Genomic DNA, 229,371 nt, shown 5'->3' on the forward strand with positions numbered 1-229,371 from the left:
CGTCTCGCGTCAGGTTATAGATATCCTCGGCATCGCGCACACCGTAGGGCGCGTGCGCGCTGTCCGCATAATACAGAAAATCTACGTCGGGCAGACGTTTCTGCGCGGCGTTCAGGACGGTCAGACCGCCCAACCCGGAATCAAAGATACCTACTGCCATTTGCCCCTTCAGGCGCGATGCCGTTCCTCGAATTCATAGCCATAGTCATAAGACTTCAGCGGCTCTGGAGACAGCTCATACGTGGCTTTGCGCAGGAAATCCATCATCTTGCGCGTATCCTTGCCCAGTGGGTCTAGAATGTCGCGCCCGATAGGCTCACCAACAACGACACGAACCGGGGTGTCGACGCGCTTCTTAAACTCTTTGATCAGCAAACCCATCCGCAACGTGTTGTGCAAATGACTGGCGATCTGGAACAGGCGCGAGGTGTGGCCGTCAAAAAACAGAGGCACCACAGTCGCGTTGGATTTCGCAACCATCCGCGCGGTAAATCCGCGCCAGCCGGGATCCATCGGATGGGCAAATGGCTTGACCGCAGTGCTGACTGTACCACCCGGGAAAATCCCAATGGCGCCACCTTCGCTCAGATAGTTCAAAGCGGTCTTTCTGGTCTCAAGGTTCAGCTTCATCGCCTCTTTCGTCTCATCGAACGAGATCGGAAGGATGATGCGATTGATATCCTCGGCTTTACGGAAAACCCGATTTGCCAGAATGCGAAAATCTCCGCGCGTCTGGGACAGGATATGTCCCATCATCAGCCCATCCAAAATGCCATAGGGATGGTTGGCAATTAGAATCAGCGGCCCATCCTGAGGAATGTTCGACAGCGCGCCGCCCACCACATCCAATGTCAGACCATAGCGATCCACCATTACGGACCAGAAATCACGCCCCTGTGCGACCTCTTGCTCGTACCCATCGGCACGCCGGATCAGGCGCATGCGGCCGGTTGTGTTCTCCATCAGCTTGATCATCATCCGCCCGCCCCGCGTTTCTGCGGAGTGGGCGTAGGATATGTCACGGGCGACGTGATGGCGCGAGGGCATTGGCTACTCCGGATTGCTGCCGCCTAGATAAGGCCGGATCGCCATTTTGCAAAGCTTACGTGACAGGCTTGTGAAGCTTCACTCTGCCGCAGCCTGCAGTTCTGGCCCACCATCGCGGATGACAGCCAGCAACTCCTCGCGCCGTTTTGCGGCCTTGGCTTCGTTTGCCACTAGCACTGGGCCAAAGCCACGAATGTCCAGCGGCAGAGCAGCAAGCGCAGCGATCGCATCACTAGTCTCAGGCGTCAATTTGGGCAGAACCTCTTTCATGTCTTTTTCATACTGGCGGATCAAAGCACGCTCCATTTTGCGCTCTGCCGTGTACCCAAAGATATCCAGAGGCGTGCCACGCAGGCCTTTCAGCTTTGCGAGTATCTTCAACGGCCCCAGAAACCACTCACCGAACGCCTTCTTGGCCGGACGCCCGTTCTCACCCTTCGTTCCCAAAGTCGGAGGCGCAAGGTGGAAAGTCATCTTGAAGTCACCATCAAACTCGGCCTCCGCCTTCTGGCGACTGTCGAGCAGCAACCGTGCGACCTCGTATTCATCCTTGTACGACAAGAGTTTATGGTAACCCTTGGCTATCGCCTCACGGACTTTTTGATCCTCGACACTTTCAACCAGTTTGCGATAGCGCTTCGCCAATCGCTTGCTCTGATAATCGGTCAGATACGCGGCGCGGAAGTCGATCACCTGATCGAGTATCTTTGGCATCTCCGCCACATTCGGACGCAAAATACCGGCTGCCTCTTCGGGATGGGTCACCGCCCAGCGACCGACCTCAAACGCCCGTTTGTTGCGTTCAACCGCTGCGCCATTCAACTCAATCGCCTCGACGATCGCCTGATGGCTGATCGGCAGCAAACCACGCTGCCAAGCCGCGCCGAAGATCATCATGTTGGAATAAATCGAATCCCCCATCACGGCCCGCGCCAGATCTGTGGCATCAAACAGGGCCACTCCGTCCTTCAGTCGCGCCTGAAGGGCAAGCTGCAGCTGATCGCTGGGGATCGTGAATTCGGTATCGCGGGTAAAGTCGCCGGTAATGATCTCATGACTGTTCACCACCGCCCCGGTTCGACCGGTCTGCGTGAGACCCAGCGTTTTAGCCCCTGCAGAAACCACCAGATCACCGCCAATTAGCGCATGCGCTTCACCGGTGGCGACACGAATGGCGCTGATGTCCTCGGGTCGGTTGGCCAGGCGGCAGTGGATATGAACGGCACCGCCCTTCTGCGCGAGGCCCGCCATCTCCATCATACCGGCGCCTTTACCGTCAATCTGCGCCGCCTGCGCAAGAACCGCGCCAATCGTGACGACGCCGGTTCCGCCAACACCTGTGATCACCACATTATGGGTGCCATCGATCTGCGGCAGTACGGGGTCCGGCAGGTCCGGCAGGTCTAGCTCTGTTGTCGCTTCCTTCCGGATTTTCGCACCTTCAACGGTCACGAACGACGGGCAGAATCCTTTCAGGCATGAGAAATCCTTGTTGCAGCTTGACTGATCAATCGCCCGCTTGCGGCCAAGTTCAGTCTCTTTGGGAACAATGGATACGCAGTTCGACTGAACACCGCAGTCTCCGCAACCTTCACATATGTCAGTGTTGATAAACACCCGCTTATCGGGATCCGGGAACGTGCCGCGTTTACGCCGCCTGCGCTTTTCGGCAGCGCAGGTCTGGACATAAACAATAACCGATACCCCCTCGATTTCACGGAACTTTTCCTGAACCTGCATCAACTTGGCACGCTCGAAGGTCTCAACGCCCGAGGGTAAGGCGGCAAAATTCACATCTTCCTTTTCGTCATAGACAACGGCCACATTGCTGACGCCCATCGCCTTGACTTCGGCCACGATACGTTCAGCGCTCAGTCCGCCTTCGTTCTCTTGCCCACCGGTCATTGCAACCGCGTCGTTATAGAGGATCTTGAAGGTGATGTTCGTACCAGCTGCCAGCGCCGCCCGGATCGCCTGCACGCCCGAGTGGTTATAGGTCCCGTCTCCAAGGTTCTGGAACACGTGTTCGGTTGTCGAAAACGGAGCTTCGCCGATCCAATTCGCCCCTTCTCCGCCCATCTGGGTAAACCCGGTGGTTTCGCGATCCATCCACTGCACCATGTAGTGACAGCCGATCCCTGCGTAAGCCCGGCTACCCTCTGGCAGTTTGGTCGAACTGTTATGCGGACATCCTGAACAGAAATATGGCAAACGCGCAGCAATCTCCTGAGCGTTATCAGCCCGTCTTGCCTCGGATAGTGCTTCCAAGCCGGCGCGCACGCCATCCGTGTCGCGCCCTTCTTCGATCAGGATCTCGCCAAGCTTCTCGGCAATCATGATCGGGTCAAGCGCCCCACGTGTCGGGAAAAGCTCTTCACGATGCAGCGTGCCGGCCCCGCCTTTGTACCAGCCGTAAACACGGCGTCCGCGCCGGTCATCGAAGATCGCCTCTTTGACCTGAACCTCGATCAGCTTGCGTTTCTCCTCGACGATCACGATCAGGTCCAGCCCTTCAGCCCAATCGTGGAAGCCCTTCATATCCAAGGGGAATGTCTGGCCGATCTTATAGGTGGTAATGCCCAGACGCTCGGCTTCTTCCGCGTTGATGTTCAGCAGCGACATGGCATGAGCCAGGTCCAGCCAGTTCTTGCCTGCCGCCACAAACCCGATCTTGGCGCCGGGCTTACCCCAGACGCGCTTGTCCAGCTTGTTGGCGTGCGAGAACACCTCAGCCGCAAAGCGTTTGTGATCGATCACACGCGTTTCCTGAAGATGCGGCGTGTCGCCTAGCCGAATGTTCAAACCACCTTCGGGCATATCGAACTGAGGAGTAACCAGTTGCATCCGATCCGGGCGGCCATCGACGACCGAGGTCACCTCAATCGTGTCCTTCATGGTCTTCAGCCCGACCCAAACCCCAGCGAACCGGCTGAGCGCGAAGCCGTAGATGCCGTAATCCAGTATCTCTTGCACACCTGCGGGACTGACCACGGGCATATACATATCCACCAGCGACCATTCCGATTGATGCAACACGGTCGAACTTTCGCCCGTGTGGTCATCGCCCATCGCCATCAAAACACCGCCATGCTTGGCCGTACCCGCCATATTGGCATGGCGCATCACGTCACCGGATCGGTCGACGCCGGGGCCCTTCCCGTACCAGAGGCCAAAAACACCATCGAATTTCCCGTCGCCACGCAATCCCGCCTGCTGGCTACCCCACAACGCAGTTGCTGCCAGATCCTCGTTCAAACCGAACTGAAATGTGACATCGCTTTCGGCCAGCTGCTTTTCAGCGCGGGACATCTGCAGATCAACCGCGCCAAGGGGAGATCCCCGATAGCCGGTGACCAGACCCGCCGTGTTCAATCCCGCCTGCGTATCACGCGCCTTTTGCATCAGCATAAGCCGCACAAGCGCCTGTGTACCGTTCAGTAGGACCGGGCTTTTGGACAGATCAAAGCGGTCGTTGAGCGAAATCTTTGGCTGACTCATCAGACGTCTCCCCTCGTCGGATTAGTGTGCTTCATTCATGTGTATTTTAGGTCACAATTGCTGACCTGTATAGTAATTTTACCCTATTCCATAACGATTTCCGGGTTTGATTGTGGAATTTGTTACGTGTTTCATATAGGGCTTCCCAAAGATAACGAAAGTTGCGGCGATGGATTGGGATAAGCTCAGAATATTTCATGCGGTTGCGGATGCAGGCAGCCTCACGCATGCAGGAGACAAGCTTAATTTGTCTCAATCTGCAGTGAGCCGTCAGATTCGGGCGCTCGAAGAATCGCTGGATGCGACCCTTTTTCACCGCCACGCACGCGGACTGATTCTAACGGAACAGGGTGAGCTGCTTTTTGATGCAACCTCGACCATGTCCAAGCGCCTTGATGCGGCTGCGGCGCGCATTCGCGACAGCGAGGATGAGGTTTTCGGCGTCCTGCGTGTGACCACCACCTTTGGCTTCGGGACTCTTTGGCTGGCCCCGCGCCTGCCGAAGCTCTACGAGCAATATCCTGATCTGAACATTGACCTGATGCTGGAAGAACGCGTGCTGGACCTGCCCATGCGCGAGGCGGATGTCGCCATCCGCATGAAAGAGCCCAGCCAGGCCGATCTGGTCAGAAAGCGGCTGATGACCGTTCAGATGCTGCTTTATGCAACTCCGACCTATCTTGAGACCCACGGTGGCGCGCCCGGAACGCTTGAGGAGATCTCAAAGCATCGGCTGATCTGCCAAACACCCTCGGCCCCCCAAGTCGGAGCAAGTGCGGCGATGGTACGTCATCTGATGACTTACAACCCTGCCTCGCTGATGACGGTAAACAACTACTTCGGAGTTCTTCAGGGGGTGATACACGATCTCGGGATCGGCGTACTTCCCGATTATGTGACCGATGACTTTCCTGATCTGGTACCGGTCCTGTCCGATATCGAAAGCGCGGACGTGCCCGTTTACCTCGCCTACCCCGAAGAATTGCGTCATTCCAAACGGATAGCGGCATTTCGTGACTTCGTTCAGGATGAGATCATCGCCCATCGCAAGCAGCTTCGGCAGTTGGGCAAACTTTAGCTATGCACCAAAAGCATAGCGGGCATGACGTCTAAAGACCCCAATAATCCTTGATCGTTCATAAAGTGATCCCTAAATGAGCAATCGAAGGCGGTGATGCTGTAACGCTCATCATCTTCATACCTCCCTGTTGGACTACGGCCGAGCTTAGTGCTCGGCCTTTTTTTTGGTCATACCCGGCATCAAGTCTGCGAAACTTCTGGGAAAAATGCACGCATAAGCATATGATCCCGAAAACGATAGAAATTTCGTGTTCGAGGGCAAATCTATGTTCCATCCATTCCGCCTGGTGCTGGCGATTGTATCCGCATTGTTTCTTGCGGTTCCGCTTTATGCACAAGATACCGGCGCCACGGCAACGGTCACCATCCCTGAAGATCTTACCCCCGAACAGGTAGACGACCTGGTCGCACGCATGTCCGACGATCAGGTGCGCGCGATTCTATTGGAACGCCTTGATGCGGTTGCTGAAAAACAGGCCGCAGAGAAAGCGAGTGTCGACGACCCGCTGACGGAAATTAGCGAAATCTGGGCTGAAATGGTTTCATCCTGGACACATGTTCTGACCACGCTACCCAATATCGTGACCGCACAGATTACCGCGTTCAGCAATTTCTCGGATACGTTCGGGACAACTGGGGTCTTTGTGCTTATGGGGCTGGTCCTATCGGTGCTGATTGCAGGGTTCATAGCCGAGAAACTGTTCATCTTCCTGACCCGGCGCTGGCACGAGGCGACCGAGGTCGCCGATGAAGCCGACCTATGGGGCGCTGTGCGATACCTGTTCCGCCGCTTCTGCCGCGAGATCGCCGGGCTGATCGTGTTCTACGTGGTCATTCGTGCCATCGGGCGTGGTCTGTTGACCACTGAACAGATCACCTATGCCGCGCCGTTTGTGTTCTATCTGATCTGGGTGCCACGCCTTGGGGCTGCCGCGTCGCGCTTTGTGCTGGCCCCTGAGAAACCGCAATTCCGGCTGGTCAATATTGACGATCATTGGGCCAAATACCTGCATCGCAACCTAATCGGCCTGCTGATCCTGATCGGCTTCACTCTGTTCGTCATCCGGTTCAACGCGCTTAATGGCGTCACCGGTGACGATACCCGCATCGGCTTCTGGCTGAACGCTGCGATCCATATCTATATCGGCGTCATCGCCTGGACTGCACGCGAGGGGTTGTCCCAAATGATGTTGGGCACCGACCCGGACCACACCAGGTTCGACGAGGAGGTCGCGCGTTATTACCCCTATTTCGCCATTGGCGTCTCGGTGGTGATCTGGCTGCTGGTTGAGTTTCTGATTGCCCAACGCGATCCTGCGGTGATGCGCGTGCTGGTCAACGGGGCGCATTTCAACACCATGTTCTGGCTGCTGATCGCACCGGCGCTTGATACCCTGATACGCGGATTGGTCCGTCACCTGCAGCCGCCAATGTCCGGTGAAGGGCCGCTGGCCGAGCGTGCGTATCGGTCGGCCAAGCGCAGCTATATCCGCATCGGTCGCGTGGTTGCAGGGCTATTTGTGGTCTTCATGATTGCAAACGCATGGCAATTGGACCTGCGCCATGTCGCCTCGGCCGGGGTCAGCGCTGAGGTGGGCGGAACTATCATCGAGTTCCTGCTGATCATCGCCATAGGCTACATCATGAACGAGGTCGTCTCGTTGTGGATCAATCGCCGTCTGGCCAAGGAACAGACCGCAGCCGAAGCCCTAGACGAAGAAGCCGGCGGTGAAGGCGGCGGTGCGGGCGGGTCACGCTTGGCCACAGTTCTGCCGCTGCTGCGGATCACTGCGCAGGTTACGATTGCTGTTATCTTCGGGCTTTTGGCCCTTGGTGCGCTGGGTATCAACATTACTCCGCTTCTGGCCGGCGCAGGTGTTCTGGGTCTGGCCATCGGCTTTGGTGCGCAGAAACTGGTTGCCGATATCGTCGGCGGCATCTTCTTCCTGATCGACGATGCCTTCCGGGTCGGCGAATATGTCGATGTGGGTGGTACTATGGGTACGGTTGAGAAAATCTCAATCCGTTCGATGCAACTGCGTCACCATCGCGGCCCGGTTCATACGATCCCTTATGGCGAGATTCAGAAGCTGACCAATTTCAGCCGTGACTGGGTGATCATGAAGCTGAAATTCACCGTGCCCTTCGACACTGATCCCAACAAGGTAAAGAAAATCTTCAAGAAGATCGGTGCCGAGATGATGCAAGACGAGGTTCACAAGGATGGCTTTCTGCAGCCGTTCAAATCTCAGGGTGTGTTCGACTTCGATGATGTTGGCATGATCATCCGCGGCAAGTTCATGGCCAAGCCGGGCAAGCAGTTCACGCTTCGTAAGGAAATCTTCAACCGCGTGAAGGCTGAATTCAACGCCAACGGCATCGACTTTGCCCGCCGCGAGGTGCGCGTCGCCATTCCCGGACTGGAAGAGGCCGAGAACCTGAGCGAAGAACAAAAGGCAGCGGTAGGTGCTGCGGCGGCCGATACGGTCAACAAAGGACAAAACCCGGCCTGATGTCTTTGCTTCATCCAATCTCAGGCATTGGCTGAAGCAAATGACTTGGACACTCACCGCGGAACCGGTCTTATGGTCGGTTCCGTTTTTCATTCTCTGATGCCCCTGCGCGGGTTTGGCCCTTTCCTCAAGCGGCCCATTGCCCTAAAAGGCGCGCAATCTCGGCCCACTTGGACACAGGACAGAAGATGCAAGAGCCCGCAATCACACCCGATCTGATCGCCGCACACGGGCTCAAGCCCGAGGAATATGACATGATCCTCGAGATCATCGGGCGCGAGCCGACCTTCACCGAGCTTGGCATTTTCTCGGCCATGTGGAACGAGCACTGCTCCTACAAATCGTCCAAGAAGTGGCTGCGCACCCTGCCGACCTCTGGCCCTCAGGTGATCTGCGGCCCGGGTGAGAATGCGGGCGTGGTCGATATCGGCGATGGCCAAGCCGTGGTGTTCAAGATGGAAAGCCACAACCACCCCTCCTACATCGAACCGTATCAAGGCGCGGCGACTGGCGTGGGTGGTATCCTGCGTGATGTCTTCACCATGGGCGCGCGCCCGATTGCATCGATGAATGCGCTGTCCTTTGGCGAACCCGCCCACCACAAGACCCGTCAATTGGTGAATGGCGTGGTTGAAGGTATCGGCGGTTATGGCAACTGCTTTGGCGTACCTTGTGTCGGTGGCGAGGTTCGCTTCCACCCCGCATACAATGGCAACTGCCTGGTGAACGCGTTTGCCGCTGGTTTGGCCGACAGCGATAAGATCTTCTACTCGGCCGCATCCGGCGTCGGCATGCCCGTGGTGTATCTGGGCGCTAAAACCGGCCGTGACGGCGTGGGCGGTGCGACCATGGCCTCGGCCGAGTTTGACGATACCATCGAGGAAAAACGCCCCACGGTTCAGGTCGGCGACCCCTTCACCGAAAAACGTCTGATGGAGGCCACGCTGGAACTGATGCAGACCGGCGCCGTGATCTCGATCCAGGACATGGGTGCTGCGGGCCTGACCTGTTCGGCCGTTGAGATGGGTGACAAAGGTGGCCTTGGCGTGCGTCTCGATCTGGAAAACGTACCCCAGCGCGAAGAGAACATGACAGCATATGAGATGATGCTGTCGGAATCTCAGGAACGCATGCTGATGGTGCTGAAGCCCGAGCTCGAGGCCGAGGCCCGCGCTGTATTCGAGAAATGGGACCTTGATTTTGCAATCGTCGGCGAAACGATCGCCGAGGACCGTTTCTTGATCATGCACAATGGCGAAGTCAAAGCCGATCTCGTGCTGTCCAAACTGTCCTCGACCGCACCAGAATATGACCGTCCATGGGAGCCCACACCCGCAGCTGAGGAGCTGGCCGAGGTTCCTCAGATTGACCCGATTGATGGCCTGCGCGCCCTGCTCGCTTCGCCCAACTACGCGGGCAAGCAATGGGTCTATGAGCAATATGACACCATGGTCATGGCCGACAGCACCCGCACTCCGGGTCTGGGCGCGGGAATGGTCCGCGTGCATGGCACAGACAAGGTGCTGGCTTTCACCAGCGACGTGACTCCGCGCTATGTCCGCGCCAACCCGGTTGAGGGCGGCAAGCAGGCGGTGGCTGAGGCCTATCGCAACCTGACCGCTGTTGGTGCCAAACCGCTGGCTACCACAGACAACCTGAACTTCGGCAATCCCGAAAAGCCCGAGATCATGGGGCAGTTCGTCGGCGCGATTCAAGGTATCGGTGCTGCCGTTGGTGCGCTGGACATGCCCATCGTGTCTGGCAATGTCTCGCTTTATAACGAAACCGACGGTCAGGCGATCCTGCCTACACCGACCATCGGCGCAGTTGGCTTGCTGGCACATTCAGACGACATCATCGGCAATGAAGTCCGCGAGGGTCATGTGGCGCTGGTGATCGGCGAAACCAAAGGTCATCTGGGTCAATCCGCACTGCTGGCCGAAGTGTTCAATCGCGAAGACGGTGACGCACCGCAGGTTGATCTGGACGCGGAAAAGCGTAACGGAGACTTCATCCGAGCCAATCGTCAGATGATCAAGGCTTGCACCGACTTGGGCGATGGCGGCCTTGCCTTGGCGGCCTTTGAACTGGCCGAAGCTGCAGGTGTTGGCGTCTGCCTCGACGATGCCGCGACCGAATTCCTGTTTGGCGAAGACCAGGCGCGCTATCTGGTGGCTTGCAACTTCGATCAGGCCGAGGCCCTGATGATTGCGGCCGGTCAGGCCGGTGTTCCACTGGTTTCGGTCGGTCGTTTCACCGGTGACTGCGTGAAGATCGGCAATTCCGAAGCTTCGCTGGCCGAGCTGACCGATACCTTCCGCAGCAGCTTTGCCGAGGCCGTCGCCTGATCGGCGCACCCTTCGACAGGTTCATATCAGCAAATCCTGTACGTAGCCCTACGTGCAGGATTTGCTGTTTTACCGCACCGCTCCCATCTTGCACGCTCCGGTGCATCGCTCTACATCTTGGGAAAGACCTTCAGGAGTGAACCTACATGCCGATGAGCGCCCACGAGATTGAAACTCTGCTACGCGAAAGCTTTCCCAATGCGGAAATCCAGGTTGGTGGCAGCGATGGCGTACACATGTCCGCCATGGTCGTGGACGAAAGCTTTCGAGGTAAGAACCGCGTCCAGCAGCAGCGCGCGGTCTATGCGGCCTTGAAAGGCAAGATGGACGGCCCAGATGGAGAGCTGCACGCATTGGCGCTGACCACTAAAGTACCGGAATGAAAACCACGTTTTGGGATCTTCTGTCGGCCATAGTTCGTTGGAGAGTACCGAAGACCGAAGGTAAGCCTCCGTTAGGCATGGAAGCAACGAATGTTGACCTTGTGAACAAGGTACAGGCCGAGAACGAACGATTAGAACGTATGAATGGGCGCGACTAGGCGCCATTGACAAGGAAACGCGAAATGACCGACGTGAAAACCCAGATCGACGAAACTGTCAAAGCCAACGACGTGGTGCTGTACATGAAAGGCACCAAAGAAATGCCCCAGTGCGGGTTTTCCTCGCGTGTGGCGGGCGTGCTGAACTATATGGGCGTCGAATATGCCGATGTGAACGTTCTGGCAGATGAAGCGGTACGTCAGGGCATCAAGGACTATTCGGACTGGCCGACCGTGCCTCAACTCTACGTCAAAGGCGAATTTGTCGGCGGTTGCGACATCATCACCGAGATGACGCTATCGGGCGAGCTGGACACTTTGTTCGATGAAAACGGTGTCGGCTACAACAAAGATGCCGCCGACAAGATCCGCGAAGCAAACGCCTGATTTATCGGCTGCTACAGTCCCTGAACAAGACCAGTTCGGGGGCTGTGCTGCCTTCGGCCTGATGGCTGATCGTGGCTTCCCACCCTTTGGACCGCAACGTGTAAGTTCCGTCCGCACCGGCAGATTCATAGCGTATGCCTGACCCACTTTCGGTTTGCTGCATCGCTATCAACTGGCCATCGATGACCATTGCGGCGGCACCTGTTCCGTCCGCAGCGTTGAAGTAGGCCACTGGTACCTGCGTGGCGTTCTCACATGAGAACGTCACCGTGAGTATGTCGATCTCTGCCAACGCCGCTGGAGCCCAAAGCGATAGCGCACAGGCGCAAAGAGAAACGCACTTCAGGCGTATCATACTGTTTTCTCTTCAATAACAGCCGCCAAAGCTTCCGCCCGCGCGGCCATTTCCGCCAGAGTATCCGTCACCGAAGGCGGTACCACCGCAACTTCGATCCGCTCTGGTTGAGGCTGAGGCATATTGCGCAGGCGGTTGAGCTCTGCCTCAACCTCGGCCAGTTTCGCTTCGGCCAGTTTCACGCGATCGTCCTGAGCTGCGGCCTTGTCAGCCAACATCAGGCCAGCCATCAGCAACATACGCGATTCAGGCATGCGCCCGATCTGATCCGACAGCACCTGCGCCTCATCGTCCAACAACTTGGCTGCGGCCTGCAGAAACGCTTCTTCCCCGTCCTGGCAAGAAACGTCAAAGCCGCGGCCACCGATATGAATGGTTACTTCGGGCATTATTCCACCTCTCCTTCAGCCAGTTTGGCGTGGGATAACAACGGCTCAAGTCGTGCGAGCACCGCATGCGCTTCAGCAGCGTCAGACGCCCGGGCAGCGCGGGTTGCTTCAAGCTCTGCCGCCGTCGCGCGGTTCAGCATTTCCGCATCAGCCACACCTTCTTCGGCGGCGGCCCGGAGTTCATCGACAACTGTACGCAATTGCTCGTTCGCGCCGCGCAGTCGTTGAAGGTCATCATCCAACCGGGACATTGCCGCACCATGACTGGCGCGTTCCGCGCGTAGCATCTCAAGCTCAGCGTTGAGTTCGGTCAGGCGTTCGCTGTCAACAAGCTCAGCACGCAACTGGCTGAGTTCCGCTTCCATCTCTTCAGCACGATCCGCAATCGGCGTCAGTTGCTCCACTTCCGCGCGCAGAGACTCGGCCTCTTCAGCCGCTCCTTGATAGCTACTCAGCGTTTCAATTTCTGCCTTCAGAGTTGCAACCTCGTCGCTGTTCTCAAGCGCAGCCTTTGCATCTGCCAACTCGGCCCGTGCGGCCTCAACCGTGGCCAGCTTGGATGTGGCTTCGGCCAATTGTACGCGCAGCGTTTCCGTTTCGTCGCTCTGGGGCGGTTGAGCGCGCATTGCGTCGATTTCCTGCGCATGGCGTTCCTTGAGCGTTTTGATCCGCTCTTCCAATTGCGCATTCGCCAAACGCTCTTCTTCTAGTGCGGCGCGTATCGCTGCGTCATCACCCCCTGTCGGAGTAATATTTTGCAACGACTCGACACCGCTGCCGATCCGCTCCATCGCAGTTATGATACGGCGTTGTAGTTCTTCGATCTGGCTCATGCCCCTGTCACCTCTTTACCAAGGTTCTCTCTGTCGCGCGCCTGCCCGAATCAAGGGTGGCGGCTCTAACCCCTAGTCTAACGGAATGTGACAGAAAATACCCACTGTTTGGTTTCAAGCACTTGCGCAGCACACTTGAAGCGCCACACAAAGGTAATATCGGGTTCTGCTTGCACTTTGACAGGCGGATGATATTCAGCGCCCCATCTGCCCGTAACCCAAAGGAATAACGCCCGTGGACCTGACTGCGCTGCGCACTGCAAACCCCGAACACTGGGACAAAGCTGCGGCCATCCGCACCCTGACCCTTGACGCCGTCGCCGCCGCCAATTCCGGCCATTCCGGCATGCCGATGGGCATGGCCGACGTCGCAACGGTGCTGTTTGAAAAGCACCTGAAATTCGACGCATCCGCCCCGAACTGGCCTGACCGCGACCGCTTTATCCTGTCTGCAGGTCACGGCTCGATGCTGGTTTATTCGCTGCTCTATCTCACCGGCCATGCCGATGTGACGCTGGACGAGATCAAGAACTTCCGCCAGCTGGGTGCAAAAACCGCCGGCCACCCCGAAAACTTCCTGATCGACGGGATCGAGACCACAACGGGCCCGCTGGGTCAGGGTATTTCGAATGCTGTTGGCTTCGCGATGGCAGAAGAGATTCAGCGCGCGCATTATGGCAAGAAAGTCGTCGATCACTATACCTATGTCATCGCTGGCGATGGCTGCCTGATGGAGGGCGTCAGCCAAGAGGCCATCACTCTGGCCGGTCGTCACGAACTCAGCAAACTGATCGTGTTCTGGGACAACAACAACATCACCATCGACGGCACCGTCGATATGGCCGACCGCACCGATCAGGTGCGCCGCTTTGCGGCCTCGGGCTGGCATGTCATCGAGATCGACGGCCATGACCCAAAGGCCATCGACGCCGCTATCGTTCAGGCCAAGAAGTCGAACAAACCGACCATGATTGCGTGCGAAAGCCATATCGCTCTGGGTCACGCAGCGCAGGACACTTCGAAAGGCCACGGTGCGCTGACGGATCAGGATCAGTTGCAAGCCGCGAAAGACGGCTACGGCTGGCCGCACGACGCGTTTGAGGTTCCGGCAAATGTCAAATCTGCATGGGAAGCCATCGGCGCACGCGGTGCTGCTGAGCGAGCAGCCTGGGAAGAGCGTTTTGCTCAGATCTCCGAGCGCAAGCAAGCCGAGTTCAACCGCGCCTACTTGTTCGAAGCCCCCAAGAAGCTGGCGGGCGCAATTCGCGCGTTCAAGAAACAGATGTCGGAAGACCAGCCTAAACTGGCGACCCGTGCCTCGTCGGAAAAGGTTCTGAACGTCGTTAACCCGATCATGACCGAAACCATTGGCGGCTCGGCTGACCTGACTGGCTCGAACAACACCAAGTCTGCGGATATGGGTGTGTTCCTGCCGGAAAACCGCAAGGGTCGCTACATCCACTATGGTATTCGTGAACACGGCATGGCCGCGGCGATGAACGGCATGGCACTACATGGCGGCATTCGTCCCTATGGCGGCACGTTCATGGCCTTCACCGACTATGCCCGTCCCTCGATGCGCCTAGCAGCGTTGATGAAAGTCCCGTCGGTCTTCGTGATGACCCATGACTCGATCGGTCTTGGCGAAGATGGCCCGACTCACCAGCCGGTCGAGCATCTTGCCATCTCGCGCGCGACGCCAAACACCTATGTGTTCCGCCCCGCTGATACGGTGGAAACGGCTGAGGCCTGGGAACTGGCGCTGACCTTCAAGGACAGCCCTTCGGTCCTGTCGCTGACCCGTCAAGGCGTGCCGACCGTGCGGACACAGCACAAAGGCAAGAACCTGACCGCACAAGGCGCCTATGTTCTGGCCGAGGCCGAAAGCAAACGTCAGGCCATACTGATCGCCACTGGCTCGGAGGTATCGCTGGCGATGGAAGCCAAAGCGACGCTCGAAGCCGAAGGCATCGGTACCCGCGTTGTATCCATGCCCTGCATGGAATTGTTCGCTGAGCAGGATGAAGCCTATCGCAAGCGCGTTCTGCCTGCGGGCGCAGTGCGCGTGGGCATCGAGGCCGCCGTCCGTGCCGGAGGCTGGGACCGCTGGCTGCTAGGCGAGCGCGGACGTGAGGCCAAGGCCGGTTTCATCGGCATGTCCAGCTTCGGCGCATCAGCCCCTGCCGGTGAGTTGTACAAGCATTTCGGCATCACTGCCGAGGCCACAGTTGCAAAGGTTAAAGAACTGCTGGGCTAGTTCCGCAGAACGTAACTACAAGGCCCCGGTCAACACCGGGGCCTTTTTTTGTTAGACGAAGATGATCACCGACTGCATGCCATCAACGACCAGATCGCCCTCGGTGTTCCACATCCGCATGACCTGAGAGCTGTAGCCGTCATGTCCGGCTGTCAGCTTATGTTCCATCAGCCACCAGCCATCACGGGTTTGAATGTCTTCGGACAACACATTGAATATCCAGTTCATTGACGAGTTGTTACCCGGTTTTTTCAACGTCGGAAATATTGCGGGTGGCAGCAGATCAGCGATGGCGATCAAGCCCTCGATCCGGCCCCGCATCTCGGCATCATTATGGCGCGCCCAGACTTTTACATATCCATGTTCAGCCCCAGCAAATGGCCGCGCACCTTCGATCAATCGAACATCAAAATTTTCCAGAAACGCGATGGGAAGCCTTGGCAGATTCGGTGGAAAATAGTGATCGGTCGCCTCTGGTAGCGTCTCTGCTTTCGCCGGAAGCGCAAACGCCACATGGCTGTCCTGCGCCTGCCCGAAAGTGAATGTCCCCAACGCGGCTGTTTTACCCTCAATCCTCGCCCGTGCACTGATCGTCGTGACATTCCGCCCTTTGCGAAGCACCTCGGTTTCGATCAGCGGAGGTGATCCTATGGGCGCGGTGAAATTGATCAGGGCCGAGCGCAAAGGTGGCAGATCGTCGACCGCATGTCTCGCTGCAGCCAGCAACAAGGCAGAAGAGAACCCGCCATATGTCGTGCGACCCTGCATCCAATTTGGCGGAACAGGAAACTGCAAATCCCCGTCAATGCGTTCTGAACTGCCAAGAACCTGGGAGAGGCTGAGTTTTGTCATGGATTTCACATTTGATGAGTTACGGCTGGACCATACTCTGCCCTTGCGGGCACGCCAGACGAAACCTCACGTCACATGATCTTGGTTTCAATGTCTTTTCGCCGAGCCCGAAAACGCGCTGATCGCCGGGGACAGAAACTTGGTTGCCAGGGGTATCAGAGCCAGCCCATAGGCCAGACCGAACACACCATCCATTGTCGCCTTGGCGATCCACTTTACCGCGCCGGCCCATTGCTCAGACACAATATGACTCGCTGCATAGGCCCAGTCGTAAATGAGATGACCCAGCCAGCCAAAGCCCAAAACCTCCATGCCGTGGATCATGATCGACCCGCCGACCCACAGCATCGCAGCGGTTCCGACGATTGACAAAACCTTCATGACAACGGGCATCGCCTTGACCAGACCCCTGCCCGTTCCGCGCCCAATCGGCGTCGGTGCGTTTTGCGCCAGATACAAACCGACATCATCCATCTTCACGATCAGTGCGACCGAGCCGTAGACCGCGACGGTCACGCCTATACCCACAACGGCCAGCGTCGCGGCTTGCATCCAGACGTTCGGAGCCTCAATGGCCGCCAAAGCGATGGTCATGATTTCAGCAGACAGGATGAAGTCGGTCTTGATCGCACCCTTCACCTTTTGCTCTTCCAGATGACCGGGATCGGGGTTTTTCATGTCCTCTTCGATCACCTTGCTCCCATGCGGGAACAGGACATGAAAAATCTTCTCAGCCCCCTCAAAGCACAGATAAGACCCCCCTATCATGAGCAGCGGCGTTATCAGCCATGGGGCAAAGTTTGCCAGCAGCAGCGCAACGGGCAGCAACAGAATGATCTTGTTGAAGATCGAACCCCGCGCGATCCGCCAGATGATCGGAAGTTCCCGCGCCGGAGCAAAACCCTGAACGTATTTGGGCGTCACTGCGGCGTCGTCGATGATTACACCAGCGGTCTTGGCCCCCGCCTTGCCGGCAGCAGCAACCACATCGTCAACCGAGGTTGCCGCGACCTTTGCAATGCCTGCCACGTCATCCAACAGGGCCAAAAGACCACTCATCGCGCTTCCTTTCCAATCGTCCGCTCGGATTGGACCCTACCTGATCCAACGGCTAGCGCAAGCGTTAGCGCAACCGGGTCAGGTTTGCGCTAACACCTTAAAAATATGCCAATTTTGCCCTTTTGGGATTCCACATTCGCGGCTATATGCGCAGCAACACAAGCGCATTTTGGAGACGTCGAATGACCATCAAGGTCGGTATCAATGGTTTTGGCCGCATTGGCCGCTGTACCCTGTCGCACATCGCCGCATCGGCGCGCAACGACATCGAAGTGATCAAAGTCAACGCCACCGGCCCGCTGGAAACCTCGGCGCATCTGCTGAAATACGACAGCGTCCACGGACGTTTCCCGCGTGAGGTCTCGATCGAAGGCAACACCATGGATCTGGGCCGCGGCCCGATGGAGATGTTTTCCACCTACGACATGAATGAGCTGGATTGGGAAGGCTGTGATGTCGTCTTGGAATGCACCGGCAAATTCAACGACGGCGTAAAGGCCAAGACCCACCTCGATCGTGGCGCGGGCAAAGTTCTGCTGTCGGCCCCTGGCAAGAATGTCGACAAAACTATCGTGTTCGGTGTGAACCACAACACGCTGACCGCGAATGACAACATGGTCTCGAACGGCTCCTGCACCACGAACTGCCTTGCTCCGCTTGCCAAGGTTCTGGACGAAGGCGTTGGCATCGAGCATGGCATCATGACCACCATCCACGCCTATACCGGCGACCAGCCGACACTCGACCGTCGCCACAGTGACCTCTATCGTGCTCGCGCGGCAGCCATGTCGATGATCCCGACCTCGACCGGTGCTGCGGCAGCACTGGGTGAGGTTCTGCCCAATCTGAAAGGCCGTCTGGATGGCTCAGCCATCCGCGTGCCCACCCCGAATGTTTCGGCCGTTGACCTGTCGTTCCGCGCGTCGCGCGACGTCACCGTTGAAGAGGTGAACGCCATCGTCGAAGAAGCCGCCAAAGGCCCGATGCAGCGCGTTCTGGGCTATGAGCCCGCGCCGCTGGTCTCGACCGATTTCAACCACACCGAAGAAAGCTCGATCTTCGCACCGGATCAGACCCGCGTGGTCGACAACCGAATGGTGCGTGTGTTGGCGTGGTATGACAACGAATGGGGCTTCTCGGTTCGTATGGCAGATGTCGCTGTTGCGATGGGCCGCCTTAACTGACCCTTCGCACATCGCTTGTACCCTTATGCCCGCTCAGGTTATCTGGGCGGGCATTTTCGTTCGGGGCACCCCATGACCAATCAAATCGCCATCTGGCTCGGAGTTCTCATTCTTGGCGGCCTGATGTTGGATGTGGCTTTGTTCGGAACCGAGCACATGCTCTTTCTCGGCAAGAAACTTTATGATTTCCTCGACTGGCTCGCCTTTTGGCGCTGACAGAGGTTTTGCTTGACTTTCGGCGCAATCTGTCATTGTTAGCGCTAACCATTCTTGGACGACATTCGGACGGAGCGCATCATGACACTCAAGCTGGCAATCAACGGATTTGGACGTATCGGACGCGGAGTTCTGCGCGCGGTGATGGAATCGGACCGTACCGATGTCGAAATCGTCGCAATCAACGATCTGGCTAAACCGGAAATGAACGCGCATCTGTTTGAATTCGACAGCGTTCATGGCCGCTATCCCAACCCGGTCACGCTCAGCGACGCTGGTCTGGACGTGGGCGCCGGCCCCATCCGGCTGACCAGCGAGCGCGACCCCGAAGCACTGGACTGGTCGGATGTGGATGTCGTTTTGGAATGCACAGGCGTCTTCCGCACCCGCGAGGCGGCTGAGCGGCACCTTAAAAACGGATCGAAGAAAGTTCTGATCTCGGCCCCTGCCCGTGGCGATGGCGGGGTGAAGACCGTAGTGTTCGGCGTCAACGATCACGAGCTGACTGCCGACGACATTGTTGTCTCCAACGCTTCTTGCACCACCAACTGCCTGTCACCTGTCGCAGCGGCTTTGGATGCGGGACTGGGCATCAAGCATGGCAACATGACCACCGTCCATGCCTATACGGCCAGCCAGCCGGTGCATGATACTGCAGGCAAGGATCCCTACCTGTCTCGAGCAGCAGCTCTGTCGATGATCCCAACCACGACCGGTGCAGCATCGGCCGTCGGGTTGGTCCTGCCTCAATTGGCCGGAAAGCTGACCGGGCAAGCAATCCGTGTGCCGACGCCAAATGTTTCGGTCGTCGATCTCGTGGCCGAAGTTTCTCGCCCAACCACCGAAGATGAGGTCAATGCCCTGTTCGTCGAAGCCGCGGCGAAGATTCCTAGTGTATTGGCCGCCGAGACACGCCCACTGATCTCAATCGACTTCAATCACGACTCTCACAGCTCAACTGTATCCCTGGCGGAAACAAAAGTAACCGACGGAACCTTGGTTCGCGTACTTGCCTGGTATGACAATGAATGGGGTTTCTCGAACCGGATGCTGGACACCGCCACAGCGATGGGCGCTTTATCCTAAGCGCTCTCGCAGAGCAGCATTTACACGGGGCGTGACGAATTTCGACACGTCTCCGTCCAGCCGGGCGATTTCCTTCACCAGTTTCGAGGCAATCGCCTGATGCCGCGCTTCGGCCATCAAAAAGACCGTCTCAATCGAGTTGTCCAGCGCACGGTTCATTCCAACCATCTGGAATTCATACTCAAAATCCGCAACCGCCCGCAGACCACGCACAATGATCTGTGCCCCTACATCGCGGGCACAGTCAATCAGCAGGTTTTCGAAAGGATGCGCCACGATCTCGGTGCCGGTCTGTTCGGTGAGATGCGCGCATTCAGCCTCAATCATCGCCACGCGTTCTTCCAGTGAAAACAACGGCCCTTTGTCGCGATTGATTGCAACCCCGATTACAAGCTTGTCCACCAGAGCTGCGGCCCGACGGATGATATCGATATGACCCAAGGTGATCGGATCAAAGGTTCCAGGATATAATCCAACCCGCATCAGGCCCTCCTGCGCAATAATATTTCTGCGCTAGCAAACACATCTTTGCCGCAGGTGCAAGGGTCAGCTGTGCACCACGCGACCTCAGTGCCCCATAATCATGCCTTCAAGCGCGTCTTTTTCCATCGCAAGCTCAGCCAGTTGTGCCTTCACCGCATCGCCCAGCGTGACGATCCCGATCAGTTTGCCCTCTTCCACGACGGGCATGTGGCGAAACCGGCCTTCGGTCATGCGAGACAGAATGGCCTCAACCGTGTCCTGTCGCGTGGCCGTCACAAGGTCCTTGGTCATATAGGCGCTTACAGGCTTGCCGAGGCATCCGCTGCCGCTGGCTGCAAGTTCGCGCACAATATCACGTTCAGATAAAATGCCCGCCGCCGTCTGACCGCCGTCTTCGGAAATGACCACAGTACCAATCCGCTTGCTTGCCAGAATTTCGGCCGCCTGAGAGACCGTTGCTGATGGTTCGACCGTCACCACCTCGTCAGTGGCCTTGGATTTAAGAATGGCCTGAACAAGCATTAGCAAAACCTCCGGTATAACGTACTGTTTTCCAAAGCGTTGCCGGAATGTCTGAATGTGTCAAGGCGAAGCTTCCCGCTCAAGCCGCGCCACTTCGTCTCGCAGGCCACGAGTCAGGGCCTCGGCGAAGCGGTTCAACCGCTCATTGCGTTGGTCGCCCTGATGACGAACCAGATAGAACCCTCGGGTCAAACTTACCTGATCCGTCAGGATTTTCTGCAATCCCTTGTGAAACGGTAATGTGAAGTCATGTGCGACGCCGACACCCGAACCCAACGAGACCTGCCGCAGCTGCACCGACACTGAATTTGATGCAAGTGCGACACGCTCAATCCCAATATCGTTGAGATAGTCCAACTCACGATCAAAGATCATATCCGGGATATAGCCGATCATGCGATGATCACAGAGATCATTCACCGATCGGATTGGCGGATTGCGGTCGAGATAGGATTGAGCGGCAACGAGATGTAACTTGTAGTCCGTGATCTTCTGGACAAGCAATTTCCCGGCGGTCGGCGCACTAACTGTGATCGCCATATCGGCCTCGCGCCGGGACAGATTGATGATACGTGGAAGGGCCAGTATCTGGATATCCAGATCTGGATTGGCATCGCCGATCTTTGCGCAGACCTGCGGCAAAAGATAGTTGGCGCTGCCATCTGGCGCTCCGATGCGGATCTGACCACTTAACGATTTGGCCGAGCCGGACATGGCCCCCGCCGCTGCGCGCATCGCCTCTTCGGCCTGCTGCCCGTGATCCATCAACCGTTGGCCGGCAGTCGTCAGCACATATCCCTGCTGGGATTTCGTAAACAAAACCGCGTCCAATGCGGCTTCAAGCCGCGCAACCCTACGCCCCACCGTGGCCGGATCAATTTTGAGCATCCTGCCCGCCGCTGACAGGCTTTCCTCGCGTGCCACGGCTAGAAATACGCGCAGATCATCCCAGTTCGGTGTCATCTCGTGCCCTTTGCATTTTTGCAAAACTGATTTGAAACATTGCCTCTGTTCAATGGATTTTCGCAAGCCTATTCTGCGCGCAACTTTGTTTGGAGGAGTTTGCGATGAACGACCTGACCCATTTCATCAATGGTGAAAATGTCGCCGGCACATCGGGCCGTTTCGACGATGTGTTTAACCCCGCCACGGGCGAGGTGCAGTATAAATGTCCGATGGCCAGTGCGGCTGAAACCACTGCAGCCATAGAACACGCCGCTGCAGCCCAGGTTGCTTGGGGGGCCACCAACCCGCAAAAGCGCGCCCGCGTGATGATGGCCATGGTTGGCCTGATGAACCGCGATATGGACAAGCTGGCCGAAGCGCTCAGTCGCGAACACGGCAAGACCCTGCCCGACGCCAAGGGCGATCTGCAACGCGGTCTTGAGGTGATCGAATACTGCATCGGTGCGCCTCAGATGTTGAAAGGTGAATTCACCGACAGCGCGGGCCCAGGCATCGATATGTACTCGATGCGCCAGCCGCTTGGTGTTGTTGCATCGATCATGCCGTTCAACTTCCCTGCCATGATGCCGTTGTGGCATGTTGGTCCGGCGCTGGCTTGTGGCAACGCCGTTGTGCTGAAGCCGTCCGAGCGCGACCCCTCGGTCCCCTTGATGCTGGCGGAACTGTTCATCGAAGCCGGTCTGCCCAAAGGCGTATTCCAGGTTGTGAATGGCGACAAAGAGGCCGTCGACACCCTGCTCGACAGCGAGATCATTCAGGGCGTTTCGTTCGTGGGCTCGACCCCGATTGCGCAGTATATCTATTCCCGTGCCACCGCTAACGGCAAGCGTGCGCAGTGCTTTGGTGGTGCAAAGAACCACATGATCGTCATGCCGGACGCCGATCTGGATCAAGCAGCTGACGCGCTGGTTGGAGCCGGTTTCGGCGCTGCGGGCGAACGCTGCATGGCAATCTCGGTTGCCGTTCCGGTGGGTGAAGAAACCGCCGACGCGCTGATCGAGAAGTTGATCCCCCGCGTCGAAAAGCTGAAGGTTGGTCCCTATACGGCTGGCGATGATGTGGACATGGGTCCGGTTGTGACCGGAGCCGCGAAAGAACGCATTCTTGGCCTGATCAACTCGGGCGAGGAACAGGGCGCGAAGCTGGTTGTCGATAACCGCGACTTCAGCCTGCAGGGCTATGAAGACGGCTTCTTCGTCGGTCCGCACCTGTTCGACAATGTCACGCCCGACATGGACATCTACAAGCAGGAAATCTTTGGCCCGGTTCTGTCCACCGTACGCGCCGGTTCGTATGAAGAGGCGCTGAAACTGGCGATGGATCATGAATACGGCAACGGCACCGCGATCTTCACTCGTGACGGTGATACGGCGCGCGACTTTGCCAGCCGAGTGAACATTGGCATGGTCGGCATCAACGTCCCAATCCCGGTGCCGCTGGCCTATCACACCTTTGGCGGCTGGAAGAAATCCATGTTCGGCGACCTGAACCAGCATGGCCCGGACAGCTTCAAGTTCTATACCCGCACGAAAACCGTCACCTCGCGCTGGCCCTCGGGCATCAAGGAAGGCGGCGAGTTCAACTTCAAAGCGATGGACTGATCGCTTTTGTCGCTATAACGCAAACCCGGCCATATTTGGCCGGGTTTTTCATTTCTCGGCCCAAATTCGCGCCAAGCCGCACCTCACAAGAAATTCAGCAGTGCCCCTCTGGAAAAATGAGGCAATCACCAATATTTTACCGCCAATTCGAATGCTCGAGCAGTTGATATTTCCGGAGGCAGCCTTGTCCCAAAATCGCATGAACCGCCGCTCTGCCCTGTTGGGGGTTGCATCACTGATTGCAACGCCTGCTTTGGTGCGCGCGCAAAGTCTGGACGCTTTCCCGCAGGATGAGGATGCGATCAGCACGCAGTTGCCGGTGCGCCGCAACGTCTCGTCGTTTTCGCAGCAGGACTGGCAGGATCATTTCGATGAGCTGGGCGTAGGCTGTTTGCTGGCCGACATTACCAGCCGCGCGGTGCACTATTGGGGACCGGACGGAACGTACAGGCTCTACCCAAGCTCGGTTCCGATGAGCGAGGAACTGACCAAGCGCGGCTATACCGAGGTGGTGCGCAAGCGCGAAAACCCAAGCTGGACCCCGACCGCATCGATGCGTGAACGTGATCCATCGCTGCCCGTCCGTATGGAAGGTGGCGATCCGGGTAACCCGCTGGGTACCCGCGCGATGTACCTGTCCTGGCCCGCCTATCTGGTGCATGGCACCCATGATACGCGTAAAATCGGCCGGCAGAGCTCATCGGGTTGCATCGGCCTTTATAACCAGCATGTAGAAGAACTGTATCCGCTGGTGCAGGTCGGCACTCAGGTGCGCCTGCTGTAATCAGCTAACGCTTTCAAAAAGAAGCCCCGGCCATTTGGACCGGGGCTTTGTGTTTAAAGGGGGTCTTAAAGGTTCACTCAGGCAAGATCACTTCGTCCACGACGTGTATAACGCCATTGCTCGCCTCGATATCAGCCTGAATAACTTCAGCCCCGTTCACCTTGACACCGTTCTTTGCGTTCACACTCAGACGATCACCCTGGACCGTGAGCACCTTCGCGCGCTTGCCTGCGATGTCGCCAGACATCACTTTGGCTGGCACCACGTGATAGGTCAGGATCGACACCAGTTGATCTTTGTTTTCGGGCAGAAGCAGCGTTTCCACCGTGCCTTCAGGCAATGCGGCAAAAGCCTCATCCGTGGGTGCAAAAACTGTAAACGGGCCTTCACCTTTCAGCGTGTCGACCAGACCTGCGGCCTGAACAGCAGCGACCAGAGTGTTGAATGACCCAGCAGAAACGGCGGTATCGACGATATCAGCAGCTTGCGCTTTGACCGGAAGTGTCAATGCGAGTGCGGCGGCGGCGCCCATGAATGTGCGGCGGAACATGGCTGTTAACTCCTCTCCAGCTTGTTATGGAGAGGGTTACGCGACACTGCGGCGTCCGGATCACATCCGGGTCAATTTTCTTTGATCTGAACCCATATGCTTTGCGCCCGGCCATCCTTCAGGAACGGCAACGCTTCAACGGCTTCGGGGTGATCCTGTTGTAGGTAGTACCCCGGCCAAAGCATTGAATATGCACCAGATTGCAGCAAGGCGTGCAGGATGTACTGCTCTCCCCACCCCGGGCAATCATAGAAAAACCGCTTGGGATATTCGTAGGGCAGAAAAACATCGTGGACATGGATCACAACACCCGGTTTCAGCGTGGGAATAATCCGGCAGAATAGGTGAGCCACGTCATTGCTCATCCGAACAACGTGGCTGGAGTCGATGAACAAAACGTCTCCGGCTCCGAGCTGTTCGAACATCGCCGGGTCGACCTCTTCCAACCGTTTCTGCTCAAAATGATCAACCACATGGGCGATATCGGCGCGGGGATAGGGATCGATCGCGGTGATTTCTGTCTGCAATCCACCGTCGACAATCGCCTGCCGCGTGACGCGGGTCGAGTTGCCGCAACCTACCTCGATCACGCGCTTCGGCTGGAACCTGCGGATCATCAGATACAGCGCGTCCGCATCCGGGCTGTCGTAATAGCCGTTCCCCAACCGATATCCGGTTTGATTACGTTCGAGGTCCTTCAACGCCTCAAGCGCCGCCTTGTGCTGCGCGTATTCCTCAACCAGCTGCGAGATGTCGAACTCCGCCATCCCCGGTGACAACGCATAGGCCGGGCGGGTCAGCCCCCCTGCCCGCTCAAACGCCTCAAGTCGCGCGCGTTCATCATTCTCGACAGATTTGTCGACCAGCTTTACCCCCAACTCATCAAGGGCTGCGTTGATCTGGGGAAATTTCCTGGGTTTCACGCGAAGCTCCACATTCGGTTCTGCCTGTTCCTTACCCGCGCCAGCGGGGCATTCGCAAGAACCCTGCACCTCAAACCCTTGGCAAAACGGAAATTTCCGTATTCACTGATCTGAATTGACGAACGAGGGCCGCCATGCAGCAGGAATTTACGATCGGTATCGAAGAGGAATATCTGCTGGTCGACTGCGACAGTCTGCAGCTGGCCGAAGCCCCCGAAGCGTTGATGGAGGCTTGTCAGGCAGATTTCGAGGGTCAGGTCAGCCCCGAATTCCTGCAATGCCAGATCGAGGTCGGAACCCGCCCACACGCGACAGTCAAAACCGCCCGAGAAGACCTGAAGCGCCTGCGATCATGCGTTTCAAAACGTGCGGCAGAGTACAACCTGGCCCCCATCGCCGTTTCGTGCCACCCGTTCGCGAATTGGAAAGATCAGCATCACACGCGCAAAGAACGCTATGATGCCTTGCAGCACGCGCTTGGCGGCGTGGCGCGTCGTATGCTGATCTGTGGAATGCATGTGCATGTGGGGGTGCAGGATCAGGCGCTACGTGCTGATCTGATGCCGCAACTGTCTTACTTTCTGCCCCACCTGTTGGCGTTGTCGACCTCATCACCCTATTGGAATGGCGAGGATACGGGCCTGTCCTCGTACCGGCTGACCGTATTCGACAATCTGCCCCGCACGGGTCTACCTCCTATTTTTGGCAGTTGGGGTGAATATGAACGGACAACAGGTGTTCTCGTCGAGCTGGGCGTGATCGAGGACACAACGAAAATCTGGTGGGATTTGCGCCCGTCACATCGTTTTCCGACGTTGGAAACCCGTATCATGGACGTGCAGCCCCGGTTGGAGCATACGCTATCTCTGGCCGCACTAGTACAGGCGCTGACCCGGATGTTATGCCGCCTGAAAGCCCGCAACCTACGGTGGCGACAGTACGATAAGTTCCTAATCGGCGAAAACCGCTGGCGCGCGCAACGCTATGGCGTGGGCGAAGGGTTGATCGATTTCGGCGACCGCGCGATCACGCCCATGGCTGATCTGATGGGTGAGTTGATGGGCATGCTGGCCGAAGATGCCGAGGCTTTGGGAACCATGACAGAACTCGCCCGCCTGCGTCAGATCGCCGAAAACGGCACTTCGGCCACGCGCCAGCGTCGTGCCTATGCCGAAGCCGTTGCGCGCGGAGAAGATCCGGGTATGGCCGTCGTGAAACACCTGATCGAGGAATTTCACGCGGACCTTTAGGCCTTAGGTCAGAGCCAAAATCTCTTTGATCCGATCCGCCACCGGCGCATAGAGATCGCGATCGGTCCAGTAGCCGTTGTGGGAAAACGGGTTCCACGAGGTAAAGATCTTGCCCGCGTTGATCGGCTTGTCCTTAAGGGCTCCACTATCAGACAATTGCTTGTAACGCGGCGCGCTTTTGCCCAGCGGAAAGCCCAGAACGTCATGCTTGTCGTAGTAGTTGTACCACCACGTCGGGAATTGCAGCGCCGCAGGCAGCGCGCTGTTGGGGGCCATGATGGGGAAAATATCGCTCTCGGGATAGGCAAACAGGAAAATCGGAATGTTGCACCCTAAGGTCACGAACCCGGCCACGGTTTTCATGTTCTCGACATCGGTCTGATGCACCGGCAAACCACCACCCGGCCGCATATGGCCTTGCATGTCGTAGATGTAGTTCGACATGATGTGCCCACCCAATGAATGGGCAAGGATCAGAACCGGACCATCAGGACCAACCTGATGTTTGACGACCCCCATCACATTCTCGATCTTTTGGTGGATGGCTTCATAGATTTTGTCCCCATCGTCCGGCGTCGGACGATAAGACGCTGCATCCGAGAGGTTGCACACCACAAACTCACGTAGCTTGTCATAACCCAGACTGCGATTGATCTTTTTCAGATAGTCTTTCTGCCGCCCCTGCAGGATCTGCGCCCAGACGACCTCATGCCAGATAACGTGGCTCATATCCGCGCCCACCCGGTTCGAGACGCGTCGTTTGAGGCCTTTTGAAAAGGTCGGGGTCGTGGATGCGGGCTGTCCCTGCGGTTTGTGCTGGCTGCCCATTCCGTGAATCACAATCACGGCCAGTTTGTGTGAGGCCATCAGAATACTCCAAGAAATTGATCCGTAGAATGCCCGCAGTATAGCGCAGCCCCCCATTTCCCCCAAACATGGCCGCAGCGTTTGCCGACGTTGAAAAATTTCTGTAAGGATTGAAGAATAAAACGCTCGTTCAATTCTGCAGAATACAGGGACCACAGCTATGGATTTCGCACTGACCGAAGAACAGACAGCCATCTTCGACATGGCCTATGCCTTTGGCCAAGACCATATCGCCCCATACGCGCGACAGTGGGAAGCTGACGGCACCATCCCGAAAGAGCTTTGGCCTAAGATCGGAGAACTTGGGTTCGGTGCCCTATACGTTTCTGAAGAAAGCTGCGGATCAGGGCTGAGCCGCCTGGATGCGACCTTGGTGTTCGAGGCGTTGTCGATGGCTTGCCCCTCGGTCGCGGCGTTCCTGTCGATCCACAATATGTGTGCCAAGATGCTGGACAGCTTTGCCAGCGATGAACTGAAATCCAGGATCATGCCGGGCATTCTCAGCCTTGAAACGGTTCTCAGCTATTGCCTGACAGAACCCGGTTCGGGGTCGGACGCAGCCGCCCTGAAAACCCGCGCTGAACGAACCAATGAAGGCTATACCCTGAACGGCTCCAAAGCCTTCATCTCGGGTGGCGGTTATTCGGACGCTTATGTCTGCATGGTCCGCACTGGCGAAGATGGCCCCAAGGGAATTTCGACAGTCTACGTCGAAGACGGAACCTCTGGCCTCAGTTTTGGGGCATTAGAACAGAAGATGGGCTGGAAGAGCCAACCCACGGCGCAGGTTCAGTTTGATGACTGCAAAATCCCCTCCGGCAATTTGGTTGGCGCAGAAGGCGACGGTTTCAAATACGCCATGATGGGACTTGACGGCGGGCGATTGAACATCGCGTCGTGTTCGTTGGGGGCCGCTCAGAACGGGCTGGATATGACCCTGCAATACATGTCCGAACGCAAGGCCTTCGGTCAGTCCATTGATCAGTTCCAGGCCCTGCAATTCCGCCTTGCGGATATGGAGATCGAATTGCAGGCCGCCCGCACCTTTCTGCGGCAGGCTGCGTGGAAACTGGATCAGGGCGCGCCCGACGCCACCAAGTTCTGCGCCATGGCGAAGAAATTCGTGACCGAGACGGGATCGAAGGTAGTGGACCAGTGCCTGCAGCTGCATGGCGGCTACGGCTATCTTGCGGATTATGGCATCGAAAAGCTTGTGCGTGATCTGCGCGTGCATCAGATACTTGAGGGTACGAACGAGATCATGCGCGTCATCGTCGCGCGCCAGATGCTTGCCAACCGCTGAGGACCTTATGGCTGACATTGACATCCGCACCGTGGGGCGCGCCGGGCGCATTACTCTGACACGTCCAAAAGCCTTGAATGCGATGAGCTATGAGATGTGCATGGCCATCGACACCGCCCTGCGTAACTGGCGTGAGGATGATGCAGTCGACCTGATCATCTTTGATGCCGAAGGCGATAAAGCATTCTGCGCCGGCGGCGACATTGCCGACCTTTATGCCACCGGAACCAAGGGAGATTACGACTACGGCCGCACATTCTGGCGCGACGAATACCGACTGAACGCGATGATTTTTGAGTATCCCAAACCGGTGATCAGCTTCCTGCAGGGTTTCACCATGGGGGGCGGTGTGGGCATCGGTTGCCATGGTAGTCATCGCATCGTTGGCGAAAGCTCAAAGATATCAATGCCGGAATGCTCGATCGGCCTTATCCCGGATGTGGGCGGCTCGCTGATGCTGGCTCTGGCCCCTGGGCGTCTGGGTGAATATCTGGGCACAACCGGCCATCGCATGGGCCCCGCAGATGCCATATATGCGGGCTTTGCCGATCACTTCATTCCGCAAGACCGTTGGCCGGACCTTATCGAACTCCTGGAGGCTTCAGGCCGCGCGAACGTCATCGAAGAGCACGTTGATACACCACCCGAGGGAACACTGGCCGATATACAACCGCAGATCGATGCCTTCTTCGACGGTGAAAGCCTGACCGATATTCTGAATGGTCTACGCAGCGACGGCAAAGAATTTTCGACGAAAATTCTCGACGGCCTCAAACGGAGTTCTCCGATTTCGATGGCCTGTACTGTCGAAATGCTGCATCGGCTGCGCGGAGCAAACCTAACGATGCGCAGGGCGTTGGATATGGAGTATCGCTTTACTTATCGCGCGATGGAGCACGGTGATTTTCTGGAAGGCATCCGTGCGCAGATCATCGACAAGGATCGCAACCCGCGCTGGCAATTTGCCGATATGAACGTACCTGCAGTAGCGGTCGCAAACATGCTGCAGCCTTTGGGCGAAAGCGCGCTGAGTTTTTCGGAGGAATAAGAGATGAAAATTGCATTCATTGGACTGGGCAACATGGGCGCTCCGATGGCGGCGAATCTGGCGGCTGCCGGGCATGATGTGGTCGGCTTCGATCAGGCCGATGTGACCGTTGAGGGCGTGACCATGGCCTCATCTGGGGCCGAAGCCGCTGCAACCGCAGAAGCTGTCATCACAATGCTGCCCAACGGGCAGATCCTGCGGGCGGTTACGGACGAGGTCATCCCGGCGATGACCCAAGGTGCGGTACTCATCGATTGCTCAACCGTAGATGTCGACAGCGCGCGCGCCGTGGCACAGCAGGCTTCCGATGCAGGTCTTCAGGCCGTTGATGCACCTGTATCCGGCGGGATCGGTGGGGCGGCTGCAGGAACTTTGACCTTCATGGCCGGCGGTTCTGACGACGCCTTTGCCAAGGCTGCCCCCCTGTTCGACATCATGGGTCAGAAAGCGGTCCACTGCGGTGAGGCAGGTGCCGGTCAAGCCGCCAAGATCTGCAACAACATGATCCTTGGCGTTACCATGATAGCCACCTGCGAGGCCTTTGCGCTGGCCGATAAGCTCGGGCTGGACCGGCAAAAGATGTTTGACGTGGTCAGCACCTCATCTGGCTATAGCTGGACGATGAATGCCTATTGCCCCGCACCCGGTGTCGGGCCGCAAAGCCCGGCAGACAACGACTATCAACCCGGCTTCGCGGCTGAGCTGATGCTCAAGGACTTGCGGCTAAGCCAGCAGGCGGCGGACAGCGCCGATGCTGACACGCCAATGGGACAGGTCGCCACCGCTCTGTATGAGCAGTTTGTCGAACAGGAAAACGGTCTGGGCCGCGACTTCAGCGCGATGCTACCTCGGTTCGAAACGCGCGGCCGAAAGTAAGATCTCGGCGGCGTTTTGCCCAACGGATTGAAAGCCATTGGGCCTGCCACCATATGGATGATACAGGCACAGCCAATAGGCCGAAGGACCGTATCATGACGAAATTTCTGGTAACGACTGCGACACTTGCAGCGCTGGCCTTGGCTCCTGGCGTGGCTATCGCCAAAAACAAAGGCGGGCATTGCCCGCCGGGCCTGGCCAAGAAATCCGTGCCCTGCGTTCCTCCGGGGCAGGCCAAAAAGATCTATCGCAATGGAGAGTTCGTCGCGCGGGATTACCGTTGGATTGACAATCCCTATCGGTATGGTCTGAACCGCAACGATTACTACCTGCGCGCAGGGGATTATGTATATCGTGTTGATCCCGAAACACGCAAAGTCCTGAACCTGATTGGCGCTGTCGTCGACATCCTGAACTGAACCCCGGCACCAAGGGGGGGTCGTGTAACTCTGTTTTGAAGTTTTTCGAAACAGCCATAAATTACACAACTATAGGGATAATTCCCAAATTTTGACGCAATCTTACGTCAGCAAGTTCCTCATTGTTGTGAGGATTATGCATGAGTAACGACGGCGCGATTTTTCAGTTTCGAGGCCCGTGGAATGTCCCGATAGAATTTCATCAAAGCCTGATCTTTTTGGTCTTGATCATCGTTGGATTCAGCTTTGATCCCGAGACTTTGCCTTACGCATTGGGGTTTGTGGCCATTCTTCTGGGCTCCATCCTGCTGCATGAGCTAGGGCACGCCTGGGGGTGTCTGGTGCAGGATGTGCCGGTCAAACGCATCGTGTTGTATGGAGGTGGCGGGTATTGTGAGCACCGCCGCTCAACCACTTCTTACGAAGACGAATTGATCGTAGCCATGGGCCCGATCGTGAATCTTACGCTATGGGCTTCGTGCTCGTTGCTGGAACCATTCGTCACTTCACCAAATCTTTCGTGGATCCTGACGGTAACGGCAGACCTAAATCTGTGGCTGGCACTCTTCAACCTGCTGCCCCTTATGCCATTGGATGGCGGGCGTTTGTTTCATGCCGTGCTGCACCGGTTCTTACCGCCCCGTGCAGCAACGCGCATTGCCGGGTTTGTCGGGTTGATCGGAGTGTTTTTGTGGGTACCGCTGATGGTCTTTGCATATGTCAGCTTCGGTTTCGTCTTTTTGTTCTTCCCGCCGATTCTTCGCCATTGGTATATGGCGCGATACGCACAATATTAATCCCCGATTGGCCACAGACTATTCGGCGGCCACACGCTCGGCATTCAGCATCGGTTTGAGGTATCGGCCAGTATGGCTACGTTCGCATTCTGCGACGTCTTCCGGCGTACCTTCTGCCACGATCTGCCCTCCTCCGTCGCCGCCTTCGGGACCGATATCGATGATCCAGTCTGCGGTTTTTACAACGTCCAGATTGTGTTCAATCACAACAACCGTGTTGCCCTGATCTACCAGCTCATGGAGCACTTCCAGCAACTTACGTACGTCTTCAAAATGCAGGCCGGTCGTGGGCTCATCAAGAATATAGAGCGTTCGTCCCGTCGAACGCTTTGACAGTTCTTTCGACAGCTTCACCCGTTGAGCTTCACCACCCGACAAAGTCGTAGCCTGTTGTCCAACCTTGATATAGCCCAGCCCGACTCGCGCCAACGCATCCATCTTGTCCCGGATCGACGGCACGGCCTTGAAGAACTCCTGAGCATCTTCCACAGTCATATCAAGCACATCCGCGATGGACTTGCCCTTGAACTTGATTTCGAGGGTCTCGCGATTGTAGCGCGCGCCTTTACAGGTTTCGCAGGTGACATAGACGTCAGGCAGAAAGTGCATCTCGATCTTGATAACGCCGTCGCCCTGGCAGGCCTCACAACGCCCACCTTTGACGTTGAAGCTGAAGCGACCGGGTTTATACCCACGCGCCTTGGCCTCGGGCAAACCGGCAAACCAGTCACGGATCGGGGTGAAGGCCCCGGTGTAAGTTGCTGGATTCGAACGCGGAGTCCGCCCAATCGGGCGCTGATCGATATCGATCACCTTGTCCAGATGTTCCAGCCCCTTGATCGTTTCGCAGGGTGCAGGTGTTTGCCGCGCTCCGTTCAATCGCATCGATGCGGTCTTGAACAGGGTCTCGATGGTCAGCGTCGACTTGCCGCCACCAGACACGCCGGTCACGCAAACAAACTTGCCTAACGGAAACTCGGCCGTCACGTTCTTGAGGTTGTTTCCGGTCGCCTTGACCACCGTCACCTTCTGTTTCTTGCCCTTCCGCCGCTCGGATGGCACCGCAATCTCGCGCGTGCCCGACAAATACTGGCCCGTAATCGAGGCTGCATCTCCGGCAATGTGATCCGGCGTACCGTGACTGACCACCTGCCCGCCATGCACCCCGGCCCCGGGGCCGATATCGAAGACGTAGTCGGCCTCGCGAATGGCCTCCTCGTCATGCTCCACGACGATGACGGTATTGCCCTGGTCGCGTAGATTCTTGAGCGTACCCAGCAGCCGGTCATTGTCACGTTGGTGCAGGCCGATTGATGGCTCGTCCAGCACGTACAAAACTCCGGTCAGGCCCGAGCCGATCTGACTGGCCAAGCGGATGCGTTGGCTCTCACCACCAGACAGGGTGCCACTCGAACGTGATAGCGTAAGATATTCCAAACCCACGTTATTTAGAAATCCGAGGCGTTCGCGAATTTCCTTCAGAATCGCACGAGCAATCTCGTTTTTCTGCGTGCTCAGATGGTTGGGCGCATCCTCAACCCATGCAAGCGCTTCGCGGATCGACATCTCAACCACCTGCCCCACATGCAGGCCAGCAATCTTCACAGCCAGAGCCTCAGCCCGTAGACGATACCCCTCGCATGTGCCGCAAGGACGGTTGTTCTGGTACCGCTCGAACTCCTCCCGAATCCACGCGCTGTCTGTTTCCCTATAACGGCGTTCCATATTGGGAATGACGCCCTCAAAGGTGCGGGTGACCTGATAAACGCGGCCACCTTCATCATAACGGAACTGGATTTCTTCATCGCCCGACCCGCGCAGAAATACCTGCTGCACGTTCTTGGGCAGGTCTTTCCACGGCGTGTTCTTGTCGAACTCGTAATGCCGCGCGATGGCTTCGATGGTTTGCAGGAAATATGGTGACTTTCCCTTGCGCCAAGGTGCCAAGGCACCGTCATACAGCTTTAACGTCTGATCCGGCACCACAAGGCGTTCGTCAAAGAACAGCTCGACGCCAAGCCCATCACAATCCGGGCACGCGCCAAACGGAGCATTGAATGAAAACAAGCGTGGCTCGATCTCAGGGATTGTGAAACCACTGACAGGACAGGCAAAATTCTCGCTGAACGTGATACGCTCCGGGTCACCCTCTTTCGGGGCCGTTTCGAGAATCGCAATCCCGTCGGCCAGATCCAAGGCAGTGCGCAAGCTATCGGCCAAGCGCGTTTCCATGCCTTCGCGCACCACCAGACGATCGACCACGACATCGATGTCATGACGAAACTTCTTGTCTAACGTTGGTGGTTCATCCAGTTCGTAGAACTCACCATCCACTTTGACGCGCTGGAACCCCTGCTTGCGCAGCTCAAGGAACTCCTTTTTGTACTCACCCTTCCGGTCCCGCACGATGGGCGCCAGCAGATAGCCGCGCGTGCCCTCCTCCATCGTCATGATCCGGTCGACCATGTCCTGCACCTGCTGCGCCTCAATCGGTAACCCTGTGGCCGGGCTGTAGGGCGTTCCGGCGCGGGCGAAGAGCAGTCGCAGATAATCGTAGATCTCGGTTACGGTGCCCACTGTCGAACGGGGGTTTTTCGAGGTTGTCTTCTGCTCAATCGAAATCGCGGGGCTCAGACCGCTGATGTGATCCACATCGGGCTTTTCCATCATGTCGAGGAACTGGCGCGCGTAGGCCGACAGGCTTTCGACATAGCGGCGCTGGCCCTCGGCATAAATCGTGTCAAACGCCAGCGAAGACTTGCCAGAGCCCGACAGGCCGGTGATCACCACCAGCTGATCCCGCGGAATGTCGACATCGATGCTCTTGAGGTTATGTTCGCGCGCGCCGCGCACCTCGATATTCTTCAGCTCAGCCATTTCGGCCCCCAACAACCAGTGCCTATCAGAAATAGGCGAGCGACGGTGAGTCTCCAACCAAAAAGTTAGAACAAAATATGAACAGGCGGATTTTCAGTCAATCCTGTTTTAACCTTCGGATTTGCGCGCCAAGGCCCAGGCACAAATCGGAAAGGCCGGGTCATTATCCAGGCTATCTGTCTCGGGCTCATAGACCGGAGGCCAGTCGGGTTCTAGGTTTCGAAGTGCCGCCTGACGGTTTCCCCATTGTTCAGCCCGGATATCTGCGGGATCAAATCCACACTCGGTCAGCAGATTGCGCAGCCCGCGTTCGGACCAGCGCGAACAATCGTGAGGGGCTGCGTGGAATGGGACGAAGAACGGAACCGCCAGCCAGAAATAACCACTAGGCCGCAACATCTCTTGAACGTTCAGTGTAGCCTCAAAGGGGCGGTCTAGATGCTCCCAGACCTGATTGGCAAGAACTAGATCAAACGTCTGGACCTCTCCCTGCTCGTCCAGCAAAGGCCCTCGGCAGATATCATGGTCATTGCGCCAGACCTGCTCATAACTGCGAAACCCGAACTGATTACCCCACGACCCGGATATCTCTACCGCATCCAGCTTTGATGGCTTCAACTTACGTATCCACTCACGGCTGCGCCGCGCCATGATCACTCTGTTCAGACTAGTCACTGCAGCCCTCGGTTGATTTCGCGGCAATACAGCACGACGCTGCGTGATTGTCAGCGTTCATTTTAAAATTTCGGGGAAAAGTGGCGCGGTTGACGGGGCTCGAACCCGCGACCCCCGGCGTGACAGGCCGGTACTCTAACCAACTGAGCTACAACCGCGCATCTATTTTCGTGGCCTTTGACCTGGACCAAGGAGTGCAGCGATGGCGCGGTTGACGGGGCTCGAACCCGCGACCCCCGGCGTGACAGGCCGGTACTCTAACCAACTGAGCTACAACCGCCCGCTGCACGTTCATTGCTGAACGTTGGGGTGTATTATGGCCCCGGTCGGGCAGCGTCAAGCGGCGTTTTGAAGTTTTTTGCCCGATACTGATTTTTTCCAGAACGACCATCTCGAACGGGGCGAATAACCTTGCGCAAGACCTGATCTGACTATAAGAGCCTGCGTCACGGGTGATTAGCTCAGTGGTAGAGCGCTTCGTTCACATCGAAGATGTCAGGAGTTCAAATCTCTTATCACCCACCATCTTTCCCAATCCCGTTCTGAAAAGCTGGCGTCGCTCCCTTCTAACCGCCGACATATACACCCTTTCGCGGACGATAGAATATCTTCTGATCATGCAACCGCCCCAGTAGGTCGTGCATACGCCGCACAAAATCCTCACGCGCTGCACGGTCTTCGCTTGTCTCGTCCGCAGGTTCCAGCGACTTTGAGGTGATCGTCTGGCGCATGGCCTCTTCAATGAGATCAATATCGCTGACAGATAGCTCAAACAGGTCGTTATATTGGGGCATGAGGCATCCTCCTGACGTGGGCAGATCATCAGCGTGCAACAGGCGAACAGTGTTTTCCACCCTTTTCGACAAAGCCCAATGTCGGCACGGCAGAGATTTCCCCCTGTTTCCCGAAGCTTGTCAGAAATCCCGCGATCTGCCTAAGGTTGCCAGATACGCAGTCGGGAAAATGGCATGGCGAAACTCAAGCGTGAAATCGGTCTTGTCGGCCTGACCTTCATATCGGTCGGTGGCATCATCGGCTCTGGCTGGCTGTTCGGGCCCCTTCTCGCGGTTCAACACGCAGGGCCCGCTGCGATCCTTTCCTGGATCATTGGCGCTGTCGCAATGTTCATATTGGCAATCACCTTTGCCGAGATCTCGGCCATGCTGCCCATACCGGGTGGGATCGCGCGGGTTCCCCAGTTTTCGCATGGCAATATCGTATCCATGGCGATGGGGTGGACTGCCTGGATCGGCTATAACACCACCGCCCCGATCGAGGTCGAGGCAATGCTGAAATACCTCGCGCCATATGTCCCCTGGCTGCATTCGGCCGATACCGGAGACCTGACCGGAGCGGGTATTCTCGTGGCGCTGCTTTTCATGTTGCTGTTTGTGGCGGTGAACGCATTGGGTGTTCGATTTTTTGCCCAAGTGAACGCCGTGCTGACCTGGGCCAAGATCGCGATACCGATCTTTCTTTCTATCCTTCTGGTCCTCACCCGGTTTGATGCGCAGAACCTGACCACGCCGGACGGGTTTGCCCCCTACGGCCTCAAGGGGATCATGGCGGCCGTATCGACCGGAGGTGTGATCTTCTCCTTCATCGGTTTCCGGCACGTGGTCGACATGGCTGGCGAAGTACGCAATCCGAAATTCGCGATACCGGCTGCTCTGGTGCTTTCAATCATACTCTGCGCGCTGATCTATATCGGCTTGCAGATCGCATTTATCGGCGCTTTGGATCCGTCGATGATCAGCAATGGTTGGGCAAGCCTCGACTTTGGGGGGCAAGGTCCGCTTGACGCCATCATCATGTCCGTGGGCATCGTGTGGTTTCTGAGCTTATTGAATGTCGGCTCAGTAGTTGGTCCTTTTGGCAACGGACTTGTCGCGACTGGTTCGAACGCCCGGATCGCGCTTGCGTTGTCAAAGAACGGCTTCTTGCCAAAACGCCTTCAGATCCTGTCCAAATTCGGGGTGCCCCTATGGGCACTGGCGCTGAACTTCCTGATCGGCATGGTGTTTCTGCTCACTGTCCCATTCACGACCGTTATCGCCCTGAACGGAGCCGCAATCGTTCTTTCCTTTGCGGTCGGTCCGATCGCCGTTGTCTGCCTCAGAGAACTGTTGCCCGATCGCCCTCGCTCCATCCGGGTGCCTGCGGTCAAGCTTGTTGGTGCCACGGCCTTCGCGATCTCGACTCTCGTTGTCTACTGGAGCGGCTGGGACACTGTCTGGAGGCTGGGCATAGCTCTGGTCATCGGGATGGTGCTGTTGCTCGCCCGCTTTCACAACAAGCTGGATGAAATGGATGCCACCGAGGCACTCTGGCTGGTGCCTTATTTTGGCGGACTGGGATTGATTTCATACCTTGGGCAATTCGGCGATGGCGCTCTGAAGCAAATCCCGTTTGGCTGGGATATCCTGCTATGTGCGGTGTTTTCCGTGGTGGTCTTTGCCCTCGCAGTTCGATCTTCGCTGTCTGATGAGAAATTCCAGGCCTACATCGCGGAAGAAGAACTGCTGGGTCCGGCTGAACCGGTGATCGGGCTGTAAAAAAGGCGGGTTAAGACCCGCCTTTTAAGTTTGTTCAATGGGCTGTTGCAGAGGGGCCGGCACCCTCGGCCACCTTGGCCGCAGCTGCAGCGGCCTCCTCGGCAGCTTCGTCCCATTCAATCGGCTCGGGTTCGCGAACCAATGAATGCTCCAGAACTTCCGAGACGTGCTCGACCGGAATGATCTCCAGCCCCTCTTTCACGTTGTCGGGGATATCCGCCAAGTCCTTCTCATTCTCTTCGGGAATGAGCACGGTCTTGATCCCGCCACGCAGGGCCGCGAGCAGTTTCTCTTTCAACCCACCAATCGGCATCGCATTGCCGCGCAGCGAAACCTCGCCTGTCATGGCGATGTCCTTGCGCACCGGAATACCGGTCAGCACCGAAACGATCGACGTGACCATCGCCAGACCAGCGCTTGGACCATCCTTGGGCGTCGCCCCGTCAGGAACGTGGACGTGGATGTCCAGCTTGTCGAACTGAGGCGGCTTCACCCCGATCTTGGGAGAAATCGACCGAACGTAGGACGAGGCCGCATCGATGGATTCCTTCATCACATCGCCCAGCTTACCCGTGGTTTTCATCCGCCCCTTACCGGGCAGTTTCAGCGCCTCGATATGCAGCAGATCACCACCGACCGATGTCCAGGCCAGACCGGTGACGACACCAACCTGATCGTCCTGTTCAGCAAGACCATAGCGGAACTTGGGCACACCAAGGAAATCATCCAGATTATCAGGCGTCACCTTCACGGTTTCCGCCTCTTTCTTGATGATCTTGGTCAACGATTTCCGTGCAACTTTGGCGATCTCACGTTCAAGGTTCCGCACGCCCGCCTCACGGGTGTAGGTACGGATCATCTTTTGCAACGCCTCATCAGTCAGCTCAAATTCCTTGGCCTTGAGGCCATGGTTCTTGACCTGCTTGCCGATCAGGTGCTGCTTGGCGATCTCGCTCTTTTCCTCTTCGGTGTAACCGGCCAGCGGGATGATCTCCATCCGGTCCAGCAGAGGCCCGGGCATGTTATAGCTGTTCGACGTGGTCAGGAACATCACGTTGGACAGGTCATATTCGACCTCAAGATAGTGGTCCATGAACGTGCTGTTCTGTTCCGGATCCAACACCTCAAGCATTGCCGAAGCCGGATCGCCACGGAAGTCCTGCCCCATCTTGTCGATCTCGTCGAGCAGGATGAGAGGGTTCGTAGTCTTCGCCTTTTTCAGCGCCTGAATGATCTTACCAGGCATCGAACCGATATAGGTCCGGCGGTGACCGCGGATCTCGGATTCATCGCGCACACCACCCAGCGAGATGCGAATGAACTCGCGCCCCGTCGCTTTCGCAACGGACTTACCCAGCGAGGTTTTACCCACGCCCGGAGGTCCAACAAGGCACAGGATCGGGCCTTTCAGCTTTTTCGAGCGTTGCTGAACCGCCAGATACTCGACGATCCGCTCTTTGACCTTCTCAAGCCCATAATGATCGGCGTCCAGAATGTCCTGCGCGCGGCCCAGATCCTTTTTGACGCGGGATTTGGTGCCCCACGGCAGCGACAGGATCCAGTCCAGATAGTTGCGCACGACCGTGGCCTCGGCCGACATGGGCGACATATTCTTGAGCTTCTTCAGCTCACCATCCGCCTTCTCGCGCGCCTCTTTCGACAGCTTGGTCTCATTGATCTTGGCTTCCAGCTCGGCGACTTCATTCGAGCCGTCCTCGCCATCGCCAAGTTCCTTCTGAATGGCCTTCATCTGCTCATTCAGATAATACTCGCGCTGCGTCTTCTCCATCTGGGTTTTGACGCGGGTCTTGATCTTTTTCTCGACCTGCAGAACGGACATTTCGCCCTGCATCAGGCCATAGACCTTCTCAAGCCGCTCGCTGACCGAGAGCGTCTCCAGCAATTCCTGCTTTTGTTCAACTTCAATGCCGAGGTGACCCGATACGAGGTCGGCCAGTTTCGCAGGCTCGGTGGTTTCACCCACTGCGGCCAGCGCTTCTTCGGGAATATTCTTGCGCACTTTTGCATAGCGCTCGAACTCATCGGCGACGGTACGCAGCAGCGCCTCGGTCGTTGTGACATCACCGGGAATCTCGGTCAGATACTCGGCACGGGCTTCGAAGAAGTCTTCGTTCTCAAGGAATTCGGTGATCTGCACCCGCGCCTGCCCCTCGACCAGCACCTTAACGGTGCCATCAGGCAGCTTCAGCAGTTGCAGCACATTGGCCAGCACACCCGAACGGTAGATTCCGTCCATATCCGGATCATCATCGCTGGGGTCCATTTGGCTGGACAACAGAATTTGCTTGTCATCCTGCATCACCTCTTCCAGCGCGCGGACCGATTTGTCTCGGCCCACGAACAGCGGCACGATCATATGTGGGAACACCACGATGTCGCGCAGCGGCAGAACGGGGTATGAGGAATTCAGAGGCTCTTGCATGCTCTATCCTTATCATTGGCAAGACGGCACCAGTCCCTAATTCAGGCAACCTTTGGCCGTCTCCTGTCTTGGACGATTAAGGTGGGGCACCTGTTCCCCCATTTCAACCTCATCGCCACCTGTCGTGAAGTAGCATGACCCGATGATTTGGCGACTGCAAGGCGTCGTGCGCACATATCCACCGTTTTTGCGATCCCAGCCCATCATCGTGGACGTAATGAGCTCAATTCAGCGTCAAAATATCCTTTGTTTGGCACGTGACAGGAAGAAACCGTGACCGACCTCATTCCTGCACTCCAATCCCTTCTTGGACGAGTGACAGACAAATCCGCCAAACTGTCCGGTAGCCCCGTAATCTGCACGGTCAAACCCATCGCGAGACTGGTTGACTGGTTGGCACAGCATTCTCACCGCACCTTGGTTGGTCATAAAGAAATCATGCCCCCAATCCGAGTTGCAATCGGCAGGTTTGGGCAGCGCCGGTGCGCCTGACCGTTCAATGATAGTGCAGGACAGGTCCGACGTTCCGGGCTCCTGCCCCACTACACATTGGATGTTCTCAGATGGTGTTTCAAACGTCCAAACATCGGCGTGTGCGGCAGAGAGCAGACAAAAAGATGCAAAAATAGCAATAAAACGAGGCATTGAGTCCTCCTGAACAAAACAAGAAAATTTTCTGAAATAGAATGTCGTCATAATAACAGAAAATGCTCTGTTTGTCACTGTGATCAAAGTGGCTCGATATCACCTTGCTCGCGCTGTGCGTGGAATTGAGCCTGCCAGTCGGCAAACGTGCCGGATGCAATCGCGTCGCGCATGCCCTGCATGATTTCCTGAAAATAATGCAGGTTATGCCAGGTCAGCAGCATGCCCGAGATCATCTCATTCGAGCGAAACACGTGGTGCAGGTAGGCCCGAGAGTAGTTCGAGCACGCCGGACAGCTGCACTGCTCGTCCAGCGGACGCGGGTCGTCGGCATGACGGGCATTCTTTATGTTGACCACACCATAGCGTGTGAACACCTGCCCCGTGCGGCCAGAGCGGGACGGCAGGACGCAATCCATCATATCCACGCCACGCGCGACAGCACCGACGATGTCATCCGGTTTGCCCACTCCCATCAGATAGCGCGGCCTGTCTTGCGGCAGAAACTCGGGCGCATAATCGAGGCAGTCAAACATCGCCTCCTGCCCCTCACCCACGGCAAGACCGCCGATGGCGTAACCTTCGAACCCGATCGCCTTGAGCGCCTCGGCACTTTCTTCACGCAGATCCTGCTCCAGCCCGCCCTGCATAATCCCGAACAGAGCGTGACCGGGGCGGTCCCCGAACGCCTCGCGCGACCGCTCGGCCCACCGCATCGACAGGCGCATGGATTCGGCGATCCGGTCGCGATCTGCCGGCAGCGCCGGGCATTCATCGAAACACATGACAATGTCCGAACCCAACAGGCGTTGGATTTCCATCGACCGTTCGGGGGTCAATTCATGCTTGGAGCCATCCACGTGAGACTTAAAGGTGACGCCCTTTTCAGTCAGCTTGCGCAGACCCGCCAGCGACATCACCTGAAACCCGCCCGAATCCGTAAGGATGGGACGGTCCCAGTTCATGAACTTGTGCAAACCGCCCAATCGATCGATCCGCTCGGCCGTGGGGCGCAACATCAGATGGTAAGTGTTGCCCAGCAGAATATCAGCACCCGTCGCGCGCACGCTTTCGGGCATCATCGCTTTGACCGTCGCGGCCGTACCGACAGGCATAAACGCGGGCGTTCGCACCCCGCCGCGTGGCGTGTTGATCACACCGGTACGAGCCTTACCGTCGGTGGCTTTCAGATCGAAAGAAAATCGCTGAGTCATGTCATCGCCTTGGGTCGCTGAACCGGGCAGGCTTTGCCCGATCTACAGGTGCAATGCAACCCGTCAGGGCAGCGAGGCCACGCGCTCGGTAAACAGGCGCACGACCCCTGCTCCATCCACATCGCGGCAGACCCTTACAGGTGGTCGTGAGGAATTCGGTCGCGTCGCGCCAATCTCAGGCCCATCAAGCGCCACGTGCAAACCCGTTTCAACAACCTCGAACATCGGTTCATGCGTGCAGGCGATAACAGCCGTCGAGTCATGCAGACCGCAGCCTTCAAGGCCCCCGACCTCTTTGTAAAACCTCAGATAGAACCGCGAGATATCACGCAGAAAGCCGCCCATATCCGGGGAACGTTCGGCCAGAGCTTCAAAATCGGCGGTTTCGTAGAGCGTCTTCAGAGTAACGTCCAAGCCCACAAGCACCGTAGGCGGTGGCGCCGCAAACACTTCATCGGCGGCTTTGGCGTCATGATATATATTCGCCTCGGCATGTTCGGTGATATTGCCCGGACAGAAAACAGCACCGCCCATAATGACCAATTTACCAAGGTTGCCCGCGAATTCAGGATCCAGGCGCATCGCATCCGCAATATTGGTCAACGGACCAACCGCGCAAACCACCAGCTCTTCTCGATGCGCGCGTGCCATTTCGACAAGAAATTCAGCCGCAGGCAACGGATGGTTCTGACCGATATCTTCAATTTCCGTCAGATCACCAAAGCCTTCGGGACCGTGCACATGCTCTGATGGCGAATGCGCGGTTTCACCAAGCGCATAAGGCGCCCCTTCTGCCACCGGAATGCTCAGCCTCAGTTTGTCCACAAGAAACCGCGCATTGCGACTGGACTGATTCACATGCGTATTGCCGAACACGGTTGTCAGGCCGATCAGGTCAATTTCGGAAGCCGCGGCGGCATAAGCGATCGCCATTGCGTCGTCGATACCGGGGTCTGTGTCGATAATCAGTTTCATCCCTGCCGGATATCGCAAACACACGCGGGATGCAAAGCGGCCACAGCATGGAAATTCCGCCCGGTATTAACGCTTTCAAAGACTTGCATTCCTGCCCTCACAATCCATACCAGAGTTGAAATCGGGCGACTCAATCCCCAAATGTATACTATAGTACACAAATAATGAGGACAGTATGACAGAAGACCAGATTATCGGACTGCTTACATCGAACATTATCTACCTGCTGGCGGCGGCGCTAATTGCTATTGTCATCTTCAAAGGCATCAAGATCGTGCCACAATCAGAGAAATACGTGATCGAACGGTTCGGTCGCCTACATTCTGTGCTTGGGCCCGGGATCAATTTTATCGTTCCATTTCTTGATGTTGCCCGCCACAAGATATCCATCCTTGAGCGTCAGTTGCCGAATGCAACGCAGGACGCGATCACTAAGGACAACGTTCTGGTGCAGATCGATACCTCGGTATTTTACCGTATTCTGGAACCTGAAAAGACGGTCTATCGCATCCGCGATGTAGACGGCGCAATTGCCACAACCGTGGCTGGTATCGTGCGTGCGGAAATCGGTAAGATGGATCTGGATGAGGTGCAGTCGAACCGCGCACAACTGATTGAACGCATTCAGGAAAGCGTCGAAACCGCTGTCGATGACTGGGGTATCGAAGTGACCCGTGCCGAGATTCTGGATGTGAACCTCGATCAGGCCACCCGCGACGCGATGCTGCAACAGTTGAACGCCGAGCGTGCCCGCCGTGCGCAGGTCACCGAGGCTGAAGGTCAAAAGCGCGCCGTTGAGCTGCAGGCCGATGCCGAGCTTTACGCAGCGGAACAGACGGCAAAGGCTCGCCGTATCTCGGCTGAGGCCGAAGCTTATGCGACGCAGGTCGTGGCCAAAGCCATTCAGGACAACGGGTTGGAAGCAGCGCAGTATCAGGTCGCCCTTAAGCAGGTGGAAGCGCTCAATGCCCTGGGCAATGGCACCGGTTCTCAGACCATCGTTGTGCCCGCAAACGCCCTTGAAGCCTTTGGCAATGCCTTTAACATGCTGAAAGGAGGCAAATGATGGCCGATCCCTTTTGGCTGACATGGTGGATCTGGCTGGCCGGAGCGCTTGCTCTGGCCATCCTCGAAGTCGCCCTGCCTGGCTTCATCTTCCTGGGCTTTGCCATCGGCGCAGCCATTACCGGAGTGATTTTGATGATCCCGGGCCTTGCGCCCTCCCTGCCGGTTCTTCTGCTGATCTTCGCGGCTCTGTCGCTGATCGCATGGTTGGTGCTGCGCCGCATGTTTGCCCTGCCTCACGGTCAGGTCAAAACCTTCAAGCACGATATCAATGACTGAACCGTCGTGGCGCCTGAACAGGCGCTGCGGCACCTCTGGACGCTGCCCGACACTTTCCCTATATAATTTCTCAGGTAACAAACCCGAGGCTTAAATGACCCATCCCAGCGAACAGTTCGAAGGCACCCCGCTGATTGCGCCTTCGACCATCGACCACCCTCTTTATGAACCCGTGGTTGAAGCCTGCCGGACAGTGTTTGACCCCGAGATTCCGGTCAATATCTATGACCTCGGATTGATCTACACGATCGATATCACCAGCGAGAACGCCGTTAAGGTCATTATGACCCTGACCGCCCCCGGATGCCCGGTCGCAGGCGAAATGCCCGGCTGGATCGTGGAGGCCATCGAGCCCGTTGCAGGCGTCAAGGAAGTAGACGTTGAACTGACATGGGAGCCGCCCTGGGGCATGGAGATGATGTCGGACGAAGCCCGACTTGAGCTTGGGTTCATGTAACCCGCGCATCTATCCACAGATTTTTTCCGTTTGTCATAAAACGGTTATGAGCCTGTTACCAATCCGTGTGGTTTTCGACATGAAAGCCCGGCACTTTTGCCGCGTTGGCACAGACGATCCCTACTGTGTCAGTGCTCCGGGTAAAAGACTGATTGCCGCCCCCATATGACCTGTCCCGGATCACGGACCGCCCTTGCCCGAGGGCGGTCTTTTTTTCAGGCTATTCAATACCGCAGGTCGATCTAATCTCTGCCGCCCGTGCGTCCAGCTGCTTTATGTAATCCCCCGACAACATCTTGAGATGCTTGTTCTCGGTCCCCGTGACCAGCCCCAACAAGGCACCGGCGGGCAAGATCGAAACGACACTTTCGACTTGTTGATCCTCGGCGTGCTTCTTCTCGGCCGCAATTGCGCGCAAATCACCCGGAGCGGTGGCACAATTCACCGGGTGCCGTTTGCTGTCATCTGCAGCCATCGCCGGACAAGCCAAAGCCAGCCCAATCACGGTCGCAAATGCCCTTTTACCAACCAAGCGTTGAACTGCCATCGGTCCTTACCTTTCTGAAAACTTGCCCGCATAGAGCAGGCTAAAGCCTTGCGACCCCTCATGACAACCCGCTGCGGTCAGAGGAATTGAACACTCGGTCTCTTGAGCCCGGCGCTCGTCGGCCTTAGATTAGATGTAACGCGCGAAAACGGAGTCCACCATGTTTGGCATTCCCGGCAAACAAGCCGTGACCATGACAGAAAAAGCAGCTGCCCAAATTGTTCAGCTGATGCAATCCGGCGGTCATGCCGGTCTGCGCATCGGTGTGAAGAAAGGCGGCTGTGCCGGTATGGAATATACCATGGATTATGTCGATGAAGCCGACCCCAATGACGAAGTGGTCGAGCAAGACGGCGCACGCGTGATGATTGCCCCCATGGCCCAGATGTTCCTGTTCGGAACCGAGATCGATTATGAGGTCTCGCTGCTTGAATCCGGCTTCAAGTTTCGCAACCCGAATGTGGTCGATGCCTGTGGCTGCGGAGAATCGATCAAATTCGACGAAACACTGGCAGCGCAGCGTTAAGACGCAGCTTGAAGGTGCACGTAGGTCTCATTGAAACGGCGTGTCAGATGCTCACCCGCCCGGATCACCTGCCCTGAGCCCGGCGGGGCGACGTTGGTATCGTAAGACGGATTAAAGAACAGCGGGACCGAGATCCGCTCCTCCGCACCGCCTATCACCCTATGAAGGGTCGCTTTAACCTCGCCACCGGTCCAGAATTCCAGCATCTCACCGAAATTGATGATGAATGCGCCCGGAGCGGCCTCAACGGCCTGCCACCTACCATCCGGCATGCGCACCTCAAGACCCGGCGCACCGTCGGTAGCCAGTAGTGTCAGGCAGCCATAGTCGGTGTGTGCGGCAATCCCGAAATCCTTTTTCCCTGCCCAATCGGGCCGTTGCGGATAGAAGTTCCCACGCAGCAGAGCCATGGGTGTATCGAATGAGGCATCGAAACTCTGCGCGTGACGGCCAAGTGCCACAGCAATCGCACGTAAAACGCGCATCGCAACTGCACTGGCTTCGGTGTAGTAGGCTTGGATTACCGTTCGAAACTCTGCCACATCGGGCCAGAGATTGGGTGCGTAAACGCTCAGCCCGCGATCGGCATAGGGATCGCCGGACGACAATTCATATCCGCAGTCGAATACTTCCTTGTAGTCCGGGTTTGCGTCCGGATCGACCTGCTCGGACTGAGAGGCACCCCAGCCACGATTAGAGCCGGTCACGGCCATATCGACGGCTTGTTTAATCTCATCGGGTTGATGAAAGAACGAGCGATAGGCCGCAATAACCTGACGGACGCGATCATCCTCAAGCCCCGTGTTGGACACGGTCAGAAAGCCGACGCGCCCAACGGCGTCTTTCAGCTTTGCCAGCTCTGGCGGATCGCGTAGATCCAGCTTGGCAAGGTCAAGGTTTTCGATCATGTCACCCTCAGCATTTTCACGCGCAATCTGTCGTTACTGCGCCCAGACTGCAACCGGAATTGTAAGCACTGCGCGAGGGTGATATCCGAAACACATAACGGATAATGCGGAGGGATCGCGATGCGGCGCAAACTGGCGGCAGGCAACTGGAAAATGAACGGCACAAGCACCGCGTTGGGCGAGCTTGAGAAGCTGGCGATTGCGCACCCCTCTTCGCCGATCGACATCCTGATCTGCCCACCCGCGACGTTGCTGCACCGCGCTTCGGGGACTGTCAGCGGGACTGAGATCGCCGTGGGCGGTCAGGATTGCCATGCCGCAGCCTCGGGTGCGCATACAGGTGATCTAAGCGCCGACATGTTGCTTGATGCAGGCGCCTCGGCGGTGATCCTTGGGCATTCAGAGCGGCGTGAGGACCACGGGGAACAGAACGAAGATGTTCGCGCCAAGGCCCGCGCGGCGATGGATGCCGGTTTGAAGGCGATCATATGCGTTGGTGAAAGCCTCGAACAACGCGACGCTGCGAACACGTTGGACATTATTGGCGGGCAGATGTCAGGCTCAATCCCGGATCAGTCGACGGGTGAGAATCTGATCGTGGCTTATGAGCCGATCTGGGCCATCGGTACCGGCAAAGTTCCCACACTGGAAGAGATCGGTGAGGTTCATGACTTCATCCGCGCCCGCCTGGAACGCCGCTTTGGCGAGGGCGTTGGCCGCTCAGTACGCCTGCTTTACGGTGGGTCGGTCAAACCTAGCAACGCTGCCGAGATATTTGGTGTGTCCAATGTCGACGGAGCATTGGTTGGCGGTGCCAGCCTGAAGGCCGACGATTTCTCGGGTATTATTCGCGCGCTCGAAGCCGCGTGAGCATGATCAGTCTATTCGGCTATATCTTCGGCCCATAGCTCGGGCTTTTCTTCGATAAAGCGTTTCATGAGCGCGATACAGTCGGGGTCATCCGCGATGATGACCTCGACCCCGCGTGAGCGCAGGAAATCTTCGTTGCCGCCGAAATTCTGATTCTCGCCAACAACGACGCGTGGGATTCCGAACTGAATGATCGTGCCCGAACACATCATGCACGGCGACAAAGAGGTGTAGAGCACGGTATCACGGTAGGTCCTCTGCCGCCCCGCCTTACGCAGCGCATCCATTTCGCCATGGGCGATCGGGTCGCCACCTTGGACGCGCTGATTGCGTCCCTGCGAGACGACCTCGCCGCCCCGTGCCAGCACCGAACCGATGGGACAACCACCCTCGTCAAACCCCGCTTTCGCTTCGTCATAGGCAAGGCGAAGCAGGCGTGCATCGGTATCGGTCAACATGGGCAGTATCCTATTGAATCGCCACACCAAGCTGCCCGACCCCGTTTCAGGCGTCAACGCTTAGGCCAGCTTCATCACCACTAGGCCGGTGACAATCAGGACGGCCGCAAGGATACGCATCGGGGTCAGAGCCTCACCGAGAAACAGAATGCCAACGGTGAACGCGCCGACAGCGCCAATCCCGGTCCAGATGGTATAGGCGGTGCCCAAGGGCAGGTCCCGCATTGCCAGCGCAAGCAGGCCAAAGGACCCGACCATCGAGACACTCATGATCGCCGTTGGCCACAGCCGTGTAAAACCGGCGGTTTGCTTCATTGCGACAGCCCAGACAATCTCAAGCAGGCCAGCGAACAACAGTAGTATCCAGGGCATAAGAACACCTCACTTCGAATTCGGGTCGTCCCGAATGGTCATCCATGGTGGTGAGGTCGTCCTCAAACACTTAGATATGCGTTCGGGCACTGGCTTCAAGGCATAAAAAAACCGGGCAGCAGAACCGCCCGGTTTAGACTGGTTGCCCAATCCTAGTTGGTTATAATCTCCGGCCCCATGAAGGTGTTGGGCAGGAAGGTAGATATCCACGGGATATACGTCACCATGATCAGGAAGACGAAGAGCACGGCCAGGAACGGCAGCGCCGCTTTCACCACGCTCATCATCGGCATTCCCGCCACGCCCGAGGTCACGAACAGGTTCAGACCGACCGGAGGCGTGATCATCCCAATCTCCATGTTCACCACCATGATGATACCCAGATGGATCGGGTCGATACCCAGCTCGATTGCAATCGGAAACACCAGCGGTGCAACGATGACCAGCAGGCCCGAGGGCTCCATGAATTGACCACCAATCAGCAGGATCACGTTAACCACGATCAGGAAGGTTACCGGCCCCAGACCCGCCGACAGCATGGCGCTGGCAATGTGCTGCGGCACCTGCTCGTCCGTCAGAACGTGCTTGAGGATCAGCGCGTTGGCGATCACGAACAGCAGCGTGACAGTCAGTTTGCCCGCCTCGAAAAGCGTATGCTTGGTATCGGGATGGAAGAAGGCCGTCACCAGTGCATAAGGTTTCTTGAGCAGCGGTACATTGGGTTGACCCTCTTCGGTGCTGAGCGGCCCCATGTCCTTGTAGACAAAGCTTGCGATCAGGAAGGCATAGACAGCAGCAACCGCAGCGGCCTCAGTCGGCGTAAAGATACCGCCGTAGATACCGCCCAGAATGATCACGATCAGGAATAGCCCCCAACCGGCTTCGCGCGCCGAAACAAAGATTTCACCCCAGCCCTTCCAGTCTCCCTTGGGCAGGTTCTTGACCTTTGCCATCACATAGATCGTGATCATCAGCATCAGACCGGCCATCAGGCCCGGTATCACGCCCGCCAAGAACATCCGACCGACCGAGACCTCAACGGCGGCCGCATAGACCACCATCACGATAGAGGGCGGGATCAGGATGCCCAGCGTACCCGCGTTACAGATCACACCGGCTGCGAATTCCTTGGAATAGCCCACCTGCCGCATACCGGCGATGACGATCGAACCGATGGCCACAACCGTCGCTGGGGACGAACCCGACAGCGCGGCGAACAGCATACAGGCGAAGACGCCTGCAATCGCCAGACCGCCCGGCAGATGCCCGACACACGCAATCGAAAATCGGATGATCCGGCGCGCCACGCCACCGGTCGTCATGAAGGACGATGCGAGGATGAAGAACGGAATCGCCAGAAGGGTAAAGTGCCCCTCAAACGCTTCGAACAGAGTGCCCGCGACCGAGGCCAGAGAGCTGTCGGAATAGATCAGCAGGAACAGGGTCGAACTGAGGCCCAGAGCCACCGCAATCGGAACACCGATCAGCAGAAGGCCAACGACCATCGAGAAAAGAAGAACGACGTCCATCAGTTATGCTCCCCTTGCTGAGCGCGGACTTCTTCGATCTCGTCCTCTACTTCGTGGCTGGCAACAAGGCGGTCGGTCTCGCCGCGCCAGATTTGAACTGCAACCTGAGAAAAGCGGATGACCAGCAGCAGCATGGAAACCGGCAACACCAGATAAGGGATCACCTTAGGGATCTTCTCGTACCCCTCGCCATAGTTGATCAGATCTTCCAGAAACCGCAGCGGGGCAACCATCGGAATGTCATCCACTTCGTAAAAACTCTGGCTGCGTGCGCCGGTGTCGAACCCGGTCGGGAACCAACGGCCCGAGGTCGGCGGAAGGTCTGCAAAGACCGCCCAATAGTCGTACGACCCCTTCAGCAGCAGCAACGAGAACACCAGACAACAGGCCACCGCGATCAGCGCAAGTATGCGACGCGGCGCCGGCGCCAGCATGTTCAGGATCGCGTCTACACCCAGATGCGCGTGTTTCTTCACGGCATAAGATGCGCCTAAAAGCACCAGCCAGCCGAAGGTAAATACCGTCAGCTCAAGCGCCCATAGAATGTTGGAATTGAACACAAACCGCGCAATTACGTTGGCGAAGGTGACGACCGTCATCACGCCCAACAAAAGCGCGATCATCGTCTCTTCGATATGGTCGACCAGCCCGCCTTGGCCGGGTTTCGCACCAGACATCTCTCTGTCCCCGCATTTTTTGTGATGAGAGTAAAAGGTTGGCGGGCCTCACAGCGGCCCGCCCGGCCTGCGCGTCGATAACTCCCCAGTCCCCCGACGCGCGGCCTCAACCGGGATCAGAACCCGGCGTTGATCGCTTGGGCTGCGTCGATCTTGTCCTGACCGACGTCATCCGCGAATTTGTCCCAGACGGGCTTCATCGCATCGACCCATGCCTGACGCTGATCGGGATTCAGGTCGCGGATGATACCGCCTGCATCGGTGATCGAGGCTTTGGCCGCTTCGTTCACGGCGAAGGCTTCCTTGTTCCGGGTCTCGGTCACCTCAGACAAAATGGTTAGGAACTGATCGCGGACCTCTGGCTCCAGGCTGTCGAGCCAGTCAACCGAGGTCACCACCAGGTAATCGATAATGCCATGGTTGGTTTCGGTGATGCCGTCCTGCACCTCGAAGAACTTCTTGCCGTAGATGTTCGACCAAGTGTTCTCCTGCCCGTCCACAACGCCCTGCTGCAGCGCGCCATAGACTTCCGAGAATGCCATCTTCTGCGGGCTACCGCCGATAGCCTCCATCTGCGCGACCAGCACATCCGAGCTCTGAACGCGGAACTTCAGGCCATCCGCGTCCGAAGGATCGACCAGAGGTTTGTTAGCAGACATCTGCTTCATGCCATTATGCCAAAACGCCAGACCCTGCAGGCCACGGCGCTGCATGCTGTCCTTCATCGCCTGACCGGCATCCGAGGCCTGGAACGCGTCGACAGCGTCGATGTTCTTGAACATGAACGGCAAGTCGAACAGGCGGAACTGTTTGGTGAATTTTTCGAACTTCGACAGTGAAGGCGCGGCCAATTGCACATCGCCCTGCAGCATCGCCTCCAGCACTTTGTCATCGTTGTAGAGGGTCGAGTTGGGGAACACCTCCATGCACATGACCCCATTCATCTCATCATTCACGCGCTGTTCCAGCAGTGATGCGGCGATGCCCTTGGGGTGTTTGTCAGAGTTGGTCACATGAGCAAACTTGACCACGATCTCACCATCGTCGCAGGCGGCCATGCCTGCAGTGGCAGTCACAGTAAGCGCAAGTGCAGTAGCGGCTGTTGCCAGGAATTTCATCAGTTTTGTCCTCCCAGACTTCCTTGAGATTTCCGTCAGGCGCCTGACCAGCGCCATATGCGACGCAGTGAAGCGAATCGCCGCAACGCTCTCAAGAATTTGTTTTTGCGAATATGGATTCGATGTTTCTGCATTCATATCATGTGCTTAACTAGCTGCTTTGCTAATATCTCGACAAGGCGACCCCAACACTGTGCGGAATCTCGCACAGCGAAATTCAGCGCTGTGCGGATTTCCGCACAATCGCGAATCATTCCAGCCGAATCGCGTTGTCTCACCTGACGCGCAACCGCAGCCCGCACCAGCGGGCTGCCCGGCCCAACGGCTTTGACAGCATGATAATGCTGTCAAAACAGGCGGGAGCTCTTGTTACCTGCGATAATCCTCGGGGCGAATCTGGTAACGCGCAAGTTTGTCGTAGAAGGTTTTGCGCGGCAGCTTCAACGCCTTCGCCGCATCAGCAGCCTTGCCATTGTGGCGACCCAGCGCTGCGATCAGCAGCGACCGCTCAACCCGGGCAAGCTGCTCGCTCAAGCCTAGATCACCGGCCTCGGCAACTTCTTCGGGCATCCCCAGCACAAACCGCATTGCAGCCGACATCAACGACCGGGCGTTCCCCGGCCAATCCTGGGCCATGAGCGAGGCAAGATGTTCGGGCGTCACCTCAGGCTCTGCAATGCCAGCTTGCTCGGCTGCCTGTGCAACGTAATGGCGGAAAATAACCGGGATATCCTCGGGACGCTCAGACAAAGACGGTATGCGCACACGCATTACGTCGAGACGATAGAACAGATCTGCATTGAACCGTCCCAGTGTAACGAGTTCAGACAAGTCCATCGTCGTTCCCGCGATGATACGTGCCTCTGATTCCTGCTCGATCAACTCCAGAGTCGCGTATTGCGTGGCATCGGACATGGCCGAAACCTCATCCAGAAACAGCGACCCTCCCGAGGCGTCGTCGCATCCCTTCCTCAGTTCCTCGACGGTCAGCCCCGACGCAGATCGTTTGACGAACGGACCCTGCCCGCCCGGAGACATCAGATGCACAACCTCAGCCACCTTGGAAATACCGCTGCCCACCGGACCAGTGACAAGCACCTCGGCCCGCGTCGGCGCCACTGCGCGCACACGTTCACGCAAGGCTTCGGCTTGCTCGGACAGTCCAAACAGTATCCGCGCAGCGGGATCACCGCGTTCCAGCTCGCTCTTTTGTTCGCGCAACTGAAGGACCTCGGCCCGCGCACTAAAAGCGCGCCCCAGAACAGACAGCAGATCGGCAGCAGCACAGGGTTTTTCCAGAAAATCAAACGCACCCTGCCCCATCGCTTGTACAGCCATTGGAATGTCCCCTTCGCCCGTCAACAGAACAACCGGCAATTCCGGGTCAACCTCACGCGCATAATTCAACAGATGAAACCCATCCCGCCCCGGCATCCGGATGTCCGAAACGATCACCCCTTCAAAATCGCGCCGGATATGATCCTTGGCGGCCACGAAGGAACCGGCAGCAACAGGTTCGTACTCGGCCAGTTCCAGCGTCTGGGCCAACGCCTCACGCACAGCCGAGTCATCATCCACCAAAAGAACCTTACGGATCATGCGATCTTGTCCTCATCATAGGGTTCTAGTTCGACAGTGAACTCGGCCCCGTCTTCGGTGTTCGCGCCTCGGATGTCCCCTCCGAAACTCTGCACCAAGCCGTATGAGATGGACAGCCCCAGCCCCATCCCTTCCGAGCTGCCTACCGTCTTCGTGGTATAGAACGGCTCAAACACCCGGTCCGGATCCTTGATGCCGGGACCGGTATCACGCACCGATACGCGAATACGCTCCTCTTCGGTCAGGCGGATCGAAATCCGACGCGAGGCCTGATCCGCCATGGCATCCGCCGCGTTGTTGATCAGGTTGACGAAAACCTGACCCAACCGCACTTCGCCACCCCAAGCATAAACCTCGACCTCGGGCGGCGACCAATCCAGCGTCACATCTTCATCGCGCAACCGGGCCTCGGTCAGTTCGACGGCGGTGTTTAGAACCTGAACCAGATCGACTTTCCCCATCGGCTCGCTTTCGTTGCGGGCAAATGCGCGCAAGTTCTTGATGATCCGCGCCATGCGCGCCGCCATGTCGGAAATACGACCCAGATTTTCGCCCGCTCTTTCACCCTTGCCCCGTTCCAAAAAGGCCGAACCGTTATCCGCGAACTGACGGATCGCCATCAGTGGCTGGTTCAGCTCATGACTGATCCCGGCTGACATCTTGCCAAGCGCGCTCAGTTTACCGGCCTGCACCAGATCTGCCTGCGCCTGTTTCAGCGCCGCCTCAGCCTCTTGCCGCTCCGCTACCTCGCGCCGCAACGCCGAGTTCGCCGCCGTCAGGGCGCGAGTACGCTGCGCAACACGGCTCTCCAATACCGTGTTGGCCAGAGCCAGTGTACGACGACGTTCCGAGGCCAGAAACAACAGCGCGCCAAAGGCAAAACAGATCGCGGCGACGGCTGCGGCCTGCAATCCTGCCAAACGCCGCGCCGGGGCGACATCGACTAAAACCTCGGCTGTCATATCGATCACGGGTAACGCAAGTGTCAGATGCAGGGCGCGGCGCGGGAAGTAGCGCCCCCATCCCAACCGCCAGAGTTCATGCCCGCCCACCAGTGTTGAGGCGAAATCAACCGATTGACCATCCGGTGGCGTCAGGCCCGGCTGCCCATCCGCACGCTGCCAGAACAGCAGATCCGACCTGTTGGAGATGAATACAACCCCATTGGCGTCGACGAAAAACACAGCCTCGGTGCTGCCACGCCACGTCTGCTCAACATCCTGCACATCGGCCACGACCATCAACGCACCCACAACCCGGCCCGCAGGACCAAAGGCCGGAGCAACGTAAGAATAGATCCGATCCCCACTGCCCGGCATGACCCCATGCGCGCTGCCGAGCGCACCCTGCATGGCGCGTTCAAACGCCGGATGTTCAGCCATATCTGTTTGCGCAACAGGCTGTGCCGAAGCCAGAACCCGGCCATCCGGTGCCAGATAGATCACGTTAACCGCCGCTGTCTTATCCGCCACATCCAACAGGACCGATTGCGCGGTTCGAACCTGCGTCGGAGTCCCAAGCGCCCGCAATGCCGGATGATCCGCCATCAACGCAGCAACCTCCTGATACACCTGCATCTGAGTGCTCAATCGGTCTGCTGCCAGCTCAAGATCAGCCTCGGCCTGCTGACTCAGTTGAGTCAGCGCCTGACGGTAACCATAGGTCCAGACTGTTGCCGACAACAAAGCAACCGCACACAGAAACCCGGCAATGATCCAAACCCGTTGCATGTCATAGGGTCTTGCATTCGCAGCGACCCGTGGCAAGTGTGCAGCGCATGAAGACACTGTCCCAATCCCCCACCGACCCTGGTTTTGTACAAAACCCTTATCCATTCTATGACACCGCACGCGCGTTCGGCGATCTGTTCTATTGGGAAGATTATGGGATGGTTGCTGCTGCTTCTAATAAATCCGTACAGGCTCTGCTGAAAGATCGTCGCTTTGGGCGCGAAATCCCGGCAGAACTTGTCAAGCCTGGTCCGGATCACCTCGCGCCCTGGCTCGCAATCGAAGCGCATTCGATGCTGGAGCTCGAACCACCTCGTCACACACGGCTGCGCGCGCTTGTGTTAAGGGCTTTCACGACGCGTGCCATAGCAGATCTTGCACCCGCCCTCGAAACGCTCTGCCATGCGCTAGTTGATCAGTTTCCGGACGAGCCTTTCGACCTTCTGCAAGCCTATTGCACTCAGGTGCCGGTGATCACCATTTGCCGTCTATTGGGGGTGCCCGAGAACATGGCACCGCAGCTTCTGGACTGGTCACACGCTATGGTCGCGATGTATCAGGCCAGCCGCACACGCCAAACCGAAGACGCCGCCGCACGCGCCTCGACCGAGTTTACACGTTTCCTCGAAGGCTACATCGAAACACGCCGCAAGGATCCGCGCGATGACCTGATCACGCGCCTGATCGCTGCCGAAGAAGATGGCGCAAAGCTTTCGCGTGAGGAGCTGATCACAACCTGTATCCTGTTGCTCAATGCCGGTCACGAGGCGACTGTTCACGCCCTAGGAAATGGCGTTAAAACAATCCTGGAAACCGGCACTCAGGAGCAGATTGCTTCCCCAGACGTCATAGACAACATGGTCGAAGAGATACTGCGCTTCGATCCGCCCCTGCATAAGTTCACCCGCTATGCTTACGAAGATGTCGAAGTCTTCGGGCACAAATTTGCACGCGGAGAGCAGGTCGCCCTGCTTCTGGGTGCCGCCAACCGGGATCCATCGGTCTGGAACGCCCCCAACAGCTTCGATCCAACCCGCCGGATCAGCGCCAATACCAGCTTCGGCGGAGGCTTGCATTTCTGCGTCGGAGCCCCGCTCGCCCGCCTTGAAATGAGGATCGCTTTACCGATTTTGTTCAGCAGATGCCCCAATTTGACACTACTGAACAAACCGGAATACTCGAACAGCTACCATTTCCATGGCCTGACCGAGCTGAAAGTTAGCATCTGAAGCCATCGGGTCGCGCGTGCCGCGCGATACCTCCGGCGGAGGTGTTTTGCGCCAGATGAAGAACGGATCCCTGCTTCATCTGGCTATAAATATCTCGTGGGAGTCGCCACACGGCGACGGGGGCAGCGCCCCCCCTTTTGTCGATCAGTATCAAGCAGAGCTCGTCACATTCAGCGGCAACATCGTGGTGGACTTGATTTCTTCCATCGACAACAGAGCGGTCACGTTGTGCACCCGCACCTCTGATATCAGGGCTTGGTAGAAGGCATCATAAGCACGCGCGTTTTTGACACGCACTTTCAGGATGTAATCGATATCCCCCGCCAACCGGTGGGCCTCTTGTACCTCCGGGCGGTCACGCAGAGCTTGCAGAAACTTCTTTTGCCAATCGGCTTCATGCTCGGACGTGCGGATCAACACAAAGAAAGTTGCCTCAAAACCAAGTGCTTCGGCGTCGAGCAGCACAGTCTGCTGACCGATCACTCCGGCCCCTTTCAGCTTGCGAATGCGATTCCAGACCGGGGTCTTGGAACTGCCGACCCGTGCCGCGATTTCGTCAAGTGATTGGCTGGCGTCTCGTTGTAGTTCAGCCAGAATTTTCCGATCTGTGTCGTCTATGCGCACCGACATTCCATTATTTCCCTAGATTCAGAACAGAAGCTCCACCAACTCCACCAAGCAAAACGAACGTTCTTATTTGTCGAGAGATATGGTGCTTATGCGGGAATATTTCCTATATTGTCACTCAAGTCAAACAACCTGAACAGCAATGCGCTGACGCCTGTAAACAACGAGGACCTTGCCTGATGCCCCGCGCTTTTACACCCAAAGTGGTTACAGCCAACGATCTGTTGGAAGGCGATGTGATTTATCTGACCGAAGATGATCGCTGGTCCCGCGAACTCTCCGAGGCCGAATTGATCACAGATGAAGCTCATGCCCAGCTGCGTTTGCTGGATGCAGAGCGTCAGGTCAACAAGATTGTTGGTGCCTATCTGGCGGATGCCGTGGCCGGAGACAACGGCCCCGAGCCCACACATTTCCGGGAAGATTTCCGTCGGACTGGTCCGTCCAACTATGCCCACGGCAAACAGGAAACTTCCCCGCAGCCCCGAGCCTGATCACAGGCTCTCTCTCCCCTCTTCAAGGCCCTGGGTTCGGGGCTGCAACTAAGGACAGCTAATCATGTATCGCTACTCCGAGTTCGACACAGCATTTTTGGCAGAACGTAATGCGCAATTCCGCGCACAGGTCGAGCGCCGCATTGACGGCTCATTGACCGAAGACGAATTCAAGCCCCTGCGCCTGATGAATGGCCTGTATCTGCAACTGCACGCTTACATGCTGCGCGTTGCAATTCCTTACGGCACACTGAGCAGCGCACAGATGCGCCAACTAGCTCTGCTGGCTGAGAAGTGGGACAAGGGCTACGGCCACTTCACCACCCGTCAGAACATCCAGTACAACTGGCCCAAGCTGAACGATGTGCCGGATATGCTGGACGCGCTGGCCGAGGTTGGCATGCACGCCATTCAAACCTCGGGCAACACCATCCGCAACGTGACCGCCGACCATTTCGCCGGTGCCGCCGCGGATGAGGTCGCCGACCCCCGCCCTTATGCCGAGCTGTTGCGCCAGTGGTCCACCGACCACCCAGAATTCCAGTTCATGCCACGCAAGTTCAAGATCGCCATCACCGGTTCGGAAAATGACCGCGCAGTGATCAAGGCACATGACATCGGCCTGCAACTGGTTGAGCGTGACGGCGTTCTGGGCGCTCGTGTCATCGTGGGTGGTGGCCTGGGTCGCACGCCGATGATCGGCAAAGAACTGTCCGAGTTCGTCGCCTTCGACGATTTGCTAGCCTATCTGGAGGCCACCGTTTCCGTATGGAACCAGATCGGTCGCCGCGACAATAAGTACAAGGCGCGTATCAAGATCACCGTGCACGAGAACGGCATCGACACCATCCGCGCCAAGGTCAACGAACGATTCCTGCAGGTTCGCCCGCAGTTCAAAGGCGCGGATATGAACCTGCTGGAAGAGATCAAGGGCCACTTCGCGCCCCCGACCTTCCGCGAGGGGTCGGTTGCATCCTTTAAGTCCGCCTATACCAACGATCCGGTCTTCCGCTCTTGGGTCGACACCAATATCGCGCCGCACAAGAATGCGGATCATGCGATTGTCACGATCTCGATCAAGAAGCACGGCCAGACGCCGGGCGATGCGACCGCTGAGCAGATGCGCGTGATGGCTGATCTGGCGGAAGAATTCGCCTATGACGAGCTGCGCATCAGCCACGAGCAGAACGTTATCCTGCCGCATGTCCACAAGTCGGACTTGCCCGCAATCCACGCGAAGCTGAAAGAATACGAGCTGGCGACGGCCAATATTGGTCTTATCAGCGACATCATCGCCTGCCCCGGTATGGATTATTGTGCACTGGCGACAGCACGCTCGATCCCCGTTGCACAGGAAATCGCAACTCGGTTCGATGACCTGAAGCTTGAGCATGATATCGGTCACCTGAAGATCAAGATCTCAGGCTGCATCAACGCCTGTGGGCACCACCACGTGGGCCATATCGGTATCCTTGGCCTGGATCGCGCAGGCGTCGAGAACTACCAGATCACGCTGGGTGGCGACGGTACCGAAACGGCTGCCATCGGCGACCGCACCGGTCCGGGCTTTGCCTATGATGAGATCGTTCCGGCAGTCGAGCGGATCGTGAACACCTATCTGGAACAGCGCGAAAGCGCCGAAGAGGAATTCCTGCAAACCTACCGTCGCGTCGGCATGGCTCCGTTCAAGGCTGCCCTTTACCCCGAGGCTCAGGCGAATGCCGCTTGACCTGATCCAGACGGAACTGGGCAAAGACCGCAGCGTACTGACAGAAAAAGTCGAAGCGCTGAACGCCCGGTTCCGGCACCACTCTGCTCACGACGTGATGCACGGTGCCATCGAAGAGATCGACGAGCTCGCCCTCGTGTCCAGTTTCGGGGCGGAGTCGGTGGTGTTGCTGCACATGGCGGCGGTGGTCGACAAGATGACCCCGGTGCTGTTCATCGACACTCAGATGCTGTTCACCGAAACGCTGGAATACCAGCAAGAGGTTAGCGCGCGCCTGGGGTTGCGCAATGTCAGGATCATCCACGCGGATGAGGAAGACGTGCAACGTGACGATCCTTACGGTGCTCTGCACCTGCGTGACACCGATGCGTGCTGCAATCTGCGCAAGACCTTCCCGCTGCAACAGGCGCTGACGGGGTATTGCGGCTGGATCAGCGGGCGCAAGCGGTTTCAGGCAGGCACCCGAGCTGCGCTTGAGTTCTTTGAGGTCGAGGACGGAACGGGTCGGATCAAGGTCAATCCGCTGGCCCATTGGGCACCCGAAGACGTGCGCACCTATATGGACGAAAACAACCTGCCCCGGCATCCGCTGGTGGCCAAAGGTTACCCCTCGATCGGCTGTGCGCCCTGCACCTCGCCGGTCAAAGAAGGCGAAGACCCGCGCGCCGGACGTTGGCGCAACCAGAACAAAGAAGAATGCGGCATCCATTTTGTCGATGGCAAGATAGTCCGCACCGGAGAGAAAACATGAATGTAATCGTAACGGACGAGGGCTTCGCCCCCGATGACTGGACTGACGGCTATGTCACGCTGGACGATGCAGCAAATGACGTGGTCGCGCTGGATGTTGCCTCGGACACTGACCCGGATGAACTGGTCGAACGTCTGGGCAGCGCCAAAATGGTGCGCGTAGATTTTCCGTCTTCGGCGGATGGAAGAGGTTTCACGATCGCTCGCGTTCTGCGCCTGAAAGGCTATACCGGCCGCCTGCGCGCCAAAGGGCACGTACTGGCCGATCAATACGCCATGGCACGGCGCAGCGGCTTTGATGAGGTCGAGATCGATCACAATCTAGCCAACCGCCAGCCCGAAGATCAATGGCTTGCGCGCGCCAATTGGCAGGACAACAACTATCAGGCTCGACTGCGCGGCTGAAACAACCATCGCCTGCTTTTGAAGGACGGGGGCAATCTGCCCCCTTTTCCTGACTTGGATCAAAGATTAAACGGAGATGTCGGTTTACCCAGCCGACAGTGACAACGATGACAGAGATGAAGCCCGTGACCGAAGCAACCGCCGTCAAGGCCCCCGTTCTGCCCGACGCTCAGACCGTGACCGAGGTCAAGCATTGGACTGACCGCCTGTTTTCCTTCAAGGTGTCGCGCCCCGCGTCCCTGAGGTTCCGCTCGGGCGAGTTCGTGATGATCGGCCTGCTGGGCGACAACGGCAAACCGCTGCTGCGCGCCTATTCCATCGCTTCGCCTTCGTGGGACGAAGAGCTTGAGTTCTATTCTATCAAGGTGCAGGACGGTCCGCTGACCTCGAAACTGCAGCATATCCAGCCGGGTGATCAGATCATTCTGCGTCCCAAACCTGTTGGCACCCTGGTTCATGATGCCCTGCTGCCGGGCAAGCGCATCTGGTTCTTCGCCACCGGCACCGGTTTTGCCCCCTTCGCCTCGCTGCTGCGTGAACCGCAGACCTATGAGGATTACGATGAGGTCATCATTACCCATACCTGCCGCGACGTGGCCGAGCTGGATTATGGGCGCGAGTTGATCGAGAGCATCAAACAGGACGAACTGTTGGCAGAATTGATCGGTGAAGGTTTTGCCGACAAGATCCGTTACTACCCAACAACCACGCGGGAAGAGAGCGCCAAGATGGGCCGCATCACCACCCTGCTCCAGGACGGTACTGTTTTCGCGGATCTGGGCATCGAAGACGGCATCAAGCCGGAAACAGACCGCGCCATGGTCTGCGGTAGCCTCGCGTTCAACCACGACATCAAGGCCATTCTGGAAGAGTTCGGCCTGCGTGAAGGCGCAAATTCCGAACCCAAAGAGTTCGTGATCGAAAAAGCATTTGTAGGGTGATCGGCTTTGCCGGTCGGGTCGCAAAGCGCTCTGACCGGCAAAAACTCCCGGAATTCATGGAAATTTCATGCGGCCTGCGATTTATGCCGCTTGAAACACCTCTCAGCCCGGTCTAAATTCCGGGCTCGAAATTCTGCAATTATCAAAGGAATGAACCCATAGCCCGCAGACCTCACAACGCGCCGCCACAGCGAGATACCGGCCCGCGCGTCAATGACAAGATCCGTGCTCCCGAAATTCGCCTGATTGGCGCCGAAGGTGAAAATGTCGGGGTGGTTCATCCCGCAAAAGCCATGCAGATGGCCGCCGATGTTGGCCTCGATCTGGTTGAGATTTCGCCTAACGCCAACCCGCCGGTCTGCAAAATCATGGATTTTGGCAAGTTCAAGTATGAACAGCAGAAGCGTGAAAGCGAAGCCCGCAAGAAGCAAAAGATCATCGAGGTGAAAGAGGTCAAGTTCCGGCCCAACACCGATACGCATGACTATGACGTCAAGATGCGCAACGTGTTCAAGTTTCTTGAGAACGGTGACAAGGTCAAAGTCACCCTGCGTTTCCGTGGCCGCGAAATGGCGCACCAGAACTTGGGACGTGAGCTGCTTGAGCGTGTGGCAGAAGACGTCAAGGACCTGGGCAAGATCGAGAACATGCCCAAGATGGAAGGCCGTCAGATGATCATGATGATCGGCCCGCTTCCGCAGAAGTAAAAGCTCTCAACAGCGTTTTCCAAGGCTCCGCCAGACTGGTCGGGGCCTTTTTTATGCCCGGCCACCCACAAGGCGCATTTCGCAGAATGCCGAACGCTTCGGAGCAGATTTGATCATCCGCTCCTTCCGCGCTTTTGTGTTCCTGAGGCAAAGCCTGTTACAGCTTTGTCAGATCACGCTCGAAATCGCACAGCCCAGCTTGGCGATTAATTCGTCGATCTGCGCATCCTCGATGATGAACGGAGGCGCGAGAAGGATGTGATCGCCGTGCCGTCCGTCTCGAGTCCCGGACATCGGATAACAGATCAAACCTTCGGCAAAGGCCGCCTTTTTGATTTTACCCGCCACACCCAGCGACGGATCAAACGGCGTTTTGCTGTCGCGATCTGCGACCAGTTCCAGCCCCCGGAACAAGCCCCGTCCCCGGATATCGCCGATATGAGGGTGCTGACCAAAGGCAGCGATCAGGGCAGACTGCAGTTTTTCGCCCATCAGTGCCGCGCGCAGTGGCAGCTCTTTTTGGGTCAGCTCTGTCACCACAGCCAATGCGGCCGCAGTCGCAACCGGATGGCCGATATAGGTATGGCCGTGCTGGAAGAAGCCCGACCCATCCCGAATCGCATCATAGATCCGAGCTGTGCACAACATCGCACCGATCGGCTGATACCCAGCCCCCAAACCTTTGGCGACGCATAGAATATCCGGAGCAACGGCGTCGTGATCGCAGGCAAACAAATGACCGGTACGCCCCATGCCACACATCACCTCATCAAGGATCAACAGCACACCATACTGGTCGCAAATCTCACGGATCCGCTTGAAATATCCTTCAACTGCCGGAACGGCCCCCAGCGTCGCACCAACCACCGGCTCGGCCATAAAGGCCATGACCGTCTCAGGCCCAAGGCGCAGGATCTCGGTCTCCAACTCATTGGCAACGCGCTGGCCGTAGTCAAAGCTGCTCTCTCCCTCGGGCTTCTCGGCATATTCATAACATGGTGCTATGTGCGTCATCTCAATCAACATGGGTGCGAATTGAGCGCGTCGCCACGCGTTACCGCCCGCGGACAGGGCACCCAGAGTGTTGCCGTGATAGCTCTGCCGTCGCGCAATCACGTGGCGGCGCTCGGGTTCACCCGTCTCCAGATAATACTGCCGCGCCAGCTTGATCGCAGCCTCAGTCGCCTCAGACCCGCCCGAGACGAAATAGACTCGATCCAAATCCCCCGGGGCATGCTCGACCAGCAAATCCGCCAGCGCCTCGGCTGGCTCTGAGGTCATGAAACCAGTGTGTGCAAAGGCAATCTGACCGACTTGATCCTGAACCGCCTTGACCACTGAAGCATTCGAGTGCCCCAGACAGGACACCGCCGCGTCCCCGCAATCCAGATAGCGCTTGCCGTCAGAATCGATCAGATAGCACCCGTCGCCCCCTACAGCGAGCGGCAGGTCAGACTTCGTATGACGTGGAAAAACGTGACTCATTTTGCAGTCCCTTTAAGAAGTGCGATTAGCGCTGTAACCGAGGCGGCATTGTCTTCCCAAGCCGTACCATCGGAACGGGTCAGGCTGTTCTCAAACCCCACTCGAACGTCACCTCCACGCTGCGCTGCACGCTGAAGGCACAGATGTTCTTGCGCCCCAAAAGCGCAGACCATCCACCGGTCCGGGCACTCAGGGAAAGCATCTAGGTCGTCTGGTGTTGATTCCTGAGTGGTCGAATAACGGCCAAGTACCAACAAACGATCCACCTGATCGCCACCGACGACGCCACTGGCTTGCCAGTGCGTCAACAGCTCGGCATCTTTGGCGTCATAAAGGATGTGCTGCACCCGCGTTCCCTGTTCCTCGCAAAGTGCATAGACCTTCGGCGCCAACTCGGGCGTTCGCGCAATCTCACGCACAGAAATCGAAGCCCATTCCGGATGAACCCGGTGCAGACAATCTAACTGCGCCTGTACGTCAAAAACCCCGGCAGATTCGGTTGTGATCTGAACATCCATCTGCGGCGCGGCCCTGCGCAACTCGGCAATTGCCTCGCGATAGAGACCGGCATCCAGCGAATGATCCCCCACCTTGTCACGGACATGAAGGTGAATTCCATCCGCTCCAGCGGTATGGCAAGCCCTGGCGGTTTCTACGATTTCATCAATGCTAACAGGGATTTCGCGATGGTCTTTGTGTCCACGTCGCGTTCCGTTCGGTGCAACCAATACATAAGGAAGCTCCGTGCGGTCGGAAAAACTATCTGGCATCTTCAAATCCCATCAATTTCGCACCCGATCTATCGCCTGATCAAACGTTTTCAATTTCATTTCTGCATAACATATGTTTTTCTCGAGCCATGCAATCGAGCCCTACCCATCTGACTCAACGCCTGCGCCGTGACATCGATGCCCTGCCTCAACAAATGCAGGCTGCCGCGAAATACATAATTGATCATCCCGGAGATTTCGGGCTCGACCCGATCCGCGTCACAGCAAACAAAATCGGTGTCAGCTCAAATGTTCTGGTCCGACTGGCCCAGCGTCTGGGGTTCGACAGTTACGATGCTTTTCGCAAACCCTTCCGCCAAACACTGGTCACCGATCGAGAGGACCGGCTGGGTCAAGATTGGCTACAACGTATGCAGGCCGCGGATGCATTCAGTGCTGCGCAGGCCGGATACGCGCAGAATGAACTAAACGTGGTTTCGCGCTCACTGCGCTTGATGGAGCCTGCGAAGGTCGAGCGCGCGATTGATCTTATGCTTGGCGCCAATCGCTGCTTTATCACTGCAACCCGGGCCAGCTATGCATTGGCCTATTATTTTCATTATGCCGGACGAATGGCGCACCCGGGCTTCCAGTTGATCCCCCGCCATATCGGCACGGCTATCGACGATTTGCTGGATGCTGACCAGACAGATTGCCTGTTCGCGCTGACGGTCTACCCCTACTCATCCGACACGATTCAATCCATTCGCTTTGCTCGTGACCGAGGCACTAGAATCATCCTGCTTTCAGACAGCGAGGTCATTGCGCCTGGCGTCACCCCCCATGTCGTCCTGCCCATCAGCATCCGTACGCAGCATCACCTTTCAAGCTTCTCCGGCGCAATGGCGGTGCTTGAATGCCTGCTGGGTCATCTCTTCGCTGCTGGCGGTCATGCTGCGCGCGACAGGGTAGATCGCTATCAGAAGGCCCGCGAAGATACCGGCGCTTATTGGCAACCTTCCAAACCACCCAGGATTAAGAGCAAATAAAAAGCCCCGGACGTACCGGGGCCTTGTAGCGTTTCAATGAAAGCGCGCTTTACATACAGGCTTCAACCGCCCGTCTAGTCATGACGCCGACAAGATGCGCGCGGTATTCCTTGCTGCCATGCAGGTCGCCAATCATGTTCATCGGATTGATGCGCAGGTCCATCAGAGCGTCCGGGCGGAACTCCTTGCTCAGCGCCGCCTCAGCTTCGGACCAGCGGAACACGCCATCCTCGCTGGCTCCGGTCACGGCCACCCGCGCACCATCGACAAAGCGCGCCACATAAACACCGACCAGTGCAAAGCGCGACGCGGGCTGCAGGAACTTTTGATAGCTCGCCGCTTGCGGCACCGGGAAACGGATCGAAGTGATGATCTCACCTTCGTCCAGCGCGGTGGAGAACATGCCCTCAAAGAAATCATCCGCTGCGATCTGCCGTGCGTTGGTCACAATCGTGGCCCCCGATCCCAGCACACCCGCCGGATAGCAGGCCGCCGGATCATTGTTGGCCACTGACCCGCCAATGGTTCCGCGATTGCGCACCGCCGGATCGCCGATCTGCCCGGCCAGTGCCGCCAACGCCGGATAGCTGCTGGCCGCCTCTCGCGCCACCGTGGCATGGGTCGTCGCCCCGCCAATAGCGACCGAGCCATCATCCTCGACACAGACACCCTGCATCTCGGCAACCCCCCTCACGCTGACCAACACTGAAGGTGACGCCAACCGCTGCTTCAGCGTCGGGATCAGCGTCTGACCACCTCCCAACGCCTGCGCATCCTCGGCCCCCAACGCAGCAACGGCGTCGGCAATGGTCGAGGGTTTCTCAAACTCGAAACTGTACATTTCGCTTTTCCTTTCCGAAAGGCGCGGATCCGCCCTTCATCTGGCTATAAATATCCCGGGGGTCCGGGGGCTGGCCCCCGGTCCTCCCTCTCAACTCAGCTGTTCATCGCAGCCCATACGCGCGACGGGCTCATCGGCATGTCAATGTGATCAACCGCCTTGCCAGCCGAATTCAGCGCATCCAGCACCGCATTGACCACTGCGGGCGGCGAGCCAATGGCCCCGGCCTCTCCACAGCCCTTCACACCCAGCGGGTTGTGCGTACAGGGCGTCTGGCTGGAATGATCGACGCCATAGAAAGGCACATCATCCGCGCGCGGCATCGCGTAATCCATGTAGGATGCGCTCAGCAGCTGGCCGTTTTCGTCATAGGCGCAGTTTTCCAACAATGCCTGACCGATGCCCTGACCAATGCCGCCATGCACCTGGCCGTCCACGATCATCGGATTGACGATGTTGCCAAAGTCATCAGCTGCGGTGAACGCCTCGATACTCACCTTGCCGGTCTCGGGATCTACCTCGACCTCACAGGCATAGGCCCCAGAGGGGAAGGTGAAGTTGGCCGGATCATAGAACGCGGTTTCCTCCAGCCCCGGCTCAACTTCCAGCGGGAAGTTATGAGGCACATAGGCCGTCAGAGTTACATCGCCCCAAGCCACCGACTTGTCGGTACCTGCCACGCTGAACTGACCGTCCTTCAACTCGATATCGGCCTCGGATGCCTCCAGCAGATGGGCTGCGATCTTCTTGGCCTTGTCGATCACCTTCTCGGTCGCTTTGACCATGGCCGAACCACAGACCGCCAGAGACCGGGACCCATAGGTACCCATCCCAAACGGGATCTTCGAGGTATCGCCATGCACGATCTCGACCATCGACTCATCGATGCCGATCATGTCGGCCACAACCTGCGGGAAGGCAGTCTCATGCCCTTGCCCGTGGCTGTGCGCGCCAACCATGACGCTGATCGAGCCTGTCGCGTTCACTCGCACGGTTGCTGCATCATAGAGACCCGCTCGGGCCCCCAGCATGCCAACGATGTTCGACGGAGCAATCCCACAGGCCTCGATGTAGCAGTTAATGCCCAAGCCCCGCAGCTTGCCATCGGCCTCACTCTGCGCACGACGCGCAGCAAAGCCCGCCAGATCAGCAGCGGCCTCTAGCTTGTCCATCGTCCCGTTGTAGTCCCCGGTGTCATAGGTCAGCGCCACCGGCGTGTCATAGGGGAACTGGGTGATGAAGTTCTGACGGCGCAGCGCAATCGGATCAACGCCCAACTCGCGCGCGGCCTTGTCGATCACGCGCTCCAGCTGATAGGTCGCCTCGGGGCGGCCCGCGCCGCGATAAGCATCCACCGGTACCGTGTTGGTGAACATCGCCTTCACGTTCACCTGAATGACCGGCGTCTTGTAGTTGCCCGCCATCAGCGTCCCGTGCAACCAGGTCGGAACCGAGCTGGAGAAGGTCGACAGGTAGGCACCCAGATTGGCATAGGTGTTAGTGCGCAGACCGATAAAGTTATTATCCGAATCCAACGCCAGTTCGATGGTGCTGACATGATCCCGGCCATGCGCGTCCGACATAAACGCCTCGGACCGGCTGGACGTCCACTTCACCGGGCGACCACAGGCCTTGGCGGCAAAGGTGCAGAACGCCTCTTCCGCATAGTGGAAGATCTTGGTGCCAAAGCCACCGCCAACATCCGGGGCCACCACACGCACCTTGTGCTCGGGCAGGCCCAGAACAAAGGCGCACATCAGCAGGCGGATCACATGCGGATTCTGCGAGGTGGTGTAGAGCGTGTATTCATCCGTACCACGCTTGTACTCGCCCACAGCCACACGCGGTTCCATCGGGTTGGCGACCAGACGGTTGTTGACCAGATCCAGCGTCGTCACATGGGCGGCATTGGCAAAGACCTCATTGACCTTGTCATTGTCCGCTTCACCCAGATGCCAATCATAGCAAATGTTGTTCTTCAGATCGTCATGGATGAGCGTCGCGCCGTCCTGCGCGGCAGCCTTCATATCCATGACGGCAGGCAGCTCTTCGATATCCATGTCAATCGCTTCGGCCGCGTCGCGGGCCTGTTCGAGGCTGTCAGCCACAACCGCCGCGATCGGGTCGCCTACATGGCGGACCTTGCCCTGTGCCAGAATCGGATGCGGAGGTTCCTGCATCGGCGCGCCGTGCCGGTCGGTCACTTCCCAACCGCAGGGCATGCCGCCCACGCCTTCAAAATCCTTGCCGGTGAATACCTTGACCACGCCAGGCATGGCCTCAGCTGCCGAGGTATCAACGCTGTTCAAACGGCCATGCGCGATGTCGGATCTCAGAAAATATACATAAGCCTGACCGTGTACGTTGATGTCGTCGGTGTAATTGCCTGCTCCGGTCAGAAAGCGTACGTCCTCGCGCCGCTTGGAACTGGCTCCGATGCCACTGTCTTTGGGCATTGCTTGTTCTCCTCCCTGGGAAAAGAATTTTCGTCGAAAATTCTTGCCCGCCTTATTCGGCGGCGATGCTTGAAACGTCCTGGCCCGATGCGGCCATGATCGCTTTGACGATGTTATGGTAGCCAGTGCACCGACACAGGTTGCCTTCCAGATACTTCCGGATTTCACCTTCCGTCGGGCGCGGGTTCTCTTCCAGCAGCGCAGCTGCACTCATCACCATGCCCGGCGTACAGAAGCCGCACTGAAGCCCATGGTGATCCTGAAACGCTTGCTGGATCACATTCAGTGAACCATCCGCATTCGCCTGCCCCTCGATCGTGCCAACATCTGCACCGTCTGCCTCGAGCGCCAGCATATTGCAGGACTTCACTGCTTCGCCGTTCACATGCACAACGCAGGCTCCGCACTGCGCCGTGTCACATCCAACATGCGTCCCCGTCAAAGACAGATGATCCCGCAGGAAGCTGGACAGCAATGTCCGCCCCTCCACGTCACCGCTAACGGCCTTCCCGTTCACGGTCATTGAGACCTGTGTCATGAAATCCTCCCTATTTGGAATTTTCCTTTGCGCCCAAGTTAAACACGGGAATTTTTGTTTGAGAACAAAAATATTTGCCCGTTTTTTAGGCCGTTCAGCCACATAACCCTGTAATGATGAAGCAAGCCCGAAAAACGGCAAAGATGCCGTTACGTCACTTTACTTTCGCTGCACGCGGTTGCGGCCTGCTTGGGATCTCTTTCAGCAACCCACCAACGCCCATCGCTGCGATATCTGTTCCTGTTGTTTCGATCCCGCATGCCACGCGCGACAGAACCCAATCGGCTCCGTTCAGCGCAGGCGAGCGGGCGCAGCCGGGCAAGCCGATGACGGGACGGCCCTGCAATCCGCCGAGGAACAACAGGTTTCCGGGGTCAACGGGCATGCCGAATCTGTCCACATCGCCACCGGCAAGACGCACTGCTGTGGGCGCGACGTCATCCACGTCGGACGTGGCCGAGCCCGTGAGGATCATTGCAACGTCGCCTTGCAGCGACCTGAGCCCTTCCGCAAGTTCTTCCGTCTTGTGCTGAACGATCCGAATATCTGTCAGATTCATCCCCAGCGCCTCGACCCGACCGCGAATCGCGGCGATCCCTTTTTCGTTGGACGGGCCGCCGGGGATATCTGTCACGATCAGGCCCGCTGTCTGGAATCGCGGCATGGTCAGTCGCACGCTCCCCTGCGCCAGATCCGCAGCGCGCTGCACATCCAACCGAGGCACGGCGTAAGAGATCACCTTGACCGTCGCAACCATCCCCCCTGCGCCCATCTGCTGGTATTGCGGCACCGTCGCCACGGTGATCATCGGATGAACCTGATTGAATTTCTGTATGGCTTCAACGTCCAGTTCCACCACGCCCGGCCCATCCGCCAAAAGGTTAACCCTGCCTGTAAACGCCTTTGTGACACGCAGATTGGCGCTCGCAGGATCCGGAGCAAGAGCTGCGGCCAACATCGTTGCTGCTTCATCTTCGTGGCAATCACCGGGTTCCAAGCGGGCAACAATAACCTCATTCAAACCGGCACGCGCCAGCAGGTCGATGTGTTCAGCCGTCAGTACGATTCCCTTGCGCAGTTTTTGATCTTCTGCCTTGACCGAGTGCGCCAGTATCGCACCGCTGGCTTCAGATAAGGAAACCGGTCCGAACTTCACGCCTTGCCTCGCAAGACAGCGGTCATCTGGGCGAGAATGGCGACCGCTATTTCCGAAGGGCTGGCCGCGCCAACGTCGAGTCCAACTGGGCCGTGTATGCGCCCAATCTGAGCATCGGAGAACCCGGCTTGCTTCATCCGATCTACACGTTTGGCATGTGTGCGCGTCGATCCAAGCGCGCCGATGTAAAACACACCGGCCTCCAGCGCAGCCTGTAGTGCCGGGTCATCAAGCTTAGGGTCGTGTGTCAGCAACACGAGGGCCGTACGCGAATCGAGCCCCAGTTTGATCACGGCCTCATCGGGCCAATCTGTCAGGATGGTTTCTCCGGGAAAGCGAGCATCCGATGCAAAAGCCTCTCGCGGGTCGACGATCGCAGGGTCATACCCCGCGATCCGCGCCATCGGCACCAGCGCCTGAGCGATGTGAACTGCCCCCACCACAATCAACCGCAGCGGCGGGTTGTGGACGGCAACAAATGTCTGCCCGTCCTCTTCAAACCCAGACCGGTCCATCCGCAACCGTTCAGCATATGCGTTACGGCGCAAGGCACGGTGGCCGGTTTCGACATTCACTTCGTAAGCCAAAGGTTCGCGCCGCGCGCGCGCTGCAACCAGTTCGGCCAACATCGGTTCTGGCAGGACTTGTCCGACAGGTTCGACTAAAACCCGAATAGTGCCGCCACAAGCCAATCCGACCGCAAAGGCATCCTCGTCGCTGACGCCAAACTCCAGCAACCGTGCCTCACCTTCCTCAATGGCTTCCAGTGCCTCAACGATCACCGCCCCTTCGACGCACCCGCCAGAGACCGAACCCTCGATCTGCCCATCACCTGCGATGACCAACTGCGCACCGACGCGGCGTGGCGCGCTGCCCCAGGTTTCGACCACCGTGGCAAGGGCTGCCTTCTTGCCCGCGCGATGCCACTTCAGAGCAGTTTCCGAGCTGTTGTCGAATCGTTCCATTGAGACCTCCGGCCTTGTTCCGGTTCAACATAGTTAGCTTTGCAGCAATGAAAAGCGGTCAGCAGGTAGAGTTTCCGGCGCTAAAGAGCCGATTTCACGATCACATTCACAAAGTATTGATCGATACAGCACCACCCTCTAACTTGCTTGTATCACCGGACCCGAAACGGTGCATTCCCCTTCATATTCCAAAGCGGAGACAATGAGTTGAAACGCATTCTTACACTCGCGGCGGCAATCGGTCTGGCGACGGCCAGTACCGGTTGGGCAGAAACATTTCTGAGATATGGCGAAGTCGAAGGCTGGAAGGTCTTTATCGATCAGGAAAAGAAGTCCTGCCTGATCGAAGCCGTTGATGATTCCGAAAACGTGGTTCAGATGGGCCTGACCGAAGATCGCGGTGTGGGCTACGTCGGCGTTTTCACGAAGGCCAAAACCAACATCAAAGCCGGTGAGAAAGAAGCCGTGGCCATTCTGATCGGTGACAACATCTATGTCGGCGAAGCCACTGGCATGAAAGGCAATATCACTAAGGGCTATTCCGGCGGTTACGTCCTGTCGGACGATCCGCAGTTCGCCGATGATCTGGCCAAGAAGAAGGTCATGGTGGTGTTTCCCGAGAAAGAGTTTGCCTTCACCGTCGACCTCACCGGCACCTACAAGGCCATGGAAATGGCGCGGAAGTGCAACGAAGAACAGCTCTCATAATCAACCTTCGGAAAGCGCGGCCATCAGCCGTGCTTTCTGCCCCTGATCGTCGGGCTCAGAGATCACATTGGCGAGATCTTCCAACGAGGCGATCGAATGCCCGGCGCGGAAACTGTCGACATGGGGCAGCATGGTTCTGACCCCCTGCGCCTTGGGGGCAAACCCATCCCAGCGCAGCAACGGGTTCAGCCAGATCAATCGCTTTGAGGACAGGTGGAGACGCTCGATTTCTTTCTCCAGCTGTTCGGGCGCGCCACGTTCCAGACCATCAGTGATCAGCAGGACAACCGCGCCCTGCCCCATCACCCGGCGGGACCAGTCGCGATTAAACTGATGCAGACACTCCCCAATCCTTGTGCCACCTTCCCAGTCCTGCGCCTCGGCCCCGGCAGAGGCCAGTGCCGTATCGACGTCGCGCTGATGCAGGTGCCGGGTGATATTGGTGAGGCGCGTACCGAAGGTAAAGGCATGCACCTTTGCCCAGCCCGCCCCCTTGGCATTAGAAACCGTGTGCAGGAAATGCAGGATGATGCGGCTGTATTGGCTCATTGACCCAGAGATATCGCACAACGCCACAAGGTTCGGCCAACGTGGTTTGGGCTTGCGCAACGCGATCTCATGCAACTCTCCACCCTGACGCATGGCCAGGCGCAGCGTGCGCGCGCGGTCGAGCCGATGCCCCAGATGGCTGGCCTGCGCCCGGCGCGATGCGATGGGTTTGACCGGTAAGGTCAACCGCGCCAGCAAGCGCTTGGCTTGTGCCATTTCTTCGGTACTCATCTGTTCGAAATCAAGGTTACGCAGCCGTTCCTCGGACGAGGCTGTCTGGGTCGCATCAATCTCGATTTCTGTCTCGCCCTCCTGCTCGGGCAATTCGGGCTGATCCCGTTCGACCCCCTCAAGCAAGGCCTCGGCGGCGCGTTTTTCGCCAGCATCCGCCTTGCGTTCCTCCTGCACGCCACGAATGGCGGGCAGCATCATGGCCATCATATGCTCCATATAACGCGGGTCACGCCAATAGAGGCGGAAGACCTGCGCGAAGACCGTGCGATGTTCGGGCCGGTTCACGAAACAGGCGTGTAGGGTCCAATAGAAATCCTGTTTCTTGGTGAACCCAGCAGCCTCGACGGCACGGATCGCATCCACCACGCGGCCCGTACCAATCGGAAGACCCGCCTTGCGCAGGGCGCGGGCAAAATGGGTGATGTTCTGCGCCAGCTTGGGGTTGTCGGGGATATCGAGCGGGAGTTGTTCGGCCATTGTCAGGATTGGTTGCGATACCAGAAAAAAACAAGCGACGCGATTATGGTAGCGGAAACCGGGAATACTAGATGCCAGAAATAGCAGTAGAACACAGCAAATCGTCCGAAGTCGCGCAAACTCTTCCGAAAGTCTGGTATGTATCCCGCCAAGCTATCAAAAGCTCCACGAACACGACTCAAATTGGATGGGTCGGTGGGATCATATTCGTACAGCCGGTCAAGATCCCGACCAAATGCCTCAAGCCTCGACTTCGATGTTGTATCAGCAATGTATTGAAGACCTACAACCTTTCTGCCTGCAACGTTCCACCCTTTGAATGACTGCATGTCACCATACCATTGGATCGTATGAGCGACACAGGAGAACACAGCAAAGATCACTAGCGCACTTCCCAGACGCTCAGGCACAAAGATCAACGGACCAATTTGCCCGGTGGTTAACGCTATCCAATCTGAAACATAAGCAAACAGAAACACCGAAGAAAACCAGCAAGCACGACCGGTGGTTCTCGTTGCCCTTGAGATAGCTTGATCACCCAAAAAATTCATGAATTAACTAATTCTGCCTTGGCTTCATCCAAAATACGTTTGGCCTCAGAGCCTTGCAGTTTCTGGATGTCGTCCTGGTATTTCAGGATCGCGCCCAGCGTGTCTCCGATCACTTCGGGGCTCAGGTTGATCACGTCGAGCGCAAGCAAGCATTTGGCCCAGTCGATGGTTTCCGCCACGCCCGGCTTCTTGAACAGGTCCTCGGTGCGCAAACGCTGGACGAAAGCAACAACCTCCCGGCTCAGCGCCTCGGCCGCTTCGGGGGCGCGGGCGTGCAGGATTTCGATCTCGCGGTCGAAATCAGGGTAGTCGACCCAGTGATAGAGGCATCGGCGTTTCAGGGCGTCATGAACCTCGCGTGTGCGGTTCGAGGTCAGGATGACGATGGGCGGTTCCGGCGCTTTGACAGTGCCCAGCTCCGGGATGGTCACCTGAAAATCGCTGAGAGCTTCGAGAAGGAAGGCCTCGAACGGTTCATCGGTGCGGTCTAATTCATCGATCAGAAGGACCGGCGCGCCGTTCTCATCCGGGCGCATCGCTTGCAGCAAGGGGCGTTCGATCAGGTAGTCTTCCGAGAAGAGTTCGGTCTGCAATGCCGCTCGGTCGGCCCCACCCGAAGCCTCGGCGGTACGGATCGCCACCATCTGCGCCGGAAAGTTCCATTCGTAGACGGCCGAGGATGCATCGAGACCCTCATAGCATTGCAACCGGATCAGACGGCGGTTCAGGCCAGCGGCAAGCGCCTTGGCAATCTCGGTCTTGCCAACGCCTGCCTCGCCCTCAAGAAACAGGGGACGTCCGAGTTTCAGCGACAGGAAGACGACCGTCGCCAGAGCGCGCCCACAAACATAACCCTGGGCGCTGAGTGTTTCCTGCACGGCATCGATGGAATTTGGTTGCGGCATGTGATCCCCTCAATCGCTGCGCCCAACAGGTCATGGTAGCGTGCGCGCGTCAAGACCAAGGCTTTTCCGGGATTTACGACGATCTGATCGGTTGACAAGGCTTTTCCCTCTGAACCGGCTGTGCTAGCCGGGGGCCATGACCGATACGCTCACGATCCGCCGCCCCGACGACTGGCATCTGCACCTGCGCGATGGCGCGATGTTGCAGGCCGTCCTGCCCGAAACCGCGCGTCATTTTGCCCGTGCGATCATCATGCCAAACCTCGTGCCGCCTGTCGTGCGCGGCGACCACGCTGCCTCCTATCGCGACCGTATCATGGCCGCCCTGCCCGATGGCATGACGTTTGAGCCGCTGATGACGCTGTATCTGACCGAGGACACGGATGCCGACGATGTAGCAGCCGCCCATGCCAGCGGGCTGATCAAGGCGGTCAAGCTGTATCCGGCGGGTGCGACGACCAACTCTGCCTCGGGTGTGCGCGATTTCGACAAGGTGCGCCCGGTGCTGGAGAAGATGGCCGAAATCGGTTTGCCTCTTTGCGTACATGGCGAGGTCACCGATTCCGAGATCGACATCTTCGATCGTGAGGCCGTATTTATCGATCGAATTCTTGATCCGATCCGTAAGGCAACGCCGGGACTGCGTGTCGTGATGGAGCATATCACCACCGCGAACGGCGTGGATTATGTCAAAGCCAATGACACTGATCTGGGCGCAACGATCACCGCGCATCACCTGATCATCAACCGCAACCATATCTTGGTGGGCGGCATCAAACCCCATTACTACTGCCTGCCAGTTGCCAAACGTGAGGAACACCGGCTGGCTCTGCTGGCTGCGGCCACCTCGGGCGATGCGCGGTATTTCCTTGGCACGGACAGTGCTCCCCACACGGATGACAACAAGGAAATGGCCTGTGGCTGTGCCGGGTGCTTTACGGCCACCAACACCATGTCACTGGTGGCAGAGATGTTTGATCGCGAAGGCGCGCTGGACAAGCTGGAAGGCTTTGTTTCCCTGAATGGCCCTGCGTTCTATGGCCTGCCGGTGAACGAAGAGACCATCACTCTGAAAAAAGGCGAACCGGTTGCGTATCCATCCAAGATCGAAACGGGCGACGGGCCTGTGACCGTATTCGATCCGGGCTTTCCGCTGCATTGGCGCGTTGCCTAATAGGATAGCCTGTCTGCCAAATCCGCTGCGCGCCCGCCGGTGCGCAGCATGGACCAGATAGCATCAACTTCGTCTCCGCCAATCAGTTTAGCAGCCTTGCCCCGCACACGATCTTCCCGATCCGAAAGTGACATCGGGGCCAGCAGATCATGGCTTGCCTCCAGCCGCGCACCATCGCGGCGCAGCAGCGACAGGTGGGCTTGCGTTTCGGATAGACTCTCATCCGCCTCAACGGTGATCCGATCTCGCAGGGATTGCAGACGCGGGTCGGCGCATATTTTGTCAGAATAGCTGCCCGGTAATGCGGTGTCATAGCCAAGCGATTGCATCGCCAGAACAGTGCGATACGAGAACTTCGCCCCAAGCCCCGTCGAAGGTTCCAACTGATTGCAGACGCTCATCCAGCGGGGGTGAGTTTTGACCTTGATTTCCGCAACCTCAGGCTCGGCGATATCAAGATCAAGCGCTGCCTCAAGGGCCGCGTGCAGACCATGGCAACAAGCGTGGAACTTATGGCTGACGGTCTCAAACAGCCATTCATCACCCAATCCCTGCAGCGCACTGTCGGCATCGTCTGTACCCAGATGCGTGGCACCGAAACCGTATGCCCCTCCGAGAGCATCGGCATTAGGTAGAAATCCGTTTCGAATCAACAGCGCCGCTTCCACCCCGTTCGATGCGGCGATACCTGCGTTGTAAGGTTTGCCCATGGTTCCAAATTGCGCTTTTAGACCAGACGCACGTGTCGCGGTCAGACCAATAAGCGCAGACATCTGTGCCGCATCGAACCCCATGATACGCCCGGCTGCGACAGCAGCCCCGAACGCACCGGCAGTTGCGGTCTGGTGATATCCGGCCTGATAATGCGCGCGCCCCAGCCATAACCCGATCCGGATCGAAGTTTCCATACCGATCAGGGCAGCCTCAAGGAAGTCGACCAGAGGGCGATCCTCCCACGCCGCAATAGCCAGCGCTGCGGGGACAACAGCCACCGAGGGGTGGCCGATATGGGCGAAATGGGTGTCGTCATAGTCCAGCGCGTGGGAAATGGTGCCGTTCACCAGCGCAGCCGCACGTAAAGGTGCGGCGCCTCCACCGAATAATCGGGCCTGTTCCATGCCGCCCTCAGACAGGACCATCTGCCGTACAATCCGCGACACCGGCTCCTCTGCCCCCGCGCGCCCGACAGCAAGCCAATCCAAAACGGACAAAGAGGTCACGATGCGTGCTTGCTTCGTGGTTGAAACGGGGCCTGCAGCAAATTCAGCAAGCGTAGAAGTCAGGATGCTCATGCAGCGCAGTCTAGCGCGCACTGCCCGGTCGTAAAGCCTCAGCCGTAGAGGTCCGCCGCGCGCTGTTCGAAGGCACGCACAATCCGGTGCATCGCCTCGTTGAATACGACACCAATAATGCCTTGCAGCACCGCGTTCTTGAATTCGAAATCAACGTGGAACGAGACGTTGCATCCCTCATCCGTATCTTCGAACTCCCAATCCGAACGCATGTATCTGAAGGGTCCATCCAGATATTCGGTATCAATCCGTTTATGCGCATCGAACAGCGTGACCCGGCTGCCAAAACGTTCGCGGAACACTTTGAACGAGATGACCAGATCAGCCTCCATCACCTTGCCGTCCCCTGCAGCATAGGTGCGGCGGATACGGGCTGCGGCGCACCAAGGAAGAAACTCCGGGTATTTCGCCACATCCGCGACCAGATCATACATCTGCTGGGCGGTGTAAGGCAGCGGTCGGGTTTCAGAGTGTGTTGGCATGATATCCGGGATTCACTGGTGACAATGGCGCGTGATTTCGTATGTTGCGCGCCAAAGATCAAGGGGGCAGCGATGAGTGACCGCGCATATGTGATAGATGAGATGATCTCGGCCAAGGCCATTGCCGCGCGGATCGAGGCATTGTGCCGCGAAATCACAGAGGAATTCGGCGGCACCGACAAGCTGATTGTCGTGGGACTGCTTCGCGGCAGCTTCGTTTTCATCGCGGACCTTGTGCGCGAGCTTGATCTGCCAATCGAGGTCGATTTTCTTGAGGCATCTTCTTACGGAGACTCGATGGAGAGCAGCCGGGAGGTCCGTATTCTCAAAGATTTGCGTGGCGCTATTGAAGGGCGCGATGTGCTGGTGGTCGAGGATATCGTCGATACCGGCCACACGCTGAACCACGTCACCAAGCTGCTGCTAAGCCGCAAGCCCGCGCGGTTGAAATCCATAGCATTGTTGGACAAACCCAGCCGGCGCGAAGTTGATTTCCGTTCAGATTGGATCGGGTTCGAAATTCCGGATGAATTTGTTGTGGGCTACGGTATCGATTACGCCCAACGCAACCGTAACCTGCCCTTTATCGGCAAGGTTCGGTTCGTCGAATAGCGCCAGAAATGAACTTGCGCCATTTCCTTCGCATGACCTTATGGGCGCGCAATCCGCCGTCCGAGCGCCGCGTGATACTGGTTTTTGGTATCATTTTGGTATGCATGTTAATCGCAGGCATAGAATTTATGGGCTGGTGGCCGGATTGGGCGGGCAGCGAGCCGAGAAAACTCAGGCCGTAAGGGTACGCTCAATCGCAGCCAGGAAAATGCCGGTGCCTATCGGGATCAGCGCATCAGGAAAATCATAGTCGGGATTGTGCAATTGCGGATGATCCCGTCCTGCACCCAACCAGAACATTGCCGATTTCGCGTCTTTGCCGAACTGGCCGAAATCTTCGGAAAACCGTTGGGGTTCTTTGACCAGCCTGTGCCACACGCCTTGGGCATCACAAGCATCCGACAGGATCTGAGCGGCCTCTTCGTCGTTCGTGCAAGCCTCAAAAACGTCGTCGTATGTGATATCAACCCTTAGTCTTTCGGCCTGTGCTGCGGATTCGACCAATGCCTCGGCCTCTTCGATCAAACGCTCCATCCGTGCATCCGATACCGCGCGCAATGTTACCCACAGCTCGGCATATCCCGGAGCGACGCCAAAAGCGGGCTCTCCTAGTTGCGCATGGGTAACGGTGGTCAGCGCATAGTCAGCATCCAGCGCGCCACCCTGCCCAAGCCGAGCCAGCGCGGGCATTAACTCCGAGATCGCCAGTGCCGGAGACACCCCATCCTGCGGCGCTGCAGCATGGGACGTTTTTCCAGTCAGTGCAATCCGCATCCCGCGCGATGCGCAGTTGGTCGGACCGCTGCAGATCTCAACCGCTCCGTGATCAAGTCCCGGAAGATTGTGCAGCGAGAACACGTAATCCGGGGCGATGCCATTAAATTTCGGATCGCAGCGAAAGGCTTTAGCCCCCTTCCCGGTTTCCTCGGCTGGCTGAAAGATCAGCACCACCCGGCCTTGCGATGTGCGTTTCTCACCCAGCATGAAGGCGACGCCAAGGACCATCGCCATATGGCCGTCATGACCGCATAGATGCCCCTTACCGGGGTATTGCGATGCATACGGTATTTCCGAGACTTCCTGGATAGGAAGGCCGTCCAGCTCGCAACGAATACCGATGGTTGGTCCGGGTTTGCCACTGTCATAAACCGCTGCGACCCCGTAGCCGCCGATATCAGTTAAGACCGTGTCGGGATCGCACGCCTGCAACAAGTTCGCGATGCTCGCAGCTGTACCGCGCTCGTCACCCGAAATCTCTGGCACCTGATGCAACTCATGGCGCTTTTCGATAAGCCAGCTCTGAAGCTCAGGATTCACACCTGCCCCAGTTTTTTCTGGCGCGCCTCGCGCAAGCGGGCAAAATCATCCCCTGCATGATAAGAGGACCGTGTCAGAGGCGTTGCTGATACCATCAGGAATCCCTTGCCATAGGCCGCCTTTTCATACGATGCAAACTCTTCCGGTGTGACGAAACGATCAATACCGTGATGCTTCGGAGTCGGCTGTAGATACTGACCAATTGTCAGGAAATCGATATCTGCTGCGCGCATGTCATCCATGACCTGACGCACCTGCTGCTCGTCTTCACCCAATCCGACCATAATACCCGACTTGGTGAAGATCGACGGATCCATTTCCTTCACACGCTGCAACAGACGCAGAGAGTGGAAATAACGCGCGCCCGGGCGCACCTGCGGATAAAGCCCCGGAACCGTTTCGAGATTGTGGTTGAACACATCCGGCTTGGCTTCAACCACGATTTCCAGAACGGAAGGATCACATTTGAGGAAATCCGGCGTCAGGATTTCAATCGTGGTCTTGGGCGAACGGTGGCGTACCGCGCGAATGGTCTGCGCGAAATGCTCAGCCCCGCCATCTTCCAGATCATCGCGATCGACCGAGGTGATCACCACATGGTTCAACCCCAGTTTCTGCACCGCATGGGCGACACGTCCGGGTTCGAACGCATCCAGCTCATCCGGTCGGCCGGTGGCAATGTTGCAGAAGGTACAACCGCGGGTACAGATCTCGCCCATGATCATCATGGTGGCGTGACCCTGGCTCCAGCACTCACCAACATTCGGGCAACCAGCTTCTTCGCAGACGGTCACCAGATTGTTGTCACGCATGATCTTATGGGTTTCGGCATACCCTTCGCCGCCCGGAGCCTTGACGCGAATCCATTTCGGTTTGCGCGGGGCCGCATTGTCAGGCCGATGCGCCTTTTCCGGGTGTCTTTGCTCGGGAATTTTCAGATCACGCACAACGGGCTTTCCTGACTTTGGGTCAATTCACTTCGCGCTTAACATAAACCGACTACAGGGGTTAGGCCAGTGACGCATAGCCGCTATGCGCCTCAACTATGCAACCGCAGAAACATAGACACAACTTACAGATTTTCATGTTTATTTTCAATGGTCGTGACTGGGGCTTAGATATTTTGCAACTGCAGTATATCTATTGTTGAAGCTGATTTAGAATCGTTTTAACCCTCGCATCAAACATATGTGAATCACAGGAGTTTGATGATGAAAACCGGTGCAAAACTGCCTGAAGTGACCTTCCACACGCGCGTTCGCGACGACTCGATCGAAGGCCCGAACCCGTTCCGTTGGGAAGATAAAACCACCGCTGATTATTTCGCAGGTAAGCGCGTCATCCTGTTTTCGCTGCCGGGTGCGTTCACGCCGACCTGCTCGACCTATCAGCTGCCAGGTTTTGAAAACGGCTTCTCGGATTTCACTGATAAAGGGATCGATGCAATCTATTGCATGTCCGTGAATGACAGCTTTGTCATGAACAAATGGGCAGCGGATCAGGGCCTGCAGAATGTTGATGTGATCCCGGATGGTTCGGGTGAGTTCACCCGGAAAATGGGCATGCTGGTCGACAAAGACAATCTGGGTTTCGGCATGCGCTCGTGGCGCTATGCGGCCATCGTCAACGATGGCGTGGTCGAAGCATGGTTCGAAGAGCCCGGCCTGATGGATAACTGCCCCGAGGATCCTTATGGCGTGTCATCGCCCGAAAACCTGATGAAGCATCTGGATGAAGTGCGCGAGCCCGCGCTGGCCTGATCAGATGTGATTACATGACAAGGCCCGCCGTTCGGCGGGCCTTTTTTGATCAGGTGCGGGTTTGCGCGACGACGTCTTCTCCGACCTGCCGGATCACCTCGGACAGGCGATCGAACCACCCCTCGCCTCCGGTCGAAGAACGCCGCACTAGGCCAATCGTTCGCGCCGGTTGAGGGGTCGCAAAGCGCAGCAAACGCAAGCCCGGCACCGCGTCGGCCTCTGCCCTGGCTGCCAGTTCCGGCATCAGGGTCAAGCCAAAGCCCTCAGCCACCAGTCGCGACAGAGTGGCCAATGACGAGGCTCCCATATTGATCTGCCCGCTGGCCCGATCCTGACCACAAACCTCAAGCGCTTGATCGGTCAGACAATGCCCGTCCTCAAGCAACATCAATTGTGCCGCTTGTAGATCCAGAGGACGCAGGGCCTCGGGGCTAATAGTCAGTCGATTGAGGCGCGACTGACTGCCCGCCAGCAGGAAACGATCTTCGAACAAGGGTTCTTCGTGCAAAGCGGTCCCGCCTGTGGGCAGCGCCAACACCGCCGCATCGATTTCACCCCCGCGCAGCATCGCAAGCAAGCGTTCGGTCCGGGCCTCACGTATTCTGACACGCAACGAAACATCACCAGAGCGCAACCCTGCCAATACCCCTGGCAACAAATAGGGCGCGACGGTTGGAATGATGCCAATCGACAAGGACCGGTGCCCGCCGGAATGGTCACGCGCGAACCGGTCCAACCGATCAGCGGCTATAAGCACCTGATCGGCATGATCCAGAACATCTCTGCCCAAAGGCGTTAGCAGAATGTCACGGGCCTGCCGTTCAAACAGAGGGCCACCCATCGCTTCCTCTAACGCTTTGATCTGAACTGACAGCGCCGGCTGAGAGACATGACAAACCTGTGCCGCACGGCCAAAGTTTCGCTGCTCGGCAACGGCGCGGAAATACTGCAACTGGCGAAATGTAAAATTCATAATCTTGGATTATCACTTTCCGCCAGAACCACAATATCTATATATCAACCGATCATGCGGTCACGTTCAGTCTGCTCTTCATAATGCCGCTTGAGCCGCTGCAGGGCGATGCGCAGTACAATCTTGCCCGACCGCGCCGACCAGCCCATGCGCTTTTCTGCGAGCTCTAACCCCTCAAGATAACAGCAGCAACGCAGTGTAACATCGCTGAGCCCCGGCCCCAGGTCCGACAAAGCACGCGCCACACGATCGCGCGCACCGGACGACCCCCGTCCGATAGGCGCATCCACGGTGAAATCTCCTCGGCCACCACCGGTCAGGAAACGATCCCAGTTCTGCGTGACCTGAGGCCCGATTTGCGCAAGTTCGAAATCCTCGCGCAAGCGTTCACCTGCACCGACGAGTGTTTCATCAAGAAACGGCTTTCCGTCCCGGTCCCGTCGACGCGCAAGGGCGATCAACGGGCTTTCGGTCGTGCTATAGCGGGCTCGTGCCGACGCCTTGGGCTGAAATTTCGCTCCCGCTCCAACGGTCTTAAACGGAGCTTGCGCTTCGGCCATGCCGAACTCACTCTGCGCGCGGGCACGATTTTCGGAATCGGCCAGCAGATGGCTCAGCGCCGAGCGGCCCGACGTTGTAATCCGGTACCGTGAAATTCGCCCCGGATTGTCGCATGATATCCAATCTTTCAACGCCAGGGCTTGCGCGATCTTGCAGTCAACGACAGCTGTTCGGGTCGTTCCACAATCCCCACTATCGCGCACTACAATCGCCTTATCCATATTCTCTGCCGCGGCCAGCACCGCACCAGATTCACATAGTCGGCGCAGCACCCGCAGCGCTTCGCGTTCGAACGCATCATCTTTTGGCTCATCAGATGGATAATCGGGGGCAGGATACCGGGCCGAGGCCTCTTTCATAGGGGCGAAATGGGTCTGCGCCAATGATCGCAACGCAGCATCGACCAGCGGGTCGTCACGGCGCATCTCAACACGGCGAATTTGTCTCAAGATGGTCGACGCATGGCATCCCGCCGCCCGGGCGATATCCCGAATGGACCGGCCCGACTCGGTATGGTCAAGATATCGTTGCGCCCCTTCAGGGACCCAGGTCGGTACGTTGAAAGCCACGCTGTTTTCCATAGTTCAATGCCCTCGTCGACAAAACAAACTGACAGTTTTCGCCGTCGGATTCTTAGTTAACCAAATCTAACTAGAGTCGCTTTCGTTACTCGTTCGTTAATCACAGACGGCACGGAGCAGAATTGATTCAAAAAGATAAACAGTCATGAAACCATCGTTCGGAGGGAGCTTAAACAAGGCAACACCCGCTTAAGTTGTGCGACATCTTTGGCGTCAGAACAAAAACGAAGGAACGCTGCCGTGCAGGACCTGATGACCATGATCGCCACACTCCGCCGCCCACGCTTGCTAAGCCGAGCCGCGAAAATCGGAGCAAAGGACTATAATCGAGACCGGCACTTGCAACGCGTTTTGGGCTATGGGTCGATACCCAGCACAGGGTCGGCGTTGATCCGCCTCATGGAATTGGAGCGGGAGCTTGATCTGCAAAGGCAGGAAGATGACGCAGCCTATTCTCTGGTGCGTCATCTGGATATTTTGATCGCTCTGATCGGCGAGGCACAGCTGTATCAGGCCAGCCGTGCCACGCGGTATCAGTGATCAGGTGAAGGCATCCGGCATGGACGCCTTTTTCTCAGCGACATAGGCATCAAGCGCGGCCTTCACATCGGGATCGAGCTGCGGCTGCTGGTAATTGGCCAACAGATGCTCGACCCGTGCCGAGGCAAGCGTCCGTGTATCGCGGGCGCCCTCTTCTTCCCAGGTCTCGAACGGCTTGTAATCCAGCAGATCGGTCTTCCAGAACGCCTCTTTGAAGTTCGCTTGTGTATGCGCGCAGCCCAGATAGTGGCCACCGGGTCCGACCTCTTGGATCGCATCCATAGCCTGCGCATTTTCGTCATAGGCCACACCTTTGGCCAGACCGTGCAAGACACCCAGTTGGTCGGCATCCATGACGAATTTCTCAAAATCCGCCACCAGACCACCTTCAAGCCAACCGCAAGAGTGCAGCATGAAGTTCACGCCCGACATCAGACCCATGTTCAGCGAATTCGCGGTCTCATACGCGGCCTGCGCGTCCGGCAATTTCGAGCCGCAGAAAGAACCGGCCGAGCGATAGGGCAGTCCCAGTCGCCGCGCCAATTGGCCTGCACCATAGGTCACGTGCGAGGCTTCGGGAGTCCCGAAGGTCGGCGCGCCCGAGTTCATGTCGATCGACGATACAAACGCACCGAAGATCACCGGAGCACCCGGGCGGATGATCTGGCTATAAGCCACACCAGCCATGACCTCGGCCAGCACCTGCGTCAGGGTCCCGGCCACCGAAACCGGCGCCATCGCACCGCCCACGATAAAGGGCGAGATGATGCAGGCCTGATTGTTCTTCGCATAAACCTCCAGCGAGCCCATCATCACATCGTCGAACGTCATCGGCGAGTTGATGTTGGTCAGCGAGGTCATCACCGTGTTGTTCTGCACGAATTCCTTACCGAAAAGAATCTCGCACATCTCAACCGAATCCTGTGCCCGGCTGGGATCGGTGACCGAGCCCATGAACGGCTTGTCCGACAGGGTCATATGCGCCATCAACATGTCCAGATGGCGCTTGTTCACCGGGATATCGGTCGGCTCGCACACCGTGCCGCCCGAATGGTGCAGCCATTTGGACATATAGGCGAGTTTCACGAATTTGTTGAAATCGTCCATGGTCGCATAGCGGCGACCGCCTTGCGCATCGCGCACGAACGGAGGGCCATAGACCGGGGCCAGAACCATATTGCGACCGCCAATGACCACCGATTTCTCGGGGTTGCGGGCGTGCTGGGTGAACTCGCTGGGGGCGGTCTTGATCAATTCGCGCGCCAGACCGCGCGGCAGTCGCACACGCTCTCCCTCGACATCGGCACCGGCATCTTTCCAACGTTCCAGCGCAGCCGGATTGTCGACAAAGTTGACCCCAACTTCGGCCAATATGGTCTCTGCGTTGGCTTCGATGATCTGCAACGCTTCTTCGTTGAGAACCTCGAAATTGGGAATGTTGCGTTCGATGTATTTCGCGGTTTCGATCTTGACCGCCGTGCGCTCAGCCCGACGGGCGGCACCACCGCCACCCCGTGCCCTGCGCCGGGTGTTTGCCTCTGCCATTGAGAAAATCCCGTGATTGGTTGGTTTGGTAAATTAGTTACATGAACGGCAATCACCGCCGCAGGTAGTTTACGGCGCAATAGGGGTAAAAGCGACATGAACCGCCGCTGATCGCGGCCCTGCTGAGTTTGGCCCCTACGTCACTTTTTTCTGCATCACGACCGAGTTTCCCGAGGTTTGGACCTCATGCCAGCCCAGATGCGTATACATCGCACGCGTCGCATGCATCAGCCGATGGGTCCGCAAACGGAGAATCGAAATCCCCGCCTCAGCCGCCCTGAGTTCCGCGACCGCAAGCAGCTGTCGCGCGACGCCCTTGCCCTGCGCCTCTGGCGAAACGGCAAGGTTAAAAATCATCATCGCATCCGCCTGCTGATCAAAGACAATGACGCCCAAAAGACGCCCAGCTTCTTCAGCAACAACAACCTGATGCGCCGCAATTTCTTCGGCGACCCCGCTCGTTACATCGGGCAGATCGGTGATGTCACGCATTGCCGGTGCATAGGCGTCTGCGATACAGGCCCGTATCGCTTTGGCGTCGCCGTCTTCGGCAGTCCTGAGCTTTAGGGTCGTCATATGTCAGCCTCCTTGCTCAATTGACGTCATTGCGCTTGCACAAGCAAGGCTTGCGACCTAATAGCCAGTCATGACCCAAGACACCCACGACCGCCTTCTGATCATCGACTTCGGCAGCCAGGTAACCCAGCTGATCGCCCGTCGCCTGCGCGAGCTGAACGTCTATTGCGAAATCCACCCTTATCAAAGCGTGACGATGGACTTTGTCCGGGAAATGGCCCCCAAGGCCGTGATCTTCTCGGGCGGGCCGGACAGTGTCACGCGCGAAGGATCGCCCCGCGCCCCGCAAGAGATCTTTGATTACGGCGTTCCGATCCTGGGCATCTGCTATGGCCAGCAGGTGATGATGCACCAGTTGGGCGGCAAGGTCGAAAGCGGACATGGCACCGCCGAATTTGGCCGCGCCTTCGTGACCCCGCAAAGCAAGCTCGATATCCTTGATGGTTGGTTCGCGGACGGCGATGAGCAGGTCTGGATGAGCCATGGCGACCATGTCAGCGAAATCGCCCCGGGCTTTGAGGTGTTTGGCACCTCACCGAACGCCCCCTTTGCGATCACCGCCGATCCCGCGCGTCATTTCTATGCCGTGCAGTTTCACCCCGAAGTGCATCACACACCCAAGGGCGCCAAACTATATGAGAACTTTGTCAAACTGGCAGGGTTCACCGGCGACTGGACCATGGGCGCCTATCGCGAAGAGATGATCCGCAAAATTCGCGAGCAGGTCGGGGACAAGAAAGTTATTTGTGGCCTTTCGGGCGGCGTCGACAGCTCGGTCGCGGCGATCCTGATCCACGAGGCGATTGGCGATCAGCTGACCTGCGTGTTTGTCGACCATGGCCTGCTGCGCAAGAACGAGGCCGCCGAGGTCGTTGGCATGTTCCGCGACAACTATAATATCCAGTTGATCCATGCAGATGAAAGCGACCTGTTCCTGGGCGAGTTGGACGGGCAAAGCGACCCGGAAACCAAGCGCAAGATCATCGGCAAACTGTTCATAGACGTGTTCCAGAAACATGCCGATACCATCGACGGTGCCGAGTTTCTGGCGCAGGGCACACTGTACCCCGACGTCATCGAATCTGTCTCGTTCTCGGGCGGTCCTTCGGTAACCATCAAGTCCCACCACAATGTCGGCGGCCTGCCTGAAAAGATGGGCCTCAAACTGGTTGAACCACTGCGCGAACTGTTCAAGGACGAAGTGCGCGCCCTGGGCCGTGAACTGGGCCTGCCGCAAAGCTTTATCGGTCGCCACCCCTTCCCCGGACCCGGCCTGGCCATCCGCTGCCCAGGCGAAATCACGCGCGAAAAGCTTGAGATTCTGCGCGAGGCGGATGCGATCTATATCGACCAGATTCGCAAGCACGGCCTGTATGACGAGATCTGGCAGGCCTTCGTGGCCATCCTGCCCGTGCGCACCGTCGGCGTGATGGGCGACGGGCGCACATATGACTATGCCTGCGCCCTGCGCGCGGTGACCTCGGTCGATGGCATGACGGCGGATTACTACTCGTTCAGCCACGAATTTCTGGGTGAGACCGCCACGCGCATCATCAACGAGGTCAAGGGCATCAACCGATGCACTTACGACATCACCTCAAAACCACCCGGAACCATCGAGTGGGAATGAGCGAAAAGCCGGGTCACAGCCCGGCTTTTTATTTTGCAATCCCGGACAAATCGCCCTTTAGTCAGCGTGTTATACCCCGAAACGGCATTTAAGCGATGGATGAGAGCAAAACGCAGATCGGCAAAGCCGCGCTCTGGATGACCGGGGCGATTGCCTCGTTTTCCTCCATGGCTGTGGCGGGCCGAGAACTAAGCCTGGTGCACGACACGTTCGAGATCATGTTCTACCGCAGTCTCGTCGGTATCTGCGTAGTTGCGCTGGTACTGAGCGTGACACGCAAGTGGCATCAGGTCACAACCAAACGTCTGGGGCTACATGGCGCACGAAACCTGCTGCATTTTATTGGACAGAACCTTTGGTTCTACGCCGTCGCTGTCATCCCCTTGGCGCAGGTCTTCGCCCTTGAATTCACAAACCCGATTTGGGTCATCCTGCTGTCCCCGTTGTTTTTAGGAGAACGCCTGACTGCCACGCGTGTGACAGCAGCGTTCATAGGGTTTGCAGGCATCCTCATCGTGGCACGACCGGGCGTGACCTCGATCAGCCCGGGCGTTATTGCAGCCGCCCTGTCTGCAATCTTCTTTGCCCTAACCAACATCTCGACCAAATCCCTGACGCGCATTGCCAGCATCGGCTGCATCATGTTCTGGCTGACAGTCATGCAGGCGGCGCTTGGCCTCATCGCCTCGGGGTTTGACGGTGACATTGCGCTGCCCTCGTTCAACACCGCCCCTTATCTGCTGCTGATCGGGTTGGCGGGATTGCTGGCGCATTACTGCATCACCAATGCATTGGCGATCGCTCCGGCGACGGTCGTCGTGCCATTCGATTTTGCCCGCCTCCCGACCATCGCGATTATAGGTATGATCCTCTATCAGGAGCCGCTGGATCACTGGACACTGCTGGGTGCTGTGGTGATATTCTCAGGCATCTTCCTGAATGTTTGGTCCGAGAATCGTGCCAATTTGGCAACACACGCTCACCGTGCCGACGCGGACTAACGCTCCGTCACCGGTTGACCTTATTTTAAGTATTAAGACAGTAACACCCGGTAACGAAGCCGGGTGTGCATGTGAGGGTGCATCTAACAGGCAAATGGACAGAGTTAGGGAGGAATAAATGAAAAAAGCGCTGTTCAAGGCGTGTGCGCTGTGTGTCGGGGCCACAGCTGTGCAAGCGGGCGGTCTTGACCGAAGCGGTCAGGGTGTCAACATTTTGTTCGAGGAAGGGTCCGTCGCCCAATTCCGACTTGGTTATACCAACCCAAGCGTAAGTGGCTCGATGGAGGACCGGATTACCGGCAGCCCGACATTCGGCGAAACCATCGATTCTGGTAATGTCGCAAACGACTTCTTTACACCGCATCTTGCCTATAAGACATCTCTGACTGAAAGACTCGACTTCGCTCTGGTCTACGACCAACCTTTTGGCGCCGATATCGACTACTCAGCAGATTATCCGCTGTCTCAGAACGTGCTGTCCGGCTTTCCTGGAGGAAGCACAGACGTGCTGCGAGCGAAGGCAGACACAGATGCTGTCACCGCGCTACTGCGGTACAAGTTGGACAGCGGATTCAGCGTAATCGGTGGCGTTCGGGCGCAGCGCTTGAAAGCAAGCGTTTCGGTACCGATCGCGGGCGCAGGCACCACGCCGCCGCAAGGCGGATACCGCGTCGAAACCGACGATGAAATCGACTTTGGATATGTTGTCGGCGTCGCTTGGGAACGACCTGACATAGCAGCCCGTGTAGCCTTGACCTATAACTCGAAGATCACACACGATCTGTCGCAAACCGAAGCGAACGATTTCATCAACGGATTCATTCCACCCGGAATTCCGACGATAGGTCGTACAAGCGCCGACTCGACAACCGAAGTCGTAACGCCTCAATCCGTCAACCTCGACTTTCAGACGGGCGTCGCCCCGAAAACGCTGCTGTTCGGGTCGGTCCGCTGGGTTGACTGGCCGCAGACAGTTTATGCTCCGCCGGTTTACGAAGGTCTGACCGGGATCAATCTGGTCGATTATGAAGAAGCCACGTGGACCTACTCGCTTGGCCTTGGCTACCAGTTCTCAGAACAGTTTTCAGGCGCAGTGACGTTGGGCTACGAAAGCTCGCAAGGTAACTCGGTTTCGAATTTGGGCCCGACAGACGGGTTCTGGAGCATCGGCCTAGGCGGCACCTACTCCTTCGAGAAAGCTCAACTTTCGGGCGGTGTACGCTATACGGATATCGGTGATGCGACCGCAAATGGAACCGGCCCGGACAACCGCGCGACCTTTACTGGCAACAGCGCCTGGAGCGTCGGCTTCCAGATCACATATTCTCTGGACTGATACAGCCAGAAAACCAACTGCAAAGCCCCGCCATTCGGCGGGGCTTTTTCGCATGTTTCGGGTCGATCACTTGTCAGAGAGATGCCAGAACAGGCCATGGCTATTCAGAAATCACTCTCTCCTCGCGCATGGGCCGAACTGATCCTACTCGGAGTAATCTGGGGCGGATCCTTTCTGTCGATCCGCATCGCGTTGGATACGATCCCATTCGTAACGTCCGTATTTCATCGTGTCTTCTGGGCTTCTCTTGCGCTTTGGATCGTCATCTGGTTGCAAAAGCAGACCATTCCCCGCGATCCACGCATCTGGGGCGCATTTCTGGTGATGGGAATTCTGAACAATGTGTTGCCCTTCTCTCTTATGGCCTGGGGCCAGCTTCATGTCGAAGTCGGGCTGACCTCAATTCTGAACGCCACGACAGCCGTCTTTGGTGTTCTGCTTGCCGCCCTTTTCTTTCGTGATGAACGCCTGACCAAGACACGCTTGCTGGGGGTCGTGCTGGGTTTTCTGGGCGTTTCAATTACAATCGGCCTCAATCAGTTTCATACCTTCAATCTGGGCAATCTTGGGCAACTGGCCATTTTGTTCGGCACATTTTCCTACGCCCTGGCCGCAGTCTGGGCCCGCAAGCAACTGGGCGATCTCTCTCCGCAGATCGCTGCCGCAGGAATGCTGACGACCTCAACCCTCATCATGCTGCCGGTCACGCTAATGGTAGACGGTGCCCCTACCCTTGCGCTCCCCGCGGTGACATGGATCGCCATCGCATATTACGCATTGGTGGCTACGGCGGGTGCCTATCTGCTTTACTATCGCGTGCTCCAACAAGGGGGCAGCGGCAATGTATTGCTGGTAACCTTGATCATCCCGCCGGTCTCAATCTTGCTTGGCGCTCTGGTCAGGGACGAGGCCCTGCCCACGCGCGCCTTCGTTGGTTTCGCTATCTTGGCACTAGGGCTGCTAATCCTCAGCCAATCCCGCAGACGCGATTGACGCCGCCAACCGCCCGATTTAGCTAATGCAAAACAAGGGACGGCGGATGATGATCTATAGCTCGGCAAAAGACTGGCGCGAAGCTGAACGGAAAAAAGTGCTGTTCTTCGGCATGTCCGGGCTGGGCAAATCCTATGTCTCGAACACTCTGCGTGAAGCCGGGGACTGGTTCCACTATTCCATCGATTATCGCATCGGCACCCGCTACATGGGCGAATACATCACCGACAATGCCAAAGCCGAAGCAATGAAGGTTCCATTTCTGCGTGAACTGCTGTTGTCAGACTCGATCTATATCGGATCGAATATCAGCTTTGAAAACCTGACGCCGGTATCGACCTATCTGGGCAAACCCGGCAACTCGGAACTGGGTGGCCTTGAAATCTCTGAATATCAGCAGCGACAGGAGCAATTCCGGCTGGCCGAGATCCACGCCCTGCTGGACACCAAGTACTTCATCGAACGCGCCAAACGCCTTTATCATTATCCGCACTTCATCTGCGATACCGGAGGCTCGATCTGCGAATGGGTCGAACCCGACGATCCCAATGATCAGATCCTCAGCGAACTTTCCAGCCAGACCCTGATGATCTGGATCAAGGGCGACGACGCGCATACCGAAGAGCTGATCCGCCGCTTTGACAAAGCCCCTAAACCTATGTCCTATCAGGCCGAGTTTCTGGCTCGCGTATGGGCCGAGTATTTGGCCCTCAACGATTGTTCCGGGGTTGAGGTCGATCCAGACGCCTTCATCCGCTGGACCTATGCCCAAGCTTTGGCGCATCGGCAGCCGCGATATGCGGCCATGGCGCGCAACTGGGGCGTCACAATCGAAGCCGACGACATCGCCAAGGTGCGCGACAGCGGTGATTTCGATGAGTTGATCGAGCGCACTCTTGAGACCCGCGCCAACCCCACCTAAGTTCCAGACTTCTTTCGCAGTTTCAGCAGCGTGACCATATGCCTATCAAAATACCCTCAGACCTGCCCGCCTTTGACGTCCTGACCAATGAGGGCGTCATGGTCATGGCCGAGGATCAGGCAGCACGTCAGGATATACGACCATTGCGTATTGGTCTGTTGAACCTGATGCCCAAGAAGATTCAGACGGAAAATCAATTTGCGCGTCTGATCGGTGCGACCCCCTTGCAGATCGAACTGTCTTTGATCCGCATGACCGAGCATAAGACCAAGAACACCGCCGCTGCGCATATGGCCGAGTTCTATCACCCCTTTCAGGAGGTGAAGGATCAGAAGTTCGACGGTCTGATCATCACCGGCGCTCCGATCGAGCATCTGGAATTTCCCGATGTCACCTATTGGGAAGAGATGTGCGAAGTCTTAGATTGGTCTCAGACCAACGTGCATTCGACCTTTGGCGTCTGCTGGGGCGGAATGGCAATGATCAACCATTTCCACGGCGTCAAGAAACACATGCTGGATGCCAAGGCCTTTGGTTGCTTCCGTCACCGGAACCTTGCATCCGCATCACCATATCTGCGTGGATTTTCCGACGATTGCGTCATTCCTGTCAGCCGCTGGACCGAGATGCGACAGGATGAGATCGATGCAGCGCAGGGTCTGACCACCCTACTGGGAAGCGACGACGTAGGCCCTTGCCTGGTCGAAGACCCCGAACATCGCGCGCTCTATATCTTCAATCATTTTGAGTATGACAGCGACACACTCAAGCAGGAATATGATCGTGACGTGGCCAACGGCACGCCGATCAACGTACCGATCAACTATTATCCCGATGACGATCCAAGCCAGGATCCGCAGAACCGATGGCGCAGTCACGCGCATCTGCTGTATGGCAACTGGATCAACTCCATCTACCAGACAACCCCGTTCGATCTGACCAAAATTGGCCAGTAAACTTCTCATATCCCTTTGTGTCGTGGCCGCAGGTCTTGCAGCAGCGACTGCTTGGCGCGGCGCCCAACGGGAAGCGCGGGCCGAAACCTCGTTTCCACCAGAAGGGCAAATCGTCGAAGTTGACGGGGTTGCGGTGCATGCCGTGGTCATGGGCGAAGGCCCGGACGTCGTATTGATACACGGCTCCAGCGGCAATACTCGAGATATGACCTTTGCACTGGCCCCGATTCTGGCTGAGAATTATCGCGTCATCGTCTTTGACAGACCTGGCCTTGGGTATTCCGATAGCTTTAATCCCAGCGGCGAAACAATTGTAGAGCAAGCAGAAATATTGCAACGCGCCGCAGCACAGCTTGGCGCAGAAAAGCCCATTGTTGCCGGACAAAGTTATGGCGGATCGGTTTCTCTGGCATGGGCTGTGACTCAGCCAGAAAGCATCTCCGCACTCGTCCTGATCGCCCCGGCCGCCATCCCATGGGAGACACCGCTTGACGCTTTCAACACCATTGGCGCGACTTCGGTCGGGAATGCGCTGGCTCTGCCCTTGATTTCCGCCTATGTACCAGATTGGTATGTCACCAAGGCTTTGGATAAGGTTTTTGCACCCCAGAAGGCTCCGGAGGGCTATGCCGAGCATTTCGGTCCAGGCTTGACGATGCGCCGCGCGTCAATGCACGCAAACGCGAAACAGCGTGCAAACCTGTTGGATGAAGTGACCGAGCTTCAACCGCGTTATGGCGAAATATCGGTTCCGACGGAAATCGTCCACGGCACCGCGGATGATACCGTTGGTCTAAGCTGGCATTCCCAGCGTCTGATCGAACAAATCCCAAGCGCCGAACTTATCGAGTTGGATGGAATCGGCCACATGCCACAAGTCGTTGCCGCCCCCGAAGTCGCAGCCGCTATAGACCGCGCTGCCGAACGCGCGGGTTTGCGTTAGGGCGATCCGTAATCCATAGTAAGATATGGATTTTATGGCGAGGCTGCACATGACCCGAACAGATCAAGGCGCTATCGAAAGTTACTTCCGAAATGAAGCGCCGAAAGAGGTTCGAGCCGCCATCGAATACTCCGGGAAAGGCGACATCCTGAACCCGTCCTACCCATATTCCGACAAGATGAAGGGAAAGGATTACAATGAACAGATGGATGCGCTTCAGATCGAACTGGTAAAGATGCAATCTTGGGTCAAAGCGACGGATCAGCGGGTTGCAATCCTGTTTGAAGGCCGGGATGCTGCAGGAAAAGGCGGGACAATCAAACGGTTCCGGAAAAATCTTAATCCACGCGGAGCACGCAACGTGGCGCTCAGCAAGCCTTCGGATGCGGAGCGCAGTCAGTGGTATTTTCAACGTTATATCTCTCACCTACCCTCAGCGGGTGAAATCGTGTTCTTCGATCGAAGCTGGTACAACCGGGGTGTCGTTGAAAACGTTTTCGGCTTTTGCACCACAGACGAACGTGAGAGGTTTTTTCGCCAGGTTATTCCATTGGAGAACGGGTTACGAAATGACGGCATTCACATGTTCAAGTTCTGGCTGAATGTCGGGCGCGCTGAGCAGTTGAACCGGTTCCTCGCCCGCGAGACTGACCCGCTGAAACAATGGAAGCTCAGTCCGATTGACGTGGCCGGGTTAAGCAAATGGGATGAATACAGCCAGTCGATTTCAGAGACGCTCACGCGCAGTCATTCCGACGACTGTCCTTGGACGATCATCCGATCAGATGACAAGAAACGTGCGCGACTGGCGGCTATTCGCACTGTGCTAAGCGCTCTGGAGTATGATGGAAAAGACCCAGAAGTGGTTGGCATTCCAGATGACAAGATTAGTGGCGGCCCGGACATCTGGGATGCTTGAACGCGCTGGTTCCGGGCACAGCCCATACATATATAAGAAAAAACGCGCCTGAGGCCGGGATGACAAAACGCGGATATCACCACGGGAACCTGAAACAAGCACTGATCGAAGCGGCCTTGTCGCTGATCGAGCAGAAAGGCCCAACCGGTTTCACCCTATCAGAAGCTGCCAAGACTGCCGGCGTCACACCAGCCGCCGTTTACCGGCACTATGAAGGGCGCGAGGACCTGATCGCCGAGGCTGCCCGACAAGGGTTCGAGATGTTCGCGGACCTGATGCAGTTCGCCTATGATAAAGGGCAACCCTCGGCACTAGCCGCATTTGAGGCAACGGGCCGCGCCTATCTGGCCTTTGCTCGCAAGCACCCCGGGCATTACATTGCGATGTTTGAAAGCGGAATTTCGGTCAATCGGACGCCAGAGCTCGCCCTTGCAGCCAACCGGGCGAAAAGCGTGCTCGAAAAGGCAGCAAGCGATCTTTCGCAGCATATCCCACCCGAAAAGCGCCCGCCTGCGTCGATGTTCAGCGCGCATATCTGGGCGATGAGTCATGGAGTGGTTGAACTTTTCGCGCGCAATACAGGCGCAAGCTCTCCGTTTCCGCCCGAGGACCTTCTGGAGACCGGAATCGGCATCTATCTGCGCGGTCTGGGGCTGGTGGATCAGGACGACTAAAGCGTCAGAACACCCGGCTAGGCTTAGGCGTGTTCAGGCGTGATGTAACGTTGATCAGATCCATATGCCCCATACCCTTGATATCGACCGGCCCGATATCAGTGATCTGGAATTCATCGATCAGCGCGTATTTCATCTCTTCCGGTGCTACGATCCGCATCGGATTGGCAAAGACCTGCAGACGAGACGCAATATTCACCGCCGGGCCGAAAACATCATAGACGTATTTCTGAATCCCTACGACCGAGCCCACAGCAGGCCCCATCCCCAACCCGATCCGAGCCTGCCATTTATGCGGATGGCTTTCATTGCGACGCTCAAGATACCGTAGGAACCGAACCGCGCAATGAGCGACTGCGGTCGCATGGTCCGGGGTCTCATCCGGCATTCCGGAAACGGCCAGATAAGCATCACCGATGGTTTTGATCCGCTCGCAACCAAACTGTTCGACGATACGATCGAAGGCTGTGAAAATATCGTTCAACTCGCTCAGCGTGACCGTCGGATCGGTCTTGGCCGCGAAATCAGTGAAACCCACGAAATCGAGCATTACCACCGATACTTGGTCAAACAATTGAGGGGTAACAACGCCGAAGGTCTTGAATTCTTCATAGACCGCTTTCGGCATAAGGTTCAGCAGCAACCGTTCAACGCGCTCTTTCTCGCGCTCCAGCTCACGCGTGTTCCGCTCGACCATTGTCGAATAGCTGTCGATCATGCTTTCCAATTCGCGGATTCGGGTGATGTTCTGGCACTCAACCACCAGAACCTGTTCATCCAACCCATTGGCGAGAGAGACTGTCGTGGCAAAGATTAGCGTCCGGCGCTTGGGCTTAATCTGCAGTTCCACTGAATAGCGCAGGCCGGATTGCTTTACGTCCTCAAGCTCTTTTCGATCCAGGCTGGGCAAAATATCCAATAAGGTCTGCCCTTCCTCGGGCGTTCCAAACCATTCGGCAAACGGCCCGTTATGGAACACAAAGGTCAAATCCGAAGCGCGCAGCACCGCGACGCCGACACCAATCGCACGCAGCAAATGTTCGTTGATGGCAAGAATGCTCATGCAGCGTTCCGAGCAACGATAATTGACCGTTTGCTCTCAATCGCGTCCAGTGCGACGTTTATGTCTGGCTCTGACATACCGTGCATCGCCAACGCTTCGCTAAACAGCGCAGCCATTTCGTCGAAATCCGCATGCGTGATCTTCAGATGCCGATGAACCGCTTCTATCCGGTCATCGCTAAACGAAGCCGGGCCTCCGACCAACGATGAGACGAATTTTGTCTGATGATCAATCAGACGCGGCATGTCGATGTCGTCGAAATAGTCCCCGATTTCATCGGATTCCAACGCCATTTCATAGAATGACATTACAATGCGGCTGATGGTTTTGAAGCCACCATACTTTTCATAGATCGTCTGACTCACAACACAAAACCGAATGATTATTGGCAATAACACTAGAAGGTTATATCAAACTGACAGTTTTGTTAACTTTTTTGAACCAAGGCTGACGATAGCGTGTTGAAAATATCGCCAACATATATTCTGCGGCAAATTCTGATCGTCGATTAGACGAAAGAAAAACACGCAGGCGTCACGGCACCCCAGCACGATCGTAGTCCTGAGCAACCTCAAGAGCGACCTTCTTGAAGTAGTTTGCCTGTTCATAAGGAATTACAAGTTTTTGGTTGTCACCGTGGATGAAGGTGTTTGGTATCTCGCGCGGGTTCCTCTGATAAACGACTGCCCAGATGAGGCAGGTCACAGCATAATTGCCCAATTCATTGAGATGAATATCATCCAGGAAGATATCCCCAATGCTGTTAAGCCCCGGTGCGTTTCCAACCTCGATGTCATCATATATACGCATCATCAATCTGTGCCCTGGGATCATGTAGATCGGAGGCATGCCATCCGGCCGAACCGCGTTGGCATGATCTTGCATTTGCTCCCAACGAGCTCCCTCGATATCAAGGCGTTCTCGAAACGGTATATGCCCCTCTCCATCGGATCGTACATCTCCGGGATTCTGCCACCACACCCAGGTGCTATACAGCATGACTTCGGCACCCTTGCCACGATTACCGTTCTGCCAAGCGTGTTTGACCCATTTCTCGACGTAATCGAGTGTATCTTCTTTAAAAGCTTGAGGGTTGGGGTACAAAGGCACGGTTTCCGTCGTAACTAGAAGCTCAAACCTACCAATATCTTGACGCGCGTCAGGCGCTCCATGCCCTACCGGATTTTGCCAACGCCATTTCAGTCCAGCGCCGGGAGTGGTTGATTTTGCAATGTTGTCGTGAGGCTGAGCGCCACGCAGTGAGCTTGTCGCCAGGATCAACTGCCCAGGCCAAGGCTGCCCCATATATGCGTCTGTTAAGCTATGCCCGCTATGTATTTGTTTTACATTTACCGGATTGGCCTGACGCGGAGGATAATCTGAGGACCATGCAGGTTGTGAAACACCCATACACAAAAACAAACCCACTAAACTCAAAGCAGTTCTATACATTACGCTCCAACCTCACTTTTACTGATATCAGTCTTCAACATCCGCTCGAAAACAAAACACCAGTTCGGCGATGATTTCGAGTCTATCTCGTTCGTCTATCAGATATTCGCTCTTTCTTTTTACCAAAATATGGCAGGTGTTCGTCTAAATTCGCAACATGGACGCGCCAAAATAATCTCGCGATCACAAATGCACATTGCATTGTTTGACCTCGATAAATTATCGGCTGCGGCTGTGGAATATGGCGGAGAGACAGGGATTCGAACCCTGGAGACGGTTTCCCGCCTACACACTTTCCAGGCGTGCGCCTTCGACCACTCGGCCACCTCTCCGTGCCGGCGATATTTGGACCATCGAAACCAGATTTGCAAGGCCCGATTGTAGTCGAATTACAGCTCTTCTCCGTCCGGCGAATCCAGATCAGTTTCAGTCAGATCAGCAGGGCCCATGCGGTGATCTGCGGGCTTTTCCTGCGTCATTGCTTCCGCCACTGACGATCGTGCGTTGTCGTCACGCAAGACTTCGGCATTGCGCAACCATACATCTCGTTGGGCGAATGGAATCTCGATTCCTTCTTCGACAAAGCGGCGGTTGATTTCGTGGTTCATGTCGGATTTGACCGATAGAACCCAGTTCACGTCGCGCAGAATCGCGCGGATCTCAAAATCCAGAGAATCCGCTCCGAATCCCTGGAAAACAACACTGGGCGCGGGGTTCGCCAGAACCATCGGGTGAGAATTCGCAATCTCACCCAGAATAGTTTCGACTTTGCGGGTATCTGTCCCATAGGCCACGCCCACAGGCACGATCACCCGACCAATCGTATTCCCGCGCGTGTAGTTGGTGACCACGCCGCTGATCAGATCCGAGTTCGGAACAATCACATCCGTCCGGTCAAAAGTTTCAATCCGTGTTGAACGGACCGAGATATCGCGGACATACCCCATCATACCGTTCACATCGATCCAATCCCCCTTCGAGATCGGGCGTTCAACCAGCAGGATGATGCCCGACACAAAGTTCGAAACAATGGTTTGAAGCCCGAATCCAATACCAACCGACAAGGCCCCTGCGACAATCGCAAGCGAGGAAAGATCAAAGCCCGCTACAATGATCGCAATCAGTGCGGCCAGGAAGATGCCGACATAGCCGGTGCCGGAAACAATTGCGTTCTGGCCGCCGGGGTCAATCTTGGTCTTGGGCAGCAGTGAGTTTCTCAGACCGCCTTGCAGCAACCGGGTCAGCGTATAGCCAATGGCAAACACCGCGACAAAGACCAGAAAATTACTGGGCGATATCGTGACGCCGCCGATATTGAACCCCAGCAATAGTCGCGACCAGGCCTCCAATAGATCGGTCTCGCGCGCGCCCCAGTAGATGGCCAGAATGGGAAGCGCCAGTATCGCCAATGCAAACCCGACCAGAACCGAGAACAAAGAATCACGCGCAGCCTCACCCTGCCCCGTCAGCCAGCCATAAACCATGCTGAAGAACCGCTGAACAATGACCAGCGCCGCGATCAAGACCAGAGTCTTCGCCGCCGGAAAGACGATCCCTTCGGCTGCGTTGATGTAGCCGAAAATCGCCAGAACCGGTGTGGCAACTCCCAACAGGAACAGAGCTCGTCGTAGAAACTCAATCAGTTGACTGAAGCCCGCCGTGCGACGAGGCGCGTCTTGCTCGGATCCATCATTTCTCACATCGGTCTGACGAATCTGGCGCACCCGCAACAACAGCAGAGCCGTCGCCAATACGACCGGGAATCCAACTACAGCCCGTGTCGCATCCGAGATGTTCTCGATCTGCTCGAACAACTGCACCAGTTCGTGCAGTATGAGCATGACAGCCAAAAGATCGATATAAACTCGAATTTCCCTGATTTTGCCTTGAGATAGACGCTGAAAATCCTGCGCGGCGCCCATCAGATAGATCTGTCTGCCGATCCAGTCGAAATAGAAGATGATCGCGGCCCAGTACGGTATGTTGTCGAACAACAGCATGCCACGCAGTCCCAGCACACCGGTCAACATTACCGCTTCGACCAGTGCCCAGACGCCAAGCCACGGCAAAAAAATGCGAAAGAGTGAGACAACGAATGTCCAGACACCGCTGCCTTGCCCCCCAAGCGAGCGCAGATACGCACCGCCTTTCTCGGACCAGTACCGCCCATAGAGAAGCAAAACCGCCGAGACAACGAGCAGCGCAAAAATGCCCAGACTGCGTTCGCGTATCTGCTCACGCACCACGTCCGTCTTTAAATTCTTGGTGGTCTCGTTGACCAATCTGCGGGTGGCTTCTTTTACATCATTCCATGCAGGGCCCCAATAAACTGGGTTGACCGGAGATGGCCCTCTCTCAAGCATCTCTTTGGCCTGCCGGTCGCGGATGATACGGTCAATTTCACTGATCAGGCCGTTCGCCCGGCTGAACGCTTCTTCCGAGATGATGCGTGGGACTCGAAGACTATTGAGCTGCGTTTCAAGATGCTCGCGCAGCTTTGCGATGTCTTCAGGTTCCGTTTCACCATCGGCTGGAGGATCACCCAAAGCCTTGAGCTGGCTTTCCAGCGTCTGAATTCGATCGGTGTTGGCACCACGAGCCTTGTTGAAGTCTTCGCGATAACCGTTTATTTCCGAACGCAGATTTTCGAGCGCAGCATTCGACGCCCGATTGGCGCTGATCACCGATTCTGCGCGGTTCGCCGTGCTGATCCATCCCTGATAGTATTCGCTCTGCCGGTCGGTCAGCTGGGCCGAGGCCATGCCGCCCAGCCCAAACAGACATAAGGCGGCGAGGATCAGAAACAGGCGGACCTGTCGCAACATCACACGTCCTCGAATACGCCGGGGATGCTGCGCGGCGCTTCGGTCATCCAGTCAGGAACCGGCAGTTCCTTTTCGCGCAGGAATTCAGGGTTGAACAGTTTCGATTGATAGCGCGTGCCGTAGTCGCACAAGATGGTGACAATGGTGTGACCCGGCCCCAACTCTTTCGCCAACCGAACCGCGCCCGCCATATTGATCGCGGTCGAACCGCCCATGACCAGCCCCTCTTCGCGCAGCAGATCGAAAATATAAGGCAGCGCTTCGTTATCGGTGATCTGGTAGGAATGATCAGGGGTGAACCCCTCAAGGTTCTTTGTCACCCGCACCTGCCCGATGCCCTCTGCGATCGAGCCGCCCTCCATCGCGATCTCACCGGTTGTGTAATAGGAATAGAGCCCTGCCCCCATCGGATCAGCCAGACCAATCTTGACACCCTTGGGCTGCAGCGCATCGGCGACGCCCGCAAGGGTCCCGCCCGAGCCAACGGCACAGATGAAACCATCAACCTTTCCACCTGTCTGTTCCCAGATTTCGGGACCAGTGGTTTCGACATGCGCCTGCCGGTTTGCCACATTGTCGAACTGGTTGGCCCAGATCGCGCCATTGGGCTCAGTCTGGGCAAGCTCTTCGGCCAAGCGGCGTGAATAGTGCACAAAGTTGTTGGGGTTGCGATAGGGTGCGGCAGGTACCTGCACCAACTGCGCGCCGGCCAGACGCAGCATGTCCTTTTTCTCTTCCGACTGGGTCTCGGGGATTACGATCACCGTCTTAAAGCCCATCGACGCCCCAACCAGCGCAAGGCCAATACCGGTGTTACCAGCGGTGCCTTCGACAATTGTGCCGCCCGGTTTCAAATCACCGCGCGCGATGGCGTCGCGGATGATATATAGCGCCGCGCGATCCTTGACCGACTGGCCAGGGTTCATGAATTCGGCCTTGCCCAAAATCTCGCAGCCAGTTTCGTCGCTGATGCGGCGCAGCCGGATCAAAGGTGTTTTACCGACCGCGTCGGCAAGGTCTCGTGCAATGCGCATGGCACCCTCTTGTCATTTGGTATTGCAGAAGATTTACAGGCGCCCCGCCGCAACCACAAGTCGCGATAGTTAAGCCCGCAGCCGATCACGGTGTCGCGCCAGCCAATGTGCCAATGTCAAAAGCTTCAGGTCTTTGAAAACATGGGCATCTACCTTTTCCATGAATGTACCAAAGGGCAGTATTTTACTGCGAATATCCTCACCCTCGGTGGCCACACCTACACCTTCGACCGTGCCAGTCAGATCGGCCAGCCCAACATACAGATAGACATATTCGGTCGAAGACCCGGTGGATGAATATGCACCCCCGACATATTCCAACCTATTCAGCGATACATGTGCCTCTTCTCGCACTTCGCGATACGCCGTCTGTTCCGGGGTTTCTCCGGGATCGACCATACCCGCAACCGGCTCCCACAACCATGGATCGGAATCGTCGCTCATGAAAACCGGCGCACGGAATTGCTCGACCAATAGCACTGTATCGCGCACCGGATCATAGGGCAGTACAATCGCCGCTGCCCCCTGCATCAACGCGCTGCGCCGCAAAACGGGGCTCATTGAACCGTCGTATTTACGATGCTGCAGGTCCATTTCGCCCATACCGAAATAACCGACATAGGGACGCTCATGATGCTTTACGATCACATCTTGTTCGGCATCGCCCTGATCTTCGTTGCCCCGTTGGCGGTTGAGCAATCGGGCCCAAGCGCGCATCAATATCGAAGGATAGCTCTGCGCGACCACCGCGGTCTCGATTGTTCCATAGAGGGCCATGACCTCTTCCGCGGCCAACAGACTGACCTCGGCCCAACGATCAACCCAGTCCTGCAAAGACCACGCTTGGTCGCGCGTCCAAAGATCCGGCTGAGGATAAAACACGCGAGCCGGAAGGATCAATCCATCTTCACACTCAACCTGCTGAGGGCTCAGATCGTAATCAAATCCGCCTTCATAGAAAGCCAGCCTTTCCAAATCCTCAACACTCAGATTCTGAACCAAAAGTCCGTCGGCGGTGCTACCTTTCTCCTTCAAGATCATCGGGAAAATCTGATCTTTGACGCCATAAACCGCGTGATCTTGCAGCGCGGCGGGCGTTGCGACCAATTCTGAAATCGGGCGCCCAAGCACGAGCTCAAGCAAAGGGAGATGCCGCAAGGTGCCGTAAAAAAACAGATTTGACATCAATCAGTGCCCCAACCGGATCACGCGTGTTTATTTCCAGCGGCGGAAGGCGATTTCGGTCAGTATGCCACTGATCACCGCACCGATCGCAAAGGTCCAGAGAATCTCAGGTGCCAGCAGTTGCTGGCCAAACTCTACGCCGAGCTTGAAAATCGCGAGCAGCGCCTCAAACGGCCCCCCGTATCGATGGCGCATCGCCTGACTGAACATCTCGTAAGTGCCCTGCACGAACAGACCCCAGAACACCAGGGAAGCCACTCCGGTCAGACCATTATTGATCCCGGCAGTCCAACCGCGCCCGGCGCGCTTGCCCATAACGACCCAACCGCAAACAACCCCGAGGGCCATGTTGACATAGGTAAAATACCCATAGTCCTTGCCCTCTTCCCCGTTGCTGATCACCATACCCGACACGAGAAACGCCACCACCAGCAGGCAAATAGCTGCAATAAGACGTGAGGCTGTAGGCATTCGGTTTTTCCGTCTTTAACTCGGTTTGGCTACTGTGATCTGTGTCACATCACAATTGCCGGTGTCAAAGGCTGCGCCACACGCGGTCAAATAATAATTCCACATGCGGCGAAAACGCTCATCAAAGCCCATGTCCGCGATCTCATCCCATTTGGCATTGAACGTCTCGTACCAGCGCCGAAGCGTCAGATCATAACTTTTGCCGAACTCCTTGGAGCGCACAACACTCAGCCCCGATTGTGCGATCTGTTCTTTCAGGATCGTCGGCGCAGGCAGCATACCCCCGGGAAAGATGTATTTCTGAATGAAATCAACGCCGTTCTTATAAACGTCCCAGCGATGATCCGCGACCGTGATGATCTGAAGGGTCGCTTGCGCTCCTGGCTTCAAACGATCACGCACAGTGTCAAAATAGACAGGCCAATACTTCTGACCTACGGCCTCGAACATCTCGATCGATGCGATCCCGTCATATTGTCCCTGTTCATCGCGATAGTCCTGCAGCTTGAATTTCACAAGATCAGAAAGCCCTGCCTTATCAATGCGTTCTTGTGCAAACTTCAATTGCTCCTGACTTATGGTCAGGCCGGTCACGCGCAGGCCGCGTTCCTTGGCAGCATACTCGGCAAACCCACCCCAGCCACATCCGATTTCAAGGATATGGTCACCAGGTTTGGCCTCCATCTCATCCACCAGGCTGGCGTATTTCGCAGTTTGCGCCTTTTCCAGGCTCTCCTGCCCGGTTTCGAAGATTGCGCTGGAATAGGTCATCGTGTCGTCCAGCCACAAACCGTAGAACTCGTTCCCCAGATCATAGTGGTATGAGATGTTCTTTTTTGCCTGCGACTTGTGATTGCGATGCAACCAGAACCTCAGGCGTTCATAAGCGCGAACCAGAAACTTTCCGGTGAAATCATCATAGACTGTTTCCGTTCCGAGATGCACAAGGTCCATGAAGCTGCGCAGATCGGGCGTACTCCAGTCGCCTTCAAGATAAGCATCGGAAAAACCCAATTCGCCCTCTCGTACAAGGCGCGCAAAAACATCCGGGTCATGTATGTCGATATGGGCAACAGGGCCGGGCTTGGGCGCGTCCGAGCGGAAAACGCGGCCATCCGGCAGGGCGATATCAAGCCGCCCGGACTCCATCCGCTTCAGCATCTTGAAGACCTGCGCAAAATACCTCGGCAGGTTGTCCTGCCCATCTGTGGACGTCAGAAACATCCGCTCTCCCCTCTGCGGTTGCGGGTTCAGGCTAGGACGGGATTCGGTTTCTGGCAAGTTTTCAGTTCCTTACTGGTTTTTGCGACGTTCATAGAGGCTCAGCGCACGGGCACGCCCATCGGTCAAAGACACGACCGGTTTCGGATAGCTTTCTTGTGCCGACAAACCCCAGGATCGGGGAATAGCTTCGAAATAGCTCAGTGCAGTTGTCGAGGGCTCAGCCCGCCCTTCCGCGATCCATCTATCCAGGTATTTGGCATTTGGATCAAAGCGTTCTCGTTGCGTGTCCGGGTTGAATATCCGAAAATAGGGTGCAGCATCCGGGCCCGAACCTGCCACCCATTGCCACCCCATCGCATTCGCAGCGGGATCCCAGTCAATCAGGCAATCGGCAAACCAGTCCATTCCAATTTTCCAATGCGTTGTCAGATGCTTGGTCAGATAACTTGCAACGATCATCCGCGCACGATTGTGCATTCGGCCAGTCACATACATCTCACGCAGCCCGGCATCCACAAGCGGAACGCCGGTCCGCGCCTGCTTCCAGGCCTGAACCTCGGGCCTGTCCGGATCGGTGTTCCAGAGGAATGCGTCCCATTCCGGCTTCCAGTTGCGATACAACAGATGCGGCCAGTGGTACATCAGGTGATAGGCGAACTCACGCCAGACCAGTTGCCGTAAGTAAGCCTCGGCCCCTGAGGCACCCATCTGAGCAGCCGCCTGCACCCGGTGCCAAACCGTGCGTGGACCGATTTCTCCGAGCGAGAGGTATTCGGAGAGATCAGAAGTGCCAGCCACATCCAGCCGATCCCTTTGATCAGAATAGAAGCTGAGGCGGTCCAGAAATGCAGCTAGCTGATCCAAGGCCGCGTCTTCACCTGCCCTTACATACCGACCGACGATGCGCGCTCCGCGCTGCATCCTTCGATCCAACTGCCACTCGGACAGCAGATCTGACGACGGCCAGTTCTGTGGTGCCGGTACCCGGACGGGCATCTGTTCGGGTGGCGGTACGTCCCGGTCTCGCACTGCGCGCCACATCGGAGTGAAGACTCGAAAAGGCTGACCTGCCTTGGTTTCAACAGCCCAAGGCTCGAACAACAGATTTCCGGGAAACGAGCGTACTTCGATCCCCTGCTCTGAAAGCGTGGATTTGATCTGCTTGTCTCGCGCGATTGCCCCGGGATCATAGGCCCGCGTCCAGTAAACTGCGCGGGCACCGGTTTCGGTCACCAGCTGTTGAAGAACGTCCAGAGCGCTACCCCGGCGCAGGATCAGACGACTACCGACGTCTTTGAGAGTGCGCGAGAAAACCTCTAGACCCTTCTCCAAACGCCATTTTGGTGCCGCGCCGAGGGCGTGAACCTGATCATCCAGAATATAAACGGGAATGATCGGGGCACCCGACTGGACCGCAGCGTGAAGTGCGGGGTGATCACAAAGCCGAAGATCGCGGCGAAACCATAGAATGACTGCAGGCTGCTCTGTTGCCATATCCGACCCGTGTTTTCTTCAGTGTACGAAACGGGACAGATAGTGGATCACAAAACGCGATCAAGCGCCTCCAAAAGCTGACTAATTTCCTGTTCTGTGGAGTAATGCGTGAAACTGAGCCGCAAGACACCCTGCTCAGGATCGACGCCCATCGCCTGCAAGGGACGGACAGCGTAGAAATCGCCACCTCCGGCCATGACGCCATATTTGGCGAGTTCGGCGGCAACAGGTTCAGCCGCGGTGTTCAGCGCCAAAGCAACCGTGGGCGCGCGGCGTGTCGCGTCCGAGGGTCCAATCAGACGCAGGGTGTTTCGGTCCTTCACTGCATCAAGCAGCGGTTGAAGCAGCGTCACCTCATGCGCACGCATCAGGTCGTGCACAAATGCGCAGCGCGCAGCGGCACCGGTATCTGGCCCGGCATGATGAGCGCAAAGCTGATCCAAATAGTCGGCCATACCCACGCTGGCCGCAATCTGGGCATGATCAGGGCCAGCCGGAGTAAACCGTTTATAAAGCGATGCTGCGTTAAAATAATGCGCCTGATTGGGCAACATCTCACCCAGGCTGCGACGGATGACCATAAGGCCCTGATGCGGTCCATATGTCTTGTAGGCCGAGAACAGATAGATATCCGGGCCCAGATCACCGACATTCGGCAATCCATGCGGCGCATAAGATACGCCATCGACGCAGACAAACGCGCCTGCGGCGTGTGCAATCGCAGTGATCTCGGTCACCGGGTTGATCTCACCCACCACGTTCGAGCAATGCGGAAAGCAAACCAACCGGACCTTGTCGTCCAGCAGGTTCTCAAGATCCTGTGGGTTCAGCGAGCCGGTCTCAGGGTCGATCTGCCATTCACGGATTTCGATGCCGTCATCCGCCAGCCGACGCCACGGGCCGGAATTTGCCTCGTGATCCTGATTGGTGACAACAACGGCATCGCCCGGCCGCATCCATTGCCGGAAGGCCTGCGCCAGCACGTAAGTATTCTGTGTGGTCGATGGGCCAAAGCTCAGCTCATCCGCTTCGACCCCCATCAGCGCAGCCAAGCGGGTGCGGGCCTCATCCATCTCGGCCCCTGCAAGCTGGCTGACTTCGTAAGGCGCATAAGGCTGAACTTTGCGTTGTGTATAAAACCGAAACAGGCGGTCGATCACCGGCTTGCAGGTATAAGAACCGCCAGCGTTCTCGAAAAACGCCTGCCCCTGCAAGCTGGGCTCGGCAAAGGCGGGAAACTGCGCCCGCACAAAATCGATATCAAGGGATGTCATCCCGCGTCTCTCCTCAGTCAGCGTCCACATCTTGGCGGACGATCCGCGCATGATCCCGGACCGTTCCGAAAACATGGCAGGTCTTCCAGCCAAGCCGCGCCCCTATCGCTGCGCTGAGGGATCGTCGGCAGCCCTTCGGGTGAAACGCGTTCACCCGATTGACCGCGTCAACTAGCCAGAGGATTCTCATTCAGTCAAGCCGCTGATCTGATGCCACAACCTGTCATCAGGTCATGCAACACTCGGACCACCCTGAATTCCATGAGGTACGATAATGAACTATATTCCAAAGGATTTTCTGGTCTGGGGTGAACTGCCCGTCCGTGATTTGGACAAAGCCATCGCGTTTTATTCCGACGTGACCGGAGCCGACCTGCAGCTTGATCCGAACTGTCCCACCCCAATGGCGGTTTTCAAACCCGCAGACCCTGATACGGGTGTCGCTCTGCATCTGTATCCCGGCAAACCTGCAGAAAACGGTCAGGGACCAACCCTGCATCTGGCCGCCAGCGGTCGCCTGGAAGATGTTATGAAACGGGTTGAACGCGGCGGCGGACAAGTGGTCTCGGACCCCGTACAAATCCCCGCCGGACGCTTTTTCTATGCCACGGATCCCGACGGGAATTCTGTAGGCTTCTTTGAGGGCCAGACCTGACAAAAATGGCCGGGCGTAATCGCCCGGCCTGATCCTTTAGCCTTGCACCTTGGTATAAGTGCCCTCGCCAGCCAAGATACCCCGGAATCCACCGGGCTCATCCAGACCGAAAACAATAAGGGGCAGGTTGTTGTCGCGTGCCAAAGCGATGGCTGAGGCATCCATGACGCGTAGGCGCTTGGCCAGAACATCGTCATAGCTGACGGTGTCATAGCGGACTGCATCTGCATTGGTCTTGGGATCTTTGTCGTAAACCCCATCCACGCCATTCTTACCCATGAAAATGGCCTCACACGCCATTTCATTGGCGCGTAGCGTGGCGGCGGTATCCGTGGTGAAATAAGGATTGCCGGTGCCCGCAGCAAAGATGCAGACCCTTTTCTTTTCGAGGTGACGCACAGCCCGGCGGCGAATGTAGGGCTCGCAGACCTCATCCATCCGAATGGCCGAGATAACGCGGGTAAAGACCCCTACCGCCTCCAACGCAGATTGCATGGCCAGCGCATTCATGACCGTGGCCAGCATGCCCATGTAATCTGCGGTCGTCCGCTCCATCCCTTGCGCTGATCCGCTGAGGCCGCGAAAGATATTACCTCCGCCGATCACCATGCAGATTTCGACACCCAGATCATGGACCGATTTGACCTCTTGCGCGATGCGCTGGACGGTAGGCGGATGCAGACCGAATCCCTGATCCCCCATCAATGCCTCGCCCGATATCTTCAACATGACGCGATTGTACTTTGTTTTCGGGGTCTCGACGGATGAGGGAAGGGTCATGTTGCGCTCCGGGCTGGCACGGGGTTATTTTCCGGCGCAAAATGAAGCAAAACTTCCGCAGGTTCAATGCGGATAGTCAGGAATGGGGCAAGTAACAATGGCCGACACGACCGCTGACCGGCTATGGAGCCAGCTGCCCTCGATTCCGGATAACAAACCTGTGCTGATTGCAGGCCCGACAGCCTCGGGCAAGTCCGCGCTGGCGTTGATGATTGCCGAGCGTTTCGGTGGCGTAATCGTGAACGCAGATGCCAGTCAGGTTTATGAATGCTGGCGCGTCATCTCTGCCCGGCCATCGTCCGAGGAGGAGGCGCGCGCGCCGCACCTGCTCTATGGCCATGTCGCTTGGGATCAGACCTATTCAACAGGGCATTGGGTCCGCGAGGTCACGCCGCTGTTGAAGAGCAAGACGCGCGCGATCATCGTCGGCGGAACGGGCCTGTATTTCTCGGCGCTGACTGAGGGTATGGCCGACATCCCTGCAACTCCGCCTGAAATCCGGGAACAAGCCGATGCATTGTCGTTGGAAGAGTTGATCGAAGGTGTGGACCCCGAAACGCTTGCGAGACTGGACCGTCGCAACCGCGCCCGCGTTCAGCGCGCGTGGGAGGTTCAGCACGCCACTGGCCGACCTTTGTCGGAATGGCAGGCCGATACCCCGCCGCCGGTCCTGAACCTCCAGGATACTGTCCCGATCGTTTTCGACGCCGAAAAGGATTGGCTGTTGGACCGGATCAATCGCCGATTTGACCAGATGTTGGAACAGGGCGCGATAGAAGAAGTCGCTGCGATGCGCGATCTCTATGACCCCGCCCTGCCCGCCTTCAAGGCAATCGGCGTACCTGAACTGTTCGCATATCTTGACGACCGGATGTCGCTGACTGACGCACGCGAACGGGCCAGGATTGCGACACGTCAGTTCGCCAAACGGCAGCGCACCTGGTTTCGGGCTCGGATGAAGGCCTGGCATCGGTTGAATGCCGCAATTTAGATCATTTGGTCAAAAACATTGAAATAACAGAAGCTTGACCATCAACCGAATTTGCGAGCAATCACAGATTCGACGATGTCGGCGCGACTGCACAGGCAAGTTTCAGATTGACGCCCTATCCATTGCACTTTCCTTTCGGATGTCGCTTTTGTACAAATGATGACGATTTCCGACATTGACGGCAGCAAAAAACTGGTGCCGAATGCCCGCATGGGGATGTTCAGAAATCCAGAAATAGAGTGCGCGGCCCAGATAACCGGCAAGAACCGGCGACACCAGGGTCAAGATCAATAAATCCGCACTATAAAATCCAAAAAAATTCAGTGTCACAGGGAGACATCTATGGAAAATCAGACAATCAACGGAAAGCCGATGCATTGGGCGGCAGAGATGCACGCGCAGGAATATCGTAATGGCGACCTGAATCGCCGCGAATTTCTGGCTCGTGTCACTGCGCTGGGCGTGGCCGTTCCGACCGCTTACGGGATGATCGGCCTTCAATCACCGGCTGCCGCGCAAGAGGCGCAGCGCGGTGGCACAATCCGCTATCAGATGGAAGTACGCGCGCTCAAGGATCCGCGGACTTATGACTGGACGCAGATTGCGACCTTCACCGCAGGCTGGCTGGAGTATCTTGTCGAATACAACAATGACGGCTCGTTCAAGCCAATGCTGCTGGAAAGCTGGGAAGCCAATGACGACGCGACCGAGTACACTCTGAACGTCCGCAAAGGCGTCAAGTGGAACAACGGCGACGACTTCACTGCCGAAGACGTGGCGCGCAACATCGAAGGCTGGTGCGACGCATCGCTTGAGGGCAACTCGATGGCGTCCCGCATGGCGTCGCTGATCGACGATAGCACTCAGAAAGCTGCAGACGGTGCGATCACCGTTGTCGACTCGCACACTGTGAAGCTGAAGTGTAGCGCACCGGATATCACCATCATCCCAGGTATGGCCGACTATCCGGGTGCCATCGTCCACAGCAGCTTTGACGCAAACGACATGCTCTCCAACCCTGTCGGCACCGGTTTCATGATCCCTGAAAGCCACGAAGTTGGCGTCAAAGGCGTTCTTGTCCGCAACGAAGACTTCGACTGGTGGGGCTATGAGGCCGGCAAAGGTGGCTATATCGATCGGATCGAATTCATCGACTACGGCACCGATCCGGCCGCGTTCCTGGCCGCCTATGAGGCCGAAGAGATCGACATGAACTGGGAGTCGGTTGGTGAATTCGTCGACATCTTTGACGGCATTGGCCTTGTTCGTTCGGAAATCCCGTCGGGTTTCACGATCGTAATCCGTCCGAACCAGCTGGCGGAAGATGCGGACGGCAACAAGATCTATGGCGACAAGCGTGTACGTCAGGCTCTGGCCATGGCGGTCGACAACGAAGTGTGCCTTGAGCTGGGTATGTCAGGTTACGGTATCCCGGCAGACAACTGCCATGTTGGCCCGATGCACCCCGAATACGATTCAGCGATAACCCGTATTCCTTACGATCCCGCAGGGGCCAAGGCGCTGATGGACGAAGCCGGCATGGGTGATTTCGAGCACGAAGTTCAGTCCATCGATGATGACTGGCGCCGGAATACCACCGCTGCTGTAGTCGCCCAGTTGAACGACGCGGGCATCAAGGCCAAGCACACGGTTCTGCCGGGCTCGACCTTCTGGAACGACTGGACGAAATACGCCTTCTCATCGACCAACTGGAACCACCGCCCGCTGGGCACTCAGGTTCTGGCGTTGGCCTATAAGTCGGGTGTGGCGTGGAACGAGTCCGGTTTCGCCAATGAAGAGTTCGATAAGCTGTTGGCCGAGGCGAACTCGATCGCGGATGTCGACATGCGCCGCGAGGTGATGGCCAAGTTGCAGGCGATCATGATTGACGAAGGTGTGACCATCCAGCCGTACTGGCGGACCGCGATGCGCCACCATCGTGACAACATGGTCGGCGTCGAAAAACACATCGCGGACCTACCGCAGTTGTATAAGTTCGGCCTGACATCCTAACCCAAGAAACAGGGGCCGCGCCGATTGGCGCGGCCTTTTCGTCCTGAACACGGCGACAAAAAATCAGCGATGCCTGAAGTAATCTGCAGTTCACGCAGGCCGACCAACAGGGGCTAATATGGGACTTTTCATTCTAAGGCGCGTAGGCATCATGCTTTTGACAGCATTATGTCTGACATTCCTGGTCTTCTTTCTGACCAATCTCTATCCGAACCTCGAAAAACTTGCCAAGACGCAAGGCAATTTCCGGATGTCGGATGAGCAAGTCGAGAGCTATCTCGAAAAAAACGGTTACCTCCAATCCACGCCGATCAAATATGGCGAGTGGTTGGGTGTCCTGCCTTCGTTTCGCTACACGAATGAGGACGGCACGGTTCAGGGCAGATGCATTCTGCCGGGCAAAACTGCCGAAGAGTCCCCCAATTTCTGCGGTATTCTGCAGGGGTACTGGGGATATTCGACCGTCTTCAAGGACGAGGTCTCAACCGTGGTTGGCAACAGGCTCGCTCTGACCGGTCGACTGATGCTCTGGGTGATGCTGCTGATGGTCCCTTCGGCGCTGATCCTCGGCATCTTGGCAGGCATGAAAGAAGGCTCGGCAACTGACCGGACACTTTCGACCTTTGCCATTACCACGACAGCGACACCAGAATATGTGTCAGGCGTTATCTTTATTGCGATCTTCACATCCTCTGCTGTCGGTCTGAAATGGTTCAAAGGTACCGCAACTCAAGCGATGGAGAACCCGACGTTTGAGAACTTCTTCCTACCGGTTCTAACCATCGCGCTTTACGGGATGGGCTATATCGCCCGGATGACCCGCGCATCGATGACCGAGGTGATGACGGCGCAGTATATCCGAACCGCACGTCTGAAAGGTGTGTCCTTCCCGAACATCGTCATGAAGCACGCGCTGCGCAACGCGCTGATCGCACCCTTCACCGTTATCATGCTGCAGTTCCCGTGGCTGCTGAACGGCGTTGTGATCGTCGAGACCTTGTTCAACTACAAAGGCTTTGGCTGGGCGCTGGTTCAGGCGGCGGGCAACAACGACATCCAGCTCTTGCTGGCGATTTCGGTCGTGTCGGTCTTTGTGGTGCTGGTGACGCAGCTGATCTCGGATATCGGCTATGTCTACCTCAACCCGCGCATCCGCATTTCATAAGGAGGGTTAGATCATGGAACCACTTACCTGGACCGGCTCTATCGCCTTCCTGAATCCGCTGCTGGCCTTGGCACTTGGGCTTATGGTGCTGTCCATCGTCGTCTGGATGCTGGCCAGCATTGTGCTACCCGAGGACCAGATGACGGTGAACCCGGACGGCACGTTGACCTCAAGCTCAAGCGTTCGGAACCTGATACAGGCTGCACTACGCTACAGCTTTCTGGCCAGCGTGGGACTTGCAGTCGCCTACATCGTGCTGGGCATTCTGATGGGCACAGGCGCCGGCATCATCGGTGCCATATCCCAACAGTTCCTGCCGGTATGGCTGTCACTGATTATCCTCTATGCGATGTCAATCGCGTTCAAACGCAAGCTGGGCCTTTATGGCAAGCTGTTCGACAGCCCTATCGGCATGATCGGTTTCGGCCTTGTGATGTTCTGGGTCTTCACAGGGATTTTTGGGGCGCTCGATCTTATCGTCACTCATGATCCGCTGGCGCAGATTTCAGGCATGAAGAACAAGGTGCCGGGTACGCCTCTGCCCAATCTGGAGGACGGCCAATACGCCTGGTACCTGCTGGGCGGGGACAACCTGGCCCGAGACGTCTTTAGCCGTATGGTCAAAGGTGCCTGGATCGTTGTTCAGATCGCGCCACTGGCGACGATGTTTGCCTTCATGGTCGGTATCACTCTGGGTCTGCCCGCAGGCTACTACGGTGGTCGGTTGGACACGCTGCTGTCATTCCTGGCCAACCTGATTCTCGCCTTCCCGGTGATCCTGCTGTTCTACCTGTTGGTCACACCCGAGATCGTGGCAACCGGTGTGCCGAACTATATGGCAGCGGTACTGTTCGTATTCCCGATAATCTTCCTCGGCGTTTTGCTGAACTCACGCTACTACACGCGCCCAAACTTCCGGACGCCGTTGCTGATTGGGGTTCTGGGTGTCGCGCTCTGGCTTTATCTCTCGTTGATCTCGACGGGGGGCTACATCATCAGCACCGACAGCTACCGCATCTGGGGTTTACCGACCTATCTGGATTTGTTCGATATTCCGGGCGGCATTCTGGTGGTGTTTGTGTCGGTGGTCTTTGTGAACTCGCCCACGGTGTTCCGCATCGTGCGCGGGCTGGCACTGGACATCAAAACCCGTGACTACGTGGCTGCTGCCCAAACCCGCGGCGAAGGTCCTTGGTACATCATGTTGTGGGAAATCCTGCCCAATGCGCGGGGTCCGCTGATCGTCGATTTCTGTCTACGCATCGGCTACACCACCATCCTTCTGGGAACCTTGGGTTTCTTCGGGCTGGGTCTTCCCCCGGAAAGCCCGGATTGGGGTTCGACGATCAACGAAGGGCGCAAGCTCTTGTCGATCTACCTGCACCCGGCCCTTCCACCCGCGTTGGCCTTGTTGTCGCTGGTTCTTGGATTGAACCTGCTGGCGGATGGTCTGCGCGAAGAAAGTCTGAAGGACTGATTGTGATCGAGACCGGGGGCTCTGCCCCCGGACCCCCGGGATATTTTTAGCCAGATGAAGGGGATGCCCCGGACTCTCGCGAGGAGTAACAAGATGAACAAACTGGCAGACTATGACGGGCCAATTCTGGAGATCGACAAGCTTTCGATTTCGTTTTTCACCCGTCTTCGCGAAATCCCCGCTGTGATGGATTTCTCGGTCAGCGTACAGCCCGGCGAGGCTGTGGGGCTGGTTGGTGAATCCGGTTGCGGCAAATCCACTGTGGCGCTTGGGGTCATGCAGGACCTCGGCAAGAACGGGCGGATTGTTGGTGGTTCGATTAAGTTCAAGGGTCGCGACCTGAGTGAGATGACCACCGAAGAGTTGCGCGACATTCGCGGTAATGAGATCGCGATGATTTATCAGGAGCCGATGGCCTCGCTGAATCCGGCGATGAAGATCGGCAAGCAGTTAATGGAAGTTCCGATGATCCACGAGGGCGTCGGCGCCGAAGAGGCTTATGCGCGCGCCCTTGAAGTTGTGACCGATGTCCGCCTGCCCGATCCCGAGCGGATGTTAAGTTCGTTCCCACATCAGCTTTCCGGCGGTCAGCAGCAGCGGATCGTGATTGCGATGGCGCTGATGTCGAAACCGGCACTGCTGATCCTGGATGAGCCGACGACCGCGCTGGACGTGACCGTTGAGGCCGCGGTGGTCGAACTGGTTAAGGATCTGGGCAAGAAATACGGCACGTCGATGTTGTTTATCTCGCACAACCTCGGGCTCGTGCTGGAAACCTGTGACCGGCTCTGTGTGATGTATTCGGGTGAGGCGGTCGAACGCGGCTCGATCAAGGATGTGTTTGACGAGATGCAGCATCCGTATACGCAGGCGCTGTTCCGCTCGATCCCATTGCCTGGGGCCGACAAGAACTCGCGTCCGTTGGTGGCCATTCCGGGGAACTTCCCCCTGCCCCATGAACGGCCTCCGGGCTGCAACTTTGGACCGCGCTGCGATTACTTTGAGGAAGGGCGTTGTGACGCCAAGGACATTTTGATGGAAGCCGTGCCCGGTAATGACCGGCATCACACGCGCTGTCTAAAGTTCCAGGAGATCGACTGGAACGCTCCGATCGCTGTGGGAGAGCAGAAAGAAAAAGGAGAAATCGGCCGGACTGTTCTGAAGATGGACAACCTCAAAAAATACTATGAGGTTGCCGCGAATGCGCTGTTCGGTGGCGGCGAAACCAAGGTGGTCAAGGCCAACGAAACGCTGAGTTTCGAGGCGCATGAATCCGAGACACTTGCCATTGTGGGTGAATCCGGCTGTGGCAAATCCACGTTTGCGAAAGTGTTGATGGGGCTTGAGACAGCCACTGACGGGCAGATCCTGCTGGACAATCGCAACATCGAAGCCGTGCCCATTGAAGAGCGCGACGCCAAAACCGTTGGCGAGGTTCAGATGGTGTTCCAGAACCCGTTCGACACGTTGAATCCATCGATGACAGTGGGTCGCCAGATCATCCGGGCGCTTGAGATCTTTGGTGTTGGCAATTCTGAGGCCGAGCGGAAGAAGCGGATGCTGGAATTGCTGGATCTTGTGAAGCTTCCGCGCGCTTTCGCCGACCGGATGCCGCGCCAGCTGTCTGGTGGTCAGAAGCAACGTGTAGGTATCGCGCGCGCCTTTGCCGGTGACGCTCGGATTGTTGTGGCGGACGAGCCTGTCTCGGCGCTGGATGTGTCGGTGCAGGCGGCGGTGACCGACCTGTTGATGGAAATCCAGCGGGAACACAAAACCACGCTGCTGTTCATCAGCCACGACCTGTCAATCGTACGCTATCTGAGCGACAGGGTGATGGTGATGTATCTGGGTCATGTGGTCGAGCTGGGTACGACCGATCAGGTCTTCGCCCCGCCCTATCATCCCTATACCGAGGCTTTGCTGAGTGCTGTTCCCATCGCGGATACGTCGGTTGAGAAACAGCATATCGTGCTTGAAGGCGACATCCCCTCGGCCATGAATCCGCCGCCGGGCTGTCCGTTCCAGACACGGTGTCGCTGGAAATCCGAGGTGCCGGACGGGCGCTGCGAATCCCATGTGCCGCCGGTTCAGACGCTGGCGGACGGCCATCAGGTCAAATGCCATCTGGCTGAAGACATACTGGCGCGCATGGAGCCCGTCATCAAAGTTGCGGCGGAATAAGCCGTCACAACATCAGAAGAGAGGGCCGGTTCAATACCGGCCTTTTTTCGTAGGGTTATCCGCCCCAGATCACTTTCACGTAGTTCTGGGTTTCTTTATATGGCGGGATACCGCCATGCTTCTCGACAGCTTTCGGCCCAGCATTGTAGGCCGCGAGCGCCAATGGCCAGGATTTGAACTTACGGTACTGCCACGACAGATACCGAGCGCCGCCCTCCAGATTTTGAATCGGATCATGCGGGTTTACGCCAAGCAGCCGCGCCGTCTGCGGCATCAGCTGGGCAAGGCCCAATGCCCCCTTATGTGACTTGGCAGCCGGATTCCAACCGCTTTCCTGCTGTACAAGACGCAGGAACAAATCCTCGGGGATATTGTGTTGACGGGCAGCTTTCCGGGCATGTTCCAGAAATTGCCCCCGATAGTTGCCGGTATAGCGTTTGGAGAACTTTCCGCGCTCGGTCTTGGGTTTGAGCCGTTCCGACCCGCGATATTGCGTGGCTGCGCGATTATCCAGAACTTTGGACTGTTTCAGGAAAATGTCTTTGCGGTTCTTCGAGGATAGTGTCTGTGCCTGTGCAACCGAGGCCACTAGACAAATACTCAAGATCGAAAGACCACCAACCAGAAAACGCATTAATGCTAATCCTGCACGCTCAACAACCAGACGGATTATAGTAAAATCAGCTGGAAATGAAAGCTTGGTAAAGATCATGCTAATATTTTCCCGCTTAACGTTGCACTGTGTTTCAACCAAGACCCGGCCCGTATAGGGTCACCAACAGAACAATGCGCCAGATTCGGGCGCAATCCATGACGAAAAGAACGAGGGAATATATGGCAGGTTCAGTCAACAAAGTCATTCTGATCGGCAATCTCGGTGCCGACCCTGAGGTGCGGTCGTTCCAGAATGGTGGAAAAGTGTGCAACCTGCGCGTCGCGACGTCCGAAACCTGGAAAGACCGCAATACCGGAGAACGTCGGGACCGGACCCAGTGGCACTCGGTTGCTATCTTCTCGGAACCTCTGGTCCGGGTTGCCGAGCAATATCTGCGTAAGGGCAGTAAAGTCTATATCGAAGGACAGCTGGAAACCCGGAAGTGGCAGGATCAATCGGGCCAAGACAGATACACGACCGAGGTGGTCCTGCGGCCCTATCGCAGCGAGCTGACAATGCTGGACGGTCGCGGTGAAGGCGGCGGCGGTGGCGGCGGAGGTTATGGCGGCGGCCAAGCTGGCGGTGGCTATGGCGACCCATATGGAAGTCAATCCAGCGCCCCTACCCCCGCATCGGGCGGGATCGATGACGACGAAATCCCGTTCTAAACCAAGACGGAGATAAAAAATGGCATGGTCCTTCTCGCTCGGCCGATTACTCGGTTCGGAACTGAGGGTCCATGTCACCTTCTTCCTTCTGTTGGCATGGGTCGGATTCGCCGCTTATTCCAGCGGAGGTTTACACGCTGCCATCCACAATCTTCTGTTCGTTCTGGCCCTGTTTGCCTGTGTGGTTGCTCATGAGTTCGGCCACGCCTTGATGGCCCGACGTTATGGCATTCGAACCCCCGACATCACGCTTTTGCCGATCGGCGGACTGGCCCGGTTGGAAAGAATGCCGGAAAAACCGTTGCAAGAGGTATGGGTCGCGCTCGCCGGGCCCGCCGTGAACGTGGCGATCTGGCTTGTTCTGGTATTACTCGGCGCTGGAACGCAGCTTGAAACCTTCGCTCAGATTGAATCAACGCATGCAGATCTACTGACCCGATTGGCCTATGTGAACCTGCTGCTAGCCGCATTCAACCTGATCCCGGCCTTTCCAATGGACGGAGGACGCGTGTTTCGCGCCTTGCTGTGCCTGAAGATGGATCGGGTCAAGGCAACCCGTTTCGCAGCAGTCGGCGGGCAGATTGTTGCGATTGGATTGGGGTTCCTCGGGCTGACATCGGGCAATCCGATCTTGGTTCTGATTGCAATCTTTGTCTTCGTCGCCGCCAATGCCGAGAGTCAGGATGTCGCCATGCGCTCAGTCGCGCGGCGGGTTCAGGCGCGCGACGCGATGATCACCGAATTCCACGCGCTTTCGCCCGAGGATACGCTGGCAACCGCAGCGCAGGCCGTCATCCATACAACACAGCATGAGTTTCCTGTGCTGGATCATGAAGGCGAGTTGTTGGGGTTTGTTACTCGAGACCGCCTGTTTACCGCGCTTGCAGGCGATCACCCACGCTCGGAACTGGCCCTTTCGATTGTTGAGCCCAACATACCCAAGGTTTCCCTGACAAGTGGGCTGAACAAGGTTCTGGACGCGTTACACGAGGGTGCGCCAGCCATTGCGGTATGCACAACAACTGGCAAGATGGTCGGCTATATCACCCGCGAGAATATCGGCGAGCTGATGATCATACAAGGGCGCTAAGCCGCGTAGTCAGCACATCTCGAGCGCGTCTTCGAGCACTGAGATCACCGCGTCCTTCGGAACGTCCGATGTGACAAACGCCTTCCCGATGCCACGCACCAGAATGAAATGCAGCTGCTCATCGACCACCTTTTTATCCTGAGCCATCAGATCGACCAGAGCCTCAGCGCTCGGCAACTTTACGGGAATATCTGCCAGGTCGGTCTTCATGCCCATGGCGCGCAGATGCGCCCGCACGCGGCTCGGGTCTTCCTGCGAACACAGCCCCAACCGCGAGGACAGCTCAAACGCCAGCGCGCAGCCAATGGCGACACCCTCACCATGCAAAAGACGGTCGGAATAGCCAGTCGCCGCCTCCAGCGCATGGCAGAAGGTATGGCCCAGATTCAACAACGCGCGATCACCTTGTTCAGTTTCATCGCGGGCAACGATATCCGCCTTCATCTGAACCGATCTGGTTACTGTTTGAACGCGAGCTGCCATATCGCCAGAGAGCAGGCTTGGACCATTTCGCTCGAGCCAATCGAAGAAATCCGCATCCCCCAGCAGGCCATATTTCACCACTTCGCCATAACCGGCCAGAAAATCGCGCGCCGTCAGTGTTCCCAACACGGCAGTATCCGCCAGCACCAGCGAGGGTTGGTGAAACGCTCCGATCAGGTTCTTACCCTGAGGTGCATTGATCCCAGTCTTGCCTCCGATCGAGCTGTCGACTTGCGCCAGTAGAGAAGTTGGGATTTGTACGAACCGTACACCGCGCCGCATCACCGCTGCGGCAAAGCCTGCCAGATCACCAATTACACCGCCTCCGAGCGCGACGACGACATCGTTGCGTTCGATTTTCTCAGCCAGCAGCCATTCTACCGCACGTTCGAAATGCGGCCAGCTTTTGGTGGCCTCTCCGGCGGGAAGCGACAGTGCCGTCATCTCGATACCGGAGGTGGCCAACCCATCTTGCAGAGCAGTCAGATGTAAACCAGCGACCCTCTCATCCGTTAGAACCGCAACACGAGGGCGCGGCAGCAACGGTGCGATACGCGCGCCGGCCTGCGCCAATAGGTCCGGGCCGATCTCGACATCATAAGAACGCTCGGCCAAATCTACATGTACGGTCTGATGCATTAATTCCGTTCCAAAACATCCGGGCGCGTCTCAAGCGCGGCTACAACCCGGTCCACCATATCTTCGATCGCGGTCTCGCCATCCGAATCTGCGACCAGATCGGCCTGTTCATAAACGGGCACGCGTGCCTGATACAAATCACGCAATGTCGCATAGGGATCCGCGGTGCGCAGCAAGGGTCGCGTGTCCTTATGCTTAACGCGATTCCACAGCACATTCAGATCAGCCCGCAACCAGACCGAAACACCCCGGTCCGAGATCATCTGCCGATTGCCCTCAGCTAGAAACGCCCCGCCCCCCGTTGACAGGATGCCCTTCTGCTTTTCATCCAGCAGCCGCCCGATCACCTGAGTTTCCTTGCCGCGAAAGAAGCGTTCGCCATCGCGGGCGAATATCTCGGGGATGGTCATATTGGCCGCCGATTCGATCTCGGCATCGCTATCGAGAAACGGCACACCCAGACGCGCCGCCAATGCACGCCCCACAGCCGTCTTTCCTGCGCCCATCATGCCAACCAAAACAACGGTTTTGTGCAATCGAAACCGATCAGAGGTGCCGGGGCGCGACGGGTTATGCTTAATTTCGCTCATTTCATCGTGAATGACGTGATCTTGGAAAAAATGCCAGTTATAACTTGGGCAAAACCAAAATTTGAGGCAGCGTTCACCCATGGGCCGTTTGATCAAGTTCCTGATATACCTCATCTGCCTGGGATTCATTGGGCTGATCGGGTATGCATATGTCGGGCCATTCTTTGGTGTAGACTTCTCTGCGCCCCAAAGCGAAATCCGCGAACCGGTCACTCTGAATGCCGACTAGAGCCACCTTGCTGGCGCTTATTCTTGCCGGAACCGCCCAGGCACAAACGTCAGAGCCCTTGTCGGTTATCGACTGGCTGACCGATCCGCCCCAGAATCTGCCTGGCACCGTTCTGTTGGAGCCGCCAGTGACCCAGACCGGGTTGCAACCCGAAGTGCAGGTGACCCCGCTTGAAGCGCTGTCACCGCCGTTGGGTTTGGTGCCATCTTCCGTAACCGGCCTGCCAGTGGATTTATGGCAAGGTAGCGAACCTGAACGCCTAGCAGAACTGATTGCCCGTGTACCGGTCAAGGCCAACCCCGCGATGCAGCGCCTGCTGTTCACCCTGCTTTTGACCGAGGCGCGCCCGCCTTCGGGCACGCAGTCGCAGGATACCTTATTGAAGGCACGACTGGACCGCCTGATGCAACTGGGCGCATCGGACCCGGTTCAATCCTTGGTGCAACTTGCAGGGCCGACCGACACGCAGGACCGCTTCAAGCGCTGGTTCGATGCGACTTTGCTGACCGGGGACGAGGATCGCAGCTGCACCGCGCTCATCGCGCAGCCGCATCTGTCACGAGATTACGCCGCACAGATCTTCTGCAAAGCCCGGCGTGGAGATTGGGCGTCGGCCGCGTTGACGCTTGAAGCCGCGCATGCGCTTCAGGTTCTGCCCGATGACGAGCTTGCCTTGCTCGACCGTTTCCTCAGCCCCGAGCTGTTTGAAGACGCCGAATATCTACCTCAGCCTGAAAACCCTGACCCGCTGACATTTCGCCTGTTCGAAGCCATCGGTGAACGCCTGCCCACCGCCTCACTGCCCCGCGCATTCGCCAATGCAGACCTGCGGGACGTGGCCGGATGGAAAGCGCAGGTTGAGGCGGCCGAACGTCTGACCCGCATCGGTGCGCTCACGCCGAACCAGTTACTGGGTCTTTACACAGAGCGCTCTCCTGCTGCGTCAGGCGCGGTCTGGGATCGTGTCGCCGCAATCCAACGCTTTGAGACCGCGCTGAATACCGGAAACCCCAAAGCGATTGCCAAGACCCTGACCGCTGCATGGTCACAGATGCAGACCGTAGGCCTTGAGGTTGCCTTTGCCGAGCTTTTTGCCCCGCAGCTCGCCCCGCTGACGCTGCCAAATCCCTCCGCCGAGGATCTGCGCTGGCGGATTCTGTTACTGTCTGAACTTTATGAAGACGCCGCGCAGGCTGCGCCAGACGGTTCCGATGCGAATGCGTTCCTGGCTGCTCTGGCGGTTGGCGATCCCGGACGCGCCGAAGCGCCCACTCCGTTGGCGGATGCAATTTCGGAAGGGTTCGCATGGTCTGCGCCGATCCCCTCGGATATCAATGCGCTGCTGAACAACGATCAGCTGGGGGAGGCCATTCTGGAAACGATGCAGCTGTTCGCCCATGGTGCGCGTGGCAATCTGGTCGATCTGACCGCCGCGATCGCCGCGTTCCGCCGCGTGGGCCTCGAAGACACTGCTCGCCGGGCAGCGCTGCAGTTGATGATCCTCAACGGGACCTGAGTATGGCCGCGCCTGCCTCACAGGAGTTGTGGATCTCCACTTTTCTCGAAGCACAAGCAGCCGAACTTGGCGCTGCCACCAACACGCTTCTGGCCTATGGGCGCGACCTCAAGGATTTCTCGGGCTGGCTTGAACGTCGCAAAACCAATTTCGCAGACGCGGACCGGGACAGGATCGAGACCTATCTGATCGACTGCGATGCACAGGGGCTTTCCCGTTCCACGCGCGCAAGACGACTGTCGGCGATCAAGCAGATCTACCGCTTTGCATTCGAAGAGGGCTGGCGCGAAACCAACCCGGCGATCCAGATCAAAGGCCCGGGCCGCGCCAAACGCCTGCCCAAAACGCTGGACGTGATCGAAGTTGACCGGCTGCTCGCTGCCGCACGCCGTACCGGAAGGACGCAGGCAGACAAGGTGCGCAACACCTGCCTGATGGAACTGCTCTATGCCACCGGCATGCGCGTAACCGAACTGGTCTCACTGCCGGTTTCTTCCGCCCGTGGCGATCCGCGCATGCTGTTGGTGCTTGGTAAGGGCGGGAAAGAGCGGATGGTGCCACTGTCCCCAGACGCGCGCGATGCGCTAGCTGTCTGGCTGGTGGTACGGGACGAGGCCGAAGAACAAACAGTAGCCAAAGGCGGCCAAACCTCGCGCTTCCTGTTTCCCTCGCGCGGGAAATCCGGTCATCTGACCCGGCATATGTTCTTTCTGCTGATCAAGGATCTGGCGGTTGAGGGTGGCGTTTCGCCCGAAAAAGTCACACCGCATACGCTGCGCCACGCCTTTGCGACCCATCTGTTGGCTAACGGGGCTGACCTGCGCTCGATCCAGACGCTGCTGGGGCACGCGGATGTGGCCACGACCGAGATTTACACTCACGTGCTAGATGAACGCCTGTCAGAACTGGTGCTTGAACACCACCCTCTGGCAAAAGACGACACCCCCGATCAGGGCTAACCCCTTGATCCAAGGGGGCCGCACCCCCATAACCGATGCAGAAACAAACATATTCAAGGACCGATGGAACCCACCTCTTCTCTGCTTGATGGCGCATTCTGGATCACCTCAGGCTCTATTCTCCTCCTGCTCGTACTCTCGGGCTTCTTCTCTGGCTCGGAAACGGCGCTTACGGCATCTTCGCGCGGGAAACTGAGGACGCAGGCAGATAAAGGATCGAAGGGCGCGCAGAAGGCGCTTGATATCACCGACGACAATGAGCGCCTGATCGGTTCCGTCCTGCTGGGCAACAACCTCGTGAACATTCTGGCAGCCTCGCTGGCGACCGCGCTTTTCACCCGGCTGTTCGGTGAAAGCGGTGTCGCGCTGGCCACGCTGGTGATGACCCTTCTGGTTCTGATCTTTGCCGAGGTGCTGCCCAAGACCTATGCGATCACCAATGCCGAAAAGGCTGCAGCGCTGGTCGCGCCCGTCATCAGCATCGTAGTCACAGTGTTCTCACCCGTGGTGGCTGCCGTGCGCCTGTTTGTACGTGGCGTGCTGCGCCTGTTCGGTGTGCAGATTGATCCCGACAGCAACATCCTGGCCGTGCGCGAGGAGATCGCGGGGGCGCTGCAACTGGGCCACTCCGAAGGTGTGGTCGAAAAAGAAGACCGTGACCGCATTCTGGGCGCGCTGGATCTGGGCGACCGTACGGTTGAAGAGATCATGCTGCATCGCTCGAATATCGAGATGATCGACGCCGATGACGAACCCGAGGCAATCCTGCAGCAATGTTTGGAAAGCCCGCATACCCGCCTGCCCGTCTATCGGGATGAGCAGGAAAACATTGTGGGTGTCGTCCATGCCAAAGACCTGTTCCGAGCTATGTATGCGCAAGTGGGCGGCGCGGATGGAGATACCGAGCGGCTCAAGAACTTTGACATCGCGAAGGTGGCCAACGATCCTTATTTCGTACCCGAAACCACCACTCTGGACGACCAGATGCGCGAGTTTCTTAGGATGCACAGTCACTTTGCGCTGGTGGTGGATGAATACGGCTCGCTGCGCGGACTGATCACGCTCGAAGATATTCTGGAAGAAATCGTGGGCGAGATTGCTGATGAGTTCGACATCGATGAAGAGGTGCCCGTCACCCGGACCGATGATGGCCAATATCTGGTCGAGGGCGCGATGACCATCCGGGACGCCAACCGCGCACTCGACTGGTCCCTACCGGACGAAGAGGCCAACACGCTGGCCGGTCTGGTAATCCACGAGGCGCAGATGATCCCTATCGTTGGACAGGTGTTTTCGTTCCACGGCTTCCGGTTCGAGGTCACAGCACGCGAAGGGAACCGGATTACCGGGCTGAAAGTCCGTCCTCTCTGATCTATGGTTTCATAATTCTGACTTGAGGAGATGTGCCGGATGCCCAGCTTGAAACGGAAACTCTGGCACAGTGGTGACCGACTCAGTTGTGTGGTCTGTACCATCCCCTCGGCAGTTGTAACGCAGGCAATCGCGGCCTGTGGCGTCGACTCGATTGTCGTCGATCTGGAACATGGCGCGGTCGATTATGCCTCGGCCCACGCCATGATCGCCGCGACCGCAGGCACAGATTGTGCGCCTTTGGTACGGGTGGCCGAGAATGACCCTGCACAGGTGAAACGCGCGCTGGATCTTGGAGCGGAAGGGATCATGTTCCCCCTGATCCGCACGGCAGACGAGGCGCGTCAAGCCGTGGCCAGCCTGCGGTACCCACCCGACGGGACGCGCGGGTTCGGCCCATTCATTTCTCAATCGCGCTGGGGCAAGGATTTCGGGACTTACGCGCCAGACATTCAGCCCGAACTAATCTGTTGCCTTCTCGTTGAAACCGCCGAAGCCGTAGAGAATATCGAAGAAATCTGCGCCGTTCCCGGAATTGATCTGCTAATACCCGCTCAGTTTGATCTAAGCACCGATCTGGGCCTCATGGGGCAATTCGATCATCCTGATTTTCTGGCTGCGGTCGCGCGTATCGAAGCTGCGGCCAGGAAAGCGAATCTGCCCCTCGGCAATGTCGCCCTGACCGAGGACCGCGCCCTTAGCTTGTTTGACAATGGTTATCGGCTGGTCGGCGGCTTTGACGCCCTGTGGCTGCGGGAAAAGGCGCTGCAAATCCGGGGCTGGTGCAATACGTAAGCGATGTCGCAAACAGGACAGTATTGCCTCTGAACCGGATACAGGCTTCCGAAAAATCTGAGGGAGTTCCAACGTGAAAACTACTACACGCGTTGCGGTTATCGGCGGTGGGGTCGTCGGCTGTTCCGTTCTGTATCACCTGACCAAATTGGGCTGGTCTGATGTCATGCTGCTGGAACGCTCGGAACTGACAAGCGGTTCAACCTGGCACGCAGCGGGCGGGTTTCACACCTTGAATGGCGACACCAATATGGCCGCACTTCAGGGTTACACGATCCGGCTTTACAAGGAGCTGGAAGAGATCACTGGTATGTCCTGCGGCCTGCACCATGTTGGCGGCGTTACGTTGGCCGACAATCAGGACCGCTTCGACATGCTGCTGGCCGAGCGTGCCAAGCATCGTTTCATGGGGCTGGAGACTGAAATCGTCGGTCCGGACGAAATCAAGAAGATCGCCCCTATCACCAACACTGACGGTATCCTCGGTGCGCTTTACGATCCTCTGGACGGGCATCTGGATCCGTCAGGCACAACCCACGCCTATGCCAAGGCCGCGCGAATGGGAGGCGCCACGATTGAGACCCACTGCATGGTGCGCGAGACCAACCAGCGCCCGGATGACACCTGGGATGTGGTCACCGACAAAGGCACCATTCATGCCGAACACGTGGTTAATGCTGGTGGCTTGTGGGCGCGCGAAGTTGGGGCGATGGCGGGCATCTACTTCCCGCTCCACCCTATGGAACACCAGTATCTGGTCACCGACGCCATCCCCGAGATTGAGGCGATCATCGACGCGGGCGGCGAGCATCCGCATGTGATGGACCCGGCGGGCGAAAGCTATTTGCGGCAGGAAGGGCGCGGTCTGTGCATCGGCTTCTATGAACAGCCCTGCAAGCCCTGGGCTGTGGATGGCACACCATGGGAGTTCGGGCATGAGCTGCTGCCCGATGATTATGACAAGATCACCGACAGTATCGAATTCGCCTATCGCCGCTTTCCGGTTCTGGCCGAGGCTGGTGTCAAATCGGTCATCCACGGGCCTTTTACCTTTGCGCCAGATGGCAACCCACTGGTGGGGCCGATCCCCGGCGTGCGCAACTACTGGTCAGCTTGCGGCGTCATGGCTGGCTTCAGCCAGGGTGGCGGTGTCGGCCTGACGCTGGCGCAATGGATGATCGAAGGCGAACCGGAACGGGACGTCTTCGCGATGGACGTAGCTCGCTTTGGTGATTGGATCAGCCCCGGCTACACACGCCCCAAGGTGGTCGAGAACTATCAGAAACGATTCAGTGTGGCCTATCCCAACGAGGAGCTGCCAGCCGCGCGCCCAAACCGCACCACGCCGATGTATGACATCTTCTCAGATCTCGGCGCGGTCTGGGGACAGCAATACGGGCTTGAGGTTCCGAACTATTTCGCACAAGGCGATGAGCCGGGATATGAAACGCCCTCATTCCGCCGCTCGGACGCGTTTGACGCCACAGGGCGCGAGGTACGGGCGGTGCGCGAAGGGGTTGGCATCAACGAGGTGCACAATTTCGGCAAGTACCGCATCACCGGGTCCGGTGCGCGGGGCTGGCTCGACCAGCTCATGGCGGGTCGGATTCCGAAACCCGGCCGCCTGTCTCTGACGCCGATGCTATCGCCCAAGGGCAAGCTGATCGGCGATTTCACCGTCTCATGCCTGAGCGAGACCGAGTTCCAGCTGACTGCCTCATATGGCAGCCAAGCCTTTCACCTACGTTGGTTCCAGCAGAACGCTCAGGATGGTGTGCAGGTCGAGAATATCAGCGATCGCCTGAACGGTTTCCAAATCGCCGGGCCAAAAGCGACCGAGGTTCTGGCCGGTTGCACGCGCGACGATATCAGCGCTCTTCGTTTCCTTGACGTGCGTCGCATGACGGTCGGCATGACTGACTGTATCGTTCAGCGCGTCAGCTACACCGGCGATCTTGGCTATGAGATCTATTGCGATCCTATGGCGCAGCGGCAGCTTTGGTGGACCTTGTGGCAGGCAGGGCAACCGCTTGGCATGGTCCCCTTCGGGATGCGCGCAATGATGAGCCTGCGATTGGACAAGTTCTTTGGCTCGTGGATGCGGGAGTTCTCACCCGATTATACAGCTGCCGAGACCGGGCTGGATCGGTTCATTTCTTTCTCGAAATCCGCCCGGTTCATCGGGCGCGCGGCAGCAGAAGCCGAACGCCCGGCCCGTAAGTTGGTGGCTTTCGAGGTCGACGCTGATGACGCAGATGTCAACGCCTATGAACCGATCTGGCTGGAGGGCGAGGTTGTCGGTTTCTGCACCTCAGGCGGCTATTCCCACTACGCTCGGAAATCTATCGCGATGGGTTTCCTGCCTATCGAACGTGCGATGGCAGGTCAGGAAGTCGAGATTGAAATCCTCGGGCAGATGCGCGGTGCACGCGTGACCACCTCCCCCCTGTTCGACCCGGATGGAGCGCGAATGCGGGGGTGACTCGGCGCACAACCGGGGGCATGGTCGCTAGATGAGCGCGATTCCCATTATCCTTCTGGCCGCCGGGCAATCCAGTCGCATGGGCGGTGCGGATAAGCTGTTGCAACGGATTGACGGGGTTCCGCTCCTGCGTCGGTCTGCCCTTGCAGCACTGGCCGCTGGCCCAGTAATCGCCGCCCTGCCGCCCAGGCCGCATCCACGCTATGCGGCGCTGGATGGGCTCGATATCACCCGCGCCGAAATTGCCAACGCCACAGAAGGCATGAATGCCAGTCTGCGTGGCGCGATGGCTCTGGTCCCGGCAACCGCGCCTGCGGTGATGGTACTTTTGGCGGATTTGCCTGACCTGACATCAAGTGATCTCCGCTCCGTACTGCTGTCGAGGTCACAGTATCCGGATAATCTGGTTTGGCGTGGTGCGACCAACGATGGCGCACCCGGCCATCCGGTGATTTTCGATCAAGCGTTGTTCCACGCTCTCAAGGAATTGACCGGCGACACCGGCGCCCAGGAAATCGTTAAACAGTGCAAGGGCAAAGTTCACTTGCACTGCCTGCCGGACAATCACGCTCTGCTGGATCTGGATACGCCAACGGATTGGGAGAAGTGGCGATCAAACCGAACGCTGAAATGAACACGGCCCGGTCGCGAACGACCGGGCCGGTTGCCCAAAAACAGGACTACCACTTTCACCAATCTCTCTAGCGCGGTCAGATCACCAAACAGGTTGTCTGACTATACGCTGCCGAACCTAAACAAGACCCCCTCGTTAACATGCCGCTCAGCGCTATGGAGACTGAGATGCGCCTTCAACACCCCCTAGTGTCTCAGGCCCCCCTCACTTGGGCAATTACATCGTCGCCTATCAGGTGCTTTCAAACAACGTAAAATTGGAAGAATTGGTAAATTTCCACAAAATCGACTTGGCGCTTGCGCAACAATGCAACAGTCTGGAATCTCGCTTGAGTTGTACATTAAGCCGCTCACCACATTACCTAATGTGAATATGGCCTTTGGGGCCTATTGTTTCCAATTTGTTTTAAGGCATCTTTACCAATCGCCAGAAACACGTCCCTCGGGGAGAAACAACTTTAAGGTGATCTTCGGTGATTTGACCAGAGGTGCGGTTTATTTGTTAACGAAACTGATTCAATTCGGCGCTTTTTCCTGACTGTCGACGATGTCGGCAACAATCGACCGATTCGCCCTACGTAAGCTTGGCTGATTCCCGCTCATGCGCCGTTGGTGAACAACCGCATAGGAAGGACAGAAAACGGCAAAATTAAGGTTTCTTAATTTTTCACTCAGGAACTGCAAAGATTGACTGGGCATCTCCTGTCTCAAGCGCGGGCTCAACCGCCATACAAAGACAGGAGTCAAAATGAGCATCCGTAAATCCTCACTGCTTTTCCCACGCACGACTAGCTGGATGGGCGCAAGCGCACTGGGCGCGGCCATGCTGGCCACCACCGCCCTGCCCGCGATGGCAGACGAGGCGCTGGCAGAACTGGTTGAAACCGTATCACCCTCAGTCGTTACGATCATCGCCAAGCAAGACACAGCACCAGTCCTGACGCAGGGACAGGAGTTCGATTTCGAAGGGCACCCCTTTGGTGAGTTCTTCAAACGCTTCGGCGGACCGGAAGGTTTCCAGATGCCGCAGCGTGGTCCGAGCCAAGGTCTTGGCTCTGGTTTCGTCTTGGACGAGGCTGGATACATTGTCACCAACCACCATGTGGTCGACAACTCGACGGAAATAACTGTCCGCTTGAGTGACAACCGCACCTTCGAGGCAGAGATCGTAGGCACCGACCCGCTGACTGATATCGCTGTTTTGAAGATTGATGTAGGCGAAGATCTGCAAGCCGTACAAATGGGCGACAGCGATGCCATCCGAGTGGGTGAAGACGTGGTCGCCATCGGCAACCCCTTCGGGCTCAACTCAACTGTCACAACGGGTATCGTGTCGGCTAAGGGCCGCAATATCTCGGAAGGACCTTATGCCGAGTTCATTCAGACGGATGCGGCCATCAACAAGGGCAACTCGGGCGGTCCGCTGTTCAACATGGAAGGTGAAGTGATCGGCGTGAACTCTGCCATCTACTCACCTAGCGGCGGCTCGGTCGGCCTCGGATTTGCTGTGACCTCAAACATCGTGGATCACATCACTGCGGACCTGCGCGATGACGGTCAGGTCAGCCGCGGATGGCTGGGTGTGTCGATCCAGAATGTCAGCCCCGAACTGGCGGCAGCGATGGGCGTCGAGACGGCGACCGGCGCGCTCGTGTCCGATGTGGTGACCGACAGCCCGGCGGATGGCGCGCTGCAACAAGGTGACGTGATTCTCAGCTTCAACGGAGAACCCGTTGATTCCAGTAGTGATCTACCGATCCTGGTTGGCACCACCAAGGTGGGTACTGACAGTGTTCTGACAGTTCTTCGCAATGGAAAAGAAGAACAGATTGAACTGACCATTGGCCAGCATCAGTCTGCCTCAGCCGAGACCGACAGCGTAGTCGAGGACAAGTTCGAAGGCACTTCGCTGGGTGTGACGGTTGCTCCGCTGACCGAAACGGCACGTGCGGAAATGGGCGTGGGCGAGAATGTGGACGGCGTGGTTGTCACCGACCTCAAGCCCGAAAGCCCTGCAGCAAAGGCTGGTTTGCAGCGCGGCGATGTGATCGTGCGGCTGGGTAATCTGGACACCGCGACCCCGGACGCGCTGAAAGACGCGCTGGAAAGCGAAAAGACCGATCCGGCTCTGGTGCTGATCAATCGCGGCGGCAACCAAATCTTCGTCGCGGTCAAGATCGCCTGAGCCACAACACCTAAGCGCGCCACATGATGGGGAAATCTGGTGCGCTTATTCCGGAGGGTGCGGATTGTCCACGTACCACTGGGACAGCCGGGTGCGGCATCGCACCCGGCATGTTTTTTTCAAAGAGTATCTGTGTTTATATCCTATTGGGAAAGGAGCCCCGACCATGAGCAGACGCCTGTTGATTGTTGAGGATGATCAGGAGACCCGTGATTTCATCGCCAAAGGCTTTGGCGAGGAAGGCTATGTGGTCGAAGTCGCGTCGGATGGCCGCGAGGGCCTTTATCATGCGACTGATGGCGGTTTCGATGCCGTTGTTCTGGATCGAATGCTGCCGGGGCTGGATGGTTTGTCGTTGATCAAGTCCATGCGGGCTGCGGGGTTGAAGACGCCCGTGTTGATGCTGACCGCGATGAGCGCGGTTGATGAACGGGTCAAAGGCCTCCGTGCCGGGGCGGATGACTATCTGGTCAAACCTTTCTCGTTTCAGGAATTGCACGCCCGGATCGAGGCCTTGCTGCGCCGTCCGCAGGAAGCAGAAGAAACTCCAACTCTGGCTTGCCGCGATCTCGAAATGGACCTGCTTACGCGTAAAGTCACACGCAACGGGCGCGAGATCACCCTCACCCCGCGTGAATTCCAGATATTGGAGTACTTCCTGCGCCGCAAAAACCGCGTCGTCTCTCGCACTATGCTGCTGGAAGGCGTCTGGGACTATCACTTTGACCCCAACACAAATGTAGTCGACGTCCATATCTCGAAACTGCGCCGCCAGCTTGATGAAGAAGGTGCCGACCCGATGATCGAGACAGTAAGGGGCGCTGGGTACATGGTCTCGGATGCCTGACCTGCGCCTGTCGCTGAGGAATGCGCGCACCCGGCTGGTCATGGCCAGCATGGTGCTGAGTACATTGCTGACCGCAGCGGTACTGGTAACCGTTTACGTGACCGCCAATCGCACAATCTCGGATGAGACACGATCCGTCGTACAGGCAGAACTCACGGGTCTGGCGGATGAATACGAACGCCTTGGCATGATCGGATTGATCACCGCAATCGAACGTCGCCTGCCCACCGCAGCCCAGCGGGACGCCCTATATTTGCTTACAGGTCGGCAAGGCACCAAGCTGGCAGGCAACCTGGCCCATTGGCCCGAAGGGATCACGCCGGGCAGCGGCTGGGTCGAATTGCAATTGCGCCGCGAAGACAGCGACCAGACGGTTCCAATATCGGCTGCGTCCGTTCGGCTGCCCGGTGGCGAACGGTTGCTGGTCGGACGCGATGCGTTGGCGCGCCAGCAGTTCGACCGCGCTCTGTTTCGGTCCGTCGCATTGGCGCTCGGGACTGCCCTTGCGTTGAGTCTGCTGACAGGTTGGCTGCTGACACGTCTGGTATTCTCACGCCTCAAAGACATCGCTGACACGGCCGATAACATCGTTTCGGGCGATCTGGCCTTGCGTATGCCATTGCGCGGTACGGGTGACGAGTTCGATCAGGTCTCGGGCACGCTCAACAACATGCTGGATAAGATCGAAGAGCTGATCAGTAATCTTAGGACCACTTCGAATTCCATTGCACATGATCTGCGCTCACCGCTTTCGCGCCTGCGCCAGCGGGTCGAGTCACTGGCTGAGCCTGACAAAAGCGACCAGGAACGTGATATCGATCTGGCCCGCGCAACAGGTGAGATTGATCATTTGCTGCGAGTTCTCAGCCAACTTACCGAAATCTCGCGCGCCGAGGCCGGTCTGGGCCGCGAGCAGTTCGAACCGGTGAATTTACAGCAACTGGTCAGCGACGTGGTCGAACTCTATGAACCCGTCGCCGCAGATCAGAATATTCGGCTGGAGGTCAAAGGCAGAACCGATCCGATACAAGGTCACCGCCCTTTACTGTCACAGGCCTTCTCAAACCTCCTGGAAAACGCCATGCGCTACGCGCCGGCGGGTACTGCGATCACCATCGAAATCCGCGAAGATGGCGCCTTCACATTGCTGAGCGTTCGTGACCGCGGACCCGGCGTGCCCGAGCGTGATTTGCCAAGATTGCAGATGCCCTTCGTCACTCTGGACCCTGCCCGCACCGAGCGCAATGCGGGCCTCGGGTTGGCACTGGTGGCTGCAATCTCGCACATGCATGGCGGCAAGTTCATTGCAAAGAACCGCAAGCCCGGTCTGGAAACTATTATAAAGCTGGCGTGAACGTCGCGAAGCGCATTAACAATGGCAGTTAATACACTGCTGTATCAAATAAATAGCGTTAAAGAACTGCAGGCAAAGCAGCGTAACCCCGGAAGCGGATACGACCGCCTTGTTTGCGATTAGGTAAAAGCTTGTACTCGGGATATCTGCGCAGAAAACGACCCAGCGCGACCCGCCCTTCCAGCCGGGCGAGCGTCAGGCCGACACAGACATGAGGGCCACCTGCGAAGGCCAGATGCCGGTTGGGTTTGCGGGCAATGTCGAACCGGCTCGGGTCATCGAACACCACAGGATCCCGATTGGCGGCGCCGATGCAGAGGTGCAGATTGGTGCCTTTGGGTATATGCAGGCCCTCAAGTTCTATATCAGCCGTGGTTTCACGATTGCCGAACTGGTTCGGTGAGCGGAAGCGTAAAACCTCCTCAACCGTCGAGTTGATCAGCGCGTCATCGTGCAACAGACGCGCGCATTGCTCCGGATGATCATGCAGCAGCGCCAAACCGTTGCCGATCAAGTTGGTCGTTGTTTCGTGACCCGCATTCAGGATGAAGATGCAGTTCTGCAGCAGTTCAATCTCGCTGAGTTGTGCATCCGCCCCCTCACCCCGGATCAAACGGGTCAATACGTCCGTTTCCGGGTCACCCGGATTGGCACGACGGCGCGCGACGAGGTCTTCAAGATAAGCTTTGAACTCGGTCACCGCCCGATGCCCGGTCTCCAACTGTACCTCGGTCAAAGCCGGTTCCAGCGCGCCCAGAATGGCCAGTGACCAGTCGCGCAGCGGCCCGCGTTCTGACATGGGCACGTCCAGCAGATTCCCGATGATCTGAATTGGAATCGTCGATGCAAAATCCTCGATCAGGTCCACCTGATCCCGGCCTGTCATCGCATCCAGCAGCGTATCGACGGTTTGGATCAACCCCGGCTCCATTCCTGCAATGGCGCGGGGTGTCAGGGCCGAAGTCATGATCTTGCGCACCCGCGTGTGCAACGGTGGGTCAGAGAACACCAGAGAAGTGGTATGGTGCTCGAAGAGTGGTGAGCCCGCTCCGAATTTCGGTCCAAAGGCAGCCTTCTTGTCCGATGAATAAAGCGTGGTGTCGCGATAGACGCGATCCAGATCAGCGTGGCGCGACAAAAGAACAGATCCATCGGGCTGCGGCAGCACCGGCGCGTGTTCCAGCAACGCATCATAGATCGGGAACGGATCATCGATAAAGCCCACAGGTGGGTTCATCAGGTCTAGATTTTGCGCCAATTCTTCGTAACTTACACGACTCATTGCATCCTCCCAGCCCCGTCACTTGCCTAACGCAAGGAACAGACTCAGACAACTCTGCCCGGGTGACATTCGACAAGGCTCGGGCTATGACAGAGGCATGTCTGAACCGGTCTCTTCGATCAGAAACCTTGGCCCCGCCTTCGAGCAAGCTTGCGCGCGCGCGGGCATTCATTCCGCTCAAGAGTTGCGGGACTTAGGCGCGGATGAGGCTTATGCGCGCCTTTTGCAATCCGGCTCGCGTCCGCATTTCATTGGCTACTATGTGCTGGTGATGGGCCTGCAGGGCCGTCCCTGGAACGACTGCAAAGGCGAAGAAAAGAAGGCGCTGCGCAAGAGGTTTGATGCGATCAAGGCTGGGGTGAGCCGGGCGCCGGAAAGCCAGATGGTCTCGGATCTGGACGCCGTGGGCGTTCGTGTGACCGCTGCGGACCTCAAACCCGTCTGAGAAAGAAATAGGCCGCCCCAAAAAGGAGCGGCCCAATCTGTTCACCGATGTGGTGGCTTAGCCAACCAGCTCGATGCCCGAGAAGAAGTAGGCGATCTCAACCGCTGCTGTCTCAGGTGCGTCCGAACCATGGACCGAGTTTTCGCCAACTGATTCAGCGAACTCAGCGCGGATGGTGCCGGCTGCTGCGTCTGCAGGGTTGGTTGCGCCCATGACTTCACGGTTCTTGGCAATGGCGCCTTCGCCTTCCAGAACCTGAACAACAACAGGGGCCGACGACATGAATTCGCACAGTTCGTCATAGAACGGACGCTCGGCATGTACTTCGTAGAACTTGCCAGCTTGCTCTTTGGTCATGTGGATGCGCTTTTGCGCGACGATGCGCAGGCCCGCTTCTTCGAATTTGGCGTTGATCTTGCCAGTCAGGTTGCGGCGGGTTGCATCGGGTTTGATGATCGAGAATGTGCGTTCCAGTGCCATATCGGCCTCTCCTTACAATGTGGCGCGGGTCCGCGCCGAAATCCATCGCGCGCCGCCTAACATGGTATTTGCTTCAAGAAAAGTAGAATGATGCCTTTGCGGTCAGATCGTATCGGGAAGCGGCTCCAGACGATCCACGCGACGCACATAGAGTACCGCAAGAAGGCCGATGAAACTGCTGCCGCACATCATGCTCAGCACCAGATAAGGTCCGTTTTCCGGGCTGACAAACGCGCCGGTCATCGACGTCAGGATCGCCCCAAGCGCCACGATCATCGCACCTGAAAGCCCCGCCGCACTGCCGGCCAGCTTGGGGCGCACGGACATGACACCGGCGGTCGCATTGGCGTTTGTCAATCCGTTGCCGAACCCCACACAGATGGCCGACCCGAAGAACACCCAGACTGACCCCAGGCCAGCTATGAACAGAAGTAACCCGCAAAACGGTCCGGTCGAGGCCACGATCCGCCCGATCAGGATCATTGTGGTCAGTCGTGTGTGTGCCGCGATCCGTCCCGTCACAAAATTACCGACCATGAATCCGCCCGTGATGATGCCGATCCCAAGACCCAGCATGGCCGGACTCAAATCGAACCATGCCGCAGCCACCAAAGGCGCTCCGGTGATGAAGCTGAAAAAACCCCCTATCGAGAACGATACGCAAAGGGCATAGCCCCAGAATCGGCGCGCTCGAAAGAGGTGTGGGTATTCGCGCAATTGGGCCGAGAAGGTTGAGGCGCGGTTGAGATTTGTCTCGCCCATATCAAGCCACAGAAGGGCCAGCAGCCCTGCCCCCAACAGCGAATACAGAACAAACCCCGCGCGCCATCCAAACAGCATGTCCAACGCGCCGCCCAACATCGGACCCAACATCGGCGCAAGCGCCATCGCCATGGCGATATAACCCAGTTTGCTCGCGGCCTCATTCGGAGGATATCGGTCCCGGATCGAGGCGCTGGACAACACCGATCCTGCCACGACTACCGCCTGCAGCAGGCGAAAGCCCAGGAACAGCCAGATCGACTCGGCCATGACGCAGCCGATCGAGGCAATGACGAAGATCGTCATGCAGATCAACAGCACGGGCCTGCGTCCAAAGCGATCTGACAGCGGTCCCATGATCAACTGTAGCACGGCAGATACGGCCAGATACCCCGCAACCGACAGGTTCACGAGGCCGTAGTCCACCGCGAAATCCTCGCTCATATGCGCCAGTGAGGGCAGAAACATATTCAGGGACAGCACAGACAGCGCCGTGGCAAAGATCAGCGTGATCAAACTGGGGGGCGTCTGGGCCGCGCGCATCTCGAAAACCGTTTCAAAAAAGCAAACGAAACAGCGCTAACACATTGCCTGGCGTTTGAACATGCCAAGCCGCTGGCGGCGGCATCGTGGCTCTGCTAAGAGCGGCCTCATGTTACGGATCGAAGATATCACCTATGCCGTTGAGGGCCGCCCTTTGTTCGATGGGGCCAGCGCGACTATCCCTGATGGTCACAAGGTTGGCCTTGTGGGCCGCAACGGGACCGGCAAGACCACTCTTTTTCGCCTCATCCGGGGGGAGCTTGCATTGGAGTCGGGCAATATCTCGGTCCCGAAGCGCTCGCGGATTGGAGGAGTGGCGCAAGAGGTACCTTCTTCCGATATTTCGTTGATCAATACTGTCCTCGCCGCCGATACCGAACGCAGCGCGTTGATGGCCGAGGCCGAAAGCGCCGAAGACCCCGCCCGCATTGCCGATATCCAGACCCGTCTGGCCGATATCGACGCCTGGTCGGCTGAGGCACGGGCAGCGTCGATCCTTAAAGGTCTGGGGTTTGATGACGAAGATCAACTAAAACCCTGTTCCGATTTCTCAGGCGGCTGGCGGATGCGCGTGGCACTGGCGGCGGTGCTGTTCTCTCAGCCCGATCTGCTGCTACTGGACGAACCAACCAACTATCTGGATCTCGAAGGCGCACTGTGGCTTGAAAGCTATCTGGCGAAGTATCCTCACACGGTGATCATCATCAGCCACGACCGCGGTCTGCTGAACCGCGCCGTGGGTTCGATCCTGCATCTGGAAGATCGCAAGCTCACCTATTACGCAGTCCCTTACGACAAGTTCGCCGAACGCCGGGCGGAACGTCTGGCGCAAGCGGAGTCGGAGAACGCCAAGGCCAAGGCCCGCATCGCCCATCTGCAGAGTTTCGTGGATCGCTTCCGTTATAAAGCGTCGAAGGCCGTACAGGCCCAGTCCCGCCTGAAGATGATCGAGCGCATCCAACTGGTTTCAACCCCGCAAGAGGCCGCCTTGCGCGCATTCTCGTTTCCCGAGCCCGAGGAGCTATCGCCGCCGATCATCCAGATTGAAGGCGGTGTGACCGGCTATGGCGAGATTGAGGTACTGCGCCGCCTGAATCTGCGGATTGATCAGGATGACCGGATCGCATTGCTGGGCAAGAACGGTCAGGGCAAGTCGACCCTGTCCAAGCTGCTTTCCGACCGCCTGCCCCTGATGGCAGGCAAGATGAGCCGCTCTAACAAGTTGCGCATCGGGTATTTCGCGCAGCATCAGGTAGATGAGCTTTATGTGGACGAGACCCCTCTGGACCACTTACGGCGCCTGCGCCCAGACGAGGCTCCGGGCAAATGGCGGTCGCGTCTGGCCGGGTTTGGTCTGAACGCGGATCAGGCAGAGACTGTGGTCGGTCGACTATCAGGCGGTCAGAAAGCCCGCCTGTCACTGCTGATCGCCACAATCGACGCACCGCATATGCTGATCCTTGACGAGCCAACCAACCACCTGGACATCGAAAGCCGCGAAGCGCTGGTCGAAGCACTGACTGCATATTCCGGCGCGGTTGTGCTGGTCAGTCATGACATGCACCTACTGTCGCTCGTAGCAGACCGGCTGTGGCTGGTCTCGGACGGGACGGTAAAGCCGTTTGACGGCGATCTGGAGACCTATCGTGCCCTGCTGCTGGCCCGTGACAAGCCGGTGAAAGAGAAACCGCAATCCGCCAAGCCCAAGCGCCCCTCGCGCGATACCATGCTGGCGCTGCGCGCTGATCTGCGCAAATGCGAGGATCGGATCGAGAAACTGACGAACATGCACGACAAACTCTCGGCCAAACTGGCGGACCCGGCATTATATGAGGATGACAAGATCAACGATCTGGAAACCTGGAACCGAAAATTCGCCGAGGTCGCTGAAGCGATGCAAAAGGCCGAAACCCTCTGGGTCGCTGCCGCCGAACGCTTGGAACAGGCAGAGAATGCTGCATGATTGAAATGGCCTTCTTCATCACAGCGTTCACCACCATGTTCGTGGTGATCGACCCGTTCGGCACTACACCGATCTTCGTCGCTCTGACGCAAGACATGGATGCCGCGACGCGCCGCAAGATCGCCATCCGCAGTTGCCTGACTGCGGTGTGCATCCTGATCGCCTTCGCCGCGTTTGGCGAGGCTGTACTGGGCTTTGTCGGCATCTCGATGGAGGCCTTCCGCGTGGCCGGTGGTGCGCTGCTGTTTCTGACCGCGCTCGACATGCTGTTCGACCGCCGCACCAAACGCCGCGAGGATCGGGCCGAGGAGGAAGAGCATCCTGACCCGTCCGTATTCCCTCTGGCCATTCCCCTGATCGCAGGGCCCGGATCAATTGCTACCATCATCCTGCTGGCTGGCCAGAACCCGGGCATTCAGGGCATTGCCGCCGCCTGTGCCGTGATGCTGGCAGTCATGATCGTGGTTTTCGTGTTCTTTCTGGCCGGAGGCGTGATCGCTCGCATTCTGGGCAAGACGGGGCTGAACGTGCTGACCCGGCTACTGGGTATGCTGCTGGCCGCGCTGTCGGTGCAGTTCATTCTGGATGGTCTCAAGGCCTTTGGTTTCGCTTCCTGAGCCCCCATATATATGGCTAACCAACTGAGTACGGGTGACGGAATGGATGGCGAGAATATCGGGCGTTTGACCTATCTGGTGTTGCTGGCTGCTGCACTGCTGATGTGGTTCATCACCCAAAACCGTCAATCACTGGGCAAGACGATGCAACAGGTCGCCGCCTGGGTGTTCATCTTTGTCGGCGTCATTGCTGTGATCGGGCTTTGGGACGACATCCGCTCGACCGTTGGCCCTTCGACTCAGCTAACAGTGACTGACCACCGGATCGAGGTGCCCCGGTCATATGACGGGCATTATTACCTGCCGATGCTGGTGAACGGCAAAGCGGTGACCTTTCTGGTCGATACCGGTGCCAGCAACATTGTCCTGAGCGACAAGGATGCCGCGCGCGCCGGGATCGATACTACGCGGCTGACCTATCTTGGGCGCGCTGCGACTGCGAATGGTATGGTACGCACGGCTCCGGTGCGTTTGGACAGCCTCGCGCTCGGGCCGATCACGGACCGCAATGTGCAGGCCTCAATCACCGAGGGCGAACTGAACCAGTCGTTGCTGGGTATGGCGTACCTGCAGCGCTTCTCGAACGTCCAATTCGCTGATGGACGTCTGATATTGTCGCGCTGACGACATTCCCCAATTGAGAACAAAGTGAGAACATGCTAATCTGCTGGCATGTCCACCCAGCTTCTTGGCCGCAAACCCGCACGCACCCCGCCCGGAGTGGTCCTGCATCCACAGATCAGCCTGCAACTGGCCCGTGTGCACGAGGCCTGCGGCCCCGCGCGCCGCAGCTTTGCCATGTGGCTGGCAGGGCAGACGCAAGGGCCGGTGATGTGGATTTGCCCTGAATGGGAGATCGGGCAATTGCACCCCGAAGGTATGCTGCCCTTTGCCGATCCCTCGCGCTTTCTGCTGGTTCGTCCGTCGAAGGCCGAAGACCTGCTGTGGTGTATGGAGGAGGCCCTGCGCAGCGGCGCAGTCCCACTTGTCATCGGCGATCTGCCCGGCCCGCCGGGGCTGACCCCGGTCCGGCGCCTGCATCTGGCCGCAGAACAGGGCGGCGCGGTGGGGCAAGCTCCGCTGGGAGTGTTGTTGACCCCCGATGATGGAGGTGCGCAAGGGATCGAGACGCGCTGGCATATGGCCCCTACCTATTGCGATGCAGGCCAAGGCTGGACCCTGACCCGCCGCCGCGCCCGTTCGCAACCGCCTGCCAGTTGGATCGTCACGCAGACCACCGATCAGACCACGATACATCTGCAACGGACCGAGACCAAAGACACGACTGAGTGACAGCCGACCAGTCACGCAACTTGTGACTGGTCAAAACCGCAGTCGCGCCCTAGCGTTCCGGGATGACCCACGCGATCCATGATAGCCGCTATTCCTGGCTGCGCCTGCTGATCACTCTGGCCATTGCCACAGTGGTCAATGTGGGCATGTGGGCCGTCATCGTGGTAATGCCCGCCATCGAGGCACAATTTAGTGCCGGACGGGCCGAGGCGTCGTTGCCTTATGTCCTGACCATGATCGGCTTTGCGCTCGGCAATATGTGGCTGGGCCAGTTGGTGGATCGGCTAGGCGTGACCAAAGCCCTGATTGGCGCGGCAGCTCTGAGTGCCATCAGCTATCTACTCGCCACGCTGGCCCCGAACATGATGCTGCTGTCGCTGGCGCATCTGTTGTTGGGGCTGGGTACAGCGGTTGGGTTTGGGCCACTGATCGCCGATATCTCTCACTGGTTCATGCGGCGGCGCGGGATCGCCGTGGCTCTGGTCGCCAGCGGAAACTATTTGTCGGGTGCTATCTGGCCCACGCTGCTTTCGGGCATTCTGGAGCGCGAGGGCTGGCAAGAGGTCTATCTGGCCCTCGCCCTGATCACTCTGGCCACCGTGATCCCTCTGTCCCTTTTGCTGCGCCGCCCCCTGCCCGTCGATGCACACAGCACCGCCGCTGCCGCGGCCCAGTTCCGAGCGCAGAGCGTGGGCCTGTCGCCGCGCGCGCTGCAATACATCCTCGGGCTTGCCGGGATCGGCTGTTGCGTGGCGATGTCGATGCCACAGGTTCACATCGTCTCGTATTGCGTGGGGCTGGGCTATGGTCCGGCGGTCGGGGCCGAGATGCTGTCACTGATGCTGCTAGGCGGCGTGGTGAGCCGGGTAATCTCGGGCCTTGTGGCCGACAAGCTGGGTGGGTTGACCACCTTGCTGATCGGCTCGGTCCTGCAATGCATAGCGCTGTTTCTGTTTCTTCCCTATGACGGGATGGTCTCGCTTTATGTCATCAGCATGCTCTTTGGTCTTGCGCAGGGGGGCATCGTTCCCAGCTATGCGCTGGTGGTGCGTGAGTACATGCCCCCGCAAGAAGCGGGCGCTCGAGTCGGGTTTGTCATGATGATGACCATCATGGGCATGGCACTTGGCGGCTGGATGTCGGGATGGATTTACGACGTAACCGGAAATTATCAATTGGCCTTTATCAACGGCATCCTCTGGAACGGCCTGAACATCGCCATCCTGCTAACATTGATGAAGCGGTCACGCCCCCGAGGACGAGAGGTCATGGCATGACATATCTGACTCGACGCACCCTGATCGCGGGCCTGTTTGCCCTGCCCCTTGCAAGCACCGCGCAAACGGCTTTGATTCCTTATGTTCTTGCACCCAAGGGGACCTCGGTCGGTTTCACCTTCGATCTTTCGGGCGTGGCGCAATCAGGGACAATGCCGATCCGGTCCGCCGATATTCAGATCGACACCAAACGCCTTCAGAACAGCCGGGTCGATGTGGTGCTGGACGTGGCGGACGCGCGCACCAAATTGCCCTTTGCCCGCGGTCCGATGCTGGGCCAAAGCGTGCTGGACGCAAAAAGCCACCCAACGATCCGCTTCACCTCGACCAAGATACAACTCGGCCCCACTGGTCGCATTTCTGAGGGCGCAACTGTCACCGGTGACCTCACCGTACGCGGGGTAACACGACCCGTAACGCTGATGGCCAACCTCTACCGGATGCCAGGAAGTGCCGTTGACGATCTGGATGTCTTGTCCATACGGCTGGTCGGTGCGCTGAACCGGCATGAATTCGGTGCCTCAGGCTATCCGGATCTGGTGCAGGAGACTGTCGGATTGAATATCCATGCTGAGATTCTGCGGGAGAGCTGAGTTAGAAAAGCAGAAAAACGACCTGCTAAAGTCGAATAGTTGCGCGAAAAATCTGAGCGTGACGCCAAGTTGATCCCATCATGCGCACGATCATTTCCTTTGCCGCCCTGTTTCTTTCAGTCATTCTGCTGCAGCTTTCGACCGGCGGCGTTGGCCCGCTGGACGCGATCTCGGGCCTGACGCTGAACTTCTCTACGGAACAGATCGGCCTTTTGGGTTCGGCGCATTTCCTGGGCTTCTTCATCGGTTGCTGGTGGGCCCCGCGCCTGATGGGCAGCGTCGGCCACTCCCGTGCATTTGCCGTCTGCACGGCCTTGGGTGCGATGGGTCTTCTGGGGCATACCCTGACGGAAGACCCGCGCATCTGGGCCATCCTGAGGATCGCCTCGGGCACCTGCGTCGCAGGATGCTACACGGTGATTGAAGCCTGGCTGAACGCCAAGGTCACAAACGACTCGCGCGGTCGCGTCATGGGCAGCTACCGCATCGCGGACCTTGGTGCGTCGCTCTGCGCGCAGTTGATCATCGCGGTTCTGCCACCCGCGTCATATGTCTCGTACAATCTGCTGGCGATCTTGTGCTGCGCCTCGCTTTTGCCTCTGGCGCTAACACGTGCCAGCCAACCCCAAACGCCTGAGGCACCACGACTGCGCCCTCGGATGGCATGGCAGAACTCACCGCTGGCCGTCGCCGGAGTGATCGTCTCGGCGCTCAGCTCGGCCTCGTTCCGGATGGTTGGTCCGGTCTACGGGCAGGAGGTTGGGTTGGGCGTGGATCAGATCGCATTCTTCCTCGCCTCATTCGTTCTGGGTGGGGCGCTGGCGCAATATCCGCTGGGATGGCTCGCCGACAAATACGATCGTCGATGGGTATTGATCTGGCTATCGGCTGCGGCTGTACTGAGTTGCGGCATCACCATGGCTGCAAGCGGGGCTGGAACGCTGGGCGTAATGCTGGCCGCCGGGTTCTTTGGCCTGACTACCTTTCCGATCTTCTCGGTCTCTTCAGCCCACGCCAATGATTTCGCCACCACCGAACAACGCGTTGAGCTGTCTGCGGCGCTGATGTTCTGGTATGCGCTCGGTGCCATCGCCTCGCCCTATGTTTCTTCGACGCTGATTCAACAGTTCGGGCCAGGCGCATTGTTTGCTTTTGTGGCCGTGGGTCATCTGGGGCTCATCATGTTCGGGCTGGCCCGGATGCGGTCGCGCCCAACACCGGACGAGCGAACGAACTACGTTTATGCCCCACGCACATCCTTCACCATCGGACGCCTTCTGAAACGGTCGCGGGAGGAATAGAAACCCTATTCAGATGGTTCGGATGGTGGAGACGACTGGATCATTTCATCCAAAATAGCCCCGGCTTCATACCCAAGCAAATCGACTTCCATCCGCCTTGGATCACCGAACGCCCAGGCCCCCACATGTCGCTGCATGCGCTCATACCCGACATAATCGGCCATAGCTTTGTTTCCGTGCGCGTTCTCAGCAAACATAACCTGTCCGGCGGCAACTTTCTGGGGCATCACCCGTTCCAGATACAGCTCAACAACATTAACCCCGGTCACGTTCGAGCCGCCGTGATGTACGACATAAATCTTGTCCCAATCATCCTGACTGAGTGCCGCGCGGGCATCTGAGACGGCCTTGTGCAATGCGGTCAACTCAACACGCGCAGCCTCCCGCATATTGGCCGCCCAAATCGGTCGCATGTCATTTATCGCCTTTGATACATCCTGAGGGGTCAGCGTTCCGTGGTCGACCGATCCACGGACGAATGTACGGGCTGTTTCCAGCAATTGCCGTTGTTTCGCGATCGCGTCCTTTGAAAGATCAAGCTGATCAATTGACGCCAGCAACGTATCTATTGCTTGCGCGATCCCCTCAAAATCTTCCTTCCAACGCGCATCTCCAGCCTCATCCTCAGGCCATGGGGTGACTGCACCTATGATCCCCAACAGAACGTGTGAAGTGGATTTGAAGATCAGATAGTCTGAATCGTTGCGCGGATAAGAAATCTCGCCATCCTCGGTCATGACGGTTACGTCGCGGGCAATGACCATGACTGGCCGGGTTTGAGCCGTCAGTACAGCCTGACCCCGTTTGAAAATCGAAAGCATCGCCTTGTCGAAGGTATCGATGGCGGTCAGGGCATCGCTTTGTTCTGCCGATAGGCTGGTCGGCGATAGAAGTGTGGTCATGAAAATGACGGCTACGCGAATACACCGCGTCAAATACGAGTGATGCATAAATTCCCCCGTAAAATCACTTGCAGGACCATCATACACAGATCAGGGATTTCGCGAAGGTGGCGTTTGTATGGGTTTCTGAAGCTTCAACGCTGAAACCGGGCTTTTGCTAATCCCTCACATACTGTAGACGGGCGCGCAGTTAGTTACGTGGAAACGCAAAATGGCTCGGATTCTCATCACCTCGGCGATCCCCTATATCAACGGGATCAAGCACCTCGGCAACCTGATCGGCTCGCAATTGCCTGCCGATCTTTATGCACGTTATCAGCGTGGCCGGGGGAATGAGGTCATGTTCCTGTGCGCCACGGATGAACACGGCACCCCGGCCGAGCTGGCAGCGGCCAAAGCAGGTAAGCCGGTAGCCGAGTATTGCGCCGAGATGTATGGCGTTCAGGCCGACATCGCCAATCGCTTTGGCCTGAGCTTCGATCACTTTGGCCGCTCGTCCAGCGAGCAGAACAAAGTGTTGACCCAGCATTTCGCAGGCAAGCTGGATGAGGCCGGACTGATCCGCGAGGTCAGTGAAAAGCAGGTCTATTCCAACGCAGATAAACGCTTTTTGCCTGACCGTTATATTGAGGGCACCTGCCCCAATTGCGGCTATGGCCGCGCGCGAGGCGATCAGTGCGAGAATTGCACCAAGCAGCTGGACCCGACAGATCTGATCGAGCCGCGTTCGGCCATCTCGGGCTCGACTGATTTGGAGGTGCGCGAGACAAAGCACCTGTACCTGCGTCAATCCGCGATGAAAGACCAGCTGGACGCATGGATCGATTCCAAAACCGACTGGCCGATCCTGACGACCTCGATTGCCAAGAAGTGGCTGCATGACGGAGACGGCCTGCAAGACCGCGGCATCACCCGCGATCTGGATTGGGGCGTGCCGGTCAAGAAAGGTGATCAGGACTGGCCCGGAATGGAGGGCAAAGTCTTCTATGTCTGGTTCGACGCACCCATCGAATATATCGCTTGCGCCAAGGAATGGGCAGACGCGAGCGGCAAGCCGGACGCCGAGTGGGAGCGTTGGTGGCGCACCGACAAGGGTGCCGATGATGTGCGTTACGTGCAATTCATGGGCAAGGACAACGTCCCATTCCACACGCTCAGCTTCCCGGCAACCATTCTGGGTTCGGGCGAGCCGTGGAAGATGGTCGACCACCTGAAATCGTTCAACTATCTGAACTATGATGGGGGTCAGTTCTCGACCAGCCAGGGGCGCGGTGTGTTCATGGACCAGGCGCTGGCCATCTTGCCCGCTGATTACTGGCGCTGGTGGCTGCTCAGCCACGCGCCCGAGAGCAGCGACAGTGAGTTCACATGGGAGAACTTCCAGCAATCGGTGAACAAAGACCTTGCCGACGTGCTGGGCAACTTTGTCAGCCGGATCACCAAGTTCTGCCGCTCGAAATTCGGCGAAGCCGTACCCGAAGGCGGTGCGTTTGGCGAGCGTGAGAAGGCTTTGGTCGCTGAATTGACCAAACGCGTGCGGGCATACGAAGGCTTTATGGAGGCGATGGAAGTTCGCAAATCCGCTCAGGAATTGCGGGCCATCTGGGTTGCGGGCAATGAATATCTGCAATCTGCAGCACCGTGGTCGACCTTCAAGGAAGATCCGGAACAGGCCGCCGCGCAGGTGCGGCTGGGTCTGAACCTGATCCGGCTTTACGCCGTGCTCAGCGCGCCCTTCATTCCCGACACATCTGCACGGATGCTGAGCGCGATGAACACGCTCGACACCAGCTGGCCTGATGATGTGGAGGCCGCACTGTCCGCCCTGCCCGCTGGTCACGAGTTCACCGTACCTGATGTGCTATTTGCCAAGATTGCGGACGAACAACGCGAAGAATGGCAGGAAAAGTTCGCCGGAGTGCGAGACTAATCTAACCTAACTCACCTTTCTTAGACCGGGGGCTTGTATTGGCCTCCGGTCTTTTCGTTTTGAGGTTCTACGTCTTGCGGGCCATGTCGCACGGCTGAGCTTCCGCACCTAACCCTGCCGTCCGGCAGAAAAATTTCCGCAGCTTGATGCGACGCTCGCTTCGTCAACACGCTTGAGAAATTATGTCAAAGCGGCCATCCTGACCAATATGTGTTCGACTCGTCGCAGCAACCGTTCTGCTGCGGCGCGCTTTCTGTAATCTTGACGAGGCATTCATCATGTCCCCTGAATTTGCACCTACGCCCCTTCACCGCCGCGGATCGGCCAGAGCTTTGAGCGCAACCCTCGCTCTGTTGTTCGGTTTCGGGCTCGCGCAGAGTGCGACTGCGCAGGACCAAAGTGATGCACCTGCCCCCAAGGTCTCGATCGCGGCAGCCTATACGCAAGAGATCACGGATGAGGCGACCTTCATCGGGCGCGCAGAAGCCATTAACAAAGTCGATATCGTCGCGCGTGTCAGTGGGTTTCTGGAAAGTCAGGAAGTTGAGGACGGCGCGCTGGTGAATGAAGGCGAACTTCTCTTCAAGATCGAACCTGACCTTTACGAAGCCACGGTGCAATCGCGAAAGGCGGATCTCGACCGGGCTGAGGCCAATCTTGAACTGGCCAAAGTCGACCTGGCCCGTAAAGAAGAGCTTTATAAGCGCGAAGCAACACCCGAATCCGAACGCGATATTGCGCGAGCCAACGAATTGGTGGCCGAGGCTGAAGTCAAAGCTGCGAATGCCGCCATTCAACAGGCCGAGCTGGACCTGAGCTATACCGAAATCCATGCGCCCTTCACCGGTCGTCTTGGACGCGTTACGACAAGTGTCGGGGACGTGGTTGGCCCCAACAATCCGCCATTGGTCAACCTCGTCAGCGAAGCGCCGATCTATGTGAATTTCTCGCTGAACGAAAAACAGTTTACGACCGTTCTTCAACAAGTTGGCGAAAGCGCGGCATCTCTGGCAGAAAGCAACAAAAGCCCGAATGTCCACGTCACCCTGCCCAATGGCACCGAACTGGATGAAACTGGCGAGATCATCTTTGTCGACAACCGCATCGACCCTCTGACCGGGGCGATCACGGTGCGCGCTCAGTTCGATAATACCGACCGCCTGATCATCGACGGAGCGTTCCTGAACGTCCAGATCGAAGCACTCGAGCCCACGCTGCAGGTATTGATCCCGCAGGCCGCGCTACAACGCGACCAGCGCGGAGAGTTCGTTCTGGTGGTCAACGACAAACAGATGGTCGAGCAGCGCTATATCACCACCGGTGACACGGTGGACTCGGCCATTATCGTGTCGGACGGTCTGCGCGAAGGCGAAAGTGTGATCGTCGAGGGCCTGCAACGGGTACGCCCGGGCGTGGCCGTCGATGCGGTTGTCGCCTCTGAACAGCCGGGAGAATAATCGATGTTCTCTGCTCTGTTCATCAGCCGGCCCAAGCTGGCGCTTGTCATTTCGCTGGTTCTGACCATTCTGGGAGGGATCGGCTATCTGGTTCTGCCGGTGGCACAGTTCCCGGACATCACGCCTCCGGTCGTGAGCGTAACCGCCAACTATACCGGCGCAAACGCCGAAACCGTGGAAAACACTGTGGCCGCCCCGATCGAGGCGCAGGTCAACGGTGTGGACGACATGATCTACATGACGTCGACCTCGTCGGATAACGGATCATACTCGCTGAACGTTACGTTTGAAGTGGGAACCGATCCTGACATCGCATCGGTAAACGTGCAGAACCGCGTGGCGCAGGCGATGGCATCCTTGCCATCCGAGGTGACCTCATCGGGCGTGGTGACGCAAAAAGCGTCGACAAACATGCTGCTGCTGATCACGCTGACCTCGCCCAACGGCACGTATGACAGCGTATTTCTGTCGAACTATGCCTCGATCAACCTGAAAGACGCGCTGGCGCGGGTTCAGGGTGTTGGTAAGGCGGACGTTCTGACCAATCTTGAATACGCCATGCGCATCTGGATGGACCCGGACAAGATGGCGGCGCTGTCGATCACTCCGGGTGACGTGATCAGCGCTATCCGCGAACAGAATATCGAGGTATCTGCTGGTTCAATCGGTTCGCCACCTGTACCCGAAGGTCAGACCTTTCAATACACGATCAAGACCAAGGGTCGCCTGACCTCGGCGGATGAATTTGGTGACATCGTGATCCGGACAGGAGATGCGGGCGCGATTGTGCGTGTGAAAGATATCGCACGCACCGAGCTCGGCGCACAGTTCTATTCGGCTTCGGGCTACTTCCAAAGCGTTCCCGCAACGGTAATCGGCATCTATCAAGCGCCCGGGGCCAACGCGCTGGCGGTGTCTGAACGTGTCGAGGCTGAGCTTGAACGCCTCTCGCGCTCTTTCCCAACCGATGTGGAATATTCAGTCCCGTTCAATACAACCGACTTTGTCGAGCAATCGCTGAATGACGTGGTTTCGACGCTCATCCTGACTTTCATTCTGGTGATCACGGTTGTGTTCATCTTCCTTGGCAGTTGGCGCGCAACGATCATTCCGGCGGTGGCGATCCCCGTATCGTTGATCGGGACATTCGCGTTCCTGCTGGCCTTTGGCATGTCGCTGAACACGATCTCGCTGTTCGCGCTGGTGCTGGCAATCGGGATCGTGGTGGATGACGCCATCGTTGTGGTGGAAAACGTCGAGCGTATCATCGCGGAAGAGGGCCTACCCCCGGCGGAGGCCACGCGCAAAGCCATGGGCCAGATTACCGGTCCGGTGATTGCAACCACGCTGGTTCTGCTTGCGGTGTTTGTACCGGTGACCTTCATGCCCGGCATCTCAGGGCGGCTTTATTCGCAATTCGCGGTCACGATCTCGACCGCCGTTGTAATCTCATCGATCAACGCCCTGACGTTGTCCCCGGCACTGTGTGGACTGGTCCTGAAGGCGCGCTCGGGTCCCCCCAAGGGGCTGCTGGCCGTGTTCGAAGGGTTCATTGGTACAATGCGTAACGGCTATACCGCGATCGTGCGCAAGCTACTGATCTTGCCGGTGATCTCATTAGGCATCATCGCGGCCTTCGCGGCTGGTACAGGGTCCATCATGGGCGCCACCTCGAAAGGCTTCATTCCGCTTGAGGATAACGGTTATCTGTTCGTCGATGTCCAGCTGCCCGACGCGGCAACGTTGGAACGGACCGAAACCGTCTCGGCGCGTTTGGACGCGCAGATTCAGGAGATCCCAGGTGTTTCAAGCACCGTTCTGGTGAACGGGTTCTCATTGCTGAACGGCACCACGACGAACGGGGCGGCCATTTTCGTCAACCTCACCAACTGGGAGGAACGACAGGAACCCGATCTCAGTGCCGACGCTATTCTGGGCAAGGTGCTGGCGATTGCAAACCAAGAATCAGCAGCCTCAATCGTGGCTTTCAACCCACCCCCAATTCAGGGCCTCGGTATGTCCGCCGGTGTTGAAATGGAGGTACAGCAAACCGGGGGCGGCTCGCCTCAGGATCTTGCATCGGCAGTTGGGTCTTACGTTTATGCAGCCAACCAACGACCCGAGATTGCGCAGGCTTACACCACCTTCCGCGCGAACGTACCGCAGCTGTTCGTTGATTTGGATCGGGAGAAGGCCAAAACCCTGCAGGTCTCGGTGGCTGAGATATTCCAGACCATGCAAGCGCAGCTTGGCTCGTATTACGTGAACGACTTCAACCTGTTTGGTAGAGTCTATCGCGTGATGATCCAGGCCGAAGGCTCGTACCGGAACAAGGTCGAAGATATTTCAAACCTCTACGTGCGTTCCACCAAGGGTGAGATGGTACCACTCGGCACGCTTATCGATGTCGAGAATGTGCTGGGACCGGTTCTGCTGAAACGGCACAACCTGTTCCGCTCGGCCACAGTGACAGCAGTTCCGGCACCCGGTCTTTCGACGGGTGACGCAATCAATGTCATGACCGAGGAATCGGCGAACGCCCTGCCCTCCGGCTATGCCTTTGAATGGACCGGCACGGCGCAACAACAGTTGGCCTCTGGCAACCTCGTCGTTGTGATCCTCGGGTTGGCGATCTTGTTCGGATACCTGTTCCTTGTAGGCCAATACGAAAGTTGGACCATGCCTGTATCGATCCTGATGTCGGTAACGGTGGCCCTGTTCGGCGCGGTCGCGGCAGTCGCGATCGTGGGCAGTGACATCAACCTTTACACGCAGATCGGGATGATCATGCTGGTTGGTCTAGCTTCAAAGAACGGGATTCTGATCGTCGAATTCGCGATGGAGCAAAGAGCCAAGGGCTTGTCGATCAAAGAAGCGGCTACAGAAGCGGCCCATCAGCGTTTCCGCGCTGTTATGATGACAGCTCTGTCCTTCCTGCTGGGCGTTGTGCCGCTGCTGGCCGCGAACGGTGCTGGCGCGGCAAGCCAGAAGGCCATCGGGGTTGCGGTGTTTGGAGGGATGCTGGCAGCAACGCTGTTCGGGGTAATCCTTGTTCCCGTCCTATATGCTGTAATGCAGGGCCTGCGGGAATGGATCAAAGGCAGCAAGAATGATCCCGGACCCGAAGAAGAAGCCGCATGATCGGATAAACAAAAGACGCCCCGCAAATCTACGGGGCGTTTTTCATTTCAGCGATCAGCCATCCAGCTCTCGATCCGTGTGACCTGTTGAGGTGTCAACCGTAAACCCAGCTTATTACGCCGCCAGATCACATCCGTTGCGGTGCGCGCATATTCCTTGTCGATCAACCAATTCAACTCAGCCTCGGTCAGCGTCGCCCCGAAATCCTCACCCAGATCAGACTGATCCTGTGCCGCGCCCAAAACCGCGCGCGCCTCGGTGCCGTAGGCCCGTACCAACCGTCGGGCCCAGACGTCTGTCAGAAAGGGATAATCTGCCATCAGGCTTTGGATCAAGGCATCGACTCCATCGACCGGGAAATCCCCCCCCGGCAATGCCACACCCGCTGTCCAGGGGCCCGACACGCCTGAGAGATGTTCGGCCACTTTCTCAAGCGCGCTTTCCGCCAGACGACGGTATGTTGTGATCTTCCCGCCGAAGACATTCAGCACTGGCGCCCCGCCCTCGGCATCGACTTTCAACGTATAATCCCGTGTCGCAGCCGTCGCGCTGCTGGCCCCGTCATCGTATAAAGGCCGAACGCCCGAATAGGTCCAAACGACATCTGCGCGAGTCACCGGTTTCTTGAAGTATTTCGAGGCAAAGTCGCAAAGATACTCCTGCTCCGCCTCGGTACAGACCGGAGGTTCAGAAGGATCGGAATGATCCTGGTCCGTTGTCCCGATCAGGGTGAAATCCTGCTCATAAGGGATGGCAAAGATGATCCGTCCGTCCTCGCCCTGAAAGAAATAGCATTTGTCGTGGTCATAGAGCTTCGGTGTCACGACATGACTGCCACGCACCAACCGAACCCCCTCGCGTGAGTTCATGCGGATCTTGGTCTGGATGATATCGCCCACCCAAGGTCCACCGGCGTTGATCAGCATCCGCGCATGGACGGTTCTGGTCTTGTCACTGTCGCGGTCGCGCAGGGTAATCTGCCAGAGATCGTCAACACGTTCTGCCGAGACGACCTCGGTCCGCACCATGATCTGCGCGCCGCGCGCCTCGGCGTCGCGGGCGTTCAGGACCACCAGACGAGAATCCTCGACCCAGCAATCGGAATATTCATAGGCCGTTTCAAACTTGTCCTGCAGTGGCCCGCCTTCTGGTGCGCTCCGCAGCTTCAAAGATCGCGTTCCGGGCAGGATTTTCCGCCCCCCAAGATTGTCATACAGAAACAGACCCAACCGGATCAGCCAGGCCGGGCGTCGGCCCCGCATCCACGGCATCACCGTACTCAGCAGTTTTGAGGTCGGCGTTTCCGTATCGAACCGCATATCGGCGTGATAGGGCAGTACAAAGCGCATCGGCCACGAGATATGCGGCATGGCGCACAGCAAAGTTTCGCGTTCGATCAAAGCCTCGCGGACCAGACGGAATTCAAAGAACTCCAGATACCTGAGCCCCCCATGGAACAGCTTGGTCGAGGCCGAAGAGGTGGCCGAGGCCAGGTCGTTCATCTCGGCCAGAGCCACCGACAGCCCCCGCCCCGCCGCATCGCGCGCAATGCCGCAACCGTTGATGCCACCACCGATAATGAACAGGTCGGTTACCTGAGTGTTGTCCGATGACATTTCTATGCGATTCCCCAATTCAGCAGCTTTGTGCGCATTAACCCGATACACATTCGTTTCGTCAAGTTTTGCTTTCGCTTTTCATCGCCTTCAATCTAATTGCGGCAATTACTGCATTCCGAACTTGCCACGCTCAGGAAAAAGAGCAAAAACGAAAGCAAGAGCAATGCCGGAGATCATCCATGTCCTTGTCCTTTCGCCAATCGGACATTCTTGAAATAGCCAAGGAAGAAGGCCGCGTTACCGTCGAAGGGCTCGCCGATCGTTTTCAGGTCACTGTTCAAACAATTCGGCGCGATCTGTCCGATCTGTCCGAGGCCGGATTGGTCGATCGGGTACATGGCGGAGCTGTGCTGCGTTCGGGCGTTTCGAATATCGGTTATGAAGACCGTCGCGCCCTGAACCAAGAGGTTAAGGCCCGCATCGCAGAACGTTGCGCCGCCGATATCCCGGATGGCAGTTCGGTCTTTCTCAATATCGGAACCTCGACCGAGGCCGTCGCTCGGCAATTGCGGCAGCACAAGAACCTGATGGTTGTTACCAACAATATGAATGTCGCCACCATTCTGGCCGAGAACCCGGATTGCGAGATCGTTGTTGCGGGCGGCGTACTGCGCCGATCGGACAGTGGCCTTGTGGGGAATCTCGCCGTGTCGACCATTCGTCAGTTCAAATTTGATCACGCGATTATCGGTTGCTCAGCGCTCGATACCGATGGCGATCTGATGGATTTTGACCTGCAAGAGGTGCTGGTCAGCCAGACCATCATCGCCCAAGCGCGACAAATCAGTCTGGTGGCGGATCACTCCAAGTTCAGCCGAACGGCCCCGGCCCGCATCGCCTCGTTGGCGAATGTAGATACCATCTATACCGACGCCCCCCTGCCCGGAGATCTGTCGATAAAATGCGCCGAATGGCAAACGCAGATCATACAATGCGATAGCAATCCGTAGACGATCACTTTGTCCAGAACACCCATAAACTGATTGACGAAGCGAAGCGCACAACTGAGGATGCAGTAACCTTCCCGACAGGAGGCGCGAGCATGGGACTTTTGGGGCAGCCGCTGGGCTTCTACGACTACCTTACGTTTTTAGCATTGATCCTGCTGCTGGCCGCGGTGATGGCTCTGTTCCTGTTCATCATGGGCCTGCCCGGCCGTATCGCGATCAAGCGAAACCATCCGCATGCCGAAGCGGTCAAGATGATGGGATGGATGGGGTTCCTGGCCATCGTTCCATGGGTCCACGCATTCATCTGGGCCTTCCATGACGGCGTGACCGTGGATGTACGTCGCGGTCCGGACGAGGAGCGCAAAGCCATCCGGGATGAGATCAAGCGACTGGGCGGTACGGTGAAACCGGAATATCAGGACCGGCTTGACGAAGACGATACGCAGAAAAGCTAAGACCAAAGGAAACTATAAAATATGTTCGTCGCCCTCGGCATTACGCTTTTCTATCTCATTTTCGTCTGGTTCATTTTCTTCAAGGCGAAGTGGCTGAAGTTCAACATCATGTGGGGCATCGTGTCCTTCTGGGTTGGCGCGCATCTGCTTTTGATCTTCCTGGTCGCGCTGCGGTTCTTTCAGCCCTTTTCGATCGACAGCCACGTCGTGCGCTCGACCATCCAGATTGTCCCGCGCCTGACTCAGCCAACCATCCTGACAGAGGTTCTGGTCGAACCGAATACGTGGGTCACGAAGGGCGAGCCACTTTATCGCTTTGATGACACCGTGTTTTCGCTGGCCGTCGACAAGGCAAATGCGCAACTGGTGGCCGCGCAACAAAACGCATTGATCCTTGAACAGGACGTTATAGCCGCAACCGAAGCCGTTGAACGCGCCAATGCGCAACTGGCCTATGCCCTGACCGAGCAGGCCCGGTACGAAAACCTTGTCCCTGCGGGAGGTGCGCGGCAAGACGAACTGGATCGCTGGAATGAGCAAGTGGCTGAAGATCAGGCCAAGGTCAAAGAGGCCGAGGCAAATCTGGAAAAGGCCAACCTGGCAGAGGCCTCGCAGATCGATGGTGTGAATACAGGGATTATCGAGGCGCAGTCACAATTGGCCGAGGCCGAGTATTTCCTTGAAAATACAACTATCTACGCGCCTGAAAACGGCATGATCGTCTCACAGCAGGCGCGCCCGGGTATGGTGGTCGGTGAGATACGGCTTGGCGCGATTGCCAGTTTCGTGACCGAAGACAGCCCCTATATCCTCGCCACTTTCCGACAGCAGAACCTGAAATTCGTCGAAGTCGGACAGCCGGTCGAGGTCGCCCTGGACCTCTATCCCGGCGAAATCCTGACCGGCAAGGTCGAGGCTGTTTGGTGGGCCACGCGTCAGGGCCAATATCTGCCCTCGGGTCGCCTGCCCGGCTTTGAACTGCCAAAACTGCCTGGCCGCATCGCGGTACAGATTTCGGTCGACGTGCCCGAAGGCCATACTTTCCCAGCGGGTGGTCACGCCGCCGTGGCGATTTACACCGGCATGGGCAAAAGTTTCGAGTTCCTGAGGCGCATCAATATCCGCCTCTATTCCTTCGCCAACTTTATCCGACCTCTGGATATCTGAGGATGCGCGCCATGACACTCCGCCGGTTGTTAGGCACTGCCCTATGTGCTGCCACTCTCGCCGCTTGCACGCCGGTAGGCCCGGATTTCGTGCGCCCGAACTCGCCGGTCGTGAAACAGTGGATCGAGGTCAACAGCCCCAGCGCAAGTCAAAGCGGCCTGACCTCACGCAGCGCGCCTGTGGTGCGGTGGTGGGAGACGTTCAATGACCCCACGCTGAACAAACTGATCGCCGAGGCCTATGCCCAGAACCTGACCTTGCAGGTCGCAGGTGCCCGTGTGCTTCAGGCCCGCGCACAGCTTGGCATCGCGTTCGGAGAGCTCTACCCCCAATCGCAAGCGATCGGAGGATCACTGCAGCGACGCCAGATCAGCGACAACCTCGGTCCGGTTTCGGATATTCGGCGGATCATCCCTTTGGATACCGAATTCTCAACCTCGCAAGTCGGGTTTGATGCGCAGTGGGAGTTGGATGTGTGGGGCGCACAACGACGCGGCGTGCAAGCGGCACGGTCAAATCTCGCCCTGCAAGTGGCCAACTATGACGATGCGCTTGTAACGCTGACCGGCGACGTGGCCGCTCTGTATATCAACGTCCGCTCCTTGCAGGAGGCTTTGGGCATTGCGCGCGAAAATATCCAGATCCAACAAGAATCCGCTGATCTGACCCAATTGCGCTTCAACAATGGCGTGACCACCGAGCTGGACGTACAGGAATCGACGGCGCTGCTGAACAACACCAAAGCGCTGGTGCCTCAGTTGGAGAGCGATCTGCAGCAAGCCAAGAACGCGCTGGCCGTATTGCTTGGCAAAACCCCGTCGCAAATGGCCGGCCTTCTGAGCGGCTCCGGTCGCATCCCGTCAGCGCGCTCAAACGTGGCCGTGGGCGTTCCGGCAGAGCTGCTGCGGCGGCGTCCGGATGTGCGCGCGGCGGAACTGGCCGCCGCGACGCAATCGGCTCAGGTTGGCATCGCGCTGGCCGACTTGTATCCGCAGTTCATACTGTCCGGCTCGATTGGACTACAGGCCTCGGGCGGGCGCGATTTGTTCAGCACCAACAGCACCACAGGTCTGGCCAATGCAGGCGTGGTCTGGAACGTATTGAACTATGGTCGCATCAAGAACAATGTCCGGGCACAGGACGCCGCCTATCAGGCGCTGATTGCGAATTATCAGAACACCGTCCTAACCGCATATTCCGAGGTCGAAAGCGCCATGGTCGCCTATGCGCAGGCACGCAAGCAAGTGGCGTTCTATGAACGCAGCGTCGAAGCGTCACGCCGGGCTGCCGATATTGCGGTCGATCAATACCGCGACGGTATCGCCAGCTATTCGCGCATCCTGAACACGCAAACCGCGCTTCTGCGCTCGCAAGCAAACCTGATTGAAGCCCGGCAAGAGGTCTCGTCAAATCTGGTCGCGATCTACAAAGGTCTAGGCGGAGGCTGGCAGATCCGGCAAAATCAGGAATTCCTACCCGAAACGGTACTGGCCGAAATGGCCTATCGCACCGATTGGGGTGATTTGTTGGAGAAAACACCGACCGGGGCCAGCCTGAACTGACCGCTATTTCGTCAGCCCGCGCAATCCGCCAGAGATCAGGATATTCACCTCGTAGAGGATGCGAGGCGCGGCCAACCCGCCGGGGCTGGCCAGATAGTTCGGGCTCCATTCCGGGTCGAACTTCTGCTTGAAGCTGCGCAGGCCTTCGAAGTGATAAAACTGCTCGCCGTGCTCATAGACAAACCCGCCGATGCGGTTCCACAGCGAGGCCAGTTGCCGGTTCTCGATCCCCGAAAACGGCGCAGCACCCAGCGAGAACCAATGGAACCCCTGCTCTGCCCCCCAGGACATCATCTCGGCAAAGAGCGCATCCATGACAAAGCTCGGGCTTTCGGGTTCATAGCGCATCAGGTCCAGCGACAGTTCAGACTTATGCCCCCCCTGAAACAGGTTCGCAAAGGCCATGATCTTACCAGTTTCGTCCCGCAAAACCGCGTGATCAAAATACGAGAGGTACTTTTCGTCAAAGCCCCCTAACGCGAACCCCTTCTCTTCACCAGCCTTCCGGGCCAGCCAATCGTCCGAGATTTTGCGTAGCTCCGGCAGCACCGGGGCCAGTTCTTCTTTTGGAATGATCTCGAACACATAGCCTTCGCGTTCCGCCCGGTTCTTGGCCTGGCGGAACCGTTTGCGGGATTTCCCGTCCAATGAGAAATCGGTTAACGGAACGCGCGCGACCTCGCCGATCTTGAGGATCGACAGACCAAGATCCAGAAACGTTGGCAGGTATTTGGTCGAGACACTGTAGAAGGCGCACAGCTTGCCTTCGCGATCTGCCATTTCGCGCAGCTGCCATATCAGCTGCTGTCCTGCCTTTTCATCGCCTACCGGTTCGCCCTTGGTGATCAATGCATTGCCAGTATCGGCATAGGCCAGAAAGGCGGTCTGATCTTCGGAGATCAGGAATTGTTTATCTCCGGTCAGCGAAATCTGAGACTCGGTGTCCTCGCTTTCCATCACCAACCGCTCGACCACCTCGGGGATTTCAGTACGGCTCGGGGCCGGTATTTCACGCCCGAATAGCGAGTTTATCGCGACCACTCCAAGGATCACCGAAACCACGAGGCTGGAGCGCAAGAAGCGCGAAGCATCACCGTTCCAAGCGAACTCCCACCAGAGTGCGTTCTGGTATTCGACATGGGAATAAGCAAACAACCCAATCCAGAAGATCACCAACAACAGTGCCAGCACGCTGACCAGCCACGGGATGTTCAACCGGAAAATCGACGCGCCGCTGACCCGGTAGAATGCGCCCCGGAACATCGCCAGCAGACCGATAGTGCCAAGCAGAGAAAGCGCCTCATGCGTGTCGAGCCCCTTGGTCAGCGAGGCGACAAATCCGGCCACCATCAACAGCATTGCGACGACCCATGCGCGATAGAGCTTTCGGAACAACCCACGTGACACCAGCAACAGCAGGACACCCACGGCACTGCCCGCCAAATGCGAAGCCTCAACAAATGAGAGCGGCAGCACTTCGCGTAAAACGCCAAGGTTCTGTGAACTCGCGGGCAAGGCACCCGAAACCAACAGGATGATCCCCGCGACCGCCGCGACACCGGCAGCCACCATCGGCACAATCGGACGGATGGCGCGATAGACCCATGTCGCCGCGCCGCCGATCCTATGTCTTTGCGTCAACACCGAGGCTCCAGCGATGGACAGGCTTGCAATTCCGAACGGGCAGAATGTGTAGACGACCCGATACAGCAGTAGTGCGGCAATCACATCCGAGCGCCCGGAAGCTCCCAACCCAGCGATCAGCGTCGCCTCAAACACGCCGATCCCACCCGGAGCATGGCTGAGGATACCGACTGCGATGGCGGCGATATAGATCGTGAAGAAATAGGGATAACCTACACCCAGATCATCCGGCATCAGCACATACAGCGCCATGGAGGCACCAAACAAATCCCCCACCGCCGCAACCGTCAGCAGGCCGGCCAGTTTTCCGCCCGGCAGGTTAAAGCCAAAGCCGCCATATCCAATGCGCCGACCACCCCGGGACAGCCAGACAAACAATGCCGCAAGACCGGCTAGAAGACACAGGCCGATGACGGTTTCGGTGGTCTCTCCAATCGGCAGCACTTTCGAGATGCCGTCAGGATGAAAGGTCAGAAGAATTCCAAGAAGCAGGATCAGCCCCATCCAGAACGCCACCCATGAGGTTGCGATCACCCCGGCCACGCGCCCCAGATCCAGCCCCAGCGACGCATAAATGCGATACCGGATGGCAGTACCGGTGATGTAGGAAAAGCCCAGGCAGTTCGAAACCGCATAGCCGCTGGCCCCGGCCATCCCCGCGATGGGAAGCGGTACTTTGCCGCCAGCGATACTCTGCACCGCCAGGACATCGTAGAAAGACAGCGACAAAAAGCTAAATGCGGTCCAGCAGAGCGCGAAGAACATCACCTTCCACGACGTCGCCGCGATGTCGGTCTTAACGTCCGCCCATTTCACATGAGCTGAAAGATCGTGCAGAACAAACAACGCAATCAGCGTGATCATCACAGGCACAGCGACCCGGACCAGTGGCTTTTCGAGCAATCCGGTCACACGTTCGGCCAGCTTCTGGACCCGCGACTCGTCGATTGTCGCCTCTGAAGTCATTCTGCGTATCCCTGCCCTGCTGCCAGTTTCGGCCTCAGTTCAGAGCTTTACACAAATATCCAAGCCATCAAAGCATGTTGCGCCTGAATTCACGTCCGTCCTTTGCGTGTCGAAAGCAACAGGTTGGTCTCGGATCTTGTGATCCCCTCCATCCGTCGGATTTCGAACAGAACTTCATCAAACTCTACAAGCGTGTCAGTCCCGATCTCAACAATGAGATCCCAACTGCCATTCGTAGAATGGACAGCGCCCACCTCGCGCATTGCCGCAATCCGGGATCTGATCCGTTCGGTCCCACGACCCTCGATCTCGAGCATCATCAACCCGCGCACAGGGCTTTCTGAAACGCCCTGACGGGTCACAACCGTGAAGCCCACTATTTCGCCCGATTGCTTGAGGCGTTGCAGGCGGCTGCGAACGGTTGTCCGGGTCACGCCCAGCACCTCTGCCAGCTCCGACAATGAGGCCCGCGCATCCCGATGCAAGGCATTCAGCAAGCGGTTATCCAGTTCGTCCATCAACAATGCCCAAATCGAATTCCATCAATTCATTTTGACCATTTTGATCCCTTTTCTCAACCCATATCGCGTTTCTATACAGACATATGGACAAGAAAACTCTCATTCTGGCCGGGGCCCCAATGGATTCCGGCAAACGCCGCCAAGGCTGCCGCATGGGCCCCGACGCCTATCGCGTGGCCGGACTTGAACAGGCTTTGGCCGATCTGGGGCACACTGTTTCGGATATCGGCGACACGCAGCCGGATCATGTGGAAATGGCGGAACATCCGCACCTGTTTGCGCTGCCCGAATGTGTGGGCTGGACGCAGGCGCTGCATCGAACGGCGCAGAACGCAGCGCAACAAGGGCTGCCAATATTCATGGGTGGCGATCACGCGCTGTCGATGGGCACGGTTTCAGGCATGGCGGCGCACGCGCAGAGCATTGATCGCCCCCTGTTTGTGCTGTGGCTCGACGCACATAGCGACTTTCACACACCCGGCAGCACCGGCAGCGGCAATCTGCATGGCACCCCCGTGGCCTATGTCACCGGGCAACCGGGGTTTGAGGCTTTCGCGCCCCTCGCCGCCCCCATCCCTACAAATCGTGTTGGCATGATTGGCCTGCGCTCGGTCGATCCCGCTGAACGCGCAGCCCTTGAAAAAGATCACGCCATGCTGGCCGATATGCGCAGCATCGACGAACACGGTATCAAGGCACCGCTTCTGGCTTTCCTCGACAGAGTGCAGGCTGCGAACGGCATCCTGCATGTATCGCTGGACGTGGACTTTCTGGATCCCTCGATTGCACCCGCGGTCGGCACCACCGTCCCCGGCGGCGCGACCGAGCGCGAGGCGCATCTGGTGATGGAGCTGCTGCACGAAAGCGGCCTCGTCTGCTCGCTGGATCTGGTCGAACTGAACCCGTTTCTCGACGAGCGAGGCCGAACTGCGAAACTGATGGTTGATCTGGCTGCCTCGCTGATGGGGCGTCGTATCTTTGATCGCCCGACACGGAGTTTTTGATGATTTCCCTGCAATCGCCTTCCGCTGTTGTAATGGTGCGCCCTCATGCATTCGCTTCGAATCCTGAAACGCGAGACGACAATGCATTTCAAACGCTTGCAGACCAATCCGAAGCAGCAACATCAGCTGCCGCCCGAGATGAACATGACGAAGCGGTCGCCCAACTACGTGCCGCAGGTGTAAACGTCCATGTCTTTGACGATGACGGTGCGCTCAATACACCCGACAGTGTCTTTCCCAACAATTGGTTCTCGACACATCCAGGTGGTCATGTTGCCATCTATCCGATGTTCGTTCCATCGCGCAGACGCGAGCGAAGGGCCGATGTGATAGAAATGCTGAAGCAGGAGTACCGCGTTCAGGACGTTATTGATTATTCCGGTCTTGAACAGGATGACCTTGCTCTGGAAGGAACAGGAGCGATGGTCCTGGATCACGTTGGCCGCATCGCTTACACCGTCAAATCAAATCGCGCCGATCCTGTTTTGCTTGAAAGGTTCTGCACTCATTTCAACTATGAACCTATCGCTTTCGATGCGAAGGATGCCCAGGGGCGTGATGTTTACCACACCAACGTTCTGATGGGAATCGGTACGAACTATGCTCTGATCTGCCTGGACATGATCTGCGGTCCGGAGCGCCGCGCGACCGTTCGGTCACGGTTAGAGGAATCAGGTCGAACTGTAATTGATCTATCGCATGAGCAGATCGCAAACTTTGCCGGAAACGCGATTGAACTCAGCGGTCGGGATGGCCTGCTTTTGGCGTTGTCCAGCCGCGCCCAAAAGGCGCTTACATCCGCTCAAATTGCTATAATCGAAAAGAGCGCCGCGCTGTTGCCGCTCTCAGTTCCGACAATTGAAACAGCTGGTGGATCAGTGCGCTGCATGATCTCAGGCATCCATCTTTCCCGCCGATAGGAGTCTTTGATGCAACCCTCAGATAAGGCCCTTGTGCCCTTCGTATCCGTCGACAACATGATGCGCCTGATCCACCACGTTGGGTTGGAACGGATGGTCACTCAGATCGCCGCGCAGATCGAGGCCGATTTCAAACGCTGGGAAAGCTTCGATAAAACGCCACGCATCCCGGCGCACTCGCCTCATGGCGTAATCGAACTAATGCCTACCTCGGACGGAGAGGCTTATGGGTTCAAATATGTCAACGGCCACCCCAAGAACACTTCTGAGGGTTTGCAGACCGTAACCGCCTTTGGCCTCCTGGCTGATGTCTATACCGGCTACCCGACGCTATTGACCGAAATGACCATGCTGACCGCCCTGCGTACGGCGGCCACCTCGGCCCTCGTGGGTAGCTATCTTGCCCCGAAATCCGCTAATGTCATGGCAATGATCGGAAACGGGGCGCAGTCCGAGTTTCAGTGTCTCGCGTTCAAGGCCATATGCGGGATCGACACAGTTCGTTTGTACGACACCGATCCGAACGCCACCGCGAAATGTGCCGCCAATCTGCAGGAAAAAGATCTGACAGTGATTTCCTGTAAAACGCCCGAAGACGCAATCGAAGGCGCCCAGATCATCACGACCTGCACCGCCGACAAGAAATACGCGACGATCCTGACTGACAACATGGTTGGCCCGGGCGTCCATATCAATGCAATCGGTGGCGACTGCCCCGGCAAAACCGAGCTGCATCGGGATATCCTTTTGCGTTCGGATATCTTTGTCGAATACCCCGAACAGACACGCATCGAAGGCGAAATCCAGGCTCTGGAAGCGGATCATCCGGTGACCGAAATGTGGGAAGTCATGACAGGTAAGGCAAAGGGGCGTACCGACGACCGCCAGATCACCCTGTTCGACAGCGTCGGCTTTGCGATCGAGGATTTCTCAGCCCTGCGCTATATCAAACGCGCGATCGAAGGAACTGACTTCTTCGAGCCGCTGGACATGCTGGCTGATCCCGACGACCCGCGAGATCTGTTTGGGATGCTGATGCGGGCGAAATAGCGCTTTGTCGGTGCAGCCACGGGCGAGCATGATCAATGGTGATGGGGGCTCTGCCCCCGCCGCCCTTTGGGCGCCTCCCCCGAGATATTTATAGCCAGATGAAGCAAGGATCCGCTCTCTGACCATCAAGCCAGAGAACTTCACTTAGCGCAGTCATCATCCCTGCCTGTACCACCCGACCATTTTTCGATGTGTTGGTTAAGGATCCGTTCTTCATCTGGCTATAAATATCTCGGAGCGCGAGGCAGAGCCTCGCAAAATCCTCTATCCCGCAAGAGATGGCAGGTAGAGAACGATACCCGGGAAAGCCACAAGCAATGCAATTGTCAGCGCATCTGCAATGAAGAACGGTGTCACGCCTTTGAAGACATCCTGAACGCTCAGGTCGGGGCGCACTCCGGCAACAACAAAGCAGTTCAGTCCGATGGGGGGCGTGATCAGACAAAACTCAGCCATTTTCACCACGAGGATGCCAAACCAAATCGCGCACATCGGGCCGGACATGCCGAAAGCGCTGTCGGCAGCACTGATGCTCTCGCCCCCGTTCAGAGCCATCACCGCCGGGTAGACAACGGGCAGCGTCAGCAGCAGCATTCCGATCGCATCCATGAACATACCCAATACCGCATAGGCCAGCAGGATGCAGATCAGGATCAGCATCGGTGACATCTCAAGTGAGGTGATCCAGTCCGAGAACGCACCCGGTAAGTCGGCAAAGCCCAGAAAACGGACATAGATCAAAACGCCCCAGATGATCGCAAAGATCATTGCCGTCAGCTTAGCCGTTTCCAACAACGCCGATTTGAACTCGGGCCAGCGCATGCCGTGGAACAGCGCAAAGCAGAAGACGATGAATGCGCCGATTGCCCCGCCCTCAGTTGGGGTGCCCCAGGCTTTCTCGCCAAACGGGTTGTAGACGAAGCATATGATGATCAGGATCACCGCGACGATGGGCAAGGCGCCGGGCAAAGCGTTGAAACGCTCTTTCCAGCTGAAGCCGGTGACCGGAGGTCCGACCGATTTGAAAACAACTGCGATGCCGACGATCAGCAGGCCATAGATAATGGCCGAAAACGCCCCCGGTATAAATCCGGCAAGCAGCAGTTTGCCTACATCCTGTTCAACGATGATGGCGTAGATAACCAGGATCGCCGAGGGTGGGATCAGCGAGGCGAGCGTACCGCCTGCTGCAACAACGCCCGCCGCAAAGCGTTTGTTATAGCCGACCGACAGCATCTCGGGGATTGCGATGCGGGCAAACACCGCCGAAGTCGCAACTGATGCGCCTGAAACCGCCGCGAAGCCAGCCGTTGCGAAGATGGTTGAAACGGCCAGCCCGCCGGGCACCCAAGCGATCCAGCGCTTGGCGGCCTCGAACAACGCGCGTGTCAAACCGGCATAATAAGCCAGATAGCCGATCAGGATAAAGGTTGGGATCAGGCTGAGCGTATGCGAGGCCACCTTTGAATGGGGCACCTGACCAGCAGTCTTGACGGCAACGGTAACTGCCTTGCCGAACCGATCAGGGTCGTAGCCGAATTTGGCCCAGAAAATCCAGATCAGGCCAATCAATCCTGCCAGTCCGGCAGCAAAGGCCACGCGCATTCCTGTGATTACGAGAACCAGCAGCAGCCCAGTGACCCACAGGCCGATATCGATCGTGTCCATGGGTCAGTTCTGCCTTTCGTACTGTTCGGCTTCGGCAGCCGCCTGAGCCGCTGCATCCTGTATGAGCGGAACAGCAACAGGGTGCTCAGCGCCAGTGACCAGCGCACAGCCATAACCCCAGATCTGCAAAACCAACCGCAGGCATAGCACCGAGAACGCGACCGGAGCGAGCAATTTGGCTGGCCAGAGGGGAATACCGATATCGATCGAGCTGTCGCGGCTCCAAAGCGGAGCACCGAAGTCAAACGACCGGTCGAAATGGGACCAACTGCCCCAGACAAGCGCAAGCATCAAAAGCAGGATCAACAGGACCGAAGTCAGCTCGAACAGCCAAAGCGCACGCCCCTTCAGCCGGGAAATCACGATGTCCATGCGGATATGCCCACCATCGCGCTGAACATATGAGATGCCCAGAAAGGCAATCAGGGGCATGGCCTGCTCGATCCAATCGACATAACCCGGCAAGGGCGCATTCAAGGCATTGCGGCCGCTGACCGAGATCACCGCCAGCACCATAAGGCTGAACACTGCCAATCCACTTATCAGTGCCAGAAAACGCTCTAACCTCAATAGTTTCTGGTCCAGACGGCTGATCAGACTGCCATCCTGCAGCACCGTGGCATGTCCTGCCATCTTTGCATTCCTTCGCTGTCGGGAATGGCCGGGCGCCAAGCGACGCCAGACCTAGGCGATCAGTTACCGCCGCGTTGCTGCTGCAAAGTGGCCTGCACAAGATCATATAGATCCTGCGCGGGAAGACCTTGCTCCGTCATGTCCGCGATCCACTTCTCGCGGATAGGGTCCGCGGCCTTGGCGCGGAATTCTTCGATCACGGCGTCCTCGATCATCACTTTCTGAACGCCCTTCTCTTCCAATACGCTATCCCACTGCTCCAGCAGCCCACCATAATTGGCCAGGTAATGCGCAATGGCTTCGTCGATGGAATTGTCCAGCGCTTCCTGATGCTCGGGGGGCAATGCGTCATAGGCGTCGATATTGACCACAACCGGACAGTTCACCGTGCCCGGGTTCAGGTTAGCAGTCCACCAGTCAGCCTCGTTGATCGTACCGAAGGATAGATGCGCGTGCTGAGCGAAGGCCACGGTATCGACCACACCGGATTCCATTGCATTATAAGCTTCGGTCGCAGGGACAGAGGTAGGCACGCCGCCGACGGCCTCAAAGGCTTGACCCAAACCGCCTGTTGCACGCACGCGCATGCCATCGAAATCGGCCAGTTTATCGCGCGCATCGCCGGTACCAACAAGGTTATACTGCGGCATGGGCGAGGTCATGATGATCCGCGCGTTCCACTGCGCCATTTCGTCTTTGACGGCGGGATGATCATAAACTGCGTGGCTGACCGCCACTTCTTCGTCCAGATTGTTCACACCCAGAAACGGCAGTTCCAAAACCGTGATCGCACGGTTCTTGTCGCGGTGATAGCCGGCACAGAACTGCGCCATCTCGAACGCGCCAATCTCGATTCCATCCAGATTCTCACGCGGCTTCGACAGGCCACCATAGCTGACATTGATAGTGAATTCGCCGCCCGTTTTCTCGCTGACCAGTTCAGCCAGTTTCTCGACATGCTCAGTGAAAGCGCGACGCTTTCCCCAAACCGAGGCATTCCATTCAGTCGCTGCGGCTTCGGCAACAAACGCAAAGCTCAGCGCGGCGACAGCCGCACCGCTCAACATCTTGTTCATCGTTTTTCCTCCCATTGGCGCACCCCCTGACGAGGCGCTTGAAAATGAAGCTAGCGCTAAGTCCCTGATGTGCCAACCCCTGCTATCGGGCACACATCGGCACTGATCTTCCCTATGGGAAAGACAAAGTAGCGCAAACCATGCAGAAGCAGCATAAGTAAAAGTTACACGCTACTATTTGTTTTGCATGGTTTTTTACACATATTGTGAAATTTATTTACATACTGGGAGGGATCTCAAAAATTTGTTTACAAACAAATCCAAGGATTACGGTAATTTATTTATTTCTTTTCTGCTCTCCGTATTATTCGAGTCGGGGAGGAACCGGATCGACATTGCCTGATCGGCGGCAGTATCAATCCAATGTAATCCAGTTCTAGAGGGAGGAGCCTCAACCATGACTACCGCTGCTCAGGCAGATGCCAAGACTTATCCGCCATCCGCAGAAACCGTCGCTCGTGCGCATGTGGACGCCGACAAATACGCAGACATGTATGCGGCTTCAATCAACTCCCCAGAGGCCTTCTGGGAGCAACAAGGCAAGCGTGTTGACTGGATCAAACCCTTCTCTCAGGTCAAAGACGTCAACTATGATTTTGGCTCGGTCAAGATCAACTGGTATGCTGACGGGACGCTGAACGTCTCGGCGAACTGTCTGGACCGCCATCTATCCACACGCGGAGATCAGACCGCGATCATCTGGGAGCCGGATGATCCGCAGGACGCGGCCCAGCACATCACCTATGCCGAACTGCATCGCCGCACCTGCCGCATGGCCAACATTCTGGAATCGCTGGGCGTGCGCAAAGGTGACCGCGTTGTCATCTATCTTCCGATGATCCCCGAGGCCGCTTATGCCATGCTGGCCTGCGCGCGCATCGGCGCCATTCACTCGATCGTATTCGCAGGCTTCTCGCCCGACGCTTTGGCCGCACGGGTCAATGGTTGTGACGCAAAGGTCATCATCACCGCGGACGAAGCGCCACGCGGTGGCCGCAAGACGCCTCTGAAGTCGAACGCTGACGCCGCTCTGCTGCACTGCAAAGACACAGTGAAGTGTCTGGTGGTCAAGCGCACCGGTGGTCAGACCACCTGGATCGACGGCCGCGACTATGACTACAACGAAATGGCGCTGGAGGCTGATGACTACTGCGCCCCTGCCGAGATGAACGCCGAAGATCCGCTGTTCATCCTGTATACCTCGGGCTCGACTGGCCAACCGAAGGGTGTTGTGCATTCGACCGGCGGTTATCTGGTCTATGCCTCACTGACGCATGAAGTCACTTTCGATTACCACGAAGGCGATGTCTACTGGTGTACAGCCGACGTAGGCTGGGTCACCGGCCATAGCTATATCGTCTATGGTCCTCTGGCCAATGGCGCGACCACGCTGATGTTCGAAGGCGTACCGACTTTTCCGGACGCGGGGCGTTTCTGGGAAGTTTGCGCCAAGCACAAAGTGAACCAGTTCTACACCGCTCCTACCGCAATCCGCGCTCTGATGGGGCAAGGCAACGAGTTTGTCGAAAAGCACGATCTGAGCGACTTGCGTCTGCTGGGCACCGTGGGTGAACCGATCAATCCCGAAGCTTGGAACTGGTACAATGACGTCGTCGGCAAGGGTAAGTGCCCCATCGTTGACACGTGGTGGCAGACCGAAACCGGCGGTCACATGATGACCCCCCTGCCCGGCGCACATGCGCTGAAGCCCGGCTCGGCCCAGAAACCGTTCTTCGGCGTTCAGCCAGTGGTTCTGGACCCGCAATCGGGTGTCGAGATCAACGGCAACGGCGTCGAAGGTGTTCTGTGCATCAAGGACAGCTGGCCCGGCCAGATGCGCACCGTGTGGGGTGACCATGAGCGGTTCGAGAAGACCTATTTCTCGGACTACAAAGGGTACTACTTCACCGGTGATGGCTGCCGTCGTGACGAAGATGGTGACTACTGGATTACCGGTCGTGTTGACGACGTGATCAACGTCTCGGGTCACCGCATGGGCACCGCCGAGGTGGAAAGCGCCCTGGTTGCACATGCCGCTGTGGCTGAGGCCGCTGTTGTGGGCTATCCACATGAAATCAAAGGACAAGGTATCTACTGCTATGTCACTTTGATGAATGATCGTGAGCCTTCGGATGATCTGCTGAAAGAGCTGCGCACCTGGGTGCGGACCGAGATCGGTCCAATTGCCTCGCCGGACGTGATCCAGTGGGCCCCTGGCCTACCCAAAACACGCTCGGGCAAGATCATGCGCCGTATCCTGCGCAAGATCGCCGAAAACGACTTCGGCTCGCTGGGTGACACCTCGACACTTGCGGATCCATCGGTCGTTGACGATCTGATCCAGAACCGCGCGAACAAGTGAGGGTATGATGGACGCTGCCACGACCACAACTCCCGCTGTACTGATCCTTCTCGGCCCTCCGGGCGCCGGGAAGGGCACGCAGGCTCGTATGCTCGAAGACAAGTTCGGGCTGGTTCAACTCAGCACTGGCGACCTGCTGCGTGAAGCGGTTGCCGCCGGTACTGAGGCTGGTCTTGCCGCCAAAGCCGTGATGGAGGCCGGCGATCTGGTGAGTGACGGGATCGTCATCGCCATCCTGCGCGACCGCATGGCTGAGCCGGACTGCACCAAGGGTGTCATTCTGGACGGATTCCCCCGTACCACGGTTCAGGCCGAAGCTTTGGACGGTTTGCTGGCTTCTGGCGATCAGAAGATCAACGCCGCCATCAGCCTCGAGGTTGCAGATGCCGAGATGGTGACACGGATTTCAGGCCGTTACACCTGCGCTGGATGTGGAGAAGGTTATCACGACACGTACAAACAGCCTGTCGAAGACGGCAAGTGCGACAAGTGCGGCCATACTGAGTTCAAGCGCCGCGCGGATGACAATGCCGAGACGGTAGCATCGCGTCTGGCGGCCTATCACGCGCAGACCGCGCCTTTGATTGACTACTACCAGAATCAGGGCGTGCTGAAAGGCATCGACGCCATGGGGCAGATCGACGACATCGCCCGTGACCTTCAGGGTCTTGTTGGCGACGTCATGAGTTAAGGGGAGGAGATAAGCCCGCAGGGCTTTGATCCTTACAACAGAATACTTCAATGGACCCGCCTTGGCGGACCGGAGAGGTTTTGCCTGACGTCACGGAGCGTTTGGCACATTCGAGAAGCGGCCCAACGCACTGGAGGAGTTGGGCAACGGGCCGCCAACGAGGAAGCGAAGGAGGAACCCGCGATGGCGGATAATTCGACTAACTCCGCGCAGGCTGCAGAGTCCGATAAGGGCTATTGGCAGGCCAACCTGCGCCTCATCTACATCAGCCTTGCGATCTGGGCGCTGGTGTCTTTCGGATTCGGCATTCTGCTGCGTCCGCTACTGTCCGGCATCGCCGTCGGTGGTACAGATCTGGGCTTTTGGTTCGCTCAGCAAGGATCGATCCTGGTCTTTCTGGTGCTGATCTTCAACTACGCCTGGCGCATGAACAAGCTGGACGCTGAATACGGCGTGGACGAGGAGTAACGGCCATGGACCAGTTTACCATCAACCTGCTGTTTGTTGGCGCATCCTTCGCGCTCTACATCGGCATCGCGATCTGGGCCCGTGCGGGTTCCACATCGGAATTCTACGCCGCCGGTCGCGGCATTCACCCGGTCACCAACGGTATGGCGACAGCGGCTGACTGGATGTCTGCGGCCTCGTTCATCTCGATGGCGGGCCTGATTGCCTTTACGGGCTATGACAACTCGACCTTCCTGATGGGTTGGACCGGTGGCTACGTGCTGCTGGCTCTGCTGCTTGCGCCTTACCTGCGTAAGTTCGGCAAATACACCGTCTCGGAATTCATCGGCGACCGTTTCTACAGCCAGACCGCACGTATCGTTGCGGTGATCTGCCTGATCGTGGCTTCGGTAACCTATGTGATCGGTCAGATGACCGGTGTGGGCGTGGCCTTTGGCCGTTTCCTCGAGGTTTCGAACACGTCCGGTCTGCTGATCGGTGCGGGCGTCGTGTTTGCCTACGCGGTGTTTGGCGGAATGAAAGGCGTGACCTACACTCAGGTCGCTCAGTACTGCGTGCTGATCACCGCCTATACCATCCCGGCGATCTTCATCTCGCTGCAGCTGACCGGTACTCCTATTCCGGCGCTGGGTCTGTTTGGTGACACCGCCAGCGGTGAACCCCTGCTGACCAAGCTGGACGCGATCGTGACCGAGCTGGGCTTCAACGAGTACACGACTCACCACTCGAACACGCTGAACATGGTGCTGTTCACCCTGTCGCTGATGATCGGTACGGCTGGTCTGCCGCACGTCATCATGCGTTTCTTCACCGTTCCCAAAGTGTCTGACGCACGTTGGTCGGCGGGCTGGGCGCTGGTCTTCATCGCTCTGCTGTATCTGACCGCTCCTGCGGTTGGTGCAATGGCGCGTCTGAACATCAGTGACATGATGTGGCCCAATGGTGGCATCGAAGGTGGCGCTGTTTCGGTCGAAGAAATCGACACCGATCCGCGTTATGACTGGATGGCCACGTGGCAGAAAACCGGTCTGCTGGATTGGGAAGACAAGAACGGCGACGGCAAGATTCAGTACTACAACGACAAGTCTGAAGCTATGCAAGCGATTGCGGAAGAAAAAGGCTGGGTCGGTAACGAGCTGACCAAGTTCAACCGCGACATCCTGGTTCTGGCCAACCCCGAGATTGCCAACCTGCCGGGTTGGGTGATCGGTCTGGTCGCTGCCGGTGGTCTTGCGGCTGCTCTGTCGACCGCTGCGGGCCTGTTGCTGGCGATCTCGTCGGCCGTGTCCCACGACCTTGTCAAAGGTGCGATCAACCCGTCCATCTCTGAAAAGGGAGAACTACTGGCGGCGCGTATCGCAATGGCGGTAGCCATCGTTGTTGCAACCTATCTGGGTCTGAACCCACCGGGCTTTGCGGCACAAACCGTGGCCTTGGCCTTCGGTCTGGCGGCAGCCTCGATCTTCCCGGCGCTGATGATGGGGATCTTCTCGACCCGCATCAACAACACCGGCGCGGTTGCAGGTATGCTGGCAGGTCTGGTCGTGACCCTGGTCTACATCTTCCTGCACAAGGGCTGGCTGTTCATTCCGGGCACCAACTCGTTCACCGATGCTGATCCGCTGCTGGGTCCGATCAAGTCGACCTCGTTCGGTGCAATCGGCGCGATGATCAACTTTGCGGTTGCCTACACTGTTGCAGGCATGACCAAAGAGACTCCGCCGGAGATCGTTGAATTGGTCGAAAGCGTACGCATTCCCCGTGGTGCGGGCGCGGCTCAGGATCACTGAGTGTGATGCGGTCGGCGGCTCTTGTCTTCGACCGCATCTTTCGACTTACTGTTCCCGCCCGGCACACCACCGGGCGGGATTTTTCATTCAGAACTCCGGAGAGCGTAAATGCCCCTGTCCCATGACGAAATCACCCGGTTTCTGAAGTCCGTACACCCCTATGACGCCCTGCCGCCCGAGGTTCTGGACAATCTGGTAGACCAGATCGAGGTTTGGGAGCTAGATCAAGACAGCTCGATCTACGAACTCGGCCATGCAATGCCCGGGGTGTTCGTTATCTACGAAGGACAGGTCGAAATTACTGATGAGAACGGTGCCGTTGTTTCTCATCTCGGGCTCAGGAATTCCTTCGGCGAACGCGGGCTGCTGAAGGACGGCAAGGCCGCGACCAAAGCTCGTGCGCATACGCCGTCGGTCCTGATCCTGTTGCCCCCTGATCTGGTGCGCAAGCTGATTGACGGGCACGACGTCATCTCGAAGTTCTTCAACAGGACCCGAGGCGAGCGAACCGGACCGGACAGTCTGGCCACCAGTGCAATCGACGTTCTGATGGCACACAATCCTGCCACCTGCCCGCCCGACACCTCGGTTCAGAACGCCGCGCAAATCATGCGTGACCGCCATATCTCATCGCTCTGCGTGACCGAGGGTGACAAATTGCTGGGTATCGCCACACTGCGAGATATTTCGGGCAAATTCGTCGCCGAAGCGATGCCAGCTGACACAACCGTTTCGGCCATCATGACCGCCAACCCAATCACACTGGCCCCCACAGATATCGGCTCAGATGTGCTGCATGTGATGATGGAGCGCGGCATTGGCCACATTCCGATATCCGAGGCCGGGCGGCTGGTTGGTATCGTCACTCAAACGGATCTCACCCACTATCAGGCGGTCAACTCCGCCGAGCTGGTGGGCCGAATTGCCCGAGCCAACACCGCGCACGAGATGGCTTCGGTCACCGCCGAGATACCGCAACTGCTGGTCCAACTCGTCGCGGGCGGCAACCGGCACGAGATCGTGACGCGGTTGATAACTGACATTGCCGACACCGCAACGCGGCGCTTGTTGGCCTTGGCCGAAACCGAGCTTGGAGCGCCGCCAGTGCCTTACCTGTGGCTCGCCTGTGGTTCGCAAGGACGGCAAGAACAGACCGGTGTCTCGGATCAGGACAACTGCCTGATGCTGGATGATAGCGTGACGGATGACGACATGGCCTACTTCGCTGCGCTGGCCAAATTCATCTCAGACGGGCTGGATACCTGCGGCTATTTCTATTGCCCCGGTGATATGATGGCGACCAACCCGCGCTGGTGTCAGCCCGTGCGCGTCTGGCGCGACTATTTCAAAGGCTGGATTGCAAAACCCAACCCCGAGGCGCAAATGCTTGCCTCGGTTATGTTCGATCTGCGACCCATCGGCGGGTCCTTTGATCTGTTTACCGACCTGCAGGCCGATACGCTGGCCGCGGCGAATGCGAACTCGATCTTTGTCGCGCATATGATCTCGAACTCGCTGAAGCACACGCCTCCTCTGGGCCTGCTGCGCGGCTTTGCCACCATCCGCTCGGGCGAACATCGCAATACGTTGGACCTCAAGCATAACGGCGTGGTGCCGATTGTGGATCTGGCGCGCATCTACAGCCTGCAGGGACAGTTGACCGAAGCAAACACACGCGCGCGTCTCAGTGCGGCTGAGGCCAGCGGAGTTCTCAGCGCCTCGGGTGCGCGCGATCTTCTGGACGCCTATGACCTGATCGCCGAGACCCGGCTGGAACATCAGGCGCGTCTGGTAAAGGCCGGTGATGCGCCCGACAACTACCTTCCCCCGGCTGATTTGTCCGACTTTGAGCGAAGTCATCTCCGCGATGCCTTTGTCGTGGTAAAAACGATGCAATCAGCTGTTGGTCATGGCAAAGGAATGCTGGGCTAAGACAGCAGAAATGAACGGAGAGACATTATGTTTCTGGAACTGATCGGCACGATTTTTGCAGGCTTCGCGTTTGCGGGTGTCGTGATGGTGGTGAACAAGCTGACCGGAGGCCGCTTGCCCAAATGGGCCGCACCGGTCGCGGCGGGTGTCGGGATGATCGCGATGACGATCACCAGCGAATATTCCTGGTACGACCGCACCCGCGACCAACTGCCCGAGAGCCTGACAGTGGTGCAAGAGGTTGAAAGCCGCGCCTTCTATCGCCCCTGGACCTATGCCGTACCCTTTGTCGATCGCTTCGCAGCAATTGATGCCGCCTCCGTGCGCACCAATACGAGCGTTCCGGATGAGCGTCTGGTGGATCTTTATTTCTTTGGCCGCTGGGCACCGGTTTCAAAGATGCCCGTTGCCGTCAACTGCGCAGAAAACAGCCGTGCCAATCTGGCCGATGGTGCCGAGTTCGCCGATGACGGACGCCTCCTGAACGCCAGTTGGATCAAGATCGATGCCAATGATCCCGTGATCGAGGCAACCTGCGGGGTCTGACCATGCTAAATCACCTGAGCCTGCGCCTGAGGATTTTTCTATTTTTCCTCCTGATTGCCGCAGGTGGATTGATCATAAGCGCACTGGCGTTGTGGATCAGCTATGAGCGGGTCGACGATCCTGATCTCATTGGTGCCTACGTCTTCGCCGAGATTCTGATCGCCTTTGGGCTGCTCGCGCTGATCGTCGGTGTCTGGCTTTTGTTCGATGACAATGTTGCAAAACCAATCGAACGGCTTTCGGCCCAGCTGCGGGCGCGGGCCCATGCCGGGGTCAGCACGGATCTGGACCTGCAGGCCGCACGCTATCTGGGTGATCTTGCCCCCGCCGCCGCCGGGCTGGCCGAGCAACTGGCCGCCAATGCCATGAGCACGGCTGAGGCTGTGGCCGCGGAAACCGCCCATCTGGCTTCGGAGAAACAACGCCTCACGGCGCTGCTGACAGAAATCCCGGTTGCCATGCTTCTGGCCGGGCCCAAGCACCAGATCGTTCTGTATGATGCCCAGGCCGCTGAGGTTTTGGCTCAGATTGCGCATCCCCGGCTGAATGCCTCGCTTTTCGACTATCTCGAAGCAACGGGTCTGACAGATTCCTATGCCAAGCTGATCAAAACCGGAAAAGACGTTCATTGCACCCTAACCAGCGTTGATGGGCGGCAAACCTATTCTGCCCGGATGAAACCCTTGGGCGATGCCCCGGGTTACATGCTCGTTTTTGATGACAGCGCCGCACAGATCGCTCCCGACGAGGCGCGCCCGCTGGTCTATGATTTTGAACTGCTCGATACATCCGGTGATGACGCGTTCGAAGAAAGGCATCTTCTGGACCTGTGTTTCGTGGTTTTCGATACCGAAACCACCGGCCTTCTGCCGCATAAGGACGAGATCGTACAGATCGGCGCGGTGCGCGTCGTGAAAGGCAAGATCGTCGACGGTGAGCGGCTGGATACTCTGGTCGATCCCGGCATCCCGATACCGCCCGCCTCGACCAAGGTACACAAAGTCAGTGACAGGATGGTACAGGGCGCACCCGATATTGCCGAGGCTGGTCGCAGCTTTCACCAATTCGCTCGGGACGCTGTGATTGTTGCCCATAACGCACCATTCGACATGGCCTTTTTACGCCGTCACGCTGACCGCATGGGGGTCGAATGGACACATCCCATACTCGACACCGTCCTGTTGTCGGCAGTGCTGTTCGGGGCGAGCGAAACACATACGTTGGATGCGGTCTGTGAGCGGCTGGGCATAACCATCCCCGAAGCCCTGCGTCACACGGCTTTGGGCGATGCTGTCGCGACCGCTGAGGTGCTCGTTCGGATGCTGCCAATGCTGACGGCGCGCGGCATGGTGACCTTTGGCGACGTCATTGCAGAAACCCGCAAACATGGTCGGTTGCTTGAGGACCTGAACTGATCGGAAAATCCCGAATTCACGTCAGCTTTTCGTGGACAATCCCAGCGCCACATGGCACCTGAGACAGGCCCATTGAACGAGCGCGCGATGACGGAAAAGACATTCATTCCCGGCCCCGAGCAGAGCCTTGCCTTTCGCGAGGCTTTGGGCTGTTTCGGCACCGGCGTCACTGTCGTCACCACCAATACCGCAGAAGGCCCTGCTGCGATCACCGTGAACTCCTTTGCGTCCGTCTCACTGGACCCGCCGCTGGTTTTATGGTGCCTAGATCGGCATTCAAACCGGTACGACGCCTTCAGCACCTGCGAGCACTATGCGATCCATGTGATGGCGCAGGACCAGCACGACCGGGCATTGCAATTCGCACGCAACGGATTCGATTTTTCCCATGCCGATTGGCAGGAAGATGAGGCCGGACGGCCCCGTCTTGCGGAATGTCTGGCTCGATTCGACTGCCGCTTGTCCGCACGTCATGAAGCAGGAGATCACCTGATCCTGGTTGGCCATGTCGAGCAGGTGATGCATCGCCCCGGTCAGGGGCTGATCTTCAAGCGCGGTCAGTTTGGTGGATTCGCAGACTTGATCTAATCGTCCAGCGATCCATGAACTGCCAGGGCTTCAAGCTGCGTCTCTTGCGGCGTGATCACGCGAAACGCCTCGTGCACCCCTGCCCCCGTCAATTCTCGGGCAACGGTCAATAAGGTATTCGGGGCATGATCTTCGCACATCTCAGCCATATGTGAGATTTCGGTCCGCGCCACATCCATCGCCGCCTCAACCGAGGGCGCTCCGTAGAACTGAACAAAATGCTCAGCCAGGTTTTGCGCCACCTGGTCTATTTCGGCCGGTTCGATCTGCGTAACGGCGACAAAGGTAACGCGGCCAAAGGTTTCAAGACCGAGCCAGCCATTCGCGAACGCTTGCCGCGCCTTGCCTTCCAGATCGCCCTCACCCCAGTTTGAGAACTCAAACCCGCCCGAGACGCACCATTCACCTGTACGCGCAGGAGAATGGAACACGTTCATGTCGCTCTCATCGAAATGAATCGCACGGGCCAATTTCATTTTGCAGTCTCCAACAATTCCGTCAGCGGGCGCAAATGCGTGTCATCGCCCTTGCGGATGAGCATCCCAAAGCGTTCATCAGTTCCCAGAAACACACCCTGATCCCCAATCGGCTCACCAACGCCGCGCAACAATCCCAACCATTCGCCATGCAAAGGGGCATTGCCCTCGTCCTGCCAACGGTTGAGCCATGTGAGCATATGGCGCGACCAGCTTTCAACCAGTTGATCCGCCGCGACATCGGCGCACCCTTCGTCATATAGCGCTGTGACATCCGGGGTCTCGCCCGGCGCATCGCTGGTTTGCAGCAGCGCCAGTTCCCAGCCGATCACCAACCAATCGGGCACCTCATCCGGAACCCGGCTTGAGGATTCGACATGAAACTGACCGCATCTCGCGCCGTTCACACAGATCAGCCCGTCCCAGCCCAGATGCACCGCAACCTCGGGCGGGGCGAGTGCGCCGAGCGCGTTCTGGAACCCGACAGCGCACAGCGGCAGCATTGCCATCGCGTCCTGCAATGGGACTTCGGGCGCAAAGACGATGGCAACCCGCAGGCGATCCGCCTGAATGTTATAAACCACCGTCCCCCCGTCACAGCCCAGCGCCGCCATGGCCTGCGCCTGTTCGAACGGGTCCTCACCGGCCTTGGCAGGATGCCCGCTGAGCAGAGGTGGAAAGACCGGCTGAGTCATGCGTTCCCCTTGGCGATCATATCTCGTGCGATCTTGCGGAACGACTCAGCCTGTGGGCTATCGGGTTTGCTGACTACGATGGGCGCACCACCATCCGCCGCGACGCGGATATCCAGATGCAGCGGGATTTCCCCCAGCAGCGGCACGCCCAGCGCCTCGGCCTCGGAAGCCACGCCGCCATGACCGAAGACATGCTCTTCGTGCCCGCAATTGGAACAAATATGCGTCGACATATTCTCGATCATTCCAACAATCGGCGTTTTGAGCTGGTTGAACATGTCGATCCCCTTGCGGGCGTCGATCAGGGCAACGTCCTGCGGGGTTGAGACGACAATCGCCCCATCCACCTGAAATTTCTGGCTGAGCGTCAGTTGCACGTCGCCGGTACCGGGCGGTAGATCGACGATCAGAACATCCAGCGCACCCCACTGCACCTGGCTCATCATCTGTTGCAGAGCACCCATCAGCATCGGACCCCGCCAGACAACCGCCTGCCCTTCGTTGGTCATGAGCCCCATCGACATCATGGTCACACCGTGATTGCGCAGCGGCAGGATCGTCTTGCCATCGGGGCTGGCCGGGCGACCCGAAACACCCAGCATCCGAGGCTGGGACGGGCCGTAGACATCCGCATCCAGCAGACCCACACGCCGTCCTTCAGCCGCCAAAGCACAGGCGAGGTTCGCTGAGACGGTCGACTTGCCGACGCCCCCTTTGCCCGAGGCCACCGCAATAATGCGATCCACGCCCGGTACGGCCTGTGGGCCGGTCTGTGATGGCTTGGGCTTCGGCTTCAAATCCGGCGGAGCCTTGTCTGAATGCGCGGTCAGCATGGCCGAGACCTTGGATACCCCCTCAACCATCTGCGCCGCCTGTTCGGCCGTGGCGCGGACAGGCTCCATCTTCTCGGCTTGTTTCGGGTCAATCTCCAGCACGAACCGCACGGTATCGCCTTCGACATACAGCGCCCGCACGATGCCTGCGCTGACAATATCCTGCCCTGAAACCGGGTCGGTGATCTTTTTCAGGTTCGCCAGAACCGCGTCACGGATGCTCATGCCATCTTTCCTTTGATCTGCCCTGTGCGAAAGGCATTGCGTATCGACAGGTTATAGTCGCCGCTCATTGCATGTGTCTCCGTCTCTTTCTGTTTATTTGACGCATCGGGTTTGTCGCCGTTAGGTTTGGCCATGCGCTTTGTCCTGTTGTGCCTCAGCCTGACGCTCACCGCCACCCCCTCTTGGTCGCAAGAGGCGCTTGGCCTTGCCGCCCCGGACGAGGTGTCAGACTCGGGTCTTCTGCAACATATTCTTCCACGCTTCTCTCTCAAGACCGGGATACGCGTTGTTGCGGATGAAAGTGGCGTCATGTCACTGGCCTCGTCCCCGCCCGGTGATCCGGTCTTTGCGCGTGACGGGGTAATCTATCACCTGCGCATCGATGACAGCGCTAAACAGGTAAGGTTCCGCGACTGGCTGCAATCCGACATCGGTAAACGCACGGTCGAAGGTTTTGCCCCCACTTATGGCACGCCCTTCAACGCAAGTTTCGAAACTGCCACGGTCACCGAAGAGGTCGAAATCGACGGCAACGCGCTGCTGGGCGAAGATCTGTCGATGACCCATTGCGGGCGGTGTCATGTGATCGGCCCGCAGAACCGCATGAACGGTCTGGGCTCCACCCCTTCCTTTGCGGTGCTGCGCGCGATGCCGGACTGGTCCGAGCGGTTTCAGGCTTTCTTTGCTCTGAACCCACACCCCGCCTTCACGCAGATTGAAGGTGTCACCGAGCCCTTCCCGCCCGAACGCCCTTCGCCCATCCACCCGGTCGAGATGAGCCTTGACGATCTTGAGGCAATTCTTGCTTTCGTCGCCGCCCTCCGCGCCGCCGATCTGGGCGCTCCGCTGCAATTTCAGTGATCCTTGCGCTTTGAGAAATAGTCATCCGTGGTGACAACCCGTGGTCTGGCGGCCGACTGGAACGGATTGTCGGTGCTGTGAAACTGCGCATTCACCCGGCAATCGTCGCACATCTGAATCATCCGTGCCTGATCCGAAGTCGCGAACATCGGATGCGTCCCTGACAGCTTCTCCATGATCCGCTCAACCGTCGATTTGACACCAAAGGCAGCGCCGCATTCGACGCATTCGAATGGTTCTTCCTCATTCAGCACCTGCTGCGACAGAGCTTTGTCGCTCAGATCAAGCTGAGGCACCAGCGTGATCGCCTGTTCGGGGCAGATCGTGCGGCAGATCCCGCATTGCAGACAGGCGTCTTGCTGGAAGTTCAGCTGCGGCTTGTCCGGGTTATCGATCAGCGCACCCGAGGGACACAGAGAAACGCAGCTCAGGCACAATGTGCAGGTATCGGTGTTCACCGCAAGCGCGCCATAGGGCGCGCCTTCGGGCAAGGCCAAGGGAGCCTCAGCGTCCGGGTTCAGAGCCTGCGCCGCCAGGCGCGCAATTTGACGGCGATTGCCCAGCGGCAGAACCGGTTCCGTTAAAGGCTGCGGTACCTCTTGTCTGTAAAGCAGATCAGCCAGCGCATCCGGGTCGGCCTCATCGATCAGGCTCAGCACGCCCTGCCCCGCGATGGTCTGCGCCAGCACAAGTTCCCGATCCAGCGCATCGCGTTCGGTTTTGGGGCCCATCAGAATATCGACACGGGCGAAACCATGCGCCAGACCGGCCAGCGTTTCAGCGTGACCAAAACCTGAGACTACGTTCAGCTCCAACGGAATGACATCCGCGGGCAGCCCCCGTCCGAACCGAGCGGCCATGCGGATCATCTCCGCCCCATGCGCATCATGTACCAGCAAGCGTGGCGCAGTGCCGCCCGCGCGCCGGAATGTTCGCGCCAGAATGTGCATCCGCGATAACACGGCTGAAACCGGTGGGTCTTCATAGGTTATGGCAGTCGACGGGCACAGGGCCGAACATTCACCGCACCCGGCGCAAATCATCGGATTAATCGCCACATGATCACCTGCCGGAGTGATTGCTCCGGTCGGGCAGATATCCAAACAGTTCGAACACCCCGTTTGCTCGGCTCGCGAATGGGCACAAAGGGTCTCATCCAGTCTGACATAGAGCGGTTTCTCAAATGTCCCGACCAGTTGCACCGCATCGAAAGCAAGACGAGCCACTGCCGCTGCATCACGGGGATCGGCGCGCAAATAGCCCTCGCGCTTGTCGGGGGCCGTAACCAAAGGCGTTTCACCGGTTAGATCGACGACAATATCGCAGCGCGACTTCGCCCCGTCACGGGGGGCGCTCCAGCTGAAACCTCCCCGCCCGCCAGGCTCCAGTTGCTGCACCTGATCCAGGTGCCAGGTGAACCCACCCAACGCGCCCGTCAGGTTGCGCACCCGTGCCTTGGCGACATCAAACGAGCGGCTAAGGGGTTCGGCATCATCCGTCACAAGAACCGTCATCGCCAATACGCCAGCCAGTTGTTCGGCCAATGGATAGGCAACCTCACCGGGGCCAATAACGCAGCAGGTGCCTTCGCTGATGACATCAACGCTGGATGTGACCGGTTGCGGTACCATCGCCTCAGCGGCCAGTGCAGCCATTTTGGGTGCCGCGTCTGCGCCCTGCTCGGACCATCCGGCCCGGTCGCGCAGATCAACAAAACCAGGCTCTTCGACACCCAGTTCCTCGGCAAGTTCGCTGAAAACCGTACTTTCCTGCCCGCAGGCAATCACCACTTGTTCGCCGCTTTTGAGATATTCGGCCGCCACTGCAAGCTCGCGCGTACAGAGCGCAGTATGCACCCTGCTGCAATTCACCTCACAGGCCGAAGAAATGCCATCTGCATTCAGCGTTTGCGTCCCTTCGCAATCGCACAACACTAGCTTGCTGGCCATATCCCCTCCCGGCTCTGCTTGCTGACCGTCTGCACCTTAGACCTAATCCGCGCCGTGACAATGCGAAGGCCCTGCGAAATTCCAAAAATATGCACTATTTTTCACCATTCATCAGCGCCGCAGTCTACATTTGCGGATAAAGTAATAGTGAATACGACAGATTGAGACCTAACTGGACTTGGCAGGGCGTCACTTTATGTACCATAGTACATGCAGGCGAAGGCAGGGGAGAGCCTTCAGGGGAGGAGCCAGTGGCCAAGGCCGCAAGCCAGATTGAAATGCCGGTTGGCGTCGTTGTGCGCAAAACACCCGGGGTCACACGTTGGGCCCGATGGAACTGGCGCGCGGTCGCCTTACTACCTGGCGCCAGACCAGCCGATTGGCAGGAACTACGCCGTGAAGGTGAAGCCGTCGAATATCATGCTGCAACACTGACATTGACACTGTGGGCCGACGAGACCGAGGCTTACATGGTCAACCTGTCTGATGGGCAGCCGTCGCTGTATCTCGTGTTACGAGATGAGTTGAAGGGCGAAACCCCATTGAATGCCGTGTTGATCACCGCTTCCCCCTACGAAGGTCAGGACTACGCCGATACCGGTGAAGAGATCGTCGAAAAGATTCCCATGACCGAAGGCCTGATCGCATGGCTACGGGATTTCACCCTGCAGCATCACCATGATGAGGTGTTTGTAAAACGCCGCCGCGACAAGAAACGCGTTGATCTTGTCGAAGACGGGAAAGGTGACGCACGCATTCGCCAGGATTCGGATGTCTACCGCGCACCACGCAGGGTGCTGCAATGACCGAGACCCGCGATTTCTGGTCCCGCCGCAAGGCCGCCGTTCAAGCCGAAGCCAAAGCCGACGCTCTGGTGGCAGAAGAACAGATCATCGCAGCACAACAAGCTGAACTGGAAGAAAAGAGCGACGCCGAGATTTTGGCCGAGTTTGATCTTCCCGATCCCGACACGTTGCAAGCAGGTGATGATGTCTCGGGCTTCATGGCCAAGGCCGTCCCAGATCGTCTGCGCCGCCGCGCCTTGCGTCGCCTATGGCGGCTAAACCCGGTGTTGGCCAATGTCGACGGGTTGGTCGACTATGGAGAAGATTATACAGACGCCGCCTGCGTAATCGAGAACCTCCAGACGGCCTATCAGGTTGGCAAGGGCATGCTGGCGCACATCGAAGCGCTCGCTGCCGAGGCAGAGGCAGAGGTTTCCGAAGCAGAACCAGAGGCTGACGCGCCCGAGATGATCGAGTTAGGTGAAGAACTGATCAACACCGTCGAACCTGAACCGGAAGCCCCGCAGATGGCGGAATTGGAAGAGCCGGAGGAGATCGAACTCGCCCCTGCTCCACGCCGCATGAAATTTGAATTCGAAGGATAACTCTATGACCGCAGACAACGCGCAAACCCTGGATATCTCGGCTGAGGATCGTCTGCGCGCGGATTTCTACAATTTTCTCGGTTTGCTACTGGCCGGTCCCCCTGATCAGTTGCTGCTGGATCAGATGGCCGGGCTGGGCGGTGATGACTCGGATCTGGGTCAGGCCATTCAGGCGATGGCACGGGTGGCCAAGGTCACCAAACCTGCCGCGGCAGAGCGCGAATTCAACGCGTTGTTCATTGGCTTAGGTCGGGGAGAACTGTTGCCCTATGCCTCTTTCTATTTGACCGGGTTCCTGAACGAAAAACCGCTGGCCCAGTTGCGCAATGACATGGCAGCGCGTGGGATCACGCGGGCACAGAATGTCTATGAACCCGAAGACAACATCGCCTCGCTGATGGAGATGATGGCGGGCATGATCGTCGGTCGGTTTGGCGCGCCTGCTTCGCTCGACGATCAAAAGGCGTTCTGGAACAAACATATCGGCCCCTGGGCCGCGCATTTCTATTCGGATTTGGAAGGTGCCGAGAACTCGGTCCTCTATGCCTCGGTCGGTACGGCCGGTCGAGTGTTCATGGAGATTGAGCGTGAAGCCTTCCGAATGACGGCAGCGTGAACCGCTGTCATTCGCCAGCGTCCTTCGGGGCGCTAAACTGCAAATGGGAAAGGAGAAGCCCATGAGCAAGACCAAGGAAGAAGGCGCAACCCGCCGCGACTTCCTCAAACTAGCCGGAACCGCAGCACCCGCTGCTGTCGCCGCCGCCAGCCTGACCGGACAAGCCGAAGCAGCCGAGCTGCCGACGGACGAAACCCGGATTCAGGACACCGCGCACACGCGCGCTTACCTCGACAGCGCCCGGTTCTAACCCGGACGAGGTCACACCCGACAGACGGTTGCGATTGGCCCTGACGTCGGTTTTGCGAAGTACCAAGCCAGCCGTGGCTTACACGGCGCGCAAGGGAGGAAAGAAATGCTTAGGAAAAAGACCAACGGGGTTGCGAGACGCCCCCAGCGGACAAGTATCCTGTCCCAGGTCGGCGAGAAAACCGTCGATCGCCGCGCATTTTTGCGTGGCTCGGGCCTGACGATCGGCGGCCTTGCCGCGATCAGCGCCACGGGTGGAACCGTGACGCCAGCCAGTGCCCAGACGGCGGCAAACACCGCCGTTGAGAATATCAAATCCGTATGCACTCACTGCTCGGTCGGCTGTACAGTCGTTGCCGAAGTTCAGAACGGTGTCTGGGTCGGGCAGGAACCCGGCTGGGACAGCCCGTTCAATTTGGGAGCACACTGCGCCAAGGGGGCCTCGGTCCGCGAGCACGCCCATGGCGAGCGCCGCCTGAAGTATCCGATGAAAAAGGAAGGCGGCGAGTGGAAGCGCATCAGCTGGGAACAGGCGATCGACGAGATCGGCGACGGCATGATGAGTATCCGCGAAGAGTCCGGTCCAGACAGCGTCTATTGGCTAGGATCGGCCAAGCATAACAACGAACAGGCCTATCTGTTCCGCAAGTTCGCCGCCTATTGGGGCACGAACAACGTGGATCATCAGGCCCGTATCTGCCACTCGACCACTGTTGCGGGCGTTGCGAACACATGGGGTTACGGCGCCATGACCAATTCGTACAATGACATGCACAACAGCCGAGCCATCTTCATCATCGGTGGCAACCCGGCCGAGGCGCACCCCGTCTCACTGCTGCATATCCTGCGTGCGAAAGAGCAGAACAATGCGCCGCTGATCGTCTGCGACCCGCGCTTTACGCGCACCGCGGCCCATGCGGACGAATATGTCCGCTTCCGCCCCGGCACCGACGTCGCGCTGATCTGGGGTATCCTGTGGCACATCTTCGACAACGGCTGGGAAGACAAAGAGTTCATCCGCACCCGTGTCTGGGGTATGGACCAGATCCGTGAAGAGGTTGCCAAGTGGAACCCGGATGAGGTTGAGCGCGTCACCGGCACGCCCGGTTCACAGCTGCGCCGCGTGGCCCGGACGATGGTGAACAACCGCCCCGGCACTGTTGTCTGGTGTATGGGTGGGACGCAACACACCAACGGGAATAACAACACCCGCGCTTACTGCGTGCTTCAGCTTGCACTGGGCAACATGGGCACCTCGGGTGGCGGAACCAATATCTTCCGCGGCCATGACAACGTGCAAGGCGCGACGGACCTTGGTGTTCTGTCCCACACTCTGCCCGGCTACTATGGCCTGTCGAAAGGCGCATGGGGTCACTGGGCGCGCGTTTGGGGTGAAGAGCCCGAATGGCTCGCAGGCCAATTCGCCACGATCAAGGACAAGGAAGGCAAGGACAAACCGCTGCAGAACGAGCGCGGAATCCCGGTTTCTCGCTGGATCGACGGTGTTCTAGAAGACCCGGCCAACATGGATCAGGACAACAACGTCCGAGCCATGGTTCTGTGGGGCCACGCGCCCAACTCGCAGACCCGGATGACGGAAATGAAGACAGCGATGGAGAAGCTGGACATGCTGGTCGTGATTGACCCGTATCCCACCGTTTCTGCCGTTCTGCATGACCGCACCGATGGCGTCTATCTCTTGCCCGCCTGTACGCAGTTTGAAACCCGTGGCTCGGTCACGGCGTCGAACCGCTCGTTGCAGTGGCGCGACAAGGTCGTTGATCCGCTGTTCGAAAGCCTGCCGGACGAGGTCATCATGGCCAAGTTCGCCAATAAGTTTGGCTGGGCGGATCGGTTCTTCCGCAATATCGAGATGGAAGATCCCGAAACCCCGAATGTTGAAAGCATCACGCGTGAGTTCAACAGCGGCCTTTGGACAATTGGCTATACCGGTCAATCGCCGGAACGTCTGAAAAGCCATATGGCCAACCAGCACACGTTCGACAGAACCACGCTACAAGCCATCGGTGGACCAAACGACGGCGAGTATTATGGTCTGCCCTGGCCCTGCTGGGGAACGGCTGAGATGGGTCATACGGGGACACCGAACCTCTATGACATGTCCAAACCGGTGGCCGAAGGCGGCCTGACCTTCCGCGCGCGCTTTGGCGTGGAACGGGATGGTGACAACCTGCTGGCCGAAGGGGTCTATAGCGTTGGATCGGAAATTCAGGATGGTTATCCGGAATTCACGATGCAGATGCTGATGGACCTTGGCTGGGACGGTGACCTGACGGCTGAGGAACGCGCGGCCATCGACGCTGTTGCTGGCGAGAAAACCAACTGGAAGACTGACCTTAGCGGCGGTATCCAGCGGGTTGCAATCGCCCATGGCTGTGCGCCCTTCGGGAACGCCAAAGCCCGCGCGGTTGTCTGGACCTTCCCGGATCCGATCCCACTGCACCGCGAACCGCTTTACACGCCGCGTCGCGATCTGGTGGCGGACTATCCGACCTACGAGGACCGGCATGCATATCGCCTGCCCACCCTTTATGCTTCGATCCAAAAAAACGATTTTTCAAAGGATTACCCGATAATCCTAACGTCAGGTCGTCTGGTCGAATATGAAGGCGGCGGGGATGAGACGCGGTCGAACCCGTGGCTGGCCGAGCTTCAGCAGGACATGTTCGTCGAGATCAATCCGCGCGATGCCAATAACCTTGGTATTCGGGACGGATCGCAGGTCTGGGTCGAAGGTCCCGAGGGCGGCAAGGTCAAGGTGATGGCGATGCTGACCAACAGGGTTGGTGCCGGTGTCGCCTTCATGCCTTTCCACTTTGGCGGCCACTTCCAGGGCGAAGACCAGCGGCACAAATATCCCGCCGGCGCTGACCCCTATGTGCTGGGTGAAAGTACCAACACAGCCCAGACCTATGGCTATGATTCAGTGACCCAGATGCAGGAGTCCAAGTGTACTCTCTGCAAAATCTGGGCAGCGTAAGGAGGACGATTAATGGCTAGAGCAAAGTTTCTCTGCGACGCTGAACGCTGCATCGAGTGCAACGCCTGTGTCACCGCGTGCAAGAACGAGCACGAGGTGCCATGGGGCATCAACCGCCGCAGGGTGGTGACGATCAATGACGGCAACCCGGGCGAACGCTCGATCTCGGTGGCCTGTATGCATTGTTCGGATGCGCCCTGCATGGCGGTGTGCCCGGTCGACTGCTTCTATCAAAACGAAGAAGGCGTCGTCCTGCACTCCAAGGACCTGTGCATTGGCTGCGGCTATTGCTTCTACGCGTGCCCCTTCGGCGCGCCGCAATACCCGCAGGCGGGCAACTTCGGATCGCGCGGCAAGATGGACAAGTGTACCTTCTGTGCCGGTGGCCCCGAGGAAACGCACTCGACCGCAGAGTTCGCCAAATATGGTCGCAACCGGATCGCCGAGGGCAAACTGCCTATCTGCGCCGAGATGTGTTCCACCAAGGCCCTGCTCGCCGGTGACGGCGACGTGGTCTCGGCCATCTACCGTGAGCGCGTTGTTGCACGCGGGTTTGGCTCGGGCGCATGGGGTTGGGGCACTGCCTACGACCAGAAAGACGGCTGATCCCGTCTGCTAAAGCAAAACGGATGACCCGCATCTGCGGGTCATCCTGCATTGGATTTTTATTGAGGTTCCGATGTTGCGCTTACTCATCGCATTCCTGCTGTCGCTGACACTGACCCAAGTTGCGGTCGCCCAAACCAATGAGGATTCTGCCTCTGCAGAGACGGCCGACCGGTCCACGACTGGCGGCGCAACCACGCTTGAGGATATTCTGGCCCGTCAACGCGGCGAGAAGGTCGACAACAGCTACCGGTCGGAAAACACCGGACAGGGCAATGTGGAAGGCTTGCTGGGGCAGTTCGGCACCCGCGGCGTGGCCTCTGACAGCGACGTCTACCGCGCCCTGCGCTACGGATCTGCGGATGTCACCGTTTCATCTCAGGGTCCTGCGGACAGCGTACTGATTCAAGACGGGGGGATGTGGTGGTTGAATTTCCGCACCGGCCCATTGCGTGAATACGGAACCTACATTCTGGGCGGAATGCTCGCGATCATTGTTTTGTTCTTCCTGATCCGAGGAAAAATCCGCATTGACGGAGAAAAAACCGGTCGCACGGTCCTTCGCTTCAACAGCTTCGAACGGTTCGGTCACTGGCTGTTTGCAGGGTCGTTCCTTGTGCTCGGGATCACTGGCCTGCTGACGCTATATGGCCGCGATTTCCTGATCCCGATCTTCGGCAAGGAAGGATTCGCCACCATCGCGCAGGGGTGCAAGTGGCTGCACAACAACCTCGCCTGGGCTTTCATGTTGGGTCTGATCATCGTCACCGTGAACTGGATCGCCCATAACATCCCCAACAAGACCGATCTGAAATGGCTGGCCGCTGGCGGTGGACTGTTCACCAAAGGAAGCCATCCACCCGCCAAGAAATTCAACGCAGGTCAAAAGGTTATCTTCTGGGCCTGCATCCTGTTGGGCGCCTCGATCAGCCTGTCTGGCCTGTCACTGCTGTTCCCGTTTGAACTGCCGATGTTCGCCAAGACATTCCAGATCGCCAATTCGACCGGTATTCCGCAGATGCTGGGCTTGAACTTACCCGTGCAGATGTCACCGCAGGAAGAGATGCAATATGCCCAAGTCTGGCACGTAATGATTGCCTATGTCTTCATCGCGATCATCATCGCTCATATTTACCTCGGCTCGGTTGGCATGGAGGGCGCATTCGACGCCATGGGAACCGGCGAAGTCGAAGAGCAATGGGCGCGCGAGCATCATTCGCTGTGGCTGGAAGAGGTGCAGGAAAAAGAGGCCAGCAAGGCAGCGGCCTCACCCGCAGAATAGATGCGCTGGCTGGTTCTTGCGATTGCACTGGTCCCCCTGCCCGCCTGGTCCGAGTTTTTCACGCTCAAGGGTCACGGCGGGCCGATCATGGGGATCGCGACTGCGCCGGACGGGCGCATCGCAACGGCCAGTTTCGACAATTCGGTCGGTCTGTGGACCGGGCAGACCCCAGAATGGCTGGAGGGGCACGAGGCGGCGGTCAATTCCGTCGCGTTCAACGGCACCGCGATCTATTCCGCCGGGGATGACTTCACATTGCGCCGCTGGCCCGGAGGTGACGTGGTTGGTCGGCACAAGGGCAAAATCGTAGGCATCGCGGCATCAAAAACCCACGTTGCTACCGCCAGTTGGGACGGCACCATCGGGCTGTGGCCCGTTGACGGGTCAGAACCGACTATGCTTGGACCAATTGGCAGCGGCGTGAATGCCGTTGTCTTTACTTCGGACGGGTCGCAGCTCTATTCGGCAGGCGTCGATGGTGCCCTTCGTATCTGGGATGTCGCCAGTGGTCAGGAAACGGACCGATTGATCGAGCATGGCTTTGGCATCAACGAATTGGTCCTGAACACGCAAGACGGCTGGATCGCCTATGGTGCCGTTGATGGCGTGACCCGCATTCTGAACCTGACCACAGGGGAAGAGCGAGACTTTACCCTCGATCGGCGTCCTATCCTTGCCATGGCGCTGAGCCCCGATCGCAAGCTTTTGGCGGTAGGCGATGGCGAGGGCTACATCATGGTCATCGACACGGCTGACTGGCGCATCGCTCAGGATTTCCGTGCCACACTGCGCGGTCCGGTCTGGGCGCTGGCTTTTTCTGCGGACGGCCGGAACATCCACGCAGGCGGGATTGATGAGGCAATGTACAGCTGGCCCGTTTCAGCGCTGGGCGATCGCGAGCAGATGGCCGCTGCCGAGCCCAGCTTTCTGAAAGACCCCGACGAGATGAGCAACGGTGAACGGCAATTCGCACGCAAATGTTCGATCTGCCACAGCCTGACCCCGAACAGTGAACGGCGCGCAGGCCCCACCTTGCATGACATCTTCGGTCGGCAGGCTGGAACCCTGCCCGATTATTTGTACTCGGACACGCTGCAAGACTCTGATATCATTTGGAATGAAGAGACCATAAATGCTCTTTTCGACGAGGGCCCGGACCATTACATTCCAGGGTCAAAGATGCCGATGCAGCGGATCACGCAAGCTCAGGACCGGATCGATCTGATCGCGTTCCTGCGCCGCGCCACCGCTTCACGGGACTGAGCCGGAGGAAACTATGAAAGCCTTTCTGACCGCCGTCGCCGCGATGGTCGTGATCACTGTCGCCGCTCCGTACACGCTGGATCAATTCGGTTTCAGCGCCGAGGAAAGAACGTCCGGCTCGGCAGTACGCCTCGACTGAATGTCACAATACCTGACCACCCGCGAACTGGCGGATCTGCTGCGCATTGGTGAGCGGAAGGCCTATGATCTGGCATCGTCGGGCGAAATCCCTTGCGTACGCGCCATGGGCAAGCTGCTGTTTCCCAAGGCCGAGATCATTGCCTGGCTCAACGCCTCACGCTCTGGCCCGCATGTGGCCGAACCGCCGCTGCCGCCAATCGTTGCGGGCAGTCACGATCCGCTTCTGGACTGGGCGTTGCGGGAAAGCGGATCAGGGCTTGCTACTTATTATGATGGGTCCTTTGACGGGCTCAACCGTCTTGCGGATCGCAGCGCCCAAGCTGCGGCCCTGCATATCCACGAGCCTGATGGTTTCAACACTCGGACCCTAAGCGACACAATGGGCGATGCCCCGATCATCCTGTACCAGATTGCCCACCGTCAACGTGGCCTGCTGCTGGCCCCCGGTACTTCCGGCATCTCGGGCTTTAAGGATCTGAAAGGTCGACGCATCATCCTGCGTCAGGACAGCGCCGCGAGCCAGCGGCTGTTTGATGCCGAGCTCAACGCACATGGACTAAGCCGCGATGATCTAAACACCCTGCCCGTCTACGCACGAACCGAGGAAGAGCTGGCCACCGCGCTGCGCGATGGCAAAGCCGAGGCCGGGTTCGGCCTTGGGGCACTCACGCGACCCTACACTCTAACCTTCGTGCCCACCCATTCCGAGCGTCTGGACCTCGCTATCTGGCGTCGTGCTTTCTTCGACCCGCCCATGCAGACGCTGACCCGGTTCCTTTGGTCCGAACGTTTCGCCGAACGGGCCACCGAACTGGGTGGATATGACCTAAGCAATCTTGGCCAGATCCACCACAACGGTGCCAGCGGTTAAACTTTCACCATTTCCCAAAGCGCTTGCTTAAGACGCAATTACTGCGCGTTGGGGAAGAACAGCTGCTCACCATCCAGCGTGTATGACGCTATTGCAGCCTGCCCATCGGGGCCGGTCAGCCAATCAATGAACCGTTGCCCGGCGGCTGCACGCACACCAGAATATTTCTCTGGATTCACAAGGATCACACCGTATTGATTGAAAAGACGCGGATCGCCCTCGACCAGAATCTGCAGGTTGCCCCGGTTGCCGAAAGACAGCCATGTCGCCCGGTCGGTCAGCACATAGGCGTCCATACCACTGGCCACGTTCAATGTGGCCCCCATGCCCGACCCGGTCTCACGATACCACTCGCCCGAGGCTGCGGTCGGGTCGACACCCGTCGCGTCCCAATGGCGCAGTTCGGCCTTGTGTGTGCCGCTATCATCGCCACGTGAGGCAAACGGGACCTCGGCCTCGGCCACCGCGGTCAGGGCGGCCACGATGTCGCCGCCGCCGGCAACCCCGGCAGGATCGGAATTTGGACCAACCAGCACAAAATCATTGTACATGACGTCCAACCGCTCGACGCCCCAGCCATCAGCCACGAACTGCTCTTCGGCAGGCTTGGAGTGCACCAGCAGCACATCGCCGTCACCGTTGACCGCGTTTCGGATCGCCTGTCCGGTGCCTACGGCGACGACACGCACATCGATACCGGTTTCAGCTTCGAAACCCGGCAAGATGTAATCCAACAGGCCCGAGTTCTGGGTTGAGGTGGTGGATTGCACCACGATGAACGGCGATTCCGCGGTTGCCGGGGCTGACAGCCCAAGTGCAACCGCCGACGCCAGAATAAATTTCCGGATCATTCCAAACTCCATCTTTCGTAAATCAGGTTACCAATCCGCCAGCCAGATAGCGGCGGGACTCGGCGCTGCGCGGTGCGTCCAACACCTGCTGTGCGGGTCCATGTTCGACCACGCGACCGGCCTGCATCATCACAATATCTGCGGCCAATCGGCGGGCTTGTCCGATGTCATGCGTCACCATCACGATGCGTACACCGCGCGCCGATGCGCGCAACACCATCTGTTCGATCGTCTGCGTGGCACTCGGGTCCAACGCGCTGGTAGGCTCGTCGAGAAACAGCGTCTCAGGCTCAAGCGCCAGGGCGCGCAAAATCGCCAGGCGCTGCGCCTCGCCCCCCGACAGCGAGCGTGCGGACTGACGTGCCTTACCTTCCAATCCGCCTTCCGCGAGCAGTTCAACGATACGCTGCTTGCGCAAGCTGCGCGGCATAGCCTGCCGCTTCAGCACAAATTCAAGATTGGCCGCAACCGATCGGCGCAGCAGGACCGGGTTTTGAAACACCATTGCCTGTCGCGCCTTATGTGCAGCGTTAAGCGAACGCCCATCCTGAGTGACACCCCCACGATCCGGAGCAATCAACCCATGCAAACACCGCAGCAGAAGGCTTTTTCCTGCCCCGTTCGGCCCAAGGATCAAGGTCGGCCCCGGCCCATCGAGACAGAGCTGCGACACGTCAAGAAGCACCTTGCCTTTGCGGCTGATATGCAGATCGCGCACTTCAATCACGCCGGGCATCGCGGTTACCACATCACGCATGGCGCAACCCCTCCTGCTCGGCCCTCAAAGTCAGGGCGCTGACCATCGCATTCACCGCAACAGCAATCCCGATCAGAATAGCCCCCAATGCCAGCGCAAGCGCCAGATTGCCTTTCGAGGTTTCAAGCGCAATCGTCGTCGTCATCACACGCGTCACATGGTTGATGTTGCCACCCACGATGATCACCGCCCCAACCTCGGCAATGGCGCGCCCAAACCCAGCTAACAGCGCCGTAACCAAGGCCAAACGCGCATCCCAGAGCAGCACCGGAACCGAAGCCAGCCGGGATACGCCCAAGGATCGAAGCTGTTCAGAATACTCCTCAGCCAACATCTCGATCACTTGTCGGGTCAGGGCTGCCACAATGGGCGTAACCAAAACCACCTGCGCGATAATCATGGCGGTCGGCGTGTAGAGCAGTTCCAAGACACCCAGAGGGCCGGAACGCGACAGCATCAGATAAACCAGCAAGCCCACGACGACCGGCGGAAATCCCATCAGTGCGTTCATCAGGATAATCAGAACCCGCCGCCCCGGAAATCGCGCAACGGCCAGGGCTGCGCCGATTGGCATGCCGATCGCGGCAGAAATCAGCACTGCAAAGACCGAAACCCGCAGTGAGAGCAGCACAATCGCCCAAAGCTCTGCATCCACTTTCAGGATCAGAGTGAATGCCTGATTGAATTCTGATGCAAAATTCTGCATTTTCTTCTATATTCAAGCTTTGCGTTCGTTAATTGCGTTATTTTACAAGTAAATTCTAAGGCATTCATCGCGCAAGTACAGACACAAATCCGACATCGCAAAGAAAAACGCGGCCCCAACAGGAGCCGCGTTCAAAGCATGGTCAAAGATCTTTGCGTCTTAGTTCAACGCCGCATCCGTGATCTGGTGAGTCCACGCACCCTCGGGCTGGGCGGTAATCACCGGGTCCGAGCCACCGGCCAGCAAAGTGGCCACCGTGCGCTCGAAATCGGCGGGGTCGAGCGCGCCGTTCGATCCGGCCGTCAGCTTGGCGATTTCACCCATCATGCGCTTTTGATGCTCTTCCGTCTGAGCGCCTGTCGCATCGTTTTCCAATACGATCTCAGCCGCTTCATCCGGGTTCTCTTCGGCGTATTTCCAACCCTTCATCGATGCGCGCACGAAACGCTCCATCTTATCGGTAAAGGCCGCGTCGCTCAGGTTCTCTTCCAGCACATACAGACCGTCTTCCAGCGTGGCGACGCCCTGATCTTCGTACTTAAAGGTCACCAGCTCTTCGGGCGTAACGCCAGCATCAATCACCTGCCAGTATTCGTTGTAGGTCATGGTGCTGATGCAATCGGCCTGACGCTGCAGAAGTGGATCAACATTAAAGCCCTGTTTCAACACCTCTACACCGCTTTCGCTTTTGCCATCGGTGCTGATACCCAGCTGGCTCATCCAGCTCATGAAGGGGAATTCGTTGCCGAAGAACCAAACGCCCAGCGTACGGTTTTTCAGATCGTCAGGTGACGAAATTCCGGCATCCTTCCAGCAGGTCAGCATCATGCCCGAGCTTTTGAAAGGTTGTGCGATATTGACCAGCGGCAGGCCCTTCTCGCGAGCGGCCAGTGCGGCGGGCATCCATTCGACGGTCACGTCCGCGCCGCCCCCGGCGATGACCTGAGTGGGTGCAATGTCAGGCCCACCGGGCAGGATGGTGACGTCCAGCCCTTCTTCATCGTAGAACCCTTTGTCCTTGGCCACGTAGTAGCCTGCAAACTGTGCCTGCGTGACCCACTTCAATTGCAATGTGACCTCATCCGCCGACCAAGCTGCAGTGGCAGCCAGGCTAAAGGCGGCAACCGCCCCGCTGAGTAGCTTCTTCATCTTCAAGTCTCCTAGTTGCTGTTATTGCCCCGTTTTCGGGGTCTGTTGAATTCCTCTTATCCTCGCTGCGACGGGTGCCAGAAGGTCACCGTTTTCTCGATCAGTGCGACCGCGCCGTAGAAAGCCGTTCCGGCAAGTGCAGCCACCACGATCTCGGCCCAGACCATATCAAGCGCAAGCTGCCCTACGCTGGTCGATATGCGAAAGCCCATGCCCAGCGTGGGCGAGCCAAAGAACTCGGCCACGATAGCGCCGATCAGCGCCAATGTGGTAGAAATCTTCAACCCGTTGAAAATAAACGGCATCGCAGCGGGTAAGCGCAGTTTCAGAAAGCTCTGCCAATAGGTCGCTGCATAGGTCTCCATCAGGTCGCGCTGCATGGCCGTTGCCTCGCGCAGTCCTGCTACGGTGTTCACCAGCATCGGGAAAAATACCATCACCACCACAACAGCGGCCTTGGAATGCCAGTCAAACCCGAACCACATGACCAGTATCGGAGCGGTTCCCACGATGGGCAAGGCGGCGACGAAATTGCCAACCGGCAACAACCCTAGGCGCAGAAAGTCCCAACGATCAACTGCGATCGCCATCAGGAAAGCGGCGGTGCAGCCGATGATATACCCACTCAGCGCACCTTTGATGATGGTTTGCCAGAAATCGGCCCACAGGATCGACAGACTGTCACCAAACCGTACAGCTATGACCGATGGCGCGGGCAGGATAACCAAGGGCACCTCGAGCCCGTGCACCAGCAATTCCCAAACGCCGATAACCGTCAGACCGAAGATCAACGGGGCCAGGAACCGGACCAGAGGCGTATCCGCCATGGGCCCACTGGCCAACCGGCTGTTGAGCCACCACCCCGCAAGCCACAGAAGAAGGGCCAAGAAAATCATGATCATTGCGCCATCCCCAACCGTCTAAGGACCGTACGCTCAATCAAACCCAGCAAGCCCACGAGGCATCCCGCAAGAATGGCCGCTGCAAACAGGGCCGACCAGATCTGCACCGTCTGGCCATAGTAGCTGCCTGCAAGCAAACGTGCGCCCAGACCTGCAACTGCTCCGGTAGGCAATTCGCCTACGATGGCGCCGACCAGTGACGCTGCGATCCCAATCTTCAGCGAGGCAAACAGATAGGGCATGGACGCAGGCAACCGCAGCTTCCAAAACCCTTGCGATTGACTGGCATTATAGGTGCGCAGCAAATCCAACTGCATCGCGTCCGGACTGCGCAGCCCTTTCACCATTCCGACGACAACCGGGAAGAAACTCAGATAGGCCGAGATAATGGCCTTGGGGATGATCCCCTGAACACCGACCGAATACAGGACAACAATGATCATAGGCGCAAGCGCGATGATCGGGATGGTCTGGCTGACAATCGCCCAAGGCATCACCGACAGGTCCATGACTTTGCTGTGCACGATCCCGACCGCCAACAATATGCCCAGACCCGTGCCAATCGCAAAACCCAGCATTGTAGCGCTCAGCGTGACCCAACCATGATAGATCAATGAGCGCTTGGAGGTGATCTTTTTGTTGATCGTCGTGTCCCACAACTCCAGCACCACGTCATGGGGTGTCGGCAGCCGAGGGCGATCCTGTTCCCATGTCTCGGGGATGGCAAAGCTGTTGTCCCAGACCAGAATGATATCATACTCCAGCAACCGCTCCTTCGCGGTTGGAGGATCGACCTCCTCACCTGCGCGTTCAGCAGCGTTCAGTGCACTGTCGATGTTCATAGGTATGCAGGCGATGTACCAGATGGCGACAATCGCGGCGATCACCCACATGACGGCTGTAATCTGTTTCATGCCCGCCACTCCATCCGGATGACCGGCACTGTTTCTGGAGGTGTTGGAGGCTCAGTACCGATTTCAGTGAAGCCTTCGCGTCGATAAAATCGTTGCGCATCCCTATTGGGCACATGCGTGGTCAGCCACAGAAAATCTCGGTTTTCCTTGGCCTTATCCAGCAATCTTTTACCGATACCTTCACCGGTCCTCAGACAATAAAGCGCGCCAACTTTACTCTCGACAGGATCAAGCGACATGTAACAATCAGCCGGGTCGCCTGAGACCCAGATATCGCGATGCGGAAACGCCTCGCGGATCAGCTCTTCGAGTTTCTCTTGAGGCAGATCGTCGGGCATCCAGTCGGTTTCGTCGATCCATGTCCAGATCACTTGCGCACAAGCCGCCACGTCATCGGGTTTCGCCCTTCTGATGTCGATCTCGTGCATCAGACTTCGTCTCCATGCCCTGCTCGCAAACCTTCGCGCACACGATGGGCAACTTCGATGAACTCCGGCGTGTCCCGAATGTCCAGAGGCCGCTCTTTCGGCAGAGGGCTGTCGATCACATCCGTAATCCGCCCAGGTCGAGGGCTCATCACCACGATCTTGGTGCTCAGATATACTGCCTCGGGGATCGAGTGCGTGACGAACCCGATGGTCTTCTCCGTCCTTGCCCAAAGATCCAGAAGCTGTTCGTTCAGATGATCGCGCACGATCTCATCCAAAGCCCCAAACGGCTCATCCATCAGAAGGATGTCCGCATCAAAGGCCAACGCCCGAGCGATGCTGGCCCGCTGCTGCATTCCACCTGATAGCTGCCAGGGAAACTTGCCACCAAACCCTTCAAGATCAACCAGTTCCAGAACTTTGCTAACACGCTCCTCCTGCTCGGCTGCGGAATAGCCCATAATCTCAAGCGGTAGTTTGATATTCTTGGCTATCGTGCGCCAAGGATAGAGACCCGCGGCCTGAAACACATAGCCATAGGCCCGCTTACGCCGTGCTTCATCCGGTGTCATCCCATTCACGGTTAGTGACCCGCCCGTCGGCGTTTCCAATGCCGCGATACAGCGCAGGAACGTGGTCTTGCCACAGCCCGAAGGCCCGATGAAGCTGACGAACTCGCCTTTGCCAATCGACAAGTTCACATCTTTCAATGCATGGACAGGCCCGTCATTCGTCTGAAAAGTCAGGTCCAGCTGCCTTGCCTCAATAACAGGCTGAGTCGTGTTTTCTGTATTCATTCCATTGCCTTGAAGAAGCCTGAAACCGGGCCACCAACAGGCGGCCCAAAAACCTTACACACCAGATGCCGGTATTCCCGTCCGTTCAACCGGTCGCGGAGCAGTCAGCTCTTTCCAGGTGCTCAGGGCTTTGTTCACGTGGGTATTGGCTTCGCGCGCCACAAATTTCCCATGTCCCTCCTGGGTCTGGATTTCACCATCATGCACAGCCACCACGCCACGGGTCAGCGTAAAGCGTGGCAATCCGCGCACCTCTTTGCCCTCAAAGACGTTGTAGTCGATAGACGATTGCTGCGTCGCGGCCGAGATCACCTTGGCCTTATCCGGATCCCAGACCACAAGATCCGCATCCGCACCCACCAGAACCGCACCTTTTTTAGGATAACAATTCAGTATCTTGGCGATATTAGTTGAAGTCACAGCTACGAATTCGTTTGGCGTCAATCGCCCGGTGTTCACACCATGTGTCCAAAGCATCGGCATCCGATCTTCCAACCCTCCGGTCCCGTTCGGGATCTTGGTGAAATCGCCCACACCATAACGTTTCTGCTCGGTCGTAAAGGCGCAGTGATCCGTGGCAACAACGCTCAGCGTTCCGGACTGCAGGCCATTCCACAGACTGTCCTGATGTTGCTTATTCCGGAACGGCGGGCTCATGACCCGCCGGGCAGCATGCTCCCAATCGTGGTGGAAATATTCGCTCTCATCCAAGGTCAGGTGCTGGATCAGAGGTTCCCCCCACACCCGCTTACCCTGCATCTTGGCACGCCGGATCGCCTCGTGCGCCTCTTCGCAGGACGTATGCACCACGTACAGCGGCACACCGGCCATATCGGCAATCATGATCGCCCGGTTGGTCGCTTCACCCTCCACCTGCGGTGGTCGCGAATAGGCATGCGCCTCTGGCCCCGTGTTGCCTTCAGCCAATAACTTGGCACTCAGCTCAGCCACCACGTCGCCATTCTCGGCATGCACCATCGCGGTGCCGCCCAACTCGGCCAGACGCTTGAACGAGGCAAACAGCTCGTCATCGTTCACCATCAGCGCGCCTTTGTAGGCCATGAAATGCTTGAACGTGTTGATCCCGCGCGTCTCGATGACGGTCTTGATGTCATCAAACACCTGTTCACCCCACCAGGTCACCGCCATGTGGAACGAATAATCACAATTCGCACGCGTCGACTTATTGTCCCAGCGCTTCAACGCATCCAGCAGGCTCTCGCCCGGATTGGGCAGCGCAAAATCGACAACCATGGTGGTTCCACCCGCCAACGCCGCCCGCGTCCCGCTTTCGAAATCATCGCTGGAATAGGTCCCCATAAACGGCATCTCCAGATGCGTATGCGGATCAATCCCCCCCGGCATAACGTAACAGCCCGTTGCGTCCAGTTCTTTATCGCCGCGCAGGTCCGGGCCGATCTCGGTAATCACTCCGCCTTCAACCTTCACATCCGCCTTATAGGTCAGATCAGCGGTCACAACGGTTCCGTTCTTGATCACAGTGCTCATCTTAAACTCCCTGATGCGGTCTGCGCCGCTTGCTTCATCTGGCTAAAAATATCCCGGGGGAGTCGCCCATCGGGCGACGGGGGCAGAGCCCCCTATTCCACGATCCCCGCCGTCTCAACGACCGCATGAAACAGAACATCCGCCCCAGCTGCAGCCCAATCTTTGCTGATCTCTTCGGCCTCATTGTGACTCAACCCATCTACGCAAGGGCACATCACCATTGCAGTCGGAGCCACCCGGTTGATCCAACAGGCATCATGCCCGGCACCCGAGATGATATCCATATGCGAATAACCCAACCGCTCCGCCGCATCGCGCACGGCGGCCACGCAGCCATCATCGAATTTCACCGGATCAAAGCCCCCAACCTTCTCGAATTCGATCTGCAGCCCCATCTTGTCGACAATTTTCTCTGCAGCAACTCGCAGACGGTTCTCCATATCGGTGATCACATCCAACTCGGGTGAGCGGAAATCGACCGTGAACACAGCCTTACCCGGGATCACATTGCGCGAATTCGGATAGACATCGATATGCCCAGCGGCACCGACGGCGTGCGGCGCATGCGACCAGGCGATCTCATCCACTTTTTCAAGAATACGCGCCATCGCCAGCCCGGCATTCTTGCGCATCGGCATCGGGGTAGACCCGGTATGCGCATCCTTGCCGGTCACTGTGATCTGGGTCCAGCTCAGCCCCTGACCATGGGTGACGACGCCAATATCCTTGCCTTCAGCTTCCAGAATGGGGCCCTGTTCGATGTGCAGTTCAAAGAACGCGTGCATCTTTCGCGCACCCACTTCTTCGTCGCCGCGCCAGCCGATACGGTTCAGTTCATCCCCAAACTTCTTACCTTCGGCATCCTCGCGATCATACGCCCAATCCTGAGTGTGCATTCCTGCGAACACGCCCGATGACAGCATTGCGGGCGCATATCGCGTCCCCTCTTCATTGGTCCAGTTGGTCGCCACGATTGGATGCTTGGTCTTGATGCCAAGATCGTTCAGCGTGCGAATAATCTCCAACCCGCCGAGCACGCCCAAAACACCATCATATTTGCCGCCTGTGGGCTGTGTATCCAGATGCGAACCCACGTAGACCGGCAGAGCGTCCGGGTCCGTTCCCTCGCGATGGGCAAACATGTTGCCCATTTGATCCAACCCCATGGTGCAGCCCGCGTCCTCGCACCATTTCTGGAACAATGCACGCCCTTCGGCGTCCTCGTCAGTCAACGTCTGGCGATTGTTTCCGCCCGCAACACCGGGGCCTATCTTGGCCATCTCCATCAAGCTGTCCCACAACCTGTCGCCATTGATCCTGAGGTTCTGCGCCGGAGCTGCCATCATGTTCTTCCCTGTTGCTAGCGATTTGGCTCGCTTTTGGTGTCTTGATTTGACCATCTGGTCAAACTCACGCTATCACGGGTTCGACATCAGTCAAGAAATTGCAGTGACCTGCCGGAATTTTCGACATATTCGACACCCAACTGGCCGAAAAAGAGACATCAGGTGAACATGCCCAAAGACCGCGCCCCGACACGGATTCAGCAAAAGAACCGCGCAGCGATTCTCGAGGCAGCTCTGAATGTATTCTCAGCGCATGGGTTTCGTGGAGCAACTGTCGACCAAATCGCGGCTGAGGCAGGGCTGAGCAAACCCAACCTGCTCTATTACTTCCCGTCCAAAGAAGCGATCCACACCGCCCTTTTGTCAGGCCTGCTTGAGGTCTGGCTGGCACCGCTGCATACCCTGGACGAAGACGGCGACCCGCTCGAAGAGATACTGTCCTACATTCATCGCAAGCTCGAGATGAGCCGCGATCTTCCCCGCGAAAGCCGTCTGTTCGCCAACGAACTGGTTCAAGGAGCGCCACGCATTCATGATGCGCTGTCCACAGATCTGAAAAAGCTGGTCGACGAGAAAGTCGAAATCCTGAACCTATGGATGGATCAGGGCAAGATTGCACGCGTGCATCCCTACCATCTGATTTTCTCAATCTGGGCACTGACCCAGCACTATGCGGATTTCGATGTGCAGGTCCGCGCGATCCTCGGCGAAGAAGACCCTTTTGAAGGCGCAACGCCCTTCGTCGAAACGCTTTATCGAAAACTGCTGGCGCCTTAACAAAAGCTTTACCCTATTGGGAAATAGCTCGCGCCATGTTGACACGCTGAGACAACCCCGATCCCTGGATCGCCCAGCTTTTCTCGTCCCGCTCCGCACGAAGCGGCGCGGTAGTCCGCCGCTCGGTTGCCTGGGTTGAGCGCGAAGTCGGTCACTCCGCTTTTCAGAGTGAAGTTAAGCGGCGCGGATATCACCTGATCCGCACCGCAAACCAATACATCGTCATCTGCCATAACGGCCCGATCGACATCCTGTTCTGAGAAAATTCTGCGAATTTTCTCGCCTAAGATTTTTCGACGAAAAATCTCGGCCTATTCAGCGGCCTTCGCCATCGGATTGTTGGGGTGAGTCGTCCAGTTGGCATATTCCGGATCAACGACCTTGCCCGTACGCGGATCAACTTCTCCGGCGGCCATCGGCACCATGGAAATACAGCCCTCAACCGGACAGACATCCACGCAGAGGTTACAGGCCACGCACTCGTCGTCGATGACATCGAATACCCGATCTGCCGACATTGAAATCGCCTGATGGCTGGTGTCTTCGCAGGCGGCATAGCAGCGCCCACATTTGATGCACTGATCCTGATCGATCTTGGCTTTGGCGATGTAGTTGAGGTTCAGATATTGCCAGTCCGTCACGTTGAGTACGGCGCGCCCGATCACTTCGTCGATATTGGTATAGCCTTTTTCGTCCATCCATTCCGACAAGCCAGCGGTCAGTTCGTCAATGATCTTGAACCCGTATGTCATCGCGGCAGTGCAGACCTGAACATTACCGCAACCCAGCGAGATGAACTCAGCCGCATCACGCCAAGTGGTCACGCCACCGATACCTGAGATCGGTAGCCCACGAGTGGCCTCAGCCCGAGCAATCTCTGACACCATGGACAGGGCAATCGGCTTCACTGCTGGCCCGCAATAGCCGCCATGGCTGCCTTTGCCATCAATCGAAGGCTCAGGGCTGAATGTATCTAGATTGACACTGGTGATCGAATTGATGGTGTTGATCAACGATACCGCATCCGCGCCGCCGTTCTTGGCCGCCGCCGCCGGTTTACGAATATCGGTGATGTTCGGGGTCAGTTTCACAATAACCGGGCGGTCATAATACTGCTTGCACCACCGGGTCACCATTTCGATGTATTCCGGCACCTGCCCAACGGCTGACCCCATGCCGCGCTCGCTCATCCCATGCGGGCAACCAAAATTCAGCTCGATCCCGTCTGCACCAGTTTCGGCCACGCGCGGCAGAATGGCTTTCCAAGCGGCCTCTTCACAGGGCACCATGATCGAGGCGATCAGTGCACGATCCGGATAATCCGCCTTTACGCGGGCCATTTCCTCAAGGTTCACCTCAAGCGGCCGGTCGGTGATCAGTTCGATGTTGTTGAGCCCCAACAACCGGCGGTCTGCGCCGTAGATCGCGCCATAGCGTGGGCCGTTCACATTCACGACCGGAGGCCCCTCGGCCCCCAAGGTCTTCCACACTACGCCACCCCAACCGGCCTCGAAGGCGCGGCGGACGTTATATTCCTTATCCGTCGGCGGTGCCGAAGCCAGCCAGTATGGGTTTGGACTTGAAATTCCCAAGAAATTTGATGTTAAATCAGCCATTTATCCGGCCTCCCTGATGCAGATTTGCATCTTTAACTTTGAGTTTCACACGCTTAGACTTGCGTGGATATCCATCGCGGCATCGCGGCCCTCGGCCACAGCGGTCACAGTCAGATCCTCGCCACCTGCCGCGCAATCACCGCCAGCCCATACACCGGTCATCGACGTGCGCCCGGCCCCGGTCACAGTGATCTTGTTACCGTCCAGCGTCAGCCCTTCCGGCGCGCCATCCAGAGTCTGGCCGATGGCCTTGAGAACCTGATCGGCGGGGACACGGACGGTTTCTCCCGTTCCGGTCAAACGACCATCATTGCTGGCAGTATACTCCAATTCGATCTCTGCTGCGGCACCATTTCCGTGAATGGCCAATGGCTGGACATTGCACAAAATCCGAACGCCGTGCGAGGCTGCCAAGTCCTGCTCGTAGCGGCTGGCCCCCATCGCGGCGCGCCCCCTGCGGTAGGCGATGGTCACATGCTCGGCCCCCAGCAATTTAGACTTCACTGCCGCGTCCACCGCAGTCATCCCCCCACCTATCACAACGACATTCCGCCCTACCGGAAGATCTGCCAGATCGCTGGCCTGCCGCACATCGGAGATGAAATCGACCGCCGGACGCACCCCGTCTTTATCGACCCCGTCAGCACGCAGCGCGTTCACCCCTGCCAGACCGATCGACAGAAAAACAGCATCATAGTTTTCCTTCAGGCCATCCAGCGAAATAGTCTCACCCAGAACAGATCCGGTTTCGATAGCGATTCCACCGATTTTCAGCAGCCAATCGACCTCGGCCTGCGCAAAATCGTTGGTCGATTTATAAGCCGCAATGCCATATTCGTTCAAACCGCCCGGTTTGGGCTTGCCTTCGTGGATCACCACATCATGTCCCAGCATCGCCAGACGATGCGCACAGGCCAGACCGGCGGGCCCTGCTCCGACCACGGCAATTGTCTTGCCGGTTGATGCGGCGCGCTCGAAGGGATGCGCGCCCGATGCCATCACGTCATCGGTTGCATAACGCTGTAGGCGCCCAATCTCGACCGGTTTGCCTTCGGCCGTTTCACGTACGCAGGCCTCTTCACACAAGGTTTCGGTCGGACAAACCCGGGCACACATACCGCCCAGAATGTTCTGCTCCAGAATAGTCTGACCTGCCGCCTGCGGTTGCCCGGCCTGAATCTGGCGAATGAACAACGGAATATCGATATCCGTCGGACAGGCCGTCACACATGGCGCGTCATAGCAGAAATAGCAGCGATCCGCGGCCACGGCGGCCTCGTGCGGGGCCAGTGGCGGATGCAGATCGGTGAAATTCGAGGTCAGCTCATCGCTGGAAAGCCGCCCGGAGACGATCCCGGGTGCCATCTGGCCCTGTGCCATCACTCTACTCCCTGTAGATATGTTTGTTATGAGGTACAGCTTGCCACAAACAAATTTTTTATCAATTGGTAAAATTTGCCAAATGGTCAAAAAAAGAAAAATCCGGGCGGAATGGCCCGGATTTCAAAGAAATCTGCGTAATTTCGCAGCAGATGCTGCGTCAGACCATCCCGTCGAGATGTCCGGATTTGATCCAGACGCGCGCTCCGACCTCGCCAGCGACGGCAACCGAGCCCGATCCGGGCGGCAGGCGCAGCCAGTCCCAGGTGCCGAACTCTTCGCCCGCCTCAGCAAAGCTGCCCTCAATGACGAAGACCTCAAGCCCCTTGCTGGCATCCAGTTCAATACGCGCGCCAGCGGTCCAGCTTTGAACACGGACATCCTCATGCGCATCTTTGAACAGATCAACATCCCTGCCCCCGTTGATCGAGCGACGCACCTCGGTGCGATCATCCGGATCAAACTGATGCAATTTGACCAGAATGGTCGCGCCTTCGCTGGCCGAGGGCGTATGAGATGACGTCGGAGGATTGCGTACATAGCTGCCAACCGGGAAATCTCCGGTCTCGTCCTGGAACACACCATCCAGCACCAGATATTCCTCACCCCCATCATGGGTATGCGCGGAAAACGCACTGCCAGGGGCAAAGCGCACAATGGTCGTCGCCCGGGCGACTTCCTCACCGATGCGGTCCAGCATCTTGCGTTCGACGCCGGCGGCCGGGGAGGCGACCCATTCTGTCTGATCAAAGTGAACGGCGACCCGCCGCGTGAAATCCGCATTGACCCGCATCTGCAATCCTCCTGCGTTGCTGCCCCATAAGATGGCATCCGGAACCGGAATTTCAAACCGGATCCGTTTGGGGTTTTGACGCCCCTCACGGCTTGTTGTACTCCCGGTTGAGGCAGATGCCGAATTCCGGCCCGATCAGAGAGCGACAAGATGCAGGCAAGCCCGGCGACATTCAACATCCTCATCATCGGGCAAAACAACCGGCTGCAATATGAGGCGTTGCTGTTTGCCGCATCATTGCGCCACAGTTCCCCAGGCTTCAAGGGTCGGTTGTTTGTGGGCGTACCACAGCCCGGCCCGCGCTGGCCCCAGAACCCGAGCATACAGGACATCGAGGTGCTGGAAGCGCTGCAGCATCTGGGTACTGAGATCCTGCCCTTCGATTCCCATACTTTCGGCGCAAGCTATCCCCACGGCAACAAGATCGAAGCCCTGCTGGCAATGCCCGAGGGCGAGCCATTCGTCTTCTTTGACAGCGACACGCTGATCACCGGCGAGCTTGCCGATGTTCCATTTGATTTCGACCGCCCCGGTGCCTCGCTTCGGGTCGAAGGTTCGTGGCCCAAACCAACGCTCTATGGTCCCGGCTATGACGGTATCTGGCGAGCGTTATATGACCGGTTCGGGCTGGATTTCGAAAGCTCTCTCAATCCCAGCCAACCGTCGGGATACTGGCGGCACTATCTGTATTTCAACGCCGGATACTTCTTTTACAAATGCCCCCGCCTGTTTGGTGAGCGCTTTCTCGACTACGCCCGCACCATCCGGGATGAGGAAATCCCTGAGTTGACAGGACAGGTTCTGGATCCTTGGCTTGATCAAGTTGCTTTGCCGCTGGTCATCCACTCGTTCGACGGTGGTCGGGATGCATTGCCCGAAGGTCTGTTGGACGGATCGGTCAGTTGTCATTATCGCCTGTTTCCGATGCTCTACGCCCGCGAAAGCGATCATGTGATCGAGGTGTTGGAAACCGTTGTGGCCCCGAACAAGATCAAGAAGGTGCTCAAAGGATATGACCCGCTGAAGAAGCTGGTGATCCAGCGCAAGGGTACGAAGATCCGGGCCTTGTTCGACCAGGACAACCTGCCAGCGCGCGAACAGGTCATACGCAAAACAATCAAGTCCAAGGGGCTTTGGCTGCGGTGACGCAAGCGTTGTGCGTGACGGGTCAATGTCTTAGAGATTCATCAACAAACATTCCAACAGGAGATTTCTTCGATGTCCGACGGCCCGACCTACGGTTTTGACACGCTGCAAATTCACGCCGGGGCCCGCCCCGACCCCGCCACGGGCGCGCGTCAGACGCCGATCTATCAGACTACGGCTTATGTGTTCCGCGACGCCGAGCACGCCGCCGCGCTGTTCAACCTGCAGGAAGTGGGCTTTATTTATTCCCGTTTGACCAACCCGACCGTCGCAGTACTGCAGGAACGTGTCGCGACCCTTGAAGGTGGCGTCGGCGCGGTTTGTTGCTCGTCAGGCCACGCGGCGCAAATCATGGCGCTGTTCCCGCTGATGGGGCCCGGCTGCAATGTGGTGGCCTCGACGCGCCTTTATGGTGGCACGGTCACGCAGTTCAGCCAGACGATCAAGCGCTTTGGCTGGTCGGCCAAGTTTGTCGACACCGATGATCTGGACGCCGTGAAAGACGCCATCGATGAAAACACCCGCGCGGTGTTCTGCGAGTCTGTTGCCAACCCCGGCGGTTATGTCACCGATATCCGCGCGCTGGCGGATGTGGCGGATGCTGCGGGCATTCCCCTGATCGTCGACAACACCTCGGCCACGCCGTACCTGTGCCGCCCGATTGAACAGGGCGCGACGCTGGTGGTGCATTCGACCACCAAGTACCTGACCGGCAACGGCACCGTCACCGGCGGCTGTATCGTGGATTCAGGCAAATTCGACTGGTCGGCGAATGACAAATTCCCCTCGCTCAGCGAGCCCGAGCCTGCCTATCACGGGCTGAAATTCCACGAGACATTCGGCCCGCTGGCCTTCACTTTCCACGGCATTGCCATCGGCCTGCGCGATCTGGGCATGACGATGAACCCGCAGGCGGCGCATTACACGCTGATGGGGATCGAGACCTTGTCCCTGCGGATGGAACGCCATGTCGAGAACGCCCAGAAGATCGCAGCATGGCTGGAGGCTGACGACCGCGTGGACTACGTAACCTATGCTGGCCTGCCCTCGTCGCCCTATCATGATCGGGTCAAGGCGCATTACCCGCGCGGCGCGGGTGCTTTGTTCACTTTCGCGGTCAAAGGCGGCTATGACGCCTGCGTCAAACTGGTCAACGCGCTTGAGATCTTCAGCCATGTGGCCAACCTGGGTGACGCGCGGTCGTTGATCATCCACTCGGCCTCGACCACGCACCGCCAACTGACGCCCGAGCAGCAAGAGGCCGCGGGCGCCGGACCGGGCGTTGTACGTGTCTCGATCGGGATCGAGGATGCGGACGACCTGATCGCCGATCTCGACCAAGCCCTCGCCAAAGCGAGCGCCTGATCCGATGGCTGGGCACGACACCAACGATCTGGGCCAACCCATCGGTTTGCCGGTAGAGGGCGAATACCCGCGCCCCACCCCGCCTTATACGCCGATGGTTGGCCGGTTCTGCTCGGTCGTGCCGTTGGATGTAAACAGACACGCGCCCGGGCTTTACCGGGCGTTTGCCAATGATGCGGATGGCCGTAACTGGACCTATCTGCCCTACGGTCCATTTAGCGCCGAGGCGGAGTTCATCGACTGGGCGCATTTCAACTGCATGGATGCCGATCCGATGTTCCATACGGTGTTGGATGTAGACGAAACACCTGTTGGGATGGCGTCATATCTACGCGTCGAACCCGCGGCCGGTGCAATTGAAGTCGGTCACATCCACTTCTCACCACTGTTGCAGCGCAAACCGCAATCGACTGAAGTCATGTTCCTGATGATGCAGCGCGTTTTCGATGAATTGGGCTATCGCCGCTATGAATGGAAATGCGACGCTTTGAACGCGCCGTCACGTCAGGCTGCCGAGCGGTTGGGCTTTACCTTCGAGGGCATCTTCCGGCAGGCAACCCATTACAAGGGCCGCAACCGTGACACCGCCTGGTACTCGATCATCGACAGCGAGTGGCCCCGCATCAAGCAGGCCTTTCAGACTTGGCTATCACCTGAAAATTTCGATGAGGTGGGCCAGCAACGCCAACCGCTGCAAGCCCGCGCCTGAGATTACTCGGATATCTCGAAGTCCATCGAGATGTTGACCGAGACCAAAATCTCGCCGCCCGCAACCGGAAACCCTGCGGAATCGGACATCGCCATTTCACGCATCTGAGCGACCGGGCGCACGCCGCCACCGTGATCGTTGATCGAATTCACTGGGCCCAGCGTAATCCCTGCCGCTTGCGCCAGTTGCTGCGCCTTGGCTGTTGCATCCGCGACCGCTTTGGCCCGCGCCTCGGCCTCAAGTGGTTTGGGGTCCTGAACGCCAAAGCTCAGACCACCGAAATCATTGGCACCATCCTTGATGACCGCGTCCATGATCTGACCTAGCTTATCCAGATCGCGCACTCGGACCGACACCCGGTTCGAGGCCGTAAACCCGGTGATCTTGGGTGGTGCATTGCCGGAACTGCTCCGCCCCGACCAGACAGGAGACAGCGACAAGTCGCGGGTCTGCACGTCACGCGCCTCCAACCCCATTTCATCCAACCTCTTGAGAATCTGTGCCACCGCATCCGATGTCGCCTGCATCGCAGCCGAGGCCTGCTCATCTTGATTTGTCACCCCCAGCGTGATGGTTGCCATATCAGGCGCGGCGAGAGTGGTTCCGGTACCGCTGACCGAGATTCGGCGTTCTTCCGCATAGGCGGGCATGGCCGCGACCGCTGCGGTCATCGCAGCCAGAAAAGCAAGTGTCTTCAAGGTGATCCCTCCTAGTGACTTGCCTCCAAGATGGGTATCACACGCGGCACACGGCAAGAGGGTAACGCGCCTTTTTCTTTCCCTCGGCGGGTTCCTGCTCTAATCTCGGACGGCAAACATCCAAGCGTTTGCATTAAAGCTGACAATTATGGTTCATCCGGATTATGAAACCCGCCTTTGCGCTGTCATTTTCTGAAAACGGTATTTCCCTGCATCACCAGTCGGATGGCGACTGGTATTGCATCGGGACCGTTCCGTTGGATGCTCCGGATCTGCAGGATCAGATTCAAGCTCTGCGAGATCAGGGATTCGCGCTGGAAAACGATCTGAGTTGCAAGCTGATTATCCCTTCGGACCAGGTGCGGCTGTTGACGGTTGAAACCGATGGTCTGGACAGTGACGCAGCGGCGCAGAAGGTCGAAGGCACGCTCGCCTCGGCGACGCCCTATGAACTGTCGGAACTGGCCTATGTCACCGATGTCGACGGCCCTTTGACGCGTGTTGCCGCCATAGCGCAACAGACGCTGAACGAGGCCAGCGCATTTGCGACTGATCACGGATTCATCCCCGAGGCAATCTGGGTCAGCGCAACGGGCAAAGATACGCTGGACGAGCCGTTTTTCGAATTGCCGGTCACCAAGAATGAAACGGTCGAGGCCGCACCTGCTGCCTCAACGCCAGAGGTCTCGCCTCCGACCCCAGACCCCCAGCCAGAGCTGAAACTGGAGCCAGAGCCAGAGCCAGAGCCAGAGCCAGAGCCAGAGCCAGAGCCAGAGCCAGAGCCAGAGCCAGACAAGACACCGGATATCCCGGTGCATGCAATAGCTGATGAAGCCAAAGCGCCTGCCTTCGAGCCTACCTCTCTCACCCTGCCCACCGCAGCAAAGTCCGGGACTGATCTAAAACGCTTTGTCCTTCCCGCTATTGCCGCGTCGGTTTTGGTCGGGATGCTGCTGGGCGTCTGGTCCTTCAACAGCTCTGAACCCGAAGCCATCGAGGTAGCCGAACCGCTGAATCTGGACCCGGAGCTGCAGCCGGAACCAGAAGTTGCGATGACAGAGCCTCAGCCCGAGGCACCTGAGTCGCAAACCCAGGACCCCGAGACCGCAAGCCTGACGCCGGAACCTGAGACACAAGATCCCGCGACCGAGGAGGAACCGGCCCTCTCGGCAACGGATGCGGCCATCTTAGAAGCGCTGAGTGTTGAACCGGAACCGGTCGAAGACATCGCGAAGCAGCTGGATGACACAACCGAATTTCATGCGTTCACGGGCACTGCTCCGGTTGAGCCCTCAGAACTCGACTCGGCGCCTGAACAGAACGTCGATGATCTTTATCTGACTTCGGTCGACCGCTCGGACCTGTCGACCGATATCGTCGCCCTCCCCTCGCTTGCCAGCCTGGATACGGATGCGCCAGTCGACCAGATCACCTTGCCCGGTCAGGCTGGGCAACGGTTCGAACTTGATGAGCGTGGCCTCGTGACGCCAAGCTCTGACGGCACGCTGAACCCCGCCGGGGTAATGGTCTATCTTGGGCGACCGTCTTCTGTTCCGCCCGAAGCACCAACCCGGTTTGAGACAGAACCAGCCGTTATTGAAGAGATTGACGAACGGCTCGCAGCGTTCCGCCCGCGCCCGCGTCCGGAAAACCTAGTGGACCAGTTCGAGCGCCAGCAGTTGGGTGGTCGATCCCTGCAAGAGCTTGCCTCGGTTCGCCCCAAGCTGCGGCCCGAGTCGCTGCAGGTCAAACCGGTAGTCGATGAAACGCCAACGGCGCTGGCGGTTGTGCGGGTGCCGCGCCCGAAGATCCGGCCAGCCGGCCTCGCACCGCGCGCGACGTCACAACCAAGCACTGGCGGCACTGCCCCGCTTGCGTCGACAGCCAACGTGGCCAGCAATTCCGATGAGGCCGGATCGTTCCAGCCCAAGGCGGTGAACCCCAAAATCCCGTCAAGCGCATCGGTCGCGCGACAGGCAACCATCGACAACGCCATAAACCTGCGCAAGCTCAACCTGATCGGCGTCTACGGTACCCCGGCGAACCGCCGCGCATTGGTCCGCCTGCCCAGCGGGCGTTACAAAAAACTGAAGGTGGGCGACCGTATCGACGGCGGCAATGTCATTGCCATTGGCGATAGCGAGTTGCGCTATCAGAAACGCGGCAAGAACGTCACGCTCAAGATGCCGCGTAGCTGATAGTCGAACGAAAAAGAGCGCCGCATCAAACGGCGCTCTGTCATAGATCAGATGTGTTTGCGATCAGGCCGCCGAGATTTCACCCGATTCAATCTGCTCGCGCTCGATGGATTCGAACAGGGCTTTGAAATTGCCCTCACCAAACCCATCATCGCCTTTGCGCTGAATGAACTCGAAAAAGATCGGGCCGATTACAGTTTTCGAGAAGATCTGCAGCAGGATCTTTGTTTCACCACCATCCACGACGCCTTCGCCGTCGATCAGGATGCCGTGCTTCATCATACGGTCCTTCGGCTCGTCATGGCCGGTCACGCGGTCATAGGACATATCATAATATGTCTCATTCGGGCCGGGCATGAACGTCAGGCCCTTCTCGGCAATCGCATCGGTCGAGCTGTAGATGTCGTCGCTGCCAACCGCGATATGCTGGATACCTTCGCCTTTGTACTTCTTCAGATAGGACACGATCTGCCCGGTCTCACCGCGATCTTCATTGATCGGAATACGAATACGACCGCAGGGCGAGGTCAGCGCCCGGCTAAAGAGACCAGTGAACTTGCCCTGAATATCGAAAAACCGGATTTCGCGGAAGTTAAACAGGTCGCCGTAGAACTTGAACCACTTGTCCATGTTGCCCTTGAAGACGTTATGGGTCAGGTGATCGAGGTAATAGAACCCGTCACCCCGCGGTTTGGATTGCTTCAGCCACTCGAACTCTTCGTTATAGGGCGAGGTGTCATGGTACTGATCGATGAAATAGATCAGTGAGCCGCCGATGCCTTTGATCGCTGGAACATCCATGGTCTTGTCGGCAGCGTCGTAGGGCTCGGCCCCCTTGGAAACTGCGTGCTCATAGGCTTGCTGAGCATCCACGACGCGCCAGCCCATCGACGGGGCGCAGGGGCCGTGTTCGGCCACGAACTTGGCGGCAAAGCTGTCGGGGTCTGCGTTCAGGATGTAGGTCACGTCGCCCTGCTGCCAAAGCTCTACTTTAGGCGTGTTGCGATTATAGCCGACATATTCGAAACCCATGCGCGCAAACAGGTCACGCAGTTCTTGCGGTTCGGGATGGGCAAACTCGACGAATTCGAATCCGTCGGTCCCTGCAGGGTTTTCATCACTGATGACAGATTTCGGGGCGTTATGCGGGAAAGGACCCATGGCGCGTCTCCTTGGAAAACAGGAATTTCTTTGCTGATTCAAAAATACGCCTTATTGAGCGCTGTTTCTGCGCATTGTTTTCGTATAAACTTAGTTCATATGCGTATTCCCCGCATCTTATCGACGAATCTTGAGGAAACGCCGCACGTGCTTGATCGGATTGATATCGGAATACTCGCGGCATTGCAGCGCGACGCGCATCTGACTTCGCAACAACTGGGCGACGTGTTGAATCTGTCTGCCAGTCAGGCGGGCCGCCGCCGACAACGGCTTGAGGCCGAAGGTTACATCACCGGATACACCGCCCGACTGGACCCACTGAAGCTGGGGCTGCAGGTGCAAGGGTTCATTCAGGTGCATCTGGGCACACACGGCCCCGAACAATCCGCAAGCTTCGCCCGTATGGTCAATACGCGCCCCGAGATCTGCAGTGCTTGGACCATGACCGGAGAGGCAGATTACCTGCTTCACGTCTATTGTGACGACTTATCAGCACTCAACAGCTTGCTTCACGAAGTGATCCTGCCGCATCCTGCTGTTGCACGGGTGCAAAGCCAGATCGTTATGGACCAATTAAAACGCGACGCGCCACTCCCGACCTGAGCGCACAAGAGAGAGCATTAATGAACGAATTCCTTTATCAGGCATCGATCTATCTGGCAGCTGCGGTAATCGCGGTTCCACTATCTGCCCGTCTTGGGCTGGGATCGGTCCTGGGGTATCTGGCCGCAGGCATCGCCATTGGTCCAATTCTGGGTCTCGTCGGTGCGGAAACAGAAAGCCTGCAGCATGTGGCCGAATTCGGCGTCGTGATGATGTTGTTCCTGATCGGATTGGAACTTGAGCCCCGCGCCCTGTGGGATATGCGGGACAAGTTGTTGGGCCTTGGCGGGTTGCAGGTCGCCCTTTCAACCGCCGCCATTGCGGCTGTGGCCTTCTATGCGGGTCACCAATGGTCGGTTGCGCTGGCGGTTGGGTTAACTCTGTCTCTGTCATCAACGGCGATTGTACTGCAGACCCTGTCCGAAAAGGGCCTGATGCAAACAAATGGCGGGCGCGCGACCTTCTCGGTTCTGCTGACACAAGACATCGCGGTGATCCCGATACTGGCCTTCCTGCCGCTACTGGCTTTGCCCGCAAGTATCCAGATTGAAGACGACGGCTCGATCAACCGCGGCATAGAATCGGCAAAGAACGGGGAGTATCATGCTTCTTTGTCACTGGTCGAAGGGCTGCCCGGCTGGGCCGTGACACTGGTCACGATCGGAGCGGTCGCCTTTGTTGTTCTGGCTGGCATCTACCTGACCCGCCCTCTGTTCCGGTTCATTCACGCCACCCGTTTGCGCGAAATGTATACCGCACTGGCGTTGATGATCGTGGTCGGTATCTCGTTTCTGATGACGCTCGTGGGGCTCTCACCGGCTCTGGGCGCATTTCTGGCCGGTGTCGTATTGGCCAGTTCTGAATTCCGGCACGAAATGGAGAGCGACCTTGAGCCATTCAAGGGACTGCTGCTGGGCCTGTTCTTTATCACCGTGGGTGCGGGAATCGATGTGGGATATTTCTTTGCCGATCCGTTTGATCTGATTGGGCTCGCCCTGCTTGTCATTCTCGCCAAGGGGATCATCCTGTTTATCGTCGGGCGCGCGTTCAAGCTGCGTGGGCGCGATCACTGGCTGTTCACACTTGGGCTGGCACAAGCCGGTGAGTTTGGTTTTGTGCTACTGGCATTCTCGACGCAGCAGAATGTGATCCCGCCTGGCCTGTCGCAAAAGCTGCTGATGATCATCGCGCTGACCATGCTGATCACGCCGCTGCTGTTCATCATCTACGACCTGCTTTCACGCTATATGGGTGAGAGCAAGCCACAAGTCGAACCTGATCAGATCGATGAAAAAGGGCCCGTCATCATCGCCGGGATCGGTCGCTTTGGGCAGATCGTCAACCGGTTGGTACAGGCCAGCGGGTTCAAGACAGTGGTGTTAGACCATGACATCGAAACCATCCAACTGATGCGCCGCTTTGGGGTCAAAGGCTTTCTGGGTGATCCTACGCGCCCCGAATTGCTGCGCGCCGCTGGTATCGAAAAAGCCGCCGTGCTGGTGGCCGCGATGGATGACTACAAACAGGTGACCCGGCTGGTCAGCTACGCTCGCCGTCAACGGCCCGACCTGCATATTATCGCGCGCGCGCGCGACCGCACTCATGTCTACGAACTCTATCAGGCCGGAGCCAACGATATCGTGCGCGAGATGTTCGACGGATCTCTGCGCGCAGGCCGCTATGTTCTGGAAAATATCGGGCTCAGCGAATACGAAGCTGCGCAGGCAGAACAGACCTTTTATCACCATGACCGAACATCAGTCCGCCAACTGGCGGAACTGTGGATACCCGGCATGCCGACTGCCGAGAACAAGAAGTATATCGAACGCGCGCAAGAGCTCGAAAAGGATTTGGAGACTGCCCTGCTGGAGCTCGCCGAGGAACACGCCAAGAAATCGGCCTGACCTTTACCGGATCAGGCCGTTAAATCAGCTGTCTGAGACGCCTGCTTCAGCAAAGGTGGCCATGCCGGAATGGCAGGCCACCGCGCTTTTGAGAATGTTGATCGCCAGTGCCCCGCCTGAGCCTTCGCCCAAGCGCAGACCGAGGCTCAGTAAGGGTTCCTTGCCAAGCTTATCCAGCATCGCCGCATGCGCACCTTCGGCGCTTTGGTGACCCGCCACGGTGTGATCGAGCGCTGTCTCTGAGATCTGCGCCAGGCAGGCAGCCGCGGCAGTGCAGATAAACCCGTCCAGAATGACTGGAATGCGCAACACGCGCGCGGCGGCAATCGCGCCGGCCATGGCCGCAATCTCTCGCCCGCCGAGGCATCGAAGGATATGCAGACCGTCGCCCTGACCGTGTAGCGCGACGCCTTCTGCGACAACGCGGGTTTTGTTTGCCAGACCTGCATCATCCACACCGGTCCCGCGCCCAGTCCAGTCGGCAGATTCCCCTCCGAACAGCGCACAGGCAATGGCCGCGGCAGGGGTCGTGTTTCCGATCCCCATCTCTCCGACCACAAGCAGATCAGACTGTGGATCAACCGCCTGCCAACCCGTGCGCAGGGCGTTCAGCAGTTCTTCTTCGCTCATCGCTGGCGCTTGCGTGAAATCTGCGGTGGGACGTTCCAGCTCCAGCGCATGCACGTCCATCTTCGCGCCAGCGGCCTTGGCCAGTTGGTTGATCGCCGCCCCGCCATGTTCGAAATTCATGACCATCTGCACCGTCACCTCGGGTGGGAAGGCCGAAACGCCCTGCGCCGTGACACCGTGGTTACCCGCAAACACAATGACCTGAGGCGCATTGATCTGAGGCCGCGCATCCCCGCGCCAACCCGCATACCAGATCGCCAGATCCTCAAGCCGGCCCAATGCGCCGGGTGGTTTGGTCAACTGGCCATTACGCGCTTCCGCTCCTTGTACGGCAGATGCGTCCACGCCGGGAGCGCCGGTCAGCGCATTGCGGAAACTGTTCAGATCATTGAGTTCGGGCAGCATTGAAAGCCTCGTTGCATCAGAGTGGTTGTGTGTGTTTAACCAATGCTGGCAAAGCAACAAGACCCTGAAAGGCCTGGGAGTGACCAAAAACGACACCGCCCCGTTTTCTGCGTGGGATATCCCGCTCGCTCTGGTCCTGCTGACCCGCCTGCCCCTGCCGCGCCTGCCTGACGAGGCATTTGCCCGCCAGTCGCGCGCCGCATGGGCTTATCCGCTGGCGGGGGTTGTTGTCGGGGCGCTGGCCTGCGGGATTGCCTGGATCGCGATCTGGGCGCAGTTGCCCACCTTCGCAACCGCCGCTTTGCTGGTGGCCGCGCAGATCATCGTGACCGGAGCAATGCATGAAGACGGGTTGGCCGACACCGCCGACGGGCTCTGGGGCGGTTTCACATCTGAGCGTCGTTTGGAGATCATGAAAGACAGCCATATCGGCACCTACGGTGTGCTGGCTTTGCTGCTCGCGCAGATGCTTCGAGTTGCTGCCATCATGGCCATGATTGGCGCGGATTTGCTGACGGGCGTGCTTGCAGCGTGCATTTTCTCTCGCGCCATGATGCCTGCGCTGATGCGTGCGCTGCCGAACGCTCGCAAATCGGGGCTGAGCCATTCGGTTGGTGCGCCCCCCCTTTCTGCAGTTCTGACAGGCATCGGATTGGCCATCACTCTTTCGTCGCTACTGCTGGGCGGATTAGCCATCGCACCAATGCTCTGCGCGCTGCTCGCAACGGCTTTTGTCGCGCGCCTCGCAAAGATCAAGATTGGCGGCCAGACGGGTGATATTCTGGGTGCCACTCAGCAAATTTCGGAGATCGCATTCCTTTTGGCGCTGACCGCATCGCTTTAAGATGCGCCCCCGGTTTCGATGCGCAACGTCGCGCCACAGTGTTTGCAATGCACGGCATCCGGATCGTGCCGGAACAGACCACAGCTTGGGCATTTGTAGCGTACCTTCTGCGGCATGAAGATCGCCTGCGCCAGACGGACGAACAGCGCCACGCCAACGACCATGATGAAGACCGAAAACAGCTTCCCCGCAGGTGTGCCGAGCGTGATATCCCCGAAACCGGTCGTCGTCAGCGTCGCCATGGTGAAATAAAGCGCGTCAATATAGGGGGTCTGCGCGTCCTCCGGAACAAAGAAGACCAGTACGGCAGTTGAGGTCGCAAACACAAAGACCATCAGATTGATCGCCGCGATCACGGCATCTTCGTGGGTCCTGAAAAATGGACTATCCCGGCGCAGGTCTCGCAGCAGATGATAGGAATGTATCAGCCGCAATGCCCGCAAGATCCGTAGGAACGCCAGATTTCCGGTTAGGAATGGGTCAAGCAACAGGGAAGCGATCACCACGATATCGGCCAGCGTATAAACCTGACGCAACAGTTTCCAACGGTCTTTGGCGATCCACATGCGCGCCGAGAAATCCAGCAGGATAATCAGCCCGACCCCGAGACTTGCAGCCGTAAGTCCCGGTCCGTGCGGGATGTTCGCAGTAGCGACAAAAAAGATGATTGAGGCGATATCGAACAGGATGAGGCCATAGCGAAACCAGACCGAAACTGGCTCATGGCTGATGTAGAGGAACTTCACCGTCTGCTTCATCATGTCCCCGTATCTTCCCGCAGTTACAGAAAAATACCCGACAAGCGTCTCTGCACCAAGCGCCGGCCACAAAAAAGGGCCGCCCCGGATATCGGGACGGCCCATGAAAGAGGTTGATCGTGATCAGGCTGCGCGCGAGGTCAGAACTTCGTCGACCTGTTTGGCGGCAGAAATCTCATCCGCACCGGACACCGCAGCCACTTCGCGGGTCAGACGCTCAAGCGCGGCTTCATACAGCTGACGCTCGGAATAACTCTGCTCGCGCTGGTCGTCAGTGCGATGCAGGTCACGAACAACTTCGGCAATCGAGATCAGATCACCCGAGTTGATTTTCTGTTCATATTCCTGCGCCCGGCGAGACCACATGGCGCGTTTGACCTTGGCTTTGCCTTTCAGCGTTTTCATCGCCTGAGAGATCACATCCGGAGAGCTGAGCGAGCGCAGGCCGGATTCGGTGACCTTGTTGGTCGGAACCCGCAGTGTCATCTTGTCCTTTTCAAAGGAAATCACGAACAGCTCAAGCGAGAAGCCCGCGACTTCCTGTTCCTCGATCGATATGATCTGTCCCACGCCATGGGCGGGGTAAACAACATAATCGTTCGGGCGGAACTCAAGCTTTTTCGACTTCGACATTCAGATACATCCTTCGTTATGGACGGGGATATGAGACAACAAAAACACCCCAGCCGAGGCCCAGCACGGCCTCGTCAGGCGCATCTATTGTCACAAAATCAGGACTCCATAGTGAGCATACTTACGGAGCACGTCCCCATCACAGTCATCATTCAGACCTGAGTATATCACAAAATTGCGACACTCAAAAGACCGGCCCTGATCAAAGGCAGAAAAATCGCCTTATCTCAATGCGATAATGTGTCGATTGGCAGGGATACGGCTTTACTTGACCACCGAATCGCTTAACCGCCCTCGCCAGGCGCTTCGGAGAAATACTTCTCCATCTTGCCTTCTTCGCCATCGCGTTCTTCGGCCTCAGGCAACGGGTCTTTCTTGGTGACAATCACCGGCCACATTTCCGAATACTTCCGATTAAACTCAACCCATTGCTCCATGCCCGGCTCGGTGTCGGGGCGGATGGCATCTGCAGGGCACTCAGGCTCACAGACGCCACAGTCGATGCACTCATCAGGGTGAATGACCAGAGTGTTCTCGCCTTCATAGAAACAGTCCACCGGACATACCTCGACACAGTCGGTGTATTTGCAGCCAATGCAGTTTTCGGTGACAACGTAGGTCATTGTATGGTTCCCATGTGCGCTTTGGGCGACTAGCTAATTCAGTCTGCCCGCCTCTTCAAGAGAAGATCACCCCTTTGAGGTGCGAGAAAGATCAAGCGCGCGCCTTTCTTTCTTGGTTGGGCGACCTTTTCCCTCAAAACCCGGATTCTTGGGCGGTGCATCCTGTTTTTCAGTCATATCGAAGTACAATGTTTGCGCCTCAGGCGCTGGACCACGGCGTTCACCCAGCTTTTCGATACGAACCACGCGGACGATCCGCCCCTGCGGGAAGGTCAGAACGTCTCCGGGTGCCACGGCTTGCGCTGGTTTCAGCACCCGGTTTCCGTTCAATCTGACATGTCCGCCGCTGACCTGTTTGGCGGCCAGGCTACGGGTCTTAAAGAACCGCGCCTGCCATAACCATTTATCAATCCGCAGCTTGGCCTCGGCCATTGTCGGTCAGTTGCCGTCCTTCAAACCCATCAGCGCGGCGGCGAATGGGTTGTCAGGATCAATTGCCTTTTCCTTTTTCGGAGGACGTGACGAGAAGCTCTTGGCACCCTGCGGCTTGCCGCCCTTCTTGCCCTGCGGTCTACGACCATCCTGCGGCTTACCACGTGATTTGCCCTTGCCCTGCCCTTGCTCGCGGCGCGGGCCGCGATTTTGCTGGCGCTGACGGCCCCAAGTAAAGGTATAGAACACCTCTACCTCCGGCTCATCCGATGCTGGTTCCGCAGCGGGGGCCTCGGCTGCCGCCTCGGTGCTTTCGGTGGCCTCGGCTGACGCCTCGGCGGGTGCACTAACCTCTTCCGGTGCGGCTTCTGGAGCCGGAGACTCTTCGACCGCAGGTTGCTCCGCCGCCTCTGCCACCGGCTGTTCTGCGACGACCGTTTTAACCTTTTCACGCTCGCCGCGTTCGGCCTTGTATCCCAGGCCCTGCATCAGATCAGCGAACTGATCCAGTGTCATGCCGGTGATCGAAAGCATGTCGGGTTTGGCTTCGAACCCACCCCGACTGTCTTCGGACCGCAACATATCGGCCAGGCGTTCCAGCATGTCGATCCGGATCGAGCGCTCGCCCGCGTCGCGGTAGCCACACATCGTGTCGTAGCCCTGCGGCGCATCCTTGGCGACGGGCACAGTGACCAGACCCGGCGGCGGTGCTTCGGGGAATTCCTGCAGGCCGCTGGACAGCGCCCACAACACCAGACGCAATCGCGTTGGCGCAGGTTTCAGCAACAGCGGCATGAAGATGGTGAACTGGCCAAAGCGGATGCCATGCTTGCGCAGTGCGCCGCGGGCGTCCTGATCCAGATCCTTGACCTCTTGCGCGACCTGCGCGCGGGGCAGAACGCCCAGCGCTTCGACCATGCGGAAGGCGAAACCTTTGGCCAGACCGGACAGTTCCTCGTCCCGCGACAGGTTCAGCAGCGGCTCGAACAGTGCGGCCACTTTGCGGTCGATGAAGTGCTGCAACCGGCGCTGCACCTTCTGTTCGACGTCCGGCCCTGCGGCCTCATCCACAAAAACCTCGACCATCGGCTTGAGAGGTTCTGCCCCGGCAACCAGTTTGCCGGCAGCGTATTCGCCCCACATCAGGCCGCCCTGATCGGTGAAATCAATTTCGGTATCGGGCGCGTTGTAGAAGCGGTCGGCACGCAGATGGAATTGCGGCGCGAGAGCTTGCAGCGAGGCCGATTTGAGCGCTTTCGCCTCAGCCCCTTGCGCGCTTTTGTCCGGTGTAAACCGGAACCCTTCCAGACGACCGACGAATTCGCCTTCGACGGTCACTTCACCCTTGTCATTTACTTCGGCCAAAAGGGCCTCCTTCTGTTTGAGCCGGCGCAGCAACACCGATGTGCGCCGGTCCACAAATCTCTGAGTCAGACGGTCATGCAGAGCGTCCGACAGCCTGTCTTCTACAGTGCGTGTTTCCTCACGCCAATGCGATTCGTCACGCACCCAGCCGTTTCGTTGCGCAACATATGTCCAGGTGCGAATATATGCCAACCTTTTGGAGAGCGCATCAATATCTCCGTCCGTTCGGTCGATGCGGCGGATTTGCCGCGCCATGAAATCGTCGGGGATGGATTGGCGTTCGTGCAGGTGGCCATAGATCACTTCGAGCAGGCTGGCATGTTCCGCGTGGCTGATGCCACGAAAATCGGGGATTCTGCACACATCCCAGAGCAAGCGGACGGATTGGCCATCGCTGGCACGGGCCATGATTTCGGTAATCTGCGACAGCGATTTCAATACGTTCAGATCGTCGGCGGGGCGCGCTTTGATCAGGTTTTCACTGTCGGGGCTGACCTCAAGCGACTCGATCAACGCTTCGATAGAGCCAAAGCGCAAAGCAGCATTCCGCCAGTTCAGCTTTTTCATCGGCGTAAAACGGCTGTCCATGATGGCCTGCGCGACGCCCTCATCCAGCGGCGGGGCTTCACCGGTCACACCGAAAGTGCCGTCAGACATGCCGCGCCCAGCGCGACCCGCGATCTGGGCCAACTCGTTCGGAGCCAGCGGACGCATCCGGCGACCATCGAATTTAGTCAGGGATGAAAACGCTACATGGTTGACGTCAAGATTCAAGCCCATCCCGATGGCATCGGTGGCAACCAGATAGTCGACCTCGCCATTCTGATAGAGGTCCACCTGCGCATTCCGCGTGCGCGGGCTGAGCGCGCCCATGACCACAGCCGCCCCACCCTTTTGACGGCGAAGCAATTCGGCGATGGCATATACGTTTTCGACCGAAAACCCGACGATGGCACTGCGTGGGGGCATCCGGCTGATCTTCTTGGACCCGGAGTAGACAAGCTGCGACATCCGCTCGCGCCGGACAAACTGTGCCTCAGGTACAAGCGCAGCGATCGCGCCGCGCATCGTGTCGGACCCCAAGAACAGAGTCTCGTTTGTCCCACGGGCGCGTAGCAGGCGGTCAGTGAACACATGGCCACGTTCGGGATCGGCACAGAGCTGGATTTCATCGATGGCCACGAAATCCGCACCCATGCCCTCGGGCATAGCTTCGACCGTGCAAACCCAATATTGCGTCCGGGGCGGTACGATCCGTTCCTCCCCCGTCACTAGCGCGACAACCGATGGGCCGCGAATGGCGACGATCTTGTCGTAGACCTCACGCGCGAGCAGACGCAGAGGCAGGCCGATGACACCGGTCCGATACCCCAACATACGTTCAATCGCGTAGTGAGTTTTACCTGTGTTCGTTGGGCCAAGTACGGCCACGATTCGGGATGACCCGCTCACCTTTGCCCCCTGCGCCCTGAGACTTACAGCGCCTTGCCTTCAACCTGAGGCTTCAGCCGATTCACGGCATTGGTTACTTCTTCGTGGTGGGGATGTATAGCCAGCGCACGCGAATAGGCATCAAGCGCCTGTTCGGGCTTTCCAACGATCTCGAAGATCAGGCCAAGACCGTAAATGGCCTCATAATTGTTCGGATTGAGAGTCAAAGCGTGCTCAAGATCCGCCGCCGCCATTCCAAACCGATCGATACCAAAGAAGGCCGAGGCACGCACGTGCCAGCCTTCTGCAAATTCAGGCGCGTGATCCGTGAGTGCGGTCAGGTGATCCAGCGCGGCTTCGACATCGCCATCCTCAAGCGCCTCGCGTCCACGTTCCAACAGCAAATCCGCCGAGGCGGATCCCGACTGCGACCACAACGCCTGCAATTGCCGATCAAGACCGATGGCTTGCTCGGGCGTCGATTGAGCCAGTTGTTGCAGCAGCACCATCTCGTCCCGCGAATCCGCGTCTTGCGCAGCGCAAGTGGTGGAAAACGTGACTATCGCAGCAAGTGCCGCAACGGTACCTTTGAGATTGGTGATTGCAATACCCATAACAATGGTCAGTGTAGCGTTGCGACCGGGGATGTCCATTCACGGCGCATGAACAATATGAGGAAGACCATGAGTGATATTCTGGAAAAAGCCGCGGCGGCATTGAATGAGAAACTGTCGGGCGGCGATTTCGACGCCTCTGCAAAATTTGCCATCGCCGATCTGGGGTCAATCATTCTGGATGCAAGCGGCGCGCGGGTAAGCGACGACGAAGCTGATGTGACCCTCAGCGCCGATGCAGATACGTTCGAGCAGATCCTCAGCGGTGACCTGAACCCGACCGGGGCTTTCATGTCCGGCAAGCTGAGCGTAGACGGCGACATGGGCATTGCCATGAAACTTGCCTCGGTGCTGGCCTGATGGAGTATACGCCGGCCCCCTTATTCGAAGACGTGGCCGGCGGCCCTACCGGTGGTGTGGCGTATTGGCTGACCACCGAAGACGGCAAACGCATCCGGGCGGCGCACTGGCGCCCCGATGGTGACGCACGCGGTACGGTGATGCTGTTTCCCGGCCGTACGGAGTATATCGAAAAATATGGCAACGCTGCCAAAGAGTTCGTAAGTCGCGGCTTTGCCAGCATGTCCATAGATTGGCGAGGTCAGGGCCTTGCGGATCGTCTGTTACCAGATGCGCGTGTCGGACATATCGAACAGTTCACCGATTATCAGCATGACGTTCGCGCGGTACTCGAGATGGCGGAACGTCTTGAACTGCCTAAACCCTGGTACGTGATCGGTCATTCGATGGGCGGAGCCATTGGACTGCGCGCCGTGCTAGAAGGTTCTGACTTCGTCGCCTGCGCCTTCACGGGGCCGATGTGGGGCATTTTCTTCACGCCGATCATGAAGCCGCTTAGCCAATTGACCGCCTATTGGGGACCGCGTTTGGGATTGGGTGAGAAGACTCCGCCCACAACTTCGCTGGAAAGCTATGTGATCTCGCAACCCTTCGAAGGGAACGTTCTGACCCGCGATCCCGAAATGTACCAGATGATGCGAGATCAGTTGGCTGCGCATCCGGAACTGGCGTTGGGTGCACCATCCACGATCTGGCTGCGCGAGGCGCTGGACGAATGCATCTGGCTGATGGAACAGACCGCGCCCGACATCCCTGCCCTGACCTTCCTCGGAAGCCATGAACAGATTGTCGACCGCAAGGCGATCCGTGCCCGCATGGCGAACTGGCCAAGCGGTACTCTGGTCGAGATACCCGACGGCGAACACGAGGTTTTGATGGAAGGACCCGACGTGCGCGGGCCAGTGTTTGACCAATTGGCCGCGCATTTCTTGGCAGCCAGCGCAAAGCCGAAACCCGAGCCCTGTCACTAAGGCATCGGCCTACAGGTTGCTTGTGATCCGGGTGCGCCGGGCCTAGATGTTTGCCAAAGCTATTTATTCGAGGTGATCCATGCGCGACCTACCCTTTCCCGTCCGTGACGCAAATGCCAGCGGCGGTTCCGATGATCTGGGCAATCTGCCGGAATGGGATTTGACGGATCTCTATGCCTCGGAAGACGCACCAGAACTGTCCCGCGATCTGGATTGGCTGGAAGGCGAATGTGCGTCCTTTGCCGCGGATTATGAGGGCAAGCTGGCCGATCTGGATGCCGCTGGTCTACTGACCTGCGTACTGCGCAACGAAAAGATCAACGCCATCGCTGGACGGATTATGTCTTTTGCGGGCCTGCGCTATTACCAGCTGACCACTGATGCAGATCGCGCCAAGTTCCTGTCGGATATGCAGGAGAAGATCACCGTCTTTACCACGCCGCTGGTCTTCTTCACGCTTGAAATCAACCGCATAGACGATGATGTGCTGCAGGCGCATTTCGACGCCAATGCTGATCTGGCGCGGTACGAACCCGTGTTCCGCCGCATCCGTGCGATGAAGCCTTATCAGCTGTCCGACGAGTTGGAAAAGTTCCTGCACGACCTCGGCGTTGTAGGTGACGCTTGGGAACGTCTGTTCGACGAAACCATCGCGGGCTTGACCTTCACCGTCGATGGCGAGGAACTGAATATAGAAGGCACGTTGAATCTGCTGACGGAACAGGACCGCGCCAAACGCGAGGCCGCCGCGCGTGAGCTGGCCAGCGTTTTCCAAAGCAATATCAAAACTTTCGCGCGCGTTCATAACACGCAAGCCAAAGAAAAAGAGATCGTCGACCGCTGGCGCAACATGCCAACCGCTCAAACCGGTCGCCATCTGTCCAATGACGTCGAGCCCGAAGTTGTGGAGGCTCTGCGCGAGGCTGTCGTGGCCGCCTACCCCAAGCTGAGCCATCGTTATTATGAGTTAAAGCGCAAATGGCTGGGTCTGGACGTCATGCAGGTCTGGGACCGTAACGCGCCGTTGCCAATGGAAGATACCCGCATCGTCGACTGGGACGAAGCCGAGAAGATGGTGATGGATGCCTACAACGCCTTTGATCCGCGCATGGGCGAAATCGCGGCCCCTTTCTTCTCGAAAGGTTGGATCGACGCGGCGGTGAAGCCCGGCAAGGCTCCGGGTGCGTTCGCCCATCCCACCGTCACCGAAGTTCATCCCTACGTGATGCTCAACTATCTGGGCAAACCGCGCGACGTGATGACCTTGGCACACGAGCTTGGTCACGGCGTACATCAGGTGCTGGCCGCCGATCAAGGAGAGATGCTGTCGTCGACCCCACTGACGCTGGCGGAAACCGCTTCAGTCTTCGGGGAGATGCTGACTTTCCGCAAGATGCTGGATAAGGCCGAAACGCCGGAACAGCGCAAGGTGCTGCTGGCGGGAAAGGTCGAGGATATGATCAACACGGTTATTCGCCAGATCGCGTTCTATGACTTCGAGTGCAAACTGCACGCGGCGCGACGCGAAGGTGAGTTGACCCCCGATGACATCAACGCGCTGTGGATGAGCGTTCAGGCCGAAAGCCTTGGGCCCGCGTTCGAATTCATGGACGGGTATGAGACTTTCTGGGCCTATATCCCTCATTTCGTCCACTCGCCTTTCTATGTCTACGCCTACGCCTTTGGCGACGGCCTCGTGAATGCGCTCTACTCGGTTTACGAAAGCGGGGCCGACGGGTTCGAAGACAAATATTTTGAGATGCTGCGCGCCGGTGGATCAAAGCACCACAAAGAGCTTCTGGCCCCGTTCGGGTTGGACGCCAGCGACCCGGAGTTCTGGGACAAGGGCTTGTCGATGATTTCAGGCTTCATTGACGAATTGGAAGCGATGGAAAGCTAAATGGATGAGGCGGCCACTACGGGCCGCCTCATTCATCTTTGGCCTTCGTCATCGTGGTCAGAAAGATTGCGGCGACAATTAAGACCGCCCCGACAACGGCCAGAGGTGTGATGGTCGCGCCAAGGAACAGCGCCGAATTTATAAAGGTGAACACAACCGATGCTGCGAACAGCAGTGTTGCCGTCAGCGTCGATACCCGCGCAGCGGCCTCATACCAAAGATAGTAGGCAAGTGCGGTGGGCAGAACGCCAAGCAGGAACAGGAAAACCAGATCATTGGCGGTGGGCATCTGCAGCGAGAAGGCCGCGAGCGGTACCAACAGCACTCCGGAACACAGGAAGATCCCAAACAGGAAACTCAACCTTTCTGCGGTTGTTTCCGAAGACTGCATTGCCCGGCTGCTTGAGATCAGGAACACAGCCCAACTGAGCCCTGCCCCGATCTCCATCAGATCGCCCAACAAGGGCTCACCTCCGCCTTCAAAGTCACGATAGACGGTGAGGACCACGCCCAATATCGCCAGCAGCGTCGCCAGAACCTCGGTACGACCGACAGGTGTATCGGCGAAGAAGTACAGGAATATCAACACGAAGAACGGCGCGGTATTCTCAAGCACCATCGCATTTGCGGCGCCGGTGTGCTCCAGACCGATATGGAAGAGAATATAGTTCACTACCGTCGACAACACCGCCAACCGGAAGTTCCAATCTCCAAACCGGATAGAAACTTGCGCCCCCATCAGGCGTAACATGCAGTACATCGCTAGGGCCGCAATGAATAGCCGAGATACAGCGATCTGCAACCCACCCAGATCGCTGGTCAGGTATCGCACGATTACACTATGCGTGCCCCACAAAAACGCGGCGAGAAAGCCAAGAACCAAACCGTTTTGCAGCACTGAATTTTTCTGCGACTGATCCTGCACCGGTTGCTCCAAGCGCTATTTCAATTGGCTGTCCTTCGATCCGCGTCGATTGATCCCGCCACGCGCCTTGAAACTGCTGTCACGCTCCTGCTGGCAGTCCAGACATAGCTTAACACCTGGCAGAGCGGTGCGGCGCTTCTCGGGGATCGGCTCTTCGCATTCGGCACAATGGGTCAGGCTTTCGCCCACGGGACGTTTTTGCGCCTGCATCCGCGCCAACTCGTCCGAGATCGATGCTTCGATTTGTTCGCTCACCGCGCCGTCGCGCGCCCAACCACCGGCCATGGAGCCCTCCTGATCCAGTCGAAGCAGAATAGTCGATACGCCCGGCCCGAGGCAAGCTACAGCGATACGGCGTTGTCAAAGACCTGATCGATCACCTCTTGCGTGCCGCGCACAAATTCCAACGGGCAAGGATATTCTGCGCCTTCGCGTATCGTCCGACCAAACGCCTCGACCTGCAATTCATAGTGGTTGTCACCGGGGAAGCGGGTCACTTGCATATCAAGGCCGGGGCGATGCAATTCGACCCGTGCTTCGCCAAAGACGCGCGCATTGAAAGGCGCGGTCAGGCGGATCACACCGCCCTCACCGTGAAACTCCATCTCTTGGTGGGGATGCATCCGGGTTGAGACATAGCTGGAGTAGGTAAAGTCGGGAAACTGCGCGCGAATTTCGGTGAAGACATCAACGTCATTCTCCCACCGGATGGCTCCGCTAACCGAGGTCGGCTCTTGCCCAGTTGCATATCGCGCGCTGCCGATCACATAGACGCCAATGTCGCGCAATCCGCCGCCGCCGGTCTCTGGCCGGTTGCGAATATTGCCTGTGTCCGCGCGATTGTCATAGCTGAACACGCCGGTTACGTGCACAAGCTTTCCGATCGCCCCCTCAGCAATCAGTTTACGAGCCAGCTGCCATTGCGGGTGATGTACGATCATGTATGCCTCAGCGGCCAGCAGACCAGTCTGATCGCGTTTAGCAATCAACTGATCGAATTCTTCGGCACGCATGGTTATCGGCTTTTCGCACAAGACATGCTTGCCTGCGTCCAGCGCCTTGAGGCTCCATTCCACGTGCAGGTGATTGGGCAATGGTATGTAGACCGCATCAATCGACGGGTCGGCCAGCAGATCATCATAGCTTTGATAAACGCTAAGATCGGGGCAGAATTGCTGGAACGGTTCGGCCTTGGAAGGGTCAGAGGTCGCCAGACCGGATAGGCGCGCGCCCTGGGCTGCATGAATTGCCGGCCCCATATGCTGGCGCGCAAATTTCGAGGCCCCCAGAATGCCCCATTGAACCGGTTTTTGCATGATCGTTCCTCCCCTGCCTCGTTAGCGCTATCGCATCATTATCAGCGCAGGACATTCCTGTCATGCGCTCCGCCACCCTTGCCAAAAGAAAACCGGCCTGAGCACGTCAGGCCGGTTGTTGTTTCAACAGTGCGACAGGCTCAGACTGAGCCCAGCATGCCTTTTTCACGCGCCAGCTCACGCATCTTTTTCTGCAACTTCTCGAACGCGCGCACTTCGATCTGGCGAATACGCTCGCGGCTGACATTGTACTGCGTGCTGAGTTCCTCAAGCGTCACAGGCTGATCCATCAACCGGCGCTGGGTCAGAATGTCTTTTTCGCGATCATTCAGCACATCCAGCGCAGCGGCCAGCAATTCACGCCGAGCCTCAAGCTCATCCCGCGCTTCATAGTCACCCGCCTGGTCAGCGTCTTCATCCTCCAACCAGTCCTGCCATTGCATAGTGCCTTCGCCTTCGGACCCTACGGTCGCGTTCAGCGAGGCATCGCCACCGGACATTCGGCGGTTCATGCTGATCACTTCTTCCTCGGTCACGCCGAGGTCTTGGGCAATCTTGGCAACGTTTTCGGGACGCATATCGCCCTCTTCCAACGCACCGATGCGGGCCTTGGCCTTACGCAGGTTGAAGAACAGCTTCTTCTGCGCCGAGGTTGTACCCAGCTTCACCATCGACCACGACCGCAGGACATATTCCTGAATCGAGGCGCGAATCCACCACATGGCGTAGGTTGCCAGACGGAACCCTTTCTCGGGGTCGAATTTCTTGACCGCCTGCATCAGGCCCACATTGGCCTCGGAAATCACCTCAGCTTGCGGCAGACCATAGCCGCGATATCCCATGGCGATCTTGGCCGCGAGACGCAGATGCGACGTGACCATTTTATGCGCGGCCTCGGTATCCTGTTCCTCGACCCAGCGCTTGGCCAACATATATTCCTCTTCCGGCTCCAGCAGTGGAAACTTGCGAATCTCCTGCATATAGCGGTTCAGACCACCCTCGGGTGTCGGTGCCGGAAGATTTGAGTAATTTGCCATTTATTTCCGTCCCTTGGACAAATGTTTAAGCCCTTAACATGGGATATGGGTACCAGACCCGACATATTCAAGAGGATCAACTACCAGTCTGAAATTAACCTGATGTAAAGAAAAGCTGAAATTGCCGGTTTCACAAGCCTTTGCAGTTTATGTCACCGGCTGCCGCAACGCAGAAATCAGATCTTCCATATCCTGCGGCAACGGCGCCTCAAATCGCAGCATCTCGCCCGAGACCGGATGTTCAAAGCCCAACACAGCAGCGTGCAGAGCCTGCCGGGGGAAAGAACGCACAGCCTCGGACGCCTCAGGCGCAAAGGCCTT

General features: G+C 57.7%; 218 protein-coding genes and 4 tRNA genes (2 of these 222 only partly in view). 112 read left to right on the forward strand and 110 right to left on the reverse strand.

What is annotated here, in order from left to right; genetic code table 11:
* From ACR0AZ_RS05600 to ACR0AZ_RS05610, 3 genes are all read right to left on the reverse strand, one after another.
* Positions 1–160, reverse strand: the 5' end (the start) of a protein-coding gene (locus ACR0AZ_RS05600) for a glutamate racemase (RefSeq protein ID WP_480666974.1). Its footprint begins 650 nt before the window's first position; only the first 160 of its 810 coding nucleotides appear in the window; its start codon is at positions 158–160; the stop codon falls past the left edge of the window.
* Positions 161–168: 8 nt separating this feature from the next.
* Positions 169–1,047: a lysophospholipid acyltransferase family protein gene (locus tag ACR0AZ_RS05605; RefSeq protein WP_480657790.1), complete on the reverse strand. Its 879-nt coding sequence runs from the start codon at positions 1,045–1,047 to the stop codon at positions 169–171.
* Positions 1,048–1,125: 78 nt separating this feature from the next.
* Positions 1,126–4,545 carry an indolepyruvate ferredoxin oxidoreductase family protein gene (locus tag ACR0AZ_RS05610; protein ID WP_480666975.1) on the reverse strand — a complete coding sequence of 1,140 codons (3,420 nt, stop codon included), beginning with the start codon at positions 4,543–4,545 and terminating at the stop codon, positions 1,126–1,128.
* Positions 4,546–4,714: 169 nt separating this feature from the next.
* Here ACR0AZ_RS05610 and ACR0AZ_RS05615 point away from each other — a divergent pair, with 169 nt between their 5' ends.
* From ACR0AZ_RS05615 to grxD, 5 genes are all read left to right on the forward strand, one after another.
* The gene (locus ACR0AZ_RS05615) at positions 4,715–5,623 is read left to right on the forward strand and encodes a LysR family transcriptional regulator (protein ID WP_480469907.1); all 909 of its coding nucleotides are present in this window, start codon (positions 4,715–4,717) and stop codon (positions 5,621–5,623) included.
* 268 nt (positions 5,624–5,891) lie between these two features.
* Entirely contained in the window at positions 5,892–8,138 is a 2,247-nt protein-coding gene (locus tag ACR0AZ_RS05620; RefSeq protein ID WP_480469908.1) for a mechanosensitive ion channel family protein, read from the forward strand.
* A 188-nt stretch (positions 8,139–8,326) separates the two neighbouring features.
* Positions 8,327–10,486 carry a phosphoribosylformylglycinamidine synthase subunit PurL gene (purL, locus tag ACR0AZ_RS05625; RefSeq protein WP_480469909.1) on the forward strand — a complete coding sequence of 720 codons (2,160 nt, stop codon included), beginning with the start codon at positions 8,327–8,329 and terminating at the stop codon, positions 10,484–10,486.
* A gap of 146 nt (positions 10,487–10,632) precedes the next feature.
* A complete protein-coding gene (locus ACR0AZ_RS05630) occupies positions 10,633–10,869 on the forward strand; it encodes a BolA/IbaG family iron-sulfur metabolism protein (protein ID WP_039530494.1) in 237 nt (78 codons plus the stop codon).
* 182 nt (positions 10,870–11,051) lie between these two features.
* Positions 11,052–11,414, forward strand: a complete 363-nt coding sequence (gene grxD, locus ACR0AZ_RS05635) for a Grx4 family monothiol glutaredoxin (protein WP_170536938.1) — start codon at positions 11,052–11,054, stop codon at positions 11,412–11,414.
* A gap of 1 nt (position 11,415) precedes the next feature.
* On the opposite strand, the gene ACR0AZ_RS05640 is transcribed toward grxD, so the two are convergent.
* Genes ACR0AZ_RS05640 through ACR0AZ_RS05650 form a run of 3 tightly spaced genes read right to left on the reverse strand, consistent with a single transcriptional unit; the run spans position 11,416 to position 12,991 of the window.
* Positions 11,416–11,769 (reverse strand): MliC family protein, encoded by a 354-nt coding sequence (locus ACR0AZ_RS05640; RefSeq protein ID WP_480469911.1) that lies wholly within the window; start codon positions 11,767–11,769, stop codon positions 11,416–11,418.
* The gene (locus ACR0AZ_RS05645) at positions 11,766–12,158 is read right to left on the reverse strand and encodes a cell division protein ZapA (RefSeq protein ID WP_480469912.1); all 393 of its coding nucleotides are present in this window, start codon (positions 12,156–12,158) and stop codon (positions 11,766–11,768) included. Before ACR0AZ_RS05645 ends, ACR0AZ_RS05640 begins: the two co-directional genes overlap by 4 nt.
* Complete coding sequence (locus ACR0AZ_RS05650) at positions 12,158–12,991, reverse strand: hypothetical protein (RefSeq protein WP_480469913.1); 834 nt, start codon at positions 12,989–12,991, stop codon at positions 12,158–12,160. The genes ACR0AZ_RS05645 and ACR0AZ_RS05650 overlap by 1 nt, the downstream gene beginning before the upstream one ends.
* Positions 12,992–13,226: 235 nt before the next feature.
* Here ACR0AZ_RS05650 and tkt point away from each other — a divergent pair, with 235 nt between their 5' ends.
* A complete protein-coding gene (gene tkt, locus ACR0AZ_RS05655) occupies positions 13,227–15,248 on the forward strand; it encodes a transketolase (RefSeq protein WP_480666976.1) in 2,022 nt (673 codons plus the stop codon).
* Between the two features lie 51 nt (positions 15,249–15,299).
* On the opposite strand, the gene ACR0AZ_RS05660 is transcribed toward tkt, so the two are convergent.
* Both ACR0AZ_RS05660 and ACR0AZ_RS05665 read right to left on the reverse strand, forming a co-directional pair.
* A complete protein-coding gene (locus ACR0AZ_RS05660) occupies positions 15,300–16,100 on the reverse strand; it encodes a thioesterase family protein (protein ID WP_480657804.1) in 801 nt (266 codons plus the stop codon).
* A gap of 87 nt (positions 16,101–16,187) precedes the next feature.
* A complete protein-coding gene (locus tag ACR0AZ_RS05665) occupies positions 16,188–17,159 on the reverse strand; it encodes a DUF808 domain-containing protein (RefSeq protein ID WP_480469916.1) in 972 nt (323 codons plus the stop codon).
* Positions 17,160–17,341: 182 nt separating this feature from the next.
* Here ACR0AZ_RS05665 and gap (ACR0AZ_RS05670) point away from each other — a divergent pair, with 182 nt between their 5' ends.
* From gap (ACR0AZ_RS05670) to gap (ACR0AZ_RS05680), 3 genes are all read left to right on the forward strand, one after another.
* Complete coding sequence (gene gap, locus ACR0AZ_RS05670) at positions 17,342–18,343, forward strand: type I glyceraldehyde-3-phosphate dehydrogenase (RefSeq protein ID WP_480469917.1); 1,002 nt, start codon at positions 17,342–17,344, stop codon at positions 18,341–18,343.
* 72 nt (positions 18,344–18,415) lie between these two features.
* A complete protein-coding gene (locus ACR0AZ_RS05675; protein WP_480469918.1) occupies positions 18,416–18,559 on the forward strand; it encodes a hypothetical protein in 144 nt (47 codons plus the stop codon).
* Between the two features lie 81 nt (positions 18,560–18,640).
* Positions 18,641–19,645: a type I glyceraldehyde-3-phosphate dehydrogenase gene (gene gap / locus ACR0AZ_RS05680; RefSeq protein ID WP_480657806.1), complete on the forward strand. Its 1,005-nt coding sequence runs from the start codon at positions 18,641–18,643 to the stop codon at positions 19,643–19,645.
* Here gap (ACR0AZ_RS05680) and coaD read toward each other — a convergent pair.
* The 3 genes from coaD to ACR0AZ_RS05695 form a co-directional block, all read right to left on the reverse strand.
* Complete coding sequence (gene coaD, locus ACR0AZ_RS05685; protein ID WP_480469920.1) at positions 19,637–20,128, reverse strand: pantetheine-phosphate adenylyltransferase; 492 nt, start codon at positions 20,126–20,128, stop codon at positions 19,637–19,639. The two genes, gap (ACR0AZ_RS05680) and coaD, sit on opposite strands and share 9 nt — an antisense overlap.
* Before the next feature lie 84 nt (positions 20,129–20,212).
* Positions 20,213–20,650, reverse strand: coding sequence for a CBS domain-containing protein (locus tag ACR0AZ_RS05690; RefSeq protein WP_480469921.1), 438 nt, complete (start codon positions 20,648–20,650; stop codon positions 20,213–20,215).
* A gap of 60 nt (positions 20,651–20,710) precedes the next feature.
* Positions 20,711–21,613, reverse strand: a complete 903-nt coding sequence (locus ACR0AZ_RS05695) for a LysR family transcriptional regulator (protein WP_480469922.1) — start codon at positions 21,611–21,613, stop codon at positions 20,711–20,713.
* Positions 21,614–21,717: 104 nt separating this feature from the next.
* Here ACR0AZ_RS05695 and ACR0AZ_RS05700 point away from each other — a divergent pair, with 104 nt between their 5' ends.
* Both ACR0AZ_RS05700 and ACR0AZ_RS05705 read left to right on the forward strand, forming a co-directional pair.
* Entirely contained in the window at positions 21,718–23,217 is a 1,500-nt protein-coding gene (locus ACR0AZ_RS05700; RefSeq protein ID WP_480666978.1) for a CoA-acylating methylmalonate-semialdehyde dehydrogenase, read from the forward strand.
* Positions 23,218–23,416: 199 nt separating this feature from the next.
* Positions 23,417–24,001, forward strand: coding sequence for a L,D-transpeptidase (locus tag ACR0AZ_RS05705; protein WP_480469924.1), 585 nt, complete (start codon positions 23,417–23,419; stop codon positions 23,999–24,001).
* A gap of 73 nt (positions 24,002–24,074) precedes the next feature.
* On the opposite strand, the gene ACR0AZ_RS05710 is transcribed toward ACR0AZ_RS05705, so the two are convergent.
* Together ACR0AZ_RS05710 and ACR0AZ_RS05715 are read right to left on the reverse strand one after the other, a co-directional pair.
* The gene (locus ACR0AZ_RS05710) at positions 24,075–24,551 is read right to left on the reverse strand and encodes a fasciclin domain-containing protein (RefSeq protein WP_480469925.1); all 477 of its coding nucleotides are present in this window, start codon (positions 24,549–24,551) and stop codon (positions 24,075–24,077) included.
* A gap of 71 nt (positions 24,552–24,622) precedes the next feature.
* Positions 24,623–25,474: a class I SAM-dependent methyltransferase gene (locus ACR0AZ_RS05715; protein ID WP_480469926.1), complete on the reverse strand. Its 852-nt coding sequence runs from the start codon at positions 25,472–25,474 to the stop codon at positions 24,623–24,625.
* A 134-nt stretch (positions 25,475–25,608) separates the two neighbouring features.
* Here ACR0AZ_RS05715 and ACR0AZ_RS05720 point away from each other — a divergent pair, with 134 nt between their 5' ends.
* Positions 25,609–26,724 (forward strand): carboxylate-amine ligase, encoded by a 1,116-nt coding sequence (locus tag ACR0AZ_RS05720; RefSeq protein WP_480657811.1) that lies wholly within the window; start codon positions 25,609–25,611, stop codon positions 26,722–26,724.
* A gap of 3 nt (positions 26,725–26,727) precedes the next feature.
* Here the strand turns inward: ACR0AZ_RS05720 and ACR0AZ_RS05725 are convergent, their stop codons facing one another.
* The gene (locus tag ACR0AZ_RS05725; RefSeq protein WP_480666979.1) at positions 26,728–27,591 is read right to left on the reverse strand and encodes a hypothetical protein; all 864 of its coding nucleotides are present in this window, start codon (positions 27,589–27,591) and stop codon (positions 26,728–26,730) included.
* A 160-nt stretch (positions 27,592–27,751) separates the two neighbouring features.
* Between ACR0AZ_RS05725 and ACR0AZ_RS05730 the strand changes: the two genes are divergently transcribed.
* From ACR0AZ_RS05730 to ACR0AZ_RS05750, 5 genes are all read left to right on the forward strand, one after another.
* Positions 27,752–28,894 (forward strand): acyl-CoA dehydrogenase family protein, encoded by a 1,143-nt coding sequence (locus ACR0AZ_RS05730; protein WP_480469929.1) that lies wholly within the window; start codon positions 27,752–27,754, stop codon positions 28,892–28,894.
* A 7-nt stretch (positions 28,895–28,901) separates the two neighbouring features.
* On the forward strand, positions 28,902–29,942 hold the full coding sequence (locus tag ACR0AZ_RS05735; protein ID WP_480666980.1) for an enoyl-CoA hydratase/isomerase family protein: 1,041 nt from the start codon (positions 28,902–28,904) through the stop codon (positions 29,940–29,942).
* 3 nt (positions 29,943–29,945) lie between these two features.
* Positions 29,946–30,818: a 3-hydroxyisobutyrate dehydrogenase gene (gene mmsB / locus ACR0AZ_RS05740; protein WP_480666982.1), complete on the forward strand. Its 873-nt coding sequence runs from the start codon at positions 29,946–29,948 to the stop codon at positions 30,816–30,818.
* 95 nt (positions 30,819–30,913) lie between these two features.
* Positions 30,914–31,237 carry a hypothetical protein gene (locus ACR0AZ_RS05745; RefSeq protein ID WP_480666983.1) on the forward strand — a complete coding sequence of 108 codons (324 nt, stop codon included), beginning with the start codon at positions 30,914–30,916 and terminating at the stop codon, positions 31,235–31,237.
* 140 nt (positions 31,238–31,377) lie between these two features.
* Positions 31,378–32,034, forward strand: coding sequence for a site-2 protease family protein (locus ACR0AZ_RS05750; RefSeq protein ID WP_480469933.1), 657 nt, complete (start codon positions 31,378–31,380; stop codon positions 32,032–32,034).
* An 18-nt stretch (positions 32,035–32,052) separates the two neighbouring features.
* Here ACR0AZ_RS05750 and uvrA read toward each other — a convergent pair whose 3' ends face one another.
* The 4 genes from uvrA to ACR0AZ_RS05770 all read right to left on the reverse strand — a co-directional run bounded on the left by uvrA (position 32,053) and on the right by ACR0AZ_RS05770 (position 35,866).
* A complete protein-coding gene (gene uvrA, locus ACR0AZ_RS05755) occupies positions 32,053–34,911 on the reverse strand; it encodes an excinuclease ABC subunit UvrA (protein ID WP_480469934.1) in 2,859 nt (952 codons plus the stop codon).
* Between the two features lie 108 nt (positions 34,912–35,019).
* Positions 35,020–35,586 (reverse strand): methyltransferase domain-containing protein, encoded by a 567-nt coding sequence (locus tag ACR0AZ_RS05760; protein WP_480469935.1) that lies wholly within the window; start codon positions 35,584–35,586, stop codon positions 35,020–35,022.
* An 81-nt stretch (positions 35,587–35,667) separates the two neighbouring features.
* Positions 35,668–35,744: transfer RNA gene (locus ACR0AZ_RS05765), tRNA-Asp, on the reverse strand.
* A 45-nt stretch (positions 35,745–35,789) separates the two neighbouring features.
* Positions 35,790–35,866: transfer RNA gene (locus ACR0AZ_RS05770), tRNA-Asp, on the reverse strand.
* A gap of 170 nt (positions 35,867–36,036) precedes the next feature.
* On the opposite strand from ACR0AZ_RS05770, the gene ACR0AZ_RS05775 reads away from it, so the two are divergent.
* Positions 36,037–36,111 (forward strand) — tRNA-Val (locus tag ACR0AZ_RS05775).
* Positions 36,112–36,152: 41 nt separating this feature from the next.
* Here ACR0AZ_RS05775 and ACR0AZ_RS05780 read toward each other — a convergent pair.
* Positions 36,153–36,380, reverse strand: a complete 228-nt coding sequence (locus ACR0AZ_RS05780; protein WP_480469936.1) for a hypothetical protein — start codon at positions 36,378–36,380, stop codon at positions 36,153–36,155.
* A 174-nt stretch (positions 36,381–36,554) separates the two neighbouring features.
* Between ACR0AZ_RS05780 and ACR0AZ_RS05785 the strand changes: the two genes are divergently transcribed.
* Positions 36,555–38,141, forward strand: coding sequence for an APC family permease (locus tag ACR0AZ_RS05785; RefSeq protein ID WP_480666984.1), 1,587 nt, complete (start codon positions 36,555–36,557; stop codon positions 38,139–38,141).
* 34 nt (positions 38,142–38,175) lie between these two features.
* Here the strand turns inward: ACR0AZ_RS05785 and lon are convergent, their stop codons facing one another.
* The 4 genes from lon to ACR0AZ_RS05805 form a co-directional block, all read right to left on the reverse strand.
* Complete coding sequence (gene lon, locus ACR0AZ_RS05790) at positions 38,176–40,584, reverse strand: endopeptidase La (protein WP_480469938.1); 2,409 nt, start codon at positions 40,582–40,584, stop codon at positions 38,176–38,178.
* A gap of 234 nt (positions 40,585–40,818) precedes the next feature.
* On the reverse strand, positions 40,819–41,280 hold the full coding sequence (locus tag ACR0AZ_RS05795) for a DUF6636 domain-containing protein (protein ID WP_480469939.1): 462 nt from the start codon (positions 41,278–41,280) through the stop codon (positions 40,819–40,821).
* A gap of 32 nt (positions 41,281–41,312) precedes the next feature.
* Positions 41,313–42,443, reverse strand: a complete 1,131-nt coding sequence (gene tgt / locus ACR0AZ_RS05800; protein WP_480666985.1) for a tRNA guanosine(34) transglycosylase Tgt — start codon at positions 42,441–42,443, stop codon at positions 41,313–41,315.
* A gap of 63 nt (positions 42,444–42,506) precedes the next feature.
* Positions 42,507–43,418, reverse strand: coding sequence for a nucleoside hydrolase (locus ACR0AZ_RS05805; RefSeq protein WP_480469941.1), 912 nt, complete (start codon positions 43,416–43,418; stop codon positions 42,507–42,509).
* A gap of 175 nt (positions 43,419–43,593) precedes the next feature.
* On the opposite strand from ACR0AZ_RS05805, the gene ACR0AZ_RS05810 reads away from it, so the two are divergent.
* From ACR0AZ_RS05810 to ACR0AZ_RS05820, 3 genes are all read left to right on the forward strand, one after another.
* Positions 43,594–44,484, forward strand: a complete 891-nt coding sequence (locus ACR0AZ_RS05810; RefSeq protein ID WP_480666987.1) for an SPFH domain-containing protein — start codon at positions 43,594–43,596, stop codon at positions 44,482–44,484.
* Positions 44,484–44,762 carry an NfeD family protein gene (locus ACR0AZ_RS05815; protein ID WP_480469943.1) on the forward strand — a complete coding sequence of 93 codons (279 nt, stop codon included), beginning with the start codon at positions 44,484–44,486 and terminating at the stop codon, positions 44,760–44,762. Before ACR0AZ_RS05810 ends, ACR0AZ_RS05815 begins: the two co-directional genes overlap by 1 nt.
* 94 nt (positions 44,763–44,856) lie before the next feature.
* Positions 44,857–45,219, forward strand: coding sequence for an SUF system Fe-S cluster assembly protein (locus tag ACR0AZ_RS05820; RefSeq protein ID WP_480469944.1), 363 nt, complete (start codon positions 44,857–44,859; stop codon positions 45,217–45,219).
* Between the two features lie 220 nt (positions 45,220–45,439).
* On the opposite strand, the gene ACR0AZ_RS05825 is transcribed toward ACR0AZ_RS05820, so the two are convergent.
* Positions 45,440–45,766 (reverse strand): hypothetical protein, encoded by a 327-nt coding sequence (locus ACR0AZ_RS05825; protein WP_480469945.1) that lies wholly within the window; start codon positions 45,764–45,766, stop codon positions 45,440–45,442.
* Positions 45,767–45,926: 160 nt separating this feature from the next.
* On the opposite strand from ACR0AZ_RS05825, the gene ACR0AZ_RS05830 reads away from it, so the two are divergent.
* Positions 45,927–46,292: a HesB/IscA family protein gene (locus tag ACR0AZ_RS05830; protein WP_480657831.1), complete on the forward strand. Its 366-nt coding sequence runs from the start codon at positions 45,927–45,929 to the stop codon at positions 46,290–46,292.
* Here the strand turns inward: ACR0AZ_RS05830 and ACR0AZ_RS05835 are convergent.
* Positions 46,289–47,200: an isopenicillin N synthase family dioxygenase gene (locus ACR0AZ_RS05835; RefSeq protein WP_480666989.1), complete on the reverse strand. Its 912-nt coding sequence runs from the start codon at positions 47,198–47,200 to the stop codon at positions 46,289–46,291. The genes ACR0AZ_RS05830 and ACR0AZ_RS05835 overlap by 4 nt on opposite strands.
* Before the next feature lie 120 nt (positions 47,201–47,320).
* On the opposite strand from ACR0AZ_RS05835, the gene tpiA reads away from it, so the two are divergent.
* Positions 47,321–48,070, forward strand: coding sequence for a triose-phosphate isomerase (gene tpiA, locus ACR0AZ_RS05840; RefSeq protein ID WP_480666990.1), 750 nt, complete (start codon positions 47,321–47,323; stop codon positions 48,068–48,070).
* 11 nt (positions 48,071–48,081) lie between these two features.
* Here the strand turns inward: tpiA and ACR0AZ_RS05845 are convergent, their stop codons facing one another.
* The 7 genes from ACR0AZ_RS05845 to ACR0AZ_RS05875 all read right to left on the reverse strand — a co-directional run bounded on the left by ACR0AZ_RS05845 (position 48,082) and on the right by ACR0AZ_RS05875 (position 55,553).
* Positions 48,082–48,528 (reverse strand): nucleoside deaminase, encoded by a 447-nt coding sequence (locus ACR0AZ_RS05845; protein WP_480657836.1) that lies wholly within the window; start codon positions 48,526–48,528, stop codon positions 48,082–48,084.
* 60 nt (positions 48,529–48,588) lie between these two features.
* Entirely contained in the window at positions 48,589–48,900 is a 312-nt protein-coding gene (locus tag ACR0AZ_RS05850) for a DMT family transporter (RefSeq protein WP_480469950.1), read from the reverse strand.
* Between the two features lie 152 nt (positions 48,901–49,052).
* Positions 49,053–50,429, reverse strand: coding sequence for a TRAP transporter large permease (locus tag ACR0AZ_RS05855; RefSeq protein ID WP_480469951.1), 1,377 nt, complete (start codon positions 50,427–50,429; stop codon positions 49,053–49,055).
* Positions 50,429–51,106 (reverse strand): TRAP transporter small permease, encoded by a 678-nt coding sequence (locus ACR0AZ_RS05860; RefSeq protein WP_480469952.1) that lies wholly within the window; start codon positions 51,104–51,106, stop codon positions 50,429–50,431. The genes ACR0AZ_RS05855 and ACR0AZ_RS05860 overlap by 1 nt, the downstream gene beginning before the upstream one ends.
* A gap of 116 nt (positions 51,107–51,222) precedes the next feature.
* Positions 51,223–52,224 (reverse strand): DctP family TRAP transporter solute-binding subunit, encoded by a 1,002-nt coding sequence (locus ACR0AZ_RS05865; RefSeq protein ID WP_480469953.1) that lies wholly within the window; start codon positions 52,222–52,224, stop codon positions 51,223–51,225.
* A gap of 369 nt (positions 52,225–52,593) precedes the next feature.
* Positions 52,594–53,823 carry a sigma-54-dependent transcriptional regulator gene (locus tag ACR0AZ_RS05870; protein ID WP_480469954.1) on the reverse strand — a complete coding sequence of 410 codons (1,230 nt, stop codon included), beginning with the start codon at positions 53,821–53,823 and terminating at the stop codon, positions 52,594–52,596.
* Entirely contained in the window at positions 53,820–55,553 is a 1,734-nt protein-coding gene (locus ACR0AZ_RS05875) for a sensor histidine kinase (RefSeq protein WP_480469955.1), read from the reverse strand. The genes ACR0AZ_RS05870 and ACR0AZ_RS05875 overlap by 4 nt, the downstream gene beginning before the upstream one ends.
* A gap of 47 nt (positions 55,554–55,600) precedes the next feature.
* Here ACR0AZ_RS05875 and ACR0AZ_RS05880 point away from each other — a divergent pair, with 47 nt between their 5' ends.
* Positions 55,601–56,782: a cytochrome P450 gene (locus tag ACR0AZ_RS05880; protein WP_480666991.1), complete on the forward strand. Its 1,182-nt coding sequence runs from the start codon at positions 55,601–55,603 to the stop codon at positions 56,780–56,782.
* Between the two features lie 150 nt (positions 56,783–56,932).
* Here ACR0AZ_RS05880 and ACR0AZ_RS05885 read toward each other — a convergent pair whose 3' ends face one another.
* On the reverse strand, positions 56,933–57,412 hold the full coding sequence (locus tag ACR0AZ_RS05885; RefSeq protein ID WP_480657845.1) for an Lrp/AsnC family transcriptional regulator: 480 nt from the start codon (positions 57,410–57,412) through the stop codon (positions 56,933–56,935).
* Positions 57,413–57,588: 176 nt separating this feature from the next.
* Between ACR0AZ_RS05885 and ACR0AZ_RS05890 the strand changes: the two genes are divergently transcribed.
* From ACR0AZ_RS05890 to infC, 6 genes are all read left to right on the forward strand, one after another.
* Positions 57,589–57,903, forward strand: coding sequence for a DUF2849 domain-containing protein (locus ACR0AZ_RS05890; protein WP_480469958.1), 315 nt, complete (start codon positions 57,589–57,591; stop codon positions 57,901–57,903).
* A 64-nt stretch (positions 57,904–57,967) separates the two neighbouring features.
* Complete coding sequence (locus ACR0AZ_RS05895; RefSeq protein ID WP_480469959.1) at positions 57,968–59,632, forward strand: nitrite/sulfite reductase; 1,665 nt, start codon at positions 57,968–57,970, stop codon at positions 59,630–59,632.
* The gene (locus tag ACR0AZ_RS05900) at positions 59,622–60,383 is read left to right on the forward strand and encodes a phosphoadenylyl-sulfate reductase (RefSeq protein WP_480469960.1); all 762 of its coding nucleotides are present in this window, start codon (positions 59,622–59,624) and stop codon (positions 60,381–60,383) included. The genes ACR0AZ_RS05895 and ACR0AZ_RS05900 overlap by 11 nt, the downstream gene beginning before the upstream one ends.
* Complete coding sequence (locus ACR0AZ_RS05905; RefSeq protein ID WP_480469961.1) at positions 60,380–60,787, forward strand: DUF934 domain-containing protein; 408 nt, start codon at positions 60,380–60,382, stop codon at positions 60,785–60,787. Before ACR0AZ_RS05900 ends, ACR0AZ_RS05905 begins: the two co-directional genes overlap by 4 nt.
* Before the next feature lie 107 nt (positions 60,788–60,894).
* A complete protein-coding gene (locus tag ACR0AZ_RS05910; RefSeq protein ID WP_480469962.1) occupies positions 60,895–61,728 on the forward strand; it encodes a ferredoxin--NADP reductase in 834 nt (277 codons plus the stop codon).
* A 245-nt stretch (positions 61,729–61,973) separates the two neighbouring features.
* Entirely contained in the window at positions 61,974–62,435 is a 462-nt protein-coding gene (infC, locus tag ACR0AZ_RS05915; RefSeq protein WP_238528775.1) for a translation initiation factor IF-3, read from the forward strand.
* A 168-nt stretch (positions 62,436–62,603) separates the two neighbouring features.
* Here infC and ACR0AZ_RS05920 read toward each other — a convergent pair whose 3' ends face one another.
* Positions 62,604–63,920, reverse strand: coding sequence for an aspartate aminotransferase family protein (locus tag ACR0AZ_RS05920; RefSeq protein WP_480469963.1), 1,317 nt, complete (start codon positions 63,918–63,920; stop codon positions 62,604–62,606).
* On the reverse strand, positions 63,917–64,690 hold the full coding sequence (locus tag ACR0AZ_RS05925; RefSeq protein ID WP_480657851.1) for a beta-keto acid cleavage family enzyme: 774 nt from the start codon (positions 64,688–64,690) through the stop codon (positions 63,917–63,919). The genes ACR0AZ_RS05920 and ACR0AZ_RS05925 overlap by 4 nt, the downstream gene beginning before the upstream one ends.
* Positions 64,691–64,779: 89 nt before the next feature.
* Between ACR0AZ_RS05925 and ACR0AZ_RS05930 the strand changes: the two genes are divergently transcribed.
* A complete protein-coding gene (locus ACR0AZ_RS05930) occupies positions 64,780–65,679 on the forward strand; it encodes a MurR/RpiR family transcriptional regulator (protein WP_480657852.1) in 900 nt (299 codons plus the stop codon).
* Between the two features lie 49 nt (positions 65,680–65,728).
* Here ACR0AZ_RS05930 and ACR0AZ_RS05935 read toward each other — a convergent pair whose 3' ends face one another.
* The 5 genes from ACR0AZ_RS05935 to ACR0AZ_RS05955 form a co-directional block, all read right to left on the reverse strand.
* Positions 65,729–66,520 (reverse strand): FAD binding domain-containing protein, encoded by a 792-nt coding sequence (locus ACR0AZ_RS05935; protein ID WP_480666992.1) that lies wholly within the window; start codon positions 66,518–66,520, stop codon positions 65,729–65,731.
* 95 nt (positions 66,521–66,615) lie between these two features.
* Complete coding sequence (locus ACR0AZ_RS05940) at positions 66,616–68,976, reverse strand: xanthine dehydrogenase family protein molybdopterin-binding subunit (protein WP_480469967.1); 2,361 nt, start codon at positions 68,974–68,976, stop codon at positions 66,616–66,618.
* Positions 68,977–69,028: 52 nt separating this feature from the next.
* Positions 69,029–69,514 carry a (2Fe-2S)-binding protein gene (locus ACR0AZ_RS05945; RefSeq protein ID WP_480469968.1) on the reverse strand — a complete coding sequence of 162 codons (486 nt, stop codon included), beginning with the start codon at positions 69,512–69,514 and terminating at the stop codon, positions 69,029–69,031.
* Between the two features lie 154 nt (positions 69,515–69,668).
* Positions 69,669–70,670: a molybdopterin-binding protein gene (locus ACR0AZ_RS05950; RefSeq protein WP_480469969.1), complete on the reverse strand. Its 1,002-nt coding sequence runs from the start codon at positions 70,668–70,670 to the stop codon at positions 69,669–69,671.
* Positions 70,667–71,635, reverse strand: a complete 969-nt coding sequence (locus ACR0AZ_RS05955; protein ID WP_480469970.1) for an XdhC family protein — start codon at positions 71,633–71,635, stop codon at positions 70,667–70,669. Before ACR0AZ_RS05955 ends, ACR0AZ_RS05950 begins: the two co-directional genes overlap by 4 nt.
* Positions 71,636–71,842: 207 nt before the next feature.
* Between ACR0AZ_RS05955 and ACR0AZ_RS05960 the strand changes: the two genes are divergently transcribed.
* A complete protein-coding gene (locus tag ACR0AZ_RS05960) occupies positions 71,843–72,343 on the forward strand; it encodes a hypothetical protein (RefSeq protein WP_480666994.1) in 501 nt (166 codons plus the stop codon).
* On the opposite strand, the gene ACR0AZ_RS05965 is transcribed toward ACR0AZ_RS05960, so the two are convergent.
* From ACR0AZ_RS05965 to ACR0AZ_RS05975, 3 genes are read right to left on the reverse strand one after another with little or no spacing between them, the layout of a single operon-like run.
* Positions 72,344–73,603: a vWA domain-containing protein gene (locus ACR0AZ_RS05965; protein WP_480666996.1), complete on the reverse strand. Its 1,260-nt coding sequence runs from the start codon at positions 73,601–73,603 to the stop codon at positions 72,344–72,346.
* 2 nt (positions 73,604–73,605) lie between these two features.
* A complete protein-coding gene (locus ACR0AZ_RS05970) occupies positions 73,606–74,154 on the reverse strand; it encodes a hypothetical protein (protein ID WP_480666997.1) in 549 nt (182 codons plus the stop codon).
* On the reverse strand, positions 74,151–75,059 hold the full coding sequence (locus tag ACR0AZ_RS05975; protein ID WP_480666998.1) for an AAA family ATPase: 909 nt from the start codon (positions 75,057–75,059) through the stop codon (positions 74,151–74,153). The genes ACR0AZ_RS05970 and ACR0AZ_RS05975 overlap by 4 nt, the downstream gene beginning before the upstream one ends.
* A 136-nt stretch (positions 75,060–75,195) precedes the next feature.
* On the opposite strand from ACR0AZ_RS05975, the gene pyrC reads away from it, so the two are divergent.
* On the forward strand, positions 75,196–76,233 hold the full coding sequence (gene pyrC / locus ACR0AZ_RS05980) for a dihydroorotase (RefSeq protein ID WP_480666999.1): 1,038 nt from the start codon (positions 75,196–75,198) through the stop codon (positions 76,231–76,233).
* Here pyrC and ACR0AZ_RS05985 read toward each other — a convergent pair.
* Together ACR0AZ_RS05985 and ACR0AZ_RS05990 are read right to left on the reverse strand one after the other, a co-directional pair.
* Complete coding sequence (locus ACR0AZ_RS05985; RefSeq protein ID WP_480667000.1) at positions 76,230–77,525, reverse strand: MmgE/PrpD family protein; 1,296 nt, start codon at positions 77,523–77,525, stop codon at positions 76,230–76,232. The genes pyrC and ACR0AZ_RS05985 overlap by 4 nt on opposite strands.
* A 38-nt stretch (positions 77,526–77,563) precedes the next feature.
* Positions 77,564–78,007, reverse strand: coding sequence for a type II toxin-antitoxin system RatA family toxin (locus ACR0AZ_RS05990; protein ID WP_480469976.1), 444 nt, complete (start codon positions 78,005–78,007; stop codon positions 77,564–77,566).
* Positions 78,008–78,079: 72 nt separating this feature from the next.
* On the opposite strand from ACR0AZ_RS05990, the gene hpt reads away from it, so the two are divergent.
* A complete protein-coding gene (hpt, locus tag ACR0AZ_RS05995) occupies positions 78,080–78,619 on the forward strand; it encodes a hypoxanthine phosphoribosyltransferase (protein ID WP_480667001.1) in 540 nt (179 codons plus the stop codon).
* Between the two features lie 171 nt (positions 78,620–78,790).
* Here the strand turns inward: hpt and ACR0AZ_RS06000 are convergent, their stop codons facing one another.
* A complete protein-coding gene (locus ACR0AZ_RS06000) occupies positions 78,791–79,936 on the reverse strand; it encodes an amidohydrolase (protein WP_480667002.1) in 1,146 nt (381 codons plus the stop codon).
* Complete coding sequence (gene lipA / locus ACR0AZ_RS06005) at positions 79,933–80,883, reverse strand: lipoyl synthase (protein WP_480667003.1); 951 nt, start codon at positions 80,881–80,883, stop codon at positions 79,933–79,935. The genes ACR0AZ_RS06000 and lipA overlap by 4 nt, the downstream gene beginning before the upstream one ends.
* Positions 80,884–81,147: 264 nt before the next feature.
* Between lipA and ACR0AZ_RS06010 the strand changes: the two genes are divergently transcribed.
* Positions 81,148–81,696, forward strand: coding sequence for a redoxin family protein (locus tag ACR0AZ_RS06010; RefSeq protein WP_480667005.1), 549 nt, complete (start codon positions 81,148–81,150; stop codon positions 81,694–81,696).
* Positions 81,697–81,745: 49 nt separating this feature from the next.
* On the opposite strand, the gene ACR0AZ_RS06015 is transcribed toward ACR0AZ_RS06010, so the two are convergent.
* Positions 81,746–82,669, reverse strand: a complete 924-nt coding sequence (locus ACR0AZ_RS06015) for a hydrogen peroxide-inducible genes activator (protein ID WP_480667006.1) — start codon at positions 82,667–82,669, stop codon at positions 81,746–81,748.
* A 44-nt stretch (positions 82,670–82,713) separates the two neighbouring features.
* A complete protein-coding gene (locus ACR0AZ_RS06020) occupies positions 82,714–83,811 on the reverse strand; it encodes a DUF6456 domain-containing protein (RefSeq protein WP_480667007.1) in 1,098 nt (365 codons plus the stop codon).
* Between the two features lie 240 nt (positions 83,812–84,051).
* Here ACR0AZ_RS06020 and ACR0AZ_RS06025 point away from each other — a divergent pair, with 240 nt between their 5' ends.
* Positions 84,052–84,351, forward strand: coding sequence for a DUF6477 family protein (locus ACR0AZ_RS06025; protein ID WP_480469983.1), 300 nt, complete (start codon positions 84,052–84,054; stop codon positions 84,349–84,351).
* Here the strand turns inward: ACR0AZ_RS06025 and ACR0AZ_RS06030 are convergent, their stop codons facing one another.
* Positions 84,352–85,896, reverse strand: coding sequence for a trimethylamine methyltransferase family protein (locus ACR0AZ_RS06030; protein WP_480469984.1), 1,545 nt, complete (start codon positions 85,894–85,896; stop codon positions 84,352–84,354). It abuts the gene before it with no gap.
* Between the two features lie 135 nt (positions 85,897–86,031).
* Positions 86,032–86,472, reverse strand: coding sequence for a GNAT family N-acetyltransferase (locus ACR0AZ_RS06035; RefSeq protein WP_480667009.1), 441 nt, complete (start codon positions 86,470–86,472; stop codon positions 86,032–86,034).
* Between the two features lie 70 nt (positions 86,473–86,542).
* Between ACR0AZ_RS06035 and guaA the strand changes: the two genes are divergently transcribed.
* The 9 genes from guaA (at position 86,543) to ACR0AZ_RS06080 (ending at position 95,846) form a co-directional block, all read left to right on the forward strand.
* Positions 86,543–88,102, forward strand: a complete 1,560-nt coding sequence (guaA, locus tag ACR0AZ_RS06040; protein WP_480469986.1) for a glutamine-hydrolyzing GMP synthase — start codon at positions 86,543–86,545, stop codon at positions 88,100–88,102.
* Positions 88,103–88,197: 95 nt separating this feature from the next.
* Complete coding sequence (locus tag ACR0AZ_RS06045; RefSeq protein WP_480469987.1) at positions 88,198–89,103, forward strand: DMT family transporter; 906 nt, start codon at positions 88,198–88,200, stop codon at positions 89,101–89,103.
* A 118-nt stretch (positions 89,104–89,221) separates the two neighbouring features.
* The gene (locus tag ACR0AZ_RS06050; RefSeq protein WP_480469988.1) at positions 89,222–90,439 is read left to right on the forward strand and encodes an OmpP1/FadL family transporter; all 1,218 of its coding nucleotides are present in this window, start codon (positions 89,222–89,224) and stop codon (positions 90,437–90,439) included.
* Positions 90,440–90,535: 96 nt separating this feature from the next.
* On the forward strand, positions 90,536–91,432 hold the full coding sequence (locus tag ACR0AZ_RS06055) for a DMT family transporter (protein ID WP_480667010.1): 897 nt from the start codon (positions 90,536–90,538) through the stop codon (positions 91,430–91,432).
* Between the two features lie 49 nt (positions 91,433–91,481).
* A complete protein-coding gene (locus tag ACR0AZ_RS06060; protein ID WP_480667141.1) occupies positions 91,482–92,354 on the forward strand; it encodes an ATPase in 873 nt (290 codons plus the stop codon).
* Positions 92,355–92,392: 38 nt separating this feature from the next.
* Entirely contained in the window at positions 92,393–93,310 is a 918-nt protein-coding gene (gene metA / locus ACR0AZ_RS06065) for a homoserine O-acetyltransferase MetA (RefSeq protein ID WP_480667011.1), read from the forward strand.
* A 22-nt stretch (positions 93,311–93,332) separates the two neighbouring features.
* A complete protein-coding gene (locus tag ACR0AZ_RS06070; RefSeq protein ID WP_480667012.1) occupies positions 93,333–94,253 on the forward strand; it encodes an alpha/beta fold hydrolase in 921 nt (306 codons plus the stop codon).
* Between the two features lie 49 nt (positions 94,254–94,302).
* The gene (ppk2, locus tag ACR0AZ_RS06075; RefSeq protein WP_480667013.1) at positions 94,303–95,172 is read left to right on the forward strand and encodes a polyphosphate kinase 2; all 870 of its coding nucleotides are present in this window, start codon (positions 94,303–94,305) and stop codon (positions 95,170–95,172) included.
* Between the two features lie 59 nt (positions 95,173–95,231).
* Positions 95,232–95,846 carry a TetR/AcrR family transcriptional regulator gene (locus tag ACR0AZ_RS06080; RefSeq protein ID WP_480469993.1) on the forward strand — a complete coding sequence of 205 codons (615 nt, stop codon included), beginning with the start codon at positions 95,232–95,234 and terminating at the stop codon, positions 95,844–95,846.
* A gap of 4 nt (positions 95,847–95,850) precedes the next feature.
* Here ACR0AZ_RS06080 and ACR0AZ_RS06085 read toward each other — a convergent pair whose 3' ends face one another.
* The 12 genes from ACR0AZ_RS06085 to ACR0AZ_RS06140 form a co-directional block, all read right to left on the reverse strand.
* The gene (locus ACR0AZ_RS06085; RefSeq protein ID WP_480469994.1) at positions 95,851–96,909 is read right to left on the reverse strand and encodes an adenylate/guanylate cyclase domain-containing protein; all 1,059 of its coding nucleotides are present in this window, start codon (positions 96,907–96,909) and stop codon (positions 95,851–95,853) included.
* Positions 96,906–97,274: a group I truncated hemoglobin gene (locus ACR0AZ_RS06090; RefSeq protein ID WP_480469995.1), complete on the reverse strand. Its 369-nt coding sequence runs from the start codon at positions 97,272–97,274 to the stop codon at positions 96,906–96,908. The genes ACR0AZ_RS06085 and ACR0AZ_RS06090 overlap by 4 nt, the downstream gene beginning before the upstream one ends.
* A gap of 169 nt (positions 97,275–97,443) precedes the next feature.
* On the reverse strand, positions 97,444–98,361 hold the full coding sequence (locus ACR0AZ_RS06095) for a hypothetical protein (RefSeq protein WP_480469996.1): 918 nt from the start codon (positions 98,359–98,361) through the stop codon (positions 97,444–97,446).
* 242 nt (positions 98,362–98,603) lie between these two features.
* Positions 98,604–98,693, reverse strand: a tRNA-Ser gene (locus ACR0AZ_RS06100).
* A 57-nt stretch (positions 98,694–98,750) separates the two neighbouring features.
* Entirely contained in the window at positions 98,751–101,186 is a 2,436-nt protein-coding gene (locus ACR0AZ_RS06105; protein WP_480667015.1) for a DUF3772 domain-containing protein, read from the reverse strand.
* Positions 101,186–102,220: a cysteine synthase A gene (locus tag ACR0AZ_RS06110; RefSeq protein ID WP_480469998.1), complete on the reverse strand. Its 1,035-nt coding sequence runs from the start codon at positions 102,218–102,220 to the stop codon at positions 101,186–101,188. Before ACR0AZ_RS06110 ends, ACR0AZ_RS06105 begins: the two co-directional genes overlap by 1 nt.
* A gap of 69 nt (positions 102,221–102,289) precedes the next feature.
* Positions 102,290–103,405 (reverse strand): NUDIX domain-containing protein, encoded by a 1,116-nt coding sequence (locus ACR0AZ_RS06115; RefSeq protein ID WP_480667016.1) that lies wholly within the window; start codon positions 103,403–103,405, stop codon positions 102,290–102,292.
* A gap of 30 nt (positions 103,406–103,435) precedes the next feature.
* Positions 103,436–103,876 carry a TrgA family protein gene (locus tag ACR0AZ_RS06120; RefSeq protein WP_480470000.1) on the reverse strand — a complete coding sequence of 147 codons (441 nt, stop codon included), beginning with the start codon at positions 103,874–103,876 and terminating at the stop codon, positions 103,436–103,438.
* A 15-nt stretch (positions 103,877–103,891) separates the two neighbouring features.
* Entirely contained in the window at positions 103,892–105,100 is a 1,209-nt protein-coding gene (locus ACR0AZ_RS06125; RefSeq protein WP_480470001.1) for a class I SAM-dependent methyltransferase, read from the reverse strand.
* 69 nt (positions 105,101–105,169) lie between these two features.
* On the reverse strand, positions 105,170–106,594 hold the full coding sequence (locus ACR0AZ_RS06130) for a cryptochrome/photolyase family protein (RefSeq protein ID WP_480667017.1): 1,425 nt from the start codon (positions 106,592–106,594) through the stop codon (positions 105,170–105,172).
* 47 nt (positions 106,595–106,641) lie between these two features.
* On the reverse strand, positions 106,642–107,868 hold the full coding sequence (locus ACR0AZ_RS06135) for an aminotransferase class V-fold PLP-dependent enzyme (RefSeq protein WP_480667018.1): 1,227 nt from the start codon (positions 107,866–107,868) through the stop codon (positions 106,642–106,644).
* Positions 107,869–107,881: 13 nt separating this feature from the next.
* A complete protein-coding gene (locus tag ACR0AZ_RS06140) occupies positions 107,882–108,058 on the reverse strand; it encodes a hypothetical protein (protein WP_480667020.1) in 177 nt (58 codons plus the stop codon).
* A gap of 84 nt (positions 108,059–108,142) precedes the next feature.
* On the opposite strand from ACR0AZ_RS06140, the gene ACR0AZ_RS06145 reads away from it, so the two are divergent.
* Positions 108,143–108,523, forward strand: coding sequence for a VOC family protein (locus tag ACR0AZ_RS06145; protein WP_480667021.1), 381 nt, complete (start codon positions 108,143–108,145; stop codon positions 108,521–108,523).
* Positions 108,524–108,559: 36 nt separating this feature from the next.
* Here ACR0AZ_RS06145 and pyrH read toward each other — a convergent pair whose 3' ends face one another.
* Entirely contained in the window at positions 108,560–109,303 is a 744-nt protein-coding gene (pyrH, locus tag ACR0AZ_RS06150; protein ID WP_480470004.1) for a UMP kinase, read from the reverse strand.
* Positions 109,304–109,400: 97 nt separating this feature from the next.
* Between pyrH and miaA the strand changes: the two genes are divergently transcribed.
* Positions 109,401–110,294 (forward strand): tRNA (adenosine(37)-N6)-dimethylallyltransferase MiaA, encoded by an 894-nt coding sequence (gene miaA / locus ACR0AZ_RS06155; RefSeq protein ID WP_480667142.1) that lies wholly within the window; start codon positions 109,401–109,403, stop codon positions 110,292–110,294.
* Positions 110,295–110,396: 102 nt separating this feature from the next.
* Here the strand turns inward: miaA and ACR0AZ_RS06160 are convergent, their stop codons facing one another.
* Entirely contained in the window at positions 110,397–110,624 is a 228-nt protein-coding gene (locus ACR0AZ_RS06160) for a hypothetical protein (RefSeq protein WP_480667022.1), read from the reverse strand.
* Positions 110,625–110,636: 12 nt separating this feature from the next.
* On the opposite strand from ACR0AZ_RS06160, the gene ACR0AZ_RS06165 reads away from it, so the two are divergent.
* From ACR0AZ_RS06165 to ACR0AZ_RS06180, 4 genes are all read left to right on the forward strand, one after another.
* On the forward strand, positions 110,637–112,307 hold the full coding sequence (locus tag ACR0AZ_RS06165) for an ABC transporter substrate-binding protein (RefSeq protein ID WP_480470007.1): 1,671 nt from the start codon (positions 110,637–110,639) through the stop codon (positions 112,305–112,307).
* Between the two features lie 118 nt (positions 112,308–112,425).
* Positions 112,426–113,472 (forward strand): ABC transporter permease, encoded by a 1,047-nt coding sequence (locus ACR0AZ_RS06170; protein WP_480470008.1) that lies wholly within the window; start codon positions 112,426–112,428, stop codon positions 113,470–113,472.
* Between the two features lie 13 nt (positions 113,473–113,485).
* Positions 113,486–114,949 (forward strand): ABC transporter permease, encoded by a 1,464-nt coding sequence (locus ACR0AZ_RS06175; RefSeq protein WP_480470009.1) that lies wholly within the window; start codon positions 113,486–113,488, stop codon positions 114,947–114,949.
* 93 nt (positions 114,950–115,042) lie between these two features.
* Positions 115,043–117,130, forward strand: coding sequence for a dipeptide ABC transporter ATP-binding protein (locus ACR0AZ_RS06180; protein WP_480470010.1), 2,088 nt, complete (start codon positions 115,043–115,045; stop codon positions 117,128–117,130).
* Positions 117,131–117,185: 55 nt separating this feature from the next.
* Here the strand turns inward: ACR0AZ_RS06180 and ACR0AZ_RS06185 are convergent, their stop codons facing one another.
* The gene (locus ACR0AZ_RS06185) at positions 117,186–117,764 is read right to left on the reverse strand and encodes a lytic transglycosylase domain-containing protein (RefSeq protein WP_480470011.1); all 579 of its coding nucleotides are present in this window, start codon (positions 117,762–117,764) and stop codon (positions 117,186–117,188) included.
* Between the two features lie 200 nt (positions 117,765–117,964).
* Here ACR0AZ_RS06185 and ssb point away from each other — a divergent pair, with 200 nt between their 5' ends.
* Positions 117,965–118,453 carry a single-stranded DNA-binding protein gene (gene ssb, locus ACR0AZ_RS06190; RefSeq protein WP_480470012.1) on the forward strand — a complete coding sequence of 163 codons (489 nt, stop codon included), beginning with the start codon at positions 117,965–117,967 and terminating at the stop codon, positions 118,451–118,453.
* 19 nt (positions 118,454–118,472) lie between these two features.
* The gene (locus ACR0AZ_RS06195; protein WP_480470013.1) at positions 118,473–119,543 is read left to right on the forward strand and encodes a site-2 protease family protein; all 1,071 of its coding nucleotides are present in this window, start codon (positions 118,473–118,475) and stop codon (positions 119,541–119,543) included.
* Positions 119,544–119,552: 9 nt separating this feature from the next.
* Here the strand turns inward: ACR0AZ_RS06195 and aroB are convergent, their stop codons facing one another.
* Together aroB and ACR0AZ_RS06205 are read right to left on the reverse strand one after the other, a co-directional pair.
* A complete protein-coding gene (aroB, locus tag ACR0AZ_RS06200; protein ID WP_480667024.1) occupies positions 119,553–120,665 on the reverse strand; it encodes a 3-dehydroquinate synthase in 1,113 nt (370 codons plus the stop codon).
* Complete coding sequence (locus ACR0AZ_RS06205) at positions 120,665–121,255, reverse strand: shikimate kinase (RefSeq protein ID WP_480667025.1); 591 nt, start codon at positions 121,253–121,255, stop codon at positions 120,665–120,667. Before ACR0AZ_RS06205 ends, aroB begins: the two co-directional genes overlap by 1 nt.
* Positions 121,256–121,334: 79 nt before the next feature.
* On the opposite strand from ACR0AZ_RS06205, the gene ACR0AZ_RS06210 reads away from it, so the two are divergent.
* The 10 genes from ACR0AZ_RS06210 to ACR0AZ_RS06255 all read left to right on the forward strand — a co-directional run bounded on the left by ACR0AZ_RS06210 (position 121,335) and on the right by ACR0AZ_RS06255 (position 133,626).
* Positions 121,335–121,484 (forward strand): hypothetical protein, encoded by a 150-nt coding sequence (locus ACR0AZ_RS06210; RefSeq protein ID WP_480470016.1) that lies wholly within the window; start codon positions 121,335–121,337, stop codon positions 121,482–121,484.
* Entirely contained in the window at positions 121,474–123,000 is a 1,527-nt protein-coding gene (locus ACR0AZ_RS06215) for a hypothetical protein (RefSeq protein WP_480470017.1), read from the forward strand. The genes ACR0AZ_RS06210 and ACR0AZ_RS06215 overlap by 11 nt, the downstream gene beginning before the upstream one ends.
* A 2-nt stretch (positions 123,001–123,002) precedes the next feature.
* Complete coding sequence (locus ACR0AZ_RS06220) at positions 123,003–123,959, forward strand: site-specific tyrosine recombinase XerD (RefSeq protein WP_480470018.1); 957 nt, start codon at positions 123,003–123,005, stop codon at positions 123,957–123,959.
* Between the two features lie 63 nt (positions 123,960–124,022).
* Positions 124,023–125,330 carry an HlyC/CorC family transporter gene (locus ACR0AZ_RS06225; RefSeq protein WP_480470019.1) on the forward strand — a complete coding sequence of 436 codons (1,308 nt, stop codon included), beginning with the start codon at positions 124,023–124,025 and terminating at the stop codon, positions 125,328–125,330.
* Positions 125,331–125,369: 39 nt separating this feature from the next.
* Positions 125,370–126,125, forward strand: coding sequence for an HpcH/HpaI aldolase family protein (locus ACR0AZ_RS06230; RefSeq protein WP_480667027.1), 756 nt, complete (start codon positions 125,370–125,372; stop codon positions 126,123–126,125).
* A gap of 73 nt (positions 126,126–126,198) precedes the next feature.
* Positions 126,199–128,607, forward strand: coding sequence for a GcvT family protein (locus ACR0AZ_RS06235; protein ID WP_480470021.1), 2,409 nt, complete (start codon positions 126,199–126,201; stop codon positions 128,605–128,607).
* 31 nt (positions 128,608–128,638) lie between these two features.
* Positions 128,639–129,241 carry a nucleotidyltransferase family protein gene (locus ACR0AZ_RS06240; protein ID WP_480470022.1) on the forward strand — a complete coding sequence of 201 codons (603 nt, stop codon included), beginning with the start codon at positions 128,639–128,641 and terminating at the stop codon, positions 129,239–129,241.
* A 747-nt stretch (positions 129,242–129,988) separates the two neighbouring features.
* Positions 129,989–131,425, forward strand: coding sequence for a DegQ family serine endoprotease (locus ACR0AZ_RS06245; RefSeq protein WP_480470023.1), 1,437 nt, complete (start codon positions 129,989–129,991; stop codon positions 131,423–131,425).
* Between the two features lie 166 nt (positions 131,426–131,591).
* Positions 131,592–132,272: a response regulator transcription factor gene (locus ACR0AZ_RS06250; RefSeq protein ID WP_480470024.1), complete on the forward strand. Its 681-nt coding sequence runs from the start codon at positions 131,592–131,594 to the stop codon at positions 132,270–132,272.
* Positions 132,265–133,626 carry a sensor histidine kinase gene (locus ACR0AZ_RS06255; RefSeq protein ID WP_480667028.1) on the forward strand — a complete coding sequence of 454 codons (1,362 nt, stop codon included), beginning with the start codon at positions 132,265–132,267 and terminating at the stop codon, positions 133,624–133,626. Before ACR0AZ_RS06250 ends, ACR0AZ_RS06255 begins: the two co-directional genes overlap by 8 nt.
* A 58-nt stretch (positions 133,627–133,684) precedes the next feature.
* Here ACR0AZ_RS06255 and ACR0AZ_RS06260 read toward each other — a convergent pair whose 3' ends face one another.
* Positions 133,685–134,908, reverse strand: coding sequence for a cytochrome P450 (locus ACR0AZ_RS06260; protein WP_480667029.1), 1,224 nt, complete (start codon positions 134,906–134,908; stop codon positions 133,685–133,687).
* Between the two features lie 97 nt (positions 134,909–135,005).
* On the opposite strand from ACR0AZ_RS06260, the gene ACR0AZ_RS06265 reads away from it, so the two are divergent.
* Positions 135,006–135,353 (forward strand): TfoX/Sxy family protein, encoded by a 348-nt coding sequence (locus ACR0AZ_RS06265; RefSeq protein ID WP_480470027.1) that lies wholly within the window; start codon positions 135,006–135,008, stop codon positions 135,351–135,353.
* Between the two features lie 57 nt (positions 135,354–135,410).
* Here ACR0AZ_RS06265 and ndk read toward each other — a convergent pair whose 3' ends face one another.
* Both ndk and ACR0AZ_RS06275 read right to left on the reverse strand, forming a co-directional pair.
* Positions 135,411–135,833, reverse strand: coding sequence for a nucleoside-diphosphate kinase (ndk, locus tag ACR0AZ_RS06270; protein WP_155143779.1), 423 nt, complete (start codon positions 135,831–135,833; stop codon positions 135,411–135,413).
* A 102-nt stretch (positions 135,834–135,935) separates the two neighbouring features.
* Entirely contained in the window at positions 135,936–137,138 is a 1,203-nt protein-coding gene (locus tag ACR0AZ_RS06275; RefSeq protein ID WP_480667030.1) for a multidrug effflux MFS transporter, read from the reverse strand.
* Between the two features lie 109 nt (positions 137,139–137,247).
* Here ACR0AZ_RS06275 and ACR0AZ_RS06280 point away from each other — a divergent pair, with 109 nt between their 5' ends.
* The 7 genes from ACR0AZ_RS06280 to ACR0AZ_RS06310 all read left to right on the forward strand — a co-directional run bounded on the left by ACR0AZ_RS06280 (position 137,248) and on the right by ACR0AZ_RS06310 (position 144,182).
* Positions 137,248–139,101 carry an ABC-F family ATP-binding cassette domain-containing protein gene (locus tag ACR0AZ_RS06280; protein ID WP_480667031.1) on the forward strand — a complete coding sequence of 618 codons (1,854 nt, stop codon included), beginning with the start codon at positions 137,248–137,250 and terminating at the stop codon, positions 139,099–139,101.
* Positions 139,098–139,718, forward strand: a complete 621-nt coding sequence (locus tag ACR0AZ_RS06285) for a MarC family protein (RefSeq protein WP_480470030.1) — start codon at positions 139,098–139,100, stop codon at positions 139,716–139,718. Before ACR0AZ_RS06280 ends, ACR0AZ_RS06285 begins: the two co-directional genes overlap by 4 nt.
* A 42-nt stretch (positions 139,719–139,760) precedes the next feature.
* Entirely contained in the window at positions 139,761–140,342 is a 582-nt protein-coding gene (locus tag ACR0AZ_RS06290) for a retropepsin-like aspartic protease family protein (protein WP_480471901.1), read from the forward strand.
* A gap of 48 nt (positions 140,343–140,390) precedes the next feature.
* Complete coding sequence (locus ACR0AZ_RS06295; RefSeq protein WP_480470031.1) at positions 140,391–141,011, forward strand: ImuA family protein; 621 nt, start codon at positions 140,391–140,393, stop codon at positions 141,009–141,011.
* 62 nt (positions 141,012–141,073) lie between these two features.
* The gene (locus ACR0AZ_RS06300; RefSeq protein ID WP_480470032.1) at positions 141,074–142,288 is read left to right on the forward strand and encodes an MFS transporter; all 1,215 of its coding nucleotides are present in this window, start codon (positions 141,074–141,076) and stop codon (positions 142,286–142,288) included.
* Positions 142,285–142,881: a YceI family protein gene (locus ACR0AZ_RS06305; RefSeq protein WP_480470033.1), complete on the forward strand. Its 597-nt coding sequence runs from the start codon at positions 142,285–142,287 to the stop codon at positions 142,879–142,881. The genes ACR0AZ_RS06300 and ACR0AZ_RS06305 overlap by 4 nt, the downstream gene beginning before the upstream one ends.
* Before the next feature lie 80 nt (positions 142,882–142,961).
* Positions 142,962–144,182 carry an MFS transporter gene (locus ACR0AZ_RS06310; protein ID WP_480470034.1) on the forward strand — a complete coding sequence of 407 codons (1,221 nt, stop codon included), beginning with the start codon at positions 142,962–142,964 and terminating at the stop codon, positions 144,180–144,182.
* A gap of 5 nt (positions 144,183–144,187) precedes the next feature.
* On the opposite strand, the gene ACR0AZ_RS06315 is transcribed toward ACR0AZ_RS06310, so the two are convergent.
* Positions 144,188–145,084 (reverse strand): hypothetical protein, encoded by an 897-nt coding sequence (locus tag ACR0AZ_RS06315; RefSeq protein ID WP_480667032.1) that lies wholly within the window; start codon positions 145,082–145,084, stop codon positions 144,188–144,190.
* Between the two features lie 211 nt (positions 145,085–145,295).
* Between ACR0AZ_RS06315 and metG the strand changes: the two genes are divergently transcribed.
* From metG to ACR0AZ_RS06330, 3 genes are all read left to right on the forward strand, one after another.
* Positions 145,296–147,014 (forward strand): methionine--tRNA ligase, encoded by a 1,719-nt coding sequence (gene metG, locus ACR0AZ_RS06320; RefSeq protein ID WP_480470036.1) that lies wholly within the window; start codon positions 145,296–145,298, stop codon positions 147,012–147,014.
* 278 nt (positions 147,015–147,292) lie between these two features.
* Positions 147,293–148,471, forward strand: a complete 1,179-nt coding sequence (locus ACR0AZ_RS06325) for an efflux RND transporter periplasmic adaptor subunit (protein WP_480667033.1) — start codon at positions 147,293–147,295, stop codon at positions 148,469–148,471.
* Between the two features lie 3 nt (positions 148,472–148,474).
* A complete protein-coding gene (locus ACR0AZ_RS06330; protein ID WP_480667035.1) occupies positions 148,475–151,612 on the forward strand; it encodes an efflux RND transporter permease subunit in 3,138 nt (1,045 codons plus the stop codon).
* A gap of 47 nt (positions 151,613–151,659) precedes the next feature.
* Here the strand turns inward: ACR0AZ_RS06330 and glpD are convergent, their stop codons facing one another.
* A complete protein-coding gene (glpD, locus tag ACR0AZ_RS06335; RefSeq protein WP_480657932.1) occupies positions 151,660–153,228 on the reverse strand; it encodes a glycerol-3-phosphate dehydrogenase in 1,569 nt (522 codons plus the stop codon).
* A gap of 182 nt (positions 153,229–153,410) precedes the next feature.
* Here glpD and ACR0AZ_RS06340 point away from each other — a divergent pair, with 182 nt between their 5' ends.
* The 4 genes from ACR0AZ_RS06340 to ACR0AZ_RS06355 all read left to right on the forward strand — a co-directional run bounded on the left by ACR0AZ_RS06340 (position 153,411) and on the right by ACR0AZ_RS06355 (position 157,365).
* Entirely contained in the window at positions 153,411–154,181 is a 771-nt protein-coding gene (locus tag ACR0AZ_RS06340) for a DeoR/GlpR family DNA-binding transcription regulator (protein ID WP_480657933.1), read from the forward strand.
* A gap of 92 nt (positions 154,182–154,273) precedes the next feature.
* Complete coding sequence (locus tag ACR0AZ_RS06345; protein ID WP_480470041.1) at positions 154,274–154,636, forward strand: DUF3302 domain-containing protein; 363 nt, start codon at positions 154,274–154,276, stop codon at positions 154,634–154,636.
* Between the two features lie 21 nt (positions 154,637–154,657).
* Positions 154,658–155,803 carry an HlyD family secretion protein gene (locus ACR0AZ_RS06350; RefSeq protein WP_480470042.1) on the forward strand — a complete coding sequence of 382 codons (1,146 nt, stop codon included), beginning with the start codon at positions 154,658–154,660 and terminating at the stop codon, positions 155,801–155,803.
* An 11-nt stretch (positions 155,804–155,814) separates the two neighbouring features.
* Positions 155,815–157,365, forward strand: a complete 1,551-nt coding sequence (locus tag ACR0AZ_RS06355; RefSeq protein ID WP_480470043.1) for an efflux transporter outer membrane subunit — start codon at positions 155,815–155,817, stop codon at positions 157,363–157,365.
* Positions 157,366–157,368: 3 nt separating this feature from the next.
* Here ACR0AZ_RS06355 and mprF read toward each other — a convergent pair whose 3' ends face one another.
* Together mprF and ACR0AZ_RS06365 are read right to left on the reverse strand one after the other, a co-directional pair.
* Positions 157,369–159,975 (reverse strand): bifunctional lysylphosphatidylglycerol flippase/synthetase MprF, encoded by a 2,607-nt coding sequence (gene mprF / locus ACR0AZ_RS06360; RefSeq protein WP_480667036.1) that lies wholly within the window; start codon positions 159,973–159,975, stop codon positions 157,369–157,371.
* An 89-nt stretch (positions 159,976–160,064) separates the two neighbouring features.
* On the reverse strand, positions 160,065–160,493 hold the full coding sequence (locus ACR0AZ_RS06365; protein ID WP_480470045.1) for an Lrp/AsnC family transcriptional regulator: 429 nt from the start codon (positions 160,491–160,493) through the stop codon (positions 160,065–160,067).
* Positions 160,494–160,579: 86 nt separating this feature from the next.
* Here ACR0AZ_RS06365 and rocF point away from each other — a divergent pair, with 86 nt between their 5' ends.
* The 3 genes from rocF to ACR0AZ_RS06380 are packed head-to-tail and all read left to right on the forward strand — an operon-like array spanning position 160,580 to position 163,470.
* The gene (rocF, locus tag ACR0AZ_RS06370) at positions 160,580–161,500 is read left to right on the forward strand and encodes an arginase (protein ID WP_480470046.1); all 921 of its coding nucleotides are present in this window, start codon (positions 160,580–160,582) and stop codon (positions 161,498–161,500) included.
* Positions 161,500–162,420, forward strand: a complete 921-nt coding sequence (gene ctlX, locus ACR0AZ_RS06375; protein ID WP_480657938.1) for a citrulline utilization hydrolase CtlX — start codon at positions 161,500–161,502, stop codon at positions 162,418–162,420. Before rocF ends, ctlX begins: the two co-directional genes overlap by 1 nt.
* A gap of 6 nt (positions 162,421–162,426) precedes the next feature.
* Positions 162,427–163,470: an ornithine cyclodeaminase gene (locus ACR0AZ_RS06380; RefSeq protein WP_480470048.1), complete on the forward strand. Its 1,044-nt coding sequence runs from the start codon at positions 162,427–162,429 to the stop codon at positions 163,468–163,470.
* A gap of 264 nt (positions 163,471–163,734) precedes the next feature.
* Here the strand turns inward: ACR0AZ_RS06380 and ACR0AZ_RS06385 are convergent, their stop codons facing one another.
* Genes ACR0AZ_RS06385 through ACR0AZ_RS06395 form a run of 3 tightly spaced genes read right to left on the reverse strand, consistent with a single transcriptional unit; the run spans position 163,735 to position 166,847 of the window.
* Positions 163,735–165,138 carry a TRAP transporter large permease gene (locus tag ACR0AZ_RS06385; RefSeq protein WP_480657939.1) on the reverse strand — a complete coding sequence of 468 codons (1,404 nt, stop codon included), beginning with the start codon at positions 165,136–165,138 and terminating at the stop codon, positions 163,735–163,737.
* Between the two features lie 3 nt (positions 165,139–165,141).
* Positions 165,142–165,771, reverse strand: coding sequence for a TRAP transporter small permease subunit (locus ACR0AZ_RS06390; RefSeq protein WP_480667039.1), 630 nt, complete (start codon positions 165,769–165,771; stop codon positions 165,142–165,144).
* A gap of 59 nt (positions 165,772–165,830) precedes the next feature.
* The gene (locus ACR0AZ_RS06395; RefSeq protein ID WP_480667040.1) at positions 165,831–166,847 is read right to left on the reverse strand and encodes a C4-dicarboxylate TRAP transporter substrate-binding protein; all 1,017 of its coding nucleotides are present in this window, start codon (positions 166,845–166,847) and stop codon (positions 165,831–165,833) included.
* Positions 166,848–167,244: 397 nt separating this feature from the next.
* Between ACR0AZ_RS06395 and acs the strand changes: the two genes are divergently transcribed.
* The 8 genes from acs (at position 167,245) to ACR0AZ_RS06435 (ending at position 176,639) form a co-directional block, all read left to right on the forward strand.
* Positions 167,245–169,209, forward strand: a complete 1,965-nt coding sequence (acs, locus tag ACR0AZ_RS06400; protein WP_480470052.1) for an acetate--CoA ligase — start codon at positions 167,245–167,247, stop codon at positions 169,207–169,209.
* A gap of 7 nt (positions 169,210–169,216) precedes the next feature.
* Entirely contained in the window at positions 169,217–169,900 is a 684-nt protein-coding gene (locus tag ACR0AZ_RS06405) for an adenylate kinase (protein ID WP_480470053.1), read from the forward strand.
* Positions 169,901–170,083: 183 nt separating this feature from the next.
* Entirely contained in the window at positions 170,084–170,368 is a 285-nt protein-coding gene (locus tag ACR0AZ_RS06410; RefSeq protein ID WP_480470054.1) for a DUF4212 domain-containing protein, read from the forward strand.
* Positions 170,369–170,373: 5 nt separating this feature from the next.
* Positions 170,374–172,158 carry a sodium:solute symporter family protein gene (locus ACR0AZ_RS06415; RefSeq protein WP_480470055.1) on the forward strand — a complete coding sequence of 595 codons (1,785 nt, stop codon included), beginning with the start codon at positions 170,374–170,376 and terminating at the stop codon, positions 172,156–172,158.
* A gap of 108 nt (positions 172,159–172,266) precedes the next feature.
* Positions 172,267–174,090, forward strand: coding sequence for a DUF294 nucleotidyltransferase-like domain-containing protein (locus ACR0AZ_RS06420; protein WP_480470056.1), 1,824 nt, complete (start codon positions 172,267–172,269; stop codon positions 174,088–174,090).
* A gap of 27 nt (positions 174,091–174,117) precedes the next feature.
* On the forward strand, positions 174,118–174,636 hold the full coding sequence (locus ACR0AZ_RS06425; RefSeq protein ID WP_480470057.1) for a hypothetical protein: 519 nt from the start codon (positions 174,118–174,120) through the stop codon (positions 174,634–174,636).
* 2 nt (positions 174,637–174,638) lie between these two features.
* Positions 174,639–176,051 carry a 3'-5' exonuclease gene (locus ACR0AZ_RS06430; protein WP_480470058.1) on the forward strand — a complete coding sequence of 471 codons (1,413 nt, stop codon included), beginning with the start codon at positions 174,639–174,641 and terminating at the stop codon, positions 176,049–176,051.
* A gap of 87 nt (positions 176,052–176,138) precedes the next feature.
* Positions 176,139–176,639, forward strand: coding sequence for a flavin reductase family protein (locus tag ACR0AZ_RS06435; protein ID WP_480470059.1), 501 nt, complete (start codon positions 176,139–176,141; stop codon positions 176,637–176,639).
* Here the strand turns inward: ACR0AZ_RS06435 and ACR0AZ_RS06440 are convergent.
* The 4 genes from ACR0AZ_RS06440 to ACR0AZ_RS06455 are packed head-to-tail and all read right to left on the reverse strand — an operon-like array spanning position 176,636 to position 179,002.
* On the reverse strand, positions 176,636–177,115 hold the full coding sequence (locus tag ACR0AZ_RS06440) for a DUF6505 family protein (RefSeq protein ID WP_480470060.1): 480 nt from the start codon (positions 177,113–177,115) through the stop codon (positions 176,636–176,638). The genes ACR0AZ_RS06435 and ACR0AZ_RS06440 overlap by 4 nt on opposite strands.
* Positions 177,112–177,810 (reverse strand): biotin/lipoate--protein ligase family protein, encoded by a 699-nt coding sequence (locus tag ACR0AZ_RS06445; protein ID WP_480657952.1) that lies wholly within the window; start codon positions 177,808–177,810, stop codon positions 177,112–177,114. Before ACR0AZ_RS06445 ends, ACR0AZ_RS06440 begins: the two co-directional genes overlap by 4 nt.
* Positions 177,807–178,868 (reverse strand): Mrp/NBP35 family ATP-binding protein, encoded by a 1,062-nt coding sequence (locus tag ACR0AZ_RS06450; RefSeq protein WP_480667042.1) that lies wholly within the window; start codon positions 178,866–178,868, stop codon positions 177,807–177,809. Before ACR0AZ_RS06450 ends, ACR0AZ_RS06445 begins: the two co-directional genes overlap by 4 nt.
* Complete coding sequence (locus tag ACR0AZ_RS06455) at positions 178,865–179,002, reverse strand: hypothetical protein (protein WP_480470063.1); 138 nt, start codon at positions 179,000–179,002, stop codon at positions 178,865–178,867. The genes ACR0AZ_RS06450 and ACR0AZ_RS06455 overlap by 4 nt, the downstream gene beginning before the upstream one ends.
* Between ACR0AZ_RS06455 and ACR0AZ_RS06460 the strand changes: the two genes are divergently transcribed.
* Positions 179,001–179,729, forward strand: a complete 729-nt coding sequence (locus tag ACR0AZ_RS06460) for a hypothetical protein (protein WP_480667043.1) — start codon at positions 179,001–179,003, stop codon at positions 179,727–179,729. The two genes, ACR0AZ_RS06455 and ACR0AZ_RS06460, sit on opposite strands and share 2 nt — an antisense overlap.
* Here ACR0AZ_RS06460 and ACR0AZ_RS06465 read toward each other — a convergent pair.
* On the reverse strand, positions 179,723–181,678 hold the full coding sequence (locus tag ACR0AZ_RS06465; protein ID WP_480667044.1) for a 4Fe-4S binding protein: 1,956 nt from the start codon (positions 181,676–181,678) through the stop codon (positions 179,723–179,725). The genes ACR0AZ_RS06460 and ACR0AZ_RS06465 overlap by 7 nt on opposite strands.
* A gap of 251 nt (positions 181,679–181,929) precedes the next feature.
* Here ACR0AZ_RS06465 and ACR0AZ_RS06470 point away from each other — a divergent pair, with 251 nt between their 5' ends.
* From ACR0AZ_RS06470 to ACR0AZ_RS06515, 10 genes are all read left to right on the forward strand, one after another.
* Positions 181,930–182,484, forward strand: a complete 555-nt coding sequence (locus tag ACR0AZ_RS06470; protein ID WP_480470066.1) for a DUF3305 domain-containing protein — start codon at positions 181,930–181,932, stop codon at positions 182,482–182,484.
* Complete coding sequence (locus ACR0AZ_RS06475) at positions 182,481–183,068, forward strand: DUF3306 domain-containing protein (RefSeq protein ID WP_480667045.1); 588 nt, start codon at positions 182,481–182,483, stop codon at positions 183,066–183,068. The genes ACR0AZ_RS06470 and ACR0AZ_RS06475 overlap by 4 nt, the downstream gene beginning before the upstream one ends.
* Positions 183,069–183,072: 4 nt before the next feature.
* Positions 183,073–183,684, forward strand: a complete 612-nt coding sequence (locus ACR0AZ_RS06480; RefSeq protein WP_480470068.1) for a TorD/DmsD family molecular chaperone — start codon at positions 183,073–183,075, stop codon at positions 183,682–183,684.
* A gap of 61 nt (positions 183,685–183,745) precedes the next feature.
* Positions 183,746–183,934, forward strand: coding sequence for a ubiquinol-cytochrome c reductase iron-sulfur subunit N-terminal domain-containing protein (locus ACR0AZ_RS06485; protein WP_480667046.1), 189 nt, complete (start codon positions 183,746–183,748; stop codon positions 183,932–183,934).
* A 105-nt stretch (positions 183,935–184,039) separates the two neighbouring features.
* Positions 184,040–186,934: a formate dehydrogenase subunit alpha gene (locus tag ACR0AZ_RS06490; RefSeq protein ID WP_480667048.1), complete on the forward strand. Its 2,895-nt coding sequence runs from the start codon at positions 184,040–184,042 to the stop codon at positions 186,932–186,934.
* Between the two features lie 12 nt (positions 186,935–186,946).
* Positions 186,947–187,540: a formate dehydrogenase FDH3 subunit beta gene (gene fdh3B / locus ACR0AZ_RS06495; protein WP_037307340.1), complete on the forward strand. Its 594-nt coding sequence runs from the start codon at positions 186,947–186,949 to the stop codon at positions 187,538–187,540.
* A 73-nt stretch (positions 187,541–187,613) separates the two neighbouring features.
* The gene (locus ACR0AZ_RS06500) at positions 187,614–188,822 is read left to right on the forward strand and encodes a formate dehydrogenase subunit gamma (protein ID WP_480667050.1); all 1,209 of its coding nucleotides are present in this window, start codon (positions 187,614–187,616) and stop codon (positions 188,820–188,822) included.
* Positions 188,823–190,085 carry a c-type cytochrome gene (locus ACR0AZ_RS06505; protein ID WP_480667052.1) on the forward strand — a complete coding sequence of 421 codons (1,263 nt, stop codon included), beginning with the start codon at positions 188,823–188,825 and terminating at the stop codon, positions 190,083–190,085. It begins immediately after the preceding gene.
* Between the two features lie 13 nt (positions 190,086–190,098).
* Positions 190,099–190,224, forward strand: a complete 126-nt coding sequence (locus tag ACR0AZ_RS06510) for a hypothetical protein (RefSeq protein WP_480667053.1) — start codon at positions 190,099–190,101, stop codon at positions 190,222–190,224.
* Positions 190,225–191,097, forward strand: a complete 873-nt coding sequence (locus tag ACR0AZ_RS06515; protein ID WP_480667054.1) for a substrate-binding domain-containing protein — start codon at positions 190,225–190,227, stop codon at positions 191,095–191,097. It begins immediately after the preceding gene.
* Between the two features lie 38 nt (positions 191,098–191,135).
* On the opposite strand, the gene ACR0AZ_RS06520 is transcribed toward ACR0AZ_RS06515, so the two are convergent.
* From ACR0AZ_RS06520 to ACR0AZ_RS06565, 10 genes are all read right to left on the reverse strand, one after another.
* Positions 191,136–191,948: an ABC transporter substrate-binding protein gene (locus tag ACR0AZ_RS06520; RefSeq protein ID WP_480667055.1), complete on the reverse strand. Its 813-nt coding sequence runs from the start codon at positions 191,946–191,948 to the stop codon at positions 191,136–191,138.
* A 22-nt stretch (positions 191,949–191,970) separates the two neighbouring features.
* Positions 191,971–192,705, reverse strand: coding sequence for an ATP-binding cassette domain-containing protein (locus ACR0AZ_RS06525; RefSeq protein WP_480470075.1), 735 nt, complete (start codon positions 192,703–192,705; stop codon positions 191,971–191,973).
* On the reverse strand, positions 192,698–193,411 hold the full coding sequence (locus ACR0AZ_RS06530) for an ABC transporter permease (RefSeq protein WP_480470076.1): 714 nt from the start codon (positions 193,409–193,411) through the stop codon (positions 192,698–192,700). Before ACR0AZ_RS06530 ends, ACR0AZ_RS06525 begins: the two co-directional genes overlap by 8 nt.
* 159 nt (positions 193,412–193,570) lie before the next feature.
* Positions 193,571–194,560, reverse strand: a complete 990-nt coding sequence (locus ACR0AZ_RS06535) for an ABC transporter substrate-binding protein (RefSeq protein ID WP_480657968.1) — start codon at positions 194,558–194,560, stop codon at positions 193,571–193,573.
* A gap of 56 nt (positions 194,561–194,616) precedes the next feature.
* Positions 194,617–195,462: an ABC transporter permease gene (locus ACR0AZ_RS06540; RefSeq protein ID WP_480470078.1), complete on the reverse strand. Its 846-nt coding sequence runs from the start codon at positions 195,460–195,462 to the stop codon at positions 194,617–194,619.
* A complete protein-coding gene (locus tag ACR0AZ_RS06545) occupies positions 195,459–196,376 on the reverse strand; it encodes an ABC transporter permease (protein ID WP_480667056.1) in 918 nt (305 codons plus the stop codon). The genes ACR0AZ_RS06540 and ACR0AZ_RS06545 overlap by 4 nt, the downstream gene beginning before the upstream one ends.
* Complete coding sequence (locus ACR0AZ_RS06550) at positions 196,373–196,804, reverse strand: GNAT family N-acetyltransferase (RefSeq protein WP_480470080.1); 432 nt, start codon at positions 196,802–196,804, stop codon at positions 196,373–196,375. The genes ACR0AZ_RS06545 and ACR0AZ_RS06550 overlap by 4 nt, the downstream gene beginning before the upstream one ends.
* Entirely contained in the window at positions 196,804–197,601 is a 798-nt protein-coding gene (locus ACR0AZ_RS06555) for an ABC transporter ATP-binding protein (protein WP_480657974.1), read from the reverse strand. The genes ACR0AZ_RS06550 and ACR0AZ_RS06555 overlap by 1 nt, the downstream gene beginning before the upstream one ends.
* Positions 197,602–197,655: 54 nt before the next feature.
* A complete protein-coding gene (gene hydA / locus ACR0AZ_RS06560) occupies positions 197,656–199,110 on the reverse strand; it encodes a dihydropyrimidinase (protein ID WP_480667057.1) in 1,455 nt (484 codons plus the stop codon).
* A 92-nt stretch (positions 199,111–199,202) separates the two neighbouring features.
* Complete coding sequence (locus ACR0AZ_RS06565; RefSeq protein ID WP_480667143.1) at positions 199,203–200,453, reverse strand: Zn-dependent hydrolase; 1,251 nt, start codon at positions 200,451–200,453, stop codon at positions 199,203–199,205.
* A 171-nt stretch (positions 200,454–200,624) separates the two neighbouring features.
* On the opposite strand from ACR0AZ_RS06565, the gene ACR0AZ_RS06570 reads away from it, so the two are divergent.
* Positions 200,625–201,233 (forward strand): TetR family transcriptional regulator C-terminal domain-containing protein, encoded by a 609-nt coding sequence (locus ACR0AZ_RS06570; protein WP_480658573.1) that lies wholly within the window; start codon positions 200,625–200,627, stop codon positions 201,231–201,233.
* Positions 201,234–201,544: 311 nt separating this feature from the next.
* Here the strand turns inward: ACR0AZ_RS06570 and preA are convergent, their stop codons facing one another.
* From preA to ACR0AZ_RS06585, 3 genes are all read right to left on the reverse strand, one after another.
* Positions 201,545–202,849: an NAD-dependent dihydropyrimidine dehydrogenase subunit PreA gene (gene preA, locus ACR0AZ_RS06575; RefSeq protein ID WP_480470085.1), complete on the reverse strand. Its 1,305-nt coding sequence runs from the start codon at positions 202,847–202,849 to the stop codon at positions 201,545–201,547.
* 45 nt (positions 202,850–202,894) lie between these two features.
* Positions 202,895–204,229: an NAD(P)-dependent oxidoreductase gene (locus ACR0AZ_RS06580; RefSeq protein WP_480470086.1), complete on the reverse strand. Its 1,335-nt coding sequence runs from the start codon at positions 204,227–204,229 to the stop codon at positions 202,895–202,897.
* A gap of 160 nt (positions 204,230–204,389) precedes the next feature.
* A complete protein-coding gene (locus ACR0AZ_RS06585; protein WP_480470087.1) occupies positions 204,390–205,022 on the reverse strand; it encodes a cupin domain-containing protein in 633 nt (210 codons plus the stop codon).
* Positions 205,023–205,172: 150 nt separating this feature from the next.
* On the opposite strand from ACR0AZ_RS06585, the gene ACR0AZ_RS06590 reads away from it, so the two are divergent.
* The 3 genes from ACR0AZ_RS06590 to ACR0AZ_RS06600 all read left to right on the forward strand — a co-directional run bounded on the left by ACR0AZ_RS06590 (position 205,173) and on the right by ACR0AZ_RS06600 (position 208,242).
* Positions 205,173–206,168 carry a hypothetical protein gene (locus tag ACR0AZ_RS06590; RefSeq protein ID WP_480667058.1) on the forward strand — a complete coding sequence of 332 codons (996 nt, stop codon included), beginning with the start codon at positions 205,173–205,175 and terminating at the stop codon, positions 206,166–206,168.
* A gap of 72 nt (positions 206,169–206,240) precedes the next feature.
* On the forward strand, positions 206,241–207,533 hold the full coding sequence (locus tag ACR0AZ_RS06595; protein WP_480667059.1) for an O-acetylhomoserine aminocarboxypropyltransferase/cysteine synthase family protein: 1,293 nt from the start codon (positions 206,241–206,243) through the stop codon (positions 207,531–207,533).
* Positions 207,534–207,537: 4 nt separating this feature from the next.
* Positions 207,538–208,242 (forward strand): GNAT family N-acetyltransferase, encoded by a 705-nt coding sequence (locus ACR0AZ_RS06600; RefSeq protein WP_480667060.1) that lies wholly within the window; start codon positions 207,538–207,540, stop codon positions 208,240–208,242.
* Positions 208,243–208,244: 2 nt separating this feature from the next.
* On the opposite strand, the gene ACR0AZ_RS06605 is transcribed toward ACR0AZ_RS06600, so the two are convergent.
* A complete protein-coding gene (locus ACR0AZ_RS06605; protein ID WP_480667062.1) occupies positions 208,245–208,940 on the reverse strand; it encodes an SIMPL domain-containing protein in 696 nt (231 codons plus the stop codon).
* 164 nt (positions 208,941–209,104) lie between these two features.
* On the opposite strand from ACR0AZ_RS06605, the gene ACR0AZ_RS06610 reads away from it, so the two are divergent.
* A complete protein-coding gene (locus ACR0AZ_RS06610; protein ID WP_480667063.1) occupies positions 209,105–211,138 on the forward strand; it encodes a hypothetical protein in 2,034 nt (677 codons plus the stop codon).
* Between the two features lie 63 nt (positions 211,139–211,201).
* Here ACR0AZ_RS06610 and hppD read toward each other — a convergent pair whose 3' ends face one another.
* Positions 211,202–212,299, reverse strand: coding sequence for a 4-hydroxyphenylpyruvate dioxygenase (gene hppD / locus ACR0AZ_RS06615; protein ID WP_480470093.1), 1,098 nt, complete (start codon positions 212,297–212,299; stop codon positions 211,202–211,204).
* Between the two features lie 147 nt (positions 212,300–212,446).
* Between hppD and ACR0AZ_RS06620 the strand changes: the two genes are divergently transcribed.
* Both ACR0AZ_RS06620 and ACR0AZ_RS06625 read left to right on the forward strand, forming a co-directional pair.
* Positions 212,447–212,902, forward strand: coding sequence for an Lrp/AsnC family transcriptional regulator (locus ACR0AZ_RS06620; RefSeq protein ID WP_480561468.1), 456 nt, complete (start codon positions 212,447–212,449; stop codon positions 212,900–212,902).
* Between the two features lie 20 nt (positions 212,903–212,922).
* Entirely contained in the window at positions 212,923–214,806 is a 1,884-nt protein-coding gene (locus ACR0AZ_RS06625; RefSeq protein ID WP_480470095.1) for a monovalent cation:proton antiporter-2 (CPA2) family protein, read from the forward strand.
* 24 nt (positions 214,807–214,830) lie between these two features.
* On the opposite strand, the gene cobT is transcribed toward ACR0AZ_RS06625, so the two are convergent.
* On the reverse strand, positions 214,831–215,841 hold the full coding sequence (cobT, locus tag ACR0AZ_RS06630) for a nicotinate-nucleotide--dimethylbenzimidazole phosphoribosyltransferase (RefSeq protein WP_480667065.1): 1,011 nt from the start codon (positions 215,839–215,841) through the stop codon (positions 214,831–214,833).
* Between the two features lie 79 nt (positions 215,842–215,920).
* Between cobT and cobS the strand changes: the two genes are divergently transcribed.
* The gene (gene cobS, locus ACR0AZ_RS06635; protein ID WP_480667066.1) at positions 215,921–216,685 is read left to right on the forward strand and encodes an adenosylcobinamide-GDP ribazoletransferase; all 765 of its coding nucleotides are present in this window, start codon (positions 215,921–215,923) and stop codon (positions 216,683–216,685) included.
* On the opposite strand, the gene ACR0AZ_RS06640 is transcribed toward cobS, so the two are convergent.
* The 6 genes from ACR0AZ_RS06640 to ACR0AZ_RS06665 form a co-directional block, all read right to left on the reverse strand.
* Complete coding sequence (locus ACR0AZ_RS06640) at positions 216,682–217,443, reverse strand: ion channel (protein WP_480657992.1); 762 nt, start codon at positions 217,441–217,443, stop codon at positions 216,682–216,684. The genes cobS and ACR0AZ_RS06640 overlap by 4 nt on opposite strands.
* A 123-nt stretch (positions 217,444–217,566) precedes the next feature.
* Positions 217,567–218,076: a CarD family transcriptional regulator gene (locus ACR0AZ_RS06645; protein WP_170792284.1), complete on the reverse strand. Its 510-nt coding sequence runs from the start codon at positions 218,074–218,076 to the stop codon at positions 217,567–217,569.
* Between the two features lie 284 nt (positions 218,077–218,360).
* Positions 218,361–218,699, reverse strand: coding sequence for a ferredoxin FdxA (gene fdxA / locus ACR0AZ_RS06650; protein ID WP_010439399.1), 339 nt, complete (start codon positions 218,697–218,699; stop codon positions 218,361–218,363).
* Between the two features lie 66 nt (positions 218,700–218,765).
* On the reverse strand, positions 218,766–219,131 hold the full coding sequence (locus ACR0AZ_RS06655; RefSeq protein ID WP_480470098.1) for an RNA-binding S4 domain-containing protein: 366 nt from the start codon (positions 219,129–219,131) through the stop codon (positions 218,766–218,768).
* Positions 219,132–219,137: 6 nt separating this feature from the next.
* On the reverse strand, positions 219,138–221,948 hold the full coding sequence (locus ACR0AZ_RS06660; protein WP_480667067.1) for a helicase-related protein: 2,811 nt from the start codon (positions 221,946–221,948) through the stop codon (positions 219,138–219,140).
* A 23-nt stretch (positions 221,949–221,971) separates the two neighbouring features.
* Entirely contained in the window at positions 221,972–222,580 is a 609-nt protein-coding gene (locus ACR0AZ_RS06665) for a tetratricopeptide repeat protein (RefSeq protein ID WP_480667069.1), read from the reverse strand.
* 30 nt (positions 222,581–222,610) lie between these two features.
* Here ACR0AZ_RS06665 and ACR0AZ_RS06670 point away from each other — a divergent pair, with 30 nt between their 5' ends.
* From ACR0AZ_RS06670 to ACR0AZ_RS06680, 3 genes are all read left to right on the forward strand, one after another.
* Entirely contained in the window at positions 222,611–222,901 is a 291-nt protein-coding gene (locus ACR0AZ_RS06670; RefSeq protein WP_010439389.1) for an SCP2 sterol-binding domain-containing protein, read from the forward strand.
* Positions 222,901–223,872, forward strand: coding sequence for an alpha/beta fold hydrolase (locus tag ACR0AZ_RS06675; RefSeq protein WP_480667070.1), 972 nt, complete (start codon positions 222,901–222,903; stop codon positions 223,870–223,872). The genes ACR0AZ_RS06670 and ACR0AZ_RS06675 overlap by 1 nt, the downstream gene beginning before the upstream one ends.
* A gap of 79 nt (positions 223,873–223,951) precedes the next feature.
* Positions 223,952–225,772, forward strand: a complete 1,821-nt coding sequence (locus ACR0AZ_RS06680) for a M3 family oligoendopeptidase (RefSeq protein ID WP_480667072.1) — start codon at positions 223,952–223,954, stop codon at positions 225,770–225,772.
* A gap of 28 nt (positions 225,773–225,800) precedes the next feature.
* On the opposite strand, the gene ACR0AZ_RS06685 is transcribed toward ACR0AZ_RS06680, so the two are convergent.
* The 5 genes from ACR0AZ_RS06685 to ACR0AZ_RS06705 all read right to left on the reverse strand — a co-directional run.
* Positions 225,801–226,697 carry a DMT family transporter gene (locus tag ACR0AZ_RS06685; protein WP_480667073.1) on the reverse strand — a complete coding sequence of 299 codons (897 nt, stop codon included), beginning with the start codon at positions 226,695–226,697 and terminating at the stop codon, positions 225,801–225,803.
* Positions 226,698–226,712: 15 nt separating this feature from the next.
* On the reverse strand, positions 226,713–226,982 hold the full coding sequence (locus tag ACR0AZ_RS06690) for a DksA/TraR family C4-type zinc finger protein (RefSeq protein ID WP_480470104.1): 270 nt from the start codon (positions 226,980–226,982) through the stop codon (positions 226,713–226,715).
* Between the two features lie 56 nt (positions 226,983–227,038).
* Positions 227,039–228,013 (reverse strand): Gfo/Idh/MocA family protein, encoded by a 975-nt coding sequence (locus tag ACR0AZ_RS06695; RefSeq protein WP_480658001.1) that lies wholly within the window; start codon positions 228,011–228,013, stop codon positions 227,039–227,041.
* 140 nt (positions 228,014–228,153) lie between these two features.
* Entirely contained in the window at positions 228,154–229,050 is an 897-nt protein-coding gene (gene rpoH / locus ACR0AZ_RS06700; RefSeq protein ID WP_480470106.1) for an RNA polymerase sigma factor RpoH, read from the reverse strand.
* Positions 229,051–229,197: 147 nt separating this feature from the next.
* On the reverse strand, positions 229,198–229,371 hold the 3' end of the coding sequence (locus tag ACR0AZ_RS06705) for an RluA family pseudouridine synthase (protein ID WP_480667074.1). Its footprint extends 861 nt past the window's final position; 174 of the gene's 1,035 nt are visible here — the last part of the coding sequence; its start codon lies beyond the right edge, outside the window; it ends in the stop codon at positions 229,198–229,200.

Source organism: Ruegeria sp. BE3, assembly GCF_056538865.1.

Coding starts and splice junctions, on each gene's coding strand:
- ACR0AZ_RS06675 (WP_480667070.1), top strand. CDS start 222,901: ATGGAGTATACGCCGGCCCCCTTATTCGAAGACGTGGCCGGCGGCCCT.
- ACR0AZ_RS06340 (WP_480657933.1), top strand. CDS start 153,411: ATGTCCTTGTCCTTTCGCCAATCGGACATTCTTGAAATAGCCAAGGAA.
- ACR0AZ_RS05610 (WP_480666975.1), bottom strand. CDS start 4,545: ATGAGTCAGCCAAAGATTTCGCTCAACGACCGCTTTGATCTGTCCAAA.
- ssb (WP_480470012.1), top strand. CDS start 117,965: ATGGCAGGTTCAGTCAACAAAGTCATTCTGATCGGCAATCTCGGTGCC.
- ACR0AZ_RS05850 (WP_480469950.1), bottom strand. CDS start 48,900: ATGCCCTGGATACTACTGTTGTTCGCTGGCCTGCTTGAGATTGTCTGG.
- ACR0AZ_RS05975 (WP_480666998.1), bottom strand. CDS start 75,059: ATGCCGCAACCAAATTCCATCGATGCCGTGCAGGAAACACTCAGCGCC.
- ACR0AZ_RS05810 (WP_480666987.1), top strand. CDS start 43,594: ATGACAGAAGACCAGATTATCGGACTGCTTACATCGAACATTATCTAC.
- ACR0AZ_RS05880 (WP_480666991.1), top strand. CDS start 55,601: ATGAAGACACTGTCCCAATCCCCCACCGACCCTGGTTTTGTACAAAAC.
- ACR0AZ_RS06290 (WP_480471901.1), top strand. CDS start 139,761: ATGGATGGCGAGAATATCGGGCGTTTGACCTATCTGGTGTTGCTGGCT.
- ACR0AZ_RS05725 (WP_480666979.1), bottom strand. CDS start 27,591: ATGGCCTCACACAAACTGGCCGTGATTGTGATTCACGGAATGGGCAGC.
- ACR0AZ_RS05665 (WP_480469916.1), bottom strand. CDS start 17,159: ATGAGTGGTCTTTTGGCCCTGTTGGATGACGTGGCAGGCATTGCAAAG.
- guaA (WP_480469986.1), top strand. CDS start 86,543: ATGACCCAAGACACCCACGACCGCCTTCTGATCATCGACTTCGGCAGC.
- ACR0AZ_RS05735 (WP_480666980.1), top strand. CDS start 28,902: ATGGCTGACATTGACATCCGCACCGTGGGGCGCGCCGGGCGCATTACT.
- ACR0AZ_RS06600 (WP_480667060.1), top strand. CDS start 207,538: ATGGCTGGGCACGACACCAACGATCTGGGCCAACCCATCGGTTTGCCG.
- pyrC (WP_480666999.1), top strand. CDS start 75,196: ATGACCGATACGCTCACGATCCGCCGCCCCGACGACTGGCATCTGCAC.
- ACR0AZ_RS06505 (WP_480667052.1), top strand. CDS start 188,823: ATGCGCTGGCTGGTTCTTGCGATTGCACTGGTCCCCCTGCCCGCCTGG.
- ACR0AZ_RS06245 (WP_480470023.1), top strand. CDS start 129,989: ATGAGCATCCGTAAATCCTCACTGCTTTTCCCACGCACGACTAGCTGG.
- ACR0AZ_RS06530 (WP_480470076.1), bottom strand. CDS start 193,411: ATGCAGAATTTTGCATCAGAATTCAATCAGGCATTCACTCTGATCCTG.
- hppD (WP_480470093.1), bottom strand. CDS start 212,299: ATGGGTCCTTTCCCGCATAACGCCCCGAAATCTGTCATCAGTGATGAA.
- ACR0AZ_RS05895 (WP_480469959.1), top strand. CDS start 57,968: ATGTATCGCTACTCCGAGTTCGACACAGCATTTTTGGCAGAACGTAAT.
- ACR0AZ_RS06665 (WP_480667069.1), bottom strand. CDS start 222,580: ATGGACATCCCCGGTCGCAACGCTACACTGACCATTGTTATGGGTATT.
- ACR0AZ_RS06365 (WP_480470045.1), bottom strand. CDS start 160,493: ATGGACGAACTGGATAACCGCTTGCTGAATGCCTTGCATCGGGATGCG.
- ACR0AZ_RS06460 (WP_480667043.1), top strand. CDS start 179,001: ATGCGCTTTGTCCTGTTGTGCCTCAGCCTGACGCTCACCGCCACCCCC.
- cobT (WP_480667065.1), bottom strand. CDS start 215,841: ATGCTGCCCGAACTCAATGATCTGAACAGTTTCCGCAATGCGCTGACC.
- ACR0AZ_RS05750 (WP_480469933.1), top strand. CDS start 31,378: ATGAGTAACGACGGCGCGATTTTTCAGTTTCGAGGCCCGTGGAATGTC.
- ACR0AZ_RS06525 (WP_480470075.1), bottom strand. CDS start 192,705: ATGCGTGATGTGGTAACCGCGATGCCCGGCGTGATTGAAGTGCGCGAT.
- ACR0AZ_RS06520 (WP_480667055.1), bottom strand. CDS start 191,948: ATGATCCGGAAATTTATTCTGGCGTCGGCGGTTGCACTTGGGCTGTCA.
- ACR0AZ_RS06105 (WP_480667015.1), bottom strand. CDS start 101,186: ATGTTGCGACAGGTCCGCCTGTTTCTGATCCTCGCCGCCTTATGTCTG.
- ACR0AZ_RS06690 (WP_480470104.1), bottom strand. CDS start 226,982: ATGGCCGGTGGTTGGGCGCGCGACGGCGCGGTGAGCGAACAAATCGAA.
- ACR0AZ_RS06390 (WP_480667039.1), bottom strand. CDS start 165,771: ATGGCAGGACATGCCACGGTGCTGCAGGATGGCAGTCTGATCAGCCGT.
- ACR0AZ_RS05620 (WP_480469908.1), top strand. CDS start 5,892: ATGTTCCATCCATTCCGCCTGGTGCTGGCGATTGTATCCGCATTGTTT.
- ACR0AZ_RS06120 (WP_480470000.1), bottom strand. CDS start 103,876: ATGCCTACAGCCTCACGTCTTATTGCAGCTATTTGCCTGCTGGTGGTG.
- ACR0AZ_RS06280 (WP_480667031.1), top strand. CDS start 137,248: ATGTTACGGATCGAAGATATCACCTATGCCGTTGAGGGCCGCCCTTTG.
- ACR0AZ_RS06110 (WP_480469998.1), bottom strand. CDS start 102,220: ATGCGCATTGCACGAGACCTTGCCGACGCGGTCGGTAAAACACCTTTG.
- ACR0AZ_RS05825 (WP_480469945.1), bottom strand. CDS start 45,766: ATGGCAGTTCAACGCTTGGTTGGTAAAAGGGCATTTGCGACCGTGATT.
- mprF (WP_480667036.1), bottom strand. CDS start 159,975: ATGACTTCAGAGGCGACAATCGACGAGTCGCGGGTCCAGAAGCTGGCC.
- ACR0AZ_RS06035 (WP_480667009.1), bottom strand. CDS start 86,472: ATGACGACCCTAAAGCTCAGGACTGCCGAAGACGGCGACGCCAAAGCG.
- ACR0AZ_RS06565 (WP_480667143.1), bottom strand. CDS start 200,453: ATGGCAGCTCCGGCGCAGAACCTCAGGATCAATGGCGACAGGTTGTGG.
- ACR0AZ_RS06140 (WP_480667020.1), bottom strand. CDS start 108,058: ATGAGAATCCTCTGGCTAGTTGACGCGGTCAATCGGGTGAACGCGTTT.
- preA (WP_480470085.1), bottom strand. CDS start 202,849: ATGGCTGATTTAACATCAAATTTCTTGGGAATTTCAAGTCCAAACCCA.
- ACR0AZ_RS05705 (WP_480469924.1), top strand. CDS start 23,417: ATGAACCGCCGCTCTGCCCTGTTGGGGGTTGCATCACTGATTGCAACG.
- ACR0AZ_RS05630 (WP_039530494.1), top strand. CDS start 10,633: ATGCCGATGAGCGCCCACGAGATTGAAACTCTGCTACGCGAAAGCTTT.
- ACR0AZ_RS05940 (WP_480469967.1), bottom strand. CDS start 68,976: ATGCCCAAAGACAGTGGCATCGGAGCCAGTTCCAAGCGGCGCGAGGAC.
- ACR0AZ_RS06355 (WP_480470043.1), top strand. CDS start 155,815: ATGACACTCCGCCGGTTGTTAGGCACTGCCCTATGTGCTGCCACTCTC.
- ACR0AZ_RS05870 (WP_480469954.1), bottom strand. CDS start 53,823: ATGATCCGTAAGGTTCTTTTGGTGGATGATGACTCGGCTGTGCGTGAG.
- fdxA (WP_010439399.1), bottom strand. CDS start 218,699: ATGACCTACGTTGTCACCGAAAACTGCATTGGCTGCAAATACACCGAC.
- ACR0AZ_RS05970 (WP_480666997.1), bottom strand. CDS start 74,154: ATGAATTTTTTGGGTGATCAAGCTATCTCAAGGGCAACGAGAACCACC.
- ACR0AZ_RS06485 (WP_480667046.1), top strand. CDS start 183,746: ATGAGCAAGACCAAGGAAGAAGGCGCAACCCGCCGCGACTTCCTCAAA.
- ACR0AZ_RS06165 (WP_480470007.1), top strand. CDS start 110,637: ATGGAAAATCAGACAATCAACGGAAAGCCGATGCATTGGGCGGCAGAG.
- hpt (WP_480667001.1), top strand. CDS start 78,080: ATGAGTGACCGCGCATATGTGATAGATGAGATGATCTCGGCCAAGGCC.
- ACR0AZ_RS06130 (WP_480667017.1), bottom strand. CDS start 106,594: ATGGCAACAGAGCAGCCTGCAGTCATTCTATGGTTTCGCCGCGATCTT.
- ACR0AZ_RS06295 (WP_480470031.1), top strand. CDS start 140,391: ATGTCCACCCAGCTTCTTGGCCGCAAACCCGCACGCACCCCGCCCGGA.
- ACR0AZ_RS06420 (WP_480470056.1), top strand. CDS start 172,267: ATGCCCCTGTCCCATGACGAAATCACCCGGTTTCTGAAGTCCGTACAC.
- ACR0AZ_RS05805 (WP_480469941.1), bottom strand. CDS start 43,418: ATGAAACTGATTATCGACACAGACCCCGGTATCGACGACGCAATGGCG.
- ACR0AZ_RS06570 (WP_480658573.1), top strand. CDS start 200,625: ATGCCCAAAGACCGCGCCCCGACACGGATTCAGCAAAAGAACCGCGCA.
- ACR0AZ_RS06415 (WP_480470055.1), top strand. CDS start 170,374: ATGGACCAGTTTACCATCAACCTGCTGTTTGTTGGCGCATCCTTCGCG.
- ACR0AZ_RS05920 (WP_480469963.1), bottom strand. CDS start 63,920: ATGAGTCACGTTTTTCCACGTCATACGAAGTCTGACCTGCCGCTCGCT.
- ACR0AZ_RS06680 (WP_480667072.1), top strand. CDS start 223,952: ATGCGCGACCTACCCTTTCCCGTCCGTGACGCAAATGCCAGCGGCGGT.
- ACR0AZ_RS06425 (WP_480470057.1), top strand. CDS start 174,118: ATGTTTCTGGAACTGATCGGCACGATTTTTGCAGGCTTCGCGTTTGCG.
- ACR0AZ_RS06045 (WP_480469987.1), top strand. CDS start 88,198: ATGGATGAGAGCAAAACGCAGATCGGCAAAGCCGCGCTCTGGATGACC.
- ACR0AZ_RS06195 (WP_480470013.1), top strand. CDS start 118,473: ATGGCATGGTCCTTCTCGCTCGGCCGATTACTCGGTTCGGAACTGAGG.
- ACR0AZ_RS05700 (WP_480666978.1), top strand. CDS start 21,718: ATGAACGACCTGACCCATTTCATCAATGGTGAAAATGTCGCCGGCACA.
- ACR0AZ_RS06330 (WP_480667035.1), top strand. CDS start 148,475: ATGTTCTCTGCTCTGTTCATCAGCCGGCCCAAGCTGGCGCTTGTCATT.
- ACR0AZ_RS05925 (WP_480657851.1), bottom strand. CDS start 64,690: ATGCCAGATAGTTTTTCCGACCGCACGGAGCTTCCTTATGTATTGGTT.
- ACR0AZ_RS05660 (WP_480657804.1), bottom strand. CDS start 16,100: ATGACAAAACTCAGCCTCTCCCAGGTTCTTGGCAGTTCAGAACGCATT.
- ACR0AZ_RS05745 (WP_480666983.1), top strand. CDS start 30,914: ATGACGAAATTTCTGGTAACGACTGCGACACTTGCAGCGCTGGCCTTG.
- metG (WP_480470036.1), top strand. CDS start 145,296: ATGGCTCGGATTCTCATCACCTCGGCGATCCCCTATATCAACGGGATC.
- ACR0AZ_RS06475 (WP_480667045.1), top strand. CDS start 182,481: ATGACCGAGACCCGCGATTTCTGGTCCCGCCGCAAGGCCGCCGTTCAA.
- ACR0AZ_RS05710 (WP_480469925.1), bottom strand. CDS start 24,551: ATGTTCCGCCGCACATTCATGGGCGCCGCCGCCGCACTCGCATTGACA.
- ACR0AZ_RS05785 (WP_480666984.1), top strand. CDS start 36,555: ATGGCGAAACTCAAGCGTGAAATCGGTCTTGTCGGCCTGACCTTCATA.
- ACR0AZ_RS05845 (WP_480657836.1), bottom strand. CDS start 48,528: ATGTTGACCGATACCGATGCACGCCTGCTTCGCCTTGCCTATGACGAA.
- ACR0AZ_RS06480 (WP_480470068.1), top strand. CDS start 183,073: ATGACCGCAGACAACGCGCAAACCCTGGATATCTCGGCTGAGGATCGT.
- ACR0AZ_RS06125 (WP_480470001.1), bottom strand. CDS start 105,100: ATGTTTCTGACGTCCACAGATGGGCAGGACAACCTGCCGAGGTATTTT.
- ACR0AZ_RS05650 (WP_480469913.1), bottom strand. CDS start 12,991: ATGAGCCAGATCGAAGAACTACAACGCCGTATCATAACTGCGATGGAG.
- ACR0AZ_RS05860 (WP_480469952.1), bottom strand. CDS start 51,106: ATGTCTGGTGCGAAACCCGGCCAAGGCGGGCTGGTCGACCATATCGAA.
- ACR0AZ_RS05695 (WP_480469922.1), bottom strand. CDS start 21,613: ATGACACCGAACTGGGATGATCTGCGCGTATTTCTAGCCGTGGCACGC.
- ACR0AZ_RS06395 (WP_480667040.1), bottom strand. CDS start 166,847: ATGAACAAGATGTTGAGCGGTGCGGCTGTCGCCGCGCTGAGCTTTGCG.
- ctlX (WP_480657938.1), top strand. CDS start 161,500: ATGATTTCCCTGCAATCGCCTTCCGCTGTTGTAATGGTGCGCCCTCAT.
- ACR0AZ_RS06285 (WP_480470030.1), top strand. CDS start 139,098: ATGATTGAAATGGCCTTCTTCATCACAGCGTTCACCACCATGTTCGTG.
- ACR0AZ_RS05930 (WP_480657852.1), top strand. CDS start 64,780: ATGCAATCGAGCCCTACCCATCTGACTCAACGCCTGCGCCGTGACATC.
- ACR0AZ_RS05815 (WP_480469943.1), top strand. CDS start 44,484: ATGGCCGATCCCTTTTGGCTGACATGGTGGATCTGGCTGGCCGGAGCG.
- ACR0AZ_RS06220 (WP_480470018.1), top strand. CDS start 123,003: ATGGCCGCGCCTGCCTCACAGGAGTTGTGGATCTCCACTTTTCTCGAA.
- ndk (WP_155143779.1), bottom strand. CDS start 135,833: ATGGCACTGGAACGCACATTCTCGATCATCAAACCCGATGCAACCCGC.
- ACR0AZ_RS06345 (WP_480470041.1), top strand. CDS start 154,274: ATGGGACTTTTGGGGCAGCCGCTGGGCTTCTACGACTACCTTACGTTT.
- mmsB (WP_480666982.1), top strand. CDS start 29,946: ATGAAAATTGCATTCATTGGACTGGGCAACATGGGCGCTCCGATGGCG.
- ACR0AZ_RS06350 (WP_480470042.1), top strand. CDS start 154,658: ATGTTCGTCGCCCTCGGCATTACGCTTTTCTATCTCATTTTCGTCTGG.
- ACR0AZ_RS05875 (WP_480469955.1), bottom strand. CDS start 55,553: ATGCAACGGGTTTGGATCATTGCCGGGTTTCTGTGTGCGGTTGCTTTG.
- ACR0AZ_RS06640 (WP_480657992.1), bottom strand. CDS start 217,443: ATGAAGCAGACGGTGAAGTTCCTCTACATCAGCCATGAGCCAGTTTCG.
- ACR0AZ_RS06410 (WP_480470054.1), top strand. CDS start 170,084: ATGGCGGATAATTCGACTAACTCCGCGCAGGCTGCAGAGTCCGATAAG.
- ACR0AZ_RS06695 (WP_480658001.1), bottom strand. CDS start 228,013: ATGCAAAAACCGGTTCAATGGGGCATTCTGGGGGCCTCGAAATTTGCG.
- ACR0AZ_RS05985 (WP_480667000.1), bottom strand. CDS start 77,525: ATGAGCATCCTGACTTCTACGCTTGCTGAATTTGCTGCAGGCCCCGTT.
- ACR0AZ_RS05830 (WP_480657831.1), top strand. CDS start 45,927: ATGTTTGGCATTCCCGGCAAACAAGCCGTGACCATGACAGAAAAAGCA.
- ACR0AZ_RS05965 (WP_480666996.1), bottom strand. CDS start 73,603: ATGGCCGAACAACTCCCGCTCGATATCCCCGACAACCCCAAGCTGGCG.
- rpoH (WP_480470106.1), bottom strand. CDS start 229,050: ATGGCAAATTACTCAAATCTTCCGGCACCGACACCCGAGGGTGGTCTG.
- ACR0AZ_RS06010 (WP_480667005.1), top strand. CDS start 81,148: ATGAAAACCGGTGCAAAACTGCCTGAAGTGACCTTCCACACGCGCGTT.
- ACR0AZ_RS05945 (WP_480469968.1), bottom strand. CDS start 69,514: ATGACACAGGTCTCAATGACCGTGAACGGGAAGGCCGTTAGCGGTGAC.
- ACR0AZ_RS06210 (WP_480470016.1), top strand. CDS start 121,335: ATGGGCCGTTTGATCAAGTTCCTGATATACCTCATCTGCCTGGGATTC.
- ACR0AZ_RS06230 (WP_480667027.1), top strand. CDS start 125,370: ATGCCCAGCTTGAAACGGAAACTCTGGCACAGTGGTGACCGACTCAGT.
- ACR0AZ_RS05795 (WP_480469939.1), bottom strand. CDS start 41,280: ATGACGACATTCTATTTCAGAAAATTTTCTTGTTTTGTTCAGGAGGAC.
- miaA (WP_480667142.1), top strand. CDS start 109,401: ATGGCCGACACGACCGCTGACCGGCTATGGAGCCAGCTGCCCTCGATT.
- ACR0AZ_RS05955 (WP_480469970.1), bottom strand. CDS start 71,635: ATGGAACGATTCGACAACAGCTCGGAAACTGCTCTGAAGTGGCATCGC.
- hydA (WP_480667057.1), bottom strand. CDS start 199,110: ATGAGCACTGTGATCAAGAACGGAACCGTTGTGACCGCTGATCTGACC.
- ACR0AZ_RS05935 (WP_480666992.1), bottom strand. CDS start 66,520: ATGTACAGTTTCGAGTTTGAGAAACCCTCGACCATTGCCGACGCCGTT.
- ACR0AZ_RS06015 (WP_480667006.1), bottom strand. CDS start 82,669: ATGAATTTTACATTTCGCCAGTTGCAGTATTTCCGCGCCGTTGCCGAG.
- ACR0AZ_RS06310 (WP_480470034.1), top strand. CDS start 142,962: ATGCGCACGATCATTTCCTTTGCCGCCCTGTTTCTTTCAGTCATTCTG.
- ACR0AZ_RS06580 (WP_480470086.1), bottom strand. CDS start 204,229: ATGGCACAGGGCCAGATGGCACCCGGGATCGTCTCCGGGCGGCTTTCC.
- ACR0AZ_RS06450 (WP_480667042.1), bottom strand. CDS start 178,868: ATGAGCATCCGTGACGCGGTTCTGGCGAACCTGAAAAAGATCACCGAC.
- ACR0AZ_RS06540 (WP_480470078.1), bottom strand. CDS start 195,462: ATGATCATGATTTTCTTGGCCCTTCTTCTGTGGCTTGCGGGGTGGTGG.
- ACR0AZ_RS06185 (WP_480470011.1), bottom strand. CDS start 117,764: ATGCGTTTTCTGGTTGGTGGTCTTTCGATCTTGAGTATTTGTCTAGTG.
- ACR0AZ_RS06250 (WP_480470024.1), top strand. CDS start 131,592: ATGAGCAGACGCCTGTTGATTGTTGAGGATGATCAGGAGACCCGTGAT.
- ACR0AZ_RS06440 (WP_480470060.1), bottom strand. CDS start 177,115: ATGAAATTGGCCCGTGCGATTCATTTCGATGAGAGCGACATGAACGTG.
- rocF (WP_480470046.1), top strand. CDS start 160,580: ATGGACAAGAAAACTCTCATTCTGGCCGGGGCCCCAATGGATTCCGGC.
- ACR0AZ_RS05820 (WP_480469944.1), top strand. CDS start 44,857: ATGACCCATCCCAGCGAACAGTTCGAAGGCACCCCGCTGATTGCGCCT.
- ACR0AZ_RS06205 (WP_480667025.1), bottom strand. CDS start 121,255: ATGAGCGAAATTAAGCATAACCCGTCGCGCCCCGGCACCTCTGATCGG.
- gap (WP_480657806.1), top strand. CDS start 18,641: ATGACACTCAAGCTGGCAATCAACGGATTTGGACGTATCGGACGCGGA.
- acs (WP_480470052.1), top strand. CDS start 167,245: ATGACTACCGCTGCTCAGGCAGATGCCAAGACTTATCCGCCATCCGCA.
- ACR0AZ_RS06595 (WP_480667059.1), top strand. CDS start 206,241: ATGTCCGACGGCCCGACCTACGGTTTTGACACGCTGCAAATTCACGCC.
- ACR0AZ_RS06095 (WP_480469996.1), bottom strand. CDS start 98,361: ATGTATAGAACTGCTTTGAGTTTAGTGGGTTTGTTTTTGTGTATGGGT.
- ACR0AZ_RS05690 (WP_480469921.1), bottom strand. CDS start 20,650: ATGCTTGTTCAGGCCATTCTTAAATCCAAGGCCACTGACGAGGTGGTG.
- glpD (WP_480657932.1), bottom strand. CDS start 153,228: ATGTCATCGGACAACACTCAGGTAACCGACCTGTTCATTATCGGTGGT.
- ACR0AZ_RS06490 (WP_480667048.1), top strand. CDS start 184,040: ATGCTTAGGAAAAAGACCAACGGGGTTGCGAGACGCCCCCAGCGGACA.
- ACR0AZ_RS05905 (WP_480469961.1), top strand. CDS start 60,380: ATGAATGTAATCGTAACGGACGAGGGCTTCGCCCCCGATGACTGGACT.
- ACR0AZ_RS05730 (WP_480469929.1), top strand. CDS start 27,752: ATGGATTTCGCACTGACCGAAGAACAGACAGCCATCTTCGACATGGCC.
- ACR0AZ_RS06405 (WP_480470053.1), top strand. CDS start 169,217: ATGGACGCTGCCACGACCACAACTCCCGCTGTACTGATCCTTCTCGGC.
- ACR0AZ_RS06465 (WP_480667044.1), bottom strand. CDS start 181,678: ATGGCCAGCAAGCTAGTGTTGTGCGATTGCGAAGGGACGCAAACGCTG.
- ACR0AZ_RS06655 (WP_480470098.1), bottom strand. CDS start 219,131: ATGGCCGAGGCCAAGCTGCGGATTGATAAATGGTTATGGCAGGCGCGG.
- ACR0AZ_RS05640 (WP_480469911.1), bottom strand. CDS start 11,769: ATGATACGCCTGAAGTGCGTTTCTCTTTGCGCCTGTGCGCTATCGCTT.
- ACR0AZ_RS06030 (WP_480469984.1), bottom strand. CDS start 85,896: ATGGCAGAGGCAAACACCCGGCGCAGGGCACGGGGTGGCGGTGGTGCC.
- ACR0AZ_RS05835 (WP_480666989.1), bottom strand. CDS start 47,200: ATGATCGAAAACCTTGACCTTGCCAAGCTGGATCTACGCGATCCGCCA.
- ACR0AZ_RS06585 (WP_480470087.1), bottom strand. CDS start 205,022: ATGCGGGTCAATGCGGATTTCACGCGGCGGGTCGCCGTTCACTTTGAT.
- ppk2 (WP_480667013.1), top strand. CDS start 94,303: ATGACCCGAACAGATCAAGGCGCTATCGAAAGTTACTTCCGAAATGAA.
- ACR0AZ_RS06215 (WP_480470017.1), top strand. CDS start 121,474: ATGCCGACTAGAGCCACCTTGCTGGCGCTTATTCTTGCCGGAACCGCC.
- ACR0AZ_RS05910 (WP_480469962.1), top strand. CDS start 60,895: ATGACAGAGATGAAGCCCGTGACCGAAGCAACCGCCGTCAAGGCCCCC.
- ACR0AZ_RS06170 (WP_480470008.1), top strand. CDS start 112,426: ATGGGACTTTTCATTCTAAGGCGCGTAGGCATCATGCTTTTGACAGCA.
- grxD (WP_170536938.1), top strand. CDS start 11,052: ATGACCGACGTGAAAACCCAGATCGACGAAACTGTCAAAGCCAACGAC.
- ACR0AZ_RS06175 (WP_480470009.1), top strand. CDS start 113,486: ATGGAACCACTTACCTGGACCGGCTCTATCGCCTTCCTGAATCCGCTG.
- gap (WP_480469917.1), top strand. CDS start 17,342: ATGACCATCAAGGTCGGTATCAATGGTTTTGGCCGCATTGGCCGCTGT.
- ACR0AZ_RS06145 (WP_480667021.1), top strand. CDS start 108,143: ATGAACTATATTCCAAAGGATTTTCTGGTCTGGGGTGAACTGCCCGTC.
- ACR0AZ_RS05865 (WP_480469953.1), bottom strand. CDS start 52,224: ATGAAATTCCTGGCAACAGCCGCTACTGCACTTGCGCTTACTGTGACT.
- ACR0AZ_RS05675 (WP_480469918.1), top strand. CDS start 18,416: ATGACCAATCAAATCGCCATCTGGCTCGGAGTTCTCATTCTTGGCGGC.
- coaD (WP_480469920.1), bottom strand. CDS start 20,128: ATGCGGGTTGGATTATATCCTGGAACCTTTGATCCGATCACCTTGGGT.
- ACR0AZ_RS06260 (WP_480667029.1), bottom strand. CDS start 134,908: ATGAGTCGTGTAAGTTACGAAGAATTGGCGCAAAATCTAGACCTGATG.
- ACR0AZ_RS06510 (WP_480667053.1), top strand. CDS start 190,099: ATGAAAGCCTTTCTGACCGCCGTCGCCGCGATGGTCGTGATCACTGTC.
- ACR0AZ_RS06055 (WP_480667010.1), top strand. CDS start 90,536: ATGGCTATTCAGAAATCACTCTCTCCTCGCGCATGGGCCGAACTGATC.
- ACR0AZ_RS05720 (WP_480657811.1), top strand. CDS start 25,609: ATGCAGCAGGAATTTACGATCGGTATCGAAGAGGAATATCTGCTGGTC.
- ACR0AZ_RS06535 (WP_480657968.1), bottom strand. CDS start 194,560: ATGAAGAAGCTACTCAGCGGGGCGGTTGCCGCCTTTAGCCTGGCTGCC.
- ACR0AZ_RS06050 (WP_480469988.1), top strand. CDS start 89,222: ATGAAAAAAGCGCTGTTCAAGGCGTGTGCGCTGTGTGTCGGGGCCACA.
- ACR0AZ_RS06430 (WP_480470058.1), top strand. CDS start 174,639: ATGCTAAATCACCTGAGCCTGCGCCTGAGGATTTTTCTATTTTTCCTC.
- ACR0AZ_RS06625 (WP_480470095.1), top strand. CDS start 212,923: ATGAACGAATTCCTTTATCAGGCATCGATCTATCTGGCAGCTGCGGTA.
- ACR0AZ_RS05780 (WP_480469936.1), bottom strand. CDS start 36,380: ATGCCCCAATATAACGACCTGTTTGAGCTATCTGTCAGCGATATTGAT.
- ACR0AZ_RS06135 (WP_480667018.1), bottom strand. CDS start 107,868: ATGACATCCCTTGATATCGATTTTGTGCGGGCGCAGTTTCCCGCCTTT.
- lon (WP_480469938.1), bottom strand. CDS start 40,584: ATGCAAGAGCCTCTGAATTCCTCATACCCCGTTCTGCCGCTGCGCGAC.
- ACR0AZ_RS06555 (WP_480657974.1), bottom strand. CDS start 197,601: ATGAATACAGAAAACACGACTCAGCCTGTTATTGAGGCAAGGCAGCTG.
- ACR0AZ_RS05615 (WP_480469907.1), top strand. CDS start 4,715: ATGGATTGGGATAAGCTCAGAATATTTCATGCGGTTGCGGATGCAGGC.
- ACR0AZ_RS06610 (WP_480667063.1), top strand. CDS start 209,105: ATGAAACCCGCCTTTGCGCTGTCATTTTCTGAAAACGGTATTTCCCTG.
- ACR0AZ_RS06435 (WP_480470059.1), top strand. CDS start 176,139: ATGACGGAAAAGACATTCATTCCCGGCCCCGAGCAGAGCCTTGCCTTT.
- ACR0AZ_RS06240 (WP_480470022.1), top strand. CDS start 128,639: ATGAGCGCGATTCCCATTATCCTTCTGGCCGCCGGGCAATCCAGTCGC.
- ACR0AZ_RS06445 (WP_480657952.1), bottom strand. CDS start 177,810: ATGACTCAGCCGGTCTTTCCACCTCTGCTCAGCGGGCATCCTGCCAAG.
- ACR0AZ_RS05990 (WP_480469976.1), bottom strand. CDS start 78,007: ATGCCAACACACTCTGAAACCCGACCGCTGCCTTACACCGCCCAGCAG.
- tgt (WP_480666985.1), bottom strand. CDS start 42,443: ATGACTCAGCGATTTTCTTTCGATCTGAAAGCCACCGACGGTAAGGCT.
- ACR0AZ_RS06305 (WP_480470033.1), top strand. CDS start 142,285: ATGACATATCTGACTCGACGCACCCTGATCGCGGGCCTGTTTGCCCTG.
- ACR0AZ_RS06265 (WP_480470027.1), top strand. CDS start 135,006: ATGTCTGAACCGGTCTCTTCGATCAGAAACCTTGGCCCCGCCTTCGAG.
- ACR0AZ_RS05900 (WP_480469960.1), top strand. CDS start 59,622: ATGCCGCTTGACCTGATCCAGACGGAACTGGGCAAAGACCGCAGCGTA.
- ACR0AZ_RS06545 (WP_480667056.1), bottom strand. CDS start 196,376: ATGAAACAGATTACAGCCGTCATGTGGGTGATCGCCGCGATTGTCGCC.
- ACR0AZ_RS06085 (WP_480469994.1), bottom strand. CDS start 96,909: ATGAGCATTCTTGCCATCAACGAACATTTGCTGCGTGCGATTGGTGTC.
- ACR0AZ_RS05890 (WP_480469958.1), top strand. CDS start 57,589: ATGCCCCGCGCTTTTACACCCAAAGTGGTTACAGCCAACGATCTGTTG.
- ACR0AZ_RS06455 (WP_480470063.1), bottom strand. CDS start 179,002: ATGGCCAAACCTAACGGCGACAAACCCGATGCGTCAAATAAACAGAAA.
- ACR0AZ_RS06500 (WP_480667050.1), top strand. CDS start 187,614: ATGTTGCGCTTACTCATCGCATTCCTGCTGTCGCTGACACTGACCCAA.
- aroB (WP_480667024.1), bottom strand. CDS start 120,665: ATGCATCAGACCGTACATGTAGATTTGGCCGAGCGTTCTTATGATGTC.
- ACR0AZ_RS06325 (WP_480667033.1), top strand. CDS start 147,293: ATGTCCCCTGAATTTGCACCTACGCCCCTTCACCGCCGCGGATCGGCC.
- uvrA (WP_480469934.1), bottom strand. CDS start 34,911: ATGGCTGAGCTGAAGAATATCGAGGTGCGCGGCGCGCGCGAACATAAC.
- ACR0AZ_RS05855 (WP_480469951.1), bottom strand. CDS start 50,429: ATGGACGTCGTTCTTCTTTTCTCGATGGTCGTTGGCCTTCTGCTGATC.
- purL (WP_480469909.1), top strand. CDS start 8,327: ATGCAAGAGCCCGCAATCACACCCGATCTGATCGCCGCACACGGGCTC.
- ACR0AZ_RS06115 (WP_480667016.1), bottom strand. CDS start 103,405: ATGTCAAATCTGTTTTTTTACGGCACCTTGCGGCATCTCCCTTTGCTT.
- ACR0AZ_RS06550 (WP_480470080.1), bottom strand. CDS start 196,804: ATGCACGAGATCGACATCAGAAGGGCGAAACCCGATGACGTGGCGGCT.
- metA (WP_480667011.1), top strand. CDS start 92,393: ATGCCTATCAAAATACCCTCAGACCTGCCCGCCTTTGACGTCCTGACC.
- ACR0AZ_RS06180 (WP_480470010.1), top strand. CDS start 115,043: ATGAACAAACTGGCAGACTATGACGGGCCAATTCTGGAGATCGACAAG.
- ACR0AZ_RS05645 (WP_480469912.1), bottom strand. CDS start 12,158: ATGCCCGAAGTAACCATTCATATCGGTGGCCGCGGCTTTGACGTTTCT.
- ACR0AZ_RS05885 (WP_480657845.1), bottom strand. CDS start 57,412: ATGTCGGTGCGCATAGACGACACAGATCGGAAAATTCTGGCTGAACTA.
- ACR0AZ_RS06670 (WP_010439389.1), top strand. CDS start 222,611: ATGAGTGATATTCTGGAAAAAGCCGCGGCGGCATTGAATGAGAAACTG.
- ACR0AZ_RS06645 (WP_170792284.1), bottom strand. CDS start 218,076: ATGTCGAAGTCGAAAAAGCTTGAGTTCCGCCCGAACGATTATGTTGTT.
- fdh3B (WP_037307340.1), top strand. CDS start 186,947: ATGGCTAGAGCAAAGTTTCTCTGCGACGCTGAACGCTGCATCGAGTGC.
- pyrH (WP_480470004.1), bottom strand. CDS start 109,303: ATGACCCTTCCCTCATCCGTCGAGACCCCGAAAACAAAGTACAATCGC.
- ACR0AZ_RS06385 (WP_480657939.1), bottom strand. CDS start 165,138: ATGGACACGATCGATATCGGCCTGTGGGTCACTGGGCTGCTGCTGGTT.
- ACR0AZ_RS06225 (WP_480470019.1), top strand. CDS start 124,023: ATGGAACCCACCTCTTCTCTGCTTGATGGCGCATTCTGGATCACCTCA.
- ACR0AZ_RS05605 (WP_480657790.1), bottom strand. CDS start 1,047: ATGCCCTCGCGCCATCACGTCGCCCGTGACATATCCTACGCCCACTCC.
- ACR0AZ_RS06080 (WP_480469993.1), top strand. CDS start 95,232: ATGACAAAACGCGGATATCACCACGGGAACCTGAAACAAGCACTGATC.
- ACR0AZ_RS06300 (WP_480470032.1), top strand. CDS start 141,074: ATGACCCACGCGATCCATGATAGCCGCTATTCCTGGCTGCGCCTGCTG.
- tpiA (WP_480666990.1), top strand. CDS start 47,321: ATGCGGCGCAAACTGGCGGCAGGCAACTGGAAAATGAACGGCACAAGC.
- ACR0AZ_RS06315 (WP_480667032.1), bottom strand. CDS start 145,084: ATGACCACACTTCTATCGCCGACCAGCCTATCGGCAGAACAAAGCGAT.
- ACR0AZ_RS06255 (WP_480667028.1), top strand. CDS start 132,265: ATGCCTGACCTGCGCCTGTCGCTGAGGAATGCGCGCACCCGGCTGGTC.
- ACR0AZ_RS06020 (WP_480667007.1), bottom strand. CDS start 83,811: ATGGAAAACAGCGTGGCTTTCAACGTACCGACCTGGGTCCCTGAAGGG.
- ACR0AZ_RS06275 (WP_480667030.1), bottom strand. CDS start 137,138: ATGCGCGCGGCCCAGACGCCCCCCAGTTTGATCACGCTGATCTTTGCC.
- ACR0AZ_RS06060 (WP_480667141.1), top strand. CDS start 91,482: ATGATCTATAGCTCGGCAAAAGACTGGCGCGAAGCTGAACGGAAAAAA.
- ACR0AZ_RS06515 (WP_480667054.1), top strand. CDS start 190,225: ATGTCACAATACCTGACCACCCGCGAACTGGCGGATCTGCTGCGCATT.
- ACR0AZ_RS06590 (WP_480667058.1), top strand. CDS start 205,173: ATGCAGGCAAGCCCGGCGACATTCAACATCCTCATCATCGGGCAAAAC.